Source organism: Stappia stellulata DSM 5886 (genome assembly GCF_000423705.1).
In the GTDB taxonomy this organism is placed as follows: domain Bacteria; phylum Pseudomonadota; class Alphaproteobacteria; order Rhizobiales; family Stappiaceae; genus Stappia; species Stappia stellulata.
This window is the reverse complement of the sequence record NZ_KE384083.1, coordinates 402093-627735: the sequence shown is the minus strand read 5'-3', so window position 1 is coordinate 627735 and position 225643 is coordinate 402093. Positions and strand designations below refer to the sequence as shown.

At 65.0% G+C, this 225643-nt stretch carries 209 protein-coding genes, 3 tRNA genes and 1 pseudogene (2 of these 213 only partly in view); 126 read left to right on the top strand and 87 right to left on the bottom strand.

The window, feature by feature from the left end:
• The 8 genes from G572_RS0120010 to G572_RS25670 all read left to right on the top strand — a co-directional run.
• Positions 1-269 carry the 3' portion of an ABC transporter ATP-binding protein gene (locus G572_RS0120010; protein WP_029059991.1) on the top strand. Its footprint begins 847 nt before the window's first position, so 269 of the gene's 1116 nt are visible here — the last part of the coding sequence; its start codon lies off the left edge, out of view; the stop codon is at positions 267-269.
• Positions 269-1138, top strand: a complete 870-nt coding sequence (locus G572_RS0120005; protein WP_037547503.1) for an ABC transporter permease — start codon at positions 269-271, stop codon at positions 1136-1138. Before G572_RS0120010 ends, G572_RS0120005 begins: the two co-directional genes overlap by 1 nt.
• 13 nt (positions 1139-1151) lie before the next feature.
• On the top strand, positions 1152-2009 hold the full coding sequence (locus tag G572_RS0120000; protein WP_029059989.1) for an ABC transporter permease: 858 nt from the start codon (positions 1152-1154) through the stop codon (positions 2007-2009).
• A gap of 7 nt (positions 2010-2016) precedes the next feature.
• Entirely contained in the window at positions 2017-3639 is a 1623-nt protein-coding gene (locus G572_RS0119995; RefSeq protein ID WP_029059988.1) for a GMC family oxidoreductase, read from the top strand.
• Positions 3640-3650: 11 nt separating this feature from the next.
• Positions 3651-4952: an NAD(P)/FAD-dependent oxidoreductase gene (locus tag G572_RS0119990; protein WP_029059987.1), complete on the top strand. Its 1302-nt coding sequence runs from the start codon at positions 3651-3653 to the stop codon at positions 4950-4952.
• A 169-nt stretch (positions 4953-5121) separates the two neighbouring features.
• A complete protein-coding gene (locus G572_RS24895; RefSeq protein WP_051242808.1) occupies positions 5122-6312 on the top strand; it encodes an AGE family epimerase/isomerase in 1191 nt (396 codons plus the stop codon).
• A 230-nt stretch (positions 6313-6542) separates the two neighbouring features.
• Positions 6543-7403 carry a class I SAM-dependent methyltransferase gene (locus G572_RS0119980; RefSeq protein WP_029059986.1) on the top strand — a complete coding sequence of 287 codons (861 nt, stop codon included), beginning with the start codon at positions 6543-6545 and terminating at the stop codon, positions 7401-7403.
• A gap of 221 nt (positions 7404-7624) precedes the next feature.
• Entirely contained in the window at positions 7625-8752 is a 1128-nt protein-coding gene (locus tag G572_RS25670) for a DUF2793 domain-containing protein (RefSeq protein ID WP_051242807.1), read from the top strand.
• A gap of 176 nt (positions 8753-8928) precedes the next feature.
• On the opposite strand, the gene G572_RS0119970 is transcribed toward G572_RS25670, so the two are convergent.
• From G572_RS0119970 to G572_RS0119955, 4 genes are all read right to left on the bottom strand, one after another.
• On the bottom strand, positions 8929-9591 hold the full coding sequence (locus G572_RS0119970; protein WP_029059985.1) for an ABC transporter ATP-binding protein: 663 nt from the start codon (positions 9589-9591) through the stop codon (positions 8929-8931).
• 9 nt (positions 9592-9600) lie between these two features.
• Complete coding sequence (locus G572_RS0119965) at positions 9601-10383, bottom strand: ABC transporter permease (RefSeq protein ID WP_029059984.1); 783 nt, start codon at positions 10381-10383, stop codon at positions 9601-9603.
• Between the two features lie 89 nt (positions 10384-10472).
• Positions 10473-11738, bottom strand: a complete 1266-nt coding sequence (locus G572_RS0119960; RefSeq protein WP_051242804.1) for a KpsE/RkpR family capsule polysaccharide export protein — start codon at positions 11736-11738, stop codon at positions 10473-10475.
• 335 nt (positions 11739-12073) lie between these two features.
• On the bottom strand, positions 12074-13051 hold the full coding sequence (locus G572_RS0119955) for an NAD(P)/FAD-dependent oxidoreductase (RefSeq protein WP_037547502.1): 978 nt from the start codon (positions 13049-13051) through the stop codon (positions 12074-12076).
• 215 nt (positions 13052-13266) lie between these two features.
• Between G572_RS0119955 and G572_RS0119950 the strand changes: the two genes are divergently transcribed.
• The 4 genes from G572_RS0119950 to G572_RS0119935 all read left to right on the top strand — a co-directional run bounded on the left by G572_RS0119950 (position 13267) and on the right by G572_RS0119935 (position 16106).
• On the top strand, positions 13267-13704 hold the full coding sequence (locus tag G572_RS0119950; RefSeq protein WP_029059981.1) for a DUF2948 family protein: 438 nt from the start codon (positions 13267-13269) through the stop codon (positions 13702-13704).
• A 45-nt stretch (positions 13705-13749) separates the two neighbouring features.
• The gene (hisD, locus tag G572_RS0119945) at positions 13750-15045 is read left to right on the top strand and encodes a histidinol dehydrogenase (protein ID WP_029059980.1); all 1296 of its coding nucleotides are present in this window, start codon (positions 13750-13752) and stop codon (positions 15043-15045) included.
• 105 nt (positions 15046-15150) lie between these two features.
• Complete coding sequence (locus G572_RS0119940; RefSeq protein ID WP_029059979.1) at positions 15151-15648, top strand: UPF0262 family protein; 498 nt, start codon at positions 15151-15153, stop codon at positions 15646-15648.
• A gap of 23 nt (positions 15649-15671) precedes the next feature.
• A complete protein-coding gene (locus G572_RS0119935) occupies positions 15672-16106 on the top strand; it encodes an arsenate-mycothiol transferase ArsC (RefSeq protein WP_425423457.1) in 435 nt (144 codons plus the stop codon).
• 39 nt (positions 16107-16145) lie between these two features.
• On the opposite strand, the gene G572_RS0119930 is transcribed toward G572_RS0119935, so the two are convergent.
• Positions 16146-16757, bottom strand: a complete 612-nt coding sequence (locus tag G572_RS0119930) for a hypothetical protein (protein ID WP_029059977.1) — start codon at positions 16755-16757, stop codon at positions 16146-16148.
• A gap of 238 nt (positions 16758-16995) precedes the next feature.
• On the opposite strand from G572_RS0119930, the gene infA reads away from it, so the two are divergent.
• From infA to G572_RS0119885, 9 genes are all read left to right on the top strand, one after another.
• Positions 16996-17214 (top strand): translation initiation factor IF-1, encoded by a 219-nt coding sequence (gene infA / locus G572_RS0119925; RefSeq protein ID WP_013653834.1) that lies wholly within the window; start codon positions 16996-16998, stop codon positions 17212-17214.
• A 55-nt stretch (positions 17215-17269) separates the two neighbouring features.
• Complete coding sequence (locus G572_RS0119920) at positions 17270-17929, top strand: Maf-like protein (RefSeq protein ID WP_051242800.1); 660 nt, start codon at positions 17270-17272, stop codon at positions 17927-17929.
• A 136-nt stretch (positions 17930-18065) separates the two neighbouring features.
• Complete coding sequence (locus G572_RS24885; RefSeq protein WP_051242797.1) at positions 18066-19601, top strand: AMP-binding protein; 1536 nt, start codon at positions 18066-18068, stop codon at positions 19599-19601.
• Positions 19598-20404 carry an SDR family NAD(P)-dependent oxidoreductase gene (locus tag G572_RS0119910; RefSeq protein WP_029059975.1) on the top strand — a complete coding sequence of 269 codons (807 nt, stop codon included), beginning with the start codon at positions 19598-19600 and terminating at the stop codon, positions 20402-20404. The genes G572_RS24885 and G572_RS0119910 overlap by 4 nt, the downstream gene beginning before the upstream one ends.
• A gap of 45 nt (positions 20405-20449) precedes the next feature.
• The gene (gene yacG, locus G572_RS24880; protein WP_037547500.1) at positions 20450-20680 is read left to right on the top strand and encodes a DNA gyrase inhibitor YacG; all 231 of its coding nucleotides are present in this window, start codon (positions 20450-20452) and stop codon (positions 20678-20680) included.
• 107 nt (positions 20681-20787) lie between these two features.
• Positions 20788-21624 carry a FecR family protein gene (locus G572_RS25665; RefSeq protein WP_051242795.1) on the top strand — a complete coding sequence of 279 codons (837 nt, stop codon included), beginning with the start codon at positions 20788-20790 and terminating at the stop codon, positions 21622-21624.
• 142 nt (positions 21625-21766) lie between these two features.
• On the top strand, positions 21767-23380 hold the full coding sequence (locus G572_RS0119895) for a bifunctional metallophosphatase/5'-nucleotidase (protein ID WP_029059974.1): 1614 nt from the start codon (positions 21767-21769) through the stop codon (positions 23378-23380).
• Between the two features lie 257 nt (positions 23381-23637).
• The gene (locus tag G572_RS25660) at positions 23638-24945 is read left to right on the top strand and encodes a surface lipoprotein assembly modifier (RefSeq protein ID WP_029059973.1); all 1308 of its coding nucleotides are present in this window, start codon (positions 23638-23640) and stop codon (positions 24943-24945) included.
• 163 nt (positions 24946-25108) lie between these two features.
• A tRNA-Phe gene (locus G572_RS0119885) sits at positions 25109-25184 on the top strand.
• Positions 25185-25328: 144 nt separating this feature from the next.
• On the opposite strand, the gene G572_RS0119880 is transcribed toward G572_RS0119885, so the two are convergent.
• Positions 25329-25883, bottom strand: a complete 555-nt coding sequence (locus G572_RS0119880) for a DUF1176 domain-containing protein (RefSeq protein ID WP_029059972.1) — start codon at positions 25881-25883, stop codon at positions 25329-25331.
• 285 nt (positions 25884-26168) lie between these two features.
• On the opposite strand from G572_RS0119880, the gene G572_RS0119875 reads away from it, so the two are divergent.
• Positions 26169-26969, top strand: coding sequence for a phytanoyl-CoA dioxygenase family protein (locus G572_RS0119875; protein ID WP_029059971.1), 801 nt, complete (start codon positions 26169-26171; stop codon positions 26967-26969).
• Positions 26970-27119: 150 nt separating this feature from the next.
• A complete protein-coding gene (locus G572_RS0119870) occupies positions 27120-28946 on the top strand; it encodes a glucosamine inositolphosphorylceramide transferase family protein (protein WP_029059970.1) in 1827 nt (608 codons plus the stop codon).
• On the opposite strand, the gene G572_RS0119865 is transcribed toward G572_RS0119870, so the two are convergent.
• Positions 28873-29865 (bottom strand): hypothetical protein, encoded by a 993-nt coding sequence (locus tag G572_RS0119865; RefSeq protein ID WP_029059969.1) that lies wholly within the window; start codon positions 29863-29865, stop codon positions 28873-28875. The genes G572_RS0119870 and G572_RS0119865 overlap by 74 nt on opposite strands.
• Before the next feature lie 92 nt (positions 29866-29957).
• On the bottom strand, positions 29958-30548 hold the full coding sequence (locus G572_RS24865; protein ID WP_051242793.1) for a DUF2585 domain-containing protein: 591 nt from the start codon (positions 30546-30548) through the stop codon (positions 29958-29960).
• A gap of 201 nt (positions 30549-30749) precedes the next feature.
• Between G572_RS24865 and G572_RS0119855 the strand changes: the two genes are divergently transcribed.
• From G572_RS0119855 to G572_RS0119820, 8 genes are all read left to right on the top strand, one after another.
• Positions 30750-32384 (top strand): peptide chain release factor 3, encoded by a 1635-nt coding sequence (locus tag G572_RS0119855; RefSeq protein WP_029059968.1) that lies wholly within the window; start codon positions 30750-30752, stop codon positions 32382-32384.
• Positions 32385-32564: 180 nt separating this feature from the next.
• On the top strand, positions 32565-33074 hold the full coding sequence (locus G572_RS0119850) for an NUDIX hydrolase (RefSeq protein ID WP_245566263.1): 510 nt from the start codon (positions 32565-32567) through the stop codon (positions 33072-33074).
• Positions 33075-33161: 87 nt separating this feature from the next.
• A complete protein-coding gene (locus G572_RS0119845; protein ID WP_029059966.1) occupies positions 33162-34664 on the top strand; it encodes an inorganic phosphate transporter in 1503 nt (500 codons plus the stop codon).
• 127 nt (positions 34665-34791) lie between these two features.
• Positions 34792-36135 (top strand): DUF2157 domain-containing protein, encoded by a 1344-nt coding sequence (locus G572_RS0119840; RefSeq protein ID WP_029059965.1) that lies wholly within the window; start codon positions 34792-34794, stop codon positions 36133-36135.
• The gene (locus tag G572_RS0119835) at positions 36132-36692 is read left to right on the top strand and encodes a GDYXXLXY domain-containing protein (RefSeq protein WP_029059964.1); all 561 of its coding nucleotides are present in this window, start codon (positions 36132-36134) and stop codon (positions 36690-36692) included. The genes G572_RS0119840 and G572_RS0119835 overlap by 4 nt, the downstream gene beginning before the upstream one ends.
• An 88-nt stretch (positions 36693-36780) precedes the next feature.
• Positions 36781-37221, top strand: coding sequence for an RrF2 family transcriptional regulator (locus G572_RS0119830; protein ID WP_029059963.1), 441 nt, complete (start codon positions 36781-36783; stop codon positions 37219-37221).
• Positions 37218-37670: a group III truncated hemoglobin gene (locus tag G572_RS0119825; RefSeq protein WP_029059962.1), complete on the top strand. Its 453-nt coding sequence runs from the start codon at positions 37218-37220 to the stop codon at positions 37668-37670. The genes G572_RS0119830 and G572_RS0119825 overlap by 4 nt, the downstream gene beginning before the upstream one ends.
• Complete coding sequence (locus tag G572_RS0119820) at positions 37667-37897, top strand: hypothetical protein (protein ID WP_029059961.1); 231 nt, start codon at positions 37667-37669, stop codon at positions 37895-37897. The genes G572_RS0119825 and G572_RS0119820 overlap by 4 nt, the downstream gene beginning before the upstream one ends.
• Before the next feature lie 120 nt (positions 37898-38017).
• Here the strand turns inward: G572_RS0119820 and G572_RS0119810 are convergent, their stop codons facing one another.
• Positions 38018-39829 (bottom strand): ABC-F family ATP-binding cassette domain-containing protein, encoded by a 1812-nt coding sequence (locus tag G572_RS0119810; protein WP_029059960.1) that lies wholly within the window; start codon positions 39827-39829, stop codon positions 38018-38020.
• A gap of 77 nt (positions 39830-39906) precedes the next feature.
• Positions 39907-40632: a FadR/GntR family transcriptional regulator gene (locus tag G572_RS0119805; RefSeq protein WP_037547725.1), complete on the bottom strand. Its 726-nt coding sequence runs from the start codon at positions 40630-40632 to the stop codon at positions 39907-39909.
• 377 nt (positions 40633-41009) lie between these two features.
• Between G572_RS0119805 and G572_RS0119800 the strand changes: the two genes are divergently transcribed.
• The 5 genes from G572_RS0119800 to G572_RS0119780 all read left to right on the top strand — a co-directional run bounded on the left by G572_RS0119800 (position 41010) and on the right by G572_RS0119780 (position 47249).
• Positions 41010-42608 (top strand): peptide ABC transporter substrate-binding protein, encoded by a 1599-nt coding sequence (locus G572_RS0119800; protein WP_245566262.1) that lies wholly within the window; start codon positions 41010-41012, stop codon positions 42606-42608.
• 157 nt (positions 42609-42765) lie between these two features.
• A complete protein-coding gene (locus G572_RS0119795) occupies positions 42766-43689 on the top strand; it encodes an ABC transporter permease (RefSeq protein ID WP_029059957.1) in 924 nt (307 codons plus the stop codon).
• Between the two features lie 3 nt (positions 43690-43692).
• The gene (locus G572_RS0119790; protein ID WP_029059956.1) at positions 43693-44814 is read left to right on the top strand and encodes an ABC transporter permease subunit; all 1122 of its coding nucleotides are present in this window, start codon (positions 43693-43695) and stop codon (positions 44812-44814) included.
• A 16-nt stretch (positions 44815-44830) separates the two neighbouring features.
• On the top strand, positions 44831-46441 hold the full coding sequence (locus tag G572_RS0119785; RefSeq protein WP_029059955.1) for an ABC transporter ATP-binding protein: 1611 nt from the start codon (positions 44831-44833) through the stop codon (positions 46439-46441).
• A gap of 82 nt (positions 46442-46523) precedes the next feature.
• Entirely contained in the window at positions 46524-47249 is a 726-nt protein-coding gene (locus tag G572_RS0119780) for a L,D-transpeptidase (protein ID WP_051242790.1), read from the top strand.
• A gap of 18 nt (positions 47250-47267) precedes the next feature.
• Here G572_RS0119780 and G572_RS24860 read toward each other — a convergent pair whose 3' ends face one another.
• Positions 47268-47969: a GntR family transcriptional regulator gene (locus tag G572_RS24860; RefSeq protein WP_051242788.1), complete on the bottom strand. Its 702-nt coding sequence runs from the start codon at positions 47967-47969 to the stop codon at positions 47268-47270.
• 176 nt (positions 47970-48145) lie between these two features.
• Between G572_RS24860 and dctP the strand changes: the two genes are divergently transcribed.
• From dctP to G572_RS0119745, 6 genes are all read left to right on the top strand, one after another.
• On the top strand, positions 48146-49150 hold the full coding sequence (dctP, locus tag G572_RS0119770) for a TRAP transporter substrate-binding protein DctP (RefSeq protein WP_029059953.1): 1005 nt from the start codon (positions 48146-48148) through the stop codon (positions 49148-49150).
• Between the two features lie 180 nt (positions 49151-49330).
• Positions 49331-49816, top strand: coding sequence for a TRAP transporter small permease subunit (locus G572_RS24855; RefSeq protein ID WP_037547498.1), 486 nt, complete (start codon positions 49331-49333; stop codon positions 49814-49816).
• A complete protein-coding gene (locus tag G572_RS0119760; RefSeq protein ID WP_029059952.1) occupies positions 49813-51129 on the top strand; it encodes a TRAP transporter large permease in 1317 nt (438 codons plus the stop codon). Before G572_RS24855 ends, G572_RS0119760 begins: the two co-directional genes overlap by 4 nt.
• Entirely contained in the window at positions 51126-52490 is a 1365-nt protein-coding gene (locus G572_RS0119755; RefSeq protein WP_029059951.1) for a malonyl-CoA decarboxylase, read from the top strand. The genes G572_RS0119760 and G572_RS0119755 overlap by 4 nt, the downstream gene beginning before the upstream one ends.
• On the top strand, positions 52487-54010 hold the full coding sequence (locus tag G572_RS0119750) for a malonate--CoA ligase (protein ID WP_029059950.1): 1524 nt from the start codon (positions 52487-52489) through the stop codon (positions 54008-54010). Before G572_RS0119755 ends, G572_RS0119750 begins: the two co-directional genes overlap by 4 nt.
• A gap of 264 nt (positions 54011-54274) precedes the next feature.
• On the top strand, positions 54275-54985 hold the full coding sequence (locus tag G572_RS0119745) for a DUF4198 domain-containing protein (RefSeq protein ID WP_051242786.1): 711 nt from the start codon (positions 54275-54277) through the stop codon (positions 54983-54985).
• Positions 54986-55054: 69 nt separating this feature from the next.
• Here G572_RS0119745 and G572_RS0119740 read toward each other — a convergent pair whose 3' ends face one another.
• Both G572_RS0119740 and G572_RS0119735 read right to left on the bottom strand, forming a co-directional pair.
• The gene (locus tag G572_RS0119740) at positions 55055-55621 is read right to left on the bottom strand and encodes a rhodanese-like domain-containing protein (protein WP_037547721.1); all 567 of its coding nucleotides are present in this window, start codon (positions 55619-55621) and stop codon (positions 55055-55057) included.
• Positions 55622-55785: 164 nt separating this feature from the next.
• Entirely contained in the window at positions 55786-57714 is a 1929-nt protein-coding gene (locus G572_RS0119735; protein WP_037547496.1) for a methyl-accepting chemotaxis protein, read from the bottom strand.
• A gap of 370 nt (positions 57715-58084) precedes the next feature.
• Between G572_RS0119735 and G572_RS0119730 the strand changes: the two genes are divergently transcribed.
• Entirely contained in the window at positions 58085-59563 is a 1479-nt protein-coding gene (locus tag G572_RS0119730; protein WP_029059946.1) for a helicase HerA domain-containing protein, read from the top strand.
• A 12-nt stretch (positions 59564-59575) separates the two neighbouring features.
• On the opposite strand, the gene G572_RS0119725 is transcribed toward G572_RS0119730, so the two are convergent.
• Both G572_RS0119725 and G572_RS26360 read right to left on the bottom strand, forming a co-directional pair.
• Positions 59576-59884, bottom strand: coding sequence for a hypothetical protein (locus G572_RS0119725; RefSeq protein ID WP_029059945.1), 309 nt, complete (start codon positions 59882-59884; stop codon positions 59576-59578).
• A gap of 147 nt (positions 59885-60031) precedes the next feature.
• Positions 60032-60466, bottom strand: coding sequence for a hypothetical protein (locus G572_RS26360; protein WP_156884751.1), 435 nt, complete (start codon positions 60464-60466; stop codon positions 60032-60034).
• Between the two features lie 88 nt (positions 60467-60554).
• On the opposite strand from G572_RS26360, the gene G572_RS0119715 reads away from it, so the two are divergent.
• The 3 genes from G572_RS0119715 to G572_RS0119705 all read left to right on the top strand — a co-directional run bounded on the left by G572_RS0119715 (position 60555) and on the right by G572_RS0119705 (position 61995).
• Positions 60555-61019, top strand: coding sequence for a TspO/MBR family protein (locus G572_RS0119715; protein ID WP_029059943.1), 465 nt, complete (start codon positions 60555-60557; stop codon positions 61017-61019).
• A 131-nt stretch (positions 61020-61150) separates the two neighbouring features.
• A complete protein-coding gene (locus tag G572_RS0119710) occupies positions 61151-61438 on the top strand; it encodes a sll1863 family stress response protein (RefSeq protein ID WP_029059942.1) in 288 nt (95 codons plus the stop codon).
• Positions 61439-61491: 53 nt separating this feature from the next.
• Complete coding sequence (locus G572_RS0119705; protein WP_029059941.1) at positions 61492-61995, top strand: sll1863 family stress response protein; 504 nt, start codon at positions 61492-61494, stop codon at positions 61993-61995.
• Positions 61996-62007: 12 nt separating this feature from the next.
• Here G572_RS0119705 and G572_RS24850 read toward each other — a convergent pair whose 3' ends face one another.
• From G572_RS24850 to G572_RS0119675, 6 genes are read right to left on the bottom strand one after another with little or no spacing between them, the layout of a single operon-like run.
• A complete protein-coding gene (locus G572_RS24850) occupies positions 62008-62301 on the bottom strand; it encodes a hypothetical protein (protein WP_037547493.1) in 294 nt (97 codons plus the stop codon).
• A gap of 6 nt (positions 62302-62307) precedes the next feature.
• On the bottom strand, positions 62308-63510 hold the full coding sequence (locus G572_RS0119695) for a geranylgeranyl diphosphate reductase (protein WP_029059940.1): 1203 nt from the start codon (positions 63508-63510) through the stop codon (positions 62308-62310).
• Between the two features lie 4 nt (positions 63511-63514).
• Complete coding sequence (locus G572_RS24845) at positions 63515-64870, bottom strand: BCD family MFS transporter (RefSeq protein WP_037547492.1); 1356 nt, start codon at positions 64868-64870, stop codon at positions 63515-63517.
• Between the two features lie 37 nt (positions 64871-64907).
• Positions 64908-65825 carry a chlorophyll synthase ChlG gene (gene chlG, locus G572_RS0119685; protein WP_051242784.1) on the bottom strand — a complete coding sequence of 306 codons (918 nt, stop codon included), beginning with the start codon at positions 65823-65825 and terminating at the stop codon, positions 64908-64910.
• 51 nt (positions 65826-65876) lie between these two features.
• Positions 65877-67337: a transcriptional regulator PpsR gene (ppsR, locus tag G572_RS24840; protein WP_051242782.1), complete on the bottom strand. Its 1461-nt coding sequence runs from the start codon at positions 67335-67337 to the stop codon at positions 65877-65879.
• A gap of 7 nt (positions 67338-67344) precedes the next feature.
• Complete coding sequence (locus G572_RS0119675) at positions 67345-68307, bottom strand: cobalamin B12-binding domain-containing protein (RefSeq protein WP_169391344.1); 963 nt, start codon at positions 68305-68307, stop codon at positions 67345-67347.
• 200 nt (positions 68308-68507) lie between these two features.
• Here G572_RS0119675 and bchF point away from each other — a divergent pair, with 200 nt between their 5' ends.
• The 15 genes from bchF (at position 68508) to idi (ending at position 84977) form a co-directional block, all read left to right on the top strand.
• On the top strand, positions 68508-69083 hold the full coding sequence (gene bchF, locus G572_RS24835; RefSeq protein WP_051242780.1) for a 2-vinyl bacteriochlorophyllide hydratase: 576 nt from the start codon (positions 68508-68510) through the stop codon (positions 69081-69083).
• Complete coding sequence (locus G572_RS0119665) at positions 69080-70384, top strand: ferredoxin:protochlorophyllide reductase (ATP-dependent) subunit N (protein WP_029059937.1); 1305 nt, start codon at positions 69080-69082, stop codon at positions 70382-70384. The genes bchF and G572_RS0119665 overlap by 4 nt, the downstream gene beginning before the upstream one ends.
• Positions 70385-70387: 3 nt before the next feature.
• A complete protein-coding gene (gene bchB / locus G572_RS0119660; RefSeq protein ID WP_029059936.1) occupies positions 70388-71980 on the top strand; it encodes a ferredoxin:protochlorophyllide reductase (ATP-dependent) subunit B in 1593 nt (530 codons plus the stop codon).
• Positions 71955-75713, top strand: a complete 3759-nt coding sequence (locus G572_RS0119655; RefSeq protein WP_029059935.1) for a magnesium chelatase subunit H — start codon at positions 71955-71957, stop codon at positions 75711-75713. Before bchB ends, G572_RS0119655 begins: the two co-directional genes overlap by 26 nt.
• Positions 75710-76642, top strand: coding sequence for a ferredoxin:protochlorophyllide reductase (ATP-dependent) iron-sulfur ATP-binding protein (gene bchL / locus G572_RS0119650; protein ID WP_029059934.1), 933 nt, complete (start codon positions 75710-75712; stop codon positions 76640-76642). The genes G572_RS0119655 and bchL overlap by 4 nt, the downstream gene beginning before the upstream one ends.
• A 24-nt stretch (positions 76643-76666) precedes the next feature.
• Positions 76667-77368 (top strand): magnesium protoporphyrin IX methyltransferase, encoded by a 702-nt coding sequence (gene bchM / locus G572_RS0119645; protein ID WP_029059933.1) that lies wholly within the window; start codon positions 76667-76669, stop codon positions 77366-77368.
• Complete coding sequence (locus tag G572_RS0119640; protein ID WP_029059932.1) at positions 77365-78807, top strand: BCD family MFS transporter; 1443 nt, start codon at positions 77365-77367, stop codon at positions 78805-78807. The genes bchM and G572_RS0119640 overlap by 4 nt, the downstream gene beginning before the upstream one ends.
• Before the next feature lie 27 nt (positions 78808-78834).
• Positions 78835-79623 carry a photosynthetic reaction center subunit H gene (gene puhA / locus G572_RS0119635; protein ID WP_029059931.1) on the top strand — a complete coding sequence of 263 codons (789 nt, stop codon included), beginning with the start codon at positions 78835-78837 and terminating at the stop codon, positions 79621-79623.
• Complete coding sequence (gene puhB / locus G572_RS24825) at positions 79620-80315, top strand: photosynthetic complex putative assembly protein PuhB (RefSeq protein ID WP_051242778.1); 696 nt, start codon at positions 79620-79622, stop codon at positions 80313-80315. The genes puhA and puhB overlap by 4 nt, the downstream gene beginning before the upstream one ends.
• A 9-nt stretch (positions 80316-80324) precedes the next feature.
• Positions 80325-80843 carry a photosynthetic complex assembly protein PuhC gene (puhC, locus tag G572_RS24820; protein ID WP_245566260.1) on the top strand — a complete coding sequence of 173 codons (519 nt, stop codon included), beginning with the start codon at positions 80325-80327 and terminating at the stop codon, positions 80841-80843.
• Positions 80844-80845: 2 nt separating this feature from the next.
• Positions 80846-81151, top strand: a complete 306-nt coding sequence (locus G572_RS0119620; protein WP_156884747.1) for a hypothetical protein — start codon at positions 80846-80848, stop codon at positions 81149-81151.
• Positions 81148-82236: a magnesium-protoporphyrin IX monomethyl ester (oxidative) cyclase gene (acsF, locus tag G572_RS0119615; protein ID WP_029059929.1), complete on the top strand. Its 1089-nt coding sequence runs from the start codon at positions 81148-81150 to the stop codon at positions 82234-82236. Before G572_RS0119620 ends, acsF begins: the two co-directional genes overlap by 4 nt.
• 11 nt (positions 82237-82247) lie before the next feature.
• Positions 82248-83150 carry a putative photosynthetic complex assembly protein PuhE gene (gene puhE, locus G572_RS24815; protein ID WP_169391343.1) on the top strand — a complete coding sequence of 301 codons (903 nt, stop codon included), beginning with the start codon at positions 82248-82250 and terminating at the stop codon, positions 83148-83150.
• Complete coding sequence (gene hemA / locus G572_RS0119605) at positions 83141-84358, top strand: 5-aminolevulinate synthase (RefSeq protein ID WP_029059928.1); 1218 nt, start codon at positions 83141-83143, stop codon at positions 84356-84358. The genes puhE and hemA overlap by 10 nt, the downstream gene beginning before the upstream one ends.
• Positions 84359-84440: 82 nt before the next feature.
• On the top strand, positions 84441-84977 hold the full coding sequence (gene idi, locus G572_RS0119600; RefSeq protein ID WP_029059927.1) for an isopentenyl-diphosphate delta-isomerase: 537 nt from the start codon (positions 84441-84443) through the stop codon (positions 84975-84977).
• Positions 84978-85002: 25 nt separating this feature from the next.
• Here the strand turns inward: idi and G572_RS0119595 are convergent, their stop codons facing one another.
• Positions 85003-86400 carry an aminotransferase-like domain-containing protein gene (locus G572_RS0119595; RefSeq protein WP_051242956.1) on the bottom strand — a complete coding sequence of 466 codons (1398 nt, stop codon included), beginning with the start codon at positions 86398-86400 and terminating at the stop codon, positions 85003-85005.
• 77 nt (positions 86401-86477) lie between these two features.
• On the opposite strand from G572_RS0119595, the gene G572_RS0119590 reads away from it, so the two are divergent.
• A complete protein-coding gene (locus G572_RS0119590; RefSeq protein ID WP_029059925.1) occupies positions 86478-87413 on the top strand; it encodes a DMT family transporter in 936 nt (311 codons plus the stop codon).
• 85 nt (positions 87414-87498) lie between these two features.
• Here G572_RS0119590 and pufC read toward each other — a convergent pair whose 3' ends face one another.
• The 12 genes from pufC to G572_RS0119530 form a co-directional block, all read right to left on the bottom strand.
• Positions 87499-88668, bottom strand: coding sequence for a photosynthetic reaction center cytochrome PufC (gene pufC / locus G572_RS0119585; RefSeq protein WP_029059924.1), 1170 nt, complete (start codon positions 88666-88668; stop codon positions 87499-87501).
• Entirely contained in the window at positions 88665-89642 is a 978-nt protein-coding gene (gene pufM, locus G572_RS0119580; protein WP_029059923.1) for a photosynthetic reaction center subunit M, read from the bottom strand. Before pufM ends, pufC begins: the two co-directional genes overlap by 4 nt.
• Before the next feature lie 10 nt (positions 89643-89652).
• Entirely contained in the window at positions 89653-90498 is an 846-nt protein-coding gene (gene pufL / locus G572_RS0119575) for a photosynthetic reaction center subunit L (protein ID WP_029059922.1), read from the bottom strand.
• A gap of 120 nt (positions 90499-90618) precedes the next feature.
• On the bottom strand, positions 90619-90819 hold the full coding sequence (gene pufA / locus G572_RS0119570; protein WP_029059921.1) for a light-harvesting antenna LH1, alpha subunit: 201 nt from the start codon (positions 90817-90819) through the stop codon (positions 90619-90621).
• 10 nt (positions 90820-90829) lie between these two features.
• Complete coding sequence (gene pufB, locus G572_RS0119565; protein WP_029059920.1) at positions 90830-91051, bottom strand: light-harvesting antenna LH1, beta subunit; 222 nt, start codon at positions 91049-91051, stop codon at positions 90830-90832.
• 111 nt (positions 91052-91162) lie between these two features.
• Positions 91163-91402 carry a hypothetical protein gene (locus G572_RS0119560; protein WP_029059919.1) on the bottom strand — a complete coding sequence of 80 codons (240 nt, stop codon included), beginning with the start codon at positions 91400-91402 and terminating at the stop codon, positions 91163-91165.
• 56 nt (positions 91403-91458) lie between these two features.
• On the bottom strand, positions 91459-92916 hold the full coding sequence (bchZ, locus tag G572_RS0119555) for a chlorophyllide a reductase subunit Z (protein ID WP_029059918.1): 1458 nt from the start codon (positions 92914-92916) through the stop codon (positions 91459-91461).
• Positions 92910-94460: a chlorophyllide a reductase subunit Y gene (gene bchY, locus G572_RS0119550; protein ID WP_029059917.1), complete on the bottom strand. Its 1551-nt coding sequence runs from the start codon at positions 94458-94460 to the stop codon at positions 92910-92912. Before bchY ends, bchZ begins: the two co-directional genes overlap by 7 nt.
• 7 nt (positions 94461-94467) lie before the next feature.
• Positions 94468-95481 carry a chlorophyllide a reductase iron protein subunit X gene (locus G572_RS0119545; protein WP_156884787.1) on the bottom strand — a complete coding sequence of 338 codons (1014 nt, stop codon included), beginning with the start codon at positions 95479-95481 and terminating at the stop codon, positions 94468-94470.
• Between the two features lie 8 nt (positions 95482-95489).
• Complete coding sequence (bchC, locus tag G572_RS0119540) at positions 95490-96431, bottom strand: chlorophyll synthesis pathway protein BchC (RefSeq protein WP_029059915.1); 942 nt, start codon at positions 96429-96431, stop codon at positions 95490-95492.
• 119 nt (positions 96432-96550) lie between these two features.
• Positions 96551-97699: a methyltransferase gene (locus G572_RS0119535; RefSeq protein WP_029059914.1), complete on the bottom strand. Its 1149-nt coding sequence runs from the start codon at positions 97697-97699 to the stop codon at positions 96551-96553.
• Positions 97700-97716: 17 nt separating this feature from the next.
• On the bottom strand, positions 97717-98589 hold the full coding sequence (locus G572_RS0119530; protein WP_029059913.1) for a polyprenyl synthetase family protein: 873 nt from the start codon (positions 98587-98589) through the stop codon (positions 97717-97719).
• Between the two features lie 95 nt (positions 98590-98684).
• Here G572_RS0119530 and crtD point away from each other — a divergent pair, with 95 nt between their 5' ends.
• Together crtD and G572_RS0119520 are read left to right on the top strand one after the other, a co-directional pair.
• A complete protein-coding gene (crtD, locus tag G572_RS0119525; protein WP_037547484.1) occupies positions 98685-100247 on the top strand; it encodes a 1-hydroxycarotenoid 3,4-desaturase CrtD in 1563 nt (520 codons plus the stop codon).
• Positions 100244-101134 carry a carotenoid 1,2-hydratase gene (locus G572_RS0119520; RefSeq protein ID WP_029059911.1) on the top strand — a complete coding sequence of 297 codons (891 nt, stop codon included), beginning with the start codon at positions 100244-100246 and terminating at the stop codon, positions 101132-101134. Before crtD ends, G572_RS0119520 begins: the two co-directional genes overlap by 4 nt.
• Before the next feature lie 33 nt (positions 101135-101167).
• On the opposite strand, the gene G572_RS26355 is transcribed toward G572_RS0119520, so the two are convergent.
• From G572_RS26355 to bchI, 6 genes are read right to left on the bottom strand one after another with little or no spacing between them, the layout of a single operon-like run.
• The gene (locus G572_RS26355) at positions 101168-101320 is read right to left on the bottom strand and encodes a hypothetical protein (RefSeq protein WP_156884745.1); all 153 of its coding nucleotides are present in this window, start codon (positions 101318-101320) and stop codon (positions 101168-101170) included.
• 4 nt (positions 101321-101324) lie between these two features.
• Positions 101325-102380 carry a phytoene/squalene synthase family protein gene (locus G572_RS24810; RefSeq protein WP_037547706.1) on the bottom strand — a complete coding sequence of 352 codons (1056 nt, stop codon included), beginning with the start codon at positions 102378-102380 and terminating at the stop codon, positions 101325-101327.
• Entirely contained in the window at positions 102361-103890 is a 1530-nt protein-coding gene (locus tag G572_RS0119505) for a phytoene desaturase (RefSeq protein ID WP_029059910.1), read from the bottom strand. Before G572_RS0119505 ends, G572_RS24810 begins: the two co-directional genes overlap by 20 nt.
• Before the next feature lie 48 nt (positions 103891-103938).
• Positions 103939-104859 (bottom strand): alpha/beta fold hydrolase BchO, encoded by a 921-nt coding sequence (gene bchO / locus G572_RS24805; protein WP_037547482.1) that lies wholly within the window; start codon positions 104857-104859, stop codon positions 103939-103941.
• Positions 104860-104863: 4 nt separating this feature from the next.
• On the bottom strand, positions 104864-106708 hold the full coding sequence (locus G572_RS0119495; protein ID WP_051242774.1) for a VWA domain-containing protein: 1845 nt from the start codon (positions 106706-106708) through the stop codon (positions 104864-104866).
• A complete protein-coding gene (gene bchI / locus G572_RS0119490; RefSeq protein WP_029059908.1) occupies positions 106701-107753 on the bottom strand; it encodes a magnesium chelatase ATPase subunit I in 1053 nt (350 codons plus the stop codon). Before bchI ends, G572_RS0119495 begins: the two co-directional genes overlap by 8 nt.
• A 322-nt stretch (positions 107754-108075) precedes the next feature.
• Here bchI and dxs point away from each other — a divergent pair, with 322 nt between their 5' ends.
• Both dxs and G572_RS25655 read left to right on the top strand, forming a co-directional pair.
• Complete coding sequence (gene dxs / locus G572_RS24800; protein ID WP_051242954.1) at positions 108076-110028, top strand: 1-deoxy-D-xylulose-5-phosphate synthase; 1953 nt, start codon at positions 108076-108078, stop codon at positions 110026-110028.
• A 315-nt stretch (positions 110029-110343) separates the two neighbouring features.
• Positions 110344-111132: a cobalamin B12-binding domain-containing protein gene (locus G572_RS25655; RefSeq protein WP_169391342.1), complete on the top strand. Its 789-nt coding sequence runs from the start codon at positions 110344-110346 to the stop codon at positions 111130-111132.
• A gap of 25 nt (positions 111133-111157) precedes the next feature.
• Here G572_RS25655 and G572_RS0119475 read toward each other — a convergent pair whose 3' ends face one another.
• A complete protein-coding gene (locus tag G572_RS0119475) occupies positions 111158-111355 on the bottom strand; it encodes a hypothetical protein (protein WP_029059907.1) in 198 nt (65 codons plus the stop codon).
• A gap of 184 nt (positions 111356-111539) precedes the next feature.
• Here G572_RS0119475 and G572_RS25650 point away from each other — a divergent pair, with 184 nt between their 5' ends.
• On the top strand, positions 111540-112121 hold the full coding sequence (locus tag G572_RS25650) for an Lrp/AsnC family transcriptional regulator (protein ID WP_029059906.1): 582 nt from the start codon (positions 111540-111542) through the stop codon (positions 112119-112121).
• A 148-nt stretch (positions 112122-112269) separates the two neighbouring features.
• Here the strand turns inward: G572_RS25650 and G572_RS0119465 are convergent.
• Together G572_RS0119465 and G572_RS0119460 are read right to left on the bottom strand one after the other, a co-directional pair.
• Positions 112270-112346 (bottom strand) — tRNA-Pro (locus tag G572_RS0119465).
• Between the two features lie 200 nt (positions 112347-112546).
• Positions 112547-113467, bottom strand: coding sequence for a LysR substrate-binding domain-containing protein (locus G572_RS0119460; RefSeq protein WP_029059905.1), 921 nt, complete (start codon positions 113465-113467; stop codon positions 112547-112549).
• Positions 113468-113576: 109 nt separating this feature from the next.
• Here G572_RS0119460 and leuC point away from each other — a divergent pair, with 109 nt between their 5' ends.
• The 5 genes from leuC to G572_RS0119435 all read left to right on the top strand — a co-directional run bounded on the left by leuC (position 113577) and on the right by G572_RS0119435 (position 118469).
• The gene (leuC, locus tag G572_RS0119455) at positions 113577-115007 is read left to right on the top strand and encodes a 3-isopropylmalate dehydratase large subunit (RefSeq protein ID WP_029059904.1); all 1431 of its coding nucleotides are present in this window, start codon (positions 113577-113579) and stop codon (positions 115005-115007) included.
• Positions 115008-115625 (top strand): 3-isopropylmalate dehydratase small subunit, encoded by a 618-nt coding sequence (leuD, locus tag G572_RS0119450; RefSeq protein ID WP_029059903.1) that lies wholly within the window; start codon positions 115008-115010, stop codon positions 115623-115625.
• On the top strand, positions 115622-116515 hold the full coding sequence (locus G572_RS0119445; protein ID WP_029059902.1) for an alpha/beta fold hydrolase: 894 nt from the start codon (positions 115622-115624) through the stop codon (positions 116513-116515). The genes leuD and G572_RS0119445 overlap by 4 nt, the downstream gene beginning before the upstream one ends.
• 151 nt (positions 116516-116666) lie before the next feature.
• Entirely contained in the window at positions 116667-118223 is a 1557-nt protein-coding gene (locus G572_RS0119440) for an SLC13 family permease (RefSeq protein ID WP_029059901.1), read from the top strand.
• Positions 118224-118394: 171 nt separating this feature from the next.
• Positions 118395-118469, top strand: a tRNA-Gln gene (locus tag G572_RS0119435).
• Between the two features lie 190 nt (positions 118470-118659).
• Here the strand turns inward: G572_RS0119435 and G572_RS0119430 are convergent.
• The gene (locus G572_RS0119430) at positions 118660-118914 is read right to left on the bottom strand and encodes a hypothetical protein (RefSeq protein ID WP_029059900.1); all 255 of its coding nucleotides are present in this window, start codon (positions 118912-118914) and stop codon (positions 118660-118662) included.
• 498 nt (positions 118915-119412) lie between these two features.
• On the opposite strand from G572_RS0119430, the gene G572_RS0119425 reads away from it, so the two are divergent.
• Positions 119413-120834 carry a globin-coupled sensor protein gene (locus G572_RS0119425; protein WP_029059899.1) on the top strand — a complete coding sequence of 474 codons (1422 nt, stop codon included), beginning with the start codon at positions 119413-119415 and terminating at the stop codon, positions 120832-120834.
• Between the two features lie 110 nt (positions 120835-120944).
• Here G572_RS0119425 and fdhF read toward each other — a convergent pair whose 3' ends face one another.
• The 4 genes from fdhF to G572_RS0119405 all read right to left on the bottom strand — a co-directional run bounded on the left by fdhF (position 120945) and on the right by G572_RS0119405 (position 126929).
• Complete coding sequence (fdhF, locus tag G572_RS0119420) at positions 120945-123749, bottom strand: formate dehydrogenase subunit alpha (protein WP_029059898.1); 2805 nt, start codon at positions 123747-123749, stop codon at positions 120945-120947.
• Positions 123742-124221, bottom strand: coding sequence for a GNAT family N-acetyltransferase (locus G572_RS24785; protein ID WP_051242770.1), 480 nt, complete (start codon positions 124219-124221; stop codon positions 123742-123744). Before G572_RS24785 ends, fdhF begins: the two co-directional genes overlap by 8 nt.
• The gene (locus G572_RS0119410) at positions 124218-125924 is read right to left on the bottom strand and encodes an NADH-ubiquinone oxidoreductase-F iron-sulfur binding region domain-containing protein (protein ID WP_029059897.1); all 1707 of its coding nucleotides are present in this window, start codon (positions 125922-125924) and stop codon (positions 124218-124220) included. Before G572_RS0119410 ends, G572_RS24785 begins: the two co-directional genes overlap by 4 nt.
• A gap of 84 nt (positions 125925-126008) precedes the next feature.
• Positions 126009-126929, bottom strand: a complete 921-nt coding sequence (locus tag G572_RS0119405) for a LysR family transcriptional regulator (RefSeq protein WP_051242768.1) — start codon at positions 126927-126929, stop codon at positions 126009-126011.
• Positions 126930-128179: 1250 nt separating this feature from the next.
• On the opposite strand from G572_RS0119405, the gene G572_RS0119395 reads away from it, so the two are divergent.
• The gene (locus G572_RS0119395; protein ID WP_029059894.1) at positions 128180-130255 is read left to right on the top strand and encodes a BTAD domain-containing putative transcriptional regulator; all 2076 of its coding nucleotides are present in this window, start codon (positions 128180-128182) and stop codon (positions 130253-130255) included.
• An 86-nt stretch (positions 130256-130341) separates the two neighbouring features.
• Here the strand turns inward: G572_RS0119395 and G572_RS0119390 are convergent, their stop codons facing one another.
• Positions 130342-131898 (bottom strand): peroxidase family protein, encoded by a 1557-nt coding sequence (locus tag G572_RS0119390; RefSeq protein WP_029059893.1) that lies wholly within the window; start codon positions 131896-131898, stop codon positions 130342-130344.
• Positions 131899-132653: 755 nt separating this feature from the next.
• Between G572_RS0119390 and G572_RS0119385 the strand changes: the two genes are divergently transcribed.
• Entirely contained in the window at positions 132654-134159 is a 1506-nt protein-coding gene (locus G572_RS0119385) for a sigma-54-dependent transcriptional regulator (protein WP_208979160.1), read from the top strand.
• Positions 134160-134221: 62 nt separating this feature from the next.
• Here G572_RS0119385 and G572_RS24780 read toward each other — a convergent pair whose 3' ends face one another.
• The 3 genes from G572_RS24780 to G572_RS0119370 form a co-directional block, all read right to left on the bottom strand.
• Positions 134222-136759, bottom strand: a complete 2538-nt coding sequence (locus G572_RS24780; protein ID WP_037547480.1) for a cation:proton antiporter — start codon at positions 136757-136759, stop codon at positions 134222-134224.
• Positions 136760-136836: 77 nt separating this feature from the next.
• Positions 136837-137787 (bottom strand): DMT family transporter, encoded by a 951-nt coding sequence (locus G572_RS0119375; RefSeq protein WP_245566259.1) that lies wholly within the window; start codon positions 137785-137787, stop codon positions 136837-136839.
• A gap of 175 nt (positions 137788-137962) precedes the next feature.
• Entirely contained in the window at positions 137963-138547 is a 585-nt protein-coding gene (locus tag G572_RS0119370) for a YiiX/YebB-like N1pC/P60 family cysteine hydrolase (RefSeq protein WP_029059890.1), read from the bottom strand.
• 251 nt (positions 138548-138798) lie between these two features.
• On the opposite strand from G572_RS0119370, the gene G572_RS0119365 reads away from it, so the two are divergent.
• Positions 138799-140973 (top strand): malate synthase G, encoded by a 2175-nt coding sequence (locus G572_RS0119365; protein WP_037547694.1) that lies wholly within the window; start codon positions 138799-138801, stop codon positions 140971-140973.
• A gap of 62 nt (positions 140974-141035) precedes the next feature.
• Here the strand turns inward: G572_RS0119365 and G572_RS26350 are convergent, their stop codons facing one another.
• The 3 genes from G572_RS26350 to G572_RS0119350 all read right to left on the bottom strand — a co-directional run bounded on the left by G572_RS26350 (position 141036) and on the right by G572_RS0119350 (position 143818).
• On the bottom strand, positions 141036-141431 hold the full coding sequence (locus G572_RS26350) for a PilZ domain-containing protein (RefSeq protein WP_029059888.1): 396 nt from the start codon (positions 141429-141431) through the stop codon (positions 141036-141038).
• A 240-nt stretch (positions 141432-141671) separates the two neighbouring features.
• Positions 141672-143093 carry an ATP-binding protein gene (locus tag G572_RS0119355; protein ID WP_029059887.1) on the bottom strand — a complete coding sequence of 474 codons (1422 nt, stop codon included), beginning with the start codon at positions 143091-143093 and terminating at the stop codon, positions 141672-141674.
• Complete coding sequence (locus G572_RS0119350) at positions 143090-143818, bottom strand: response regulator (protein WP_029059886.1); 729 nt, start codon at positions 143816-143818, stop codon at positions 143090-143092. The genes G572_RS0119355 and G572_RS0119350 overlap by 4 nt, the downstream gene beginning before the upstream one ends.
• 222 nt (positions 143819-144040) lie before the next feature.
• Between G572_RS0119350 and G572_RS0119345 the strand changes: the two genes are divergently transcribed.
• The 5 genes from G572_RS0119345 to G572_RS0119325 all read left to right on the top strand — a co-directional run bounded on the left by G572_RS0119345 (position 144041) and on the right by G572_RS0119325 (position 150869).
• Positions 144041-145030 (top strand): EF-hand domain-containing protein, encoded by a 990-nt coding sequence (locus G572_RS0119345; RefSeq protein WP_029059885.1) that lies wholly within the window; start codon positions 144041-144043, stop codon positions 145028-145030.
• A 613-nt stretch (positions 145031-145643) separates the two neighbouring features.
• Complete coding sequence (locus G572_RS0119340; RefSeq protein ID WP_029059884.1) at positions 145644-146777, top strand: type III PLP-dependent enzyme; 1134 nt, start codon at positions 145644-145646, stop codon at positions 146775-146777.
• Between the two features lie 327 nt (positions 146778-147104).
• Positions 147105-148490 carry a homospermidine synthase gene (locus G572_RS0119335; RefSeq protein WP_037547692.1) on the top strand — a complete coding sequence of 462 codons (1386 nt, stop codon included), beginning with the start codon at positions 147105-147107 and terminating at the stop codon, positions 148488-148490.
• Between the two features lie 161 nt (positions 148491-148651).
• Positions 148652-149848: an aminotransferase gene (locus G572_RS24770; RefSeq protein ID WP_037547690.1), complete on the top strand. Its 1197-nt coding sequence runs from the start codon at positions 148652-148654 to the stop codon at positions 149846-149848.
• Position 149849: 1 nt separating this feature from the next.
• The gene (locus tag G572_RS0119325) at positions 149850-150869 is read left to right on the top strand and encodes an asparaginase (RefSeq protein WP_029059882.1); all 1020 of its coding nucleotides are present in this window, start codon (positions 149850-149852) and stop codon (positions 150867-150869) included.
• Between the two features lie 15 nt (positions 150870-150884).
• Here G572_RS0119325 and G572_RS0119320 read toward each other — a convergent pair whose 3' ends face one another.
• Both G572_RS0119320 and G572_RS0119315 read right to left on the bottom strand, forming a co-directional pair.
• Positions 150885-152294: a TIGR03808 family TAT-translocated repetitive protein gene (locus tag G572_RS0119320; protein ID WP_051242766.1), complete on the bottom strand. Its 1410-nt coding sequence runs from the start codon at positions 152292-152294 to the stop codon at positions 150885-150887.
• 81 nt (positions 152295-152375) lie between these two features.
• The gene (locus tag G572_RS0119315; RefSeq protein ID WP_029059880.1) at positions 152376-152960 is read right to left on the bottom strand and encodes a DUF1131 family protein; all 585 of its coding nucleotides are present in this window, start codon (positions 152958-152960) and stop codon (positions 152376-152378) included.
• A 691-nt stretch (positions 152961-153651) separates the two neighbouring features.
• Here G572_RS0119315 and G572_RS26720 point away from each other — a divergent pair.
• From G572_RS26720 to G572_RS0119295, 3 genes are all read left to right on the top strand, one after another.
• Positions 153652-154374 (top strand): helix-turn-helix transcriptional regulator, encoded by a 723-nt coding sequence (locus G572_RS26720; RefSeq protein WP_245566257.1) that lies wholly within the window; start codon positions 153652-153654, stop codon positions 154372-154374.
• 243 nt (positions 154375-154617) lie between these two features.
• Positions 154618-155073, top strand: coding sequence for a GNAT family N-acetyltransferase (locus G572_RS0119300; protein WP_425423452.1), 456 nt, complete (start codon positions 154618-154620; stop codon positions 155071-155073).
• A gap of 254 nt (positions 155074-155327) precedes the next feature.
• Complete coding sequence (locus G572_RS0119295) at positions 155328-156509, top strand: YbfB/YjiJ family MFS transporter (protein WP_029059877.1); 1182 nt, start codon at positions 155328-155330, stop codon at positions 156507-156509.
• Between the two features lie 26 nt (positions 156510-156535).
• On the opposite strand, the gene G572_RS0119290 is transcribed toward G572_RS0119295, so the two are convergent.
• Positions 156536-157393, bottom strand: a complete 858-nt coding sequence (locus tag G572_RS0119290) for a branched-chain amino acid aminotransferase (protein WP_029059876.1) — start codon at positions 157391-157393, stop codon at positions 156536-156538.
• A 334-nt stretch (positions 157394-157727) separates the two neighbouring features.
• Between G572_RS0119290 and G572_RS0119285 the strand changes: the two genes are divergently transcribed.
• Complete coding sequence (locus tag G572_RS0119285) at positions 157728-158408, top strand: haloacid dehalogenase type II (RefSeq protein WP_029059875.1); 681 nt, start codon at positions 157728-157730, stop codon at positions 158406-158408.
• 35 nt (positions 158409-158443) lie between these two features.
• On the opposite strand, the gene G572_RS0119280 is transcribed toward G572_RS0119285, so the two are convergent.
• The 5 genes from G572_RS0119280 to G572_RS0119260 form a co-directional block, all read right to left on the bottom strand.
• A complete protein-coding gene (locus G572_RS0119280; RefSeq protein WP_029059874.1) occupies positions 158444-159025 on the bottom strand; it encodes an LOG family protein in 582 nt (193 codons plus the stop codon).
• Between the two features lie 67 nt (positions 159026-159092).
• Positions 159093-160484 carry a dipeptidase gene (locus G572_RS0119275; RefSeq protein ID WP_029059873.1) on the bottom strand — a complete coding sequence of 464 codons (1392 nt, stop codon included), beginning with the start codon at positions 160482-160484 and terminating at the stop codon, positions 159093-159095.
• A 206-nt stretch (positions 160485-160690) separates the two neighbouring features.
• Positions 160691-161950 (bottom strand): STAS-like domain-containing protein, encoded by a 1260-nt coding sequence (locus G572_RS0119270; RefSeq protein ID WP_084650370.1) that lies wholly within the window; start codon positions 161948-161950, stop codon positions 160691-160693.
• Positions 161951-162206: 256 nt separating this feature from the next.
• Positions 162207-164357, bottom strand: coding sequence for an inverse autotransporter beta domain-containing protein (locus G572_RS25645; protein WP_169391341.1), 2151 nt, complete (start codon positions 164355-164357; stop codon positions 162207-162209).
• A 346-nt stretch (positions 164358-164703) separates the two neighbouring features.
• Positions 164704-166257: a helicase HerA-like domain-containing protein gene (locus G572_RS0119260; protein WP_029059871.1), complete on the bottom strand. Its 1554-nt coding sequence runs from the start codon at positions 166255-166257 to the stop codon at positions 164704-164706.
• 156 nt (positions 166258-166413) lie between these two features.
• Here G572_RS0119260 and G572_RS0119255 point away from each other — a divergent pair, with 156 nt between their 5' ends.
• From G572_RS0119255 to G572_RS24755, 5 genes are all read left to right on the top strand, one after another.
• Positions 166414-166797: a DUF2267 domain-containing protein gene (locus G572_RS0119255; RefSeq protein WP_029059870.1), complete on the top strand. Its 384-nt coding sequence runs from the start codon at positions 166414-166416 to the stop codon at positions 166795-166797.
• Between the two features lie 53 nt (positions 166798-166850).
• Positions 166851-167258, top strand: a complete 408-nt coding sequence (locus G572_RS0119250; RefSeq protein WP_029059869.1) for a DUF4332 domain-containing protein — start codon at positions 166851-166853, stop codon at positions 167256-167258.
• Between the two features lie 320 nt (positions 167259-167578).
• On the top strand, positions 167579-168178 hold the full coding sequence (locus tag G572_RS0119245) for a superoxide dismutase (RefSeq protein ID WP_029059868.1): 600 nt from the start codon (positions 167579-167581) through the stop codon (positions 168176-168178).
• 257 nt (positions 168179-168435) lie between these two features.
• Positions 168436-168870 carry an antitoxin Xre/MbcA/ParS toxin-binding domain-containing protein gene (locus G572_RS0119240; RefSeq protein ID WP_169391340.1) on the top strand — a complete coding sequence of 145 codons (435 nt, stop codon included), beginning with the start codon at positions 168436-168438 and terminating at the stop codon, positions 168868-168870.
• A gap of 154 nt (positions 168871-169024) precedes the next feature.
• Entirely contained in the window at positions 169025-169483 is a 459-nt protein-coding gene (locus tag G572_RS24755; protein ID WP_051242759.1) for an RES family NAD+ phosphorylase, read from the top strand.
• Positions 169484-169533: 50 nt separating this feature from the next.
• Here the strand turns inward: G572_RS24755 and G572_RS0119230 are convergent, their stop codons facing one another.
• Positions 169534-169911: a hypothetical protein gene (locus tag G572_RS0119230; protein WP_156884740.1), complete on the bottom strand. Its 378-nt coding sequence runs from the start codon at positions 169909-169911 to the stop codon at positions 169534-169536.
• A gap of 314 nt (positions 169912-170225) precedes the next feature.
• On the opposite strand from G572_RS0119230, the gene G572_RS0119225 reads away from it, so the two are divergent.
• Positions 170226-170435: a YgaP family membrane protein gene (locus tag G572_RS0119225; RefSeq protein ID WP_029059865.1), complete on the top strand. Its 210-nt coding sequence runs from the start codon at positions 170226-170228 to the stop codon at positions 170433-170435.
• Positions 170436-170645: 210 nt separating this feature from the next.
• The gene (locus G572_RS0119215) at positions 170646-171440 is read left to right on the top strand and encodes a GNAT family N-acetyltransferase (RefSeq protein WP_037547683.1); all 795 of its coding nucleotides are present in this window, start codon (positions 170646-170648) and stop codon (positions 171438-171440) included.
• A 17-nt stretch (positions 171441-171457) separates the two neighbouring features.
• On the opposite strand, the gene G572_RS0119210 is transcribed toward G572_RS0119215, so the two are convergent.
• The 3 genes from G572_RS0119210 to G572_RS0119195 all read right to left on the bottom strand — a co-directional run bounded on the left by G572_RS0119210 (position 171458) and on the right by G572_RS0119195 (position 177162).
• Positions 171458-171979 carry a DUF3833 family protein gene (locus tag G572_RS0119210; protein WP_029059863.1) on the bottom strand — a complete coding sequence of 174 codons (522 nt, stop codon included), beginning with the start codon at positions 171977-171979 and terminating at the stop codon, positions 171458-171460.
• A 389-nt stretch (positions 171980-172368) separates the two neighbouring features.
• The gene (locus G572_RS24750; RefSeq protein WP_037547474.1) at positions 172369-174963 is read right to left on the bottom strand and encodes an SH3 domain-containing protein; all 2595 of its coding nucleotides are present in this window, start codon (positions 174961-174963) and stop codon (positions 172369-172371) included.
• A gap of 78 nt (positions 174964-175041) precedes the next feature.
• On the bottom strand, positions 175042-177162 hold the full coding sequence (locus G572_RS0119195; RefSeq protein ID WP_029059862.1) for a S9 family peptidase: 2121 nt from the start codon (positions 177160-177162) through the stop codon (positions 175042-175044).
• 141 nt (positions 177163-177303) lie between these two features.
• On the opposite strand from G572_RS0119195, the gene clpS reads away from it, so the two are divergent.
• Entirely contained in the window at positions 177304-177609 is a 306-nt protein-coding gene (clpS, locus tag G572_RS0119190) for an ATP-dependent Clp protease adapter ClpS (RefSeq protein ID WP_029059861.1), read from the top strand.
• Positions 177610-178109: 500 nt separating this feature from the next.
• Here clpS and G572_RS0119185 read toward each other — a convergent pair whose 3' ends face one another.
• Positions 178110-178508, bottom strand: coding sequence for a PAAR domain-containing protein (locus tag G572_RS0119185; protein ID WP_029059860.1), 399 nt, complete (start codon positions 178506-178508; stop codon positions 178110-178112).
• 67 nt (positions 178509-178575) lie between these two features.
• Between G572_RS0119185 and G572_RS0119180 the strand changes: the two genes are divergently transcribed.
• Positions 178576-178866, top strand: a complete 291-nt coding sequence (locus tag G572_RS0119180) for a hypothetical protein (RefSeq protein ID WP_029059859.1) — start codon at positions 178576-178578, stop codon at positions 178864-178866.
• Between the two features lie 278 nt (positions 178867-179144).
• Here the strand turns inward: G572_RS0119180 and G572_RS0119175 are convergent, their stop codons facing one another.
• The 3 genes and pseudogenes from G572_RS0119175 to msrB all read right to left on the bottom strand — a co-directional run bounded on the left by G572_RS0119175 (position 179145) and on the right by msrB (position 183538).
• Positions 179145-179702, bottom strand: a complete 558-nt coding sequence (locus G572_RS0119175; RefSeq protein WP_037547472.1) for a hypothetical protein — start codon at positions 179700-179702, stop codon at positions 179145-179147.
• Between the two features lie 489 nt (positions 179703-180191).
• Positions 180192-182372 (bottom strand): annotated as a pseudogene (gene uvrB, locus G572_RS0119170) (excinuclease ABC subunit UvrB); the annotation flags it as partial.
• 755 nt (positions 182373-183127) lie between these two features.
• Complete coding sequence (gene msrB, locus G572_RS0119165) at positions 183128-183538, bottom strand: peptide-methionine (R)-S-oxide reductase MsrB (protein ID WP_029059856.1); 411 nt, start codon at positions 183536-183538, stop codon at positions 183128-183130.
• Between the two features lie 232 nt (positions 183539-183770).
• Here msrB and G572_RS0119160 point away from each other — a divergent pair, with 232 nt between their 5' ends.
• The 8 genes from G572_RS0119160 to G572_RS0119125 all read left to right on the top strand — a co-directional run bounded on the left by G572_RS0119160 (position 183771) and on the right by G572_RS0119125 (position 190436).
• Positions 183771-186161, top strand: a complete 2391-nt coding sequence (locus G572_RS0119160) for a putative monovalent cation/H+ antiporter subunit A (RefSeq protein WP_029059855.1) — start codon at positions 183771-183773, stop codon at positions 186159-186161.
• Positions 186158-186577 carry a Na+/H+ antiporter subunit B gene (locus tag G572_RS0119155; protein WP_029059854.1) on the top strand — a complete coding sequence of 140 codons (420 nt, stop codon included), beginning with the start codon at positions 186158-186160 and terminating at the stop codon, positions 186575-186577. The genes G572_RS0119160 and G572_RS0119155 overlap by 4 nt, the downstream gene beginning before the upstream one ends.
• The gene (locus tag G572_RS0119150; RefSeq protein ID WP_029059853.1) at positions 186577-186954 is read left to right on the top strand and encodes a Na+/H+ antiporter subunit C; all 378 of its coding nucleotides are present in this window, start codon (positions 186577-186579) and stop codon (positions 186952-186954) included. The genes G572_RS0119155 and G572_RS0119150 overlap by 1 nt, the downstream gene beginning before the upstream one ends.
• Before the next feature lie 2 nt (positions 186955-186956).
• Positions 186957-188540, top strand: a complete 1584-nt coding sequence (locus G572_RS0119145) for a Na+/H+ antiporter subunit D (RefSeq protein WP_029059852.1) — start codon at positions 186957-186959, stop codon at positions 188538-188540.
• Positions 188537-189013: a Na+/H+ antiporter subunit E gene (locus G572_RS0119140; protein ID WP_029059851.1), complete on the top strand. Its 477-nt coding sequence runs from the start codon at positions 188537-188539 to the stop codon at positions 189011-189013. The genes G572_RS0119145 and G572_RS0119140 overlap by 4 nt, the downstream gene beginning before the upstream one ends.
• Positions 189010-189366 (top strand): cation:proton antiporter, encoded by a 357-nt coding sequence (locus G572_RS0119135; protein WP_029059850.1) that lies wholly within the window; start codon positions 189010-189012, stop codon positions 189364-189366. The genes G572_RS0119140 and G572_RS0119135 overlap by 4 nt, the downstream gene beginning before the upstream one ends.
• Complete coding sequence (mnhG, locus tag G572_RS0119130) at positions 189363-189698, top strand: monovalent cation/H(+) antiporter subunit G (protein WP_029059849.1); 336 nt, start codon at positions 189363-189365, stop codon at positions 189696-189698. The genes G572_RS0119135 and mnhG overlap by 4 nt, the downstream gene beginning before the upstream one ends.
• Positions 189699-190019: 321 nt before the next feature.
• Complete coding sequence (locus tag G572_RS0119125; protein ID WP_029059848.1) at positions 190020-190436, top strand: Ros/MucR family transcriptional regulator; 417 nt, start codon at positions 190020-190022, stop codon at positions 190434-190436.
• A 16-nt stretch (positions 190437-190452) separates the two neighbouring features.
• Here G572_RS0119125 and G572_RS26345 read toward each other — a convergent pair whose 3' ends face one another.
• The gene (locus G572_RS26345; protein WP_156884738.1) at positions 190453-190881 is read right to left on the bottom strand and encodes a hypothetical protein; all 429 of its coding nucleotides are present in this window, start codon (positions 190879-190881) and stop codon (positions 190453-190455) included.
• 200 nt (positions 190882-191081) lie between these two features.
• Between G572_RS26345 and G572_RS25640 the strand changes: the two genes are divergently transcribed.
• A complete protein-coding gene (locus G572_RS25640) occupies positions 191082-191579 on the top strand; it encodes a helix-turn-helix domain-containing protein (protein WP_051242756.1) in 498 nt (165 codons plus the stop codon).
• Positions 191579-192400, top strand: coding sequence for a DUF6456 domain-containing protein (locus G572_RS24740; RefSeq protein ID WP_051242754.1), 822 nt, complete (start codon positions 191579-191581; stop codon positions 192398-192400). The genes G572_RS25640 and G572_RS24740 overlap by 1 nt, the downstream gene beginning before the upstream one ends.
• Positions 192401-192416: 16 nt before the next feature.
• Here G572_RS24740 and G572_RS0119105 read toward each other — a convergent pair whose 3' ends face one another.
• Both G572_RS0119105 and G572_RS0119100 read right to left on the bottom strand, forming a co-directional pair.
• A complete protein-coding gene (locus G572_RS0119105) occupies positions 192417-192848 on the bottom strand; it encodes a SufE family protein (protein WP_029059846.1) in 432 nt (143 codons plus the stop codon).
• A gap of 242 nt (positions 192849-193090) precedes the next feature.
• Complete coding sequence (locus G572_RS0119100; protein ID WP_051242752.1) at positions 193091-193546, bottom strand: DUF5330 domain-containing protein; 456 nt, start codon at positions 193544-193546, stop codon at positions 193091-193093.
• Between the two features lie 307 nt (positions 193547-193853).
• Here G572_RS0119100 and G572_RS24735 point away from each other — a divergent pair, with 307 nt between their 5' ends.
• The 4 genes from G572_RS24735 to G572_RS0119080 all read left to right on the top strand — a co-directional run bounded on the left by G572_RS24735 (position 193854) and on the right by G572_RS0119080 (position 198095).
• Positions 193854-195698, top strand: a complete 1845-nt coding sequence (locus G572_RS24735; RefSeq protein WP_051242750.1) for a sensor histidine kinase — start codon at positions 193854-193856, stop codon at positions 195696-195698.
• A 13-nt stretch (positions 195699-195711) separates the two neighbouring features.
• On the top strand, positions 195712-196488 hold the full coding sequence (locus tag G572_RS0119090; protein ID WP_029059844.1) for a peptidoglycan-binding domain-containing protein: 777 nt from the start codon (positions 195712-195714) through the stop codon (positions 196486-196488).
• A 54-nt stretch (positions 196489-196542) separates the two neighbouring features.
• Positions 196543-196884 (top strand): DUF1491 family protein, encoded by a 342-nt coding sequence (locus tag G572_RS0119085; protein WP_029059843.1) that lies wholly within the window; start codon positions 196543-196545, stop codon positions 196882-196884.
• A gap of 149 nt (positions 196885-197033) precedes the next feature.
• Positions 197034-198095: an ABC transporter ATP-binding protein gene (locus tag G572_RS0119080; protein WP_029059842.1), complete on the top strand. Its 1062-nt coding sequence runs from the start codon at positions 197034-197036 to the stop codon at positions 198093-198095.
• A gap of 22 nt (positions 198096-198117) precedes the next feature.
• On the opposite strand, the gene G572_RS0119075 is transcribed toward G572_RS0119080, so the two are convergent.
• From G572_RS0119075 to G572_RS0119055, 5 genes are all read right to left on the bottom strand, one after another.
• Positions 198118-199830, bottom strand: coding sequence for an ABC transporter permease (locus G572_RS0119075; RefSeq protein WP_029059841.1), 1713 nt, complete (start codon positions 199828-199830; stop codon positions 198118-198120).
• 3 nt (positions 199831-199833) lie between these two features.
• Complete coding sequence (locus tag G572_RS0119070; RefSeq protein WP_037547468.1) at positions 199834-200832, bottom strand: ABC transporter substrate-binding protein; 999 nt, start codon at positions 200830-200832, stop codon at positions 199834-199836.
• 109 nt (positions 200833-200941) lie between these two features.
• Positions 200942-202063: an NHL repeat-containing protein gene (locus G572_RS0119065; RefSeq protein WP_029059839.1), complete on the bottom strand. Its 1122-nt coding sequence runs from the start codon at positions 202061-202063 to the stop codon at positions 200942-200944.
• 25 nt (positions 202064-202088) lie between these two features.
• Complete coding sequence (locus tag G572_RS0119060; RefSeq protein ID WP_029059838.1) at positions 202089-203507, bottom strand: hypothetical protein; 1419 nt, start codon at positions 203505-203507, stop codon at positions 202089-202091.
• Positions 203508-203727: 220 nt separating this feature from the next.
• A complete protein-coding gene (locus G572_RS0119055) occupies positions 203728-204849 on the bottom strand; it encodes a DUF2336 domain-containing protein (protein ID WP_169391339.1) in 1122 nt (373 codons plus the stop codon).
• A gap of 310 nt (positions 204850-205159) precedes the next feature.
• Here G572_RS0119055 and G572_RS26055 point away from each other — a divergent pair, with 310 nt between their 5' ends.
• Positions 205160-205372 carry a hypothetical protein gene (locus G572_RS26055; RefSeq protein WP_084650439.1) on the top strand — a complete coding sequence of 71 codons (213 nt, stop codon included), beginning with the start codon at positions 205160-205162 and terminating at the stop codon, positions 205370-205372.
• 82 nt (positions 205373-205454) lie between these two features.
• Complete coding sequence (locus tag G572_RS0119050; RefSeq protein WP_029059836.1) at positions 205455-206294, top strand: hypothetical protein; 840 nt, start codon at positions 205455-205457, stop codon at positions 206292-206294.
• Between the two features lie 11 nt (positions 206295-206305).
• Here the strand turns inward: G572_RS0119050 and G572_RS0119045 are convergent, their stop codons facing one another.
• From G572_RS0119045 to G572_RS24730, 4 genes are read right to left on the bottom strand one after another with little or no spacing between them, the layout of a single operon-like run.
• On the bottom strand, positions 206306-207640 hold the full coding sequence (locus G572_RS0119045; protein WP_037547466.1) for an SAM-dependent methyltransferase: 1335 nt from the start codon (positions 207638-207640) through the stop codon (positions 206306-206308).
• Positions 207641-207695: 55 nt separating this feature from the next.
• Positions 207696-208304: a DUF1254 domain-containing protein gene (locus tag G572_RS0119040; protein WP_208979158.1), complete on the bottom strand. Its 609-nt coding sequence runs from the start codon at positions 208302-208304 to the stop codon at positions 207696-207698.
• On the bottom strand, positions 208301-208960 hold the full coding sequence (locus G572_RS0119035) for a DUF1214 domain-containing protein (RefSeq protein ID WP_029059833.1): 660 nt from the start codon (positions 208958-208960) through the stop codon (positions 208301-208303). Before G572_RS0119035 ends, G572_RS0119040 begins: the two co-directional genes overlap by 4 nt.
• The gene (locus G572_RS24730; protein WP_084650367.1) at positions 208957-211164 is read right to left on the bottom strand and encodes a transglycosylase domain-containing protein; all 2208 of its coding nucleotides are present in this window, start codon (positions 211162-211164) and stop codon (positions 208957-208959) included. Before G572_RS24730 ends, G572_RS0119035 begins: the two co-directional genes overlap by 4 nt.
• Positions 211165-211284: 120 nt before the next feature.
• Here G572_RS24730 and G572_RS24725 point away from each other — a divergent pair, with 120 nt between their 5' ends.
• The gene (locus G572_RS24725) at positions 211285-211887 is read left to right on the top strand and encodes a YcgN family cysteine cluster protein (protein ID WP_084650365.1); all 603 of its coding nucleotides are present in this window, start codon (positions 211285-211287) and stop codon (positions 211885-211887) included.
• Positions 211888-212907: 1020 nt separating this feature from the next.
• Positions 212908-213276, top strand: a complete 369-nt coding sequence (locus tag G572_RS26340; RefSeq protein ID WP_156884736.1) for a hypothetical protein — start codon at positions 212908-212910, stop codon at positions 213274-213276.
• 320 nt (positions 213277-213596) lie between these two features.
• On the opposite strand, the gene pssA is transcribed toward G572_RS26340, so the two are convergent.
• Genes pssA through G572_RS26050 form a run of 4 tightly spaced genes read right to left on the bottom strand, consistent with a single transcriptional unit; the run spans position 213597 to position 217731 of the window.
• Positions 213597-214502 (bottom strand): CDP-diacylglycerol--serine O-phosphatidyltransferase, encoded by a 906-nt coding sequence (gene pssA / locus G572_RS0119020; RefSeq protein ID WP_029059832.1) that lies wholly within the window; start codon positions 214500-214502, stop codon positions 213597-213599.
• Positions 214503-214512: 10 nt separating this feature from the next.
• The gene (locus G572_RS0119015) at positions 214513-215322 is read right to left on the bottom strand and encodes a phosphatidylserine decarboxylase (protein WP_281168775.1); all 810 of its coding nucleotides are present in this window, start codon (positions 215320-215322) and stop codon (positions 214513-214515) included.
• A gap of 19 nt (positions 215323-215341) precedes the next feature.
• Positions 215342-217303, bottom strand: a complete 1962-nt coding sequence (locus G572_RS0119010; RefSeq protein WP_029059830.1) for an ABCB family ABC transporter ATP-binding protein/permease — start codon at positions 217301-217303, stop codon at positions 215342-215344.
• The gene (locus tag G572_RS26050; RefSeq protein ID WP_084650361.1) at positions 217300-217731 is read right to left on the bottom strand and encodes an ArsR/SmtB family transcription factor; all 432 of its coding nucleotides are present in this window, start codon (positions 217729-217731) and stop codon (positions 217300-217302) included. The genes G572_RS0119010 and G572_RS26050 overlap by 4 nt, the downstream gene beginning before the upstream one ends.
• A 110-nt stretch (positions 217732-217841) precedes the next feature.
• Here G572_RS26050 and G572_RS0119000 point away from each other — a divergent pair, with 110 nt between their 5' ends.
• From G572_RS0119000 to G572_RS0118935, 14 genes are all read left to right on the top strand, one after another.
• Complete coding sequence (locus G572_RS0119000; protein WP_029059829.1) at positions 217842-218423, top strand: helix-turn-helix domain-containing protein; 582 nt, start codon at positions 217842-217844, stop codon at positions 218421-218423.
• Positions 218311-219642 carry a DNA-packaging protein gene (locus G572_RS0118995; protein WP_084650358.1) on the top strand — a complete coding sequence of 444 codons (1332 nt, stop codon included), beginning with the start codon at positions 218311-218313 and terminating at the stop codon, positions 219640-219642. The genes G572_RS0119000 and G572_RS0118995 overlap by 113 nt, the downstream gene beginning before the upstream one ends.
• Positions 219643-219738: 96 nt before the next feature.
• A complete protein-coding gene (locus G572_RS24715; protein WP_084650356.1) occupies positions 219739-220950 on the top strand; it encodes a phage portal protein in 1212 nt (403 codons plus the stop codon).
• Positions 220950-221141, top strand: coding sequence for a hypothetical protein (locus G572_RS0118985; RefSeq protein WP_029059827.1), 192 nt, complete (start codon positions 220950-220952; stop codon positions 221139-221141). The genes G572_RS24715 and G572_RS0118985 overlap by 1 nt, the downstream gene beginning before the upstream one ends.
• Before the next feature lie 50 nt (positions 221142-221191).
• Positions 221192-221341: a hypothetical protein gene (locus G572_RS26335; protein WP_156884734.1), complete on the top strand. Its 150-nt coding sequence runs from the start codon at positions 221192-221194 to the stop codon at positions 221339-221341.
• The gene (locus G572_RS24710) at positions 221338-221814 is read left to right on the top strand and encodes an HK97 family phage prohead protease (RefSeq protein ID WP_051242749.1); all 477 of its coding nucleotides are present in this window, start codon (positions 221338-221340) and stop codon (positions 221812-221814) included. Before G572_RS26335 ends, G572_RS24710 begins: the two co-directional genes overlap by 4 nt.
• A gap of 46 nt (positions 221815-221860) precedes the next feature.
• Entirely contained in the window at positions 221861-223141 is a 1281-nt protein-coding gene (locus G572_RS0118970; RefSeq protein ID WP_029059826.1) for a phage major capsid protein, read from the top strand.
• 97 nt (positions 223142-223238) lie between these two features.
• Positions 223239-223808, top strand: coding sequence for a head-tail connector protein (locus tag G572_RS0118965; RefSeq protein ID WP_029059825.1), 570 nt, complete (start codon positions 223239-223241; stop codon positions 223806-223808).
• A complete protein-coding gene (locus G572_RS0118960; protein WP_037547464.1) occupies positions 223805-224128 on the top strand; it encodes a head-tail adaptor protein in 324 nt (107 codons plus the stop codon). Before G572_RS0118965 ends, G572_RS0118960 begins: the two co-directional genes overlap by 4 nt.
• Entirely contained in the window at positions 224125-224532 is a 408-nt protein-coding gene (locus G572_RS0118955) for a DUF3168 domain-containing protein (protein ID WP_029059823.1), read from the top strand. Before G572_RS0118960 ends, G572_RS0118955 begins: the two co-directional genes overlap by 4 nt.
• A 55-nt stretch (positions 224533-224587) precedes the next feature.
• The gene (locus tag G572_RS0118950) at positions 224588-225001 is read left to right on the top strand and encodes a phage major tail protein, TP901-1 family (protein ID WP_029059822.1); all 414 of its coding nucleotides are present in this window, start codon (positions 224588-224590) and stop codon (positions 224999-225001) included.
• Between the two features lie 3 nt (positions 225002-225004).
• The gene (locus G572_RS24705; protein WP_051242746.1) at positions 225005-225364 is read left to right on the top strand and encodes a gene transfer agent family protein; all 360 of its coding nucleotides are present in this window, start codon (positions 225005-225007) and stop codon (positions 225362-225364) included.
• Positions 225361-225579, top strand: coding sequence for a phage tail assembly chaperone (locus tag G572_RS0118940; RefSeq protein WP_029059821.1), 219 nt, complete (start codon positions 225361-225363; stop codon positions 225577-225579). The genes G572_RS24705 and G572_RS0118940 overlap by 4 nt, the downstream gene beginning before the upstream one ends.
• Positions 225576-225643, top strand: the 5' end (the start) of a protein-coding gene (locus G572_RS0118935) for a phage tail tape measure protein (RefSeq protein ID WP_051242744.1). The gene runs 526 nt beyond the window's last position; only the first 68 of its 594 coding nucleotides appear in the window; its start codon is at positions 225576-225578; the stop codon falls past the right edge of the window. Before G572_RS0118940 ends, G572_RS0118935 begins: the two co-directional genes overlap by 4 nt.

Below are 225643 nucleotides of genomic sequence, written 5' to 3'. Positions count from 1 at the left end.
TGGAAATCTTCGTGCGGCCGGAGTTCATCAACACGGTGCGCGCAGCCGATGCCGCCGCCGCGCTGGGCGACAACCACATGGACGGGGTCGTCGACAGCCTGCTGTTCAACGGCGCCAACAGCCGTGTTCTTGTGCGCAGCGGAAGTGGCGAACTGATCGAGGCCGACGTCACGCTGACCGGCGATGGCGATCTGGCCCCGGGCGAGGCGGTGCGCCTGTCGTGGTCGGCGCAGCACGCCATGTGCTTTCCGCGAAGCGGGGCCGTGTGATGGTGCAGAAAGATGTCCGCCGCCTGACGCTGATCCTGTTGTTCGCGCCCTTCGCAATGTGGATCGCGCTGCTGATCGTCGTGCCGCACATCGGCATGGTCGCGCTGTCGCTGCGCGAGAAGGTGGCGCCGCGCGTCTATGAGTACGGCCTCGGCAATTACATCGATTTCATCAACGAGCCGATCTACTGGAACACGCTTTTGCGGACCGGGACGATGTCGCTTCTGGTGACGGCGCTGGCCCTGCTGATCGGCTTTCCGATAGCCTACTACATCGCCAAGATCGCCGGGAACCGCACGCGCGGGGCGCTGTTTTTGCTGTGCCTGATCCCCTTGTGGGTGAGCGACCTGATCCGCGCCTTCGGCTGGATCCTGCTGCTGCGCGAGACCGGTGTGATTTCCACTTTCCTGCAGTGGACGGGGCTGATTTCCGGGCCGATCGAGTTCCTCTACAACGACGTGACGGTGATCATCGGGCTCGTCTACACGGTGATCCTCTTCATGATCGTGCCGCTCGTCTCGACCCTCGACGGCATGGACGACAGTCTGGTGGAGGCGGGCTACAACCTCGGCGGCAGCGGGTTCACCGTTCTGAGGCGCATCATCGTTCCCTATGCGATGCCGGGCATCGTGTCGGGCTGCATTGTGGTCTTCATGCTCACCGCCGGCTCCTATCTGACGCCGATCCTCTTGGGCGGAAAAAACTCCAGCTGGTTCACCGAGCAGATCTACGACCAGTTCATCACCCGCTTCAACTGGGAGTCGGGTGCGGCCTTCGGCTTCCTGTTGCTTGCCTTCACCTCCACGGTGATCTGGCTCGGGCTGAAGCTGAGCGGCCAGACACTCGCCAACACCGTCGCCAAGAGCTGAGGAGGAGGAGCCGATGGCCAGATCCGCACCCGCGCCCTTCGTCTGGGGCTACCGCGCCTACGTCCTGGCGTTTTTCCTTTTCCTCGCTGCCCCGCTGGTGGCAGCCGGCACCTTTGCGTTCAACGACAGCCTGTTTCCCGCACTTCCCTGGCAGGGCTTCACGCTCGACTGGTTCTTCAACGACACCGAACCCAAGCTCGGCATGTTTCATGACCGGCGCTTGCTGCGCGGGCTCTATTATTCCTTCGTGATCGCGATCTTCGTCTCGACGCTGTCGGTTTTCGTGGGAACCACGAATGCCTTCCTCTTCGTGCGCGGCCAGTTTCCCTTCAAGAACACGCTCTACATCGTGATGGTGATCCCGCTCGTCATTCCCGGCGTGATCCTCGGCATCTCCATCCTGGTGATCGCCAGCAACATGGCCAATTACTTCGACCGCGGCCTGGGGATCGATCTGGACTTCCTGCGTCCCGGCATCTTCCTTGTCGTGCTTGGCCAGTTCTCCTTCATCACCACGATCACGTCGCTGGTGATCACCGCGCGGCTGAAGAAGTTCGACGCGACGATGGAAGAGGCGGCGCTCAATCTCGGGGCGACGCGCTTGCGCGTGTTGCGCACCATCACGCTGCCGTTCCTGCGTCCGGCGATGATCGCCGCCGGTATCGTTGCCTTTCTCGTGTCCTTCGAAAACTTCAACACGACGTTGTTTCTCGTTGGCTCCGAGGCGCCGTTGACAATCACCATGTACGACCGCATGGCCAAGGTCGGGTCCACGCCGGTTCTCAATGCCGTTTCCTTCTTCCTGATGGTCGGCTCGGGGCTACTGGCGCTGGTTTCGATCGCGGTTCAGCGCGACAAGACCGTTCGGTAGGATTTCCATGTCGGACTATGATTTTGTGGTCGTTGGCGCGGGGTCGGCCGGCGCAACCCTTGCCGCGCGCCTCAGCGAAAGTGGTCGCTTCTCCGTCTGCCTGCTGGAGGCGGGCGGGTCGGACCGGAATTTCTGGATCTGGATGCCGATCGGCTACGGCAAGGCGTTCTACAACGCCTCGATCAACTGGATGTACGCAACAGAGCCGGACCCCGGCCTTGCCAACCGCTCCGGTTACTGGCCGCGCGGCAAGGTGCTGGGCGGCTCCAGCTCGATCAACGCCATGGTCTATATTCGCGGCCAGCATGCGGATTTCGACGACTGGAAGGCAATGGGCAATCCCGGCTGGGGCTGGGAGGATGTGCTGCCCTGTTTCAAGCGTGCCGAGACCAATGACGCGGGCGGCGACGACTACCGGGGCAATGACGGGCCCTTGCATGTGGCGACCATGCGCCGGGATCTGCATCCCTTGTGCGACGTGTTCCTGGAGGCCGGCGAACAGGCGGGTTTCTCGCGCAACGCGGACTTCAACGGCGCCGATCAGGAAGGGGTGGGCGTCTACCAGAACACCGCCAAGGGCGGTTTTCGCATGTCGACGGCGCGCGCCTATCTGGCGCCGGCCCGCCGGCGGGCAAACCTGAAGATCGTCACCCGCGCCCACACCACCCGCATCCTGATGGAGGGAAAATGCGCGGTCGGCGTCGCTTACCGGCAGGGCGGCACCGAGAAGACCGTGCGTGCTCGCCGCGAGGTGATCCTGAGCGCCGGCGCGGTGAACTCGCCGCAGATCCTGATGCTTTCCGGCATCGGACCGGCGGCGCATCTTCAGGCGAAGGGCATCGAGGTGGTGGAGGCCCGGCCGGGCGTCGGCCAGAACCTGCAAGATCATCTGGGGCTCGACTACCTCTACCGGTCGAAGGTTCCGACACTCAACAACCAGCTCTATCCCTGGTGGGGCAAGCTCCTGCAGGGCATGCGTTATGTCGCGACCCGGCGCGGGCCATTGTCGCTCGGTGTCAACCAGGCTGGCGGTTTTGTGCGCAGCAATCCGGAGGCGCCGCGTGCGAACATTCAGCTCTACTTCTCGCCGGTGAGCTACACGAAAGCGCCCAAGGGCAAGCGTCCGCTGATGAACCCGGACCGGTTTCCCGGCTTCCTGCTCGGCATGCAGCCGACCCGCCCGACGAGCCGGGGCCACATCTGCCTGCGCAGCGCCGATCCGTTTGCCGCGCCGGAAATCCATCCCAATTCGCTCAGCACCAGTCAGGACCTGACCGAGATGGTCGAGGGCTGCAAGCTCTTGCGCAAGATCGCGGCAACGCCCGCTCTGCAATCGGTGATCGACACCGAGATCGTTCCGGGCCCGCTGGTGCAAGGCGACGAGGAGATGCTGGAGGACGTGCGCAACCGCTGCTCCACCATTTTTCACCCGGTGAGCACCTGCCGGATGGGCCCCGACCCTGCCCGGGATGTCGTCGATGCAAGGCTTCGGGTTTACGGGGTGGAGGCCTTGCGCGTCGTGGACGCCTCGATCTTTCCAACCGTGACCTCCGGCAACACCAACGCCCCGGCGATCATGGTCGGCGAAAAGGGTGCGGACCTGATCCTCGCCGATCATTCGAACGTCTGAGAAAGGCCGTCATGCGTGCCAGCGACCTGTTCACCGAGGACTTTTCCGCAACGCCCTATTGGCAAGGCGCCACGCCGCAGCCGGACCTCCCGGCGGTGGACCTTCCGGGCGAGGCCGATGTGGTCATCGTCGGGGCGGGCTACACCGGCCTCAACGCCGCGCTCCAGACGGCGCGCGCGGGCCTGTCGACGCTTGTGCTCGATGCGGATCGGCCGGGCTGGGGATGCAGCACGCGCAACGGCGGGCAGGTCTCCACCTCCATCAAGCCGTCGTTTGCCGCCCTGACGCGCCGCTATGGGGAAGCGCTTGCGCGAGCGCTGCTGGCGGAGGGGCAGGCCTCGCTCGACTACATGCACGCGCTTGTTTTGGAGGAAAAGCTCGACTGCGACTTCAAGCCCGTCGGCCGGTTCCACGGCGCCCACAAGCCGCATCTCTACGATGCGCTGGCGCGCGAGTGCGCGGCCGGTCATCCGGTCTGGGACACGGGCGCCTATGCGGTTCCCAAGGCGGAAATGGCGAGCGAGCTTGGGACCGACGCCTATCATGGCGGGGTGGTCTATCCGCATCATGCGTCGATCGATGTCGGAAAGTATCACCCGGCGCTGCTTCGGCGCGTATGCGAGGCCGGTGCGCTCGTGAAGGGGCATTGCGCGGTGAGCGGGTTGTCGCGCGACGGCGCGGGCTTTTCCGTTGCAACGGCGCAAGGACCGGTGCGGGCCGGCAAGGTGATCCTGGCGACAAACGGCTATTCGGGACCGCTCTCGCCCTGGCACCGTCGTCGCATCATCTCCATCGGCTCCTATGTGATCGCGACGGAAGAGCTTCCGCGCGCGGTGATGGACACAATCATGCCGACCGACCGGATCCTGTCCGATACCCGCAAGCTGGTCTATTACTACCGTCCCTCGCCGGATCGCAAACGCGTGCTCTTCGGCGGCCGGGTGTCTTTGAGCGAAACCGATCCGCGCAAGAGCGCGGTGAAGCTGCACCGCGAGCTGTCCCGTCTCTTCCCGGAACTTGGAACGACCCGCGTTAGCCACTCCTGGATGGGCTTCGTCGGCTATACGTTCGACACGATGGCCCATTGCGGCGAGGATCGCGGCCTGTTTCACGCCATGGGGTTTTGCGGGTCGGGTGTCGGCATGGCGAGCTATCTCGGCATGCGCACCGGCCGGGCCGCTGCCGGGCTTGAACAGGAGCGCTCCGCGTTTTCGCGGATTTCCTTTCCGACACGGCCACTCTATGCCGGAAATCCCTGGTTCCTGGCCCCGTCCGTGCTTGTCTATCGGCTGCGCGACCGCATCGGCATCTGACCGGGTTCGCGACGTGCCGTTCGGTTGGTCCCGCGGCCGGAAAGCGGTTTTTGCCGGTGAGGGGATGCGGTCGTGGGCATGGAGGTTGTAAACAGAAGCGGAAACGGACAGGCCAAGGCGAGTCGCGAAAGCTGCGGTTCGCGCCACATCCGTCCGCAGGGAGCAATCGATGACCGAGGACGAGCAGAGTGCATGGCTTCGCGCGGCGTCCGAACGCTTGACGCGATGGCTTCTGTGTGAGGCGATGCCCCGGTGGACCGGACTCGGGTTCGATGCCGACACGGGCGGCTTCCGCGAAGCGATCGATCCTGACGGCCCGCATGCGGTAGTCGGGCCATGCCGGGGCCGCGTGCAACCCCGTCAGATCTATTCCGTGATTGTGGCCGGCCGGCTTGGATGGACGGGCGACTGGCAGGCAATCGCGAGCCGGGCAATGGACTGGTATCTGGCCCGGTTCCGGCTCCCCGACGGAACCTTCGCGGATATGGTTGCGCCGGATGGCACGCTGATCGACGGTCGTTTCGACCTCTACAATCAGCCGTTTGCCCTGCTTGCACTGGCCCATGCATGGAAGGCACTGCCCGCCCGTCGCGAGGAACTGGAACGCGTTGCAGCCGCGCTGCTAGACCGCCTGGAGGCGGACTACCGGCATCCCGTCGCAGGCTTTGAGGAGGGCACGCCGCCGCGCGAACCGCTGCGGGCCAATCCGCATATGCATTTGCTGGAAGCCGCGTTCGCCTGGGAGGCGGTCGGCGGCGGTCGCCGATGGAGCGATCTTGCCGACGAGCTCATGGGGCTTGCGCTTGACCGGTTCATCGATGCGTCGAGCGGGGCGCTGCGGGAGTTTTTTGCAAGCGACTGGCGTCCGGTGTCGGGCGAAAGCGGCCGGCAGGTCGAGCCGGGGCACCAGTTCGAATGGGCGTGGCTGGCGCTGCACTGGTCTCGAACGCGCGGGCGCGACGATGCGGCGATTGCAGCGCGTCGCCTTTTCGCGGTCGGGGAAACCTGGGGCATTTGCCCCGCGCGCCACGTGGCGATGCTGGAATTGAACGACGATTTTTCGATCCGTGCGCCGGTTGCGCGGCTTTGGGGGCAGACCGAATGGATCAAGGCGGCGCTGGCGCTTGCCCGCCTGTCGGGCGGACCGGAGCGGTTGCATTATCTCGCCTCTGCCCGCAGGGCCGTTGTCGCGCTTGAGCTGTTCCTTGTAAGCGAGCCTGCCGGGTTGTGGCGGGACAAGCTCGACGCGGACGGGCGCTTCGTTGCAGAACCTTCGCCGGCAAGCTCGCTCTATCATATCGTTTGTGCCCTGTCGGAGCTGGCGCAGGTGCGCGGTCCGGACTGGCCTCATGCGGGTTGATTGCAGGTCCGCGCGCGGCCGCTCAGAGGCGCGTTGTGCCGGCTTGGAGAGACGTCGGGGGTTTGTCGACAGATCCGGCCGCCAATGGTGCGGCCGTGTTGGCCGTGACAGCTTTGCCGGCCAGACGGGATGGCAATGGCATGCCGAATGGACTATCCCGGTTTTCAATGACGCAATGCCAGAGTTTGGGCGCTTGACGTCAATCAGTTGCGCGTGAACCGGAGCCATCAATGTCGGGCCTTTATCAACTCAAGCGGAAACTGCAGCGCAAGCTCCCGAAATCGATGCAGAATCGGTTTCAGGAGATGATCTATGTCTTGCTCTATCGCTTCTCGCCCGCACGAAAGCAGAATTTCTTCAACAGCGGTTACGCGCCCGCCAACGCGTTCTGTCGCGAAACACCGCCTTTTTCCAACGAGCCGCTGCAGGCAACGCTTTACGATCACTTGCTGGAATGTCTGTCGGACGCATGTGAAAATGCGCCGGACCGACTTCTCGACATCGGAAGCGGTCTTGGCGGCGGTGTCCGTCTGGGCGCCGTCCGCTTTCCTTGCGCGCAAGTTGTCGGCGTGGAGGTGAATGCCACCGCTGTCCGGGTTGCCCGCAGTCGCTTGCAGGATGTCCCGACAGCGTCATTCGAGCAGGGAGACGCCCGCGCGCTGCCATTCCCGGATGCAGGTTTCGATGCGATTTTCAGTGTGGGGGCAGCAAGTTACATCGGGCTGGACGAGTACTATCGTGAGGCCGCGCGTTTGCTGAAACCTGGCGGCACAATGGTTTTCTCTGCCGGTTACACCGACGCGCGCCTTGAAAACCATCGTCGCAAGAACGAAAGTCTTGCAAAGAAAAACGGCCTTGTGCTCCATACGTTCGAAGACATAACGCCCCATGTCTTTGCCGCGATCGGCGAGGATGTCCCGCGTCGCAAGGCGCTGATCGACCGGGTGCCACGTCCCTTCCGCGGATACGCTTTGAACTGGGCCGATATGCCCGGGACCATGCGCTACCAAGAATATGAGGACGGACGTCGTCTGGACTATTTCGTGGTCTGCACAAAGCCGAAGTCCGCGAAGGGTTCCAACGCGATGTGACGCCTTTCGCCTGTCCGACAAGCATGCCCGGCTTGTCGGGGCAAATGCGCCTCGCCCCCCGTATTGTTTCGCCACAGAAGCCGCCACCGGCGGCAGATTGCCGTGGCCGGATCCTTGGCCGCCTGGGAAACAGGTTTCGCCCATCCATGGCTCGGCGTCGGAAAACTTAATCCTCGCTCCCTTGTCTTGTGAGACGCTTGCACTGAGACAGGAGAACGCACATGGCCGATACCCCGCATCTGGCCCTTCCTCTTATGGAAGGAAGTCAGGGACAGAAACACGTCACGCACAACGAAGCGTTGATTGCCCTCGATGCCCTGGTTCAGCTTGTGGTCGAGAGCCGAGGGCTGGCGCAGGCGCCGCCGTCGCCGATGGCGGAAGACAGATACATTGTCTCTTCGGGCGCCACCGGTGTCTGGGCGGGAAAAGATGGTCAGGTGGCGGTCTACAAAGCGGAAGGCTGGCTCTATCACATGCCGCGACCTGGCTGGTCCGCGGTCCTGAAAGACGAGATGCAAATCGTGCTCTGGTCCGGGACCGACTGGCTTGACCTTCGGGCGCTTCCAATCGAATTCGCGCAGAAATTCGGCGTCAACGCCAGCGTGAGCGACTATGAACGTTTCGCGGTTTCCTCGCCAAGTTCACTGTTCAATCATCAGGGCGACAGCCACAGGCTGAAGATAAACAAGATGGGCCCCGGTGACACGGCAAGCATCGTGTTTCAGACCGGGTACAGCGGTCTTGCGGAAATGGGTCTTGCCGGAAGCAACTCGTTTCAGCTGAAGGTTTCGGCGGACGGCGTCACGTTTCTCAACGCCATGTCGGTTGATGGGGCCGGGGGAGATGTGGACTTCTCCCTGGCGAATGGGGGCGGGGTCCAGATCGGGCGATACACCATCGGTGCGAGTCCCCGCCTGTATCTGAATGCCGATGCCACGGATGGTGCGCGTGCCTTGATCGTCCTCGCGCACAACCATCAGCAGCGGGCGGCCATATACACCGAAACCGACAGTTCTGCGGGGATCGATGACCTGTATGTCTGCTCGTATCAGGATGATGCAAGGATACGGCTTGTGACGTCTCACGACGGGGCGACACAGTGGAACCATCTGGTCCTTGACGGAGAAACGGGGTCCGTCGGTATTGGAAAAAGCGATCCGTCTGCGACACTCGATGTCGACGGGCCGGTTCGCGTGAAGTCATTTACAGTCGCCAACCTTCCCGGAGCGACAGCGGTCGGGGCGGGGGCGCTCGTCCATGTACTCGATGACGCCGGCGGCTCGGTTCTGGCGTTTTCGGATGGCAGTGACTGGCGTCGCGCCACCGACCGGTCTGTTGTCTCGACATAGGGTGTGGCCCGACGAACGAGACTGACACGGCACAGGTCGCGTCCAAGACTGCGAGGAAGGGCGCGGTGTGGGCTGGCTGCCCGCTGAGGGGCGCTGACGACGGCACGGCGAAGCCAATTCCGATGTTTTTCTGCGCGCCGCTGCCAGGCGGTCAGACCTTTCCATCGGACTGCTGCTCACGGAGCATGGGTCTGGTTGTCATCGTGCAACTCGATTGCTTTTTCGATGTCGTCGAAATAACGCATCTTGCCCTGGTGAAGAACGCAGCCACTTTCACACATTTTCCGGATTGCTCCGGTGCTGTGCGAGGTCATCAGGACTTTCGCGTGCTTGAGCTTGGACGAGAAGACCTCTTCGCATTTTTTCTTGAAACGCGTGTCCCCGACGGCCGTCACTTCGTCGATCAGGTAGTAGTCAAAATCGATCGCCATGCTGATGCCAAAGGCAAGCCGGGCTTTCATGCCGCTGGAGTAGGTTCGGATCGGCACACGCATCGACGGGCCGAGTTCGGAAAACTCCTCGACGAACGCAATGATCCGTTCGCTGTCTTCTCCATACATGCGCGCCACGAAACGCGCGTTCTCGATGCCCGTCATGTCGCCGCCGAAGCCGCCGCTGAAGCCCAGCGGCCAGGACACCCGCGCCGAGCGATGAATACGTCCCTCGTCCGGCAACTCCGCTCCGGCGATCAGGCGCATGAGTGTCGACTTTCCCGCTCCATTGTGGCCAAGGATCGCAATATTCCTGCCCGCGGGAAGAGACATTGTCAGGTCTTCGAGAACGACCTTGCGAACGCCGTCGATCCGGTAGGTTTTCCGAACGCCGTCGAATGAGATCATGTCGTTAGACTACTTCTGGTGTTTTCGGTAAAGGCGCTCCGACCCGAATGCGATCAGCAGCAGGATTGCGATGTAGAAGAACAGATAGCTGACATCCAGTGTCTGGGGATTGTACATCGGATAGTAGCCGGCACGAAACAGCTCGATGCAGTGAAGGATGGGGTTCCAGGACAGGATGTAGCGAATATCCGGCGGAAAGTTGGAGGGAATGAAGAACACGCCGGATATGAAGAAGAGCGGTCGCGTCAAAACGGTGTGGAGCTGCTTCCACGTCGGCCAAAGCATCATGACAACCGCATTCGTCAATCCGGCTCCCAGACCGAGCAGGGCGACGGCGAGGATCGCGAGGAGAACTGTGTCCAGATGGGCCGGATAGTCGGCGATCTGGAGGGCAATCAGTCCGCCAAAAAACACGATGATTATGGTTGTGTAGGTCGCGGCAATCAGCAGGAACCGCGCAATGACCACATCGACTTCCTTGACGAGCGGATATGCCATCAGCCCGCGATTGGCCTGAAAAACGGCCATCAATGAGTCTGCGAGCTTGCTGTAGAACTGAAATGTCAGAATGCCCGTGGCGAAAAAAAGCGTAAAGCTTGTTCCAATCGGCGGATGGCGGGTCACGATCGAAAAAATGAGCGTAAGGAACGCCGTGCCGAAAATGGGTTCCATGATCGCCCAGAGATAACCCATCTTCGCCTTGCCGAAGGTGACCCGTGTCTCGCGAAGGACAAGGGCGCCGATCACGCGGATTTGCGTGCGCAACAGACTGTCCTGCTTGGTCATATCCATCGGTGGCATTGCATCCGGTGAGGTCGGTTGTTCCAAGCCTGTCCGGCTTCGGTCGATGCTTCAAGCTTATGCTATGCGCACGCCGTGTGTCAGCGCATGTGATCGCGTACGGAATAGACGATCAATGTGCCGATACCCCAGGCTATGAGCGCAACGATAAACACGAGGAAGCTGTTGAGCATACGCTCGGGGTAGAGCGCTTCCTCGGGCAGGCTTGGTGCGCGGAACACGGCAAGGAAGCGTTGCTGCCGATCCGCCTCCGCGCGCGCGCGCTCCAGCGAGGCGAGCGTCGTCGCATAGGCCTGCTGGGCGAACTCCTGCTCGACTTTCAGCTCCTCGTAATTTGCAATGAGGGCCGAGAGGTTCACTGTCTTGCCGGTCAGAGCCTCTGTCGTGCCACCGATCTCCGACTGTTTGCGCGTCAGCTGCTCTTCCAGGGAGCGGATCTGCTGGCGAAGCCTTTGTACGGGGGGCGAGCTTTCGTCGAGCGAGCTGGTGAGGGAGGTGAGACGTGCCCGCAGGTCGATAAGTTGCTGTTCGATACCGGTGATCAGTTCGATCTGCGCGGCGGCCGTCGCTGTCGGATCGACCGAATTGGAGGCAGAGCGAAACACCTGCATCGATTCCCGGATGATCTTCAGGCGCAGCTCCGCGGACGCCACTTCCTTTTTCGCGAACTGCACGGCGTCCTTGCGAGCCTCTTCGGAAAGCCTGTTGATCAGGTCCTGGCTGTACCGCACGATCAGCGTGGCGATTTTTTCGGCGTCCTGCGGAGAAAAAGCCTCGACCTCGAAGCTCATGATCGAGGATGTGTTGTCAAAGGAGGTGGTGATAAGCCAGTCCCAGTATTTGACAAGCGATTCAATCGAGGCGTCTTCATCCAGTCGGTAGAAGAAGTCGACGTTCTGGCCACCGTAAATGGCATGAAAGTCGATATCCTTCCGAAGCTTTTCGAGAAGTTCCCGGCTCTTGAGATACTGAAGCAGGATATAGGAATCTGTTGTCGTCGTGCCGACGCTTGAAAGGCCGGTGAGCGAACCGAGAAAGTCTGTTCCCACCGCCGAGCTGTCGGTGCTGCGCACGGAAAATCCGGCGCTTGCAGCATAGCGATCCGAGGCAATAAACAGAAAATAGCCTGCGCCCAACAACGTCGGGACCAGAACGCAGAGCACGAATGATGCGGCCAGGATGAGCCTGCGGATCTCGCGCGGACGGCGTTCGGTCTGCCGATGGCGAGACAGTGCGGCCGCAGCCTGCTCAAGCCTGAGAGGGATCACCGATGTCTGGCGGCTCTTAGTATCGCCTGTCTCGGTCGCGTCCTTGTCAGCCGAATTCGTCTTTGCGGTATCGGACATCGGTACTCGTTTCATGCGCCTGCGGCGGGCCGGGGCCCCTGTGCGGTGCTTGTAACCGCCTCTCGCGTTCTCTGCCAGACCCTTGGCGGCGGATGCGGCACTGCCACCCAGTCATTCGAGCGCGTGGGATTCTGGAGTAGACGCTACCAGCACTGTGGCGACAATAGGGTTTATTCACCGTTAACGGTCTTATTGGACACTTGTGACATCAGCGCAACCTTAGGACGAGATTTTAGAGAAGGCGCCTTTGTCATGGCGTGTTGGGGTTACGCCACCCGGGGTGCGCTCATGTATCCCGCCGCAGCCGGCGTGCCGCAGACAAAGGCCGGTGCCGCTTATGGGACCGTTTCGGCAATCCGTTCCGCCAGCGCAAATCCGCTGTCGAAGCCACACTCGACGCGCGCGCCGAGACACCAGTCGCCACCGGCAAACAGCGTGTTGGCTTCTATGCTCAAAAAGGGGGCGCCAAGCGACGTCAGCGTCTTGGCATGGCGCCAGCGATGGGCGCTTGCATGGGCGATACCGGGCAGGGACATGCCGACACTGTCGCGAAGTGCGGCGAGAAGGGCGCGCGTGGCCGCTTCATCGCCGAGCTCCAGATTGGCGGTGCTCCATTTGGCGCTGGCGTGGAGAACCAGGCGCGGCGGTGCGTCGGTGCGTCCGGGTTTGGCGGATTCCGACGCGATCCATGAAAGCGGTCCGGCATCCGGCACCAGAACGTCGGGAAGGGCCGGTGCCGGCCCCGCGGTCTCGAAGGCGACCATGAGCGCCCAGCAGGGCGCAATCTCCACGCCGGAAAGAGCGGTCATTGCGTCGGGAAACCCCTGGACGAGCGCGCCGACCTGCGGTGCGGGCAGGCAGAGCGCGACGATGTCGGCGACTTCCGTTCGCGCGGTTTCGGCAAAAGAAAGCTGCCATTCGCACCCGCTCCTGCGGAGAGACGTCAGCGTGTGTCGACTGCGAATGTCGAGGTTTTCGGCAAGCGGGCGTACGAGCGCGGACATTCCCGGCGATCCGAGATAGCGCGGCTCGCCATCGCTCGTTCCGCTTGTTGTCCAGAGGCGGGCGGCCCCACGCGTCATGGCATCACGCATATAGCCGGCAAACGCCGGCCCGCGGGCGGTCGCGAACTGGGCGCCATGGTCGAAGGTCAGGCCGTCGGACGCCCGTCTGGTTGCGATCCGCCCGCCAAGCCCGCGCGACTTGTCGAAGACGACCGATGGCAGTCCGGCCGCCGCAAGTCTCGACGCGCAGGCAAGGCCGGTGATACCGGCGCCGATAACGGCGATGCGGGGCGGGCAGGCTGAAGGCATGAATCGGGTTCCTTGCAGGGCGAGGCGGGAAGAAGAATGGAGCGCACCGGTTCACACGAGCCTACGCCGTGCGGGGCGGTCCGGATCGTGCCGGCCGGCCGGACGGGCGGCGCGAGGTTGCCTTGCGGCGGGAAACCATTACGTCTATGCCGGACTTCGCGGCAAGCCCGCGCTCGTTCCGAGACCAAAACACTCTGGCTGGAGACGATCCATCGATGGAGCAGTTGAAACTCGCCGCGCTAGACCCGGACGATCTGGCGGTGATTTCCGCGCAGGTGCAGGATGCGGTTTTGAAGGTCGGGGACATTCGCTTTTTTCCGGCCGACCGGCATCTCGTCGTCACCATGAACCGGTTTGCCTGGGACGGGGAAGACGGTGGACGGAAGCGCAAGCACGAACGCCGCCGCGCGGCATTGTCTTTCGCGCGCGTCGGCGCTCCGAAGTCGCTCAACATCCGCCAGGATGCCAAGGATGCGGTCCTGTCCCTGCTGGCGGTGGAGTTTGAGGAAGGCGAGGCCCCGGCGGGCCGGGTCAACCTGCTCTTCGCCGGCGGCGGCACCTTGTCCTTCGATGTCGAATGCATCGAGGCTCAACTCGCCGATCTGGGCGCGGCCTGGGCAACCGATAACAAGCCGCACCACACGCTCGACTGACCTGAACGGCGCGTTCAACCCCTATCGTGATCCCGGGAGACACCCTTGGCTCTTCGCCTCGCCACCTCCGATCCTGACTTTCAGGGCCGTTTCGATACGCTTCTCGCCAGCAAGCGGGAGGCGTCCGCCGATGTCGATGCGGTCGTACGCGACATCATCGAGGATGTGCGCGCCAATGGTGATGCCGCGCTTCTGACCTACACCGAGCGCTTCGACCGGCTGAAGGCCGCCTCTCTCGCGGAGCTGACGGTGACGGCGGAGGAGATTGCCGCGGCACTTGAGAAGATCCCGGCGGAAACGCTCGATGCGCTCACGCTGGCGCGCGACCGGATCGCCTCGCACCACGAACGCCAGATGCCGAAGGATGACCGCTACACCGACGCCATCGGCGTTGAGCTTGGCTCGCGCTGGACGGCGATCCAGGCGGTGGGTCTCTATGTTCCGGGCGGAACCGCGAGCTATCCGTCCTCCGTCCTGATGAACGCCGTGCCGGCGAAGGTCGCGGGCGTGGAGCGGGTCGTCATGTGCGTGCCGAGCCCCGACGGCGTTCTCAATCCGCTGGTTCTCGCGGCGGCGCATCTTGCCGGCGTGACGGAAATCTACCGCATCGGTGGCGCGCAGGCGATTGCCGCACTCGCGCATGGAACCGAAACAATCGCGCCTGTCTCCAAGATCGTCGGTCCGGGCAACGCCTATGTTGCCGCCGCCAAGCGGCGGGTGTTCGGCACCGTCGGCATCGACATGATCGCCGGCCCGTCGGAAATCCTCGTCGTTGCCGATGGCGAGAACGATCCGGACTGGATCGCCGCCGACCTCTTGAGCCAGGCGGAACATGACGTCAGCGCACAGTCGATCCTGATCACGGACGACGCCGACTTCGCGAGTGCCGTCGAGCAGGCGGTGGAGCGTCAGCTTGCCGTGCTGCCGCGCAAGGACGTCGCCGCTCCGAGCTGGCGCGATTTCGGCGCGGTGATCTGCGTGTCGTCGCTCGACGAGGCGCCGCCGATCGTCGACGCCATCGCTGCGGAGCATCTGGAGCTCGCCGTCGCCGATCCCGATGCGCTGTTCGACCGCATCCGCAATGCGGGCGCGGTGTTTCTCGGCCGCTACACGCCGGAGGCCATCGGCGACTATGTCGGTGGGTCCAACCACGTTCTGCCGACGGCCCGTTCGGCGCGCTTTTCCTCGGGCCTTTCGGTGCTCGACTTCGTCAAGCGCACGTCGATCCTGCGCTGCAACGCGGACAATCTGCGGCAGTTGGGTCCGGCGGCGATTGCGCTGGCGGAAGCGGAAGGTCTGTCCGCGCACGGACGTTCGGTCGGCATCCGGCTCAATCTCTAGCAGGGTCGTGCCGCGCTTCGGCACTTGTCGGAACGCCCCGGACCGCGTTAGGTGTTGGAAGGATAACGGGCGCCGCTCGGGTGTCGCTGGCGACAGGAAAACGGGATGACAGCACCGCAGAACGCGGCCGGGCAGGGCACGGCCCGCCTTGTCGACGTCGAGCTCGATGAAGGTTCGATCTCGCGTTCCACCCCGGACATCGAGCACGAGCGCGCCGTCGCCATCTACGACCTCATCGAGGACAATGAGTTCGAGCCGGTCGCGGACGAGCCGGGGCCCTATCGGCTCAAGCTGTCGCTGGTCGAAAAACGCCTGATCTTCGCGGTCTCGCGCGAGGACGGCGCCCCGGTCGTGACGCACATGCTGTCGCTGACACCCTTGCGCAAGGTCGTGAAGGACTACTTCATGATCTGCGAGAGCTACTTCGAGGCGATCAAGACGGCGACGCCGAGCCAGATCGAGGCCATCGACATGGGCCGGCGCGGCGTTCACAACGAGGGCTCCCAGATCCTGATGGACCGGCTCGACGGCAAGATTCGTGTTGACATGCAGACGGCCCGAAGGCTCTTCACCCTCGTCTGCGCCCTGCACTGGAAAGGGTAGCGGCGGTGACGAGCTCCGGGGCAATACCCGGTGCAGTGCTCTTTGCCTGCGGCATGAATTCCGTACGCTCTCCGATGGCCGCGGCCATCACGGAAAAGCTGTTCCCGCGGCGCATCTACGTGCGCTCCTGCGGCGTGCGCGAAGGCGTGCCCGATCCCTTCGTCGAGGCGGTGATGGCGGAGATCGGCTGCGATCTCGCCAAACATCGTCCGAAAACCTTCGAGATGCTGGATGAATCGGGCTTCGATCTCGTCGTGACACTCGCCCCGGAAGCCCATCACAAGGCGCTGGAGATGACACGCACCGAGGCGGTCGACGTGGAATACTGGCCGACCCCGGATCCGACGCTGGCAACGGGATCGCGCGAGCAGATCCTCGACAGCTACCGCAGTGTGCGCGACATGCTGATGCTGCGCATCAAGAAGCGCTTCGGATGGTCGCCGACGCCGGGCGGGTGAACCTGCACGAGCGCGTCTGCGAACCGCGCCGGATTGTGTCTAGACAATACGCGCCCTGGAAAAGCGGAAATCGATCCCGAGCTTGGCCGCCTCGATCGCGTCATGCAGTTGGCCACTCATGAAGAGTGCCGAATACAATTTGGGGTCGACCCAAAGATCGGCGTCGTCCAATGCCGATCCAGATACAGCGACATCGCCGTCACTCGGCTCTATCGGTCTCTCCCAGATTTCAACTCCGGTTTCTTTCTTTCGCGCAAGCAATTTCGCTTTTTTACTTTCACCGGGCAGCCGCGTGGTCTTGTCCATTTCGTAGATCGGGAACTCCACCAGCTCGCCGTCTCCGAAATCGAATTCCTTGAGGAGTTCAGCCAACTTGCCCTTGACGCAAATAAAACCATCAACGGCGAAAAAATCCTTCACCCGGGACCAGCGCTTCGGATCGAACACATAGGCCGCTTCGGCGAAGTCTTCCCGTTCAAGCTTTTCGTCTCGACTATGCTTGAGCACATTCTGATATTGAGTTTCGGCGAGAGCGCTCTTTTCGAATTTTGGCGGCGCCCAGTCCTGACCGTAGTGCTTCTCCCGAATCCCCGGCTTGTCGAAAAGCCGGGAATTGCTGCCAACGGTGCTGACCCAGATCTCGTCCGGCATGTCATTCTCCCCAAGGCGAGCGTCGCGTGGCGTGCGGCGTTTGCACCCTCAGGTTTCATGGATCGCGCGTTCGCGCAACCGTTCGGGCGACGGTGAGAGATGCCCTTTGCGAGGGCGATGCGAACCGCCGCGCGGGGCCGCATGCGACCCCTTTTCGTCGCGTGAAACTGCCTGTTTCCTTTCTGGATGCGATCCGCTAGGTTCGCCGCCACATCTGGCAGAATAATCAGGAACCCATATGGCCAAGGAAGAAGTCCTCGAATTTCCGGGGGTGGTTACGGAACTGCTCCCCAATGCGACGTTTCGCGTCAAGCTCGAGAACGATCACGAGATCATTGCCCACACCGCTGGCCGCATGCGCAAGAACCGCATTCGCGTTCTCGCCGGCGACCGCGTTCTCGTCGAAATGACCCCCTACGACCTCACCAAGGGTCGCATCACCTACCGTTTCAAGTGATCGCATTCGTTGCGGCCGGGCGTGCCGGCCGCCCGGATCGAGAGACCGCGAGCCGATGACCGCCTCCGACACCTCCATCGTCACAGATCGCCAGACGCTGGTGCTGGCGTCCGGATCGCCGCGCCGGCTGGCGCTGCTTCAGCAGATCGGCATCGACCCGGACACGCTGCTTCCCGCCGACATCGACGAGACGCCGCGCCGTGCCGAGACGCCGCGCGCGCTGGCCCAGCGGCTTGCGCGCACCAAGGCCGAGGTGGCGCGCCGGGCGGCTGACCGGGTGGAAGCGAACGTCGACGGGCTCGTGCTGGCGGCGGACACTGTGGTCGCCGTCGGGCGACGCGTCCTGCCCAAGGCGGAGACGCAAGACCAGGCCGAAGCCTGTCTTCAACTGCTGTCGGGGCGCGGGCACCGGGTCTATACGGCAATCTGCGTGAGCGCGCCCAAGGATGTCATCCGTCAGCGTCTGGTGGAAACCCGCGTGCGGTTCAAGCGGCTGTCGCGCGCGGAAATCGCCGCCTATCTCGCGAGCGGCGAATGGCGCGGCAAGGCAGGCGGCTACGCCATCCAGGGGCTTGCCGGCGCCTTTGTGGTCAAGCTCTCCGGCTCCTATTCCAATGTGGTCGGCCTTCCCTTGCATGAGACTGCAAATTTGCTTGGCGGCTTGAAATATCCGGTTCTGGAAACCTGGCGCGACCCGGCCCGAATCCGCCCCTGACGCGGCTGCGCGGCGATGGCCGGTCCGGATTTCGGCTTGGCCTCGCGCAGCAAACCCTGCCATAAATCCTGACGGAACGTGCCGGTCGCATGCGGGCGGACACGCGTGCGCATGCGGGAATGTCAGGGGGACAGGCATGAACATGGCAGCGTGGCTTGCGCGGGCCGGCCGGGCGAGGGCGGATCTGCCGGCGCTGTCGCGCGACGGAACGGTCGTTGCAACCTATTCCCGCTTCGCCGAAAACGCGGCGCGTCTGGCGAGCGCCCTGCGCGGCTCGTTCGGGCTCGCGGCCGGCGACCGCGTGGCCATCGTCGCCAAGAATTCGCCCCGCTATCTGGAAGCGCTTTATGCGATCTGGTGGGCGGGGCTTGCAGCCGTTCCGGTGAACGCCAAGCTGCATGCGGCGGAAATCGGCTGGATCCTGGAAAATTGCGGCGCAAGGCTCGCCTTTGCCGGAAGCGGGCAGGACGCGGAAATCGGCGCCTATGCGCCCGAGAGCCTGCGCGAGATCGTGACAATCGACGGTCCGGTGTACCATCGGATGCTGGGTGCCGACCCGGTCGGGCATGCCGATTGCGCGCCCGATGAGCTTGCCTGGCTGTTCTATACCTCCGGCACCACCGGGCGTCCGAAGGGCGCGATGCTCAGCCACCGCAACCTGATGGCCATGAGCCTCGCCTATCTCAGCGATGTCGATCCGACGGGGCCGGGCGACACGCTGCTGCATGCCGCGCCGATGAGCCACGGCTCCGGCCTTTATGCGATGGCGCATGTCGCCCGCTTCGGCGTCAACGCGGTCACGGCGTCTGGCGGCTTCGAACCGGTCGAGGTCTTCGACGCAATCGCCCGCACGCCGGGGCTTTCCATGTTCGCCGCGCCGACCATGATCAAGCGGCTGACCGATCACCCGGGCGAGGCGGTTTGCGAAAATATCCGCACGATCATCTGGGGCGGGGCGCCGATGCATGTGGCGGACGCGGTCCGCGCCATCGACCGGTTCGGCCCGCGCTTCGCCCAGATCTACGGCCAGGGCGAAACGCCGATGACAACTACGGTGCTTTCGCGGGCGGATATCGCCGACCGCGACCATCCGCGCTGGCGCGAAAGGCTCGGCTCGGCGGGGATCGCCAACAGCGCCGTGGAGGTGCGTATCGATGCGCCGCGGGATACACCGGGCACGAGCGGCGAGATCCTGGTGCGCGGCGACACGGTGATGACCGGCTACTGGGGAAACCCTCAAGCAACCGCCCAGACGATCCGCGAGGGTTGGCTGCATACGGGTGACATCGGGGCGTTCGACGCGGAGGGCTATCTGACGCTGATGGACCGTTCCAAGGACGTGATCATCTCCGGCGGCACCAATGTCTATCCGCGCGAGGTGGAGGAGGTACTCCTCGCCCATCCCCAGGTCCACGAGGTCTCCGTCATCGGTCGGCCGGACCCCGAATGGGGAGAGAACATTGTCGCCTATTACGCGGGCGATGCGGAGCCGTCGGCGCTGGATGCGTTGTGCCTGGAGAGGATTGCCCGCTTCAAGCGGCCCAAGGCCTATGTGCGGGTAGAGGCCTTGCCGAAGAACAACTACGGCAAGATCCTGAAGACGGAATTGCGGGCGATGGACGCGCGGGCACAGTCCGCGCGTGTCGACATTGGGGAGGAGAGACAGGGATGACGAAACGTCTGGAGAACAAGGTCGCGCTGGTGATCGGCGCCGGATCGAGCGGACCCGGCTGGGGCAACGGCAAGGCGGCCGCCGTTCTCTTTGCCCGTGAGGGGGCGAAGGTGGTTTGCGCCGATATCAGCGAGACGGCGGCGGGCGAGACCCGCGACATCATCCTGTCGGAGGGGGGAGAAGCGGTCGCGATCGGTTGCGATGCGACCGCCTCCGAGGATGTCGCGCGCGCCGTTGCCACGGCGCGCGAGGCCTATGGCGGGCTGCATGTGCTCGACAACAACGTCGGCATCGCCGAGGTCGGCGGTGTCGTGGAGCTTGCCGAGGCGGAATGGGACAGGGTCAACGCGGTCAATCTCAAGAGCGTCTTCCTGGCGATGAAATACGCGATCCCGGCCATGGAGGCGAGCGGCGGCGGGGCCATCGTCAATATTTCCTCCATCGCCGCGATCCGCTACACAGGGGTTGCCTATTCCACCTATTATGCGACCAAGGCGGCGGTGAATCATTTGACCAGCACCACGGCCGTGGAGTACGCCGCCCGTGGCATTCGCGTGAACGCGGTCCTGCCGGGCCTGATGAAGACGCCGATGGTCGAACATGCCACGCGACTGGCGGACGTCTATTCCGACGGCGACGTCGAGGCGATGTGGAAGAAGCGCGATTCCCAGGTGCCGATGGGCCACATGGGCGACGCCTGGGACGTGGCGCATGCGGCGCTTTTCCTGGCCAGCGACGAGGCCCGCTACATCACGGGCCATCTGCTCGTGGTCGACGGGGGCATCACCCTGAAATACAGCTGAGGCGCGGACCGCTCGCGCCGGACACCATCCGGAGTTTCAAGACGTATGACCGACAAGCGACCTTCTTCCGACACGCCGCGCCGGGCCCGGCCTTGCCCGGAGTGCAGCAAGTTGTCGGTGGAACCGTTCTATCCGTTCTGTTCCAAGCGCTGCTCGGACGTCGACCTGAACCGCTGGCTTTCGGGAAGCTACAGCGTTCCGGTCGTCGAACTGGAACCGGAAGACCTGGCCGAGCTCGAGGCGCGCCAGAACGCGGACGATCCCGACCGCATGTGATCGGCATCACCCCTGGCGTCGCACGTCCGGCCTAGACTGTCCCTGCGTAATCGGCGAAAGTGCCTTGCGCACAGCAAGCCCATTGCACGCGACAGGAGTGCCCGGTCATGCCCCGTCCCAGCCACTGGTTTTGTGTTCTCGCCGGTATCGGCCTGGCCGTTGGAGCGGTCCCGCACGCCAGGGCGCAGGAGCGCGTCGGCGTGGCCAGCGCCGTGGACCAGAGCGCTGAAAGCCAGCTTGGAGGCGGTCCCCTCAAGACGATCCGCATCGGCAAGACCGTCTTTCACAGCGAGCGCATTCGCACCGGCGGAGAAGGGCGCGTTCAGGTCCTTCTGGCGGACGGGTCCAATTTCATGGTCGGTCCGAATTCCAGCCTGACCATCGACGAGTTCGTTTATCGACCGAACGAAGGGCAGGGCAAGATGATCGCCACCTTCGGACGCGGGGTGGCACGGTTCGTCGGCGGCAAGGTGTCCAAGTCGCGCGGGGGTGTCACCATCAAAACGCGGCAGGGCACCATCGGCATTCGCGGCGGCATGGCGGACCTTTTCGACCGGGGCGGAACCACCGTCTATTCGTTTTTGTTCGGCAAGGGCCTGACCTTCCGGTCGGCAAACGGCAAGACCTTCAGGGTTTACCGGCCGGGCTTCGCGGTCTTTCCGTCCGGATCCGGCGCGCGCACGGGAAAGACACCCCGGTCGATCGTCACGGCCATAAACCGGCTCCTGACCGGCGAGGCGCGGGGCGGCAGCCGGCTGACGCAGGCACAGCTCAACCGGTTGGCGGGGCTGAATTCCGGCGTGTCCCCGGAGCCGGGGCAGCCGATCCCCGGGCCGGTGATCGTTTCCGGCACCGGCGAAGTGCCCGGCCGCCTGCTGGATCCGGGCTTTGCCAATTCGGTGTTGCTGAAGACCAGCAACACCATCTGTTACTACGGCTGCTGACCCGTTTGCCCGGCGCGTCCGGGCCGGACCGCCGCCTCCGGTCTTGTTGCCAAGGTCGGGGGGAGGTGGCAGTCTCGTGGCAGGCAATGCGCATGGAAATCGTGATGGCTGCGCGCGAAGCGGCGACCGGGAGTGGACGGTGATGACAGGACGGGTTTTGGGGTGGGGAGTGCTTGCGCTCGGTCTGGCGATCGTGCCGGCGCAGGCGGAGTATTCGCTGACGATTTTGCACATCAACGATCTGCATTCGCGTCTGGAGCCGATCAACAAATACGATTCCACCTGCTCGCCGGAGGACGATGCCAAGGGCGAGTGCTTCGGCGGGGTGGCGCGCATCAAGGCCAAGATCGACGAGCGCCGCGCGGCGCTCGCCGAGGCGGGGCGTAATGTGATCACGCTCGACGCGGGCGATCAGTTCCAGGGATCTCTGTTCTACACCACCTACAAGGGCGCCGCCGCGGCGGAATTCATGAACGCGATCGGCTTCGACGCCATGGCGGTCGGCAACCACGAGTTCGACGATGGACCGGAAGGGCTTGCGGCGTTTCTCGACAAGGTCGACGTGCCGGTTCTGTCGGGCAATATCGATGTCGAAAACGAACCGGCGCTGAAGGGCAAGGTGTCCGGAACGCTGGTGCTGACCGTCGGCGAGCAGCGTATCGGCCTGGTGTCGACCCTTGCGGAAGACACTGTCGAGACCTCGTCTCCTGGCCCGAACGTTCCGTTCTTTTCGGCGGAAAACTATTTGAAGGGGGCAGTGGAGGGGCTTCAGGCCGCGGGCGTGACCAAGATCGTCGCGGTGACCCATATGGGATTGCCGCGCGACATGCAGATCGCCTCGCGGGTGCCCGGCATCGATGTGATTGTCGGCGGTCATTCCCACACGCTCCTGTCGAACACCGATGACAAGGCCGCCGGCCCCTATCCGGTGCTCGTGCAGAATCCGGTCGGCCAGCAGGTGCCCATCGTCCAGGCCTACGCCTACGGCAAGTTCCTCGGCGAGATCGAGGTTGTTTTCGATGACGACGGCAACGTCGTCTCCGCCAATGGCAACCCGGTTCTGCTCGATGCGTCGGTGGCTGCCGACAAGGCTGTCGCCGCGCGGGTGGCGGAACTCGGCGAGCCACTTGAGGCTTTGAAAGCCAAGGTCATCGGCGACACGAAAACGGTGATCGACGGATCCCGCGACAGCTGCCGGTCCGGTGAATGCCCGATGGGCAACCTGGTGGCGGAGGCCATGCTGGATCGCGTGCGTGCGCAGGGCATCGACATTGCGATCCAGAACGGCGGTGGCTTGCGGGCGTCCATCGAGGCGGGCGAGGTCACGATGGGCGAGGTGCTGGCGGTCCTGCCGTTCCAGAATACGCTCGCCACCTTCCAGCTGAAGGGAAGCGACGTGATCGCCGCGCTCGAAAATGGCGTCTCCCAGGCGGAGGAGGGCGCCGGGCGCTTTCCGCAGGTTGCCGGACTGCGCTTCAGCTGGACCCGCGCACGGCCGGCTGGCGATGGCCGCATCATCAAGGCAGAGGTTTTTCAGGACGGGACCTGGATGGCGCTCGACCCCGACAAGACCTATGGCGTCGTCTCCAACAACTACATGCGTGGCGGCGGGGACGGCTACCGCGTGTTCGCCGATGCGGGCATGAATGCCTATGACTACGGCCCGGGCCTCGAAGAGGTCGTTGCCGACTACATCAGTGATGTCCAGGGCGGATACGATGCCTTCACCGACGGCCGGATCCGCGAGATCGAATAGCTGTCACGGCCTCAAGCAGCCTCGTGCCGCGGCACTTGTGCTCTTGCTGCAACAAACACCGGAAAATGCCGGGCCCGCATGTGTGTGTGCAAGACGTGACGTAGCGTTTCCCTTAGGTTTGCAGGTGGTCCGGTCTGGCCGGTCATGCAAGCAGGCCAGACCCGGAAAGGGAGGGGCGTGTTGTGTTGCGGCGCCATCTGTTGTCTGTCTTGCCGGGTCTGGAGCCGGCCCGGAGGGCTGTGCCGGCGGCGTTGCTCATGGCCGCTGCGCTGACCTTCGCCCAGATGGCCTCGGCCCAGAGAATGGACGCACGGGCGGCTTTGGAGGCCCGTCAGGACGTCTTGCTGTCGGCAATGCTTGACGATCCGCAGGATCTCGATACGGCTCTCGAACACGCGGCCGTGTCGGTGCGCCTTGAAGATTATGAAGCCGCGGTCGGAACGCTGGAGCGCGTTTTGATCCAGGCGCCGGACAGCCCGGCCGTGCTTCTGGAGCTCGGCGTTCTCTACTATCGGCTTGGATCCTTCGAAACCGCGAGATTGTATCTGCAGCGCGCGGAAAGTGCTGCGAATGCCGCGTCCGACGTGGTGGAGGCGGCACGCCAGTTCCAGTCTGCCATTGTTGCCGCCGAAGATCCCCTCAAGGTGTCGGGCATCGTCACCACGGGCCTGCGCTATCAGAGCAACGCAACGGCGGGCCCGGGCGAGCGCATCGTGACCCTGGGTGCCAGCACCGTTTTGCTGTCCGACACGGTGCTCGGCCAACCGGATGCAAACGCCTTTGTCGCCGGCAATGTTCATGTCAGCTACGACCTGGGCAATCAGGGCGATCTCCTCGAGGCGGACCTCCTGTTTTACGGCGACCGTTATTTTGATACGGGGCGGCTGAACAGTGCCATGTCCGAGGTCACCTTCGGTCCCTCCTTCAACATGGCGCGCTTCGACGTCGACGACGCCCGGTTCGGGGTTTACGGCATCGTCAACGGGGTGCGCCTCAATGGCGGAAATTATTCCGGAACGCTTGGCGCAGGCGCCCGCTTCGCCATTCAGCCCTCGCCACGTTCGACGGTCAACGCCAGGATCGAGTACCGCTACAACTGGTTTCGCGACACAGCCACCTACCAGACGGTGAGCGACCGCAACGGCTACGACATTTCCGGTCGTCTGGCCCATATCGTTCATGTCGACGACACATGGTCGCTGCGCGGTGCGTTCCTCGCCGGCTTCGAGCAGGCGAAGGCCGGCTTTGAGACCCGGTGGCACGCCGGCGCAACGGTGGGCGCAACTTACCGCTTCGCGTCGCCCGTGGAGCGTCTCGAGACGCCCTGGATGATCGATCTGGATGCGGGCTATCTGCACCGCGCCTATGACGAACCGGATCCCTCGGTCAGCGCGACGCTGACGCAAAGGGACAATGAGGGCTGGGTGCGCGGGGCGCTTGGTATTCCGCTTCGCGCCGACATATTGCTTTCGCTGTCCGCCGAATACCGCCGCGTCCAGTCGAATTATCAAATCCGGGACCATTCCAACACGATCGGCATGGTAAGCCTTTCCAAGGTTTTTTGACCGCCCGGGACACCGGTGTTGCGTGTGCGTGCCGGGTTTCGGGGGACGTGCCGGGACGTTGCAATGTGCTTGTGCAAAACTTCGCGCTGGCAACTGGACACGCCCGTTTCGAGCCTCTATAAAGCCGGCACTTCAAGGCGTTCGCCCGTCGGCGATCCGCTTGGCCCAGGTAGCTCAGTTGGTAGAGCAGCGGATTGAAAATCCGCGTGTCGCTGGTTCGATTCCGGCCCTGGGCACCACTCACCTATAAAATTCACAAAATCGGCAAGTTGTCTTTCGGCTTTCGCCAGCCTCGCATTGAAAGCGGGCAGGTTCGGGAAAGCCGGATTGGTGACCTTGCGATCTTGCGCGCCGCGAAACCGGTGTCGCGGCGCGCGACTGCATCAGTCGATCACGCCGTCTGGCGAGAAACCGCAATGCTCCGCGAGCTTGATGTAGGCTGCGGTAAAGCCGCAGAGTGAGGCCGTGTAAAAGGTCCCGCCGGGCCCGACGATATCGATGCGGCCATTGGCCCGCATCGCCTGCAGGATCCGTTGCTTGTCCGCCTCGGCAAATTGGGTCCGGGCGTAGGCGTGGCCGTCCCGGTCGAAGCCCGTTGTCACGCGTGCCTGTGCGCTGTCGCCATCGTCGAAAACGAAATTCACCGTGTCCCCGTCGCCAAGAACGGTCGCCCGGCCGCGAAAGGCGCGCTCCGTCAATATAACGCCGGGATAGACATGGGGTGGCAGGGCGTCGCCATCGGACACGTCGATCAGGACGGTCGGATCGCCGTCGCCGCCGGTCCATATCCGGCAGGTGGTGCGAAGGTCCTCGCCCGTGTCCAGTTTTTCGATCAGGACGGTCCAGTCCTTGTAGGCGAAATATTTGCCGGCGGCCTTTGCCGGAAGGGCGAGAACGCCGACCGCAAGGATCGCTGCGACAAACGACAGAGGCTGCATTGAGTTCTATCCCTTTGAAAGTGTGATTGATTCGTCGTCGTTTGTACGGCGGTCAAACCACAGGCTTGCCGGGTCGTCTTCCGGAGGTCGGGTAGTGATGTCGATCGATGGAGAGTGCCGAGACGGCACCGGGGAGGGGCCGGGACGGAAGAGGGCATCCGCGATGAAATGTCCGTTTCGGCAAAGCTCTTGTTGATTGTCGGCGTTCGCGCCGCGATCATTGCTTTCCAATTCCAACGAGAAAGGGCGCCAACGCCCTCCGCACCGGATCAAGAGGAGGACGACATGCGACTGACCGAGGAACAGCTGGAACAGTTCGAGACGCAAGGGTGGATCTTCATCCCGGAGTGTTTTTCGCCGGAAGAGGTCGCCGTGTTGCGTGACGAGGGCGAGCGGATCTACGCGGAGGAGCGCGAGGAGGTCTGGCGGGAGGCATCGGGCGCACCGCGCACGGCATTCGCCGCTCATCTCTACAACGAGGCATTCGCCATCCTGGGGCGTCATCCGCGGCTGATCGAGCCGCTCGAACAGGTGTTCGGCGAGAAGGTCTACATGCACCAATACAAGGTGAATGCGAAAGCCAAGTTCACCGGCGATGTCTGGCAATGGCATCAGGACTACGGCACCTGGCATCGCGACGACGGCATGCCCGAACCGCGCGCGATGAACATCTCCGTGTTTCTCGACGAGGTCTTTTCCTTCAATGGCCCCTTGATGCTGATCCCGAAAAGCCACAAGCACGGGGTTCTCGACGCCGGTCATGACACCTCGACGACAAGCTATCCGCTGTGGACGCTCGACAATGATGCGGTGGAGAAGCTGGTGGAAGAGGGCGGTCTCGTCGCGCCAACCGGCAAACCGGGGGGCGTTTTGATGTTCCACGGCAATCTCGTGCATGGATCGGCCGGCAACATCACGCCGTTTCCGCGCAAGATCGTCTATCTGACGCTCAATGCCGTCTCAAACCATATCCGCAATCCCACGCGCAAGGAGTGGATCGCCCATCGCGACTTCACGCCGATCGAGGCCTGTGACGACGATGCGCTGCTGCGCTATGCCCAGACGCACCGGGTTGCGGCCGAATAGACCGCACGGCTGACAGGGGAGGGCGAACCGCCCTGCGGAAAAGGGCATTCTCCGGTCTTGCCCTTGCGCTGCGGCTGGGGGAGAACAGGGACCGGCCACGCCCGTGGCCGGTCCTGCCATGTTGACGGACGGCGCCTGCGTGATCGCGATATGACCCTGACCATCGTGACCGGCGCGAATGCGCCTTTCGCGCGCACGCTCATGCAGTTTCTGCTGAGCGTCCGCCGCCGCGGCCTGCAGCGAAGCGCGCGCATTGCCGTCTACGATCTCGGATTGACCGGGCCGCAGCGCCTCGACATCGCCAGACGGTTCCCCTTTGCCGATGTCCTGCCGTTTTCCTTCGACGACAAGCCGGCGCATGTGGCTGTCGGAGCAGATACCTTCGCGTGGAAGCCGCTGGCGATCTCGGATGCGGCCGGACGGTTCGGCGGCCGGCTTTTCTGGTTCGACAGCGCGACCTTGTTTCACGGCGACCTTTCAGAACCGCTCGGCGCCCTGGAAGAGACCGGGGTCTATACGCTTGAAGGACAGTCCAGCCTGGCACAGCGCTGTCTGGCCGAAGTGCGCGATCATCTGAAGGCGGACCCCGACGATCTCCACCGCAAGATCCGCATCGGTGGTGTGCTGGGGATCGATCTCGATGCGCCGGCGGCGCGCGACCTTCTGGCCGAATGGGCGAGGCTTGCGCGCGACCCGCTGGCCTTTCGCCCGGCCGCGCCCGATCACAACGCCGACCAGGCCGTTCTGACCATCCTGCTCTTTCGTTTCGAACGGGAGGGGCGGTTGCGGCTGAATGCCGGTGAGATCGACATATCGTCAGCCGCGCCGGTGCGCTGGATGAGTTCGCGCAACAAGGTCGCCGCGCACAGGGCGCTGTGGATGGATCCGCTGGTGCGGCTCGGCTACCGCGTCTACAAGACCGTCGACCGGCTCAATCTGCGCTGGCAGGATTTTTATCGGCGCCGCGTGCTCGGACTGCATCGCTGGCCCAAGGAGCACTTCCAGACCTATGTGATGCGCGCGGGCGACGCCGCGCCGACGCCGATCCCCGCGCCCGTGCTCAGTTATTACGCGGATCCCTTCCTGTGGCGGCACGAAGGGAGGCTCTGGCTCTTCGTCGAGGAGTTCGAGTATCGTCAACAGCTCGGGCGGCTCGTCGCGATGGAACTGGACGACGAGCTGCGGCCCGGCCCGGTGATTCCGGTGCTGCCGCTTCGCGAGCATGCCTCCTATCCCTACCTCTTTCAGCACGACGGCCGGCTCTACATGCTGCCGGAAACCTGCGCGCTGGGCGCGCTCGACCTTTATGTGTGCGAGCGGTTTCCGGATCGCTGGCGGCGCGCCCGCAGGCTTTTGGAGGGCGTCGACGCGGTTGACAGCGTGCTGTTTGAACGGGAGGGCTGGTGGTGGCTGCTGACCAACGCGAAGCCGCTTGGCGCCGACGGAGGGCGGTCGCTGGCTCTCTATCGCATGCGCGACCCGGCAAACGGGCCCCTGGTGCCGCATCCCGTCATTGCGCAAGGCCTGTTTGCCAATCGCGATCACGGTTACGGGCGCGGGGCAGGCAGCCTGTTTCAGGATCAGGACGGACCGCTACGCGTGGTGCAGAAGAACGACGACTATTACGGGCAGGCGGCGGAGGTGCGCCGCATCGTGGCGCTGAATGAGGCCGATTACCGGGACGAGGCCGTCGACCCGGACCATCCTTTGGCCCGGCTTGCCACGCTTGTCTCGCCGCATCACATCAGCCTGCAAGCGGATGCTGTGGCCTTCGACCTGCGCGACCGGCTGGGCTTTGTCTCCGGGATGCCATGGATCGGACGGCGGCTGAACGGGATCGCGCCGGCGGCGAAGCGGATTCTCGCCGGCGATCCGGCCGTGGAAGCGGCGGTTGCCCGTGTCGTCAGCCGTCTTGTGGCGCAGACCCGGCCAGCCGATGGCCGCCCACCGTCCAGCGATCCGCAAGATGGCGAATGACGATCGTGTTGTTGCGGCTTTCCGGCGTGCCGTCGCCTGAATTGACCCGTCCGAGGCTTGAGGTCCGGTAAAGCGACTTGCGGCTCCATTGCTGGAAGCCGGCCCGCCGCGCCGGGATGACGAATTTCGGCACCGTGCAGAACCCGGAAATCCAGACGTCGTCGACAAAGAAGGCGGCCTCCGGCGCATCCCGGTGCGCCAGCATCGCCTCCGTCTCGGGGAAAAACCGGGGGCGGACCAGATAGCCCGAATAGCCTTGCAGGATGTCGATGGGCCGGGGCGCGCGAAGGCGGCGTGCCCGGATCGGCACCGGCGGATCCATGTGGAGATTGGCGCGGACCGTCGTCGCCCGGTCGGTGAAATCGGCCGGCACCACCCAGCCGCTGAGCCCGAAGGCGGCATCACGGTCTTCGCTTGCGTGGCGGTCCAGGTCCGCCAGGAAACTCGCGGGATAGATGCGATCGTCGTCGACGACGACGATCGGCGTGTCGCGATCGACAGCCGTGAGCGTCGGGAAGAGTTTGGTCGCGGGGCCGAAATCGTCGCAGCGTACGATGTGCACTGTCTTGAGGGTCTCCAGCCAGGCCGGAATCTCGTATCCGCAGTTTTCCCGGCGCGAATGGTGCGGAATATTGAGACGGATCTCGGCCGGCGGCGCCGACTGGTCGAGCAGGCTCTTCAGCGTCATGCCCAGATGCGCGATGCGGCTCGGGATGGTCGTCAGCGTCACGACGACAGCGCTGCGCCCGCTGTTTCGCGCAACGCGATCGTCGAGGGCGGCAAGCTCCATGCGCGACAGCCGCCGCACACGCGCAAGATCGGCAAGCAGCGTTTCCCCCTCGAAGAAATCGTGGGCAAAGATCCCTGCGGCGGCCGTGGCACCGATGGCGGAAAGCGAGAGCGGAACGAGGAGGGACATGGGCGAGGGATGTTCCGAAGAAATTGCGTGGGCGGACACTTGCGGGCCACCCGGCTTGTGTCAAGGCCGGCCGACCGGGCGGATGGCTGGGATCACGGTGCAAGCCCCTGTTGCCAGTCGCGCACCGCGTCCAGCGGCCACACCAGCATGAGAACGTTGAGCGTGAGATTGTCGCGAATGACGATGGCGGCGATGATTTCCATGGCCAGCGCCAGAACGACGGTCACCGCGACCGGCAGGCGCAGCGCGAGCCAGAAGCCGACAAGCATCCAGCCGATGTCGGCAACCGAATTGATCACGCTGTCGCCGGTGTATCCGACGGCGATGGTCGCCTCGCGGTAGCGGTCGATGATGATCGGACTGTTTTCCAGGATCTCCCAGGCGGCCTCGATGACGGTGGCGCCGACGGCGCGCCAGCCGACGGAAAGGCCGGGCGTCGCGACATGGAACAGCCAGTAGAAGATGAAACCGTGAATGATGTGCGAAGGCGTATACCAGTCGGACAGGTGCTGGGAGTTGTCCGAGGAGACCACGTCGCCGGTCCAAAGCTTGACCACGCCACAGCTGCAGATCGGCACCCGGCCCATGGCCAGCAGGATGAGGGCGGTGGCGACCACCACGACCAGAATCGCGAGGGTGGGAGGCCAGGGGCGGCCGGAGGAGAGCGGGGCGGGTTGCGGCATCTGGCGAGAGGCTTTCGAATCCGGGAAAAGACTGGACGGCAACCCTATCCGCTCGCGCGCCATGGGCAATGCGCAAAGCGCACGATCCGCGCCGGCGGTCAATGCGATGCTGGTATTTGGCGCTGCAAATGAATAGACCTGCGGTCAAAGCACAGGCGATGACGCGCGCGTTCGCCATGCAACAGGTTCCAAGGAGACGGCATGAGCCTCACCGAAAGTCAGCCCACCGCGACGCAGGCCGGCGGGCAAGCTTCCTTCAAGTCGCGGCGGACGTTCGCGATCATTTCGCATCCCGACGCGGGCAAGACCACGCTGACGGAAAAACTGCTTCTGTCGGGCGGCGCCATTCGCGCGGCCGGTCAGGTCCGGGCCCGCGGCGAGCGCCGCCGCGCGCGCTCCGACTGGATGAAGATCGAGCAGGAACGCGGCATCTCGGTGTCGTCCTCCGTGATGACCTTCGAGCGCGACGGCATCACCTTCAACCTGCTCGACACACCGGGCCACGAGGATTTTTCCGAAGACACCTACCGCACGCTGACCGCCGTCGACGCGGCGGTCATGGTGATCGACGCGGCCAAGGGCATCGAGACCCAGACCCGCAAGCTGTTCGAGGTCTGCCGCCTGCGCGACATTCCGATCATCACCTTTATCAACAAGGTCGACCGCGAAGGCCGGCATCCGCTCGAGGCTCTGGACGAGATCCAGGAGGCGCTGGCGCTCGACGTGACGCCGATGACCTGGCCGGTGGGCATGGGGTCGGATTTCTTCGGCGTCTACGACTGGCAGGCAAAGCGGTTCATGACGTCGAGCGAGGGGCGCGGCCAACGCTGCGACACCGTGGTTGAGGTCGAGGGGCCGATGGACCCCAAACTTGTCGACACCGTCTTCGAGAAGGTTCTGGGCGAGCTTGAGGAAAACGTCGAACTGGGCGCAGAGGCCTATCCCGCGTTCGACCGCGAGGCGTTTCTGGAAGGTCACATGACGCCGGTGTTCTTCGGCTCGGCACTGCGCGATTACGGCGTTGAGGAAATCATCAAGTTCATTGCGGCGTTCGGCCCCGCGCCGCATGCACAACCGGCGACGTCCCGGATCATCCGTCCCGAGGAAGGCAAGGTCACGGGCTTCGTCTTCAAGGTGCAGGCCAACATGGATCCCAAGCACCGCGACCGCATCGCCTTCGTGCGCCTGTGTTCGGGAACCTTCAAGCGTGGCATGAAGCTCAAGCATGTGCGCGCGGGCAAGACCATCGCGGTTTCCGCGCCGATCTTCTTCTTCGCCGAGGAGCGCGAGCTTGCCGAAACGGCGTATCCGGGCGATGTCATCGGCGTGCCGAACCACGGCCAGTTGCGCGTTGGCGACACGCTGAGCGAGGGTGAGGAAATTCACGTTACCGGTCTGCCGGCCTTCGCGCCGGAAGTGCTGCGTCGCGTGCGCCTGTCGGACACCATGCGCGTCAAGCAGATGCGTCAGGGTCTTCAGGACCTTGCGGAGGAGGGGCTGGTCCAGATCTTCAAGCCGCAGATCGGTTCCAACTGGATCGTCGGCGTGGTCGGTGTGCTTCAGCTCGATGTCGTGGTGGAGCGGCTGCGCACCGAATATGCCACCGAGATCGGCTTCGACGCGGTTCAGTACAATACCGCCCGTTGGGTCGAATGCGATGACGATCTGACGCTTCGAAAGTTCATCGAAACAAACCCGTCAAGTATTGCAATGGATCGCGATGACCGGCCGGTTTTTCTGTTCAAGAATGCCTGGGAAGTGTCTTACGTTTCCGATAAAAATCCCGATATCCGCTTCCGTGAAACCCGCGAAATCGTTCATACATCAACAACTTGAGTCTCTTTCCGGCTGCCGGCGACGGGGAGTTTCCGCAGGGCGGCAAGCCAAAAAGCGCACACACTGCGCCTTTCGGCTTGCGCTTTCGGGATCTGCGCGTTATTTGTATGAGTGCTAAGCTACTGCAATCGCAATTTGATTCTCCAATCAACCACCGTCGTCGTTGGAGGCCCCAGTATCGTGGCCCTGCTCGTACCGTCCGTCCCCAAGCTGTCCTTGCGCGTTGCTTATGCGCTCGAGGCCGCACGCCTGTGGCTCGGCGGCAAGCCTCCGGCCGTTCAGGTCGCGGCATTGCCGTGGCGGCGGGCGACGGGCGGACGCATCGAAATCCTCATGGCAACGAGCCGTGACACCGGACGATGGGTGCTGCCGAAGGGGTGGCCGCAGAAGAAACGCAGCCTGAGCGAGACGGCCGCCTGCGAGGCGTGGGAAGAGACGGGCATGCTGGGCCGGATCACGACGAAGGCGGTCGGCAGCTTTTTCTACCGCAAACGTCTGGACAGCGGGCTTCACCGGCGCGTGCGCGTAACGGTTTTTCCGCTGGCCGTCAGCGGACAGGCGGAGACCTGGCCCGAGAACGGGCAACGCGAGTTGCGCTGGTTCTCGCCGGAGGAAGCCGCGCGGCACGTTCACGAACCGGAACTCGCCGAATTGCTGCGCAATGCGGATGTCATGAAACGGCTGGCATGATCGGCCGATGCGTTGCGTGATGAAGCCTGAACCAACCTCGGGATTGCGTGGGGAGCGCGTGCGGTCTTGCGTTCGCGGGCGCCGGGCGTGAGCGATCGCCTTTCCCGGCCATCCGGCAACACCATCGACAAGGATCTCGACAAGCTCGGCTTCGTCGAGGAAGCGACCGGTCATTTGTCGCGCTCCATGATCGCGCTCGGATTTGCCGTGCTCTTTGTCGTCACCACGGCGATCCTCGCGGCGCTCTTTTTGTTCGACAACCCGCATTGGCTGTTGTTGACGGCAGCGCTCGCGCTTGGCGGCTACATGGCGCTTAACATCGGCGCGAACGATGTTGCCAACAACGTCGGGCCGGCGGTGGGCGCGCGGGTCATGACGATGACGAGCGCGCTCGTGCTCGCCGCCCTGTGCGAAAGCGCTGGCGCACTTCTTGCCGGAAGCGAGGTCGTCACGACGATCTCGGCGCGTATCGTTGACGCTGGCGGGTTCTCCCAGCAGGCGGATTTTCCCCTGGCGATGATGGCGGCGCTTGTTGCGGCGGCGCTCTGGATCAATCTGGCGACGGTGCTGGGCGCTCCCGTGTCGACCACCCATGCGGTGGTTGGCGGGGTGGTCGGAGCGGCGATGATGTCGGCTGGCACCGGCGTTGTGTCCTGGGGGACGGTCGGTGCGATCGCCATGAGCTGGGCGGTGTCGCCCCTGATTGGCGGGTTTGTCGCGGCTGTACTGCTGGCGCTGATCAAGACCTGCGTCATCTATCGCGACGACAAGATCGAGGCGGCCAGGCGGTGGCTTCCGGTGCTGTTCGCGTCGATGGCGGGCACGTTTGCGCTGTATCTTCTGGTCGTCGGGCTGTCGCGGTCGCAGCCGTTCGCCCCCGGTGAGGCGCTTGCGATCTCCGCCGGTATTGCCGTTGGTGTCTACCTTCTGTCGGCGCCTTTGGTCGGGCGCGCATCGCAAGGCATGGAGAACCGCAATCAGTCCCTGAGACGCCTGTTCCGGGTCCCGCTGATCGTGGCGGCGGCGATCCTGTCCTTTGCCCATGGGGCCAATGACGTGGCCAATGCGGTGGGCCCCGTGGCTGCAATCTTCTCCGCTTATGGCGATGTTGAAAGCGCTCTTTCGTGGGGTGGCTATCTTCTCCCGGTCCTGTTGGTCGGCGCGCTCGGCATCTCTCTCGGTCTGCTGTTGTTCGGCCCGAGGCTGGTTCGTATGGTGGGCGAGCGCATCACGCGGCTCAACCCGATCCGTGCCTTCTGCGTCGCGCTTGCCACAGGCGCAACCGTTCTGGCGGCCAGCGGGTTCGGTTTGCCGGTTTCCTCGACCCATATTGCCGTCGGCGCGGTTTTCGGCGTCGGATTCTACCGCGAATGGTTCATGAACCGGGCGCGTAGCTTAAGGCTCGGCGAGATCGTGCCGCTCGCCGCCAGCGCTTCCGCCCGCCCGCCACGCGAGCCGGCCGACCTTCGGCGCCGCAAGCTCGTGCGCCGGGCCCATGTGCTGACCATTGTGTCAGCCTGGGGGGTGACCGTGCCGGCCTCGGCGCTGTTGGCGGCGTTCGTCTTCGCAGTCTTCGACTGGGTGCGGTAGGATCCGGTTTCGGGATCCTGTTTGTCCTTTCGTGCTCCCGAAATGAAGAGACTGCGCGTCGGATCGTCCACACGCGCGCGAGGAACGTGTAAACGCACTGGCAGCGTATCAAAGGAAAGTCAGCCTCATGTTGAGATCCCTGTATCGACGCCAGCTCGAAGCCGACCTTCCACGCTGGGTCCGGGCCGGTTGGATCGCGCCCGAAGGGGCGGCGCAAATCCGGCGCGATGTCGGTGCCGACGGCGAGGGGCGTTTTCGCCTGCCCCTGCTGCTGGCCGGCATTGGCGCCATCTGCATTGCCCTGGCTCTTGTCGCTTTCGTCGCGGCCAACTGGGAGGCAATCCCGCGCGCTGTCAAGCTCGGCGGCATTGCGGTGCTGCTTGTTGGCGCGCATGCCGTGGCGGCCGGTTTCGCCGCGCGGGGCTGGCGCGCGGCCGCCGACATTGCGACGCTGTTCGCCGTCCTTGTTTTCGTTGCCGGCCTGTCGCTCGTGGGACAGATGTATCACCTTCCGGTGGACTGGCGGGCGGGAAGCCTGATCGTGGTGGTTGGCGCACTGGCCGCGGCCTGGGTCTGTGCGTCCAGAAGCTCGGCTCTGGTTGCAACAATTGCCGTCATGGTCTGGCTGTTCTGGCGCGACGACACGTTGCGGCTCGCAACGCCGGACGGCCTGCTTGCGCTCGGGCTCCTGGCGGCGACCGCCGGACATGTCTTGCGCCACAGCTCAATGGCCGGGCGGCTCGCGGTTCTCGCACAGGCGCTTGCCACCTACGCCGCCTTCATCATCGGCGAGATGGAGCGCATGGACATGTCGCGCGACGCGGCGGTCACCTCGGCGATGTTGCTCGGACTGGCGGCGCTGGGCGGTGCCTTCGCCATTTGGGGGCTTCTGGCGCACCGGGGCTTGCCCGAGGGCGCGGAAGGGGTGAAGGCGCTCGCGGGAACGGGGCTTCGCATCGCGCCCGCCCTGCTGGCGCTCGTCTGCGTGGTCGGGCTTTTTCTCGGCCTGGAGAGCTTCGACATTCTCGACAGTCGCGTGGACGCCCGGGTTCTTCTGCTGTGGCCGGTCATCGGTGCCGGGCTCCTGAGCGCCGCCGGTGTGCTTATTGCGCTCGCGCGGAGCATCTGGAGCGGCGCATTCAGCGTCGTGCTTTCCGCAGCGCTTCTGGCGGTCGCGCTGCCGCTTATGGTGGTCTGGGCTCCCGGCCAGACAATCCCGGTTTCCGTGAATTCGCTTGCCGGCGCCATTGCAATCAGTGCGGTCGGATCCGCCGCACATCTCACCTCGTGGAGCGTTCTCGGCAATCTCGCGATTGCGGCCGTTTTGCTGATGCTGCTCGAGCACACCGTAGGCTCCCTGATCGGTCAATCGGTTTTCTTCCTGCTGGCGGGGCTTGCGCTGATCGGCGTTGCGCTTGTCAGTGGTCTTGTCCTGCGAAAACGTTCGGGCAAGGCGGAGGTGGCGCCATGAGGCTGGAAAACCTTTCCCCCTGGGTGCGTTGGGGCGCGGTTGCGCTGCTGCAGCTGATCTTGATTGCCCTTCCTCTCGCGGAGCGCTGGTCGGTGCATGCGACGGGACAGGAGGTGACGCTCGCGCTTCGGCCCGTCGATCCGCGCGATCTCCTGCGCGGCGACTATGTGATCCTCAATCCCGAAATCGGACGGATCTCCCGCCAGCAGGTGGCGGGTGAAACCGACCTCTCCGAATTCGCGCTCGGCGATCCGGTCTGGACGGTCGTGGAGCGGGACGGGGAGGGCGTGTTCCGGGCGGTGGATGTGCTGCCCGCGCCTCCGCGGGACGGCCGTGTTGCGTTGAAGGGGCGGGTCGGGTCGAGGCTGAGCGGAGACGAGCTGCGCATCGACTACGGTCTGAGTGCCTTCTTCGTGCCGCAGGGCAAGGGGCTGGAAATCGAGGCGATGCCGCGCGAGACGGTCCGGCTGGTGGTCGCCGTGAGCGAAGACGGCCGCAGCGCGCCGCTGCGGCTCATGGCCGACGGCAAGGTGCTTCTCGAGGACAGTGCGTTGTAGAGCCAGAAACAGGTATATTGGATGCATGTTTATGTTGCGTCGCCGTCAAGAATGAGGTATTTGATATACCTCTTTGATGGAGATCGACATGCGACTGACACTCCAGACCGATTACGCCTTGCGTATGCTGATGCATCTTGCGGTGCAGGATGGTGATCTCGCCACGATCAGCGATGTGGCGGACAGCTACCGGATCTCGAAAAACCACCTGATGAAGGTCGCCCAGGCGCTTGTCCGCGCCGGGGTGGTGGAGGCCGTGCGCGGGCGGGGCGGAGGGGTGCGACTGGCCCGTCATGCCCGTCAAATCAGCGTGGGCGGCGTCGTTCGCGCCCTGGAAGACGGCACTGCGCTGGTCGAGTGCTTTCCGGGTGGCAACGGCACCTGCCGCATCACGCCATCCTGCCAGCTCAAGCATGCCCTGCACGAGGCACGCGAGGCCTTCTTCCGGGTTCTGGACGGCTATTCGATCGACGATCTGGTGACCGGGAACACCGGCCTCAGGGATATCCTCATCGGAGACGCGGCATGACGACGATCAGGGTCAGGAGCGCGGCGGACCGTCGCCGGGAAATCCAGGAGACGGCGGCCGCACTGGGCATCGACGACGCCTATATCTCGATGCTGGTGGAGACCTTCTATGAGCGTGTGCGCGCGCATGCGCTTCTCGGGCCGATCTTCGCGGCGGAAATCGGCGACGACTGGGGGCCGCATCTGGCGAAGATGAAGGACTTCTGGGCCTCGGTCGCCATGAATGCCGGGCGCTACTCCGGCAAGCCCGTGCCGGCGCACACCAAGCTTACCGACCTGCAGCCCTGGCATTTCACGATATGGCTCGGGTTGTTCGAACAAACGCTCAGGGACACCGCGCCTCATCCGGACGCCGTCCCCTACTTCATGGAGCGGGCACGGCGCATCGCCCAGAGTCTGGAGTTCGCCATTTCGGGACTGCCCGCCGTCAACACCGGAGCGAAATCATGAGCCTTGCCGCAATCGTCATCGTCGCGGAGATCGGAACCGCCCTGTTCTTCGCTACCTATCTCGGCGCGCTGACCCTCGGCCTGCGCGAGGACCGTGAACTTGCCCGCGTGCCCGTGCTCGACGCGACCGGCCGGGCGCTGTTTCGCGCGGTCAAATACGGCTTTGCCGCCGGTATCCTGGCGGTTGTTGTCCTGACCGTCCTGAACATCACGGGGAGCGTGGCATGACCATCGATACGAATACGGAAACCGGCCGTTGGGGCAAAACCTGGCCCTGGCTGCTCCTGTGGGGCGCTGCCCCCATGCCGCTCTATATCTGGCTCGTTGTGGGGATGCTGGTGTAGGGGGTCAGCCTGCGTCTTCTTCCGCCAGGATTTCCAGTTCCAGCCAGGTTTCCTCGGCGCTGGCGAGATCCTCCTGCGCTTTCGTCATCTTCGCCATCAGCGTGTCGAAGCGCTTCGGGTTCTTCGCGAAGAGGTCCGCGTCGGCCAGCTCGCTCTGCATCTTAGAAATCTCCCGGCCCAGCTTTTCGATGTCCTTCGGCAGCGTCTTCAACTGATGCTGCTGGGTGAAGCTCAGGCGCGACTTCTTCTTCGGCTTTTCCTCCGCCGGCGCGGTTTTCCCCTTGGGCTTAGGGGCCTCGCCGCCGCGCGCGCCGCGCGCCGAAACGCCCGCACCGCGCTGGGCGATCATGTCGGAATAGCCGCCGGCGTACTCGCGCCACAGGCCGTCGCCTTCCGCAAAGACAACGGAGGTCGCGACCCGGTCGAGGAAGTCGCGGTCGTGGCTGACGAGCAGCACCGTTCCCGGATAGTCGGCGAGCATTTCCTGCAAGAGGTCGAGCGTTTCCAGGTCCAGATCGTTGGTCGGCTCGTCGAGAACCAGCAGGTTCGACGGGCGTGCCAGCGCACGGGCCAGCATCAGCCGTCCGCGCTCGCCGCCGGACAGCGCGCCCACCGGGGTGCGGGCCTGTTCGGGCGCAAAGAGGAAGTCCTTCATGTAGGACACGACGTGCCGCGCGCCCGACGACAGAACCACCTGATCGCCGCCGCCGCCGGTCAGCACTTCCGTCACCGTGTCGTCGTCCCTGAGCGATTCCCGCGCCTGGTCCATCGTCACCATGTCGAGCGTCGAGCCGAGCGTCACGCTGCCGCTGTCGGGCTCCAGCGCACCGGTGAGAAGCTTGAGCAAGGTGGTCTTGCCGGCGCCGTTCGGCCCGACGAGCGCGACCCGGTCGCCGCGCAGGATGCGGATGGAAAAGTCGCTGACGATCGGTCCTTCGCCGTAGTCCTTGGAAATGCCCTTCGCCTCGATCACGCGTTTGCCGGAGACCTCCGCGTCGCCGACCGTGAGCTTGACGTTGCCCTGCGGACCGCGATGTGCCTTTTTCTGGGCCCTCAGGTCACCGAGTTCACGGACCCGCCGCATGTTGCGCTTGCGCCTGGCGGTGACGCCATAGGTCATCCAGTGCTCTTCGCGCTTGATCTTCTGCGCAAGCTTCTGCTGGTCGCGTTCTTCCTGTTCGAACACCTCGTCGCGCCATGCCTCGAAATGCGCAAAGCCCTTGTCGAGCCGTCGCGAGGTGCCCCGGTCGATCCATACGGTCGCGCGGGTGATATCGGCCAGAAAGCGCCTGTCGTGACTGATCAGCACGATTGCCGACTTCATCGAGGCAAGCTCGCCCTCCAGCCATTCGATGGCCGGCAGGTCAAGGTGGTTGGTCGGCTCGTCGAGAAGAAGAATGTCCGGCTCGGGCGCAAGCGTGCGCGCAAGGGCGGCGCGGCGCTTCTCGCCACCGGACAAACGGCCCGGGTGTTCCTCGCCGGTCAGGCCCAGAACCTCGAGCAGATATTGTGCGCGATAGGGGTCGTCGCCCGGCGCAAGCCCGCTCGTCACATAGTCGAGCACGGAGGCGGCCGTGCCGAAGTCGGGCTCCTGCGGCAGGTAGCGCACGGTGCGACCCGGCTGGACAAACCGCTCGCCGGAATCGGCCTCGATCATGCCGGCGGCGATTTTCAGGAGCGTCGACTTGCCTGATCCGTTGCGGCCGACGAGGCCGATGCGGTCACTTTCGCCGACCTGGAGTTCGGCCGAGGTGAGAAGCGGTGTGCCACCGAAGGTCAGGGCGATGTCGCGGAGGTGCAAAAGAGGAGGTGCCATCGTGTCTCAGTAGGCAAAGACGCCTGTCACCGCAACTGCCATGCATCGGCCGCAGGCGCAAATCGCGTCTGCGTGTTTCAGGCGTCCGGCAGGGCCTGGGCGGTTTTCAGGATATCGCGGGTCATCGCCATGAGTTTCACCATTTCCCGTCGGGCGGCCTCCGGGTCGCGGGCGGCGATGGCATCGAGCACGAGTCGGTGCTGGTCGAGCGCGATCGGATCGCTGACGCGCGGATCCGATGTGATCGAAATCGAGGCCCGCAGAGCGTTCTCGATGCAGGCGCCGAGGCCGGACAGCAACGCATTGCGGCTCGCCGCCAGCATCAGCCGGTGAAAGCGGACATCCGCGTTCTGGGTCTCGGGGTTGCGTTCGCCGTGGGCCGCGCCCATGGCGTCGAGCGCCTCGCGCATCGCGGCGATGGCGTCGTCGTCGGCATGCTGCGCCGCCAGGGCCGCAGCTTCCGGTTCCACGAGATCGCGAATGCTCACGAGTTCCGCGAGAATTTGGTTTTGCGGCACGACCTTGGCCCGCCAGGCAAGCATCTGCCCGTCGAGAAAGTTCCAGTCGACTTCCGGGCGAACGCTGGTGCCATGCTTGGGACGCGAGGAAATCAGGCCTTTGCCGACCAGCGTTTGCAGCGCCTCGCGCAGGCAGGTCCGGCTGACGCCCAGATCGGCAAGCAGGTCCGCCTCCGTCGGCAATGTCGTGCCCGGCGGATAGGAGCCGTCCAGAATTCGGAGGGCGATGATCTCCGCGACCGCGGATTTGAGGTTGCCCCGCAAGGGAGAGGTTGCGTCTTGCATCTGGCGTGTCTCGAGCCTGTTCTTTTGCGACGTCGTATTCTGCGGACATGCCATCGGGCATCGCCGAGAGCAAATCAAGAAAAACACGCCGCGCCATCAAAGTCCGGATTGCGACCGGCCCCTTCCACCCTGCGGCATCAAGGAAATTTCCGACAATCGAATCACCATTTGAAAAATAATTTTTCTCAAATTCTCAAGCGGATAGAACGTTCTTGGCTTTTTCCGGTCACTCGCGAACGGGCGACGTTGCGGCATCTTGTCATTGCCGTCGATTGGTGAAAAGCTTCGCCCACAACCACCCCCTGTGCCGAAGCGTCCGGACCGTCAGGTCCCGATCAAGAGACGCGGCGCGCGGGTGACAAGATTGGGAGAGAGCTATGACAACCACTTTTGGGGCGGGCATGCGCGCGGGACTGATCGCGGGTGCGCTCGTTGCAGCAACCGCCTTTGGCGCGATGGCCGAAACGGTTTATCATCGTGGCAACGACGGCAATCCGGAGACGCTGGACCAGCACAAGACCTCAACGGTCGCGGAGGCGCATATCCTGCGCGACCTCTACGAGGGACTGATGGTCTATGACGCCAATGCCAAGATCGTGCCGGGCGTGGCCGAAAGCCACAAGGCGTCGGAAGACGGGACGGTCTATACGTTCACACTGCGCGACGATGCCAAATGGTCGAACGGCGATCCGGTCACGGCCGGCGATTTCGTCTATTCGCTGCGCCGGATCATGACACCGGAGACCGGCGCGAAATACGCCAACATTCTCTACCCGATCAAGAACGCGGAACAGGTGAACAAGGGCGAGCTGGCCCCCGAGGAGCTCGGCGTCAAGGCGGTGGATGACACGACGCTCGAGATTACGCTCGAGCAGGCGACGCCGTTCTTCCTGGAACTCCTGACCCACCAGACGGGACTTCCGGTGCATCCGGCGACCGTCGAGGCGCATGGCAGCGATTTCGTCAAGCCGGAGAACTTCGTGTCCAACGGTGCCTTCACGCTTGAGGAGTTCACGCCCAACGACAAGCTCGTGGCGGTGAAGAACGCGAACTACCATGGCGCCGACAGCGTTTCGATCGACAAGGTGATCTTCTACCCGATCGAGGACCGGGCCTCCTGCGTGCGCCGGTTCGAGGCGGGCGAGATTCATTCCTGCTCCGATCTTCCGACCGACCAGATCGCGGATCTGCGCGCCAAGTTCGGCGATCAGGTGCGCACGCCGCCTTATCTCGGCAACTACTATTACGCCGTGAACATGTCGAAGCCGCCGTTCGACGACGTGCGTGTCCGTCAGGCGCTCTCGATGGCGATCGACCGGGAATATGTGGCCGAGGAAATCTGGGGCGGCACCATGGTTCCGGCCTATTCGCTGGTCCCCCCGGGGATCAACAACTACGGCGAGCCGGCCTATGCCGACTACAAGGGCGAGGCAATGCTCGACCGCGAGGACAAGGCGCTGGCGCTCCTGCAGGAAGCCGGTTTCGGTCCCGACAATCCGCTCAAGCTGGAGATCATGTACAACACCTCCGAGAACCACAAGAACACGGCGATCGCCATCGCCGACATGTGGAAGACCATCGGGGTGGAAACCAGCATGATCAACCGCGACCTGGCCAGCCACTATGCGCATCTGCGCGAAAAGGGTGACTACGACATCGCCCGCGCCGGCTGGATCGGCGATTATTCGGACCCGCAGAACTTCCTGTTTCTCGCGGAATCCGACAATGACGGCTTCAACTATGCCAACTACAAGAACGCGGACTACGATGCGTTGATGGACAAGGCGGCCGTTGAGACCGACCTGGAAAAACGGGCCGACATCCTGCAGGACGTGGAAGCGATGTTCATGCGCGACCTGCCGTTCATCCCGATCCTCTACTACTCCTCGCACTCGCTGGTTTCCCCCGCGCTCAAGGGCTGGGAGGACAACCTCCAGAACGTGCATCCGACGCGTCTGATCTCGATCGAGGGCTGAGCGCTCTTTCCACGCGGGAGGCGGGATCTCTTCCGCCTCCCGCCCATCCGTTCGTCGCGATCACGCAGGGTGCCTTGTGCGGGCAAACGCGCACACGATGGTGCAGCCTGTTTCGGTCGCGCAACGGTCGGCGACAAGGACGCGGAGCCCGCTTTTTATGTTCGGTTATGTCACGCGCCGTCTGTTGACGGCGATCCCGACGCTTTTCCTGATCGTTACCGGCGCCTTCTTCCTGATCCGGGTCGCGCCGGGGGGGCCGTTCAATCTGGAACGGCCGCTGGAAGCCAAGGTGATGGAGAACCTCAACCGGATCTATCATCTCGATAAGCCCTTGTGGGAACAGTACCTCTACTACCTCGGCAATCTGGCGCGCGGGGATTTCGGCCCGAGTTTCGTCTATCGGGACTTCTCGGTGGCGGAGCTTTTCGCCTCCGGCTTGCCGGTGTCGCTCCAGATCGGGGCGGGGGCGCTCGTGCTGGCGCTGATCGCGGGAACGTTGCTCGGCATCGCATCGGCGCTGCGCCAGAACCGCCCGGCCGATTACGGCATCGTCGGGCTCGCAACGCTTGGCATCACCATTCCGACCTTCGTGATCGCGCCGCTTCTGTCGCTGGTCTTCGGCGTCTGGCTCGGCTGGCTTCCCGCCGGCGGCTGGGGGGGCGGGGCGTGGTCCTACAAGGTCCTGCCGATCGTCACGCTGGCGTTGCCGCAGATCGCGGTCGTCACCCGGCTCACGCGCGGTGCCATGATCGAGGCGATGCGCTCACACCACATCCGAACGGCCCGCGCCTACGGGCTGAAACCCTGGACCGTGATCGTCGTGCACGCACTGCGCTCGGCGATCCTGCCGGTCGTGTCCTATGCCGGTCCGGCGGCTGCGGCGCTTCTGACCGGCTCGGTCGTGGTGGAAACGATTTTCGGCATTCCCGGCGTCGGTCGCTACTTCGTCCAGGCCGCGCTCAACCGCGACTACACGCTGGTGATGGGAACGGTGATCGTGATCGCCATCTTCATCATCGTCTTCAATCTGATGGTCGATCTGCTCTATGCGGTGATCGATCCACGCGTGCGTCTGGGATAGGTCATGACAGCAGTTACCCAGTCGAGGCCCGTGGAGGGCCGGTCGCTGTGGCAGGACGGCCTCGCCCGCCTGCGCCGCAATCGCGCGGCGATGGCAAGCCTGGTTTTTCTCGTGCTCATGGCGCTCATGTGTCTCGTCGGCCCGTATCTGACCGGCCATGGCTACGATCAGGTTTATCGCTCCTATGTGAAGGTCGGTCCCAGCCTCTCGCCCTATCCAAAGGCCGATGCGATTGCGCCCGCCGCGCGCGACGCGCTGAAGCGGGCGCGCGTGGATGTCGGCGAGCCTGTCGAGATCATCGGGGACAGCGTGCGCATTCCGGTGTCCTCGTCACGTGAGCTCGATCCCCGCATCGTGCGTTATGTCGACCGTGTGGACATTTTCTCCGGCGCCCGGCTGGAGGGGGTGGCGGATGACGGACGCAACGGCCTTATCGTCGCGGACATCGAGCGCTTCACCTTCCTTTTCGGGACTGACGCCACCGGGCGCGATCTGCTGACGCGCACGTTGATCGCCGGGCGGATCTCGCTGACCATCGGTCTGCTCGCGACCGTGGTCGCCATCGTGATCGGCGTCACCTATGGCGCGGTGTCGGGGTATCTCGGCGGCCGCGTCGACCTTGTGATGATGCGCGTCGTCGATATTCTCTATTCGTTGCCCTTCATCTTCTTCGTGATCCTGCTGGTCGTGTTTTTCGGACGCAATTTCGTGCTGATGTTCATCGCCGTCGGCGCGGTGGAATGGCTCGACATGGCCCGGATCGTGCGCGGACAGACCCTCAGCCTGAAACGTCAGGAGTTCATTCAGGCGGCAGAGGCGCTGGGCGTGGAGAACGTCGGCATCCTGCGCCGTCACATCATTCCCAATCTCACCGGCCCGGTGGTGATCTACATGACGCTGCTGGTGCCCCGCGTGATCCTGCTGGAAAGCTTCCTGTCGTTCCTCGGTCTTGGCGTTCAAGAGCCGATGACCAGTTGGGGCGTGCTGATTTCCGAAGGCGCGCGCGACATCGAGGGCAATCCGACGATGCTGCTGTTTCCCGCGATTTTCCTGACGACGACGCTGTTTGCGCTGAATTTCATCGGCGACGGCCTGCGCGATGCGCTCGACCCGAAGGATCGCTGAAATGAAACAGGCGGCAATGACAACGGACGGCGACAACGTGCTCGACATTCGCGGGCTGGACGTTGCCTTTTCGACCAATGACGGCGATGTCCGCGCGGTGCGTGGCATCGACCTTCACGTGCGCAAGGGCGAAACGGTTGCGGTCGTGGGCGAGAGTGGCTCCGGCAAGAGCCAGACCATGATGGCGGCGATGGGGCTTCTGGCCGACAACGGTCGCGCCACCGGCGAGGTCCTCTACCGGGGGCGCAATCTCCTGACGCTGGGCCCCAAGGCGTTGAACGCGGTGCGCGGCGCCAGGATCACCATGATCTTCCAGGAGCCGATGACCTCGCTCGACCCGCTCTATACGGTCGAGCGGCAATTGAGCGAGCCGCTGGTCGAGCATGGCGGGCTGACGCGGAAACAGGCTTCGGCGCGCGCGCTGGACTTGTTGAAGCTCGTGCGCATTCCCGATCCCGCCGACAAGCTGCGGGCGTATCCGTATGAACTCTCCGGCGGCCAGCGCCAGCGCGTGATGATCGCCATGGCGCTTGCAAACGATCCCGATGTGCTGATCGCGGACGAGCCGACGACCGCGCTCGATGTCACCACACAGGCGCAGATCCTCGATCTCATCGCCGATCTTCAGGAGCGCACCGGCGTGGCGGTTGTGTTCATCACCCACGATCTCGGCATCGTGCGGCGTATCGCCGACCGGGTGGTGGTGATGAAGGACGGCGAGGTGGTGGAAACCGGGTCGACGGAGGCGCTTTTTGCCGCGCCGCGCGAGGCCTACACACGCATGCTGCTGGACGCGGAACCGTCCGGCCACAAGGACCCGGTGTCCGAGAGCCGCCCGATCGTCGTCGGCGCGCAGAAGCTCGGCGTCTCCTTTCGCATTCAGCAGGGGTTTTTGAAAGCACCCACGGTCCTCAGGGCGGTCGACGATGTGTCGCTGACCGTTCGCGAGGGCCAGACGCTCGGCATCGTCGGAGAATCCGGATCGGGCAAATCCACGCTCGGGCGTGCGCTTCTGCAACTGCTTCCCCATAGCGGACGGGTGCAATTCGAGGGGCGGGACATCTCCAACGCCGACAAGGCCGGCATGCGGGCCATTCGCCGACAGATGCAGCTGGTGTTCCAGGATCCGTTCGGATCGCTCAGCCCGCGCATGACCGTGGGGCAGATCGTGACCGAGGGGCTGCTTGTGCATGAGCCGACGCTGTCCAGGCGCGAACGCGATCTGCGTGCCTGCGCAGCCCTTGATGAGGTGTCGCTCGACCCCTCGGTGCGCAACCGCTATCCGCATGAGTTCTCCGGCGGTCAGCGCCAGCGCATTGCGATTGCGCGCACGATGGTGCTGAAGCCGCGGCTTGTGGTGCTCGACGAGCCGACGTCGGCGCTGGACCGGACCATCCAGAAGCAGATTGTCGATCTGCTCAGGGATCTCCAGCGCGAGCATGGCCTGACGTATCTCTTCATCAGCCACGATCTCGCCGTGGTGCGGGCGCTGGCCGACACGATCGTCGTGATGAAGGCGGGCAGGGTGGTCGAGGCGGGACCGGCGGCCTCGGTGTTCGATGCGCCCGCCGATCCCTATACGCGCGAGTTGATGGCGGCCGCGCTGGCGCCTGTCATGTCGGGCTAGGCGCATTTTTCGGCACTCGCATCCCGACTTGCAATCGGGTACAAGACCATCAGTTCAACATTTGGAATGTTTGGAGATAGGCATGGTGTCGACCGGACCGGACAAGGCGCAGCGGGATTCGGGTTTGCTCATCTCGCGCCGTTCGCTCGTGCTGGGTGCGCCGCTTGTGCTGGCTGCCTGTCAGACGAGCGGCGGTGTCGCGACCGTCGGCCTGCACAATCAACCGGATCTGCCGGGCGAGGATTTCGACTACGCCTCCGCCTATGCGGCGACGACGGATTACGACTTCAAGGTTCCGGCGATCGCCTACAAGAAATTCGACAGAAAGTACTGGCGCCAGGTCATCGACTACGACACGCGCGAACGTCCGGGGACCATCGTCGTCGATCCTTACTCCAATTTTCTCTACTGGACCCTGCCAGGCGGGAAGGCCCTGCGCTACGGCATTGGTGTCGGTCGTGCGGGCTTTGCCTGGAGCGGCGATGCCAAGGTGCGCGTGAAGCGCGTGTGGCCGATCTGGCGCCCTCCACGGGACATGATCGCGCGCAACCCGGCGCTGGAGAAATACTGGAAGGACGGTTATCCGCGCGGGCCGCGCAATCCGCTCGGAGCGCGCGCACTGGACCTGTGGCAAGGCAGCGTCGACACGCTCTATCGCATCCACGGCACCAAGAAGCCCGAGAGCATCGGTCGAAACGTGTCCGCGGGCTGCATCCGCATGTGGAACCAGGACATCATGGACCTCTTCAAGCGCGTGCCGACCCACACCAAGGTCGTCGTGCTTTCCAAGGCGCCGAAGACCGGCTGACGTGGCGACCGGCTGCAATCACCCTCGCGCGCGACGGGTCTTTTCCGCCGCGGCCAACGAGGCGACGAAATCGTTGAAGCGCTCGCCCTGGATCAGGATATGCGAGCGCAGCACATGCGCGGCCGCATCGGCATCGCCCGACTGGATCGCATCGACCAGCGCCTGATGCTCGGCCAGTGAGTTCCCCACCCGATTGCGCACGCGAAGCTGAAGCCGGCGGTACGGCTTCAGCCGGTTCTTGAGTTCGCGTGCCTGCTCGGCCAGAAAGCCGTTGCCGCTCCCCTCGTAGATCGCATCGTGGAACGCTTCGTTGGCGATGTAATAGGCATCCGGATCGCCAGCTCTTGCGGCGGCGCTGCAGCGCGCATGCGCATCCAGAAGGGTCGCGCACTCTGTCGCATCCATGCGTCTTGCTGCGAGCCTTGCGCACATCGCCTCCAGTTCCGCCATCACCTCGAACATCTCGATCAGGCGCGGAATGCCGATCTCGCGCACGAAGGCGCCTCGGCGCGGGCGGATTTCGACAAGGCCGGAAGCGGACAGCTCGATCAGGGCCTCCCGGATGGGCGTGCGCGAGACGGAAAACCGTCTTGCCAGGGAGACTTCGTCCAGCCGCGTGCCCGGCGGATAGAGGCCGACGGCGATATCGTCTTCCAGCGCCTCGCGCAGGGCATTTGCGGTTCGTCCGGCCGATCTCGAAGGGGAAGCTACGTCTGTCATGGCACGATGATATTCAAGGGATCGTCAATTGTATACAAAAAGCGTTGACTTGGATGCACCGCGATGCTTGCCTTGCAGGATGGCGTGAGGGACCCGGAGGAGGCCGGCGTTCCTGGCGTTCAAAGAGAACAGACCCGACGGCATCAACGCGTGTCGACGGCGTATGGGAGGAAGACATGTTCAAGACACTTGCAAGGGCCGCGCTTGGCCTGACGACGGCCATGGCGCTCGCCATGCCGGCCGCGCATGCGGCAGATGTGGTTCTCAAGGCCTCGCACCAGTGGCCGGGCGGCAAGGGCGACGTGCGCGACGAGATGGTCCAGATTCTCGCACGCGAGGTCGCCGAAGCCGATGTCGGCGTCGAAATCAAGGTCTATCCCGGCCAGTCGCTGTTCAAGGCCCGCGAGCAATGGGGCGCGATGACCAAGGGGCAGCTCGATATTTCGGCTTTCCCGCTCGATTATGCATCCGGTCGCCATCCGCAGTTTTCCGCGACCCTGATGCCCGGCCTGGTGCGCAACCATGACCGGGCCACGCGCCTCAACGATTCCGCGTTCATGGAGGACATCAAGAAGATCATCAATGACGCCGGCGTCGTGGTGATCGCGGACGCCTGGCTCGCCGGCGGGTTCGCCTCCAAGGAGCGCTGCATCACCTCGCCCGAGACGATGGAAGGACAGGTGACGCGCGCGGCCGGGCCGGCGTTCGAGCAGATGCTGGTCGGCGCCGGCGCCTCGATTGCGTCCATGCCCTCGTCGGAGATCTACACCGCGCTGCAGACCGGCGTGCTCGATGCGGCCAACACCTCGTCGGGGTCCTTCGTGTCCTATCGGATCTACGAGCAGGTGACCTGCCTGACGGCACCGGGCGCGAATGCGCTTTGGTTCATGTACGAGCCTATCCTGATGTCCAAGCGCAGCTGGGACAAGCTCAATCAGGCGCAAAAGGATGCTCTGATGGCCGCCGGCAAGGTTGCGCAGGAGTATTTCGTCGGTGAGGCGAAGGGGCTCGATGCCAGGCTCGTGCAGGCCTACAAGGATGCCGGGGTGGAGATCGTTGAAATGTCGCCGGAAGACTATGACGCCTGGCTCACGATTGCCAAGGACACGTCCTACAAGATGTTCTCCGAAAACGTTCCGGGTGGCGACGAACTGATCGCCAAGGCGCTCGCCGTCGATTGACGGTTTGAGCGAACGGCCGCTGGCGCGTCATGCGCGCCGGCAGTCGTGCCCGCCGTCCGGCCCGGGGACGGCCTGTCCCGCAAATGTGGTTCCAATGGCCGGCTCGCGCAATTCGCGCAGTTTTTGCGCCGGCGAACGCGTGCCGTCCGGCCGGCCGGCAAATTCCGGAAGTATCAGGCAATGTCACTCTATATCTATGCGGTTTCAGCCCTGTCGCGGATGCTCGGCGTTGTCGCGATGGCCCTGACGGGCTCCGCTGCGCTGGTGGTGTGTCACATGGTGTTCGTTCGATATGTCCTGAACGGCTCGACCATCTGGCAGACCGAATATGTGATCTACGCGCTCGTTGCCGCGACGTTCCTCGGATCGCCCTATGTCCTGCTGCACAAGGGCCACGTGAACGTCGACTTGTTGCAGCTGCGCGCCTCGCCGCCGGTGCGCCGCGCCATGCAGACGGTCGCCGGCCTGTTCGGGATCGCTTTTTGCGCGCTGCTCGCCTGGTCCGGCTGGACCTACTTTCACGAGGCCTGGAGCTACGGCTGGACGACGGATTCGGTCTGGCGCATTCCGTTGTGGATCCCGCTGCTGCCCCTTCCGGTCGGCATCGGCCTGCTGGTGCTGCAATACATCGCCGAAATCATGAAGATCTACGGAGACGCGACATGACCCCGATGATCTGGGCGGCAGGCGTGCTCGCCGTTCTCCTGGGACTGCTGGCGCTCGGCATGCCGATTGCCTTCGCCCTCGGCTTCGTCTCCATCGCCGCATTGATCCTGGCAGACGGCTGGGGCTCGCTCGGCATTCTCGGGGAGACCTTTTTCGGTGGACTGGCTTCTTTCGGCCTCGTCTCGATCCCGATGTTCATCCTGATGGGAGCGGCGGTTGCCTCCTCGCCCGCAGGCAAGGACCTCTACGAGGCGCTCGACCGCTGGCTGAACCGGGTGCCCGGCGGACTGGTCCTGTCGAACCTCGGCGCCTGCTCGATTTTCGCGGCCCTGTCCGGCTCCTCGCCGGCCACCTGCGCCGCCATCGGAAAAATGGGCATCCCGGAGATGACCAAGCGGGGCTACCCAAACGAGATCGCGGCCGGATCGATCGCGGCCGGCGGAACGCTCGGCATCCTCATTCCCCCGTCGATCACCATGATCGTCTATGGCATCGCGACGGAGACCTCGATCGGACGGCTGTTCCTCGCCGGCCTTTTGCCCGGCGCAATGCTGACCACGCTGTTCATGGCCTGGACGATCTTCGACTGCCATCGCCGGGGGATCGGCCTGGACATGCTGGGTCGGCGCTTCTCGATGCGCGAGCGCTTCGCCATTCTGCCGCGCGTCCTGCCGTTTCTCGGGATTATCGTCGGAATCCTGTTCGTGCTTTACGGCGGCATCGCAACGCCCTCGGAGGCTGCCGGCGTCGGCGCGGTGATGTGTCTCGTTTTCGTCGCCGTGATTTACCGGCTGTGGAAACTCACGCTCTACAGCCAGCTGTTTCGCGACACGCTGAAGGAAAGCGTGATGATCATGATGATCATCGGCGCGTCCGAACTTTTCTCCTTCGCGCTGTCCTCGCTCTTCATCACCCAGACGATTGCCGAATGGATCGCCGCGCTCGACGTCAACCGGTGGGTGCTGATGGCGATCATCAACATGTTCCTGCTGTTCGCCGGCTTTTTCCTGCCGCCGGTCGCCGTGATCCTTATGACCGCGCCGATCCTGCTGCCGATCATCATCCAGGCCGGCTTCGATCCCTACTGGTTTGCCGTCGTTCTCACCATCAACATGGAAATCGGCTTGATAACGCCGCCCGTCGGTCTCAACTTGTATGTGATCAACGGCATCGCGCCGAACATCACGCTTGGCGAGATCTTGCGCGGGTCGTTGCCCTATGTCGGATGCATGGTCGCGGGCATCGTGCTGCTCTGCCTGATGCCCGGGATCGCGCTCTGGCTTCCCGACACATTGATGGGACCTGGCAGATGAACAGCAGCAGTTTTTTCAATGACCTGCTTGGATCCATTGCCGAGCAGGGGCGGCACTTGCTGGATCGGAAACGCGAGCGCGTATCGAGCGGCCGTGCGCTGGGAGACCTGTGCGAGGCGTTGCTTTCCGGTCGTGGCGAGGCGTCGGGTGTCGCGCTCGCACGCGATTTGCTCAACAGCTATGCGGATCTGTCGCCGGAGGAGCGCCTGGCGTTCTTTCAGGAGCTTCACACCCGCTTCGGTGCGGATCGTGCCCGCGTTGCCGAGGCCGCGAGCGCGGTGCTGCAGGCGCCCGACGATGAAACCCTTCTGCAGGGCCTGCATGCCGCAACCGAGCCTCGTCGCCAGGAACTCGTACGGCGAACGAATCTCGCCCCTGGAGGAACATCGGCCCTTGTGAAGATGCGCAAGGATCTGATCGCCTGCCTCCGAGATCATCCGGAGCTGCGCGAGGTCGACCGTGATTTCGAGCATCTGTTTTCTTCCTGGTTCAACCGCGGCTTCCTGGTCATGCAGCGCATTGACTGGTCGACGCCGGCGGTGATCCTCGAACGGATCATCCGCTACGAGGCGGTTCACGAAATTCGCGACTGGGACGACTTGCGCCGGCGGATCGACCTGCCGGATCGCCGTCTCTATGCCTTTTTTCATCCCGCTCTGGTGGACGATCCGCTGATTTTCGTCGAGGTCGCGCTGACTCGCGAGATCCCGGATGCCATCCCGCCCATCCTCGCGGAGGGCCGCGCGGAACTGACGGCGGACGAGGCCAACACCGCCGTGTTCTATTCCATTTCCAACTGCCAGAAGGGCCTGCGCGGCATTTCCTTCGGCAATTTCCTGATCAAGCAGGTGGTGGAGGAGCTGCGCCGGGACCTTCCCAATCTGAAGACCTTCGTGACGCTTTCGCCGGTTCCGGGCTTGCGCGCCTATGTGGAGCAGGCGGCACAGGAGGCGGGAAGCGTCGTTGCCGATGTGCTGGCCGGCGAAAAGGGCGAAGCCCTGGCGCTCGTTGGCGAGAACGAACCGCCGGAACCTTTGAAAGAGCCGTTAAAGGCCGTGTGTGCGCATTATCTGATGCGTGAGAAGGCGAAGGGGACGCGGCCGCTCGACCCTGTTGCCCGGTTTCATCTTGGAAACGGGGCGCGGCTGGAACGCATCAACTGGAATGCCAATCCGTCCGCCTCCGGCCGTCATCAGTCCTACGGGGTGATGGTCAACTACCTTTACAGCCTCGGCGATATCGAGAAGAACCACGAAGCTTTCGCGGCCACCGGTGCGGTCGCCGCGGCCTCCAGCGTGACCCGGCTCCTGAAAGCCGTTCCCGACCCCAAGAAAAAACAGATACCGGACCCCGTCGCATGAGAGACACGAACCATCTTTTTTCCCAGATCCGTTCTGCAATCCGGGACGAGACCGCGCCGTTCCTGAAGACGCCGGATGGGGGCGTCATCACCTATGGCGACATGCTCGCACGCTCGGCTGCCTACGCGAATATCCTGAGTGCCTCCGGTGTGAAGCCAGGCGACCGGGTCGCGGTCCAGGTGGAAAAATCCGCCGAGGCCTTGATGCTTTATCTGGGAACGCTGCGCGCCGGTGCCGTGTTCCTGCCGCTCAACACGGCCTATACGCCGGCCGAGATCGACTATTTCGTCTGCGATGCCCGACCGGCGCTTCTGGTGTGCGATCCGGCACGGCTGAACGCGCTTGCGCAGATCGCGGACAAGGTGGAAAGCCATGTGTTGACCATGGCGGCCGACGGGTCGGGCAGCGTGAGCACGGCGATTGACGGGGCGTCGCGGGAGTTTGGCGACATCGGGCGCGGACCGGACGATCTTGCGGCGATTCTCTACACGTCGGGCACCACCGGCCGCTCCAAGGGGGCGATGCTCAGCCACGAAAATCTCGCGTCGAACGCCCGCGTTCTGATGGATTACTGGCGCTTCACCTCAGACGATGTGCTTCTTCACGCCTTGCCGATCTTTCACACCCACGGCCTGTTCGTGGCAAGCAACATCACGCTTCTTGCCGGTGGGTCGATGCTGTTCCTGCCGAAATTCGATCTCGATGAAATGCTCCGGCTGATGCCCCAGGCAACGACGATGATGGGCGTTCCGACGTTCTACTCGCGGCTTCTGGGATCCGACGCCTTCACCCGCGAGCTTGCCGCGCACATGCGCCTCTTCGTATCGGGATCCGCGCCGCTGTCGGCGGAGGTGCACAAGGCCTTCAGCGCGCGCACGGGACACGCGATCCTCGAGCGTTACGGCATGACGGAAACCAACATGAACACCTCCAATCCCTATGACGGCGACCGGCGTCCGGGAACCGTCGGCTTTCCGCTGCCGGGGGTGGAGCTTCGCATTGCCGATCCGGAAAGTGGCCGGGTTTTGCCCGAGGGCGAGGTCGGCGTCATTGAGGTACGCGGGCCCAATGTCTTCAAGGGCTATTGGCAGATGCCGGAAAAGACGGCGTCCGAGTTCCGTGCCGACGGCTTTTTCATCACTGGCGACATGGGACGGATCGACGAGCGCGGCTACGTGAGCATTGTCGGCCGCGCCAAGGACCTGATCATCACCGGCGGTTTCAATGTCTATCCGGCCGAGGTCGAGGCCGTGATTGACGAGATCGAGGGCGTGGCGGAAAGCGCGGTCATCGGTGTCCCGCATGCCGATTTCGGCGAAGGGGTCGTCGCTGTCGTTGCTCCGCATCCAGGCGTCACGCTCCAGGCCGAGGGCATCGTCGCGCCGCTGGCCGAGACGCTGGCGAAGTTCAAGCAGCCCAAGAAGGTCTATGTCCTGCCGGAGCTGCCGCGCAATACCATGGGCAAGATCCAGAAGAACGTCTTGCGCGAGCAATACAAGGATACGTTCGGCGCGCGATAGCGCCGATCCGCGAAAGACACGCGCGCTGGAACAAGCCGCCGATCCGCAACGCCCGCCGTATCCGGCGGGCGTTTTGCGTTTCAGGCCCTGCATTTCCAAAACGATTGCCAGGCCGGCCGGTGCCGGTCGGCAGGCGCGGGTCGCCCGCCGCGCGATGGACGGGATTTTGCCATGCAAGGGCGTTGACCGCTCGCAACCAATCGCATACGTAATGTTATGTCATAACATTACGTATGCGAGGTTCGAATGAGAGTTTCCACGGCAATGATCGCCGCGCTTGCGGTCTTGGGGTTGGTTCAGAGCGCGCAAGCACATGGCATCTGGCTCGCCGAGCGGTGGGGGGAGATTGCAATCGTCTATGGACACGGTGCATCCGACGATCCCTATGACCCGGCCAAGATCAGCACGGTTCAGGCTCTGGACGAGGAGGGCAAACGGCTGTCGGTAGAGGTGAGCGCACGGAAAAACCACGCTCTTCTTGCGGCGGAAGACAAGGCTGCCGTCGTTCTTGTCGATTTCGACAATGGATTTTACACCGAGGGCGCGGATGGAAAATGGGTGAACTTGCCAAGGAGCAAGGTGCCAGGCGCCCGCAAGGCTGGACGCTACCTCAAGCACACTCTGGCGATCAGGCATCTGCATGGCGACATGCCGAAGCTGCCGCAACAGGATCTGCAGATCGTGCCACTGAGCAACCCGACGGAATTGAGCGCCGGGAAGACCCTGAGACTTCGCGTTTTATACAAGGGAAAACCGTTGTCCGGGGTCGCGCTCATCCCCGACTACGTCAACATGTCGGGGGAGAAACAGGGGACGACCGACGATGCCGGTGAGATCGATCTGACGGTTCGCAACGACGGGCTGAATGTGATTGCCCTGTCGCACGGAGCGCCGCTCGAAGACGATCCGGATGCAGACACCGTCGAGCATTTCGCGACGCTGTCTTTCGAGGCCGGTAAAGGCCATACGCACTGACCGGTTGGCGGGTCGCGTCCGAAGGGGGCGACCCGCCGTGCTCTTGGAGAGAACGAAACGGTTTTGTGTCTAGAACAGGTTCTCGACCGTGGTCAGGCCGAGGACCGTCCAGTCCTGCATGCCGCCGCGATAGTAGTGGATCTTTTCCGCCGGGAAGCCCTCGCGCACCATGGCCTTGATGGCAAGCGGGCTTTGGGCACAGGCCGGTCCGTTGCAGAAGGCGAAGACGGACAGCGCCTCGTTGCAATCCCAGGCGCCGGATTCGCCCGTGCACCCCAGTTCGTCGAGGCGCATCGCGACTTCGGTGTAGGGAATATGGATGGAGCCTGGAATGGTGGACTTTACGCGCCATTCCATGGTGCGCATGTCGACGACACGGGCCTTGTCGTCCTGAAGGGCTTCCAGAACTTCAAGCTCGCCGGCCGGCTGCACGCCCGGCTCGGGAATGATCGGTTGAAGCACGCCGCCGATCAGCTGGGTGTCGTTCTTGTGGCGGGTGATTTCCACCGGGCCGTCTTCAGTTTCGATCGTGATCGCCGATGTCTCGGGCCCGATCTTCAACGTGTTTTCGGCCTGTGCGGCAAATCCGGTGAAGGCCAACAGGGCGACCCCGGCCAGGGCTGATGCGATTTTCATGGTCATTCCTCCCGCTCGGCCGGCTGTGCCGGCACTCATTCGAGTTCATATTAATGATTTCGAATGTGAGCGCAAAGTGCAAGTCCGCTTTTCTGCGAAGGGCGGCCGCTTGCGGGCGCGCCCGCCGTTCGCAGGGGGGCGAACCCGTGAGGAGCATGGGCGGCTCAGCCGCGGTGGCCGTGCTCCTTGCGCATGATACGGATCCCGCCCCGGTCGCCGTCTGCCCAGACGGTTTCTCCGAGAATTTCGGTTCCGTCGTGGATCAGCCGCACGGCCTTGCCGACATCTTCCTTCGACAGGCCGGTGACGCCGAAACCGCCGGTTGACACGTCGGTGATCACGACGGCCTTGGAACCGGTGGCCATTTCCACCCTTGCGCTCTCCTGACGGGTCTTGTCGCGCACCTCCCGTCGCCGGTCGCTGTCCTTCAGTTCGTTTTGCAGCGCCTGCGACAGGTCATTCAGCGCGTGGATCACCTGTCGGCTCGATGTGTTGAGTTCTGACAAATGCGTCGAAGCCGTTTCGGCATCGCCATCGGCATGCGCCTTCAGGGCGGCATGTGCGGCCGCATGCACACGTGCGTGCGGCGCGGCAAGCGCCTTGTAGGCGGGATGTGCGCGGACTTTCGCACTCTCGATGGCCTCGTACCATTTGCCGAGTCGACATTGGTGGTGGTCCGGGACGTCACCGAGCGCCCAGGTGTCGCGTCCGATGATCGTATCCACGACGCGTTTCTTGAACAGCACGTGATCGATCTTCGCCATTTCGCACAAGGAACGATTGGATTCTGCATTGAACCAGGTGCCGGCATCCTTTGAGAAACGGTCATTGCTGCTCTGAAGAGTGTCGCTCATCGCCTTGAGTTGCGCTTCGTTCTCCACCGCGAGGTCTGCGACGCCGGTGATGCTTCTAGCGATTTCCTGGCTCGCGTCCTTCTGCTGCTGAAGGATGGCGGAAACCTCCTGCATGCGGCCGGAAACCCCGGCAATTCCGTCGCCGACGGACTGCATCCGTTCGTTGGCGCTGGCGATGGTTTCTTGCCCGCGGTCGACGGCCTGTCGCGAAACCGAAAGGGATTCCTGCGTGGTCAGCATCCCCGCCTTCAGTGCGTCGATGCGTTGCGCGATGTCCTCGGTTGCCTTGGCCGCCTGGGTGGCAAGGCTCTTGACCTCGTTCGCCACGACGGCGAACCCCTTGCCTGCCTCTCCGGCGCGTGCGGCCTCGATCGTGGCGTTGAGCGCAAGCAGGTTGGTCTGGTTGGCGATGCTTTCGATAACGGAAAGGAATTCACCGATCTGTTCGGACGCGTCGTGCAGGTCGGCGAGGTTGTCCGCGCTCTGCTGCGAGGCATCGGCGATGTCGCTCATGCGTTTCGACACATCCATCATGGCGTCGAGCCCCGCAGCCACCGCTGCGTTCGTCGAATTCGCTTCATGCGCCGCGCTGTCGCTGGTTTGGGAGATCTGCTCCACGGATGTGACCAGTTCGGACGCCGCGGACGAAATCGCCTGACCGTTCTTTGTCGCCCTTTGCGTGTTGTGCGACAGCGTCGCCATGCCCAGTGCGACTTCGTTGATGTCGGAGACGGTGTTGGCGAGACCGCGCAGGCTTGTCAGTTCGTTCTCCTGTCGATGCTCCTCGCCACGCTTGCGGACCACCCCGTTCTCATAGGCGTCGTAAGACATGATCATGTCCAGGAACACCCGTCCAACCAGGGATTGCATGGCGCGGGGAAGCTTGCCGGGCGAGAACTTGTAGCGCTTTATCAAGGCCGGCATCGCCTCGATCAGCAGACGGCCGTAGGATGCCAGGTACCACTGCGCTTCCAGCTCGATGCGAACATGCGCCTCGCCGATCCGAACCGCTCTGGCCTCGAACTCCAGGTCCGGGTCGTGGGTGAAGATGTAATCCCAGTGTTTCATCTGGGCGGACTTCAGGCGCGGAACGCTCTTGTCGGGATCGCCGAGTTTTTCGGCGATCTCCGGCGTGGCGCGCACGCTTGTGTAGAACCCGTCCATGATGTCCGACATTGCCGGCTTCAGGGCCGTCCACACTGCCTGCGTCTCTGCCGTATCGTTGTTGTTGCCACACATGAAACCGGCAATGGCGTCCGGGAGGCGACGGGGAGCGTCGGCGGATCGGGTACTCTTGCGCTGCACAGTCATGGAAAACCCTTAGATTGTTTCCCCAATACATTTTTCAAAAGCATGAAAATTCGCCTAACTGACGTCTGGTGATCCGCGGAAAACCAACGACATTTGCACGACAAACGGTGTTTGAAGGCTGTTTTGCGGTTTTTTCGTGGGGCGGTGATCCTCCTTTGTACAGCCCTGCGAATCGCCGATACTGACGAAATCACATGACCGTCCGGCCGACGAGGCGACCCCGTCGATGCCATCGCCAAGTGCGCAGCCGCGAAGGCCCCGGCACGGTCTTACCTATGCAATGGGACAAGCGATCTACATGACTGTCAGCATTGACATGGGCCAGGTAGGTGCCGGCGGCGCAACCTCTTGCTGTTTCGATCTGGAGGAACTGCTGGCGACCCGGCTTCTGGTTCAGGGAAACTCGGGCTCGGGCAAGTCACACCTCCTGCGCCGGCTGCTGGAACAGAGTGCGTCCTGGGTGCAGCAGGTGGTCATCGATCCCGAAGGGGACTTCGTTACCCTGTCGGAGCGCTTTGGCCATGTGGTTGTGGACGCCGCCGGCAGCGAACGCGATCTTGCGGTGATCGCGGCCAGGGTGCGCGCGCATCGCGTCTCGGTCATCCTCAATCTCGAGGGGCTTGAACCGGATCGCCAGATGAAGGCGGCTGCCGTCTTCCTCAATGCGTTGTTCGATGCCGAGCGCGATCACTGGTATCCGGTACTTGTCGTCGTCGACGAGGCGCAGTTGTTTGCGCCCTCCGCCTCCGGGGACACCGGCGAGGAAGCGCGCCGTGTGGCGCTTGGCGCGATGACCAATCTGATGTGTCGCGGCCGCAAGCGCGGTCTTGCCGGGGTGATTGCCACGCAGCGTCTTGCAAAGCTTGCCAAGAACGTCGCGGCCGAGGCGTCCAATTTCCTCATGGGGCGAACCTTCCTCGATATCGACATGGCCCGTGCCGCGGATCTGCTGGGCATGGAAAAGCGTCAGGCGGAGGCCTTCCGCAACCTGGAACGGGGACATTTCGTGGCGCTCGGTCCGGCCGTGTCACGCCGGCCGATGACCGTTCGCATCGGGCCGGTGGAAACCGTCGGGCGCGGCGGTGGCCCCAAGCTTACTCCCTTGCCCGAAGGGCGTCCGGAGGAGCTTCAGGATCTTCTGTTTCAACCGGCCAGCGGGTCGGAGCGCCAGGCCGCTGAAAAGCCCACCGTTGCGCAACCCGTGCCGGCTGCCGATGTGCTGGAGCGGTTGACCCGGCAGGCTGTGGCGCGCGAGACCGTGGAAGCCGAGCCGATGGACCGCGAGGTCTGGGAACAGGCCGTCGACGCGGTGATCGCGGAGCTTCTCGACGACAGCGAGGCGGCCTTTCAGCCGGTGGCGGCGCTTTATCAGGATTTTCAGGTGCGGTGCCGGATCGCGCGGCTTCCCGGCCGTCCGCCCGATCTTGCGACCTTTCGCCAGCGGATCGCGCTTGCCCGTGCCGGTGTCAACGGCAGCGAGATCGACCCGCAGGTGTGGTCATCGGCCGAAACCGTGGCGCAAAGCCTGCCGGAGGAAATGCGCGGGGTCTATCTGCTGCTTGCCAAGTCCGCGCTGGAGGGGCGCCCCTGTCCGCCCGATTCCGAGATCGCGACGGCCTATGGCACGCGCTCGAAGGGGCGCGCGCGCTGGCTGCTCACCCATATGGAAGAGCAGGGCTTCATCGTCTGCGTCAACGATCTGCGCGGCAATCGGATTGTCACGCTGACGGACCTCGACTGCCAGACGGCGGCGCAGCCGGCCCGAGCGGCGATCTGACCGGACCGAAGGTCAGTTGCGCGGGCGCACGACCCGCTCGCAAAAATAGGCGACCGGACACTGTGCCGTGTCGCGCGTCGGCGCATAGTTTGGCCGCAGGATCTCGTAGTGACCGCAATAGCGCCGGTCGGCAACGAAGCGCGAGTAGGTGTATTGCCCGGTCGACAGAACGATCGCGCCCGATCGTTTGACCAGCTGCTGCGCCTGCGCGCAGGTCATGGTGCGCGTGTCCGGGCGGGCGAGAGCGGCTGAGGCGCTGGCTGCCAGGATCGCCAGGCCGATGGCAGCGGCGCGCAGGCTGTTTGGAGAGCTTCTGACCATCGTTGTCACCGTGCTGATGCGGCGCGGGGCATGCGCCGGTCTTTCTGTTATGGGGTGCGTGCCGGCAAGGTCCAGCCCGTTGCGCGGTGGCGAGACACTGCCGGCGGAGTTTGTCCTTGCATCCCGTCCTGGCAAACACCGGGTTGCTCACCTTTGGCCGGAGGCCGAAATGCCGCGCTCTCGCACGGGCGTTCCGGCCGCTGCCACTCCGTCCGGATTCGTCGCGCAGGTATCGACGGCCGCCTGCATGGCAGTGAAGGCGCGGTTCAGCCGGATGTGGGAAGAGGTCGGATCGATCATTTTCCGTTGGCGGCGCCAGCGCGCGCCTGCCGAGACGAGAATGGGTTCCCCGACAAGCGGCTCCAGCGTGCCCACCATGAGATCGCCTTTCGGAAAGATCTGTTGCGGGTGCTTCAAAACGATGCCCGAGATTGCGCAGACCCCGGTTCGGCGGGCGTCCCCTTGATCGTCGGTCTTGCAATCATCATGTAACAATGGCGCGTCATTGCGCGAAAAGGAGGCGGCCGGGATTAGAAACGGACTGCGGCGGCCTGAAACCCAGGCTTGCAGTGTGCAAAGCATCCTTTCGCCGCAATTGATGCTAACCTATCGATAGCAGGGTCGTTGCCTTGCCGCGAAGGACTGTCTGCAACGTCTCGGGAAGGATCTCATGACGCTGGCCATCATCGTTCTGCTCGTGTTCGCGACCGCGTCAAGCGGCGCGATCTTCAAGCCGGGAGACTGGTACGCCAGCCTTGAGCGCCCGGACTGGACGCCCCCCAACTGGGCGTTTCCGGTCGTATGGACCGCGCTTTACATCATGATAGCCTTCGCCGGCTGGCTGGTTGTTTCGGCTGAGGGAATTGGCCTCGTGATGGTCATCTGGGGCGCGCAACTGTTGCTCAATGCTGCATGGTCCTGGCTTTTCTTCGGCCTTCACCGCATGGACCTCGCGCTGATGGATATCGGGGCTTTGCTGGCGTCGATATTTGCGTTCATCGTGACAGCTGGCACGGTGTCGCTTCTGGCTGCGGCTCTCTTTGTGCCCTATGCGATCTGGGTGATGACGGCGGGTTACCTGAATTACCGGATGATCCGGCTCAATCCGGGTCAGGTACCGGCGCGCGCCGGCTGAACGGACGCCGGCCCGGCGGTCTTTCCCCAATCACGGTTCGGGCGCTGTGTGATATCGGCGACGGTGGCCTTCCAGGCCGGTCCCGCCTGCGCGGACCTGTCTGAATTGAAACAGCGAAAGGAAGCAATCAGATGGTTGATAGAGATGCCTACATCGAAAAGACCAAGGCCCGGCTCGATCAGTGGAATGCGGAAATCGACAAGCTGAGGGCGAAGGCGGATGAGGCCAACGCCGATGCGCGCATTCAGTATGAACGCGAAATCGAGAAACTGCGGGCGCATCAGCAGGAAGCCGAAACAAAGCTCGACGAGTTGCGGTCGGCGAGCGAAGCGGCCTGGCGCGACATGAAGGCCGGCTACGAGAGCGCCTGGAAAGATCTCGGCGATGCGGTCGATTCCGCCACCTCGCGCTTCAGGTAGGCTGCAGCCCGGAATCGAGCACGCAGCGATCCCGGATCGGGAAAGGAAATGTGATGACGATCTCCAATGCACTTCGCGTCGCCGCCCTGGTCGGGTTCGTTGCGGTACCGCCCGCTGGCGCCATCGCACAAGGCGAGGACAAAAACCAGACCAGCTCCGAGGATGTTCGCCAGGAAATTTCCGAGGCGATGGATGCGATCGCCGACTACAGCGCACAAGAGCGAGACAAGGCGGTTGCCTCCGCACGCGACGCAATGGCCGAGCTGGATGCAGAGATTGAACGCCGGGCCGATGCCTTGCGCGACAACTGGAACGACATGAACGAACAGGCGCGCGAGACGGCGCGTGAGCAGCTCGCCGAATTGCGGGCGGCGCGCAATGCGCTCGGGGAGCGCTACGGGGCGCTTCAGGCGGGAACCGTCGAGGCTTGGCAGGATCTGAAAGCCGGGTTCGCCGATGCCTACGCCCGGCTGAATGCCGCCTGGAGCGAGACGGAAACCAAGAAGCCGACTGAAAAGCCCACTGAAAAGCCGGCCGACAACACCGCCACCGACTGACGCGCAGTCTGGTCAGTCGTTTTGTGCGGCCTTGAGTCTTGCCGTCAGGTCCAGGGCATGGGCCGCGAGGCTCAAGGCCAGGCACACAGCGATCGCCAGGCCGCCACCATGACCCGCAAGCGCGAGATAAAGCGCCAGCATCAGCGCCACGCCCGAAAGTCCGTTGAGCAACAGCGAGCGGCGAAGGGCGGGGGCGCGGATCGCGAGCGCGATCACGATGAGTTCCACTCCCAGAACGGCGAGCGCGATCAGCGCAAGCGCGCCGCCTTGCGTCAGTCTGTCGAGCAGGGCAAGGGCGGCGGCCATTTTGCCTCACACGCGGGCCGTGATGCCGAGCAGCTGCCGGATATCCTTGAGGGCGACCCGCAGATGGGCCATCGGCTCGCGTCGAACCAGCTTCTTGTTCAGATAGCTTTCCCAGGTCAGGCGCTGGACGTCGGGGTCGGCGCACATTTTCACGAACTGTTCGCGCCGCTTGTCGCTTCCGTACCAGATCGACTGCATGATCCCGAGCGTGAAGAACACCATGCCGTGTTCGCGCATGAAGCGCTTGCGTACGCAGGCCAGTGCCTTCGGCGAATTGTTTGCAAACATCTGGCCGACGGCCTCTGACGCGATCTGCCCGCTCAGCATGGCGTAATAAATCCCTTCTCCCGAACAGGGCGCGACGACGCCGGCCGCGTCGCCGACCAGAACGACGTTCCTGCCGTCGTCCCATCGGCGCATCGGTTTGAGCGGCAGCGGGGCGCCTTCCTCGCGCACCGTGCGCGCATCGGACAGGCCCGCATCCTCCCGCAGGGCACGTGTTGCAGCCTTCAGGCTGTGCCCCTTGACCGCCGATCCGCAACCGATGGACGTGTGTGTGCCATGCGGAAAGACCCATCCGTAGAAATCGGGGGAGATCCGTCCGTCGTAGACGACGTCGCAACGGTCGGCGCGGAACTTGTCGGGATCGGGCGCGGCGGGCGATTCCACGATTTCGTGATAGGCGAAGACGTAAGGCGGTTTGCGCTTGGGACCGAAGACGCTGCGGCGCACGGCGGAATTCGCGCCATCCGCGCCGATCACGCAGCGTGCGGTGATGTGACGGATCTCGCCGGCTCTGCCGGCCTCCGCGACGCCGACGCTCACCGTGCCGTCGCGGTTTCGCTCCAGCGTCTTGAAACTTCCGGTGAGCTGCACCGCACCGGCCTCGACCGCGCGGGCCCGCAGGAACGGGTCGAACAGATCGCGGTCGACCATGCCGACATATCCCAGGTCGCCGATATCCATCGCAACACTGTGTCCGCTCGGCGCGACGATGCGGGCAGAATGGACCTTCGCGGTCAATTGCGCCATCGGCAGGTTGAAGTCGCGGATCGCGCGGGTGGGGATGGCGCCCCCACAAGGCTTGATCCGCCCGTCCCGGTCGATCAACAGCACGGAATGTCCCTCAAGGGCGAGGGCCTGCGCGGCCGTGGCACCGGCGGGGCCGCCGCCGACCACCACAACGTCGAAGCAATCGCGGTTTTCCATTGTCTTACTCCGCTGCGGCAAGGGGAAGGGGCAACTCCGAGGCCCGGGGTGCGCGCCGGGGCGCCCGGCCGATCCGAACGGCCAGAACGGCGGCGTTCAGGAACAGGACGGCCTCGCCGGCAAAGACGAGCGTGAAGGATAGAGCGGTGTCGCCGCTCACGGCGCGGGCGACATCCAGCGCGACGGTGCCCAGGATTCCCCCGAGCCCGAAGGCGATGGCCTGTGCGGCACCCCACACGCCCATGCGAATGCCTTCTCGCTTTGCCCCTCCGGCGCCCGCCAGCGCCATCATGGTGCCGATGGCGGCGACAGCGAAGGCGCCGTTGGCAAGACCGAGAAGAAAGATGTTGCTCTTCAGCGGCCAGGCCGGCGCGAGCGCCGAGCCGAGGGCGAGGCCGGCAAGGGCCAAGGCCGACCCCAGGCATCCCGAAACGATGAAAAACTTCAGGATGCGCGGACGGCTGCGGGCAAGAAGCGATCCGGCAACTCCCACCAGCGCCATGCCGGCAAAGACGCCCGCATGCTGGACGCCGGACAGTTTTGTCGTTTCGCCGGGCGTCATTGCAAACAGCAGGCCGCCGAACGGTTCCAGGATCAGGTCCTGGGTGCTGTAGGCGAGCATCGACACGAAAACGAACACGGTGAACACCCGGGCCTGCGCATCGCCCCAGGTCTCGGCGAGGCTGACGCGAAAGCTGCGGGCCGTGATGCCATGCGCATCGGAAGGGAGCGTGGCGGTTGCGGTGTCCAGCCGCACGGCGTTGCGTTCCAGTCGCCAGAGCGCAAGGGCGGCGATCACGAAGACCACGGTACCGGTTGCGGCTGTCACCGCGACGAGGCGTGCGTGAGAATAGGGGTCCAGCACGCTGCCCGTCACGATCGCGGTGATCACGATGCCGGCAATCATCATCATCCAGACGATGGTCGCCGCCGCCGGGCGCCGCTCGGGTGCCGTGCGACTTGCAAGAAGAGCCAGCAACGAGGTGCCGCAGGCGCCGATGCCGACCCCGATCAGCGCATAACAGACGAGTGCGGCTGCAAGCCCGTAGGCGAAGCGGATTTCAAACAGGAAGGTGGTTGCCGCCGCACCCGTGCCGGAGATGGCGAGCAAGGCGAGGCCGCCCAGGATCCATCCGCTCCGCGAGCCGCCGACGTCAGAGCCGTGCCCCCACAACGGTCGGGCGATCTGGACGGCGTAGTGGAGCCCGACGAGAAGACCCGGAATGACGGCGGCAATGGCGAGTTCGACGACCATGACGCGGTTGAGCGTCGAGGTTGTGAGAACGACAACCGCGCCAAGCGCCGCCTGGACGAGGCCGAGGCGTGCAATTGCAATCCATCCAAGCCCGGCCGATGCCATCCGGTCTCTCCCTCAGATCAAGTGTTCTTCGTTCCCGTCAGCCGGAGACGAGCCCGCGCAGCGCAAAGGCCGCGATAGCCATTCCCGTAACGTAGAGACCGACGCCGATGGCGCTGTACCAGACCGCGCGGACAATCGGGTCCTTCAGGAAGCGCGCCATGCAGCCGACCTGGACAAGCGTCAGCCCGGCAATCGCGGCGGCGAAATAGGGGCGGTCCCATGCGGCAAGCGCAATGATCACGGCGATCTGCGCCCCTGCCATCGTGATGCACGCCAGGACCGCGGCGGTGTGCGGACCATAGCGCGCCGGCAGCGAGCGGATGCCCATTTGCCGGTCGCCCTCGATCGCCTTGAAATCGTTGAGTGTCATGATGCCGTGCGCGCCGATCCCGTAAAGCAGCGCGATCAGGGCCGTGCGCGGGTCGGGAAAAGCGTTGGTCGCGGCGGCCACGGCGGTGAGCCAGGGCAGCGTTTCATAGGACAGGCCGACGGCCGCATTGCCCAGCCAGCCGTCCTGTTTCAGCCGGAGCGGCGGCATGCTGTAGATCCAGGCGAACACAAGGCCGACCACGGCCGCCACGAACACCCAGAGCCCGAGAAAAGCCGCGAGCCCCAATGACAGGAGCGATCCGGCGATGGCGACCCAAAGCCCCCAGCGCCCCGGCATGCGACCGGAAGGGATGACGCGATGCGGTTCGTTGATCGCATCGACATGGCGGTCGTACCAGTCGTTCACCGCCTGGCTCGTGCCGCAGATCATCGGGCCGGCAAGCAGGACGCCCCCTGCGACATAGGTCCAGCGGCTGCCGAGATCGGCGCCGCTTGCGATCATGCCGCAGCCATAGGCCCACATTGGCGGAAACCAGGTGATCGGTTTCAGAAGCTCAAGCACCGCCGCAGGTGTGGGCCATGTCGCCGTGCGCTGGCCGGATTTTGGAAGGGATCGTGCAACCATGCAAAAATGCTAGGATGGACACATGGGGTTGTCAATCTAAATTGACACTCGTCAAGGGGAGTTGACAGACCCGCGGCTGCCGCCGCCGAAATCCTCCAGCCCGTGCCGGCGCAGCTTGATGTAGAGGCTTTGTCGGCTCAGGCCCAGCAGGTCGGCTGCCGAGGCACGGTTGTTGTCGGTCTGACGCAATGCCGCCTCGATGCACATCTTTTCGATGACATCGACTGCCTCGCGGATCAGCTCCTTGAGCGGCACCCGCCCGATCAGCTCGGAGAAGTCGGCTCCGTCGGGGGCCAGGCTCGCAGCCGACATGCCAAGAGCGGAATCCCGTTTGGTTGCCGCGCCGATCAGCAGGCAGACGCTCTCGTGGCCGCCATGGGCAAATCGCCCGGCCGATACCGTCACCGGTTTGACCCCGCCCAGTTCGTCCCGCACCACGGTGGCGAACTGGCGCACGGACCCCTCGTCGCGCACCTTTGCAAGCAGCACATTCAGATCGACGGCTGAACCGCCGAGCCAGTTGTTGAGATTGCGGCCGATCAGGCGCTCCTTGTTGAGGAGGCCCACCATGTCGAGGAACGTGTCGTTGAGGTTTTCGATCGTTCCCTTGAGGCTGATGGTGACCAGGCTTTCGGGAAGTGTTTCGAACACATCCGTCGCGTCGCGGTCGCCCGCTGTTTCGTCCTCATGCGCGCCCGGAGCGGCCGACAAGCGCATAAAGAGATTGTTGCGGCCGTTCTCGCGGAACGGCTCGAGGGCGACCGACTGCTCCAGGTCGACCTCCGCCAGGCGGGCAACCGTCGCGCGCGGCGTGCCGCTGTGTTGCGCCTCGCTCATCAGTTCGCCGAGCATGTCGCGTTGACCCGCCTCGAACAGGGCGATGATGTTCTCGCCAATCAGCTTGCCCACCGGGCGCAACAAGGCGCGCGAGGCCGCGAGATTGGCGTCGACGATTTTTCGCTCGGTTCCGTCGACGATCAGGATCGGTTGCCCGAGTTTCTGGAAGATGGTGCGGTAGCGTGTTTCGGCGTCGCGGATCTTGCGGTATTCGCGCTCGAGTTCCAGCTGGGCATTCAGCAACTGGTTCTGGATCGAGGCGATCTTGCGCAGGTCGTCTCCCAGCGCCACCCAGCAATCGAGACCCTCGACCGTCACCAATGTGTATTCGACGGGAAGGTCGGGCATGTTGGTGGCGGGGGCGGGGTGGTTGACCTGCCGCCGTCGCGTCGGCGAGGCACTGCGAACGTCACTCAGCAGGGCGTCGATCTTCTCCATCGATTCGACCGTGACAACATCGCGCCACTTGCGACCGACCCAGGCGTCGACATCGTAGCCGGCCAGGGTTGTGTCGCCATAGGCGATGTCCACCACCGTGCCGTCGTCGGCAATCAGCAGAGAAATGTCCGACCCGAGAGAGGCAAGCTGGGCAGCCGTTTCCACACTGACATTGTCGAAGCGCGGTGCGGAGGCCTTGAACAAGCGGGGGGCGGATCGGATGTTTTTGATTTGCATGACGGGATCACGGTCGTGTGTCTTGTGGAGCGTGCCGCAAACCCGGGACTGTCAGATCGGCCCTTAGTTCACGCAGGTGAATGTCGGCAATCTGCAGCGCGACATGGATACTGTCGCAAACATAGTCCACGCCAAGGCGCACCAGCCATGCGGGGTTTTGTCCCGCTGCATGGCCGCCTGAAATGATCGCGGGTCGTATCGGTCCGGGAATTTGTTCGACAGCCTTCACACAGTCACCGGCAATTGGGGAAAGCACAGCGTTCGTCCAGGAGAAACAAACGATGTCAATTTGTTCCTTTTCTAACTTTTTTTCTAGAAAATCAATTGATTCAACGCGAAACAGTTCGGTTTCCCATCCGAGCGCCCGCATCAACTCCTCCAGAATGCAGATACCGAAGGTGTGATGTTCCGCGGTCGGAACCAGAAGTAGGCACCGGCCAATGGGGGAATCCGGCGGGCCGACGCGTTCCAGCTGACAGATTCGGCGCATCACGCACTGCAAGCGGCCCATGGCAATGGTCACATCCAGAAAGGATGCGCCATCCTCGCTCCAGTCGTCCCCGATCGCGCGCGCGACACTCTCGAGGATGCCAAGGCGTTCGTGTGTCTCGAGAGGGCTTGCCGCGACCAGCTTGAACGCCGTCTCGGCCGCTGCGGAGGACTGGCTGTCACAGACGCAGGCCTTGACCCGCTCCGCCAGGTCGCAGGCGGGATCGGCGGCGGGCTGCGACGTGTGGCGGATCGCAACCGCGCCGAGGACCCGCTGCGCCAGGCCATGGAGGTCACGCGTGGTGGTCGTGACCGGCTGCATGCCGATTCTGACGGTGGCCTCTCTCGTGCGCTCATCGAGCGCCGCGATCCTGTCTATTGCCGCTCCATGCATGGTCCAGACCGGTCCGTTTCTTGGCCCTGCAAGTGCCTGATGCGGTCCGAATTCGCGGCGCGAGGGGGTCGCAAAATGGCGCAGCACTGTTGGGAACCTGGTCCTTTGGCATTCCGCCGTCCGCTGATCCATCGCCCGGACTGGCGGTATTTGGCGTGGATTTTTTCCACTGGCGATACAATGTCACACTTTATTTTTTGTGTAAACGAAACATAACGTCAACAAAAGTTGACACTCGCTCGAAGTCGGGTTTACAGTTTCCGTACAGGTCCTGAGGGAGGCGGGAATTGACACGCGACACCGATACCAAAGCGCCGGATTGTTCCAGGGTTCAGCAGGGATCCAGGGCGCCTGCCGCGCTCTACACCGAAGCTGAGCGCGCGCGTCGCGACGCTTCTCCTTGGACGCTGGTGCAGGGGCTGTTGGCTCCTGTCCAGTTTCTGGTCTGCCTTGTCAGCATCGTGTTGATTGCCCGTTTCCTTCTGACAGGCGAGGGGTTGGTCGCGGCCAATGTCTCGATCGTCGTCAAGACGCTTGCGCTTTATGCAATCATGATCACCGGCGCGATCTGGGAGAAGGACGTCTTCGGCCAGTATCTCTTCGCGCCCGCCTTCTTCTGGGAGGATGTGGTTTCCTTCGCCGTCCTTGCCCTTCATACCGCCTATCTTCTGGCCTATTTCCAGTCGCTTCTCGGGCCTTCCGCCTTGATGACGCTGGCGCTTGCCGCTTATGCGACCTACGCGGTGAATGCGGCCCAGTTCCTCTGGAAGCTGCGCCAGGCGCGGCGCCAGGCGTCCGGCCGGGCCGCGGGCGACATGGCGTCCGGTGCCGCGGCGGGACCGCTGGCGGGAGGTGCCGCATGAGCGTCCTCGAGCGTCTTCCCCAAAGCGCGCAAACGGGCGCGGCATGTGCCACGCAGGCCGCGCCCCTGCGCCAGCGCGGCCAGCATGAGGTGTTCTGCGGCCTGACGTCGATCATCTGGCTCCATCGCAAGGTGCAGGACGCCTTCTTCCTGATCGTCGGATCGCGGACCTGTGCCCATTTGATGCAGTCGGCCGCCGGGGTGATGATTTTCGCGGAGCCGCGGTTCGCCACGGCGATCATCGACGAGCGCGATCTTGCGGGCATGGCCGACCTCAACGAAGAGCTCGACCGGGTCGTGGATCGCCTGCTGACCCGCCGGCCCGACATCAAGATGCTGGTTCTCGTCGGCTCCTGTCCGTCGGAGGTGATCAAACTCGACCTGCCGCGCGCCGCGGGACGGCTGAACCGTCTTCATGCACCCGAAACGCGCGTCATCAGCTATTCGGGAAGCGGCATCGAGACGACCTTCACGCAAGGGGAAGACAATTTTCTCGCCTCGCTTGCCGCCGAGTTGCCGAAGGCGCCCGCCGCGGCCTCTGCGTCGCTGATGGTTGTCGGAACGCTCGCCGACGTGGTGGAGGATCAGTTCCGGCGCCTGTTCGAAGCGCTGGGCATCCGCGATGTCGCGTTTCTGCCCTCTCGCAAGGGATCGGAGCTTCCCGAGGTCGGCCCCAACACGCGGTTGCTGCTGGCACAGCCCTGGCTCGGCGCGGCGACGAAGGCGCTGGAATCGCGCGGTGCGATCCTGATCGAGGCGCCGTTTCCGCTCGGCGAGGGGGGAACCACCGCCTGGCTCAAGGCGGCGGCCGACACGTTCGGCGTCTCCGACGATCTGTTCGAGCAGGTGACGCGGCCCGGTCGCGAGCGGGCGCGGGCCGCGCTTGCCCATCATCGCGACGATCTGTGCGGACGCAGCGTGTTCTTTTTTCCCGATTCTCAGATGGAGCCGGCGCTTGCGCGCTTTCTGCATGTCGAGACCGGCGCGCGGATTGTCGAGGTCGGCACGCCCTATCTCCACCGCACGCACATGAATGCCGATCTCGCCCAGCTTCCCGGCGACCTCGTGCTCAGCGAGGGACAGGACGTCGATCTGCAGATCGCGCGCTGCCGCGCCGCCGATCCGGACCTGATCGTTTGCGGCATGGGTCTCGGCAACCCGTTCGAGGCGGAAGGGCGGACCACCAAGTGGTCGATCGAACTCGTCTTCGCCCCCATCCAGGGCTACGAGCAGGCCGGCGATCTCGCCGAGCTTTTCGCCCGTCCCTTGCGTCGGCGCGCGGCGCTCAAGGTGGAGATCTAGACGATGCAGCTGGCCGTGTGGACATATGAAGGACCGCCGCATGTGGGGGCGATGCGCATCGCCGCCTCGATGAGCGGGCTGCACTACGTTCTGCACGCCCCCCAGGGGGACACATACGCCGATCTTCTGTTCACGATGATCGAGCGGCGCAAGTCGCGTCCGCCGGTGACCTACACGACCTTCCAGGCACGCGATCTGGGAAAGGACACGGCCGAGGTTTTCAGGACAGCCTGCCAGCATGCGGTCGAGCGGTTCCAGCCCCAGGCGATTCTGGTCGGTGCCTCCTGCACGGCGGAACTGATCCAGGACGATCCGGCGGGGCTCGCCAAGGCGCTCGGGCTGTCGATCCCGGTGATCCCGCTGGAACTGCCGTCCTACCAGAAAAAGGAAAACTGGGGTGCGGCGGAGACCTTCTACCGGCTGGTACGCGGATTTTGCGGCGGCGTCGGCCAGCCCGACCGCTCGGAACGGACCCGCAAGACCTGCAACATCCTCGGCTCCACCGCGCTCGGCTTCCGCAATCGCGACGACATTCGCGAGGTGAAGGGCATTCTCGACGCGCTGGGCGTGCCGGTGAATGTGATCGCGCCGCTTGGGGCGACGCCCGCCGACATCGCGCGCCTTCCCGAAGCGGATTTCAACGTCGTGCTCTATCCCGAGATCGCCGACACGGCCGCACGCTGGCTGGAGCGCACTTTCAAGCAGCCGCGCAGCACCACCATCCCGATCGGCGCGACGGCCACACGCGATTTCGTTCGCGAAATCGCAACCCTTGCGGGTGTCGATCCCGAGCCGGCGCTTGAGGAACTGGGTGAACGCCTGTCCTGGTACGCGCGCTCCATCGATTCCAACTATCTCACCGGCAAGCGCGTGTTCATCTTCGGCGACGCCACGCATGCGGTCGCGGCAGCGCGCGTGTGTCGCGACGAGCTCGGCTTCAAGGTCTGCGGACTTGGCACCTATGCCCGCGAGTTTGCCCGCGACGTGCGCGCTGCGGCCGCCGACCACGGCGTCGAGGCGCTGATCACCGACGACCATCTGGAGGTGGAGGACGCCATTGTCGCGGCGCAGCCCGAACTGGTGCTCGGCACGCAGATGGAGCGTCATGTCGCCAAGCGGCTGCGGCTGCCCTGCGCGGTGATATCCTCGCCCGTTCACGTCCAGGACTTCCCGGCGCGCTACTCGCCGCAGATGGGCTTCGAGGGCGCCAACGTCCTCTTCGACAGCTGGGTGCATCCGCTGATGATGGGACTGGAGGAGCATCTTCTCGGGATGTTCCGCGAGGACTTCGAATTCAACGACACGGCCGAGGCGTCGCATCTCGCCGCACTTGGCGGCAAGGCGGACCGGCATGCGTCGGAAGACGGTGACACATCCCCGAACGCCGGCGCGGCGCCGGATGGCGACATTCACGCCCCGGCTGCGGAAGCATTGCCGGCCGGCTGGACACATGACGCGGAAAAGGAGCTTCGCAAGATCCCGTTCTTCGTGCGCGGAAAGGCAAGGCGCAACACCGAGCGTTTTGCCGCCGAGCGCGGTGTGGCGCCCATAACAGTAGAGACGTTGTACGATGCCAAAGCGTATTTCGGCCGATAACCGCATGGCGGGCGCGGTGCTGTCGCAGACACCGGTCCGCATCGCGATCGTGACCCTCGACAGCCACATGGCGAGTGCGGTCGACCGTGCGCGCGATATCCTGAAGCGGGAACTGCCCGGTCTCACGCTGTCTCTGCATGCGGTCGCCGAATGGGGCACGGATGCGGCCGCGCCCGAGCGCTGCCGCGCCGATATCGCGAATGCGGACATCGTCATCGCCAGCATGATGTTCCTTGAAGAGCACATCAAGGTTGTCGAGCCCTGGCTGCAGGAGCGCCGCATGGCGTGCGACGCGGTGGTCGGGTGTCTGTCCGCTGCCGAAATCGTCAAGATGACGCGCATCGGCGAGTTCCGCATGGACAAGCCGACCGGCGGAGCGCTGGGCTTTCTGAAACGTCTGCGCGGCAAGTCCGGCAAGAGCGGATCGGCAAGCCAGGGCCAGATGAAGATGCTGCGCCAGCTGCCGAAGATCCTGAAGTTCATCCCCGGCAAGGCGCAGGATCTGCGCGCCTATTTCCTGACCCTGCAGTATCTGCTTGCCGGCTCCGATGAGAACATCGTCAACCTGGTGCGCTATCTGATCTCGCGCTATGCGGCGGGCGAGCGTGCCCATTTGCGCAAGCTGGTGATGCCGGAAGCGCCGGTGCATTACCCCGACGTCGGGCTTTATCACCCGGACCTGGTTGGACGGATCACGGATCGGGTCGAGCGTTTCCGCAAGGCGGCGCCGTTCGATCCGAAGAGCGGCACCGTCGGCGTGCTCGTGATGCGCTCCTATCTGCTGGCCGACAATGCCGAGCACTATGACGCGGTGATCGCGGCGCTCGGCGCCAAGGGGTTGAACGTCATCACCGCTTTCGCCAGCGGGCTGGACGCGAGGCCCGCCATCGACAGCTATTTTTTCAAGGACGGCGCGGCCTGTGTCGATTGCGTCGTCTCGCTGACCGGGTTTTCGCTGGTGGGCGGCCCGGCCTACAATGATTCCCGCGCGGCGGAAGACGCGCTTGCCGCGCTGAACGTGCCCTATCTTTCGGCCTTCGCGACGGAGTTCCAGAGCCTCCAGCAGTGGGGTCGGGGCGAGCAGGGGCTGACGCCGGTCGAGACCACCATCATGGTGGCCCTGCCCGAAATCGACGGCGCCACCGGGCCGATCCTCTTCGGCGGCCGAACCGATGGGTCCGGTCCCTGCACCGGCTGCGGCCGCGGCTGCGATTTCGGGGGCGCCGCGACCGGCCGTGACATGCATGCCTGCCCGGAGCGCTCGGAAATGCTGGCCGCGCGCATCGACCGGATCGTCGCGATGCGACGCAGCCCCAAGGAAGAGCGCAAGCTCGCCATCGTCCTCTACAACTTCCCGCCGAATGGCGGAGCGACCGGAACCGCCGCCTATCTCGGCGTGTTCCGCTCGCTGTTTAACACGCTCACGGCGCTCAAGGCCGATGGCTACGCTGTCGACCTGCCGGTGGATGCCGATGCGCTTCGCGACGCCTTGCTGCAAGGCAATGCCGAGCGCCATGGCACCGACGCGAATGTGCATGACCGCATCTCCGCCGACACGCATGTGCGGCGCGAACCATGGCTTGCCGAAATCGAGGCGCAATGGGGCCCCGCACCGGGTCGCCAGCAAAGTGACGGTGCCAACATCCTGGTCCTTGGCCAGTCCTTCGGCAACGTGCTGGTCGGCATCCAGCCCGCCTTTGGCTACGAGGGCGATCCGATGCGGCTGCTGTTTGAAAGCGGTTTCGCGCCGACGCATGCGTTTGCCGCCTTCTATCGCTATCTGCGTGAGGATTTCGGCGCGAACGCGGTGCTGCATTTCGGCACCCATGGCGCGCTTGAGTTCATGCCGGGCAAGCAGTCCGGGCTTTCCGCCGACTGCTGGCCCGACCGTCTGATCGGCGACTTGCCGAACATCTATCTCTATGCCGCGAACAACCCCTCGGAGGGCGCAATCGCCCGGCGCCGGTCGGCGGCGACGCTGGTCAGCTACATGACACCGCCGATCGCGGCGGCCGGTCTCTACAAGGGCCTTGCCGACCTGAAGAGCGCGATCGACCGCTGGCGCGGGCTGCCGCCCGAAGCGACCAAGGAACTCGCCGGGCTTGCCGAAACGATCCGCCAGCAGGCGGAGGCTCTCGACCTGATCACCGCAGACACCGACTGGGGGGGGACGGGCGAGGGCGCGGTTCCGGTGCTTGCGGACCGCCTGCGCGAGTTCGAATTGTCGCTCATCCCGCACGGTCTGCATGTTGTTGGCGAGATCCCCGAAGAGGCGGAGCGCGCGGATCTCTTGCGTGCGGTAAACTCCGCCGCCGGCGACGCGGCGCTCTCCGAGCTCGAGCTTCTGGAGGTCCTGGAGAGGCCGCTGCCCGCGAAACCGGGCAAGGCGCCCTCGGAGGCGGCTGACAGGTTGCGTCGTCTCGATGCCGACCTGATGCGCGAGACCGAATTGCCCGCACTGATGGCCGCGCTCGACGCGCGCTATACGCGTCCGGTCAGCGGCGGCGACATCCTGCGCTCCCCCGATATCGTCCCGACCGGGCGCAATCTTCACGGCTTCGATCCGTTCCGCCTGCCGAGCGCCTTTGCGCTGCGCGACGGTGCGGAGCAGGCCGACAAGCTGCTGGCACGCTATGTCGCCGACAACGGACGCCTGCCGCGTCGCGTCGCCATGGTCCTGTGGGGCACCGACAATCTGAAATCGGAAGGCGCGCCGATTGCCCAGGCACTCGCGCTTATCGGGGCGAAGCCGCGCTTCGACGGTTTCGGCCGCCTCGCCGGCGCCGATCTGATGCCGCTTGAGGAGCTGGGCCGGGCCCGTGTCGATGTGGTGATGACGCTTTCCGGCATCTTTCGCGATCTGCTGCCGTTGCAGACCCGGCTTCTGGCCGACGCGAGCCTCAAGGCGGCGATGGCCGACGAGCCGGACGAGGCCAATCCGATCCGCGCGCAGGCCATGTCTCATGCCGAGACTCATGGCGTGCCGCTCGAGGAGGCGGCCCTCAGGGTGTTCTCCAACGCGGCCGGGGCCTATGGCTCCAACGTCAATCTGCTGATCGACAGCGGGGCGTGGGAGGACGCGGAGGAGATCGGCGCGACCTACACCAGCCGCAAGAGCTTCGCCTATGGCGCGGACGGCAAGCCGGTACAGCGCAGCGAACTGCTTGGCGAGATCCTGAAAGGGGTCGAGGCGGCCTATCAGAACATTGAATCGGTCGAGCTCGGCATCACGGCCATCGATCACTATTTCGACACGCTCGGCGGCATCAGCTCGGCGGTGCGCACCTCTGGCGGCGGATCGATCCCGGTCTATGTCGGCGATCAGACAACCGGCACCGGCAAGGTGCGCACGCTGGAAGAGCAGGTCGCGCTGGAGACCCGCACCCGGATGCTCAATCCGAAGTGGTACGAGGGCCTGCTCAAGCATGGCTATGAAGGCGTTCGCCAGATCGAAAGCCATGTGACCAACACGCTGGGCTGGTCTGCGACGACGGGCCAGGTGTCGCCTTGGGTCTACAAGCACCTCAGCGAAACCTTCGTTCTGGATGCGGACATGCGCCGCCGGCTGGCGGAGCTCAATCCCAAGGCCAGCGTCAAGCTTGCCAACCGGCTGATCGAGGCCGGGGAGCGGGAATTCTGGGAGCCCGACGACGAGACCTGGGCGGCGCTGCGCGCGGCCGGGGAAGAACTGGAAGACCGGCTCGAGGGCCTGACAGTGGAGTTCGCGGCATGAACCTATACACCCATCCCAAGACAGCCGAACGCGAGGCGCGGGCGCTCAAGAAGGCGGCCGGGCAGGGCGAGGACGGCGAGGGAAGCGTCCAGGTTCATCTGGACCCTTCGCTGGAAATCGAGGGCGCCAAGGTCTTTGCAATCTACGGCAAGGGGGGCATCGGCAAATCGACAACCTCGTCGAACCTTTCCGCCGCCTTTTCCATGCTCGGCAAGCGGGTCCTGCAGATTGGCTGCGATCCCAAGCATGATTCCACCTTCACGCTGACCAAGTCGCTGATCCCGACGGTGATCGATATTCTGGAAGGCGTCGATTTCCACACCGAGGAACTGCGCGCGGAAGACTTCGTGTTCGAAGGTTTCAACGGCGTGCAATGCGTCGAGGCGGGCGGACCGCCGGCCGGCACCGGCTGCGGTGGCTATGTCGTCGGGCAAACGGTCAAGCTGTTGAAGGAGCATCATCTGCTTGAAGACACCGATGTCGTGCTTTTCGACGTTTTGGGGGATGTCGTCTGCGGCGGCTTTGCCTCGCCGCTCCAGCATGCGGAACGCGCGCTGGTGGTTGCGGCCAACGACTTCGACAGCATCTTCGCGATGAACCGCATCGTGGCGGCGATCAAGGCGAAGTCCAAGAATTACGACGTCCGCCTTGGCGGGGTGATCGCCAACCGGTCGCGCGAAACCGACCAGATCGATCGCTTCAACGATGCCATCGGCCTCAAGCGCTTGGCGCATATCGCCGATTCCGACGCGGTGCGGATCAGCCGGCTGAAGAAATGCACCCTCTTCGAGATGGAAGAAACGCCGGAAGTGAAGGCGATCCAGCAGGAATACATGAAGCTTGCCGAATACCTGTGGAGTGGGTCCGACGTGTTGGACGCCAACCCGATGAAGGATCGCGAGATCTTCGATTTTCTCGGCTTCGAGTGAGGATAGAGCGGGATGACACAGGCGATGCCCGATGCAAGCTACGTCCGCCGCAGAGGCGAGTTGCAGGTCTATTTCGACCGCACGGCGGTGGACGCCTGGAAGAAGTTCGCCAGCGACGAGCCGCTGGGACGGATCCGGGCCACCGTTCGGGCCGGCCGCGACCGGATGCGGGCGACGCTGCTGGCCGGGCTGCCCGACGATCTCGCCGGCTGGCGCATTCTCGATGCCGGGTGCGGGGCCGGGCACCTGTCTCTGGAGCTCGCGCGGCGCGGGGCCGATGTCGTTGGCATCGACCTGTCGCCCGAGATGGTGCGCTTTGCCGAAGGCCAGGCGGAGGCTGCCGGTCTCGCGGCGCATATCCACTTCGCGGCAGGTGACATGCTCAGCGATGCGCATGGGCGTTTCGATGCGGTGGTGGCGATGGATTCGCTCATCCACTACCGCGCCGAGGATGTCGTGACAGCGGTGGCGCGCCTCGCCGGGCATACCGAAAACAGGATCCTCTTCACGTTGGCGCCGCGCACGCCCTTGCTTGCCGCGATGCACACCATCGGGCGGCTGTTTCCGCGCGGCGATCGCGCGCCGTCGATCGAGCCGGCGTCGCTCGAGCGCATGGCGCACCGGCTCGAGCGCGATCAAAGGCTTGACGGCTGGAAAACCGGACACAGCACCCGCGTCTCCAGCGGTTTCTACATTTCCCAGTCGATGGAGGTGACGCGGTCATGACCGTCGGCAGCCGGGCAATGCAGCGCATGATCGGGCTTTGGCAACGGCTCGGCACACGGTATCTGCCGTTCGCCGATGCCGCGTCTCCCGACCTGCCGCTTGCGCGGCTGTTGCGCCTGTCGCTGTTTCAGGTCTCCGTCGGCATGGCCGCGGTCCTGCTGACCGGCACGCTGAACCGGGTGATGATCCTGGAACTTGGGGTTCCCACCAGTCTTGTCGCGGTGATGGTCGCCATTCCGGTGCTCGCAGCTCCCTTCCGCGTGCTCATGGGCCACCGGTCCGACACCTATGTCTCCGCGCTTGGCTGGCGGCGTGTGCCCTTCATCTGGCTGGGGACGCTGATGCAGTTCGGCGGCCTCGCCTTCATGCCCTTCGCGCTTCTCCTGCTGCAGTCGCAAACGCTCGGACCTGAATGGGCCGGGCCGGTGGCCGCCGCCTTCGCCTTCCTTTTGACCGGCATCGGCATGCATATGGCGCAAACGGCGGGCCTGGCGCTTGCGACCGATCTTGCCGCAGAAAAGACCCGCCCGCGCGTCGTCGCCCTCGTTTACGTTATGCTGCTCGTCGGCATGATCCTGGCGTCGATCGCCTTCGGGCTGCTGCTCTCGGATTTCTCCGCGATGCGCCTGATCCAGGTGGTGCAAGGTGCCGCCGTCGTGACCGTGCTGATCAATGTGGTTGCCCTATGGAAGCAGGAACCGCGCCGTCCGCAGGCCACGCAGGCGGGGCGGGAGGTGCAGGGCTTCAAGGAGGCGCTCGCGGCCTATCGGCAAAACCCGCATATGGCGCGTTTCCTGATCGGGGTCGGTCTCGGATCGGCGGCCTTCAGCATGCAGGATGTTCTGCTGGAACCCTATGGCGGTGAAATTCTGGGTCTCAGCGTCAGCCAGACCACGCTTCTCACCGCCGTCTGGGCGGGCGGAACGCTCGCCGGGTTCGCCCTTGCTGCGCGGCTTTTGCACCGGGGCATGAACATGCACCGCATGGCGGCCTACGGCGCGCTGATCGGCATTTTCGCCTTCGCGGCGGTCATCTTCTCCGGTCCCGTGGGGTCGGCCGTCCTGTTTCGCCTGGGAACGCTGGCCATCGGCTTTGGCGGCGGACTGTTCGCCGTTGGCACCATGCTGGCGGCGATGGACCTGGCGGACCAGACCGACGCCGGATTTGCCATCGGCGCGTTCAGCGCGGTTCAGGCAACCGCCATCGGCATTGGTCTCGCGGTCGGCGGCATCACCCGCGACGTGGTCAACATGCTGGCGCTGGACGGCAGCCTCGGGGCGGCGCTGACCACAGCGTCCACTGGTTACAACGTTGTCTACAATCTCGAAATCATACTTCTTTTCATGAGTTTGGCCGTTCTCGGGCCGCTTGCGGGCAAGCGGTTCGCGGGCGGGCGCGATGGGCTCAGGCAGTTCGGGTTGGCCGATCTTCCGGGATGAGCCGGGAATGACAAAGGGAGGTCCGTCATGGAAACCGGATCAATTGTTGGTAGCATCGATGTCGCACAAGTCACGCTCTATGCGTTCTGGGTCTTTTTCGCGAGCCTGATCTGGTACATCCGCAAGGAAGACCGGCGCGAGGGCTATCCGCTGGAAAACGATGTCACGGGCGCCTACAGCAAGGATCCCTGGCTTTTCCTGGCCGAACCCAAGACCTTCGTGCTTCCGCACGGCAACGGCACCGTTTCCTTCCCCGACAAGAGCCGCGACACGCGTCCGATCGCCGCGGAGCGCACGGCCCGGTCTCCGGGCTCGCCGCTTCAGCCGACGGGCGATCCGATGCTTGGCGGCGTCGGGCCGGGATCCTGGGCGGAGCGCGCGGACCGGCCCGACCAGACGCATGAGGGGACGGCGAAAATCGTTCCGATGCGGGTCGCCACCGACTATTCCGTCGCCACACAGGACAAGGATCCGCGCGGCATGCGGGTGTTCGGCTGCGACAAGGCGATGGCCGGCACGGTCACAGACATCTGGGTCGACCGCTCGGAACAGATGATCCGCTATCTCGAGGTCGAGATCGGTGCAGAGGATGCCAAGAAGACCGTGCTCCTTCCCATGACCTTCTGCGTCTACAAGGATGCACGCGGCGGTGTGAAGGTGGTCTATGTCCATGCGATCACTTCGGAGCAGTTCGCGAATGTTCCCGGCCTTGCGAGTGCGGATCAGGTGACGCTGCTGGAAGAGGAGAAGGTGGTCGCCTACTACGGCGCCGGCCAGCTCTATGCCACGCCGCAGCGCGCGGAGCCGTTGGTATGAGCGGGCAGTTCAAGTCTCCGGAGCACGATTTCGAACCCGTCCCGGGTCTTCCGGAGGACCTTCCGGAGGGTGAGTTCATCCTCTGGCAGGGCCGCCCCGAGATGCGCCATGTGGCACGGCGCATTCTCAAGACGCGCTGGATCGCGGCCTATTTCCTCGTGATCATCGGCTGGGCGCTGGTGGCGGGATATTATGACGGTCGCCCGATCGGCTACGTGCTGTTTTCCGCCGGTGCCCTGACCACGATGGCCGCCATTGTCCTCGTTCTTGCCGAGGGGTTCGCCTGGGCGATCAACCGCACGACGCTCTATACGATCACCAACGCCCGCGTGGTGTTTCGCATCGGCGTCGCCCTGTCGGTCACGTTCAATCTGCCATTCGCCGAAATCGTCTCGGCGAGCGTCGACAAGCGCGGCGACGGCAGCGGCACGATCGCCTTGAAGCTCAAGCCCGACGTTCGCCTGTCGTGGCTGATCCTGTGGCCGCATGCCCGCGGGTGGCGCTTCACTCATCCCGAGCCGGCGATGATCTGCCTTCCCGATGTCGTCGCCGTCGCCAGCCTGCTGGCAAAGGAGCTGCAGACACAGCTTGGCGACACCGAACAGGTCGCGGCGGAGAGGCCCGCCGCCGCAGCGCACCGTCCGGCCCGGGTCGTGCGCGGCCTGCGCCAGCCCGCGTCCCTGACAGGATAGGAGACAGTCGTGACCGTATTCGCCAACCCCGAGCAGATGCATCCGCAAGGACGGCGTCCGGAAGCGCGGCCCTCCTGGTCGGCGTTTCCCCGGCTTCCGCTGTTTGGCGCGGTCGGCCTCATAGCCTTTGTCTTTGCGGCGGTCATCTTCGGGCAGACGACGGAAATCGGCACGGTTCGCAATGTGATCGGAAACCCGGTCGACATGCGCGACATCGTGTTCTCGGAGCGCGCCGACGGCATCATCCTGGTGGCGGATGCAGCGTCGGGAACAACCATCGCGCGGCTCGAGCCGGGCAAGGGCGGCTTTGCCGGCGGGGCGCTGCCCGCACTGAAGCGGATCCGCTTGGTCGAGGAAGCCCCCCAGCACCTTCCCTATCGCGTGATCCGGTGGGACAGCGGTGCGGTCTCGGTTTCCGACACCGCGACGGGGGAGCGGATTTATCTCAATGCCTTCGGGTCCGACATCGTCGCCCAGTTTGTCGGATTCCTGGACCGGGGTGTCCAGGGCAATAAAGGGGAGGAATGACGATGGCGAAACTGTCCCTCTTGTCGCGAAAGCGCGTCGAGGTGCCCTGCACCGTGGAGATCAACAACACCTTCGACCAGCTCGGCGCCCACGTGCGCTTCGACAATGGCGCGGTCGTCTATCCGGGCGACGAGGTGATGGTGCATGGCGCGCCCGTCGCGGTGCCCTATGGCGAATGCCAGAGCTTTCGCCGCACGGCCACGATCACCCGGGCAAGCCGGCTTGAGCGCGCCTGGACGCGTGCCACCGGCGACTTCGAATTCATGGAACTGTGCGAATTTTCATTCTCCGAAAGGGCAACGCTATGAACACCCACGTCGCTCCGAAGACCGGAAACCCCGAAGCGGTGCCCGTCAATGAAACGACCAAGGCGGCCCTTGAATCGACCATGCTCAATCCGCGGTTCTACACCACGGATTTCGACGAGCTCGACCGCATCGACGTCAGCAGCGTGCGCGGCGAGTGGGATGCGTTGATCGCGGAACTGAAGTCAGATCCCAACAAGGGACACTTCAAGCGCAACGCCGACTGGGACGATCTCGACATCGAGGGTCTGCCCGACGATCTGCGCAAGGAACTGGTGGACTTTCTCGTCAGTTCGCTGACGGCGGAGTTTTCCGGCTGCGTGCTCTACAAGGAGATGAAACGGCGCGGGTCGAACCCCGACATCTGCGAGCTATTCGGCTACATGAGCCGCGACGAGTCCCGCCACGCCGGCTTCATCAACGATGCGCTGAAGGAATTCGGCATTGGCGTGAACATGGGCTTTCTCGCCAAGGCGAAGAAATACACCTTCTTCAAGCCGAAGTTCATCTACTACGCGACCTATCTGTCGGAGAAGATCGGCTACGCCCGCTATATCACGATCTATCGCCATCTGGAGCAGCATCCCGAGCGCCGGTTCCACCCGATCTTCAAGTGGTTCCGCGAATGGTGCAACGACGAGTTCCGCCACGGCGAGGCCTTCTCGCTGCTGATGCGCAGCGACCCGAAGCTTCTTGCGGGGCGCAACAAATACTGGATCAAGTTCTTCCTGCTCGCCGTTTTCGCGACGATGTATGTGCGCGATCACGCAAGACCCGCCTTCCACAAGGGCCTCGGCGTCGACATCGAGGACTACGACATGAAGGTGTTCCGCATCACCTCGGAAATCACCCGCCAGGTGTTTCCGCTGGTTCTCGACCTCGACAATCCGGCGCTGCTCAGGGGCTTCCGCCGGCTGAACCGGATCAACACGCGCATGAACGCGGCGATCCAACGCGGCGGCGTGAGCGGGGCGATCGGCAAGGCGTTCTGGGGAACCGCCGCTGCGGTGGCATTCGCCGGGATCTATGTCATTCCGACCAAGTCCAACGCCATTCCGGATGTAAGCCGGCTCGAGCCCGTCTGGTAAGGAAGAGCACCGTGGTTGATCTCGCGATAGCCGGCCTTGTGGCACTGTTTGTCTGGTGGCTTGCGACCGGTGTGGTGATGTTCGCCGCCTGGCAGAGCGATCGCTGGCAAAGGCGCCTGATGGTGGCCTTCACCCTCGGTGCGCTGGCGGGATGCGCGGGTCTTCATGCCAGTTCGGGCATGCAAAGTGTGACCGGCACCTATCTCGGGTTCGGCAGCGCCCTGGCGGTCTGGGCCTGGCTGGAGGCGACCTTCCTGTTCGGGATGATCACCGGTCCGCGCCACAGCCGTTGTCCGGGCGGCGCGCGTGGTTTGCAGCGGTTTCGCCTCGCCTTTCTCGCCGTGCGAGATCACGAACTTGCTCTTCTGGCGGGCGGGGCGCTCGTGACCCTGCTTGTCGCCGGCGGTGACAATCACGCCGGCCTTTGGACCTATCTCCTGCTTTGGGGGATGCGCCTCAGCGCCAAGCTCAACATCTTCATGGGTGCGCCGCGCGCGGCAAGCGTCCTGATCCCGAAACGCTTGCGCTATCTCACGAGCTACTTTCGCACCGATCGGATCAGCTGGTTGTTGCCGGTCACGATCATTGTGTCGATCTATCCGCTCTGGGTCTTGATGTCGCTCGCCCTCGGGGAAGCCGATGCCCACCGCGCGGTGGCCTTCATGCTGCTCACCACCTTCATGGCGTTGGCCGTTCTGGAGCATATCTTTCTGGTGCTGCCTGTTTCCGACGAGCAGCTCTGGCTCTGGGCCGCGCGCGACCGCGCCGCGTCGGACCCCTCTTTTGACACCGTCGACCGCAGCGGCGACGACGACGGGCGCAGCCCGACCCACATGACACCTGCCCGAACCGCCCCCGGCGAGACGCGCGCAAAGAACACAACACACAAGCGGGGGACCTCCTCATGGACATGAAAACCTATTTCGCTCAGGCGCTCGACGGACTGCGCGATGCGGGCAACTATCGTGTCTTCGCCGATCTGGAGCGGATGTCGGGCGAGTTCCCGCGGGCGGTGCGCTACCGCGACGACGGCAGTCAGCACGATGTGACCGTCTGGTGTTCCAACGACTATCTCGGCATGGGCCAACACCCGATCGTGACGGCCGCCATGAAGGACGCCATCGACCGCTGTGGCGCTGGTGCGGGGGGAACCCGCAACATATCCGGCACGAACCACTATCATGTGGCGTTGGAAGCGGAGCTGGCGGAGCTGCATGGCAAGGAAGCGGCGCTCATCTTCACCTCCGGCTATGTTTCGAACTGGGCCGCGCTCGGCACGCTGGCGTCACGCATTCCCGGCTGCATCGTCTATTCCGACGCGCTCAATCACGCCTCGATGATCGAGGGAATTCGCCATTCGCGGGCGGAAAAACGCATCTGGAAGCACAATTCGCCGGAGGATCTCGACCGTCTGCTGTCGCTGGACGATCCGTCCCGGCCGAAGCTCGTCGCCTTCGAAAGCGTCTACTCGATGGACGGCGATATCGCGCCCATCGCCGAGATCTGCGCGGTCGCGGAGAAGCACGGCGCGATGACCTATCTGGACGAGGTGCACGGCGTCGGCCTCTACGGTCCGCGCGGCGGCGGGGTGGCCGAGCGCGAAGGCCTCATGGACCGCATCACGGTGATCGAGGGCACACTCGGCAAGGCCTTCGGTGTGATGGGGGGATACATCGCGGCCGACCGCGACCTTTGCGATTTCGTGCGCTCGTTCGCCTCCGGCTTCATCTTCACCACGGCACTGCCGCCGGCCCTGGCCGCGGGCGCCACCGCCTCGATCCGGCACTTGAAGGAAAGCCGCGCGGAGCGCAAGCTGCAGGCGGACCGGGTCGCGCGGCTTCGCGCGCTGCTCGACCGGCACGGTATCCCGCATATGCCGAACCCGAGCCACATCGTGCCGGTGATGGTCGGCAATGCGGCGAAGTGCAAATGGCTTTCGGACTTGCTGCTGGACGGCTATGGGATCTACGTTCAGCCGATCAACCACCCGACGGTGCCGGAAGGCACGGAGCGACTGCGCTTCACGCCGTCGCCGTTGCACAGCGACGACGACATCGATCATCTGGTCCGGGCGCTGAACGACCTCTGGTCGCAATGCGCCCTGTCCCGCGCGGTTGCCTGACCGCCGCCCATCACCGCAAGGATGGCGTGACCGCCTGCACAGGGGGAGCGCGGTTCGTGCGACCTGCCGCCTGGAGAGCGCGATGACCGCATCGACCGACATCATCATTCCCGGCATCGCCGGCGACGGGTCGCTGTTCCCGATCGAGAAGCTCCAGGCGCATCGCGATGCCGTATTCCATCTGGCAATTTCCGTCTTCGTCTTCGACGGGCCGCACCTGCTCATCCAGCAGCGTGCCTCCTCGAAATACCATTGCGGCGGGCTGTGGGCGAACACCTGCTGCTCGCATCCGAACTGGGACGAGCCGGTCGAGGCCTGCGCCACGCGCAGGCTCGGCGAGGAGCTCGGGATCTCGATTCCGCTGGAGCGGCGACGCACCCTTGAATACTCCGCCGATGTCGGCGGCGGGCTTCACGAGCACGAACGCGTGACGATGTTCGTCGCCAACGTGGATCGCACGACGCTCGCGCTCGACCCGGACCCGGACGAGGTCATGGCGACGCGATGGGTCACGCCGGACGAGTTGGCGTGTGAGGTTTCAGCCCAGCCGCAGCGCTTCACGCCCTGGTTCAGGCTCTATCTGCAACGCTATCCGGACCTGTCCTTCTCCAGCCTGTAAACCTGCCCCGCATTGCCGCGCGATCTCACAAGAAGAGCACATCGGACTGGGGCGGGCGCGACAGCAGGTCGGCGAGGCGGGCGAGGCCGGTCTTGAGCCGGTGGTCTGCCGGCTCGTGCCCGAGGCTCAGACGCGCGGCTGCCGGCGCATCGACCCCGGTGGCGGCAAAATCGCGCGCGTCAGACACCAGCACGCCCCGTTCCTCGGCAGCCGTTCGAAAGCTGCCCGCGGTCCAGCCGTCGGGCAGGCGCAGCCAGGCATGCAGGCCTTGCGGGTCGGCGTGCAGGTCGAAGCGTCCGAGAATCCGGCGCGCGAGGACTTGCCGTCGATGCGCCGTTGCGCGCTGTTCCTGGAGAAGGCGCAACGCTGCGCCGCTCCGGATCAGGCGCACCGCGATTTCGTCCATCAGCGGCGGGGTCATCCACACGCTGAGCACGACGGCCCGGCGTACCGCCGTCGCAAGCGCCGATGGCGCGTGGACGAAACCGATCCGCAAGCCCGGCGCCACGCTTTTCGACAGGCTGGTGACATAGATCGTCCGTTCCGGCGCGAACTGCGCGATGGGGGGCGGGCGGTCTTCTTTCAACGGACCGAAAACGTCGTCCTCCAGGATCAGCATGTCATGACGCCGGGCGATCTCGGCCAGACGCCGCCGCCGCCCCTCGGACAGGGTCGCTGTCGTCGGTGACTGCAGCGTCGGCGTGAGATAGAGCAGGCGAACCGGGCGCTCCCGACAGATCCGTTCGAGGCTTTCCGGACAGACCCCTTCCGTGTCGATTTCCACCGGGAGGATGCGCAGCGCCAGGCGTTCGGCGACGACGCGCACCGGGGCGTAGCCAAGCGCCTCGGTGAGCATGACGTCTCCCGGCGACAGCAGCGCGGTCAGGGCACAGAACAGGCCGTGCTGCGCACCGCAGGTGCCGATCACTTCGCCCCCGGCGGCGGTCAGGCCGCATTCTTGCAGCCAGCTGCGGGCTGCCGCGTCGTGATCCCGTCGCGTGCCGTTGCCGCTTTGATAGTCGAGGAACATCCGCAGGTCGCTGGCTGCGCCGATCTCGCGCAGCGCCTCGCGGAGAGGCCCGTCCGCCCGGCTTGGCGAGGGCAGGTTGCGCGACAGGTCGACCGGTCCCGATGTGTCGCGCGTCAGGGACGGCGGCGGCGTGCTTGCGGCCCCTTCGGACGGATCGGCGACAAAGGTGCCGCGACCGGTTTCGCCGCGCAGCAGCCCGCGTCGCGTCGCCTGCGTATAGGCGCGGCTGACGGTTTGTGCCGATACGGCCAGCCGATAGGCAAGTTCGCGATAGGGAGGGAGGCGTGTTCCCGGCGGCAGGCGTCCCGAGGCGATGTCTTCGGCAAGAGCCTCGACGATGCGCTGGTACTTCGCGCCGCGTCGACCGTCGAGTTTGGGCAACCAGATTGACATGAGATCAATATAAACCTTGAAGCGCATCAATAACAATATCAATTTTCGGTATCAATCATATCAAAACCGAGGTGATCATGAGGCGTCCCGATACAAAAATTGGCATCCTGCTGGCGCTCGTCTGTCTGGCATTGCTTGCCGTCATGCCGGTTCTGTCGAATGCGCGGGACCTGCGTATGGAGGCGCTGGTCTTCGCGTTTGCGTTGTCTGTGTGGCAGGTCGTTTTCGCGGTCCCGCTCTTCGCCGGCGAGATGATCGGCACGCGAAAGGGGGTGTTTGCGGCAAGCTGGGCGCCTCGCCGCCGGCGCCGGGCACTCGTCATTGCGCTGGCCACCGGTGCGATGTTCGGCCTGTCGACTTATCTTTACGTCCTCGGGGCCGAGAAGGCGGGGAGCGTAAATCTGGCAATTGCGATTCAGGTCTATCCGCTGTTCGCAATCGCGTGGGAGACGATTTTTCTCGGTCGCCGCAAGACAGCGCTGGAACTGTTGATCACCTCGGTGCTCCTCGCGACACTGGTCTTCCTCGCCACCGGCGGAACGTTCCGCCCCTCCGGCCTCTCGCTCTGGTTTCTCGTCGCCCTCGGCGTGCCGTTCCTGTGGAGTGTGGCCCATGTGATCATTCGCGAGGAACTGACGCAGACACCGGTGACGCCGGCCCAGGTGACGTTCTTCCGGGTCGCGATCTCGACTGTCTTTCTCGCCCTGATGCTTGTCGCCGGCGGCGGCTTCGACGGCGGGGTCGCGCGCGCTCTTTTCGCGTCCCACGCCATCGTGCTCGGGCTGGTCTATTATCTCGAACTCATCGTCTGGTTCCATGCAGTCCGTCACATCGACGTGTCTCTGGCCAGTTCCATCACGGCACCCTGGCCGGCCGTTACGATGGTGCTTGCCGCTGTCTTCCTGGGCGAGGCTGTCGCGCCCTACCAGGTCGTTTCCTTCGTGCTCATCGTGGCGTGTATCTACGGGCTGACGCTTGCAAGCCTGAAGCGCGGACGGCAATCGGCTGCATGACGGCGCGTCGCTGAGGACAAAATGAAACCGCCGGGCGGTGAGGCCCGGCGGTCTTTGTGTTCGCGGTGCGACGACGCTTGACCGGCTACTGTCCGGCGACCGCTGCCACGTTCCGTTCCCCGGCGGCCTGCCCCTGCGCGGGCACGAGGCTCGAGGTGGTTCCGGCGTCGGGCGCCGGCTCCAGCGTCAGCGTTTCGCCGGGCACATAGGTGCTGTAGTCCGGCACGCCGGTTTGCGTCTTTCTCGACAGTGCGTCGACGTAGTCCTCGAGCATCGACACACCGTAGAGGGGCTTCTGCACGCCATTGTGGCAGGTCGCGCAGCTGACCTTGTAGACATCGCCGGCCGGGCCCTTGCGGCTGTCGGGAAAGAGCGGCGCCAGACCGACCAGATAGTCGTTGTTGAGCGCCCGCGACATGCGGATGCCGTGCCAGGCGCTCACCCGTTGCGGCGGACTCTGGTCCCAGTCGTTGAAGGCGCGCGAGTTGTGGCACGTCGTGCAATTGGCACCCAGGCTCTCCGACATATGCATCATCAGCGACCAGGTGTTTTCCGTTTCCTTGGTGCCGGCCGGGTTGGTTCCGGTCGGCAGCGCGGTGTTGGAATGGACGCGGATGGCCTTGTCTTCGAGGAGATAGTCCTCCAGAGCGTTTTGCGGCAGCGCGGAGTTGCCGCCGTATTTCGCCACGACGTTCTGGCCGGCGCGGTATCCGGCCATGCCGGGTGCCGGGGTCGGGGAGGTATCGCGCGACCAGACATTGGCCGGGATCGCCTGTCCGCGGTGACAGGTGTAGCAGGTCACGCCCACCTGCTGCACATGCGGCGTCCAGTCCTCGTTGATCGCCTGCGTCATCTGGATCATCCGCCGGGAAACGACCTTTTGATAAACGTCGTCGGTGGCGAAATTTTCCGCGTTGTGACAGTAGACGCAGCCTTCTTCAGGGGCGATCCACTCGGTGATCGCCGCCATGAACTGGTTGAACTGGTCGTCGGAGAGGTGGCCGAGAACCTGGACGTTCTCGTAGATGTCACCTGCCCGATCGCCTTCGGGATCGGCTTCCCAGGGTGCCTCGGGGACGACATTCGCCGCCTTGAGCGCAGCCTCTTTTTCCCTGTCCCGGGTCTTGTACATGCCGGTCCCGCGGTAACCGACCTGCTCGGTATCGACAGGGGGAAGATCCCAGTCCGTGCCGACGAAGCTCGCGACGGCAAGCAAGGCGCCTGCCCCAGCGGCCATGGGTAGCCAGAGGTTCATTGTCCGCCTCCTGTCGTTGCCGGGTCGACAACGCCCGGATAGATGTCGGGGAGCGGCGCGACGATGCCGTGCTTGATGCCCCATAGGTACCAGTTGTCGACGACCGTGCCGGTCAGCAGGATGCCGATGCCGCCGGTCAGCGGGGTCAGAACGGCGAACCACCAGGCCCAGCGGTGAACGGATTCCATCGTGGCGTTGAAGCCCATCGTCCAGCGCCAGAACAGCGCGGCGCGTTCCGAGGCCGTTCCGCGGTCGCTGATCTGCTCAAGCTCGCGTTCGCCGCCGTAACGGGTGACCGCCAGGATCGTCGCGCCATGCATGGCAAACAGCAGAACCGAGCCATAGAGGAAAACGATCGAAAGGGCGTGGAACGGGTTGTAGTAGAGGTTGCCGTAGCGGATCGAGAAGGACGCGGTCCAGTCGAGGTGCGGGAAGATCCCGAAGGGGACGGCTTCCGCCCAGCTTCCCATCAGCACCGGCCGGATGAAGCCGAGCACCAGGAAAAGCCAGATCGCGGCGGCGAAGGCCCAGCACACATGCGTGCCCATCTCGAGTTGGCGCGCCCTGCGGTACATGCGCACCCACCACAAGAGCACCGACGTCGTGAGGAAGAAGCCGGCGATGATCCACCAGCCGCCCTCGCTGAGCGGCGGTATGATCTTCAGACCGTATTTGGCGGGGGGCGGCTCGAGCGCCAGCCAGAACAGCTGGCGGACGAATTGCACCGGATCCCAGCCGACGGACGCCCACATGTTGAGGCCGATGATGAGAAAGGCGATCGTGCCGCATGCAATCGAGACGGATCCGAGAAATCCCAGGTAGATCGGTCCGATCTGGGCATTGCCGAACAGGCCGGCGAGCCAAAGGTGAAACGGCTTGCCGCTGCGTGGAGTGTCCCCGGCCGGAAGCGGAATCCCTTCCTCGAAGGGCCCGCGCACCTGCGTCAGCGTAAAGATGTTTTGATACTGAGACATGGCGTGTTCCTCAGCTCCAGAAGGGAAGATTGAGCCACCAGCTCCACCACTGCGGCCAGCCCTGGTTCCAGAACGGTCCGCTGATGACGATGCACACGGCGCTCCAGAACCCGGCGTTCAGCGCAAGCACCAGACCGAGCCGGTGAATGCCGAGCGTGCCGATCGAATAGCCGATGGTGTCGCGGAAGAAGGTGTCCTCGTATTCCGGCGTCTTCATCTCGGCTTGCTTGGACGGGTCGGTCCGGTCGCGGCCGGGATTGGCTGCCGAAAGGATCAGGCCGCCATGCAGGGACAGGGCAAGTGTCGTGGTGAAGAAGAATGTCACCGCGATCATATGCGCCGGATTGTAGTGGAAGTGCAGATACTGGTAGCCGACGTTCGACACCCAGTCGAGGTGGGAGAAGATCCCGTAGGGAAAGCCATGTCCCCAGGCGCCGAGCAGCAAGGGACGGATCACCACCAGCGTCACATAGGCAAAGATGGCGAAAGCGAAGGCGAAGGGCACGTGATAGCCTATGCCGAGCTTTCGGCAAATCTCGACCTCACGCAGCGCCCAGGAAACGAAGGACCCGATGGCGCAGACCGTGATGATCTGCCACAGACCGCCCTCCTTGAGCGGTGCCAGCGCCAGACCGTAACTGAGATCCGGCGGCGCGATCGAAATGCGCCAGATGTTCCAGGTCGGGCCGATCGCGGCGCCGTAGACGACGAGCGCGGTGCCCGTAATGATGAAGAAGAGCCCCACAACTCCGAAGAATCCGACGTAAAACGGTCCGACCCAAAAGTCGAACAGATCGCCGCCGATGAGGGTGCCGCCGCGCACGCGGTATTTTCGTTCGAAACTGAGCAACGCCATCGTCGTTCCTCCTGCTTGGTTTGATCCGTGCCAGCGGATAGCCCAGTGGATGTCAGGGAGTTTCGGTAGCGGGCAACGCGGGCGTCGCCGGTGTCGCCCACCACCTTGTCGCAAGCGCCGTTATCCGAGCATTCGCACTGGCTCCACGCCATCCGTGACGGACTGTTCGATCGAGCTGGTCGTCGTGGACGCGCCTTCCAGCCAGTTGAACCGATCCGTGCTGAGCAGGATGAAGTGGATGAGAATGGCCAGCGAGAACAGGAAGACGGCCAGTCCGACCATCACGCGGCGAGGGTCGAACAAATACCAAATTCTCCACATAGCTTTTCTCCTATGCGAGGACGGGAAGGAGCGCGGTGACGGTTTCTGTCACGCCGTCGAGCGCGGCATAGCCGTTGGGTCCGGGGATCCACGGGCGCCAAAGCCAGACCAAGAGATGCGCGACGATCGCAATCGCCGTGAATCCCAAGAAGCCTTGGATAAAGTACTTGTGGATCTCCTGAGCTTCGCTCTCGGTAAGACCCGAAAGTGAGACGTTGTCAGGGCTAGCCATGAACGTCACCTCCTAGTCGTGTAAGCCACGAATCCCCCGCGGCTGGGGTGCCGGGGCGGGCGCAGACCCGCTTTAGGCGATTGCCGGTTTTGGACGCCGGCAGGTGAGTGCTTACGCGATGAACGCGTAGCCAACCGCGGCATGCGCTGCGGATTTCGCCTCTGCGAAAATGCTCTCGCGGAGGTAAGGGGGCTTGGCCGGACGCGGGGCCGCCAGACGGAGGATCCGCTTGGCGAGGCCGGCGCCGAGGCAAAGAATGAAGGCAAGGGCGACGAGCGCCTTGTATTCGAGGCGGTCCCAGGGGTCGGTCAGGCCCGAGCCGTCGCAGCGGCGCTGCTTTCTCGTGATCATGCTCTTGCTCCTCCACTGGCGCGTCGGCGCGATGCCGGCGCGCGACGGGTTGCCGGCTAGACGGCCGGTTCGACTTCGCGTGGCGCTCTGGCGCCGGGCAAATGGGGTCTTTCGACAATGTCCGCGCCGGCTTTGCGCGCGGCAGCCTCGGCCGCGTCGCGCAGCCGTTTGGCGGCTGAAATCCGGATGAGAACGGGTTCGGCTTCCACCATTTCGTCGAGCGCGGCACGCGCATCGTCGCTCCACGCCATCTCGCCCTCCCGGCGGACCGGCGTTGCGTCGACGGCATCGAGTTCGCTGGACAGGGGCAGGATGTTGAACAGCGCATCGAACAGCGCGTTGCAGACCTCCTGGATGACCCAGGTCGCGCCCGAATAGCCCATCACCGGCGTGCCGGTGTGCCGGCGGATGATTGCGCCGGGGAAGGACACCGGGATGTAGATCGCCTTTGCGCCGGCTTCCGCCAGATACATGCGCTCGTTGTAGGAGCCGAACATGATCAGCGGCGGCGTCGTACGGATTTTCTCGCGAATTGCGGCATTGTCGGTCTTGGCCCCGGCGCATCGTTGCACGGAGAAAACGCAGGGCAGTCCCATCTCGTCTTCCAGGAAATTGCGGATGCCGCGCTCGTAGGTTTCGCCGGCGACGACGGCGAAACTCGCGGTTCCGAAGAAGTCCTGGGTGACCGAGCGCCACAGGTCCCACATCGGCTTCAGCGTCGTGTGCTTCTCGCGCGCGATGAAGGGATAGGGGTCGAGACCGAGCATCTCGCCCAGCGTTTCCAGGAAGGCGGTGGTCGAGTGAATGCCGATCGGCGCCTGCAGGTAGGGGCGATCCAGCGCCTCGCACAACAGACGCCCGAACTCGCGATACAGGCAGATGTTGACCTCCGCCTCGGCCAGCCGGTTGACGTCTGCCAGATGGCTGCCGAGCGGGAAGGTCATGTGGACTTCCGCCCCGATGCCTTCCACCAGGCGCACGATTTCCGCGAGATCCGAGGGCAGATTGAAGGTGCCGTAGATCGGCCCGATGATATTGACCTTGGGCCGCTCGCCCTCTTTCCGGGCTTTCGGTGGGCGCACGCGGCCCTTCTTCGGGCCGTATTCCGTCCAAAGCCACTTCAGCGCACGGTCGGCGCTTTGCCACTGATCCTCGTCGATGGTGCGCGGCAGGAAGCGCTGGATGTTGCTTCCTTCCGGCGTCACCCCGCCGCCGATCATCTCGGCGATCGAGCCGGTGACGACCACGGCCGGAAGGTCGGGATCGAGGGCTGCGCGCGCGCGTTTCATCGCCCCTTCGGTGCCGTGCTGGCCCAGTTCGTCCTCGCCGAGGCCGGTGACGACGATGGGCAGTTCGTGCGGGGGCAGGGCGTCGGTGTAATGCAGCACCGAGGTCACCGGCAGGTTCTCGCAGCCGACCGGCCCGTCGATGATCACCTGCAGGCCCTTGATCGCCGTGAAGGCATAGACCGAACCCCAGTAGCCGCCGGCCCTGTCGTGGTCGAGGATCAGCATCCAACGGCCTCCCCGGCATCGACGGCGTTCTTGGAAACGCGTGTCTTGGCCGCGAACTTCTTGCGGAACGCCGGGCGTTCCACCGGCGTGTCGCGCCAGACGCCGCCGGCATCTCCGGTGCCGACGCCCTCGAAGAAGGCGGACATCCGGTCGAACCGCGGCTTGTTGGCAATCGCGGCGTTGATCACCTGCGCGAGCGCGCCCGCGCCAGCCGGTCCCATCAGCGGGCGGGCCGAGATCAGATTGGTGAAATAGAGCGAGGGGACGGAGGCTTCCTTGGCCGCCTGGACCACCGGCGTCGTGCCGATGACGAGGTCGGGCCGGAATTCGCGGAAAGCGGCAAGGTCCTGTTCAAGTGACGCCCGGTACTGCACCTCCACGCCCTGGGCCTCGAGCCATTGCGCGTCGGCCGCCGACCAGGGGGTCTTTGGGCAGGCCGTGCCGACATAGCGCAGGTCGGCACCGGATTCGACCAGCAGACGGGCGACAATCAGCTCCGAGCCCTCGTAGCCCGACAGTGTGATGCGCCCGTTGATCCGGTTTTCCTCAAGCGCGCCGGAAATGGCGCCGCGCATGGCATTGCGCACGCCGTCGCGCGCATCCGGCGCGACATTGAGCGTGTCGGCAATCGCCGAGAGCCAGGCGTCGGTGCCATCCAGCCCGACGGGGGCCGACCCCACGATCGGGCGGCCCGCTTCCTGGAACTCGCGGACCGAGGCTGTGTAGAAGGGATGGACCGCGGCAACGACATCGCCGTCGAGCGCGGCATAGAGCTCGCGCCACTCGCGCACCGGCACGACCGGGCCGGCGGCAAGCCCCATGGGGGCGAGCATGCGGCCGATGATGACCGGATCGGCGGGGAAGACCTCGCCGAGCAGCGTCACCGTCGGGCGGTCCTCGACGCCCGCGCGCGGCGCCTGGACGGGGCCGGAAACAACCTCCTGGCGGGCATACTTCAGCATGGCGGCGGACAACACGTCCTTGGCTTCCGCATGCGTGGGGATGCCGAAGCCGGGCACGTCGATACCGACGATGCGCACGCCGTCGATTTCCTTCGGCAGCATTTGCAGGGGAACACCGGAAGCTGTGGGAACGCACAGGCTGGTGACGATGACGGCGTCATAGTCTTCCGGCTTTGCAACTTCGCGCACCGCGTCGCGGATGTCCTCGTAAAGCTTGCCCGTCACCAGCGTTTCCGAGGAGAAGGGGACATAGCCGACCGAGCGCTTGGCGCCGTAGAAATGCGAGGTGAAGGTCAGGCCGTAGACGCAACAGGCCGATCCCGACAGGAGCGTCGCCACGCGGCGCATGCGCAAGCCCACGCGCAGGGAGCCGAAGGCCGGGCACATCGATTGTGGCTGGTCGTGCGGCCCCTTGGGATAGTCGCGCTCGTAGCGGTCGAGCGTTTCGGATTTGCCGGCCGCGCGCGCGGCCGCCTTCATGGTGTCCGCGCCGGCGTGACAGCCCAGTCCGTCGACGCCGCTTGCCTGCGGCGCGCCGGGCGTGTCGCCGGATGCGGAGAGGGGGGGGATGTCGTCGCTCATGACCGCCTCAAACCGTGTCGTAGATGACTTCGAGGGACCGCTTGTCGAGTGTCGAGGCGGCGCACATGTCTTCCACCGTCGCCGGCTGCAGCTTGAAGTCGCCGCCGGTCTGCTCGGTGTCGAAGAGGGCGATCAGATCGTCCTGCGTCAGCGGCGCCGGCTGCACCGGCGGGGCATCGCACAGGTTGTCGGCGAGCTCCTGGAAGAGCGGTCCCCATTCGCCGTCGGGATGGCCGATGATCTGGTAGTTGGCGCTCTTGCGGCGGATGTCCTCGTGCTGCGGGACGGCCGCGAGCACCGGAATGCCGACCCGTTCGGCGAAGGCGTGGGCCTCGCCGGTGCCGTCGTCCTTGTTGACCACCATTCCGGCCACGCCGACGTTGCCACCGAGCTTGCGGAAGTATTCCACCGCCGAGCAGACGTTGTTGGCGACATAAAGCGACTGCAGGTCGTTGGATCCGACGACGACGACCTTCTGGCACATGTCGCGGGCGATGGGCAGGCCGAAGCCGCCGCAGACAACGTCGCCCAGAAAGTCGAGCAGGACGTAGTCGAAATCCCATTCGTGGAAGCCGAGCTTTTCAAGGATCTCGAAGCCGTGGATGATGCCGCGTCCGCCGCAGCCGCGGCCGACCTCGGGTCCGCCGAGTTCCATGGCGAAGACGCCGTCGCGCTTGAAGCAGACGTCGCCGATGGCGACTTCCTCGCCGGCTTCCTTCTTCTGGGACGCGGTTGCGATGATCGTCGGGCAGGCGCGTCCGCCGAAAAGCAGCGACGTGGTGTCGCTCTTGGGATCGCAGCCGATCAGCAGCACCTTCTTGCCGAGTTGGGCCAGCATGTAGGAGAGATTGGCGAGCGTGAAGCTCTTGCCGATGCCGCCCTTGCCGTAGATCGCGATGACCTGGGTGTCCTTGGTCGCCTCGCTGACCGGCAGCGGCGCCGGCTCCTGGGCGGCTTCCGCCCGAAGACGCGCGTCATAGCTCTCGTTGCTCTCCGGATCGGCGTCGATCCTCGGCTCCATGCCTTCGGTCATCCGTTCCTCCTCCAGTCCAAAACCATTTTCGTGCAGTGCGGGTCGCCGAAGGCGGTCGAATAGGCCTTGGGAGCATCGCCTGCGTCGGCGCGGTGGCTGATCAGTCCGCCAAGCGACAGCCGTCCGCTGTCGACAAGGCGCATCACCGCCGCGAGATCCGCGGAGGTGAACTCCGCCGCGATGTGGAGCCGGGCCTCGCGCATGAAGGCCGGCGGAAACGAGAAGCTGAGCGGGGTGGCGTAAAAACCGGCAAGCGTGACCGTGCCGCCCTTTGCAAGGCGTGCGACCAGCGTGTCGAGGATCGTCGGGTCGCCGCTGACATCCACGATGGCGCCATAGTCCTTGCGCGCGTCGTCCGCGCCATCGATCACCTCGACGGCCTCGCTGGTGTCGCGCCGTGCGGGGTCGCGTTCCCATACGCGCGGCGCGGGATGCCCGAGGGCGATGGCGGTGCGGGCGATGAGGCGCCCGAGGACCCCGAAGCCCACGACCAGTTCCGGCGCGATCGCGTCCTGAAGTGTCAAGGCATGATGGGCGGTGGCTGCAAGCGACAGCAGCACCGCATCCTCGCCGAGTGCGTCTGAAATCCGGATGGCGCGAGACCCGGGAAGGACCACCCGCGCCGCCGTCGCGCCGAACAGGCCGCGCGCGTCGCTGTAGCAATTGGCCCCGGGGACGAAGACCGTTTCGCCTTGTGAAAAGCCGCTGTCCGCGCCGGCCTCGATTACCTGGCCGACCGATTCATACCCGGGAACCAGCGGATAGCCCATGCCCGGGAAGGGGGGCATGGTGCCGTCGAAGAACAGCTTCTCGGTGCCCGTGCTGATGCCGCTCCAGGCAACGTCAACCGTCACGTCGGCGGCTCCGGCTGGCGTCAGTTCGACGTCCCGAAGGCCTATGTCGTGCGGTTTGTCGAGCACAATTGCCGAGGTGAACATGTGTCGCATTGGCCTGATCGAGATTGGGTCGTCAGGCTCTGCCTCCCTGAGTGTCATATTAAAACTACAAATAAGAGTGTCAATTAGTTTTTACACACACGCAGGCGCTGTCACGCCACCTAGACACGCGCGACCAGGAGGCCCGCGAACAGCGGCATGCTGGTGCGTCGTTCGAAGATTCGGGAAAAGCCGGCCTGTTTCAGCAGGTCCCGCAAATGGGCGGGCGTCCTGCAGTGACCGGAGCGCATCGCGAGAAAATAGAATTCGAAATAGGCTGCCGCGAATCGCCGGTCGTCGTCGGTTCCGGCCATGGGCTCGGCGATCAGCAACGTGTCCTGCTCGCTCATCGCGGCGCGAATGGTGCGCAGCAGCGCAAGCACGGCGGCATCCTCATGGTCGCAGAGCACCCGCACCAGGCTCAGGCAGTCGGCGCCGGAGGGAAGCGGATCGTCGAAGAAACTGCCGCCGAAGCAGCGCGTGCGTGCCCCGAGGCCGCGTGCCTGCATTGCCGCTTCCGCCCGTTCGGCGACCGCGGGCAGATCGAACAGCAGGAGGTCGAGCGCCGGGTGGCGCGCGGCAACCGCGCTGAGAAACGTGCCGTCGCCACCGCCGATGTCGAGCAGTCCGGCATGGGGCGAGAAGTCGTAGGCTCTCAGCACCTCGGTGGCGATCAGGTCCTGACTGAGGTGCATGAGGTCCGAGTAGGCGGCGGCCGTCGCCGGATCGATGCGTGCCGCATCTTGCGCGCCCGCATAGGCCCAGAAGCGGGAGGTTTCCGTTTCTTCCGTGGATGTCAGAAGCGCGAGGGGGTCGCTCAGGTCGCGGTAGACCATCGCATGATGGCGGATCATGGCCGCGATCCCGGGGTTGCCCGCGACCACGGCGCCGAGATCGTCCAGCCACCAGGTCCCGTCCCCGAGCCGGGTGACGAGCTTCAGGCCCTGCGCCGCGATCAGCAGGCGCTCCATCGGGGCCGGGGCAAGTCCGCATGCGGCGGCGAGCGCATCCGCGCTGCGGCCGCCGTCCCTGAGCCGTGTCAGCAGTCCGCTTTCGACGGCTGCGAAAAGGATCTGGGAATAGAGAAAACCCGCGTTGATGCGAAACAGGTCGCGGGCATTGCGCCTTGCGATCCATCGCAGGCCCGGCAGGCTCGCCACCCGGTTCTGGAAGCTGGCGCTGGCGATCAGCCGGTTGCGCCATCCGCGCAGGCGCGCGGCAAGCGACCGGGCGGCGGGGCGTGTCCGTGAGTGGGAGGCTGCGACATCCATCTTCTCGTGCCGCTACGTCAAGCGGCAACGACATGAGCGAGGTTTTTCGGCACAAGCCGTTTTGCCTCCCCCAGGATCAGCAGCTTCAGGTCGTCCGATCCGGGACAGACGGGCACCGCCTCGACGGCGCACTGAACGAGACCCTGCAGTTTCATCACCGTGCCGGACACGCCGTCTGCGAGTGCCGCGTTGGGACGCCCGTTGGCCATGTCCTGACCGCAGGGCTTGCCGATTTCCGCTTCCTCGGCCGCGATGTCGCGCAGATCGTCGGCCGTTTGATAGGCGGCGCCGAGCGCCTCGCCGACCTGCATCCAGGGCTGGGGATCGGCATTCGCGGCGATGGCGCCGGCCGCGGTCGCGCCGGTGAAGAGCGCCGTCGTCTTGGCGCGGTGGTAGTCGCCAAGCGGAATGTCGTCCTCGCTCTCCCAGGCCTGGCCGGCAACGATGCCATGTGGCGAACCGACCGCGCGGGCGATGGTCGCGGTGAGCGGCGCGAGCAGCATCGGGTTCAGCGCGCATTCGCGCGCGAGCGTCTCGAAGGCCAGCACGATCAGCGCGTCCCCGGTCAACAACGACAGCGGCTCGCCATGAACGACATGGGTGGCCGGCTTGCCGCGGCGGAGCGCCGCATTGTCGAAACAGGGCAGGTCGTCATGCACCAGCGAGGCGCAATGCAGCAGCTCGATGGCCGCCGCCGCCGCGTCCGTCGCGGCCGGGTTCGGGTCGCCGCAGGCACCGGCGACTGCAAGGCACAGACGCGGGCGCACCCGCGCACCGCCGGGAAACACCGAATAGCGCAGCGCCGCCATCAGCTTTGGCGGCTGTCCGGTCGCGGTGGCAAAGGCGATGGCCTTTTCCAGCCCCCGTTCGATGCGCTTGTGAATGTCCATTAACCCGCCTCCCGAAAGTCAATTTACAACGACAAACATAAGTGTCAAATTAGATTGACACAAAACGGGGTGATGTCAATGCACGGGAATGGCCAATGACTGCCGGCGTTCGACGCGAGCGTGTGGTTGTCGTGGGGGCAGGCGTCGCGGGGCTATCCGCGGCTGTCTCGCTGGCTTCCGCCGGTCATGACGTGCATGTGGTGGAACGCGCAGGGGCTCCCGGCGGCAAGATGCGGCAGGTGGAGGTGGGCGGTACGCCGGTCGATGCCGGCCCGACGGTGTTCACGATGAAATGGGCCTTCGACCGCCTGATGGCACAGGCCGGAACGACGCTTGAGGCCGAGGTCGGGTTGACCCGCGCCGGCACGCTTGCCCGCCATGGCTGGGGCGATGGCAGCCGGCTCGATCTCTTCGCCGATGCGAACGCAAGTGCGGCGGCGATCGAACAATTCGCCGGACCGCGGGAGGCGGAGGGGTATCGTCGTTTTTGCAAGGAAAGCGCCGCCGTCTTTGCGACGTTGAAGGACACCTACATCGCGGCCGAACGCCCCGACCCTGTCACGCTTGCCCGCCGCGTGGGCATGGGCAATCTGTCGCAAATGCTCGCGCTCAAGCCGTTTTCCACCTTGTGGTCCGCGCTTGGTGCGTATTTCCGCGATCCGCGTCTGCGCCAGCTGTTTGCGCGATACGCCACCTATTGCGGCTCCTCGCCGTTTCAGGCGCCGGCGACCCTCATGCTGGTCGCGCATGTCGAGCAGGACGGTGTCTGGCTGATCGAGGGCGGCATGCATGCGCTGGCCTGCGCACTTGCCGAGGTGGCAGGGCGACAGGGCGCGCGCATCGACTGCGGACGGGCGGTCACCCGTATCGAGACCGGCGCGAACGGTGTGTGCGCGGTGCATCTTGCCGATGGTGAGCGGCTGGCTGCCGATGCCGTGATCTTCAACGGCGATTTTTCCGCACTTGCCTCCGGCCGCGTCGAAGGCGTGGATCTGGGGGAGGCGCCGGTCAAGCCTTCCGAACGCTCGCTGTCCGCCATGACCTGGGCCGTGAAGGCCGAAGTGCGCGGGTTTCCGCTCGCCCGCCACACGGTGCTTTTTTCCGACGCCTATCGGCGGGAGTTCGACGAGATCTTTCGAAAGGGGCGGGTTCCGGCCGATCCGACGGTCTATCTGTGCGCGCAAGGGCGCGATGATGCCGGTGCGAGGACGCGCGATGCGGTCGACGATCCGCGCGATGCATTCCTGTGTCTGATCAATGCGCCGGCGCTTGGCGACCGGGCGCCCCACACGAGCAGCGAGAGTGCAACATGTCTGGAGGCGGCAGTAAGGCGGATGGCGCGGTGCGGCCTTGCGCTGGAGAGCGCGACGATGGAAAGCGTGGCGACGACGCCGGCGGACTTCGAGCGGATGTTTCCCGGAAGCGGGGGGGCGCTTTACGGGAGAGCGTCGCACGGCTGGATGGCGTCCTTTCGTCGTCCGGGCGCGCGGACGCGCATTCCGGGACTGTATCTGGCCGGCGGCAGCGTTCATCCGGGACCGGGGGTGCCGATGGCATCGCTTTCCGGGCAACTGGCGGCGGCAAGCCTGGTTGCGGACCGCGCTTCGACGCGCCGGTTCCACCGGGTGGCTATCTCTGGTGGTACCTCGACGGCGTGAGCACCTGCGGCCGCCACGCGGTCACGGTGATTGCCTTCGTCGGCTCCGTGTTCTCGCCCTATTACGCCTGGTCGGGACGGCAGGATCCGGACGATCATGTCGCCATCAATGTCGCGCTTTATTCCGCGGACCAGCCACGCTGGGCAATGACGGAACGGGGCCGCGCCTCGCTTGTGCGTTCACGTCATGCCTTCCAGGTCGGGCCGAGCAGCTTGCGCTGGGACGACACCGGCGGGCTGACACTCGATTTCGATGAAGTTGCCTTGCCCTTCCCGGGCGCCGGCTGGCTGCCGGGCCGCATTCGCGGCACGATCCGTCTCGTGCCGAGGGGGGTGACGGACACGGTCTTTGACGTTGACGACAAGGGCGCGCATCGCTGGTGGCCGATTGCGCCGGCTGCCAAAATCGATGTCGCCCTTGCGCAGGGCGGGCCGTCCTGGCGCGGGCACGGGTATCTCGACAGCAATTGGGGTGTCGAGCCGCTGGAGACCGGGTTCCGGCGCTGGGACTGGGCGCGCGGGCGGCTGGCCGACGGGCGGACCGCGATCCTCTACGATGCGTCCTGTCGCTCCGGCACGCGCCGTGAGCTGGCGCTTTGCATCGCGCGCGACGGAACGGTCGAGCATCGCGCCTTGCCCGTGGCTCGGACGCTGGGGCGCGGGACTTGGGGGGTGGAGCGCTTCATGCACGCCGACGCCGAGGGCGATGCCCGTCTGATCCGGGCGCTCGAGGACGGACCGTTCTACACGCGTGCCATCGTTGAAAGCCGGATCTGGGACGAGCCGGTGACCGCCATGCACGAGACCTTTTCCGGCGACCGTTTTGCAAGGTCGCTCGTCAAGGCCATGCTGCCGTTTCGCATGCCACGCCGGTCGGGGCGCCGATAGGACTTTTAAGGTGCCGGACCTGCCTGCGCGCGGTCAGTCGTCGGATTTTGTCTCGCGCGTTTCTGCGTCCTCTCGTGCCTTTCGGGCCTGCATGTCGCGCTTGAGACTGCGCAACTGCCAGATGCCGAAGGCGCCCACGACAAGGGCGGTGAACACAAGCTCGACGAGACCGAGATAGCTGCCCATTCCTCTAGCCTCGCCCGCGCGTTGCCGCCATCAGGGCGCGTTCGCGGCGTTCGGTGGTGGCGAGAAGGTCCAGCACCCGCCCGAATTTCTCGTCGAAGCCGCGCGGGGCGGCGACGGTTTCCGGTGCGCTGCACGCCTCCACGAGATGTGCAACGCTTTCATGCGGTGGCGCGCTGCGTCCCGTCGCGGCGGGAAACGGTGTGGCGGCGGCGAAAAGCAGCAGGCGCACCTTGGCCGCCCGGCTTGTCACCGCGCGCCGGGTCACGCTGTCGTGCCCGTTTTCGGCGATTGCACGGCCGATGTCGCGATAGATCAGGCCGGCACTGCGGATGGCGGGCCGGCAGTCGAGGGGCAGGCCGCCGATGCCGGCACCGGCGCGCGCGTAATGCGCGTCCGCGGCCGCCAGGAGACGGGCCACAACCCGCGAAAGGGCGGGCGAGGGGCGCGGATCGCGGACAAGCATCGCGGCCGACAGGCCTTCCTCCGCCAGCCAGTCGCGCGGCAGATAGACCCGGCCGTTGCGGGCGTCCTCGCCGACATCGCGGGCGATGTTGGTGTATTGCATGGCGATGCCGAGGTCGGCGGCGCGCGCCAGCACGCTGCGGTCGCGCACGCCCATGATCAGCGTCATCATCAGCCCGACGGTGGAGGCGACGCGGGCGGCATAGGCGGCAAGCGCGTCGAGCGAGCGATAGACCCGGCCCTCCTCGTCCCAGGCAAACCCCTCGATCAGCGCGTCCGGCAGGTTGCGCGGGATGCGATGCGCCGTGACGACGCGGGCGAAGGCGCGGTCGCACAGATGGTCTTGCGGCGCGCCGCGATAGATCGCATCGAGACGCTGCATCAGCAGGTCGGTGGCGCGCCCGGAGCAGGCGCCGGCGTCGACCAGATCGTCCGTCGAGCGGCAAAACGCATAAAGCGCGCGCGCCGGCTCCCGCACCCTTTGCGGCAGGAGGAGGGAGGCCGCATGGAAGGATTTCGAGCCGGTCCGGATCGCCTTCTGGCAGGCAATCCGGTCGGCAGCGGCGAGCCGGACCGGTTCAGGCGATTTCACGGGCATGCGGGACCACCTTGTCGAGGATCTTTGCGGAGGCGATGACGCCGGGGAGGCCTGCTCCGGGGTGCGTGCCGGCGCCCACCAGATAGAGGCCGTCGACGGCTTCGCTCGCATTGTGCGGACGGAACCACGCCAATTGCGTGAGCCGCGGTTCCATGCCGAAGGCCGCGCCCTTGTGCGACAGCAGACGGGTCTGGAAATCGAGTGGCGTCATCACGCGCGACGTCAGAAGCGCGTCGCCGAGACCGGGCAGCATCGTGCGCTCCAGATGCGCTTCGATCCGCGCGCGATAGGGTTCGCTTGCCGTATGCCAGTCGGTTGCGCCATCGAGGTTGGGAACGGGAGACAGAACGTAGAAGGCATCGCATCCCTCCGGCGCCACGCTCGGGTCGGTCGCGCTCGGGCGATGCAGGTAGAGGCTGAAATCGTCGGCGAGCACCTTGCGCTCGAAGATATCGGCGAGAAGACCGTCGTAGCGCGGCCCCATCATCACCGTGTGATGGCCCACCTCCGGATACTGCCGGTCGGTGCCGAAGTACCAGACGAAGAGGCTCATCGAATAGGCCATCCGCCCGAGCTTGCGTTCGCTCCAGCGTCCGCGCGCCGAAGCGGGCAAAAGCTTGGCATAGGTCCAGGCGGCGTCGGCGTTGGAGACGACGATATCCGCCGCGATGCGCTCGCCGCCGGCAAGCCGCACGCCGGCAGCCCGTCCCTCGTCCACCAGGATCTCGGCAACATCGGCATTCATGCGCAAGGCGACGCCCTGATCCTCCGCCAGATCCGCCATGGCCCTGACCAACGCGCCGGTGCCTCCCATTGCGTAGTGAACGCCATAGGCTTGCTCCAGATAGGAAATCAGGCTCATAATCGAACTGGTCCGCATCGGATTGCCGCCGATGAAGAGCGGATGGAAGCTCAGCGCCATGCGCAGCTTTTCATTGCGTATGTGTTTCGAGACCAGCGCGTGGACAGACCGCTCCGCCCGCCGCAGGACGAGGTTCGGCAAGGCCTTCGCCATGCTCGCAAGCGAGGGGAAGGGCCGGTCGACCATCCTCTCGAACCCGGTGTGAAAGCAGGCCTTGCTTTCCCTCAGGAAGGCCTCGTAGCCGGGGGCGTCGCCGGGGCTGAAGCGTTCGACCTCCGCGCGCATCGACGCCGCATCGCCGTAGCAGCAAAACGTGTCGCCGTCGTCGAAGCGGATCGTGTAGCAGGGGGTCAGCTCGCGCAGCGTCACATGATCGCTCATGCGCTTGCCGCAGAGCGTCCAGAGCTCCTCGAAAAGAAACGGCGCGGTCAGGATCGTCGGTCCGGCATCGAAGGTGAAGCCGTCCTGGCGAAACACGCTCGCCCGCCCGCCCGGAGCGTCGAGCCGGTCGACAATCGTCACGCGATAGCCGCGCACGCTGAGGCGGATCGCAGCTGCAAGGCCGCCGACACCGGCGCCGATGATTACGGCGTGTGGTCTTGTGTCGTCGGTTGTGAAATTTAGAACCGGGGTTGGGTGAATTGTCATCTTGTCCTGCCGGTTTGATCCCTTGCGGGGGCGGGGAGGGCGACTGTCCTAGGCACGGCGGCGATCCCGAGAATCGACCGCTGTTGCGCCGAGGCAGTGCTCTTCGATGAGGGAGGCGATCTTGTCCGGCTCTGCCTCGTGCAGCAGGTGACCGCCGGTCTTGAAGCGGACGCAGGTCGCATTCGGCGCCCGGGCCGCAGCGCGCGTCGAGACTGAGGCCGGGACCATCGGGTCGTCTTCGGCGGCGATCAGGATCAGGTCGCGGTCAAGGGCGGGGAGGGCCGCCTGAAGCGGTGCGAGATCCCAATGCGCCATCATGCCGAGCGCGCCGCGCACATGCCTTCGGCTTGCAAAGAGCCGCGTATAGCAACGGATGCCCTCGGCGCCGATCTGCGACCCGGTCGCCCGTTGCAGCATGGTGTCGGTGCCGCCAAGCGTCGCGCGCCATGCGAGCAGCCGTGGCGTCAGCGGATTGAGAAACAACAGGCGTGCCAGCGGCTGGAACAGCGCGTTTCCCTGGATCGGCTCGAGGGCGGCGTTCAGACCGAACAAATGCGCTGGCGTAATCCGGCCGAGCTGTGCCATGCGCACGAGCACCGCCGCGCCGGCGGAATGTCCGGCGGCGGCAAGTGGCGCGATATCGAGCTGGTCCAGCAGGTCGGAGACCGCATCGGCCATGCCGCCCGGTGTCAGGGCCAGCGTGTTCTGCGTTTCGGTGAAGCCGTGGCCGGGCAGATCGATGGCGATCACGCGAAAGCGGTCGGCCAGCCGGGGCATCAGATCGCGGAAGGAGTGGGTCGAGGCCGCCGTTCCGTGCAGCAGCACGATGGCCGGCGCGTCGCGACCGCCCATCTCCTGCATGTGCCAGAGAATGCGGCGGGTGCGCACGAAGCGGCTGGCTGCGCTGTTCGGCCAGTCGCGGCCGTCGCGGCTCCAGTCGAGGTCGTGGCTGCGTGCGAACCCGGTCATGTCGTCAGTCTCTTCGCATGTAGGTCGATACGAGGCTTGAAACAGATGCGGCGTCCGCGCGCGGCAGGGCCCGGTAGTCGGCCTTCATCGTGTCGGCAAGGCTACGCGCGCCATCGCGCGGCCGTCGGGCGATATCGATCACCAGGGTCTTCACGCCAAGCGATGCACCTTGCCTTGCAAGCCGCGCGGCTTCGTCCCGCGCCACGGCGCGGTCCGCGCTGCCGTCAAGCGCGATGTTGCCGCGTCCGTCTGTGAAAAGCACGATCAGCGGCGTTTGTCCCTTGCGCCGGATCTGTACGGCCAGTTCGAGGCTGCGCCGCATCCCGTCGGCAAGCGGTGTCGGACCGCCGCCGGGCAGGCCGGTGAGGCTGCGTTTGGCGCGCACCAGCGAGCGCGTCGGCTCCAGAAGCAGCTCCGCCTCGCGCCCGCGAAAGGCGATCAGCGCGATCTGGTCGCGCCGCACGTAGCAGTCGGCGAGCAACAGTTCGATTGCCCCCTTCGCCTCTCCGAGGCGGTCGAAGGCGGTCGACCCTGAGGCGTCCACCGCGAAGATCGCCGTGGTTTCGGTGCGGTGGCGTCGCCGCAGGTAGCGAAAGTCGGAAGGCGTGACATGGATCGGACGTGCCGGTCCGGCGCCGGTTGCCTCATGCGCCCTGCGCCTGAGATGTTGCCAGGGAGCGGCCGCGCGCAGGGTCGCGGCAACATTCGGCCGCAGCCCGGCGGTCGACGGGCGGCTGGTGACGCCGATGGTGCGTCCGCGCAGACTGCCGCCTTGTTCCGCACCGGATTTTCCCGCCCCTCCGCCGGCCTTCATTGTCTCCGCTTTGATGGACAGCAGCGACGGATCGAGCTTTTGCGCGGCAAGGACACTGATCAGCATGTCCTGAAGGTCATCCGGCGAGATCTCCCGGTCCGGCTGCGCGCCGGTCGCGTCATCGCCGGTCTTGTCCCGGGCGCTGTCTTCGCCATTCGCGTGGGGCGGCGCCTGTGACGGTTCCTGCCTGTCATCGGTCGCGTCATCGCCCGGCTGATCCTGGTCCGGGGATGTTTCGGCTTCTTGCGCTTGAGGGCCAAGGCCGAATACCAGCCGCAGCGCCGTTGCGGCATGGCCGGGCTCGGCGCGTGCGCAGCCCTCGAGAGCGGCAACGATCCGTGTCACGCGGGACAGGGCGAGCGCGCGGCGCATCGACCGCGTCGCGGTGGCGTCCGCGGCGGCCACAAGCGCGTCAAGAAGAGGGTCTGGAAGCTCGACGTCGCGCCAGAAACTTGCGGAGGCGGGGCACGCTTGCGCGGGGGCGGTCTCTGCCGTGTCGCGAAGCGAGAGATCCTCCAGCGGGAGACGCAGGCAGAGCCGGTCGGCGATTGCCGCCGGCACGCCCTCTTCCGCATCCGCCCCCTCGTCAAGCGCAACCAGCGCAAGCCGGGCCGGTGCTCCGCGTCCGCTTCTGCCCGTGTCGAGAGCGCCCGCGAGGATCCCGGCGAGCGTTGCCTCCGTTCGCTCCGCCATGGCCAGCACCAGGAACCCGCCATTGGCGCGTGTCAGCACGCCGGCCGTGTGCACCGGGCGTCCCAGCGCCAGGGTTTGTGCCAGGTCGAGGCTGCCGTCGAGCGCATCCGCGCTCACCGTGGCCGCAATGCGTTGCACCGGCGCGTCGGTTGACTGCATGCGTTTGAGCGCCGCGAGCCAACGATCCAGGACCGGCCCGCAGCGGGCCCGCACATGGATGCCGCCAAGCGCTGCGCCGCCCACTGTCAGCACCATGGCCGCAAGCAATGCGTCGGCCCAGCGTCCGGTTTGCGGAGCGGGCAGGGCGGTCTTGCCGGGCAAGGCGCGTGCGGCGTCAGGCATGGCCCGCCACTCCGAAGGACACTTCGTCGACGGCACGTTCCACACGCGCGGCCGATCCGGCCTCGTCGAGCGGGTCACGGCGCAGGCGGTGTCGAAGCGCCATCGGGGCGACCGCGACGACGTCGGCGGTTCCCGGTTCGCGCTTGCCTGAAAGCGCGGCGCGCGCGCGTGCCGCGCGGATCAGCGTGAGTTCCCCCCGCAAACCGTCCACGCCGAGCCGCAGGCACAAGGTGGCGGCAAGCTCGAACACGGACGTCGGCGTTTCCATTTTTGCCAGCTTCGCGGCCGACTTGCGAATGCGCGCCGTGATCTTTGCATCTCGCGCTGCCCAGTCCGCCACAAAGGCTTCGGGGTTGCGGTCGTAGGCCTCGCGCCGGCGGATGACCTCGACGCGCTGCTGAATGTCGCGCGGGGCCGATACGTCGAGAGACAGGCCGAAACGGTCGAGCAGTTGCGGACGCAGCTCGCCTTCCTCCGGATTGCCGCTTCCCACGAGAACGAACCGGGCCGGATGGCGAATGCTCAGACCCTCGCGCTCGACGACATTGGTTCCCGAGGCGGCCACGTCGAGCAACAGGTCGACCAGATGGTCTTCCAGGAGATTGACCTCGTCGATGTAGAGAAACCCGCGATTGGCGCGTGCCAGCAGCCCCGGTTCAAAGGCCTTCTCGCCCGACGTCAGGGCCTTTTCGAGGTCAAGCGTTCCGCAGACGCGATCCTCGGTCGCCCCCAGCGGAAGGTCGACCACGGGCGTGCGGCGTTTCTCGATTGCCGGGCGCTTTGCCCCGGCGGCGCGGGGCAAAACGCCGGTGCAGACCGGACAGATCCCGGCAGGCTGCGCCGGATCGCAGTTGAAGGCGCATCCCTTGCGCGCCCGAATGTCGGGGAGGAGCGCTGCAAGCGCGCGCACGGCCGTCGATTTCCCCGTTCCGCGGTCGCCGAACACCAGGACCCCGCCAAGGGAGGGATCGACGGCGGCCAGAAGCAGCGCGTCCTTCAGTTCGTCCTGTCCAACAATGGCGGAGAAGGGGAATGGCGGAGACATGCGGTTTCTCCCGGGAAGTGTAAATTTAAAGTTACGACATACTGTCAATCAGATTAGACACTTTTTCGGCAATTGCAATCGGACTTGGCAAACTTGTGAGTGCGGGGGCGACGCTCACGCACGGGCCTTTGCCGGCATGGCGAAACCGGGAGTGTAATTTATATTGGACACAAAATGTGTAAAAATAAGTTTACAAACTTGGGTGTGCGGTTGAAGATGCAATGCGGAGGCAGGCGCCAGAGGCCCGATCGGGATCCGCTGTCGCCCGGCGAGATCGATGCCCGGTCAACGCGCGATCCGGGATGCACAAGAGGGATCCATCATGGTCACCGGAACCGACGTCAACGCACCGACACCGTTGCTGGACCGGGTATCCTCACCGGATGATCTCAAGTCGCTGAGTGACGGTGAACTGGCGGTTCTGGCGCGCGAATTGCGCTGCGAGACGATCAATTCGGTTGCGCGCACCGGCGGGCATCTCGGGTCAAGCCTTGGCGTCGTCGAACTGACGGTGGCGATCCATGCCGTGTTCGATACGCCGCGCGACAAGCTGATCTGGGACGTCGGGCATCAATGTTATCCGCACAAGATCCTGACCGGCCGGCGCGACCGGATGCCGACGCTGCGCCAGGAAGGGGGGCTGAGCGGCTTCACCAAGCGCAGCGAGAGCGCCTATGACCCGTTCGGCGCGGCGCATTCCTCCACGTCGATCTCCGCCGGTCTCGGCTTTGCGACGGCGCGCGATCTCGGCGCGGATGTCGGCGACGTGATCTGCGTCGTCGGCGATGGCGCCATGTCGGCCGGCATGGCCTATGAGGCGATGAACAACGCCGGCGCGGCCGGAAAGCGCATGATCGTCATCCTGAACGACAACGACATGTCGATCGCCCCGCCGGTCGGGGCATTGTCGACCTATCTGACCGGGCTTTGCGCCGGTCGGCCGGTGAAGGACTTCAAGGCCCTGGTAAAGCAGGCGGCCGCCCAGCTGCCGGCCCCGTTCCGCGAGGGGGCGGAGCGGGCGCGTCATCTGGCCAAGGGGCTGATGTCCGGCTACACCATGTTCGATCACCTTGGCTTTTGCTACGTGGGGCCGGTCGACGGGCACGACGTGAAGGACCTTCTGCGCATCCTTCGGACCCTGCGGGACAATGCCGACGGTCCGGTTCTTCTGCATGCGGTCACCAAGAAGGGCGCCGGCTATCGCCCGGCCGAAACCGCCCGGGACAAGTATCACGGCGTCTCGAAGTTCGACCCCGCAACCGGACAGCAGGCGGCGTCGAAACCCGCGCCGCCGAGCTACACGAAGGTCTTCGGGGCAAGTCTGGTGGCGGAAGCCGAACGCGATGAGCGTATCGTGGGGATCACCGCAGCCATGCCGGGCGGAACCGGCATCGATCTTTTCGCCAGGGCCTTTCCCGAGCGCGCCTTCGACGTCGGTATCGCCGAACAGCACGCGGTGACTTTTGCGGCCGGCCTGGCCGCAAGCGGCCTGCGTCCGTTCTGCGCGATCTACTCCACCTTCCTGCAACGCGGCTACGACCAGATCGTTCACGATGTGGCCCTTCAGGGGCTGCCGGTCCGCTTCGCCATCGACCGAGCCGGCCTCGTCGGGGCCGACGGGCCCACCCACGCGGGCGCGTTCGATGTCGGATATCTTGCCAACCTGCCGGGGTTCACGGTCATGGCTGCGGCCGACGAGGCGGAACTGATGGACATGGTTGCGACCGCCGCGCGCCACGACGACGGGCCTGTCGCCTTTCGCTATCCGCGCGGATCGGGGACCGGTGTCGCGCTGCCGAAGGCAGGCGTACCGCTTGCCATCGGCAAGGGGCGCATTGTGCGGGAGGGGCGCACGATTGCGCTCCTGTCCTTTGGCGCAAGGCTGGAGCAATGCCTCATCGCTGCCAGGCGACTGGACCAGCGCGGGCTTTCGACGACTGTCGCCGATGCGCGCTTCGCCAAGCCGCTGGATCTCGATCTCATCAAGGATCTCGTAGCCGAGCACGACGTGCTTGTGACGATCGAGGAGGGGGCCAGCGGTGGTTTCGGGGCAATGGTGTTGCAGGCGTTGGCGGAAGAAGGCGCGCTCGACGGACGCATTGCCGTGCGCTGCATGACCCTGCCGGACAGCTTTATCGCCCAGGCTTCCCCGGAGGCGATGTATGAGGCGGCCGGGTTGAATGCCCGCCACATCGTGTGCAAGGCCCTGGATGCAGTGGCCCGCGCGAGTGGATCGGAATCCACACGCGACCAAAGAGTGTTTTCTGTACTTTGAATGTATTTGTTGCCCGTTTTTGCGTTTCCCTTTGGGAAACAAACTGCGCGTATATGTTCCGATTCCAAACTTGTGCGGTCTGGCTTTTGAGCACAGGATTTGGGCTGGAGGATGTTTTTTAAGCATTTGTCCTCCTTGGGAGGAGCAATGGCCGAGTACCCGATCTCTTCGGACGGCCGTGATGCAATTGCCTGTAAAACCATTGAGACGGGCGGAAAGTCTGCGGGTGGGGCGGCGGATCGTCGGAAGCAAGACAATCGCAACAACGACCATGGCAACAACTCGAGGTTGCTGAGGCGGGCCATCGAGGGAACCGTGACCGCGGAGATGATCCGGCGTAATTCCGGCCCGGGGGATCCCGCGTCGGTGGTCGCCGCATTGTCCGATCCGGCGAGCGGCATCGACGGGGCGTGGGCGCCCGTGGTTTCCGCGCTGATCCGCGCGATCTTCTCCGAGCAGGAGATACGGCTAGAGGCCATCATCGCGGAAATCCTGGACCGGAACCGGCCGTTTCTGGAAGTCTACAGCCAGGTCCTGATGCCTGTATGTGTCTGCGTGCGGGGGCGCTGGTCGCGCGAGGAGGCGAGCTTTGTCGAGATCACCCTTGCATCGGGGCGCATCGCGTTGGCCTTCAACAGCATTTCCCAGGCCTATGTCGAGCGCCATCTCATGCGGGAAGAGAGCGACGCCCTGCATCCCGGTGACGCGGAGGCGCGTTTGCTGCTTGCACGCATGCCCGGTGACAATCATGCGCTTGGGCTGCAGATCGTGGAGACCGTTTTCCGTCAGTCCGGATGGCGCGTGCAGCGCGGCGGCGATGGCGGGCATCTCGACAGCTGCTTTCAGGAGCTGAAGCGCGACCATTTCGACGTGTTCGGCCTGTCCGTTGGCATCACCTCCATCGTCGGCGACGTGGCGATTGCCATTGATCGGGCCCGTGCGGCCTCTCTCAACTCTGCCCTCCATGTCTGTATTGGCGGTGCCGGAGTGCTTGCCGCGCCCGAAGCCTTCACAGGGATCGGCGCGGATTTCTTTGCGACCGATGCGCTGGAAGGGGTGGCGCTCGCCAATCGGGCCGTCGGGTTCAACGTGCTCAGCGGTTAACGCGGCTTCGTCGGCACCGGCATCCTTACTGGGGGGACGACGCAGGAGGGGTGTTTGTCCGGTCGTCCAGGGGGATGGTTACCACCGTTTCGATCGAGGCGGTCAGGTCGTTCGCCAGCATGTAATCTCCGATCAGGCGCAAGGCGCCGTCAAGATTGCCTTCAAATATATGTCGATTGACCTTTACCGAAAAGGTAAGAAACTCTCGGTTCGAGAAAGTCATTATCCTGTTCCCGTAAGTAATTGAGGTAAAATTTGTATTTTCATAATTCTATTTATGTTCTTCGCCGTTCCGTCCTTTGAAATGAATAGCCGGACAAAACGCCAATGAGAACAGATCGAATTGACAGGAAGGTTGCATATTGCGAGGCTGCACACATGAATTGCAGTGTCGTCGTGAGGTTTGCATGAAGGACGCGGAGGTTTCCGACCGGCCCCTTTCAGAACTGGATCGGAAGCTTGTTCAGCTGCTGACTCAGGACGCCCGGCGTTCCAACACCGAACTTGCAGGGCTGCTCGACGTGTCGCGGATGACGGTCAAGAACCGGATCGACGGTTTGGTCCGGCGTGGCGTTATCGAAAGGTTCACGATCAAGCTGGCGGACGAGAGGGGTGGCCGGGAGCCTGCCGAGGCCGCCTTCTTTCACATGAAGTTGAAGCGCCCGTTTTGCAAACATATCCATGACGCGGTGCAGGGCTGGCCTGAACTGATCGGTGCCTGGTCGATCGCCGGCAGTACGGATATGACGCTTCTTGTGCAGGCCGCCGGATTTGACCGGTTGGACGACCTCCGGGATCTCCTTGCAAGGCACCCGGATGTCGAGACTGTCTGGACCGCGATGATCCTGCGGCAGTGGGCCCACAAGTCGTCCCTCAATCCCGATTACGACCCGCGCCGTCCGCCGGACCGGCTGGACAGGCGCCTCGGCGAGATTGCCGCGGAGCAGGGCGCTGACAGGATGACCGATGAAGGTGCTGCCCCCCGCTGACGGCATGTGGCGGCTGTTGCGCCGATCCGCCGATGCCGGTCGGGTCTTCCGGCAATCGTGCGTTCCAGACAGGGGACTGTGACCGCGCCGCACGCAGCCGGAGCCGCGCAGCAAGTCACCATCAATGGTCGGCATCATTGGAAAAGAATGGTCGGAGTGGCAGGATTTGAACCTGCGACCCCCTCGTCCCGAACGAGGTGCGCTACCAGGCTGCGCTACACTCCGATATCGCTGTCAGAGGCGATTTTCCGTCCCGGGAAGGCGGCGTCTCTCTGAAGCGTCGCGGGTTAATATCACCACGCCCGCGCCTCCGCAACCCTGTCGTCCAACGGAAAACGATCCCGGCTGTGGATGAGTGCGGGATCCCTGTGCCTGCCGGTTTTTTCAGGTGAACGCGCGCGTGTGAGAAAGCGCGCTCGCAGGCCTCACGTCTCCTGTTGCTCTCCGGCGGCGGCAACCGCGCGGCTCCAGAACGTCTCGACGGCGTGGCCCTGTCGGCCTCGCGGGCGCAACAGAAGGATTTCCATCGGCACGTCCCAGTTTTCGCCCCCGGCACGGACAAGTCGTCCGCGCGCGAGATCGGGAGCGCACAGGCTGTGCGGCGCCCAGGCGATCCCCTTGCCGTCGCGTGCCATCCGCAACAGCGCCGTTGCAAGATGCGAGCGAAAAACGGGCCGAAGGGCCGCGCGTCGTTCGGAGATGACCTGGGCCGCGGCGAGAATCCGGCCCATTCCCGAGCGGTCGTCATACGCAAGGTAGGGCAGCGGTTCCTGCGCGTCGCCGGGAAGGGCGAAACGGGGTTTTCCATCCGTCTCCGGCACGCAAACGGGGATCAGCCGGTCTGCGCCGAGGCGGATCGAGCAGAAGACGCCCGGGTCCAGCCGGTGGTGCGACGTGGGATGGTGGTGGCAGAGAAGAAAATCGGCCTTGCCCGCCAGCATGATTTTCTCGCAGCCGAGCATGTTGTCGGCCAGCAAGCTGACGGTCGCCAGTTCCGGGGTGTCGCCATATTCGCGCAACCAGTCGGGAAAAAAGGTCAGGGACAGCGCATGGGTCGCGGCGAAGCGCAAGGTCCCGGCTTCCGCGCCGCCGACTTCGCGGGTCTGGTCGCGGCCTTGTGCGAGCCGGCGCAGCACGTCCTCGGCCACGGCGTGAAAGGTCTCTCCGGCCTCCGTCAGGGCAATGCGGTGGGTGTCACGGTCGATGAGCCGTGTGCCGACCCAGTCCTCCAGACCGCGAATCCGGCGGCTGAACGCCGGCTGGCTGGAATTTCGTGCCTCGGCCGCGCGCGAGAAGTTGCCCTCCTCGGCGAGCTTCAGGAAGTCTTCCAGCCAGTTGGTCTCCATCGTCGGTGTCTTCCCGCCGTCCGTTGCATCAATTGATCGCCAACCGGCATTGGCTGACGCGCGTCCCGGCAGATTAGGGTGCGGCAGCGAAACAAGGAGCGTTTTCGAAATGCGATCCCGGACCCTCTACGACAAAATCATCGACCGGCACAAGATACAGGCGCTGGACGACCGGGCCGGCCCCGGATCGCAACTGCTTCTCTATGTCGATCGCACCGTCTTGAACGAATACACCAGTCCGCAGGCTTTCACCGGCCTGCGCGATGCGGGGCGCGGGGTCTGGCGCGCGGAGGCGGCGCTTGGCGTGGTCGACCACGTCAATTCCACCGCACCGGATCGCGGTGCCTCGGTCGGCGATGCCGATGCGCAACGGCAAATCGCGTATTTCGCCGAGAACGGGCGCGATTTCGGGATCGAGATGTTCGATGTCCTGGACCCGCGTCAGGGGATCGAGCATGTCGTCCTTCCGGAACTTGGCTGGGTTCTCCCCGGCCTGGTCATTGCGGCGGGCGACAGCCATACGGCGACCTATGGCGCCTTCGGAACGGTTGGTTTCGGTATCGGCACCTCTGATATCGAGCACCTTCTGGCGACCCAGACGGTTACCTATACGCGTTTGAAGACGATGCGCGTCAGGGTGGTCGGCGATCTGCCGCTGGGCGTTACCGCAAAGGATCTCGTGATGGCGCTGATCCGCAAGATCGGCGCCGACGGGGCGGCCGGCCATGCGCTGGAATTCGTCGGCGAGGCAATCGGCGCGCTGGACGTGGAAGGGCGGATGACGATCTGCAACATGTCGGTGGAATGCGGCGCGCGGGTCGCGCTGATGGCGCCCGACGACAAGGTGTTCGACTATATCGCCGGGCGTTCGCGTGCACCGTCGACGGAGATGCTTGAGCGCGCGAAACCCGTCTGGCGGGCGCTTGCCAGCGATCCCGACGCCGTCTTCGACCGTGAGGTCGATCTTTGCGCCGGCGAGATCGCGCCGATGGTCACCTGGGGCACAAGTCCGGACCAGTCGGGCGCGATCGATGACGCCGTGCCCGACCCTGCTTGCCTGCCGGCGGACCGGCGGGGCGATGCGGCCCGGGCGCTCGATTACATGGGTCTTGAGCCGGGCACCCGTTACGAGGATATCGCGATTGACCGGGCGTTCATCGGCTCCTGCACGAATGCTCGGCTCGACGACCTGCGCGCTGCAGCCAGGATCCTGCGCGGGCGCAGCGTGGCGCCGGGGGTGCGCGCCATGGTATCGCCCGGCTCCTCAAGCGTGCGACGGGCGGCGGAGGCGGAAGGGCTTGACCGCGCCTTCATCGAGGCGGGGTTCGAATGGCGCCAGTCGGGCTGCTCGATGTGCCTTGCCATGAACGACGATGTCCTGGCGCCCGGCGAACGCTGCGCCTCGAGCACCAATCGCAATTTCGAGGGACGGCAGGGCAGCGGCGGGCGAACCCACCTGATGAGCCCCGCCATGGTGGCGGCTGCGGCTGTGACCGGCCGCCTTGCCGATGTCCGCGCGCTTGCGACACGGGAGATGTAAGTGGAAAAGTTCCTGAGCGTTACGGGGCTGGCCGCCCCCATGCCCGCGGCCAATGTGGATACCGACGTGATCATGCCCAAGGTCTTTCTCAAGGGCATAGACCGGAGCGGATTGGCGCGCGGCCTGTTTCACGATCTGCGCTTTGACGCGCAAGGTGGGACACGGACCGATTTCATTCTGAACCGGGCGCCGATGCAGAACGTCCGGTTCCTGCTGACGGGGCCGAATTTCGGCTGCGGCTCGTCACGCGAGCATGCTGTCTGGGGGCTGCTGCAATACGGGATCCGTGCGCTGATCGGCAGCACCTTTGCCGGGATCTTCGCCGACAATGCGGCCAACAACGGCCTGCTGCTGGTGACGCTAGGCGACGACGAGCGCGCGCGGCTGGCCCGGGCGGTCGGGCCGGATGGCACTGAGATCACCGTGGATCTTGCCACGCAGACCGTGACCTGCGGCGGCCTTTGCCTGGACTTCGGGATCGAGCCGTCGCGGCGGCAGGCCCTGATGGAGGGGCGCGACAAGATCGCCACGACATTGCAGATGAAAGAGCGTATCCGGGATTTCGAGGCGGCCTATTTCGCCGAGGCCCCCTGGCTCGCACGCGGGGGCGAGGCATGAGCAAGCTTGCAGGGTTTTCCGACATTCTTCCAGGCTTCTCCTGGCGGGATATCGATGCGCACGGGATCCGGATCCGCACCGCGACCGGGGGCGAGGGGCCGCCGCTGCTGTTGATGCACGGCCACCCGCAGACCCATCTGAGCTGGCACAAGGTCGCGCCGATCCTTGCGCGCCGCTTCACCGTGGTGCTGACCGACCTGCGCGGCTACGGCGACAGCGAGAAGCCCGGGGGTGGCGAGGGGCACGTCAACTATTCCAAGCGCGCCATGGCGGCCGATCAGGTTGCCGTCATGCGGGCGCTCGGCCATGACCGGTTCTCGGTCGTCGGCCACGACCGGGGCGGGCGCGTCGCGCATCGCATGGCGCTGGATCATGTGGATGCGGTGGAAAAGCTGGTGCTTCTCGATATCGCGCCGACCGCGACGATGTATGCCCGGACCGACATGGAATTCGCGCGGCGCTATTTCTGGTGGTTCTTCCTGATCCAGCCCTATCCCTTGCCGGAGCGGTTGATCGAGGCGGATCCGGACTTCTTTCTCGACCGCCATATCGCGGGTCAGATCAAGATCGACGGCGCCTCCGATCCGCGTGTTATGGCTGAGTACCGTCGCTGCTATCGCGACCCCGCCACCCGCCATGCGGTCTGCGAGGATTACCGCGCTGCCGCGACGATCGACCTGGTTCACGATGCCGAAGACTCGGACGCCCGCGTGCGCGCGCCGCTCCTTGCGCTGTGGGGCGGCCGGGGAACCGTCGGGGCTCTCTATGACGTGGTGGCCACCTGGCGCGAGAAGGCCGACGACGTGCAGGGCCATGCCATCGACTGCGGTCACAGCCCCCAGGAGGAGGCGCCGGAGGCGCTGCTGGCCGCGCTCGACGCATTTCTTTGAAAAAACCGCCTGCGCCTTGGTGGAAGGCTGTTTTGGCGCAGAACTTCAACCGCAATGCGCATGGCCTGCGCACCGGACCGGGGATCATGCGCCCCGCGTCCGGTGAATGCCACGCGCCTGATGATTTGGAATTCGGGGAGGAACGATTGCAATGACCACATCCGGGAAAGACCCGCACCAGGACCAGAGCCTGTCCTGGCAAGAGGGGAAGGAGGCGTTGGGCGCTTCGCTGCGGCCCTTGCCGATGCTTGTGGGGCTTGCGGTCTTCGTGTTGCTCTTGTTGCTACCGCCGCCGGAGGGGTTGTCGGTCGCCGGCTGGCGGGTCGTCGCCGTGGCCGCTTTGATGGTGATCTGGTGGATCACCGAGGCGATCCCCATTGCTGCCACCGCCTTGCTTCCGCTGGTTCTGTTTCCGTTGACTGGCGCCGGAACGGTCAAGGCGACTGCCGCGCCCTACGCGAGCGCAACCATCTTCCTGTTCATGGGCGGGTTCATGCTGGCCGCGGCGATGGAGCGCTGGAACCTCCATCAGCGCATCGCATTGTCCATCGTGTCGCGCACAGGATCTCGGAGACACCATATCGTCGGCGGGTTCATGCTGGCGACGGCCTTTCTGTCGATGTGGGTGTCCAATACGGCAACGACGGTGATGATGTTGCCGATTGCCGTTTCCGTGATCGGATTGATACAGGAGGAAACCGGCGGCAAGGAAGCCAAGACCTTTGCTCTCGCCCTGATGCTGGGCGTGGCTTACGCCGCATCGATTGGCGGTGTCGCAACCCTGATCGGCACCCCGCCGAACGCCTTGCTGGCGGGAGCGATGCGGCAAACTTACGGCTATGATCTCGGTTTCGGCCGCTGGATGCTGATCGGCGTTCCGGTGGCGGCGACGATGCTGGCGATCTCGTGGTTGCTGCTGACCCGCCTGGCGATCCGGCTTCCGCGGAGCGAGGTCGATGGCGCGCGCGAGCTGATCAGCGGGAAGTTGCGGGGCCTGGGCACCATGTCGCGGGCCGAGGCGATGGTCGGTGTCGTCTTCGCATCGGCGGCGGTGCTCTGGGTGCTGCGGTCGTGGTTGCAGGTCTATATTCCCGGACTGAACGATGCGAGCATCGCGATCGGCGCCGCCCTGCTGTTGTTCATCCTTCCTGCGGGAAGCGGCCGGGACCGCAACGGATCGCGTGTCGCATTGCTGGACTGGACAACCGCATCGAAGCTGCCCTGGGGCGTCCTGATGCTCTTCGGCGGCGGGCTGAGCCTTGCCGGCGCGGTGGCGGGCACCGGTCTCGATACATGGATCGGCGGCCTGATCGGAGGGATCGCGTACGGTGTTCCGATCCTGCTCCTGATCGTGATCGTGGCTGCGGTCATCCTGCTTCTGACCGAGGTGACCTCGAACACAGCAACGGCTGCGACCTTCCTGCCGTTGCTCGCGGCACTGTCGCAGAACATCGGCGAGAACCCGCTGATGCTGGCCGTCCCGGCCGCACTGTCGGCGTCGATGGCCTTCATGCTGCCGGTCGCAACACCGCCGAACGCGCTGGTCTTTTCGTCCGGGCACGTCACGATTTCGCAGATGGCCCGTTACGGGAGCTTTCACAACATCGCCGCGATGATCGTGCTTTCGACCCTCGGTTACTTGATCCTCACGAGCGTCTTTGGTGTCGTCGCGGGGACGCTTCCGGAATGGGCGATGGGCGCGCGATAGAGCAGCGCGCATTGAACCGGCGCACGAGGGCTCCTGTCCGCCGGACAGGGGCCTTCATGCCCTGCATCGCGGCGGTGCGTTTCATGTGAACGCCCTGGGGAATGTAGCGGCTGAAGCCCGAAGCGACGCTTGCGTGAGCGCAGGGGTCTGGTTATACACGTCGTCGCGCGTTGGGGCGTCGCCAAGTGGTAAGGCAGCGGCTTTTGGTGCCGCCATTCGCAGGTTCGAATCCTGCCGCCCCAGCCATCCCGCATCTGTCAGACTTGCAGACACCGTGACGTGAACGCAGTGGCGATGGGCGGCGCGCTTCTCCCTGACACGGCGACGGAACCCATCGCGGAAATCGCGTTGCAATACGGCGGCATCCGCTTTGCAGCCCATGCGCCAATGACGGCTTTTCGAAACGCGGCGCAGGCGCGGAAAGCCGGTCGAAGTCCTAAGTCCTTTCGTCGTCGGTCTCCTTTGTGCTTCCCGGTTCGTTGTAGTTGCTGGGATCGTAGTCTTCCGGATCGTACCCGTCCTCGTCTTCGTCGATGCCGGTCACATGGGTTGTCCCGGTCTCTTCATCGTAGACAAGCCCGTATTTTGCCCGGCCCTGGGACTTGTAACGTTTGTATTCATGGAGGCCGGCATAGACGAACACCACTGTGAACGGCACCAGGATCAGGAGGGCTAGCAATTTGGGTTCCATAAGGGGCTCCCTTGCGGGCTCGGTGTTTCAGGGGCATGTGGCCGCAGAGGGCGCGCACGGATCGCTGTCGGGTCCGTCGATCCCGCCGCCGGCGGTGGTCCTCGCGCCTTGTTGTCACAGAAACCGGTTCTCTCAAACCCGCCACCCCGGCCATCGCCTCCAAATTCGTGCTTGCTGTGGATTTCGACTCATTTCATTCTTCCATAATACAATTTGAGTCTCTGGCAGGGCGACCTTCGCCCAAGTTGGAATTTGCTGCTGAAAGCGCAATTGTCGGATGATGTACGGATTTTCTATGTAAAACCACATAGTTTTAGATTTTTGTTCTATGGAAATTATTTTCATACCGGACTTTGGATTCTTTTCGGATTATATCCCTGCGTAATTTTTACAGGGTTTATGAATTAAAAATATACATACATAAAAAATGCTTTGTCGTTATATAATTTGTAACCGGCTTTACCCAAACTGATGGCAATAGTCAGATGAGGTAATCCGATGTCGGTAGCAGGTGATGGTGGTTCTGAATTACGGGTTGCATTCGCGCGTATCGACGACAAGGCCAGACGCAGCCTTCAGAGCCTTTGGCCGGTGGTGGAACCCCGGCTCGACGAAATTCTGAGAAGTTTTTATTCTCACGTTGTGAAGCAACCCAATCTGGCCGCCCTGATCGGGGATCGCCAGGCGTCTCTGGAATCGGCGCAGAAAAAACACTGGAAGCGCCTGTTTACCGGCGCTTTCGACGATGACTACGTGCAAAGCATCGACCGCATCGGGCGCGCGCACAGCCGCATTGGCCTGGAGCCGCGCTGGTACATCGCCGGCTACCAGTATGTGCTCAACGAGCTTATCGCCATCGTGATGCAAAAGTACCGCTTCGCGCCGAAGAAGGCGACACAGTCGGTCCAGGTGCTCAACAAGGCGGTATTGCTCGATCTCGATTTCGCGATCTCGACCTATCAGCAGATCATCATGGAAGCCCAGGAAGCGCAGACCCGCCACCTGAGCGATGCGGTCGACCGGTTCAAGGAAAAGGTCGAGGCATCGCTGCGGACCGTGGACCAGACCGCCGACCGGATGCAGCAGCAGGCCGGCACACTTTCCGATGTCGCCAGTTCCGCCTCGCAAGAGGCCGTTTCAGCATCCGCGGCCTCCGAGGAAACCTCGGTGAGCGTCCAGACCGTGGCCTCGGCGGCGGAGGAACTGTCGTCCTCGATCGAGGAGATCGGCCGCCAGATCACCGGCGCCTCGGATGTCGCGCGCCGGGCAAGCTCGGTGACCGAAAACGCCTCGCAGGAAATCGGCCGGCTCTCCACTTCCGCCCAGAAGATCGGCGATGTCATCGGTCTCATTCAGGCGATTGCCGCACAGACAAACCTGCTGGCGCTCAATGCCACCATCGAGGCGGCGCGCGCCGGCGAGGCGGGACGCGGCTTCGCCATTGTCGCCCAGGAGGTGAAGCAGCTTGCAAGCCAGACCTCCAAGGCGACGGAGGATATTGCCAATCAGGTGTCGGAAGTGCAGGCGGCGACCACCCGGGCCGTCGACACGATCGGGTCGATTTCCTCCACGGTTGGCGAAATCGACTCGCTGACGGCCGCCATCGCCGCGGCGGTAGAGGAGCAGGGGGCGGCGACGCGGGAAATCTCGATGAATGTGCAGCATGCCGCCCAGGGCACGATGACGCTCACGCGCAACGTGACCGGCGTGAACGACGCGATCGACAAGACCGAACATGCGGCCGATGACTTTCTTGTTGTTTCGGGGAGCCTGCGGTCGCAATCGACGGAGATCGCCGAACAGATCCGCGGTTTCTTCGTCGAAATCCGGGAAGGCCCGCTCGACCGGCGCAAGAAGCGCGACCCGAATTTCAAGGGGCGGGACCGTCGCGGGGAGGCGAGGAAGCAGACCGCCGCCTGACCGGCTCCGCGAGACTGCGAAATGTTGCATCGATAGGCGAAAGGGAGCGCTGCGGACCTGCGGCGCTCCCTCTTGTGTGTTCGGCTCCGGTCCGCCGCCCGGTGACCGGTCTACTCTGCGGCCGCTTCTTGTCGAAGTCCGGCGACCGAGATCACCTGTGCCGCGCAGTATTTGAACTCCGGGATCTTGCCGAACGGATCGAGCTGCGCGTTGGTGAGCCGGTTGGCGGGAGCCTCGAAGAAACAGAACGGCACGAAAACCATGCCATCCGCGACGTCGCGATCGGCCCGCAGGGTCGCCGTGATCGCGCCCCGGCGGGTGGTGACCGTCACCGCGTCCCCCGCGACCAGGCCGCGGGCCTCGATCTCGCGCGGGTTCATCGCAGCCACGGGGCCGGGTTCCAGCGCATCGAGCGTGGACGAGCGTCGTGTCATCGCACCGGTGTGCCAGTGTTCGAGCATGCGCCCGGTGGTCAGGACGAGCGGATAGGTCTCGTCCGGCATCTCGTCCGGCGGAATGAGGTCGGCCGGGACCAGGCGTCCCTTGCCGGAGGCTGTGGGAAAGCCGTCGGTGAAGATGATCTCCGAGCCCGGTTGATCTTCATGTTTCGCCGGATAGGTCACGCAGCCTTCCTGGACGATGCGCTCGAAGGAAATGTTGGCGAGCGATGGCATGAACGCGCGCATTTCCTCATAGACCTCGCCGATATGGGCATAAGACCAGTCGAGCCCGATGCGGCGGGCGATCTCGGCGATCAGCTCCCAGTCCTGCCGCGCCGCGCCGGGCAGGGGAACGGCCGGACGACCGAGCTGCACCTGGCGGTTGGTGTTGGTGTAGGTGCCGAGTTTTTCCGCATGGGCGGAGGCCGGCAGCACCACATCCGCGTGCCAGGCGGTTTCGGTCAGGAAAATGTCCTGGACCACCAGATGGTCGAGTTTCGCAAGGGCAGCGCGGGCATGGATCTGGTCGGGATCCGACATCGCCGGGTTCTCGCCCATGATGTACATGCCGCGAATGTCGCCGGCATGGATCGCGTCCATGATCTCGACCACGGTCAGCCCGCGAACGGGATCGAGCGGCCGGCCCCAGGCGTCTTCATAGGCGCCCCGGATATCCGGATTCTCCACTGACTTGTAGTCGGGCAGGAACATCGGGATCAGGCCGGCGTCGGATGCGCCCTGCACGTTGTTTTGTCCGCGCAAGGGATGCAAGCCGGTGCCCGGACGCCCGATCTGGCCGGTGACCAGTGCCAGCGCGATCAGGCAGCGGGCGTTGTCCGTGCCGTGAACATGCTGCGACACGCCCATGCCCCAGAAGATGATGGAGCGGTCGCTCGTCGCATAGACGCGCGCCACGTCCCGGAGTGTTTCGGCGTCGATGCCGCAGACGCTCGCCATCGCTTCCGGCGAGAAGTCGCGGACCTTGTCCTTCAGTGCCTCGAAACCGTCGACGTGGCTGGCGACATAGTCGGCGTCGTGGAGGTTTTCGGCGATGATCACATGTAGAAGCGCATTGAGCATCGCCACATCGCTGCCCGGCGTAAACCGCAAGGAATGACTTGCGTGGCGCATCAGGTCCTGGCCGCGCGGGTCCATGACGATGAGCTTCGCACCGCGTTTGGCGGCCTGCTTGAGGTAGGTCGCGGCAACCGGATGGTTCTGGGTCGGCCTTGCGCCGATCACGATGATGCAGTCGGCGTCTTCCGCCGCGCGGAAGGGCGCGGAGACGGCGCCCGAGCCGATCCCCTCCATCAGCGCGGCGACCGAGGAGGCGTGGCACAGCCGCGTGCAATGGTCGACGTTGTTGGTGCCAAAGCCCTGTCGCACAAGCTTCTGGAACAGGTAGGCTTCCTCATTCGACCCCTTTGCGGAGCCAAAGCCGGCAAGTGCGGCACCGCCCGAAGTGTCGCGGATTTGGGCCAGTCCACCGGCCGCGCGCTCCAGGGCCTCTTCCCAGGTCGCCTCGCGGAACACGTCGAAGGGATTGGCCGGGTCGAGCATCGCGTCGCCCGCCTTGGGCGCGTCGTCGCGGCGCACCAGCGGTTTGGTCAGCCGGTGCGGGTGGCGGATGTAGTCGTGGCCGAAGCGGCCCTTGACGCAGAGCCGGTTCTCGTTCGCCGTGCCATTGCGCCCGTCGATCTTGATGATTGTCTCGTCCTTGACATGCACCGTGGTTTGGCAGCCGACGCCGCAAAACGGGCAGAGCGAGTCGACGGTGCGGTCGGCGGTCAGGACCGTGTGGCGCGCGGGCGCGTCCATCACGCTCTTTTCCTGCAGCGCGCCGGTCGGGCAGGCCTGCACGCATTCGCCGCAGGCAACGCAGGTGGAGGCGCCCATCGGGTCGGAGAGGTCGAAGATCGGTCGTGCTTCGCCTCCGCGATAGCCCATGCCGATCACGTCGTTGACCTGGACCTCGCGGCAGGCGCGTTCGCACAGGCCGCAGGCGATACAGGCGTCGAGGTTGACGGCGATCGCGGCATGGGACGTGTCCCAGCGGGCCGCGCGTGTGTGACCGGGAGCCTCGCTGTAGCGGCTGTCGTAGCGCGAGCGCTCGACGCCGACGGCCTCCGACCAGATCCAGAAATCGGCATCGCGGTCGGGCGAGTCGTCGCGGGCCGGCATGTCGCTGGCGAGCAACTCGAACACCATCTCGCGCGCCTTTTCGGCCCGTTTGGAGGCGGTCGTGACCACCATGCCCTCGGCGGGGGCGCGGATGCAGGAGGCTGCAAGCGTGCGCTCGCCCTCGATTTCCACCACGCAGGCGCGGCAGTTTCCGTCCGGGCGATAGCCGGGCGTATCCTTGTGGCAAAGATGGGGAATGGCCGTGCCGACGCGCTTGGCGACCTGCCAGATGGTCTCGTCTGCCGCCGCCTCGACCGCCTGGCCGTCGAGGGTGAAGGTGATGGGGTCAGTCATCGTCCGTACCTTCCGCAAGCTTGTCCAGGCTTTCGCCATCCCATCGCAGGTAGCGTTTGTCGGGCTCCACCGCACCAAGCCGCCGGTAGAGCCGGATTGCGCCCTCGTTGTCGGCATCGACGGTCAGGTCCATCCGGGGCGCGCCGCGTGCACGCGCTTCGGCGGCGCAAGCGCGAAGAAGCGCTTCTCCCACGCCGCGCCCGCGGGCATGGCTGGAAACGAAGACGTCCTTGACGAAATAGGCGGGATTGGCCCGTCCGGCGGGAAACAGCGGCGACATGGTCGCATGGCCGAGAAGCGTGTCACCGTCCTCCGCCACAAGAAACACCAGTTCGCCATAGCGCGTGAAGCCGTCCGACAGGCGCTGTGTCACCAGATCGGGATCGATGTCCGATCCGTAGTGTTGCTCCAACTCGCTCACGAGAGCCGCGAAACGTTGAAGATCCCCGGGGGTGGCCTTGCGTATGATCACGGCCGCTTCTCCTGCTGGAAAAACTTCAGGACGGAGCGGACGGGATTGCTCGCGGCCTGCCCCAGGCCGCAGATGGAGGCGTCGCGCATGACCTGTTCCAGATCGCCGAGACGCGCTTCGTCCCAGTCGCCGTGCTCCAGCATGGCGACCATCTTTTCCGTGCCCGCGCGGCAGGGCGTGCACTGCCCGCAGCTTTCATGCTTGAAGAAGCGCAACAGGTTGAGTGCGACCGCACGCATGTCGTCCTTGTCGGAAAGAATCACCACCGCATGCGATCCGATGAAGCCGCCATGCGGCTCGAAGGTTCCGAAATCCATCGGCAGGTCGGCCATGGATGCGGGGAAGATCCCGCCGGAGGCGCCGCCCGGCAGGAAGCCTGCGAGCGTGTGTCCGTCCGCCATGCCGCCGCAGGCCTCGATGATCTCGTGGATGGTGCTGCCGGTTGGCAGGATCGCGACGCCGGGATTGCGAACCCGGCCCGAGACCGAGAACGAGCGCAGGCCCGAGTGATCGTCCTTGCCGTGGCCCGCGAAGCGTTCCGCGCCGTGCTCGACGATGTCGCGCACCCAGTGGAGCGTCTCGATGTTGTGGTTGAGGGTGGGGCGGCCGAAGAGGCCCTTTTCCGCGATATAGGGCGGACGGTGCCGGGGAAGGCCGCGCTTGCCCTCGATCGATTCCAGCATGGCGCTTTCCTCGCCGCAGATATAGGCGCCGGCGCCGCGCCGCAGCTCGATGGGGGCGTGATCGGTGAGGCCGGCGGCGGCAAGCGCGGCGATTTCCTGCCGCAGGACCTCCAGTACGCCGGGGTATTCATCGCGCATGTAGAGATAGATGCGCTCCGCGCCAACCGCCCAGGCGGCGATCAGGGCGCCTTCCAGCATCCGGTGCGGATCCTGTTCCAGGAAGATCCGGTCCTTGAAGGTGCCGGGTTCGCCCTCGTCGCCATTGATCGTCATCAGGCGCGGTCCCTCGAAGGAGCGCACGATCTTCCACTTGCGACCGGCCGGGAAGCCGGCGCCGCCGAGACCGCGCAAGCCTGCGTCGGATAGCGTCTCGATCAGGTCTTCCGGCTGGCGATTGCCGGCAAGGCAGTCCTCCAGCAGCGCATAGCCACCCTTGGCGCGATAGGCGTCGAGCCGCAGCCCCTCGACCGGACGCGGCGCCGTTTTTCCGGCCTGCGCGGCCTCCAGAAGTGCGTCGGCGGTCGCATGTCCGACCTCGTTGCGACCGACCTGCGCGGCCGGCGCTTCCGCGCAGCGCCCCTGGCAGGCGGCGCGCACAATGCGGATCTCGCGCGGATCGGCGCGCGTTTCCAGCGCCGTGATCATCTGTTCCGCGCCGGCCATCATGCACGACAGGCTGTCGCAGACGCGGATCGTCAGGGGCGGAAGATCCGCGCCCTCCTTCACGATGTCGAAGTGGTGGTAGAAGCTTGCAACCTCGAAGACTTCCGCCTCCGCCAGCCGCATTTCATGCGACAGCGCCTTGAGATGGGCGGCGGTCAGTCCGCCGAATTCATCCTGCAGCAGGTGGAGATGCTCGATCAGCAGGTCGCGCCGTCGAGGGGCTTCTCCAAGCAGCCGGCGGACATCCTCGAGCGCCGTATCGTCGAGGGGGCGGCCCTTGAGCCGTCCGCCCTTTCCGCGACCCTTCCGACCGGTGCCGTCCCTGACGGGCTGCGGTTCGCGACTTCCTCCGAGCATTGTCGCCCGCTCCCTCTCATCTTCGAAAAGAGGAGTGGCAAGGAATTCGGATGCGAATTCAAATCGCGATTGGAAATCGTGTGATTATGACAGGTTATCAATGGGCTGAGTTGCCTGCAGGCAAGCGCGCCAGAGGGCCGAGGTCAGCGGCAATTGCAGGTTTCTGCGCGGGGCGACCAGCCCGATGACCGGTGGCACGCGCATGGCCTCCAGTTCCCGGACACCAAGGGCATCCGTCTTGAGTTCGTCGACGATCATGCGCGGTAGGATGGCCACGACCGGCGATGTCTCACGGCCCGCGCGCCCGAAGATGGACAGGAAGCTGTTGGCCTCGAACACCACCTGCGGGGTCGCGCCGGCATCGGAGAAGGCCTTGTCGAGAATGCGCCGGTTCTGCATGTCGGGTGTCAGGAGGGCAAGAGGCCAGTCCGCCGCCCGTTTCCAGCTTGCCGGTTCAGCGGATTGCTCCAGCAGCTCCGGCGCGCCAACCAGGCAGTAGCTTTCCGGTTGAAGCGCCAGCGTGTCGACGTTGTGCAGCGGCTCGTTGTTCAGATACGTGATGCCGGCGTCGAGTGAATAATCCAGCAGCCCGGCCTCGATCATGCGCGACGACAGGCTGGTGCAGGCGATGTCCACGCCCGGATGCGCCCGGGCAAGCGCGGCTGCGAGCCGTCCGGCAAGCGGCGTGGCGCTCGGGATCACGCCGATCCTGAGCCGGCCGGCAAGCGCGGTGCCGCCCGTTACGTCCTGGCGGAGGCCATCGAGGTCCGCGAGAACGCGGCGCGCGCGTGTGAGCACCCGCTCGCCTGCCTCGGTGAAACCCAGGAAGCGTTGTCCGCGCTGCACCAGCGGCGTGCCGAGCGATTCTTCCATGCGCCGTATGCGCGTCGAAAGGGCCGGCTGCGACATGTTGCAGGCCTGCGCGGCGCGCGCGAAGTGGCGCTCGGTCGCGAGCGAGACGAGCACGCGCAAATCGGCGACGTCAATCGGTGGCAGACTGCTCACACGGGGCCTTTCGGGTTTCTGTCCCGATTGAATAAAGTCTTGTTGCGGCGAGGGAAAGGAAAACAAGACCGTCGGCAGACGTTCAGGTCACATGTGGGCGGCTGTTGGCGGCAACAAAAATCGCCCGCCCGCAACCTGCGGACGGGCGATGATCATCTGAAAATCTGAAGGTATGACTATGTCTATTTCCTGTGCCGCCAGGCCAATGAATGTGACGCCTCCGCGCCCTGAAAAACCTGTATCCGCGAGTGGCGGATGGATCCGTTGTCCCTCGTTGGCATTGCCCGGGCACTGGCACCCCTCACTGTGTCAAGGATGTCGCCCGTTGCCAGCTCCGTTCGTCTCGACCGCCCCAGGCCTCCGGTTCGCTCGGTGTCTGCGCGGTTGACCGGCGACGAAGCTGTCAGCCGCTTCGTCGATCCGCCCCAAAAGCGGGCCGGGTTGTCGTGAACCCGGCCCAGTTGGGTCACGTTCGGACCTGCAGGAAAGGCTCGCTGCGGTCCGCATGTGATTTGCGGCGCTTCGCATCAAGGCACGGGGCGAACCGCTGTCCTGAAATGCGACTGTGCAAACGCCCCAAGGTCACCCCCTTTGAAGCTTCCGGACGCCTGGTGCCATCCCGTCGTCGGACGGTGTCGGTCCGGATGGTCATGTGTGACGCGTCGCACCGGATGTGTCCCGAATGAGGGCCGATGCGCCGGTCGGTCGACTGATTGGGTGGGATGCACCGACAGAGTGGCAAAACCACTTACACGCCAACACAACCCTTCGTTACATTCATCAAAAAACACTCGGCGTTATATGTCCGTGATTTTGGTGAGACGCGAAAGTTCACAAGCGGTCGGGAGCACACGGAAGGCGAAGGAACGCAATGCATTTCATGCCTTTGCCGCCGACCAGGCCATGTTTGTCCGGGGGCGTTCCCGCGTCTGGATCGGTCTGCAAAGGCGGGAAGACGAAAGCCGGGTCAGGCATGACACTGATTTCGCCTAAAACGTGCTGCTGTTACACAGGGGCAACCCGTTTCGGGCCTGATGGCGAACGGGCAGGCGCATCGACGGTCGTCTTGTTGAGGCGACGCGGCGACCGTTGACTGCTGTGAATGGTTGTATTGGTTACAGAATTGCGCAACCATTGAAAAAACAAGGAAAAAAGCGTGCAATAGGCAGGTCACGCAAAGATCGGCAACGTGCGACGGGGCAGAGGCGATTGTGGATAATATTGGCGGGAACGATAAGGCGGAGGCCGGTATGCGCGCGTCCGGCCGGCCGCCGGTGTTGCGCGCATTCCTGCTCGGGCCTCCGCGTTTCGACATAAACGGGGAACCGGTTGTCTTTCGCTCGCGCAAGGCGGAGGGGCTGCTCGCCCGCCTTTGTCTCACACCCGGCGGGCGCCTGTCGCGTGAAACGGCTGCCAACCTGTTCTGGGAGGACAGCTCCGACCATCATGCCCGCTCTTCCCTGCGTCAGACCCTGCTGATCCTGAGACGCATTCTCGAAGCCGCCGGATTCGACGGCCTTGGCAGCGACAAACTCAATATCACGCTCGAGCTTGCCCGGGTGAAAACCGATATCCAGGACCTTGTCGGCGTCGACGGGAGGGTGCCGCGCCGCCTGATCGACGAAAAGCGGCTGTCTGAACGTCTGATCGAAGGGGGAGAGACCCTTTCCGAGCCGTTCACCGCCTGGTTGCGCGTGTGTCGCCAGCAGTTTCATGATCATTTGCGCAGCATCCTGGAGCCGAGGATCGAGCTTGGCGGTGATGACTGGCAAGGCATCGAGGAGGCGTCGGTTGCGCTTTTGAATATCGATCCGACGCATGAACCGGCGTGCCGTGCGTTCATTGCAGCGCGCGCCGTGCGCGGTGACTACACATCCGCCTTGCGGGCCTATGAAGAACTCTGGAACCTGCTGGAGGAGGAGTTCGACACGCAGCCCTCCCGGGAAACCCAGAACCTGATTGTCGACATCAAGCTGGGGCATTTCGCCGACTGGCTGAACCATGAACGCGCGCGCATCGCGAAGACCCCGGCCAGCGCCACCTTGAGCGCGGACGCAGCGCGGCCCGGCGTGGCGCCGGCTTCTACCGTGCGGTCGCCGCCCGTCCCCGACCCTTCCGTCGCACAGGCTCCGCCCGTTGTCGTGGTGGATCCGATCCTGCATGTGACCCTGTCCGATGAGGACACCCGGCTCGCCCGGGTCTTCCGCCATGATCTCGTGGCGCGCCTCGTTCGTTTCAAGGAATGGTCCGTCGCGGACGGGGTGACGGAAAACCTGTCGCAATCCCTCTCACCGCTGTATCGGGTGACGATAAGCGCGATGCGGTCCGGACGCACGCTTTCCTACTCGGTTACGGTCAAGAATGCGCGCACGAACACCTATGTGTGGGGGCGAAACGCGGAACTGGACATCGAGGAATTGTTCGCCCGCCAGCCGGGGCTGGTCGCCGAAATCGCCCTTGCCATGAATGTGAGCATTTCCGCCGAACGGCTGGTCAGCGTGTCGCGAATGCCGGAGGTCTCGGTGGAGCACTACGACCGGCTTTTGGTCGCCCAGCAACTGTACGCTACCTGGCGGATGGACAACTCCGAGCGTGCCGAGCAGATCGTGTCCGCCATTATCGAGGAAAATCCGGATTTCGGGCCGGCCTATTCCGGTCTCGCGCAGATCATCAACACCCGGCACATCGTCTTTCCCGGGCACGGGCTGCACGATGCGGACCTCGAACGCGCCGCCGATCTGGCCCGCGTCGCGCTGTCGATTGATCCGTTCGATGCGCGGGCGCACCTGTGTTCCGCCTGGACGGCCGCGCTCCAGCACCGCTTTGCCCAGGCGGAGGCGCATCACCGACGAGCGCTGGCGCTGAACGACAATGATCCCTGGACCTCCCTCTCCGGGGCGCACGGCCTTGCCTATTTCGGCCATGTGCAGGAGGCGTCGCGGATCGCGTTCCAGCTGCGCGACGCCGGACTTCTGACGTCGCCGCTGCACTGGAGCTATTTCATCGGGATCATGTTCACCAGCGGAAATTTCGCAGCGGCGATCAATGCGTTCCGCTATCTCAAGGGCGGCTATCTCGGCGTCGAGGCCTGGTACGTCGCGGCCCTCGCGCTGACCGGACAGCACGACGAGGCCTGCGCACAATGCCGGCGTTTCGAGGAGCGTGTGCGCGAACGCTGGGTGCGTCCGCAGCCCCCGACCCGCGCGGAGGTGGCGCGCTGGATCGGAACCTGTTTCCCAATCAGCGACCGTGCGGTCTGGGACATGTTGCGCGATGGCCTGTCTCGTGCCGGACTGGAGATGCCTGCGGATCTCGCGCCGGAATGAGCGCCTCGGCCGGCACGTCAGGCGACAGGTCCCTTGGCCGGGCCGGCTGATTTTCCGCGCATCATGACCTGGACGATTGCTCCCCGTCAGCTCCAGCGCAGTGCGGTGCCACCAAGCCTCTTGTGCTGCGCCGGCAGGTGTCGTTCGATCCAGCGCACGAGGTCGGGCATTGAGGCCGGCACCCTGGAGCCGAAGACAACCTTCGCGGTTTCCGCCGCGACAATGTTCGACGCGGGCCGGGATTCATGGGCCTCGAGAAGGTTGTAGATCCTGTCGGCAACGATGATGGAGGCAAGCGGGCCAAGGCAGTAGCCATCGTTCGCCGCCGCAGCCTCCGCCAGATGGTAAAGCGTCGGTGGCGGGTTCGTCACCACGCTGCGGCGAAGCCCGGACAGGGCGACGCTTTTGTCGGCATCCAGCCACCTCCGCATGGCTTCCTCGCGCAGGCCCGGTTCGCTCAACCACGGCGACAGGCGGCGGACGTCGGGACGCCGCTCTGCGATAATTCGGCACAGCGCGTCGATCTTGCGGACGCCGGACAAGGTGCATCGCAGCAGGTCGCGGTACGCCAGTCCGGCAGGCTGCCCGGGGACCGGTGGCGCAAACAGCGTCTCGTCCCACAAGGGGGTGTCGCTGCAGGGGGCAATTCTGCCGGACAGCTGCGGCGTAACGATGCCCAGGTCGAAAAATTCGGACCAGCACACAATCCAGTCTCTGTTGAACGGGGTGTGATGCGGACTGCGCACGGATGTGCGTTCCATCACCGCACGCAAGCTATGGGCATGGTCCGGCGCATCCGAAAACCGGTGGGTGTCGCGCACCATCGCATGGCCGATGGACAAGACGGCCTGGGTCAGGTCGGCGATGCCGGCTGCCGGATCTCCATCGTCGCAAAGAGCGCCGCCGGCGCCCGGGACCGCTTCGTAGTGTCGGCGAACCGCCGGGTCCAAAAGCCGTGCAAGCAGGTCCTTTCGCAGGATGCGGTGATAGACATGGGTCAGCCCCGAGCGGGCCACCGCGAAGTGCAGCGCACTGGCTTCGGGCGTCGCCGGTTCACGACCGGTTTCCAACCGGTCCATGGCCAGGTTGTGTGCGATCTGAAACAGGGCGGTGAGCTGCGAAAGAACTGCGTTGTCGTCGTTTCGCACGTCTGCGACAAGCGCGGTCCCCCGGGCGATGCCGTTGCGTATTTCCACGGCCCGGCCGATATCCCGACAAGGGCAGCGCGCGGTGTCCGGCGGTGGGGCTCCGTCGTCGCCGGCCACGCCATCCAGCCGAAAGCGGGTCCGGGGCCAGCCGGAGCGGTCCGCCCCTTGCGCAATGGCTTCGTAGCACCCGGATTCGACCGCTGGTCCGTATCCGTAGAGCGTGTCGAGCATCAATGGACGTGCACGGAGCGACGTGCCGCCCGCACCGTTCGGCAGTCCTTCGCCGAGGGGCTGGTTGACCACAAGGTCGTGCATCACGAATTGCGCGAGATAGGTGTAGCCGGCCGGAATGGCCGGGTTGAGGCGGGCCTTTGCATGTCCGCCGTCTTGTCCGCTCCAGGGGCAGGGCGTGTTTTCGATCTTCCGGGCGAGAAGGCCGAACAGGCGCTCGGTGCCGGCGACATCGGTTTCGCCTTCTGTCCCTGGACATTCCACTCCGACGTATTCGTCGAGGGGTGTCAGAGGCGCGGGGCCGCCGTTTGTACGGTCCGACCTGTAACGCCGCTTGCGTGCGTCCACCCGTTCGCGCAGGCTTGGCCCCCGGCTTCCCCCATGCATGATGCCTGTCTGCCTTTCTGGTGCTGTGGCCTCACAGGAGGTCGCGTGTTCCTTTCGCGCCACGGTCGCCTGTTTTCCTGACCCTTCGGCGTGTCACCGCGATCCGGCTTCGGCTGCGGTCGTGTGCCGCGCCAATGCAATCGTGTAACGCATCGGCGCTCTCCCGAGCTCCTTTCCCGTTCACAGGGTCAAGCCGGCCCCCGATGCAGGCTTGCGGGAGCGGGCGATAGGAGGCCAACGACGGATCTCCTGCAATCTTCGCTCAAAATACAATCAAAGGTGGTTAATTGCACCTTTTGCGTGAAATATTCGTTATTCCGGATTGTGTGTTTGCGCCGGTCACGGCTGCAAAACGGCCATTGGGGCTGCGGAATGCTTGCTCCGTCCCGTGTTTCAGATGCTGTAACGTCGCCGCCCGACCGCTTTCGCGAACCGCGAGGGAAGGGGGCGGTTTCATGAGGCAGGAGCCCTGACATAAAGTGCAGGTTTCCCGACGCGCGCCTATCGCCTAGGGTGACTCGACCGGTGTTTCGGTGACCGCAATGCTGCGGCAACACTCTGCTGACCACGGAACGCAACGCCGGAGTGACGACTAGGGGTGGTTGATTGCACGGATGACAGGGAATTCACCCATGGTCCTCCTGGTGGAGGACACACGTGCGCTGGCTGAAACCTATCAGGCGTATCTCGCGCCACAGGGGTGGGCCTTGCGCGCCGTTGAGACCGCGGCCGAGGCGAAAGCCGCCGTCGAACAGACTGCGCCGTCCGTCGTGGTGCTGGATGTCAATCTTCCGGACGGCAACGGCCTGGACCTGTTGCGCTGGATCAAGGCGCGTCAGGTGCCTTGCGAAGTGGTCGTGATCACCGGCACCGCATCGATCAACATGGCGGTCGAGGCGATGCGCGAGGGCGCGTTCGATTTCGTGATGAAGCCGTTTTCCGCTGACAGGTTGCGGGTGACGCTTCGCAACGCCATCGACCGTCAGATTCTTGCCAACCGTCTCGAGGCGCTGGGCGAGGAAATGGACGGCGACCGCTTCGAGGGAATGATCGGCCGTTCCTTCGCCATGCAGACGGTCTATCGCATTCTGCGCAACGCGGCGCCGACCAATGCCACCGTATTCATCACCGGCGAAAGCGGCACCGGCAAGGAGCTTTGTGCCCATGCGCTTCACTCCCTCAGCCGCCGGGCGCTGGGCCCGCTGATCTCCATCAACTGCGCGGCGATCCCCTCCGGGATGCTTGAAAGCGAGATTTTCGGTCATTCGAGGGGCGCCTTTACCGGCGCGCTGTCGGATCGGCGCGGCGCGGTGCTGTCGGCCGACGGCGGCACGCTTTTTCTCGATGAGGTCTGCGAGATGGACCTCGATCTTCAGTCGAAGATGCTGCGCGTCCTGCAGGAAAAGACCGTGCAGCGCGTCGGCGAGGACACGCCCCAGCCGGTGGATGTGCGTATTGTCTGCGCCACCAACCGCGACCCGGAGGAGGAAGTCGCCGCGGGCCGGTTCCGCGAGGATCTTTTTTACCGCCTGCACGTCGTGCCCGTCGATCTTCCGAGTCTTCGCGAGCGCGACGACGATGTGCTCCTGATCGCGCGCGAGTTTCTCAAGATCTATTCCAGCGAGGACGGCAAGCGGTTTCGCGGCTTTACGCCGGCCTGCGAGGATGCCTTGCTTGGCTATTCCTGGCCGGGCAACATCCGTCAGCTTCAAAACACCATTCGACGGGCGGTGGTGCTCAATGATGCCGAGCTCATGGAGGCGGCAATGTTGCCATTTCAGCAACCGCCGCAACAAAGCGGCACCGGTTCTGCTCCACCGTCCGAAGCTGCTGCGCCCGGCGGTATCGACAGCCCCGCGAGGGGCGGCTCCGGTGCGGCGGACGAGGCATTCGAGGCTGTCGACGGCCCCGGCCTGCCGGCTGCGCCTGCGTTTGACCGGTCCGACAGGGGCGCCGGTTCCGCAGAGCCTATCGATCCGCTCGAAACCGTGATCCGGACCGCCATCGAGAAGGCCATCGCGGCCTGCGACGGCAACATTCCGCGTGCCGCCAATGCGCTGAAGGTCAGCCCGTCGACGCTGTACCGGCGCATCCAGACCTGGAATCAAGACGACGGCCGCGACACGGACGACACCTGACGCTGCTTCACGGATGGCGAAGGATCACCTTGGGTGGCCCGCCGATCGACGGGCTGCGTTCGCTAGCGAACGCTGTCGTGCGGTTCTGTGTGTTCGGTGTCCGTGTCGGGACCGGCCGCCTTGGCATTCATCGCCTGACGTTGCTCCGCAGTCGCGGCGATGTGGTTCTGCAGATCCGGATCCTTGTCCATCAGTTGCTTGAAGTCTGTGCGCGACAAGACGAGGAGGTTGCAGTAGCCGAGCGCGCGCACATCGGCCGTGCGCGGCTCGCCGGTCAGCAATGCGATTTCGCCGAAGACGTCGCCCCGACCGAGACGGATGCGTCGGCTTTCCGTGATCACCTCGACCGCGCCCGAGGAAATGAAATAGGCGGCGTCGCCCCGTTCGCCCTTGGCGATCAGGTGGTCGCCAGGCACGGCAAAGCGGGGCCGCATGAGATGCGCGATCTTCTGGATCCGCTCCTGCGGCAGGTTCTGGAACAGCGGCAATTGGGCCGTGAGCTCGGTGGTGCGCATTCCCATGTCGAGCTTCGGACGCGCATCGGCGCGGGCCCTGGCTTCCTGAACGGCTTTTGCGAGGCTGGAATAGAGTTCCTCGCCAATGAGGTTTTGCGACAAGAGGGCACGATAGGCGTCTTCCTCCATCCGCAGCGCCGCCTTTTGCAGAAAACGCTGGTCCAGGCTGTCGGCGTAGTCGGGGTACTGCAGGCGCAACGCCTCCAGCGCGGTGGTTGTCGCCTCGTGACGGAGATCGAGAATCTCGTTCAGGATTTCCGCGACGCGCTCTCCCAGAAGGGCGGAGATCCTCGAGCGGTTGAAGACGGTGAGTTCATCCAGCGCGATGCGGCTGAGCAGCAGCATTTCGTAGCGGTCGGCGAGAAGACGGGCCAGCCAGCCCTCGTATTTGAGCCGACGCTGGCACCATTGCGCGACGCGCATCGTGCGCGGAAAGGCCAGCGCCTCGCGCGCGGCGCGATTGTATTCGAGACGACCGCCCGCGCGGGCGCGATCCGCGATGTTCCCGATTTTCGCCAGCAGCATCTCGGCCGTGTGAATGGATGCGGTGCGCTGGCGCAAGTGCCGCAGGACGATTTCGCGTTCGCGGTTGGAGATCGACACCAGACCGACGGTGATGCGGTCGCGATCGAGGATGTCTTCCTCGGCGCGCGTCGCGCCGGGCGCATCCGCAAGTCGTTTGCGGTAGTCCGCCTGCACGCGCTCGGCGACCGGCTGGGCGATCCGGTACTCCGACGCTGCCTGCTCCACGCCCTCGCGGACGTTGGAGCCTGCGAGGTCCAGCACCTGGCTGCGCATGGCGCTATCAAGCGGCGACAGCCGGTCGAGGCGGAAGAGTTTGATCAGCGGTTTCAAGGTGGTGCCATAGACGAGCAGCGTGAACAGCACGAAGCCGGTGGCGAGCACCGCGACGAATTGCTGAACCTGCGGATCGATCGCGTCGTTTTCCGTGACGCCGAGGGCGAGTGTCAGTGTGATTGCGCCGCGCATGCCGCCCCATAGCATCACCGTCATGTAGGGCAGGCTGACCGGCTGCGAGAGCCGAAGCCGGCTGAGCAGGGGCAGCAGTCCGAAAAGCACCACCGCTCGCGCGGCAAGGGCGGCCACGATCACGATGGCCAGGAGAAAAAGATCGTCCAGGCCGACGTTGACGAGAAGCTTGGGGATCAGGATCGAGGCAAGCATGAAGATCAGCGAGGAGGCCCAGAAGGCGATCTGTTCCCAGACGTCGTTGAGATAGGTCCAGCCGTCCGGCGTTACTCGCGACGGTCCGGTGAGGTTGATGACGATGCCGGCCATGACCACGCCGACCACGCCCGACACGTCGGCCATATACTCTGCGCTGACGTAGACCAGATACGGCAGGGCGAAGCTCAGGGTCACTTGCGCGAGGCGGAAATCGCGCACGAAGGGCAGGAGGTGCACCAGGATTTGTCCGGCAATGTATCCAAGGACGATCCCGCCGGCGAACTTCCAGAAAAACAGGCTGAGACCGGCTGCAAGGTCGGTTGTCTGTGCGCCGGTGAGGGCGCCGAGCAGAATGACGAAGAGAGCGATGGCGGCTGCGTCGTTCAGCAGGCTTTCGCCTTCCACCAGACGCCCGAGCCGGGCCGGCGCGCCGATGTCGCGAAAGATCGAAACGACGGCGACCGGATCGGTCGTGGCGACAATGGCACCGAGCAACAGGCAGGCAACCAGCGAGAGACCGGAAAAGGGGGCAAGCGCCAGTCCGATGAAGGCTGTCGCCACCAGCACGGCGACAACGGCCATGACGAAAATGACGCCGGCGTCTTCCATCATGCGTCTGACGTCGAGCGTCAGGGTTGTCTGGAACAAAAGCACCGGCAGGAAGATGTTCAGGATGCCTTGCGAATCGAGCGGCAGGTTGACGAAGACGCCGGCGATTTCGTTGAAGGCGTTGGTGCGCGGCGTATAAAGCAGCCAGGCGGCCAGCAGGCCGATTGCCACGCCGACGAGTGCCAGGAGCACGGACGATGTCACCTTCAGCCTTTGTGCCATCGGCTGGATCAGGGAAATCAGCACGAGCAGGCCGGCAATGGCGGCAATGAACAGCGGCGCTTGCATGACGTGGCTACCTCACGGGACGGCCGGCCAGTCCGGCGATCATCTGCATGTAGTCAAATCGCGTTAAGGCCGGGTTGTCACCCCCGCTCGGAGGCAGACGCCGGCGTCGTCGCACGCTGTTTTGCCTTTCTTTCCGACAGGGCAATCCCCATCAGCACCAGCACCAGCGCTGCAGCGTGATAGAAATGAAAGGGCTCTCCCAGAAGAACGACGGCGAGAAACGACGAAAAGATCGGAACGAGGTTGATGAAGACGCCCGCCCGGCCCGGGCCGATCAGCTCCACGCCGCGCATGAAGAAGATCTGCGACAGGAACGAGGGAAAGATCGAGATATAGGCGACGACGAGCCAGCCCTTGGGCGTCGGCCATTGCTGCGTGCCCTGCACGAGCTCGACCGCGAACACCGGCACCGAGACGATGGCCGCAATCACCGAGAGCACGGTGAAAAACACCATTCCCGACACCGCCGGACGTTTGCGCAGCAGGACCGCATAGAGCGAATAGAGCAGGCAGGCGAGGATCATCAGCGCGTCGCCGGGATTGATTTCAAGTCCCGCGAGCCGTGAAAGATCGCCCTGACTGGCGATGAAGGCGACACCGGACATGGTCAGAAGCACGCCGCAGGCCTGCACGGCGCGGATCGGCGTGCGCAGGATGACCAGCGCGCCGAGCAGTACGAACATCGGCATCGACCCCTGGATGATTCCGAGGTTCAGCGCTGTCGTCTTGTGCGCGGCTATGTAGAAAAGTGCATTGAAAGCGGTGTAGCCGAACACCCCCATCAGCACCATCACCGGCAGATGGCGTTTCAGGATCGGCCATTCGGCGCGCACCTGACGCCCGTAGAGCGCGACCATGATGCCCGACACGGCGACCCAGCGCAGGAACACGACGGCCAGCGGCGAGACCTGGTCGATCGCCAACCGTCCGGCGATCGTGTTGCCGGCCCAAAACAGCGCGGTCAGGCAAAGGAGCAGGATCGGTTGCGCGAAAAACCATGCGCGAAGGGTCTTGTGGGATGACAGCATGGACCAGCCAGAAACGGGAAGACGACCCCTGCACCGGCAGGGCACCGTTGGAAGATGGGGCCGCGTATCCGGTCTGGCAGCAACAGCGTGACCGTACGGGCGTGTACGGTATCGTATGACGAATTGTGTCGCGGGATGCAAGCCGCGGTGAAGAAAGCGAAAGCGGCGACCGGTTTCAGGAAAGGCCGGGGATCGGACCGGTCGCCAGATAGATCTCCAGACGCGGATCCTTGCTGATGTCGCCCGGATTGGAGCCTGGCTCTCCGCTTGGAACCGTCATGCCGAAGTAGGCGTAATACGCCACCCAGTCGGTGTGGATCTCACCGGTTGTGCTGTCGCGGAAGCTCATCGGGCGTTCCGGGAAGAACGGTGTGCCCTCATTGGCATGCCGGAACATGTCGACGACGAGCTCGCTGCAATAGAGGGCGCCTTCGCCGGTCAGGTAGAGCTGGTCGTAGGGAATGTTGCGCTGTTCTATGCCATAGCGCAGCGCATCGTCGATCAGGTGCCGGTGCGGTGCTTTCAAGCGGCCGAAGAGGAGGCGCGGCTCGCCATTTTCCGTCTGCGAGCGGCGGGAAAAAACCTCGAATTTCGTCAGGCGCACTTCCGGGGGGAACGCCTCCAGGACGAACGTGCCGTGATGGGTCGCGACCACCACGCCCATATGATTGACACGTGCGCCCCGGTAGCCGCTGGTGACCGCCGAGATCGCGTTGTCGGCACTTCCGATTACGCTGAACGCCAGGTCTCCGTCCTGCATCGAACATCTCCTTGCGCCCATGCGTGGCGCCTGTGGTCGAATGAGAGAGGGCAATTAAAGCGTGTATTTTGAGTTGCTGCACCTGAATTCGACGTAGGGTCGGCCGCGTTCCATTTTTTCCTTTTTGGATCAAGTCTTTTAGATTTGTGTCAGATTGACCGGTTAGCCTGTGTTTGGGAAAGTCCGGCAACGTCATTCGCGGCGCGGCTGCGGTCGTGCTGTCGCATCAAACACAGGGAGTGTCCGAGGCCATGGATCGCATTGAAATTGCCGGACTGAAGATCGACGCCAAGCTTCACCGTTTTGTCGAGGATGAAGCGCTGGCGGGAACCGGCGTGACGTCACAGGATTTCTGGAACGGATTGTCTCAGATCATCCACGATCTTGCTCCCGGAAACCGCGGTCTCCTGGCCAGACGCGATGCGCTCCAGGCGCGCATCGACGACTGGCACCGGGCAAATCCCGGTCCGGTCGATCTTGGCGCCTACAAGACCTTCCTGAAGGAGATCGGCTATCTGGTTCCCGAGGGCGAGGCGTTTTCCGTCACGACGGAGAATGTCGATCCGGAAATCGCGACGCTCGCCGGTCCGCAGCTCGTCGTGCCGATCACCAACGCGCGCTATGCGCTGAATGCGGCCAATGCCCGCTGGGGCTCGCTCTACGATGCGCTCTACGGCACCGACGCCATGGGCAGCACGCCGTCCGGCGGCGGCTACGATCCGGCGCGCGGCGCCGAGGTGATCGCCTTCGCCCGCGCCATCCTAAATGAACGTTTCGAGCTCGACGGGGACTGGAGCGATGCGACCGGCCTGTCCGTTGTCGAAGGCGCCTTGCAAGTGGCCGGGGCCGGCGGAGCGGCGATGACGCTCGCCGACCCGTCGCAATTCGCCGGCTATCGCGGCGCCGCCGACGCCCCGCAGTCGGTGCTTCTGGTCAAGAACGGCCTGCATGCCGAGATCGTCATCGATCGCTCCAGCCCGATCGGTGGCTCCGACGGCGCGGGTATTTCCGATATCGTTCTGGAATCGGCGGTCTCGACCATCATGGATTGCGAGGATTCCGTCGCGGCCGTCGATGCCGAGGACAAGGTTGTCGCCTATCGCAACTGGCTCGGCCTGTTGAAGGGCGATCTGGTCGCGAGTTTCGAAAAGGGTGGCAAGACGCTTGAGCGCCGCATGGCCGGCGACCGCACCTACTCCACGCCGATGGGGGGCGAGCTTCGCCTGCACGGACGGTCGCTGATGCTGGTGCGCAACGTCGGCCACCTGATGACGACGCCCGCGATTCTCGACCGCGATGGCGCGGAGGTGCCGGAAGGCATGCTGGACGGCATGATGACCGCGCTGATTGCCATGCAGGATATCGGCACCGGCGGCTCCGATGGCGGCGGGCGGCGGATGAACTCCCGTGCCGGCTCGCTTTACATCGTCAAGCCGAAGATGCACGGGCCGGAGGAGGTCGCCTTTTCCGAGATGCTGTTCACCCGCATCGAACAGGCGCTGGGCCTTCAGCCCAACACCTTGAAGATGGGCATCATGGACGAGGAGCGCCGCACCACGGTCAACCTCAAGGAGTGCATTCGCGCGGCCTCGGCACGCGTGTGCTTTATCAACACCGGCTTCCTCGACCGCACCGGCGACGAGATGCACACCTCGATGGAAGCCGGCCCGATGATCCGCAAGGGCGACATGAAGGCGGCCGCCTGGATCCAGGCCTATGAAAACTGGAACGTCGACGTGGGGCTGGAGTGCGGGCTTCCCGGTCACGCCCAGATCGGCAAGGGCATGTGGGCGATGCCCGACCTGATGCAGGCGATGCTGGAGCAGAAGATCGGCCATCCCCGCGCCGGCGCCTCGACCGCATGGGTTCCCTCGCCGACGGCGGCGACGCTCCATGCGCTGCATTATCACGTTGTCGACGTTGCAGCGCGCCAGGCCGAACTCAAGGCGCGCGGCCGGGCCAGCCTCGACGACATCCTGTCGATCCCGGTGGCGGAGCGCCCGAACTGGTCGGCGGAGGAAATCCAGTCCGAACTCGACAACAACGCCCAAGGGATCCTCGGCTATGTCGTGCGCTGGGTCGACCAGGGTGTCGGCTGTTCCAAGGTGCCGGACATCAACGACGTCGGCCTGATGGAAGACCGCGCCACCCTGCGCATTTCTTCCCAGCATATCGCCAACTGGCTGCGCCACGGCGTTTGCAGCGAGGAGCAGGTGACGGAAACGATGAAGCGTATGGCGGCCGTGGTCGACAAGCAGAACGCCGGCGATCCGCTCTATCGCCCGATGGCAGCCGATTTCGACGGGTCCGTCGCCTTCCAGGCGGCCTGCGATCTGGTGTTCAAGGGCCGCGAGCAGCCGTCGGGCTACACCGAGCCGGTGCTGCATGCCCGTCGCCTGGAGGCGAAGGCCGCGCAGCGCGGCTGACCGGGCTTTCGGCCATCGAGGACAAGACGCCGGGGCGGTTCGACAGAGCCGCCCCTTTCGCGTCAGTGCGGAGACGTTCGAAAGGACCGGCCGATGCGTTCGTTCAAGAGCAGGCCGGAGCCGTCCCGACGAAGCAGCGCTTTCAACCGGTCCTGTTCCGCGGCGCTGTAGACAAACCGCCAGCCGGAGTGTGTGCCGTTGCGCCAGCGTTGTTCTGCGAGGATTTCAAGCCCGTAGGCAAGAATGGCGATGCGCGCGCTGATGGCAAACCTCGGCAGATCCGGGCAGCGGATCCGGCATCCGGTCAGGCTCACGTCGAGCATCCGTGCCGGGATCGGCCCCCGCATGGTGATGACCATCACCTGGGTCGAGCCATTGGCCCGAGGCGTCGAGCGTCGCTCGTCGACAACCGTTCGGGGCCGTTGGCTGCCCGATGACTGCGAAGCAAGGTTGGCCATGCCGTTTCCTCTTGCCCGGGCCGCCCTGCCGCTGCTGCGGAACGGCACCCCTTCCGGCGCAATCATTGTGAAACAGGGCCGTGAAAATCAAGCGGCTTGCGAAACTACGACGGCGTTTTCACGCTAACGATCTGCGATTGTTCCGGAAATCCGCCGAATGTACGGCCGTGAAACTGTGCGTTGCAACAAAACGGTTCCCGAACCCGGCGCCCCGGGCGGCAAGTTCGAATCGAGATGCGCTCATGCGGGAAGTGTCACGCGCGCCTCAAGTCCGCCGCCGGAGCGGTTTTCCAGCGTCAGGGAACCGCCGTGAGCCTGAACGATGGAGCGGGCGATCGACAGTCCGAGACCGATGCCGCCGGTGTCTTCGGACCGCGATTCTTCCAGCCGCACGAAGGGGTCGAAAACATCGCCGAGGCGGGCCTCGGGAATGCCCGGGCCCCGGTCGCGCACCCGGATCTCCGCTCCGTCGCGCGTGGCCGCGACAACGAGGTCGGCGGCCTCGCCGTAGCGCACGGCATTGTCGATCAGGTTGCGCAGGGCCCGCTTGAGGCTCAATGGCCGGAAGCGGGCGACCACGCGCTCGGGGGGCGGCGTGAAGGAGACTTCCTGCCCCATGTCCCGGTAATCTTCCGCGATGGCGTCGATGAATTCGCCGAGGTCTACTTTCGTTGCCGCTTCCCGTGCTGCCTCGTCGCGGGCAAAGGCCAGCGCGGCTTCCACCATGCGCTGCATCTCGTCGAGCGTCTCGATCATCTTTTCGCGGTTTTCGTCATCCTCGATGAACTCCGCGCGGATGCGCAGGGAGGTGATCGGCGTCCGCAGGTCATGACTGATCGCGGCGAGCATCCTTGTGCGGTCGCGCACGAAACGGGTGAGGCGGTCCTGCATGACATTGAACGCCTGCACCGTGCCACGGATTTCCGTGGGCCCGGTTTCGGCAAGCGGCGCGACATCCTCGCCCCGCCCGAGCCGTTCGGCGGCCGCCGACAGCCCACGCAAGGGGCGTGTCAGACGCTGGATGGTGATGGCGACGACGCCCACGATTGCGAGCGCCATCAGCCCGATGGAGACAAGCAGCGGATAGAAGGAATGCGTCGGCAAGCGAAACCGCGTTGCCGCATTGAGCCAGCGGCCGTCGGCAAGCGCGACGCTCATGGTCAGCGAGATCGGACCTCTGTGCCAGCGCCGGCGCCGCGTGTCGCGGTCGGGCCGGTCTGTCGCGTCGGGCGGGCGCGGCCTTTCGCGGAACTGGCGGGGCTCCGTCTTGCGAAGGGCGCGCGGCCCGGGCACGACGTCGACGCGAACGTCGCGATCCTCGCCCAGTTCTTCCTTCAGGAAGCGCACGAACCGTCGTTCCCCGGCTCGGTCGCCGCTTTCCAGCAGCACGGCTGTGTCGTCCACATGAAACCAGAGCAGCGGGCTGGAGACAGCCTGGAGGATGTCGGCATGCTGGGCCTGTGGCGTCGCTTCCAGCAGGCGCACCAGCGAGACCGTACGCGACAGGAAGGTCGTACGGGCCATTTCCACCAGCGCGACCCTGCGCTCTCCTGCGAAGAGCCACAGCGTCAGGCATTGCGCGACGATCAACGCAATCAGCAGGAGCGCGATCAGTTGTCCACCGAGCGAGCCGGGCCAGAGCCGAAACGGTCTGTCGCTCATGATGCCGTGTCCTGAACGTCGGCGGTGAAGGTGTAGCCGCCGCCCCAGACGGTCTTGATCAGTTCGGGCGTTTTCGGGTCCGGTTCGATCTTGCGCCGCAACCGGCTGACCTGATTGTCGATGGAGCGGTCGAACACGCCGGGCGTCCGCCCGGACGTCAGGTCGAGCAACTGGTCGCGCGACAGCACCATGCGCGGACGCTTGAGGAAGGCGACCAGCAACTGGAACTCGCCGCTCGACAGCGGCACCGCGACGCCGTCCGCGCCGCTGAGCAGGCGCTTGGGAACGTCGAGCGTCCATCCCGCGAATGCGAGCGTCTCCGCGTCGACCGGATCGCGATCGCGCGGAACATGCGCCGCACGCCGCAGCACGGCCCGGATGCGCGCGAGCAATTCGCGCGGATTGAAGGGTTTTGTCACATAGTCGTCGGCGCCGATTTCCAACCCGACGATCCGGTCGGTGTCTTCCGCCATGGCGGTCAGCAGGATCACCGGCACCGTTCCCGTCTCGACCAGCGAGCGGCACAGCGACAGGCCATCCTCGCCGGGCATCATGATGTCGAGCACGATCAGGTCGACGGCAGCCGACTTCAGGAACTTGCGCGCCTGCTGGGCGCTGTCGGCGACGGACGCGCGCAGCCCGCTCTTGCGCAGGTAGCGCGCCAGCTGTTCGCGAATGTCGCGGTGGTCGTCGACGACCAGGATATGGGGTTCGTGCTCACTCATGTCCTGCACCCTTGAGAGCGGGGCGTCCGACGTCCGTCGGTCCCGCTTCCTCCCTTTTCTAGGTCATGGAGCCTTGTCGGGAGAAATCTCTTTGTAACCAATTGTAACAGCCTGACAAACAAGCACACCTTGCGACACAAAGGGCGGGTCGCGGGCACAATTTTGCGACATGCGGTCCCTAGGTCTTGTGCATCGCATTCACAGCCGAAAGGATTATTCGCGATGACCAATTTCAAGAAGATCGCCGTTGCCGCCCTCGCCGTGACCCTCACCGGCGCGGTCGCGTTGCCCGCGGTCGCCGATCGCGGCGGGCATGGCTGGGGCAAGGGCTCCGGCAACGGATGGGGCATGTCGGGCGGCCAACGCCGTGGCGGACACGGGCGCGGGATGATGGCGATGCGTTTCATGGAGCGCTTCGATACCGATGCCGACGGCAAGGTCACGCAGACCGAAATCGACACGGTCGTGACCGAGATGTTCACCGGGGCCGACGCCGATTCCAGCGGTGGCGTGAACCTGGAGGAATTCAAGGCCGCGTATGTGCAGGAAATGTCCGACCGGAAGGTACGCGCGTTCCAGCGCCTCGACACCGACGGCGACGGCTCCGTGACCAAGGCGGAATTCGAGGCCCGCGGCGGCGGGATGATGGGTCGTGGCGGACGCGGCATGATGGGCCAGGGCATGATGGGCCAAGGCCGACAAGGCATGATGGGCCAGGGCATGATGGGCCAGGGCCAGGGCATGAAGGGCCAAGGGCAAGGCATGATGGGCCAGGGCCGACAAGGCATGATGGGCCAGGGGCAAGGCATGATGGGCCAGGGCATGGACAATGACAACGGACCGCGCGGCATGCGTGGCGACGGCAAGCGCGGCCAGGGTCAGGCCGGCCGTGAAGCACGGCAGGAAGCCCGGGAGGCCCGGCAGGCTGCGCGCGCGGCGTTGTTTTCCGAAGCCGACGCCAATTCCGACGAGGCTCTGTCGCTTGAGGAATTCGAGGCGGTCTGGGTCCAGCGTCAGGACCGGCGCATGGTGCGCATGTTCCAGCGTCTTGACCGCGACGGCGATCTGACCATCACCGAGGAAGAAGTCGACGGCCGGACCTCGCGGATCGTGTCCATGATGGACAGCAATGGCGATGGCGCGCTGTCGATGGAAGACCACCGGCGTCACCACGGCGGAAAGCGGGGGCAGGGCAAGCGCGGCGGCAATTGAGGCCGTTCGCGTGGAGAGACACCTCCGCTTCGACTGAGAGACCGCCGCCGCGACACCTGTTGCGGCGGCAGGGACAGACAGGGCGATGGCCCTGTCTGTCTGCATTTGCGCGCCGCCACGGCCCAGGGAAAGTCCCGCTTGCCGGAAATCCGGGGCGAGGCGCAACAAATGCGCCTTTGGTCCAAGTTTTTCCTTGAAACCGGGGCCGTGTTGATTCATACAACCCCTGCCCAAATTCGCACGTGCCCGTGGTCGTCCAATCGAATTTCGATGGCAGCTGCTCAACAGGGCCCGGACCCAATTCCGGAGAGAGCGGCAAAACGGACGGCTTAAAGCAACGACGTAAGAGGGCTTTTTTGGTCTCTGCCGGGTTTCCAAGTCCCGGGGTCACTGAAGAGGCACTTATTACATCATTGCCGGCCGTGCGGTTCGGGATACCGATCCAATCCAAGGCATTCATCGCGGGACGGCCACAGGCGTTCATCCATCGCGGATGACGACCCGATGCCCGACCGTCTGCACATGTTGCCAGCCGTTGCCCGTCTCCATAGCGGGCAGCCCTGTCGGCCACATGCGCGACCCTGCGAACGGAATTGGTAAACGGGTGACTGCCATGACGGAGCGTATCAAGAACTTTCTGCGCCAGCGACGAGACGACGGACCCTGCGTGGTCGTCGACCTCGATATCGTCCACGACAATTATCTCGCCTTCGAGCGGGCGCTCCCCGACACGCGGGTGTTCTATGCCGTGAAGGCCAATCCGGCTCCGGAAATCCTCGCGCTGCTGGAGCACCTCGGCTCCTCCTTCGACTGTGCATCGGTTGCCGAGATCGAAATGGTGCTCGCCACCGGCGCGACCCCGGACCGCATCTCCTTCGGCAACACCATCAAGAAGGAACGCGACGTTGCGCGGGCCTTTGAGCTTGGCGTGCGCCTTTATGCGGTCGACTGCGAGGCAGAGGTGGAGAAGATCGCCCGTGTGGCGGCCGGCTCCCAGGTGTTCTGCCGCATTCTCTGCGACGGCGCCGGCGCCGACTGGCCGTTGTCGCGCAAGTTCGGCTGCGCGCCGGACATGGCGCCCGACGTCCTGGAGCATGCCCATCGTCTCGGCCTTGTTGCGCATGGCGTGTCGTTCCACGTCGGCTCGCAGCAGGCGGATGTCGAAGCCTGGGACGGTGCGCTGTCCTCCGCAGCCGCGATCTTCCGCGAGATGGCCGAGCGCGGGATCACGCTCTCGATGGTCAACCTGGGTGGCGGCTTCCCCGCACGCTACCTCAAGGACATCCCGGGCGTTCCCCATTACGGTGAGGCGATCCTGCGCGGTCTCAACGCCCATTTCGGCAACCGCATCCCGCAGACGATCATCGAGCCGGGTCGCGGCATGGTCGGCGATGCCGGCATGATCGAGGCGGAGGTCGTCCTGATTTCGCGGAAATCGGCGGCGGAAGACGAGATCCGCTGGGTCTATCTCGACATCGGCAAGTTCAATGGCCTTGCCGAAACGATGGACGAGGCGATCCGCTACCCGATCCGCACGGACAAGGACAGCGACCGCAAGACCCCTTGCGTGCTGGCCGGCCCGACCTGCGACAGCGTCGATGTGCTCTACGAAAAGACGCCCTACGAGTTGCCGGTCAGCCTGTCCATCGGCGACAAGGTGCTGATCGAGGCCTGCGGCGCCTATACGACGACCTATTCGTCGATTGCATTCAACGGCTTCGACCCGTTGCGCTCCTACGTCATCTGACCTTCCGGTCACGTTCCGATCCGAAACGGCAGTCGGTCGCGCAAGCGGCCGATTGCTGTCATCTTGCTGCCGTACCGCGTGTCGACAGTGACCGCGCTTCGCGCCAAAGGATTCACAAGGACCGCCGCCATGCCCAATGACGACACCCCGGTGGACGCAAAGTCCGCCAGCAAGCCCGCCGGAAAACCCGCGCGCCGACGCGCGCCTGCCGTCAAGGCAGCGGCCGCGCCGTCGACCGCGAAGCCCGCGGCTGAAAAGGCGATTGATGCGCCTGCGCCGGCATCTCCTGCCTATCCCGTCCATGGCACGATTTCCGGTCCCATCGTGATGATCGGCTTCGGTTCCATCGGCAAGGGCACGCTGCCCCTGATCGAGCGGCACTTCGGTTTCGATGCCTCGCGGGTGACGGTGATCGATCCGCTCGACACCGACCGGGCGATGGTGGAGGAGCGCGGCTACCGCTTTTCCCAGGTGGCGATCACGCCTGACAACTATCGCGATGTGCTCGCCCCGCTTCTGACCGAGGGCAAGGGGCAGGGGTTCTGCGTGAACCTCTCCGTCGACACCTCCTCGCTCGATCTGATGAAGCTGTGCCGCGAACTTGGCGTGCTCTACATCGACACGGTGGTCGAGCCCTGGCTCGGCTTTTACTTCGATGAGTCCGCCGACAATGCCTCGCGCACCAACTATGCGCTGCGCGAGACCGTGCGCCGCGAGAAGAAGAAGAACCCCGGCGGAACCACCGCCGTTTCCTGCTGCGGCGCCAATCCCGGCATGGTGTCCTGGTTCGTCAAGCAGGCGCTGGTCGACATTGCCCGCGACACCGGCCGCACCTTCGAGGAGCCGACCACCCGCAAGGGCTGGGCGAAGCTGATGAAGAAGGTCGGCGTCAAGGGCGTCCATATCGCCGAACGCGACACACAGCGCGCCCGCCTGCCGAAACCGATGAACGTGTTCTGGAACACCTGGTCGGCGGAAGGCTTTCTGTCGGAAGGCTTCCAGCCGGCCGAGCTTGGCTGGGGCACGCATGAAAACTGGAAGCCCAGGAACGCGAAGAAACAGAAGAAGGGCTGCAAGGCGGCGATCTACCTGGAGCAGCCCGGCGCCAACACGCGGGTGCGCACCTGGTGCCCGACGCCGGGGCCGCAATACGGCTTCCTCGTCACCCACAATGAATCGATTTCCATTGCGGACTTCTTCACCGTGCGCGACGGCAAGAAGGTCGTCTATCGCCCGACCTGCCACTATGCCTACCACCCGGCGAACGATGCGATCCTGTCGCTGCACGAACTCTTCGGCGCGGCCGGCAAGGTGCAGCCCAAGCTGCATGTGCTGGACGAAAGCGAGATCGCCGACGGCATCGACGAGCTCGGCGTGCTGCTCTACGGCCATGCCAGGAACGCCTATTGGTACGGCTCGCAGCTCTCCATCGAGGAGGCCCGCAAGCTCGCCCCCTATCAGAACGCGACCGGCCTGCAGGTGACCTCGGCCGTGCTCGCCGGCATGGTCTGGGCGCTGGAAAACCCGAAAGCGGGCATCGTCGAGGCGGACGAGATGGACTATCGCCGCTGCCTGGAGGTGCAAAAACCCTACCTCGGTCCGGTGAAGGGCTATTACACCGACTGGACGCCGCTTGCCGACCGCCCGGGTTTCTTCCCCGAGGACATCGACGAGAGCGATCCCTGGCAGTTCCGCAACGTGCTGGTGCACTGAGCGACGCCGGGTGCCCGGTCGACCTTGCGTAAACCCCGGCCGCCGGACCCGGCGGGCCGGGGCATGCGTGTCTGGACGCGGCCCCGGGGAATGACTACAACCCAGCCCGAACATGCGGTCGATCCGGGGGGAGCGCCGCGATGCCAAGGATGCGTGACAGCATGAAGCCGACCAATCCGGTGTTCACCGGCCTTCCCACCACAATCTTCGAGACCATGTCGCGTCTTGCCATGGCGCATGGCGCGATCAATCTCGGGCAGGGTTTCCCGGATGTCGACGGGCCGGAAGACGTGCGACGCTTGGCCGCCGATGCGCTGATGCAGGGGCCGAACCAGTATCCGCCGATGCTGGGGCTGCCGGAGCTGCGCCAGGCCGTTGCCGCTTCCAACAAGCGTTTCTACGATCTCGATGTCGACTGGCAAACGGAAGTCATGGTGACCTCCGGTGCCACCGAGGCGCTGGCCGACACGCTGCTGGCCTTGCTGGAGCCGGGCGACGAGGTGATCCTGATCGAGCCGCTCTACGACTGTTACCTGCCCCTGGTGCGGCGGGCGGGCGGCATCCCCGTCAGGCTGCGCGTCACGCCGCCCGACTGGCGGCTGAACCTGCGCGCGCTGGAAGACGCCTTCTCAGAGAACACCAAGGCGATCCTGATCAACAACCCGATGAACCCGGCCGGCAAGGTCTTTGCCGTGGAGGAACTCGAGGCCATCGCACAGCTTTGCCTGGAGCACGGCGTCTATGCGATTTGCGACGAGGTCTACGAGCATCTGCTGTTCGACGACCGAAAGCATCTGCCGCTGATGGCAATCGAGGGCATGCGCGAGCGCACCGTGCGCATCGGCTCCGCCGGCAAGACGTTTTCGCTCACCGGCTGGAAGGTCGGCTACATCACGGCAGCGCCGAAGCTTCTGGACCCGATTGCCAAGGCGCATCAGTTCGTCACCTTCACGACGCCGCCGAACCTGCAGCGGGCCGTCGCCTACGGTCTTGCCAAGGACGACGGCTATTTCGCCGGCCTGCGCGACGAGATGCAGGCCAAGCGCGACCGCATCGTCAGCGGGCTTTCAGCAATTGGCTTCGACGTTCTGCCCTGCGAGGGCACCTATTTCGCCACTTGCGATGTTTCCCCGCTCGGCATTGCCGGCGACGACGCGGACATCTGCCGGCTGATGGTGGAGGAAGCCGGCGTTGCCGCCGTGCCGGTTTCCGCCTTCTATGGCGCGGATGCGCCGAAGAACTACATCCGCTTCTGCTTCTGCAAGCAGGATGCGGTGATCGATGCCGCGCTGGAGCGTCTTGGCACGTGGATCGCCAATCGCGCGGCAGCGCCGCTGGCCGTGGCAGGGGAGGCCTGAGATGGAAAATCCGGTTCTGGTCGAGGTCACGCGCGGCACCGCCGTGGAAAGCCGTCATCGCGGCGCCATCGTCATCGTGGATGGCGACGGCAAGCGCGTCGCCTCCGTCGGCGATGCCGGCTGGCAGGTGTTTCCGCGCTCCGCCGTCAAGGCGCTTCAGGCGCTGCCGCTGGTGGAATCGGGCGCGGCCGATGCGCTCGATCTGAGCGACGCGGAACTCGCCCTTGCCTGTGCCTCGCACAATGGCGAGGCGATGCATGTCAACGCCGCGCGGGTGATGCTGATGAAGGCCGGCACGGACGAGGACGTGCTGGAGTGCGGCAGCCATTGGCCCAAGCGCATGGAAGACGTCGCCGTCCTCCACCGTGCCGATGCCTCGCCCTGTCCGCTGCACAACAATTGCTCGGGTAAGCATGCCGGTTTCGTCGGTCTTGCCCGCACCCTCGGCGTCGATCCGCGCGGCTATGTGGAGCCGGAGCATCCGGTGCAGCGCGAGGCCCGCGCCGCCATGGAGGAGATGAGCGGCATGTCCTTCGCCGACATGGCGCGCGGCACCGACGGTTGCTCGATCCCGACCTATGCCATGCCGCTCGACAGGCTCGCCTATGCCTTCGCCCGGCTCGGCACGGGGGCGGGGCTTGAGCGTGAGCGTGCGAAAGCGGCGGAGCGGCTCTATGACGCCTGCACGGGCGTGCCGGAAATGGTCGCCGGAACGGAGCGCTTCTGCAGCGACGTGATGCGCGCCTTTGACGGTCGTGTCTTCGTCAAGACCGGCGCGGAAGGCGTTTTCACCGCGGCGATCCCGGAACTCGGCGTCGGCGTCGCGCTGAAATGCGAGGACGGGGCGACACGGGCGGCGGAAACCATGATGGCGGGCGTGCTGACGCAACTGCTGGACATGTCCGACGACGAACAGGCGGCGCTCGCGCCCTGGGTCGCGCCGCGCCTCGTCAACTGGAACGGCATTCACGTCGGCGACGTGCGCGCCGTGGCCGGAGCGCTGGACACATTGCAGGCCTGAGCCCTGCGGGCCTGATCAGCGAACGAAATTGCCGCGGACGGAGAGATGCGGGAAGCGCGCGGCGGCATCGCCGTGCGTCAGGTCGTCCGTGGTTGCTTCCTTCCAGCGATGGCCGAGCACCGCGCCCTGGCTGGCGCCCGAGATCATGTTGTTCGCGATCAGGGCCGGACCGGCGCCTTCCACGACGGTGACGGCGACGCCGATGGGGCAGTCGCGCAGCACGTTGGCGGTTGCCGTGACGTCGCGCAGGTAAGGCCCCCAGCCCATGTGAAGGCCGATGCGCGCCGCGTTCTCCACCACATTGCCGGTGAGGGCGGTATCCGCTTCCACCGCGATGCCGATGCCGAAGCCCTGCACCTCCGCCGGATAGGGGCCGGTGTCGACGATGTTGCGCACGACGTTGCCCGAGCAGGTCGCAAGCCGTCCCCCGTCGAGGAAGTTGGCGATGGAAATGCCGATGGCGCCGCCATCCACAAGATTGCCGGCGATCACCGCGCCCTGAAAGGCGAACTCGGAGTAGATCGCGGTCTCGCCCGAGCGCAGGCAGGAATTGCCCTCGATGATGATCCCCGATCCGCCGTTGGAGCGAATGGCGGAAAAGGCGCAGTCGGTGACGCGATTGCCGCGAACGATGACATTGTGCGCACGGAAGATGTTGATGCCGTTGCCGTTCTGACCCGTTCCCCCGTCACGGGCGAAGATCCGTTCCACGCGGTTGTTTGAGACGAGCGTGCCGTCGTCGCCCTCGCGCCAGCGATGCACCAGGATGCCGCCGTTGGCGCAGTCGTGCACGTGGTTGCCGGTGATCGCCAATCCCGTGGCCTCGACGCTGCGAAGACCCGCGAGCCGCGCGCCGGAGATCGTCGACTGTGCCACGCGACCCGAACAGCGGTCGAGTGCAAGCCCCGTCTTGGTGCTGCCGGTCACGGTGCAGCCTTCGATGGCGACATCCTGACAGTCGGCGAAATGCAGCAGGGCCGGGGCGTATTCGCCGATGGAACGGTTGCCGCCGTCGAAATGGATGCCCTCGATGCCGACGGACTTGGCCTTCTCGCAATAAATCAGGTGCCCGCCGCCCTGGTAGTCGAAGCGGGTCTGTCCGGGCAGGCCGACAAGCTTTGTTCCCGACGGCAGGCGCAGGTTCGCCACCGTGTAGCGGCCGCCGGGGAGAAATAGCGCCCGCCCGCGCCTTGCGGCGGCGTCGATCGCCTGTTGCATCAGGCTGCTTTGATCGTCGGCGGCACCCGGGCGGATGCCGAATTCGGCCGCATCGATGGTGCCGCGCAAGTCCGCGACCCGGACGGCCGCGCGTGCCGGCAGTGTCATGCCGGCAACCGCTGCCGCCCCGCCAAGGAGCATGCCGCGCCTGGAAAGTCCGGTCCCGGGACGGCGTGTGTGCCGTTTTCTGCCGCTGGTCTCGCTCATGCGCCATGCGACGCAAGCCTCATGCCGGCAAGGCGTGTCCCGCAATGAGACGGCTGGTGTCCAGGGCGGGGCCGCTTTGCGTCAGGGAGCGGTCCAGATGATCCGCTGAATGGCGGCCTCTCTCAGTTGCTCGCTGGGCGGCAGGCGGTCGAACGGACCGTCATACTGCGAGATTGCATAGACAAGGGTGACATTGTCGCTGCCGTCGGCCTTGCAGATCGCCATGCCGCGCCAAAGGTTGCGCCCGACCCGGCAAGCGCTGCGCGAGGTGCCAACTTCGGCGAAGGTCATGCCGATGCGTTCACCGTTGGGCCCTTGCAGGTGATGGGTGACGCCATGCACGGCGCGGACCCGTCCACCCGATCCCTTGTAGACCTGAAGCACCTGGAAGCCGTCGGAGTTGAAGGCGCCGATGGCCCATTCGGTCTTGTCCTCGATGGCGGACTGGAAGCCGTCGGCCGTGAAGCCGGGCAGCGCCTGCGCGACCGCTTTTTCCGAATAGGCTGTCTCGGAGGTGATTCCACCTGCGCCGGCATCGGTGATCTTTACGAGGGTGATGTTCGAGGTTCGCGCAACGGAAACCGGACCGGTGTCCAAAGTCGGCGAACATGCCCCTGTCAGGAGCGACACCACGAAAACTGGGAAAAACCGTTGAAAAAGCCGCATGTCGCCTCTTGGTGTGGATGCTTTCTCTTGGCCGGCGAACGACCGGGCCATGATCGCTGCACGGACTTAGCATCCGGGAAACAGGCGCGAAAGCCCTTCGGGCAGACCCGCTGCCGGGGCCGGCATGGATGAGCGCGCGGGGGCGGGCAGGCGCAGGGCGAAGCTTGTTTGAGACGCTTCGCAACCGCCTGTCAGTTTTAGGAAGGCTGGCAGAATTGACCCTGCGACTTGAAGCGTTTCTGGAATCATTCGAGGCGTTTTCGGAAGGATCGATTAACGCTAAGGTTGCAAAAATGAATAATGGGTCCATTTAATCAACACAATCGTTGGGCTATGCTCTTGTTTCGCGATCGGCAAAAGTGAAGCCTTGCCAACGAGATCACTTGGGTTGCAGGATCGCGTGAGCAAGCTGGGGCGGGGTTTCGGGCGGAATCGGTCGAGAGCTGGCCCCATGGGGGCGATCCAGACCAAAACAACGATACTGGCAAAGATTCTGGATCGAGATGGGGCTGAGGTGTAGTCTGGTGAAGCGTTTTTCCGGGACATATCCGCGGGGGGATATCGGACGGCGCGTGCGGGTCGGTGTTGCCGGGACAGCGATATCGCGCGGGCCCTGCTCCGGTATGGGCGCAACATTTGTGATTCGAATCGACCGCCAAGAATGTCCCGGCTCATCCGGAGCCCTGGCGACATGACGGAAAGGCAGGAACGCATGGTCGACCCTACGGAAATGCAGTCGAAGGCGCAGGCGATTGCCGATGCACAGACCGGCAAGCATGTTTTTGATATCATCGAGACCCAACTCCGCAGGCTGGGGGCGACACATATTCTCGCAGCGGGCCTGCCGATGCCGAACCGCCCGATTTCCGGACTGGTGCACCGGTTCCGCTGGGCGGACAACCGGGCCGGCGGCATCGAGAGGTCAGAGCTTGATGCCAACGACAGCGCTTTGATGCTGGGGCTGATGCGCTCCCGCCCGTTCATCTGGGATGTGAACGACGGCGACATGTCCCATTCCGAGCTTCTTGCCTCGCTTGGGCGCGAGACGCGTGTCGTGGTGGTTCCGGTGACCGAGGCACATCCGTTTCAGGCTCTGGTGCTGGGCGGCGGTTCGCATCTGGAGGCTGGCAAGATCGAGCTGTCGAATCTCGAGCTGATCTGCAACGCGGCCTTCCGGCGCCTGATCGATCTGGGCGTGATATCGGCACAGCGCCCGGGGGATCTGTCCGCGCGTGAGCGTCGGGTTCTCGAACTCACGGCACTCGGCAAGACAGCAAGCGACATTGCGGGCCTGCTCGACATCTCGCAGCGCACCGTCCATGCCCATCTTCAAAATGCCAGCGCCAAGCTCAATGCCTCCAACAAGACCCACACGGTCGTCGAGGCTTTGCGTTACGGCCAGATCAAGCTTTAGATGCGTGTCGCGGGGCGCTCCTGAACCGCGCAGCGGGAACGCGCCGCAAGCGGGCGCGCGCCTGCCCGACGCCCCCTCCGGCAGGCGCCCTTCGGCGCTTGTCGTCCCGCCCGCGTCTCCGCACCGGCGTGCCGTTCGGCTCGCCGCTTTGGTGCAAGTGAGCGGTGTCGCCAACACCCCGCTGCCGTGGTTCCTGATGCGCCTTGGCGTCGGCCAACCGATTGCGCATTTGGATCTGGAACCATGACGATGACCCTGGAAACGGAGATACGCGCCTTCGATCCCGCGACGGATCTGGAAAGGCTGTCGGGCATCTGGCTCGATGGATCGCTCCTGGCGCATGCCTTTGTCGGCAAAGAGCGCCTGCTCGCGCAGCGGCGCTTGATCGAGACCGAATACCTGCCCGGTGCCGAGACCTGGGTGGCGTGTCGGGGGGCGGAACCGGTCGGTTTCATCAGTCTGCTGGATGCGTTCATCGGCGGGTTATTCGTCGCCCCGCGGCACCACGGGAACGGGATTGGCCGGGCGCTCATCGCCCATGCACTGACCCTGAAAGGCGAATTGTCGCTGGAGGTCTATACCGCGAACACGCAGGCCGTCGCCTTTTACGAGGCGCTTGGCTTTCGCGAGATCTCGAGGCGGGCACGGGATGACGAGGACATGCCCTTCGAAAATGCCTGCATGATATTGAAACGGTGATCCAGGCCAGAGCCTCGATGGGGCTTCGTCCCCGTCCGCAAGTCTCGGCTCGAGGCCGCCGGGCAACGCGTTTGGCGTGACCCCGGTGCCATATGCGCGAACGGCTCCCTCTCCGCTATCGCGGCTCCGGCAACCGCATTAGGATGTGATCGCCCGCCACCGTCATTTTCGTGAAAATCCATGAAGGCACCCTTCGTTTTCCATCGCCCCGTCTGTATTGGACAGGACGGGTCTGCCGGTTTCGGGGCGCGCGCATGACGGTTCCCGGACACGGCGACGCTTTGCGACTGGCGTTTGGCGGTTTGTGTGCGCTGGCCGTCGCCATGGGGATCGGCCGCTTTGCTTTGACCCCGATCCTGCCGGCAATGAGTGGCGGGATCCCCTTGAGTGCATCGCAGGCGGGCATGATCGCCTCTGCCAATTTCCTCGGGTATCTGCTTGGTGCGCTCGCCGCCATGTCGGTTTCAAGATCGGCCGTGCATGCGGGCTTTCGCGCAAGTCTTCTGGCCAGCGTCGGCACGACCGCAGCGATGGCCATGAACGACGGACCGGTGTTTCTCGCCTTCATGCGGTTTCTGGGCGGGGTCGTCAGCGCCGGTGTGCTGGTGTTTTCCTCCACGCTGGTGCTCGAACGCCTGGCACGCATGAACCGGGCCGGGCTCGCCGCCCTGCATTTCGCCGGCGTCGGTGTGGGCATCGCGCTGTCGGCCGTTCTGGTGGGCGGGCTCGCACGTGGCGGCATCGCCTGGCAGGGACAGTGGATCGGGTCGGGTGCGCTGGCCGCGCTGCTGTGCGCAGGCGCGTGGATCTGTCTGGTCCTGCCTGACGAGCCGCTCGCTCGACAGGCCGCGGAGGCGGGGGCGGCGCAGCAATCGAGCCGGCGGGCCGCGCGCCCGTCTCCGGCGCTGGTGCGGCTTGCGGCTGCCTATGCATTGTTCGGCATCGGCTATGTCGTCACCGCGACGTTCCTGACCAGCATTTTGCGCGCCGCGCCAACCCTTGCGGTCTACGAGACGCCGGCCTGGGCGGCGGTCGGTCTGTCGGCGGCCGCGTCGGTGTGGATCTGGGGGCGCGTCGCCGCGCGGCTTGGCGGCATGCGCGCCTTTTCGCTGGCCTGCGCGATGGAAGCGGTCGGCGTTGCCGCAAGCGTTCTGGTGCCCGGCGTCTCGGGCGCCGCCCTCGCGGCCGTGCTTCTGGGCGGCACCTTCATGGGCATCACCTCGCTCGGGCTCGTCGAGGCGCGGCGCCTGTCGGGCGGCGATCCGAAGACGGTGCTCGGGCTGATGACCGCCTGTTTCGGACTGGGGCAGATGCTGGGACCGACGCTTGCCGGCTATGCGGCCGATCTCACCGGAAGCTTCTTTTGGCCGTCACTCTGCGCGGCGAGCTTGCTCGTCGTCGCGGCTCTGCTGACGTTGCGCCCGGCGCGCGCGTGATCGCGCCGGGCGTTTGACGGAGCGTGTCAGCCCTTGGCGAAGGCCCAGTAAAGCTCGCGGGCGCGGGCGGCCATCGGGCCGGGCTCCATGTCGCGATCCTCGATGCGCTTGACCGGCACGACCTTGAAATAGTTTCCGGTTGAGAAGATCTCGTCGGCATCGAGGAAGTCGCCGTAGCCGAGCGTGCGCTCGTGCACCACCGTTCCCGCATCGCGCAACAGCTGGATGACGCGCTGCCGGGTGATTCCGTTCAGGAAGGTGCCGTTCCAGGCGGGTGTATGCACTTCGCCGTCCTTCACCATGAAGACATTCGCCGTGGTCAGTTCCGCGACATTGCCCAGCATGTCGAGCACGATGGCATTGTCGAAGCCGCGCGACCGGGCTTCGACGATTGCGCGCGCGTTGTTGGGATAGAGGCATCCCGCCTTGGCGTTGACCGGCATGGTCTCGAGCGTCGGCCTGCGGAACGGCGACAGGGTCAGCGTGATGGCGGTATCGACGGGCGCCATGGCGGCTTCGAACAGGCACATGCAGAAGCGGGTGCTGTCCGGGTTCGGTGCGATAACGCCGGGACCTTCCCCTTCCGCCCAGTACATCGGCTTGATGTAGACCGCTGTTCCCGGTGCGAATTTCGCCATGCCCTCGTTGGCGAGCTCGATCATCTCGCCGACTTTCATCGTCGGCTTCATGCCGAGCGCGACACAGGAATCGTTCAGCCGCTGGCAATGCAGGTCCAGGTCCGGGGTCAGCCCGTCGAACCCGCGCGCTCCGTCGAAGACGCTAGATCCGAGCCAGGATGCATGGCTGCGCGGCCCCATGATCGGCGGATTGCCGTCCAGCCACTGCCCGTCGATCCAGTTCCAGGTCTGCGACCACTCGGCCATACCGCTCTCCTCGGTTGAATTCAAAATTGTGAATGATCGGGATCGAACGCCGATCCCTTTGCAAGGTCAAGACCCTGCCGCTCATATCGTCAAAAAGAGACGGATTGTTCTGAATTCTCCCATTTCAGAAAAAGGATCGACCGCTTGTCGGCAATTTCCGGAATTAATGCGCGGTCCCTCGGGGTCTCCAGCTGTCTTGGCGATCTGTGCGCCAGGCAAGAGGCCTTCCGGCCCGCTTCGTTTTTGTGCGCCGCACAAAATCATTGACCTGAGGCTGCGATGGCTGTTTGCTCGGCAGGTGAACAAAAAATCGGCAACAAACCGAGGCTCTCGAATGTCGCAACCGTCGTCCAAGCCCATTTCCGCTTTCGTCTTCGATGCCTATGGCACGCTTTTCGACGTGCATGCAGCGGTGCGCCGTTATGCAGGAGACCTTGGGCCGGACGCGCAGCGGCTGTCGTCGGTATGGCGCGACAAGCAGCTGGAATACTCCTGGACGCGCGCCCTCATGGACCGCTACCTCGATTTCTGGACGCTGACCGAACAGGCACTCGACACCGCCATGGCCATCGTCGGAAAGAGCGATGCGGACCTGCGCAAGCGCCTTCTCGACGCCTACTGGAAGCTTGACTGCTACCCGGAGGTTCCCACCGTCCTGAAGCGTCTGAAGGACGACGGCCACCGCCTGGCAATCCTGTCGAACGGGTCGCCGGCCATGCTGGAATCGGCGGCGCGTGCCGCCGGCATCGACGATCTTCTCGACGAGGTGTTTTCCACCGACCTGCTGAAGACCTACAAGACGCGGCAGGACGTCTACGAGATCGTCACCAACCATTTTCGCGTCTATCCGGAGGCCGTCTCCTTCCAGTCGTCGAACCGCTGGGACATCGCGGGCGCAACCGCCTTCGGCTTCCGCACCGTGTGGGTGAACCGGGTCGGCACGGCGGATGAATACGCCGACCTGCCGCCGGCGGCCGTTCTCAGCGATCTCAACGGTCTGCTGGCGCTCAGCTGACCCAACGGCGGCGGCGGTGAACGCCGCGCGCCGTGTCAGGTCTCGCTGCGCTTGATCCACTTCGGCGTCCTCGGCGCCTCGTAGCGTTCGAAGGCCGCGATCAATGCGTCGGGCGTGTTTTCCACCGCGACCATTGCCCGCATTTCCGGGCGAACGAACTCCTCGTCGCGCTGCAGGTCGAGAAACGACAGCAGCCCGTCGTAGAAGCCCGAGACATTGAGCAGGCCGCAGGGTTTGCGGTGGTAGCCGAGCTGGCCCCAGGTCCAGATCTCGAACAATTCCTCCAGGGTTCCGGCACCGCCGGGAAGCGCGATGAAGCCGTCGGAGAGGTCCGCCATCATCGCCTTGCGCTCATGCATGGAGGAAACGACATGCAGCGCCGTCAGCCCCTCATGCGCGAGTTCCTTCTTTTCCAGCGCGATCGGAAGCACGCCGATCACCTCGCCGCCGGCGGCAAGGGCGGCATCGGCGACGACACCCATCAGCCCGACCTTGGCGCCGCCATAGACAAGCCGTCGGCCGCTTGATGCGATGGCGCGTCCGGTCGCCGCTGCGGCCTCTTCGTAGTCCGGCCGCCGGCCCATGCTGGAGCCGCAAAAGACGCAAATCGAATTCATCTGGTGTCCCGTTGTGTCGTGCGATGCGATGGCGCCGCAGCCCGGTAGAGCTGCGGCGCGCATTGCCTCAGTCCTGCGAAAGCGCGTCGAGCACGCGGGCCCAGGAGCGGATGCCCTTGTGGTAGCTCGACATCTCGTATTTCTCGTTGGGCGAGTGCACCTTGTCGTCGTCGAGACCGAAGCCGATCAGCAGCGAATCCATGCCGAGCATCGACTTGAAATCGCCGACGATGGGGATCGAGCCGCCGCAGCCGATCAGCGCGGCTTCCTTGCCCCATTCCTCGGTCAGCGCCTTGCGGCCCTTGGCAAGCGCCGGGCTGTCGAAGTCGAGCCGCAGCGCCGGGCTGCCGCCGTGCTTTGAGAAGGTGACCTCGCAATCCTCGGGCAGATGTTCGCGCACATGGGTGCGGAAGGCGAGGCGGATCTGGTCCGGATCCTGGTCGCCGACAAGCCGGAACGACAGTTTGGCATGCGCCTGCGAGGGGATCACGGTCTTGAAGCCGGCACCGGTGTAGCCGCCCCAGATGCCGTTGATCTCGCAGGTCGGCCGCGTCCAGATGTGTTCCAGTGCGTTGCGGTCGGCCTCGCCGGCCGGATGCTTCAGCCCGACGCCGCCCAGAAACGCCTCGTGATCGAAGCCGAGCTTGTCCCACAGCGCGGTGACGTCTTCCGGCATGTCGATCACGCCGTCGTAGAAATGCGGCAGCGTCACCTTGCCGTTTTCATCGTGGAGCCCCGCGATGATGTCGCTGAGCACATGGATCGGATTGCGGGCAGCGCCGCCGTACATGCCCGAATGCAGGTCGCGGTCGGCGGCGGTGATGGTGATCTGTTCGCCAACGAGCCCGCGCAGCATGGTGCTGATCGCGGGGGTCTCGCGGTCCCACATGCCGGTGTCGCAGACGAGCGCCAGATCGCAGGACAATTCATCCTGGTTGGCCACCAGGAAGGGGTGCAGCGACGGCGAGCCGCTCTCTTCCTCGCCCTCCAGAAGCACCGAGACGCTGAGCGGCAGGCCGCCGGTCTCCGCGATCCAGGCGCGCGCCGCCTCGACGAAGGTCATGAGCTGGCCCTTGTCGTCGGCAGCACCCCGCGCGACGATCATCTTCGTGCCGTCCTCGCGGGTGACGACGCGCGGCTCGAACGGATCGCATTCCCAAAGGTCGAGCGGATCGACCGGCTGCACGTCGTAATGGCCGTAGAAGAGCACATGCGGGCCGGGCTTGTCCGTGTCGGTCTTGTGGCCGACGACCATCGGATGGCCGTCGGTGTCGCGCACGGTCGCGGCAATGCCGATCCCGGTCAGTTCGCGCGCCAGCCAGTCGGCGGCGGCGCGGCAGTCGCCCTTGAACGCCGGGTCGGTGGAAATGCTCTTGATCTTCAACAGGTCGAACAGGCGGGACAGCGAGGCGTCGAAATCGGCGTCGATACGCGACAGGACCCGGTCGAGATGGGACATGAAACTGCTCCGGTATGAAAGGATTGCGCCGCGCCGGGAAACCGGTGCGAGACGCCAAATCGGGGACCGCAACACTGCGCCAGAACGCCGGACCTGGCAAGGGGAGGGGGCGGGGAGGTGGTGTTGAAACGACTCTCGCGGGAACACCAGTCTGACGTATCAGCGGCGCCCAACGGATACTCCTCCTCCCACCGTTGTATTCTCAATTAGGAACGCTCAGATATTGCATGCGACATACGCTGGGAGATGGCTCGATCCAGCACCGCGCGTACCGAGCTATCAACGTGCCGAAAATTAATTCGTGACATGAAAGCCATTGGCCCGAGCGCGACAAATAACCGTCCGAAAACTTCGTCAGCAAAGCTACTGGAAACAATCCCGATATCTTCGAAGTCCACTACCAACGGATAAAGCGGCTCCGCCCTAAGCAAATTCTCAATGAGTATCCTAGCGCCTATGCCGGCTTCGCGGGAACTGAACGACTGGCATTCCTGAACCATGCGAAAGACAAATTCATCGGCCTTCTCAGCCTCATAGCGTTTTTCAATGTAATCAAACCCCGGCTGATGCACTTTCCCTTTGAACATCAATGCATTCTCGATCAGCTTTTCGTCATCGCAAGCTATACGACATACGATGACGGTCCCGGGAAAAAGCGCCCAAGGCCGACGACTGGGGCGAACGTCGTGCGCCCCTCTAGCGATTAAGCTGGCATGTCCGGAGTGTAACTCGAATAGGCCATTTGACAGCGTTGCAACACGAAATGTTCCATATAGACCGTTTCCCTGGTTCGTCGTTGGGTCACGGGTTACACCCTCTTGGATTGCCCTTTCCAAGGCGCGGATGTCTTTGGACTCACCCAGAGACTGCTGAATGCCGATTCCGGTATCTGCGACAACAAACTCCACCATCTGTCGATCATCGACGGTGATGGTACTTGCTTGAATTACACCGCCCATCGGTGACTGAGAGTGATTGAGCACGTTGTCTGAAATTTCGCTGACGGACCATTCGAGAGCTAGTAGCTGTTTCCTATTCAGCGGCACAGCCTTGAGTATCATCGACATCACTCGATCAACTGCTGACGTCTGCTCTTCAGGTGTAGTATAAGCCGATGCTGGGAGATGACTTTCTCCCTCGAAAGTCGAGGAAGCATGTTCGAGGTCGTCAATGAGATGAGCCCAATTTGCATTGTGGAAGATGTTCTTACCTGATGCTGCATTGGGCAACAAAAGCTCAAAAGTCACACCTTTTCGCCGGTAATCCCGCACTAGAGAGATAGCCGGAACCATAAATGATTCGCGAACAGGATAAGACCGCGAGAAATCCAAGATCACATCGCGGTAGCCTCGTTTTTCAACGATTACATCCAGTCCCTTTGAAAACTCGAAAATGTCAATCGATGTTAGGGCTCCATTCAGTTTGAGCTCGTTGTTATCCCAGCGCACCGTTCGTGGTGATGGCATTGTCCTGCGCCTTCAAAGAGTGAATATAAATCCTTAGATGAACCGCGTTTGCTATTCCATCGAGCGTATTGTTCCTACGCCTTCTCCTCAAGCCCTTCGTTTCAGCGATTTCACAATGCCGCGCACCATTGCCGAGCCGAGTAAGTAGACTGCGGACTGCTGCATTGCCGGTTTGGATCTAATCCACCTTTTAAAAGCACCGACAGCCGGCGGGAGGGTTTGCTCCGCCGGCCGTTTTCGGGATGTGCGTTCTCGTCTAGAAGTTCGCGACGGGGGCGCAGGTGGTTGCGACGTCTGCGGGGGCGAGGGTTGCGCCGTTGATGGCGAACGTGCCGCCGCCCGGTTGCGTCAGCGTTGTCGGCATGTAGGGCGAGCGGCCGCAGGGCGCAGGCGTTCCCGTGACGGCGATGGTGCCCGTGAGGTTTGCAAAATCGCCCATCACCCAGAAGCCGGCACGCCCCGCGCCGTCGATTGAAACGGTGTCGAAGGCGATGTTGTCCGACGGGTTGAGCGTCTGCATGAGCTGGATGCCGATGATGTCCACATCGGAAATTGTGATGTCGCGGAAACTGGAATCGCGCACGCCCATGATCATCATGCCGCTGTTGCTGGCGCCGGAAATCGTCAGCTTGTCGAAGTCGTAGCCGGTGTTCGAGTCCGCCCCGACGATGATCGAGCCGTCGCCGCTGTAGGCGGAGATGTTGATGCCGCTGCGCTTGCCGATGTTGGGCAGCGCGCCCAGGCCGGAGAGCGTCGAGTTGCGGTAGGCGATGTCGCCCGACGCGACGAAGGCGGCGCCGTCGGCCGTCGTCTGCGCAACGTTCACCCGGTCGAGCGTCGCGCCATGCACATAATGGAAGACGAAGCCTTCCTTGGCGGTGTTGGAGATGTCGATATCGCTCAGCGTCAGGTCCTGCGAGACATTGGCGAAGAGGCCCATGCCCACCCGGTCGGCGGAGACCGCCTTCATCGTCACGTCGCTTGCCCGGTTGAGGCGCACGCCGACGCCGCGCAGGGTCGCCGTCGGATCGAAGTTGCTGAAGCCGTCGGCCCCGTCGAAATTGATGTCGGAAAGCGCGACGCGCGCAATCGAAAGCCCGGTGCCGTTCTCGAAGTTGATGCCCGCGCCGGCGACGCCGGAAATCGAAAGATCCGCCAGCGCCACCCGGTCGGCGCCGTCGGAGGTGACCGCGTGCCGTCCGCCGGTGAGGCTCAGGCCGGTGAGCCTTGTGTCGTCGGCCATCGCGAAAAGGTCGCGCGACGCATCGGTTCCGCGCAGCCTTGTGTCGCCGACGCGCATCACCCGGCCGGTGAGCGGATTGCGGACATTGAACGCACCGGCGACGCGCTGGTTGGCGGTGAGGCGGATGGTGTCGTCGATGGCGATTTCGCTGCCCGATCCGTTGATGAACACCTGCCGGCTGCTGCCGGCCGCGTCGATCTGCCGCGCGAGGTCGCCGTCGGCCGGATCGATGATCTCCAGGTTGTCGAGCGCGGTGCCGGTCGCCGCGTCGATGCCGGTCACGGCCTGGCCGAAGGCGCCGGCCTGGGCGACGATGTCGACATCGCGGGTGACGGTTTCGGTCATGCGTTTCTGCAGCGGGGTGAGGCGGGAACGGCCGTCGGTGTCGTCGACGCGCTGCAGCGGCAGCCGCAGCCGCGCGCCGAGGAACCCTTGCGACCCGCGCGGCTCGTCATACTGGTATTCGGCGATCAGGCTGACCCGGCTTCCCGCGAACAGGACATCGTCGACCCGGTATTCTGCGCGCATGCGCGGGCCCCAGACCGTGTCGGCCTTGTCCTCCCAGAAAGCGTAGCCGCCGCCATGGAGCCAGAGCGCGTCGCTGCCGTCGCCCAAGAGGCTGAGGCCGGTCAGGACGCTGGCTTCCGCGTCGACGCCGTGCATCGCGCGTTCCTCGCCGCCGCGCACGGTGATCGAGGCGTCGCCGACGCTCGCACTGTCATGGGAGGCGGCCTGATGCACGGTCTTGCCGAACGGCAGATAGACATTCGCGCGCAGGCCGAGGCGTTCGGTCATGGCTTCCGCGCCGAGGGTCACTTGCGTGAAATGGTTGTTGAGCCGCGAGCGGCGGTAGTCGAGGAACCCGTAGGCGCCGACGATCCAGCGGTTGTCGATGATCTGGCGGATGCCGAGACCGGCGTTGACCTCCTGCGATCCGGGCGAGCCGAAACTGCCGCGAATGTCGGTGTAGATCAGCCGGTCGAAGGTCTGGAACAGGGGCACGAAGAGCGTCGTCTCGCCGACATCCGTCTTCGTGCCGACCTTGCCGCCAATCTCCAGATGCGGCCCCCAAAGGGGCGCGTCCCCGGCGAGCGCGGGGAGCGAGGGGGCAAGCGTGGCGCAGAGTGCGGTGGCGCAGAGCAATAGGGTGCGATTGTGGGTCATGGCGTGCCGGTCGGCGCCGGACATGCGCGTGCCGCAGCGGGCACAGCTCCGCCGTGGCGCGGTGCCCGCGCGCGGTCTCTCCTTGATGTCGAGGAAGCGGACCGGGCCTTGCGGGAGAGCTGGGTCGGGTGCCGCGGATGGTTTGCCGCCGGCCGTCGGGCCGGGGACGATGGCCTTGGCATAAGGAGCAATTAAACCGGAGTCAAATACTCAAGATTAGATGCGCAGATTTTCCCGGCGCGGGCGAAGGCGCCGCTGCGTCGCCGCTACGGCAGCTTTCGAAGCAGGCGTCTTCGTTCCGACGATCCGGTGAACTCGGTCAGGCGCTCACAGGGGAATCGCGGCTTCAAAATCCCCGTTTCAGCGACCCCATGATGCCGCGCACCAGCGCGCGGCCAAGCGCGGAGCCGAGCGAGCGGGCGACGGATTTCGCCGCCGTTTCCACGACGCTGTCGCTGCGCGAGCGGCGCGTGCGTGTCTTGCGCCGCGTCTTCGGCCGGTCGTCGCGACCGAAATCGGGAAGCTCGAAGCCCGAGCGCGAGCGGCGCGGTTCGCCGCGCCGGCGCTCCTCGTCGGCTTCGCGTTCCAGCTGGCGCGCCTCCATCCGGGCGGCCTCTTCGGCCCGGCGCTTCAGCACCTCGAAGGCGGAATCGCGGTCCTCGATGCGCTCGTAGATCCCGGCAAGCGGGCTTGCCGCGACGATCTCGCGGCGCTCGTCGTCGTCGAGCGGTCCGAGGCGCGAGGAGGGCGGGCGGACCAGCGTGCGCTGGACGACCGACGGCACGCCCTTCTTCTCCAGCGTGGAGACCAGCGCCTCGCCGACGCCGAGCTCCATGATCACCTGTTCGGTGTCGAGATCGGGGTTCGGGCGGAAGGTCTCGGCCGCCGCGCGCACGGCCTTTTGCTCGCGCGGGGTGAAGGCCCTGAGCGCGTGCTGCACCCGGTTGCCGAGCTGGGCGAGCACCTCATCCGGCACGTCGAGCGGGTTCTGGGTGACGAAATAGACGCCGACCCCCTTGGAGCGGATCAGCCGCACCACCTGTTCCACCTTCTCGATCAGCGCCTTGGGCGCCTCGTCGAACAGGAGGTGTGCCTCGTCGAAGAAGAACACGAGCTTCGGCCTGTCCGGATCGCCCACCTCCGGCAGTTCCTCGAAGAGCTCCGACAAGAGCCAGAGCAGGAAGGTGGCATAGAGACGGGGCGAGCTCATCAGCTTGTCGGCGGCGAGCACGGAAACGATGCCGCGCCCGTCGCGGGTGGTGCGCATCATGTCGCGGATGTCGAGCGCCGGTTCGCCGAAGAAGGCCTCGCCGCCCTGGCGGTCGAGCACGAGGAGCTGGCGCTGGATCGCACCGACGGAGGCCTTGGAGACATTGCCGTAGACCCGCGACAGTTCGGAGGAGCGCTCCGCCACATGGGCGAGCAGCGACTGCAGGTCCTTCAGGTCGAGCAGCAGCAGGCCCTCGTCGTCGGCCAGTTCGAAGGCGACGTTGAGGACGCCCTCCTGCGTGGCGTTGAGATCGAGCAGGCGCGCCAAGAGCAGCGGCCCCATCTCCGACACGGTGGTGCGGATCGGATGGCCCTTCTTTCCAAAGAGATCCCAGAAGAGGGTGGGGAAGGCTTCGTAGATGTAGTCTTGCGCGAAGCCGATCTGGTCGGCGCGCCTTTCCAGAAAGTCCTTCTCGACGCCTGCGGCGGCGATGCCGGACAGGTCGCCTTTCACGTCGGCGCAAAAGACCGGGACCCCGGCATTGGAAAAGCCTTCGGCGAGGATCTGAAGCGAGACCGTCTTGCCGGTCCCGGTCGCGCCCGTGATCAGCCCATGCCGGTTGGCAAGCTTGAGGTGAAGATATTCCGCCTTCGTGGAACCGCCGATGAAGATCCTGTCGTCTGCAAGCACCCGCCCGTCTCCCGCTTTGCCTGTCCCGCACCCGACGGCATCCTGTTGCTCTCCGGCGTCATGTAACCTGCACGATGCGCGCTGTATAGCGGTTGTCGTCGGGGGAACAGTGGTGTCAGATACGAACAGGTTCGATTTTTGATTCTGGAGGGGTACATGGAAGAGCTTGTTGGCCGGATCGCTCAGGCTGCCGGCATTGGCGAGGACGTTGCCCGCCAGGCGGTCAAGATCATCCTCAATTTTCTCAATCGCGAAGGGCCGTCCGATCAGGTCCAGAAAATTCTCGGCGCCTTGCCGGGCGCGCAGGACGTCATCGAGACCGAGGGCGGCGGCAGCGGCTTTCTCGGCGGCCTTGGCGGCATGCTCGGCGGCGGCATGGGCGCGATGGCGGCGCTCAACGAACTTACAAGCGCTGGGCTCGACATGAGCCAGGTGCAGAGCGTCACGCGGGAGCTGATGGCGACTGCGCGCGAGCATGTCGGCGCCGAGACCGTCGACGAAGTGGTCAATTCCATTCCCGGGCTCAATCAGGTTCTGTAGCGCGGGTGTCATGCAGTTCGGCCGATGAGGGCCGCCCAAAGGGGGAGATGCAGATGTCGTATTCCATTGACGAGATTGAAGGGATCGGTCCGGTCTATGCCGAAAAGCTGCAGGCGGCCGGCATCCGCACGACCGAGGCCTATCTGGACCGCGCCAAGGACCCCAAGGGTCGCAAGGCCCTTGCCGACGAGACGGGCATCGAGGCTGCGCGTATCCTGAAGTGGGCCAACATGGCCGACCTGATGCGCATCAGCGGTGTCGGCGAGGAATACTCGGAGCTTCTCGAAGCCGCCGGTGTCGACACCGTCAAGGAGCTGAAGCACCGAAACGCCGCCAACCTCGCCGCCAAGATGAAAGAGGTGAACGAGGACAAGAAGCTCGTGCGCCAGGTGCCAGGCGAGGCCTCGGTCGAAAAATGGGTCGAGCAGGCGAAGGCGCTGGCGCCGATGATGACCTATTGATCCACGGCTTTCGTGCCGGGACGATTGACGGAGCGTGATCTGCGGATTGCGGCCGGTTGTCGGTATGGCTCCACGGGTTTTTACCGATGAGACGTTGCCGATTGCCGGTCGCGTCCCTATTTTGCCTTGTGTGACAAGCGCTAACCGCGTCCTGCGCCGGATGGCACGGGGCGGCGGGGCCGCGCTGTGTCACGGAGCGGCGCATGTTGGCGCAGCTTCTTTCTTAGAACATCCGGCCGGACCGTTTCGGGCGGACCGCTCTCGCGGTCGCCGCGGTTTGGCCAAACGCCGTTTGGCGCCCCCATTTGGAGGATGAATTCATGGCTTTCGAACTTCCCGATCTTCCCTACGCTTATGACGCGCTCGGGCCCTACATGTCTGCGGAAACGCTTGAGTATCACCACGACAAGCACCACCAGGCCTATGTCACCAACGGCAACAATCTGCTGAAGGATTCCGGTCTCGAGGGCAAATCGCTGGAAGAGGTCGTCAAGGAAAGCTTCGGCAAGAACGCCGGCCTGTTCAACAATGCCGGCCAGCATTTCAACCACTTGCATTTCTGGAACTGGATGAAGCCGAACGGCGGCGGCACGTCGCTTCCCGGCGGTCTGGCGGCCAAGATCGATGCCGATCTCGGCGGCTACGACAAGTTCCGCTCCGATTTCATCGCCGCCGGCACGACGCAGTTCGGCTCCGGCTGGGCGTGGCTTGCGATGAAGGACGGCAAGCTCGTCATCATGAAGACCCCGAACGGCGAGAACCCGCTCGTTCATGGCGCCACGCCGCTGCTCGGCGTCGACGTGTGGGAGCACTCCTATTACATCGACTACCGCAACGCGCGTCCGAAGTATCTGGAAGCCTTCGTCGACAACCTGGTCAACTGGGACTACGTCGACGAGCTGTTCCAGGCCGCGTCCTGATACCGGTTCGACCCCATCCGGCTCCGGCCGGACAGGAGAAGGGCGGGCGATTTCATCGCCCGCCTTTTTTGTTGAGCTCTTGTTTTGCCCCGGATTGCGATGAGAGGCGAGGGTGGAGGCTGCGCGGTTTGCCTTGCTGTCGTCGTTAACCTTTTGTTAACTTTTTGGGCGCTGAGTCTGATTTGGTGGGACTTTGAGGGGCGATCGCCGTCCGAGCCAAGGCTTGGCGGTCATGAAGGACGATGGACAGCAACATCATGACGTCTGCCCAGCTCAACGCGCAACCCGATAAGCTGATCGCCGAACTCGAGCAGCTTCATCGCAAGGCCGAGACCCTCGCGATTTCCTCGCCGGTGGACTTCCACGTCGAGCGGCGTCTGCTGGACGTTCTGGCGGAGATGGGGGTCGAGGACGCGGAAATCGACCGCGTGGTGTTTCCGAGCGGACGCCCCGCCGAAGTTCGCACGGCGGCGCAACTGTCGGCCGAGCACTCCGACCGAGCCGTCCGGTTCGCGCGGATCGTGAAATTCGCCGAGCAGGTTTTCGACAATCACCGCAAGGCGTTTCTCTGGCTGCGGACTCCGAGCCAGGCCCTGATGGGGCAGGCCCCGATTGCCTGTATCGGCACGGAAACCGGCGCAAAGGCGGTGGAAGAACTGCTGTCGCGCATCGATTTCGGCATGGCGGCCTGACGCTGCATCCCTGAACGCTCGCATTCCGGGCTGTTCGGCCGGCGCCGCGGTCTGGCGCCCCTGACGTCAAATCATCTGGCCATCGACACCCGGGCGTGTATGATTCTCGCAGGTCCGTGGCATGCGTGTCGCGTTCGCGTGGGGGTGATCGGACATGCTGCTGTGGCGGCTTTCCAATTACGAGGATCTGAGCGGCCGTGGCGGTCTGATCGCATCCGGGCGCTGGCACAACCGCGGGCGTGCCGTCGTCTACTGCGCCGAAAGTCTGGATCTTGCCCGCATCGAGGTGGAGCAGGGGCTCGGACTGCCCGCGTTCCTGTGGCCCGACAGCTACCGCCTGCTCCGCGTCTCCGTTCCCGGGCCGACCAAGGTCGAGCAACTGGAGCCGGAGGATCTGCCGGGAGACTGGCGTGACGACATCCTCGCCACGCGCCGGATCGGCGATGCCTGGCTGCGGTTAAACCGGGCAGCCCTTCTGCGGGTTCCCTCCGCCCGGGCCGACGGGTTTAACTACCTCGTCAATCCGACGCACCGTCAGGCCGACTTTCTGGAAATCGAGCGGGTCTTCACCCTGGAGGAAATGCTTGCCGGAGAGGTCGGGGAGACGAATTAGACACGCCGCCCCGTCGGGGACGCCCGGTCTCGCCGGGCTCCCGTGCCGCCTTACGCGCCGAGACGGCACTCGCGGGTGAAGGTCTGCAGCAGGAAGCCGGAGATATAGTTCAGGAACGCCTGGCATTCCGCCTGGGTCTGGAAGCAGCCCTCGCGCGAATACGGACGGGTCTTGAAGTCGACCTGCTTGCGCCCGCCGACAAGGCCGCGCCAGACGTTGGCGGCACCGTATTGCGCCGTCATCGTGCGGCAGTCATAGCGGCTGCCGTAGGTCTGGGGCACATAGTCGTCGTTGTAGGTCGGGGTGAAAAGCGCGGTCTCGATAATGCCGCCGCCGCCGGCGACATTGCCCGATGGGCTGCAGGCGGCGAGCGCGAGGCTTGCGGCGAGCACGGCAGCGGTCGCGCTTTTGGAAATGCAAATGGTCATCGTGGCCTCTTTGGTCAACGGGGCGACCATATCCCGACCGGTCGCGTCCTGTCGCGGAAAAATGCAGCGCTGCAACAGGGTTTTTCGGTGGTTGGTTTCCGGTTTGCTTCCGTTTTCGGCGGTGCCGGTCTCGATCTCCGCCTTTGCCGGTCTCCCGGTGGAGGCCCTGCTGCTGCGGCGTCCTGTCGCCGGCCTACGTAAAGCAACGCGGTTGCCGGGGACGTCTGTTGTTATTATGTTCATATTATTGAAACAAGAGGACCCGCGACCTGCGGCCCTCTCCCGCGCATGGCGGGCAACGTGGAGACTGCATCATGGCCATTGTCACCACCAACGTCGGCAGCGCCGACCGCATTGCGCGCATCGTCATCGGCCTTGCGCTGCTTGCCTTTGCCCTCTTTGGGCCCGCCGACATCTCCTGGAAATGGGTCGGCTGGATCGGCGTCATGCCGCTCGTGACGGCGTTCTTGAAATGGTGTCCGGCCTATACGCTTTTCGGAATTCGCACCTGCAAGGCCGACTGAGACGGGGTCTTGCGCGCGGCGGGCATGAGGCGGGCCTGTACGGTCGGACAGAGCCACGGTCGAAGCAATGCCGACTTTCGCGAAGGCCGGGGGTGGACGGGATCTCCGGCCTGTTTGCGTTTGCGCTTTGGCCTGCGACCGGCGCCATGATCGCCACGCGGTCCGGTTTCATCTAGGCTGTTGGGATCGCAACGGCAGGTGGGGGCGGCATTGGCCGGATATTTCGGATCGGACAGTCAGAAGCGCCTGCAGGCCCTTGCCGAGGCCGGCGCCGACGAGATCGCGGCCACTGCGGGCCTGTGTCAGGCCGGCCGCACCATGGGCTGCGACGATCCCGATGCGCTCGGGCCAGAGCGGATCGGGGCCTGTCTCGAGCGCGACGGAATTTGCGGTTTTCGCCTGATTACGCCCGACCAGGCCGCGCGCCTGCGCGCGTGGCTGGAAACGCGCGGCTTTCGTCTCGACACCTGGAACGTCTATCTGGCGGACCGTGAGACGACGCTTGCCGCCTGTCTTCCGATCCTCGACGGCGGCCTGCCGGACGGGCTTTGCGAACTCGACGCCCCCCTGTCGCCGGAGGGCGATGCGACGCGGCGCATTCAGGCCATGATGTCGGCGGCCGGCGTGGTGCCGTTTTCCGGCTCCATGCTGAGCGGCGATGTCGGTCCGGCGATCACCGTTGCGCTTGCGGACGGGGCAGGCACCATCGCCGCAAGCGCCCACGCCTATCTCCCCCACAATGCCGCGAGCCGGCACCGGAGCCATGCCTGGGGCGGTCTTGTCGCGGTGGATCCGGCCCATCGCGGCAAGGGTCTGGGACGTCTCGTCAATGCGTTGATGGCGGTCAGGGCGTTTCGCGAACTCGGTGCGAGCCACATCTACGAGCTGGTCTCCGCGTCCAACGAGGTGTCGCGACGCATGGTCGAGGCCTGCGGCCTGCGCCACGCGCCGGAACTCGTCTGCGGCCTGGCGACGCGCGAGGCGGCGGCCCGCTTCACGCGCTGACGCGATCGCCGGTTCGACTACTTCTTGAACGTCAGGTCGACGGTGCCGATCACCAGCCCGTATTTCATCACGTCGGCGGTGTTGCGCAGCGTGCGACGGTCGACCAGCGTTAGCGTGTCGAAGAAGCGCACGGCGACAGGCCCGTCCTCCGTCTCCACATTGGCGGCATAGTTGAACTTGATCTGCGGACCGCCGGTGGTGATCGTCACCGGGTTGAGCACGTCGGAGCGCGTGCCGATGTAGCGGTTTTCCGCCACCTTCTGGAAGAACCAGACCTTTGTGTCGCGCTCACCGTCGTCATACTGGAAGTCCTCGCGCAGGCGCAGCGTGAAGGTCCTGGGGTTCCAGGTGCCATGTGTCACGACCCGGAACTCGCGCCGCACCCCGGCGATACCGCTTTCGAACACGCCGGTGCCGACGGCACGGCCGCGAAAATAATCCTCAAGCACCAGCGGCTTGGAGGCGGCGAGCGCTGTCGGTGCTGCAAGCGTCGCGATGCTGAGCACGATGGCGGCGAAAACGCGGGGAATGGAAAGCATGGCAATCCTCTGATTGTTGTTCAGGGTCTGCCATGCCTTACGCGTTTGCGGGCGGCCCGGATCGGGGCCGCGCGTCACTCGGCGACGCTCACCCGGCGCAACCGGAAGAAAGTGTCCGGCCTCTGCACCTGCGAAACCTTGCTGTTCGATCCCCACAGCAGCGGCGGGACATGGCGCGGAACATGGGCTGTTTCGCCCTGAACGGTCAGGGCGAAATCCTCCGGCATCGCCTGACGCGCGCGGCCGGGTCGATTTCGCGTGGCACCTGCCGCAGCGGCGTGTCGACACGAACGCTTGAATAGCCGCCGAAACCCCAGCGCCCGGGGTGCTTTTCGCGCGAGTTCGACGGGAGAGGTCGGATGTGTCTCGTTGGTCGAACCGGGCGTGTTTTATCTGCGTCGGCGCCCGCCACCGCCGCCGGGGCGCCCGCCACCGCCACGCTGGACCTGACGGTTGCCGGCGGGACGCCCGGCGCCCCGGTTGGGCTGGCTGTAGGCGCGACGCTGCATGGTCCGCTGATTGCCTGTCTGCCGGTTGCCATGATCGCGCCGGACCTGCGCCGGGACTTGTCGGGTCGTCGGCCGGGTCGTCGGTCGCGTGTTCGGCCGCGTCGCGGGCCTTTGCGCTGCGCCCGGTCTTTGCGTTCCGGCGGGTCTCTGCGTGACGGCGGGGCGCTGTGTGCCTGCGGGCCGGTTGACCTTCCGGTCGCGCGTGGCCGGGCGGTTTGCCCGGTCGCCAATGGGGCGGTTGGTGCCGGCGGCGGGGCGCGTCGCGGGGGTGCGTCCCTTGAGACTGTTTCCCAGGGTGTCGCGCGCGGGCGCGGACACCGGCGACCAGCCGCCATCCCATTTCTGCCAGCCGCCACCGGTGTTGCGATAGACGTTGCCGTCCCGCCCGGCATAGACGTTGCCGCGCCGGCTTGCCGCGAACCCTTGTCCGTTGGAGCTGTTCCAGCGCACGCCCTTGCCGCCTGCCGCACCTGCCGCGCCCTTGACCCGGAGATAGTCGGAGCCGCGCGCGACGGAGGCCGAGCCCCAGGATCCGTAGACGCCGGTTCCCCCGCGCGCCGCGGCGCGGGTGCCGGTCACCGGATTATAGGCCGTGACGAAGCCTCTCGTTCCGGCCGGTCCGTAGGCGCGGGCGCCACGGACGTAGGCGCCGGTCGCCGGGTTCCAGACGGTGCGTGCCGAAATGCCGCGATAGGGACCATAGGCGTATCCGTAGCGGCCATAGGTGCCATAGGCGGGATTGTAGTAGGCGCCGATGCCGAATGTGACCGGGCGCGGGTAGTAGATCGGCAACGCGCCATAGCGCCAGTAAGGCCGATAGGACCAGCCCGTTCCGTAGACGATGGCGCCCCAGGCCAGATAGCCCCACAGATAGCCGGAAGTGTAGCCATACCAGACCGCGTCCGGTTCGCTCTCGTAGACGCGGACATAGGTGACATTATGCACCGGCGAGGAGGCCGGGATCGTGTAGATTTCGTCCGGCACTGCGCGCGCCAGCTCCCAGGGGCCGTCCGGCGACGGGCTCATGAACCAGACGCCGTCCTGCACGGCGTAGTAGGTGTCGCCGACCCGGATCACCTGCGCGTCGGTGTTCGCCGCGTAGCTGAGTGTCGTGCCCTCGATCGCCTGGAAGTCGGGCGCGCCGTCGTAGGCGATCTCCGGCTTGATCTTGCCCGCCTCGACGCGGGCGGTCTCGGGGATCGAGGCCCGCAGCCGCGCTTCATTGGCTTCCGAGGTTCCCGGCACGGATGCGCGGACCGTGTAATAGGGCTTGTCGTCCGGGATGTTGCGGAAATCGTCCGGCAGGTCCGGCGTCGCGAAGACCCACGGCCCGTCCAGGGTCGGAGCGCTGAACCAGCGCCCCGAAACCAGATAGTACCAGCTGCCGGTCGATGTCAGCTTGAAGAGGTCGGCTTCTGTGTTTTCCACCCACTCCAGTCCCGTTCCGGGCACGGTCTGCAGCTTTGCCGGGCCATTGAACAGGATCAGTTCGGCAGGCACGTCGCTTGTGAGGATCCGCGGCACGGCGCCCTTGAACGGCTTGGCCGGGATCGCCTTTCGGGCGTTCTCCCAGTTGCCGTCGTCGGGGAGGGCGGCAAGCGCATCGGGCAAGGTGTCGACAGCGCTCCAGTCGCCATCGAGGGCGGCGGCCGTCAGCCAGGCGTCCTCGCTGCGCAGATAAAGCGTGTCGTCGGTGCGAAACAGATCCCAATTCGTGTTGATCACGAACTCCACGCCGGCGGCGCCCTTGACCGGGGCAAACACGGCCTCTCCGTCCGTTTGCAGCAGCCGAGCCGGTGTTTCGGAGACGAAGACTTTTGGCGGATCCGCCTTCAGGCCCTCGACATCCGCGAGTTGCTGATAGGCGGCGAGGCTGGCGGTGACGCGCTCCTCGCGCAGGACGATGGGGTCGCTCGGCAACAAGCCGCCGATCTCGACGGCGAGCCTGGTCAGGTCTTGGCGCCCCAACGCAGCGAAATCGAGCGAGGTGACCTCGATATTGCTGAGCGTGACGGTTCCGGCCGCCTTGTCGCTTGTCGTCTGCGCGGCCACGCCCAGAACGCCGAAAATCGGCGGCGCGACCTCTGTCTTGCGATACTCCGCCGCAATCACCGCCTCGATCCGGGCAAACTCCGTCCAGCTGCTGAATTGCGGTTCATAGAGCACGACGAACGCCTCGTCGCTGCCGAGCTTGAAGGCGCGGGGCCAGCCCGGCACGTCTTTCGGCTCGGCCTCTGTCAGGTATTTTCCGCTGACGAAGCCCTCGCGCCCGTCATGGGCTATGCCGCACCAGGTGCCGGATTCGTTGCAGTCCAGCAGCTCGACCTGCGTTCCGGAGGGCAGCGTGCCCAGCGACCCGAAGCTTGTGCCCGGGCCCTCGCGAAAATTCACGTTCGCCGTGGTGAGAGCCGGCGCGCCGAACCCCGGCGTCGCCAGCAGGATGAGGATCAGGAATGAACTGACGAGTTTGCGCATGAGACCTCCGGCGGCCGGGACGACGGCACATCCGGATCGTGCCTTGCTCCCGCGCCCGCCATGTCACGATACGCCAGATCAGGCCTTGCCCGCCACCTTCAAGGCGAAGGCATAGACGAGCGCAACCTCCTTCAGCCGGTCGAAGCGGCCCGAGGCGCCGCCGTGGCCGGCGTCCATGTTGGTCTTGAGATAAAGCGGCGCGTCGTTGGTGCGCAGCTCCCTCAGCCGCGCCACCCATTTCGCCGGCTCCCAATAGGTCACGCGCGGGTCCGTCAGCCCGCCGACGGCGAGGATCGGCGGATAGGCCTGCGCCGTCACATTGTCATAGGGAGAATAGGAGGCGATGTGGCGGTAGTCGGCTTCCGATGCGACCGGGTTGCCCCACTCCGGCCATTCCGGCGGGGTCAGCGGGAGCGTGTCGTCGAGCATGGTGTTGAGCACGTCGACAAAGGGCACCTCGGCGATCAGGCCGCCGAAGGCGTCCGGCGCCATGTTGGCGACAGCGCCCATCAGCATGCCGCCGGCCGAACCGCCCTGGGCGACGATCCGCTCGGCCGAGGTGAAGCGCTCGCTCGCCAGATGGCGCGCGGCGGTGATGAAGTCCGTGAAGGTGTTGGTCTTGTTCTCGCGCCGGCCGTCGGCATACCAGCGGAAGCCCTTTTCCTTGCCGCCGCGCACATGGGCGATGGCATAGACGAAGCCGCGATCCGCCAGCGACAGGCAGTTGGTGTTGAAGCCCGCCGGCATCGAGATCCCGTAGGAGCCGTAGCCGTAGAGCAGGCAGGGCGCGCTGCCGTCGAGCGGGGTGTCGGCGCGGTAGAGCAGGGTAACCGGCACGGTCTCGCCATCGGCGGCGGGGGCGTGGATGCGCCGCGTCACATAGTCCTTCGGATCGTGACCGGAGGGCACCTCCTGCGTCTTGCGCAGGGTACGCGCCCGCGTCTCCATGTCGTAGTCATACACCTGGCTCGGCGTCGTCATCGAGGAATAGGTGAAGCGGATGCGGTTGGTGTTGAACTCGTAGCCGTCCGACATGCCGAGGGCATAGGCTTCCTCGTCGAAGGCGATGGCGTGTTCCAGCCCGTCGGCCAGACGGCGCACGACGATGCGCGGCAGGCCGTCCTCGCGCTCCAGCCGCACCATGTGCTTGGCGTAGAGCGTGTGCGACAGGATCAGCCGGCCGGGCTTGTGCGGCACCAGGTCGGTCCACACGGCCCGGCCCTTGCCGGCGAGCGTGTCGGCCACCGGCGCGGTGACGACGCGGAAGTCTTCCGAGCGATTGGCGTTGGTCAGGATCGCCAGCTGCGCGCCGCCGTCGTCCTCGACCGAGTATTCCGTCGCCGTCTCGCGCGGCGCGACGCACACGGGCGCGGCCGTCGGATCGTCGGCGGGGATGAGATGGACTTCCGAGGTTTCGTGATCGTGGATGTCGATGGTGATGAAGCGGCCCGACTGGGTCTTGCCCACGCCCATGAAGAAGCCTGCGTCCGCTTCCTCATAGACCAGCGCATCGCTCGCCGGATCGGTGCCGATCTCGTGGCGGAACAGTTTCGACGGGCGGTGGTTCTCGTCGAGCCGCACATAGAAGACATGGCGCCCGCAGGCCGACCAGACGCCGCCGCCGCCGGTGTCGGGAATGCGGTCCGCCAGATCCTCGCCGCTGGCGAGATCGCGAATGAGCAGCGTGTAGAACTCCGAGCCGGTGTCGTCGAACGCCCAGGCGAGCTTGCCGTGGTCGGGCGAATGCATCGCGCCGGCAAGCTGGAAATAGGCCTTGCCCTCGGCCTCCTTGTCGCCGTCGATCAGCACCTCTTCCGCCGGGCTCTTGGCATCGATGTCGTCGCGGGCGATGCGCACCAGCTTCGGATGCTGGCCGCCGGTGACATAGCGCACGCCATAGGCGAAAGGCCCGTCTGCGGTCGGCACCGAGCTGTCGTCTTCCTTGATCCGCCCCTTCATTTCGCCGAACAGCGTGTCCTGCAGCGCGGCGGTGTCGGCGATCCCCTCTTCCAGATAGGCGTTTTCCGCCTCCAGATAGGCGCGGATCGCGGGATCCAGCGTGTCGGGCGCGCGCATCACTTCCTGCCAGTTGTCGGCGCGAAGCCAGGCATAGGGGTCGGTGCGGGCAATCCCGTGGACGGTGGCGGTGACGGGACGCTTTTCAGCGCGCGGAGCGGGGGAGGGGTGTGTCTTCAACATGACGCGGGAGGTAGGGGGTTTGCTCCGCGATGGCAAGAGGTCAGACGGAGCGCACGGCGCGGGACAGGTGCGGCAATCCGGCCGGGGCGGCCTGTCGTGGCCGGGATGCGGGCGTGCGTCGATTGTGCTAAAATGCTCGGCATGAGTGACAATGACACCAATCTGAAACAGGCCACGACGACGAAGGTCGAGCGCCCGCGCCTCTACAAGGTGCTGCTGGTCAACGACGATTTCACGCCGCGCGAGTTCGTCGTCGCGGTGCTGTGCGCCGAATTCCGCATGACCGAGGACGAGGCCGTCAAGGTGATGATGGCGGCCCATCAGCAGGGCGTTTGCGTCGTCGCCGTCTTCCCGCGCGATGTCGCCGAGACCAAGGCCACCCGCGCCACCGACGCCGCCAAGGCCAACGGCTTCCCCCTGATGTTCGCCACCGAACCGGAAGTGTGAGGGGCGGCGGCTGAGATAGAGAGCAGCCGTCCTGCGGCTGCGCTCCCCGTTGCTGATTGAGGATGTCCCGCGACCTCTGCTCCACCCACCGCCGTCACCCCGGCCTCCGAGCCGGGGTCCATTGGTTCCCTCAGCCTGAGAGTGGGGCTCCGCAGCGGCTGCCCGTGTGGTAATGCATTGCAGGAACGGGGCTGAAGGCCGCCGCCGTATCGGCGCATCGGTCTCACTGTATCGCGCTCCATCTCGGCCGAGGTTGCCAATGGTCCCCGGATCGCCGCTTGCGCGCCGTCCGGGGTGACAGCTGAGGCCAGTGGCAGCCGGTTGGCACTGTTTTCCCGTTGCGGGTCCGGTCAGGTCAGTCAGTGGGATCCAGCGACATCTGCCCAACCCTCCGCCGTCACCCCGCCCCCCGAGCCGGGGTCCATTGGTTCACTCAGCCTGAGCGGGGCGCGCCCGGGGCTGCCCGCGCGCCGGCGCTCTTGGACGCTTGCGAAATCGTCTCAGCGCGGCGGACAGGCCGCGTCGCCGGCGCGTCCTGCCGGAACTCCGCCGAGCAACACGTCCGCTGAACCGCCACCGCTGCAGTTGGGCGCGGGCGTGGCGAGCCGCACTGCCGGTTGGCCTTCCACGAAGATCCCCGGCACCGGCTCGAACATCCCCGCCGGACATCCCGCAACGTCGGACAGGCGCAGCATCGGCCGGCCATTGATGAAAACGGACGCCGCGCCCGTTTGCGCGCAACCGGGAAGCGCTTGGGCGATTGCGGGACCGTCCGGCAGGCCGGCGAGCGCACAGGCCATCGCGCCGCCGATCAGAAGACGCCGGGCATGAGACGAGCGCGGGAGCGCGGAAACGACAGTCCGGGCGCCGGGGAACGCGGTTTGGCGGTGGGTGATCATCGCGCTACTCTAGGGGCTGTGCGTTGGCTGGCAAGGTCGAACGCCCGAGGCAACGCGGGAGGGCACGATGAGCGGACCCTATCTGATCTTCACGACGGTCATGACGCTGGCCCTGCTGCTGATGGTCGCCGCCTGGATCCGCACGCTTGTCTTCATCCGCCGCCAGGAACTGCTGGCCGAGGCAAGCCTCAACCCGCTTGAGGGCGTGCGCCTGTGGAGGCGCATTTTCACGCCCAACGGCTATGGCGAGGCCGCCGAAACCTCCCGCCGCGGCGTGGCGCGGCTTTACCGGCTCGCCCTTGCCGCCTTCGTGATCGCGGTGGTGCTGTTCTTCGTCCTGCCGGCGGTGCCGGGGTGAGGGGCATGGTTCGTGTGGGGCGGGGACAGAGCGGTCGTGTCGCCCCAACTGTCATGCCTGCGAAGGCAGGAATCCAGTATCTGCAGGCGCTTGACGGCACGCACCGCGTCTTGCCGTTCATGCCGGTCGGTCCCGACACCTGCAGCATGATCTCACCGTCCGGAGGATACTGGGTCCCGGTCTTCGACGGTGTCGAAACCGGGATGACATCTGAGGGGTGGGTATACGTTGGCATGCCTGCTTCGCACGTCGTGCCATCAAGGCCCGGGATCAAACGCCTAATCGACGAATGCATGCACAAAGAGTTTTTGATCCGGAAAAACATACATTTCGCTATATCCTCTTCCTCCCGAAACGTATCCGCTCCCGCCTGTCAATCCATCGACTATCTGCTCAAAGGGAATACCGGAGCGGCCGGCGCAGGAAGAGGCCCACATGATCATGGATTCACCTATCGACAACCGCGATCGCGGGGGCATTTTTTGCCAGTCCTCATAAAAGACGGGGCTACGATGCCTGGCCTTGTCCGACCTGCTTATTTTGGCGTTTTCAAAAAACGGCAGGCCTTGTTCCTTGATTTTTTGGGCGGTCGCGTCAGTGATCCGTATAGCCGTTATGCCGCAAGCGTCAGATATGAGAGAGTTCAGCAGCCCTACCCGGGCATTCCGCATGACGTAGCCTTCCACCTCAATGGAGAGTGGCAGCCCCGTGATAAACCTCTTTGTACCTTCAACCTTGTTTCGCCATGCGTTGACCTGAAAGGCTGCGAAAGCCAGTACAATAAATAAAAGAAAAAATTTTTTCATTTTCCAATTCATCTTTAGGGTTTTGCTCATGAAGGTCTATCTGATATTATAAATGACAAGCGGACTCATGCGCTATTTCAGGTAGAGTATGACATCTAGACTAATCTACATCCCCGGTCGCCCGCTTTTCTTCGGCCGGCCCCTTCGGCGTTTTTCCTCTGCCGGGTCCTCGTAGGACCCGGAGCCGATCTTGCCGCGCACAACCGGGCGGGCGTCTTCCTCGGCCTGTTGTGCCGGATTGACCGGCTTTTTCGGCAGCGGACGGTTCGACAACGGCACTTCCGTGCGGCCCACGGTCATTTCGTCAAGCGTATTCTTGCGCACCTTGCTTGCGCTCGCGGGCGGTCGCGCTGACGCGCTGCCCTCCACGGGGGCGCCCTGACCGGGCGACGGCCGGTCGGCCTTGCGGGCTTCGCCCGGAGCCACTTCTTCTGTAGACGGCCTGGCCGCTCGCGCCTTTGCCGCCCGGTCCTTCGCTGTTTCGCGCTTGGCACCGCTGGCGCCGGCCTTGGTGCCGCCCTTGCCGAATTTCTTGTCGCCCCGGTAGCCGCCGGTCTTGTCGTCGACGTCGGACTGGCGCGACAGCGGATCGTCGGAGAGCGCCAGTTCCGTCTGCTGCAGCCGCTTGACCTCGTCGCGCAGCCGGGCGGCGGTCTCGAAGTCGAGATCGGCGGCGGCCTCGCGCATCTTCCGTTCCAGATCGTCGATATGCGCCTTCAGATTGTGGCCGACGAGATTGCCGTCCTCGGCGAAGCCCGCCTCGACGGTGACATGGTCCTGCTCGTAGACCGACTGCAGGATGTCGCCGATGTTGCGGCGCACGCTTTCCGGCGTGATGCCGTGTTCCGCGTTGTAGGCTTCCTGCTTCTCGCGCCGGCGGTCGGTCTCCGCGATGGCGCGTTCCATCGAGCCGGTCTTGCGGTCGGCATAGAGAATGACGCGGCCGTCGACGTTACGCGCCGCGCGGCCGATGGTCTGCACCAGCGAGGTTTCGGAGCGCAAGAACCCCTCCTTGTCGGCGTCGAGGATCGCCACCAGCGAGCACTCGGGAATGTCCAGCCCCTCGCGCAAGAGGTTGATGCCGACGAGCACGTCGAAGGCGCCCAGCCTGAGGTCGCGGATGATCTCGATCCGCTCCAGCGTGTCGATGTCGGAGTGCATGTAGCGCACGCGTACGCCGTTCTCGTGCAGATATTCCGTGAGATCCTCGGCCATGCGCTTGGTCAGCACGGTGACCAGTGTGCGCATGCCCTTCGCCGCGATCTCGCGCACCTCGCCGAGCAGGTCGTCGACCTGGGACGAGGCGGGGCGGATGTCGATCTGCGGGTCGACGAGGCCGGTCGGACGAATGACCTGTTCGGCGAAGACGCCGCCGGACTGCTCCATCTCCCAGGAGCCGGGCGTGGCCGAGACGCAGACCGTCTGCGGCCGCATCGCGTTCCACTCCTCGAAGCGCAGCGGGCGGTTGTCCATGCAGGACGGCAGGCGGAAGCCGTATTCCGCCAGCGTCGCCTTGCGGCGGAAGTCGCCCCGGTACATGCCGCCGATCTGCGGCACGGTGACATGGCTTTCGTCGGCGAAGACGAGGGCGTTGTCGGGCAGATACTCGAACAGCGTCGGTGGCGGCTCGCCCGGCGCGCGCCCCGTGAGATAGCGCGAATAGTTCTCGATGCCGGCGCAGGAGCCGGTCGCCTCCATCATTTCCAGGTCGAACAGCGTGCGCTGCTCCAGTCGCTGCGCCTCCAGCAGCCGGCCGTGGGCGTTGAGCTCCTCCAGCCGCTGCTTCAACTCCGCCTTGATGGATTTCGTCGCCTGGTTCAGCGTCGGCTTCGGCGTCACATAGTGCGAGTTGGCGTAGATCTTGACCGACTTCATGTCGGCGGACTTCTGGCCCGTCAGAGGGTCGAACTCGGTGATCTGCTCGATCTCGTCGCCGAACAGTGAGATCCGCCAGGCGCGGTCCTCATAGTGGGCCGGGAAGATTTCGACGGTATCGCCGCGAACGCGAAACGTGCCGCGCTGGAAGGCGGCGTCGTTGCGCTTGTATTGCAGCGCCACGAGATCGGCGAGCAGCTGGCGCTGGTCGATGCGCTCGCCCACCTCGATGGCGAAGGTCATCGCCGTATAGGTTTCCACCGAGCCGATACCGTAGATGCAGGACACCGACGCGACGATGATCACGTCGTCACGCTCCAGCAGCGCGCGGGTGGCCGAGTGGCGCATCCGGTCGATCTGCTCGTTCACCGAGCTTTCCTTCTCGATGTAGGTGTCGGTGCGCGGGACGTAGGCTTCCGGCTGGTAGTAGTCGTAATAGGAGACGAAATACTCCACCGCGTTGTCGGGGAAGAACGACTTGAACTCGCCGTAGAGCTGCGCCGCCAGCGTCTTGTTCGGCGCCAGGATCAGCGCCGGGCGCTGGGTGCGCGAGATCACCTGCGCCATCGTGTAGGTCTTGCCCGAGCCGGTGACGCCGAGCAGCACCTGCGTGTCATCGTTGTTTTCCAGCCCCTCCACCAGATCGGCGATGGCGGTCGGCTGGTCGCCCTTCGGCTCGTATTCGGACACGAGCTTGATAGGCACGCCGCCTTCGGATTTCTCCGGCCGGGTGGGACGGTGCGGCGCCCAGGCCTCGCCGTTCTTGTGCAGCGGGTTGCCGCTTTCGATCAGTGCCGACAGCGCCTCCACGGTGGCGGTGTGGCCGGTGGTGCCGTCGGACATCACCGGCTTGGCGGCCTTCCCCTTGCCCTTGTTGCCCTTGTTGCGCTTCTTGGTCTCGGCCACCTGCTTGGCGAGCAGCGCCTCGGCGTCCTCCAGGCTCATGTCGAGGCCTGCGACCGGGTTCAGTCCGCCGGCGGCGCGCTCGCGCGGATCGTTGGTCGCGCCCATCGAGGTGCCGCGCGCCGAACGGGCGGGCTTTTCGGCCTTTGCGCCGGCCTTGCCGCTTTTCGCCTTTCCAGCCGGCGTTGCCTTTGCCTTCGTATCCGTCGAAGGGGAGGGCGCGCCGTCGTCCTCGGAAAGCTGCCGCGCCCAGTCGGCAACGCCGCCGGTCAGCGGCGCGCCCTCGAAGGGCGCCTGCGCGGCCTCGCCGAAGCCGTCGGGCGCACCGCCGCTGTCTTGCGCGTCGGGGCGGGGCGCGTCGTCCGTCTTGGTCGACGCCTTGCGGGAGGGGGAGGGTCGCTTGGCCATGGCCGCAATATGGTCCCAAAGCCGGTCGACGGAAACCCCTCGGCCGGGCTGTTTTGCCGCTTTGACCGGCGCTGCTGACAGGACGGTGTCAGTGGGGGGAGGGGGCTTTACGAAACGGAGCTTGGCAGGCAGATGACCATTCCGAGAAAGCGACACGCAAGCGCGTTCCACCCACCGCCGTCATCCCCGATCAAGTCGGGGATCCATTGGCAACCTCGGCGAGAGCGGCGGTCCGTGGCAGGGGCCTTGTGCGCGCAGGTTCCGATCTCTCACTCTTCCTCAAACGTCATCGCCGTGCCGTTCATGCAGTAGCGCAGGCCGGTGGGGGGCGGGCCGTCGGGGAAGACGTGGCCGAGGTGGCCGTCGCAGGTGCCGCAGCGGATTTCCGTGCGCAGCATGCCGTGCGAGCGGTCCTCGATCTCGGTGACGGCGTCGGGCGAGACCGTCTCGAAGAAGCTCGGCCAGCCGCAGCCGGCGTCGAACTTGGTGTCGGAGCGAAACAAAGGCGTGCCGCAGCCGGCGCAGGAATAGAGTCCGCCCCGGAAGATGTCCCAATAAGGCCCGGTGAAGGGGCGTTCCGTGCCGGCGCGCCTGAGCACGTGGAATTGCTCCGGCGTCAGCTCCGTCTGCCACTCGGCATCGGACTTTTGAACCTTGGGTCGAGCGGATGTATCTGTCATTGTGAGAAGCCTGCTCCCGTTTTTCGGCGACTCCCTGAAATAGGATCGCGCCGGCAAAACGACAATGCCTTCGCGGTCGAATGACGAAAGCTTCCCGCCGGAGGCGTAAAACGCTTGCTCCCGGTTTGGACGTGCATATAAGAGGGGCAAATCTTAACGAACACTCGCTAGAAAACGTCGAATCGTTTCCAATGCCGGCTATTGTGGCCGGAACATCTTCCTGGGGAGGCTCATGCCGCTGTTCGGACCCGAGGCGACCTTCTTCGCCGTACTGGCGCCGTTTGCCGCCGCGATCATCGCCCCGGCGCTGACGCGGGCGATGGGCCACAACGCCGCCTGGCCGCTGGCCCTCGTGCCCGCCGCCGTCTTCGTGTTTTTCGCCGGGCTTGTTCCGGAGGTCGCGTCGGGCGCGCGCTACACACCGGGCATGGCATGGGCGCCCGCCTACGGCGTGAGCTTCTCCTTCTTCATCGACGGCCTGTCGACAATGTTCGCGCTGCTGATCTCCGGCATCGGCACCTTCATCATCCTCTATGCCGGCGGATACCTGAAGGGCCACGCCCATCAGGGGCGGTTCTTCTCGTTCCTGTTCCTGTTCATGGGTGCGATGCTGGGTCTCGTGCTCGGCAATGACCTGCTGACGCTCTTCGTGTTCTGGGAACTGACCTCGATCACCTCCTTCCTGCTGATCGGCTTCGACCATCTGCGCGCGGCCTCGCGCCGCGCCGCGATCCAGGCGCTGGTGATCACCGGCGGCGGCGGCCTGTCGCTGCTGGCGGGTTTCCTGGTCATCATGAGCGTGACGGGCGAAGCCTCGATGTCGCAGGTGCTTGCCGGCGGCGATGTGTTGCGCGAGCATGCGCTCTATCCGCTGATCCTGCTTCTGGTGCTCGGCGGCGCCTTCACCAAGTCGGCGCAGTTTCCGTTCCATTTCTGGCTGCCCAACGCCATGGAGGCGCCGACGCCGGTCTCCGCCTTCCTGCATTCCGCCACCATGGTGAAGGCGGGTGTCTATCTGTTGATGCGCATGCATCCGGTGCTCGGCGACACGATGCTGTGGACGACCATCCTGCCGCTGTTCGGCGGTGCGACGCTGATCGTCGGCACGCTGCTTGCCGTGCGCCAGACCGACCTCAAGCTGATGCTGGCCTATACGACGGTTGCCTCGCTCGGCCTCCTGGTGATGCTGACCGGCACCAGCTGGGAAAAGGCCATCGAGGGCGCGGCGCTCTATCTGCTGGCGCATTCGCTGTTCAAGGGCGCGCTCTTCATGGTCGCCGGCACCATCGACCACGAGGCCGGCACCCGTGACGTGACGAAGCTTGGCGGCCTGCGCGGCGCCATGCCGGTGACCTTCGTTGCCGCCTGTCTTGCGGCGCTGTCGATGTCGGGCCTGCCGCCCTTCGTCGGCTTCATCGCCAAGGAGTATCTCTACGCGGGGATCTGGGGCGATGGCGGCATCTACTACGTGCTGACCGCGACCGCCGTCATCGGCAACGCGCTGATGCTGGTGATCGCCGCGGCCGTCGCGCTGAAGCCCTTCCTCGGGGCGAAGGTCGAGACGCCGAAACACGCGCATGAAGGCCCGCTGCTGCTCTTTGCCGGCCCGGTCGTTCTGTCGCTGACGGGTCTTGCCGCGGCACTTCTGGCCCATTCGACCGGCGTGCTGCTGATCCAGCCGGTGATCACCTCGATCACCGGGGTGCAGAGCACCGTCGACGTGCATCTGGTGCCGGGATATGTCGGCGCGCCGCTGATCCTCTCGGGCCTGACCGTGCTGCTCGGCATCGTGCTTTACCTGAAGCTCGACCGCTTGCGCGCGGCGATGGCCGGCACGCTCGCGGCCATCGGCTGGGGACCCGACAAGGGCTTCGACCAGGCGATCTCCGGGATCGTGCGGTTTGCGGATGCGGTCACGCGGCGTGTGCAGGGCGGGCGCATGGACATTTACATGACGCTGACCTTCCTGGTCGCGGCACTTGCGCTGCTGATCCCGCCGGTGCTGACGGGCGGCTGGCCGGCCGCGCTGGAGATGCCGGACTTCCGCTTCTACGAGTGGGGCGTTCTGATCATCGCGGCGGTGGGTCTCATCGCGGTGCTCACCGCCCGCACCCGCCTGACGGCCATCGTCTCGCTCGGCATCCAGGGCTTCGCGGTGGCGCTGATCTTCATGCTGTTCGGCGCGCCGGATCTGTCCTTCACCCAGTTCATGGTCGAAACCCTGTCGGTGGTGATCCTTGCGCTTGTGATGACCCGGCTCAACCTGCAGCCGCGCGACCACCGGCCGATGGGCTACCGGGTGGCCCACGGACTGATCGCGACGGCGCTCGGCGTCGGCTTCGCCATGCTGCTGATCCGGGTGACCCAGCTCACCTTCGACCGCTCGCTGTCGGACTTCTTCGAGGCCTACAGCCGCACCATCGCCCATGGCCGCAACATCGTGAACGTCATTCTGGTCGACTTCCGCGGCTTCGACACCTTTGGCGAGATCGCTGTGGTGATGATCACCGGCCTGTGCGTGCTGGCGCTGATCCGGGTCCGTCCGAAACGCGCGGAGGACGCGGCGATCGACAGGGCCGCCGGCGACGAGGCGCTGTCCAAGCGCGAGGAGGCGCGGATATGAGAACCATCATCTTCCGCACCATCGCGCCCTATCTGGCCGCGCTGATGGTGCTGTTTTCCATCTTCGTACTGCTGCGCGGGCACAATGAGCCCGGCGGCGGCTTTATCGGCGGCCTGATCGCGGCGTCCGCCTTTGCGATCTACGGCATCGCCTGCGGCGTTGCCGCGGTGCGGCGCGCGATCACCCTGCATCCGATGACGATCTCGGCCTGGGGCCTGTTCATTGCGGGTCTGTCCGGCCTGCCGTCACTGTTCATGGCGCAGCCCTTCATGACCAGCCAGTGGTGGTATGTGCATGCCTTCGGCGTCGAGATCCCGCTGTCGACGCCGTTGTTCTTCGATATCGGGGTCTATCTGGTGGTGGTGGGTTCGATCAGCTCCATCGCGCTTGCGCTGGAAGAAAGGGAGAGTGACTGATGGAAGCGGCCCTTGCGATCCTCATCGGCCTGTTCTTCGCGGTCGCCACCTATCTGCTGATGTCGCGCCAACTGGTGCGCATCCTGCTGGGCATCGCGATTCTCGGGAATTCGGTGAATCTCCTGATCTTCACCTCCGGGCGGCTCATGCGGGAGGTCCCGCCGGTGATTCCGGAGGCGTTTCAGGTCCCTCCGGGCACGATCGCCAATCCGCTGCCGCAAGCGCTGATCCTGACCGCGATCGTGATTTCCTTCTCGTTCTTCGCCTTCCTGCTGGTTCTGGCGTTCCGCGCCTATCAGGAGCTTGGCACCGACGACACCAATGAGATGCGGGTGGCCGAGCCGACGGGCGAGACGCCTCCGCCGCAAGGGTACTGAAGATGGCCGCTACCGATTCCGCTGTGGACCTGTCGCAGGCAATGCGCCTGGAGCCGGTTTTGCCGGCCGACTGGCTGCTGGTCGCGCCGCTGATCATCACCATTCTGGGCGGCGCGCTCTGCCTGATGACGCGCAAGAACACCGCCGCTCAGCCGAAGATCGCGATCATCTTCCTGACGCTGCTGGTCTTTGCCTGCGCGGGTCTTCTGGCACATGTGCTGGACAAGGGCGTGGTGACGATGGTGGCCGGTGGCTGGTTGCCGCCCTTCGGCATTGCCTTCACGGTCGACGCGCTGGGCGCGACCCTGGCCCTGACCTCGTCCATCGTGGCGCTTTGCGCCGCGGTCTACGGCATCAGCGACGTCGACAATTCCGGCCGCCGCTACGGGTTCTATCCCTTTTTGCTGCTGCTGATGACCGGTGTGTGCGGCGCCTTCCTGACCGGGGACATCTTCAACCTTTACGTCTGGTTCGAGGTGCTGCTGATCTCGTCCTTCGGCCTCTTGGTGCTTGGCAACGAACGCGCGCAGCTCGACGGGGCGGTCAAATACGCGCTTCTCAACATCATCGCGACGACATTGTTCCTGATCGCCACCGGCCTGCTCTACGGCATTCTGGGCACGCTCAACATGGCGGATATCGCGATCAAGGCGAGGGGCGCCGGCACGGACGGTCCGCTGATGACGGTCGCGGTGCTGTATTTTCTCGCCTTTGCCATGAAGGCGGCTGCCTTCCCGGTCAATTTCTGGCTGCCGGCCTCCTATCACACGCCGCGCATCGTCATCGCGGCCGTCTTCGCCGGCCTTTTGACCAAGGTCGGGGTCTATGCGCTGCTTCGCATCTTCGCACTGCTTCTGCCCGACGCCCGGGTGGCGCTGGCCGACCTGATTGCACTGGTGGCGATCGTCACCATGCTCACCGGTGTGCTGGGCGCGCTGGCGCAGACAGACGTGCGCCGCCTGCTCGGCTACCTGGTGATCTCCGGCATCGGTTCGATGCTTGCGGGCCTTGCCATCGGCACGACGCCCGCGCTCGCCGGCACGATCTTCTACGCCGTGCATTCGATCCTGGTGATGACCGCGCTCTACATGGCGGCCGGCATGATGCGCGCGCTTGGCGGCTCCTATTCGCTGCGCGAGCTCGGCGGACTCTATCGCGCCAGCCCGGCCTTCGCGGCGGTCTTCCTGATGCTCGCCTTCGCGGTTGCCGGGCTGCCGCCGTTCTCGGGCTTCTGGCCCAAGGTCATCCTGGTCGATGCGGCCCTTGTCGGCGGACACGGATGGATCGCGGGCGCCATTCTGGTCACCGGCCTGCTGACGACCATCGCGGTCGGACGCGTGTGGATCTATGCCTTCTGGCGCGGCGGGGCGGAGGGCACGCCCGACGGCCAGTTGATGGCCTTTGCCGTTCCGGCGCCCGGAGCGGTCGGCGCCAACGTCTGGCTGCCGATCGGCGTGCTTCTCGGGCTGGTCGTGCTTCTCGGTGTCCAGCCGGAGTTCATGATGCAGGTGTCGGGGCGCGGCGCGGCGACACTGAGCGAACCGATGGGCTATCTTCGCTCTGTCTTTGGGGAGGGTGCGCTGTGACCAGCTTGTTCCTGATCAACATCCTTCTGGCGCTCGCATGGGGCGCGGTGACGGGAAGTTTCGCCGAGGTCAACCTTCTCTTCGGCTTCGTTCTGGGGGCGGGCGCGCTCTATATCATCCGCGAGCAGGTCGGCACCCGGGGCTATCTGACGCGGACCTGGCAGGTGGTCAGCCTTGCGCTGCTGTTTCTCTATGAACTCGTCCTCTCGGCGCTTCGGGTGGCCGGCATCGTGCTGCGCCCGAAGATCGTGCTTCAACCCGGCATCATCGCCTATCCGCTGACCGTCGACCGGGATTTCGAGATCACGATGCTGGCGAACCTGATCACGCTGACGCCGGGCACCTTGTCGGTGGACGTCTCCGACGACCGCAAGACGCTGTATGTGCATTGCATTGACGTTCCGGAGCCGCAGGCGACCATCGACGACATCAAGAACGGGTTCGAACGCAAGATCCTGGAGGCGTTCCGATGAGCGGACTGGAACAATTCGCGGGCGAGTTTCTGGATGTCTGCGTCAATATTTCGCTGGCCATCCTGACGGTTGCCTTCTTTCTCACCGTCATTCGCATCATCAAGGGCCCGACGTTGCCGGACCGGGTGGTGGCGCTCGACATGCTGGTGGCGCTCGGCATCGGTTTCATCGCGGCGATCGGTATCCAGACCGATTATTATCTCTATGTCGACATCGCCATTGCTCTCGGTCTTGTCGGTTTTCTCGCCACCGTGGCCTTCGCCCGTTTCGTGCTCAATCGCGGGCTGGCGAAAGATGCGACCATCGTCGAGGAAGTGAAACAGAGCATTGCGGATCGTGAGGCCGGCCGATGAATCCCGTTTATGAAATCATTGTCGGCATCGTGCTTGTGACCGGCTCCATTTTCGCCCTGATCGCCTCGATTGGCCTGTTGCGGCTGAAGGACGTCTACATGCGCATGCACGCCGGTTCGAAGGCGGGGACGCTCGGGTCCGGGCTGATGCTTGTTGCGCTGGCCGTGCACGCGCATCAGATTGATGTCATCACCCGTGCTTTCGCCGGCGTGGTATTCTTCCTGTTAACCGCTCCGGTTGCCGCCCATCTTCTGGCAAAGGCCGCCTATGAAGCGGGTTACCGGCCGTGTGCGGACACCAAGATCGACGAGATGGGCAAGGGAAGCGAGTGAACTCCGTGCCGTGACGTCATGCGTGTATGTGGCGGAGCGGTTTTCAGCCTAATTATTCGGGCTCTGCTTCTTTTTCGAGACGCGAAAACTAAGGTTCAGTCACGAATTCCTGCGATGAAGCAGGATCGGGTCATAGATTCTTTCAAGTTTTTTCTTGTGATCTCAATTTCTCCGATATATACGGTCTTCATGCTTTCACGACGGCAGAATCGAAGTCGGTTGGGGTTGCGTCGCAATATCGCGACAGTACGTTGATCACTTTGTAGAAGCTATTCTGCCGATCTATTTCCGATGTGTTCCGTCATAACTAGTGGGTGGAAAATGACTGAAATGGTCGCCGACGACAATCTCATCGACCTGACCGCCGATATCGTCTCGGCTTATGTTGCAAACAACACGGTCGCCTCGACTGACCTCGCAGGCTTGATCAACGAAGTGTACAACGCGCTGCATCGTACCAGTACGGCTGCTGTGGAGCCGGAGCCGGAGCCGCTGAAGCCGGCTGTCCCGTTGAAGAAGTCCGTGACGCCGGACTACATCATCTGCCTGGAAGACGGCAAGAAGTTCAAGTCGCTCAAGCGCCACCTGCGCACGCATTACGACATGTCGCCCGAGGAATACCGCGAGAAGTGGGGCCTTGCCAGCGACTACCCGATGGTCGCGCCGAACTATGCGGCCGCGCGTTCGGAGCTTGCCAAGAAGATGGGCCTCGGCCAGCAGCGCAAGCGCACCAAGTAAGCATCTTTGTTCGCAACTATCCGGCTCTGGCCGGGTTGCCACGACCGCCGCGAGACATCGCGGCGGTCGTTTGCGTTTCCGCTCCCGGTTCCGGCTGACGAAGACGGGCGAGACAAAGCGCCATCGAATGCAGTTGCCTGAGCGCGGAGAGCCGGTGCCGGTCATGGAGCCAGGAACCGGCGCGGCCGCGCTCTCGCTCCATCGCCGCCGCCTGGTCCAGCCAGCCGGTCTGGCACGCCAGGACGGTAGCGTCGATGCAGGCCATGTCCGCTGGCTCCTGGCCCGAAGGAGCGGACGGAACCGCCAGTCGCCGTGCCAGACGCTGATAGAGCGCCACGCAAGCTGACGGGCACGTCACGTGTTCGACCGGGCGTGCGCCTGGCGTCGGCGGGCAGGCGTGAGCCGCCAGCGGGCATGCCTTGTGCGCCTCTTTTCGGTCCATCATCCGGGCGTTCTCCGCATGCAGTCTTCGCGCGTCGTTCCTGGCAGGCAGTATGGCGCGCGGACCGGCTGCGGGGAGAAATCCGGCATGTTCTGGACCGTGAAGCCGGGGCCGGCAGCGACTTATCCCCGCGCGTGTATTTCTCGCGTAAACATATAGGAATATAAACCTATAAACTTGTGATTGTTGTCGGGAGTTGGGACATGCAGGCGAACCAGAGCGAAGTGGTGGGGCAGGTGGCGGTTGCGGGCGCTGCGATTTGGCCGGACGGAGAGGACCGTCATCCGGGCGTGTCGGAGGCGAATAACGGCCGCGCACCGCGCAAGCCGCGCGGCGGATCGGCAAGCGGCGACGACGCGCAGGCGGACATGAACATGCGTGGTGCCGAACTGATCGTCACGGCCTGCGTGGTCTGCGTGTTCGGAGTATCGCAGCAGGAGCTTGCCGGGCGCAGCCGGGGGCTGGCGCATGTGGCGCTCGCCCGTCAGGTCGCGATGTATCTGCATCATGTCGTTTTGCGCCAGACGCTGACGGCGGTGGCAAACCGCTTTGCACGTGACCGGACGACCGTGGCGCACGCCTGCCGGGTGGTGGAGGATCGGCGCGACGATCCGGCATTCGAAGAGCTTCTGAATGCCATTGAACGCGCCGTGGAAGGCGCGCTTGGTCCCTTGTCCCGGTCGCGGCGGGGGCGTGGTTGATGCCGGCCGTGCCCCGGGTCGGCCCGGCGCCGTCGGGCCGCGAGATTGACCGGTTCCTCAAACGGCTCGAGGGGGCCGGCTTCTGGCGGATCTCAACGTCCGGGACCTGCAGTGGCGAGACGGCGAGCGACGAAAGCCGGTTTCGTCTCGTCGCGACCCCCGGGGCAAGTGAGCGGCGGATCCAGTCGCAAGAGGTTCTTGTCGCCGCTCCCGTCTTGCGCAGTGCCATGAAGCAGGGCCTGATCGAGCGGTGCGGCGCGGGGACGCTGCGAGTGTCGCAAACAGGCCGTGCCCGTCTCAGGCGCGCGTCAGGTGGTGACGACGGATTTCGCGCGCAGCATCAGGCGCGCGGAACGCGAACGCTGGCGCAGCCCGACGGATCACGTGAGGTTCTGGCCGTCGACCACGGGGAAAGCCCGCTTTCCTGGTTGCGCAACCGCAAGGGCGCGGACGGTCAGCCCCTGATCGATGCGTCGAGGTTCGAGGCCGGCGAACGGTTGCGGAGCGACGTCACTTTCGGGCGCATCGTCCCGGGTCTGGCGACGCAGAGCTGGGACGGGGCCGGCGGCACCGGCGGAAAACGCTCCGGCGCTTCCGGGATTGCGGAGCTCTCCGATGCAACGATTGCGGCGCGGAGCCGGGTGGACCGCGCGCTGAAAGCGGTCGGCCCGGAACTGGCGCCGGTGCTGATCGATGTGTGCTGTGAGTTGAAGGGGCTTGGGGAGGTCGAAAAGGCGCGGCGCTGGCCGCCGCGCTCCGGAAAGATCGTGCTGATGATGGGGCTGGCCCGTCTTGCGCGTCACTACGGCCTGATGCCGTGACGGCCGCTTTGCGTCTTCAGGCGTCCGCCAGGGCTGCGCGCGCATCCGCGCGGATCTGTTCCACCATGGATTTCAGACCGTTGGCGCGCTGCGGGGTCAGGTGTTCCTTCAGGCCGATCTGGCCGAAAACGCCGTCGATGTCGGTCTCGACGATTTCCGCGGCGCTCTTGCCGTTGTAGGCGGAAAGCACGATGGCGACGAGGCCCTTGACGATATGGGCGTCGCTGTCGCCGTCATAGGTGAGGCGAGTGGCGCCGTCGGCGTCGCGGGTGGCGGTTTTCGACAGCCAGACCTGGGAAACGCAGCCGCGCACCTTGTTGGCCTCGGTGCGTTCCGCTTCCGGGAACGCCGGAAGGGTGCGGCCCAGCTCGATGACATAGCGATAGCGGTCGTCCCACTCGTCGAGGAATTCGAAGTTGTCGAGGATTTCTGAAAGGGGAGGGATCATGGCGCCTGTCGGGTCGGGGGATAACTGGTCCCGTATATAGTCCGCTTGCCGCCCCAAGAAAACCGTCGCTCACAGGATTGAACGCGGAACCGGTGCCCGTGCATGGACGAAAAAAGAAAAGGCCGCAGGCGAAATGGGCAGCAAGTCGCCTGCGGCTGGCGGAAAACCCGCCAAGTGTTGGCGCAAACGTTTGTTTGTGGAGCGCGCCGGGAGTGTCTGTCGAAGTCTTGCGGCTTTGGCTGTCAGGCTCCGGGGCGCGGTCTGGGCGTCGGGAGCGGCGATGCGCCGTCCTGCGGCAGATTGGCCGTCTCGGCCGGAGGCGCGGTCGCCTCTGCCGGGGCCTGCGATGATCCTGCGGAGGGCAGGTCGAGCGCCCATTCCGGTTCCAGATCGGCGGCCGAAAGCGTTCCGGTCGCGCCGGTGACCAGCGTGCCGTCCTCGTCCATGTAGTTGATCAGGATCTTGGCGCTGACCTTCGCCTTTTCGCCGATGCGGGCGATGGCCTGTCCGCCGGTGGCGCAGGTCTCCGGATTGCGTTCGCAGAAGCCGGAAAGGTCGCTGATGGTCGATTGCGCCGCAAAGAAAGCCTTCACCGGGGATATCCCGGCGGTCGCACTTTCGTCCGGACCCGTGTCGATCGGCAGGAGCAGGAGCACCAGACCGATCCAGAATGCGCATCTCAGCAAGAAGAACATCATTGCCGCCCTTCGTTCAGTCGTCCTGTTAAAGGTCGGTTCCGATCGCCGCAGACGGGTCGTCGAAAACCGTTATTCCCGCACACTAGCAGGTGCGTTCGAAAAAGCTGTTGCGGGTCGCGCGTGCATTTTCATCAATTTCGAGACGAGTTTTCGCAAAATTTGCATCAAATTTTAGCGAAATTGGCGCGCGCGCCGCCGATCACGGGCTCAGCCCGAAAAACGATGGTTTCACGGTTCCTTAAGCCGTTCCTGTGACCATTGCAGACAAGATTGGCGAACAAACGGCACGGGTGCCGGGACCAGGAATATGATGCCAGAATTTCGGGATCGGCTGCGGCGCGGGTTCGGCCTCGTCGACCAGTTGGTCCACCCGTCGGCGGCGCAGGACGCCTCCGGCCTTTTCAGACACCGGGCCTTCATCGGCGCGCATCTTGCGTGCGGAGCGCTCGCGCTCGTGGCGCTGCCGATGCTGCTTGCGCTGCACGGACCATTGTCGCCCGCGGCCATCCTCGTTTTCGCCTGGGCGCTGACGCAATTGCCGCTGGCGATGTATGTCTCGCGCAGCGGTGCGCTGGCGCGCGGGCAGCTTGGCTCCGCCATCACCTCCGCCGGCTTCGTCGCCGGGCTGGCTGCGCTGAGCGGCGGCCTTGCCTCGCCGGCGCTTGCCTTTCTCGTGCTGGCGCCTCTTGAAGCCGCGCTCACCCGCCGGCCCGGTGCGGTTGCCCTGACGCTTGCCGTCTGTATCGGTCTGGTCGCCCTTCTTGCCGGCGTCGACGCGAATGCCCTGACGCCAGCCGCGCCGGATCCACTCTTCGGCATGCTGCCGGTCGGCGCGGTCGCGACCGCGATGGCCCTGATGCTGGCAAGTCTGCTGGCGCTCGCCTTCGTCGCGGACCTCCGGGCCGCCGAGGCGCAGGCGCGGGGCGAAGCGGGCCGTCACCGGCTTCTCGCGCTCCACGCCCGCGACGCGGTCGCCGTGCATGAAAACGGCGGACGGATCGCAAGCATTTCGCCCACGGTACGCGGCCTGTTCGGCCTCGCGCCCGCCGAATTCGCCGGGGACGGGTTCTTCCAGCGTCTCCATGTCGGCGACCGGCCGGCCTATCTGAAGGCGATCTCCGACACCGGCGCCGACGGCACCCCGCGCCGTCTTGAGTTGCGCCTGCGCCGGGGCGGCAATCGTCCGGGCGAAACCGGGCTCTCCGACTTCGGCTGGATCGACTTCGAGGTGATGACCGATCCCGAGGGTGGGCGCGTCGTCTCGGTGATCCGCGACATCGACACCCGTCGCGAGATGGAATCCGACCGCGATGCCGCCCGCGAAGCGGCGGATGCGGCCCAGGAGGCCCGCTCGCGCTTTCTGGCAACCGTCAGCCACGAGCTGCGCACGCCGCTCAATGCGATTCTCGGCTTCTCCGACCTGATGCGGAAGCTGCCGCAGGCGGCCGCCGAGCCGCAAAAGGTGCAAGACTACGCCGGCCTGATCCATCAGTCGGGCAGCCATTTGCTGCAACTGGTCAACGACATGCTGAACATGGCGCGGATCGAGGCGGGTCAGTTCCGCATCGCCGTCGAAGCCGTCGACATGCGAAACTGTCTCGACGGCTGCCGGCGGATGATGGCGGCGGAGGCCGACCAGGCCGGCCTGCGCCTGTCGTCCGACATTCCGCTCGATCTCGGCGAGTTCACCGCCGATCCGCGCGCTTGCCGACAGATTGCATTGAACCTTCTCGCCAATTCCGTGAAGTTCACGCCCTCAGGCGGGCGGATCGTGCTCTTTGCCCGCAAGGAAGCTTCGGGGCTGGTATTCGGTGTACGCGACACGGGCGTCGGCATCGAGGCGGCGGATCTGGAGCGCGTGACGAAGCCCTTCGTGCAGGCAAGCGACGGAACCACGCGCGCCCATGAGGGCGCCGGGCTCGGACTGTCGGTCGTCAAGGGGCTGGCCGAACTGCACGGCGGGCGGGTCACGCTCGAAAGCCGCGTCGGCGCGGGAACCTGCGTGACGGTCTATCTGCCGCTCGCTCAGGCTCCTTCCACGGCGATTGCAGAACCGGCAGATATCGACCGCATGTCCGCATCCGAACCCGCATCCGACGCCAGTGTTGCAGCGGGTCCCGCCCAGGCCGCGGCGGTAAGGCGGATCGCATGACCCGGGGGCTTCGATGAGTCAGGGACAGCGCAAGTCCAGGCGTCCGCGAGCCAAGGCCCGGGCGGCCGAGCACGACACCTCCGGCTCCGGCGGAGGGTTCGGCGCGGCTGCGCTCGACAATCCGGTCGCCGCAGGCGGCTGGCTGGTCATGGTGCTCACCGGCTTTTTGATCATTGCAAATGCAACGGCATTTCAGTCCGGCCGCCATCCGGCACCGCTGGTCGCGACCAGAGACCGCCCGTCGCCGCCCGCCGAGGTGGCGCCCGCGCCGGACCGTGCAACGCTGCAGGCGCAAAAGCTGGTGCGCGACATCCAGGTCGAACTGCGGCGGCTCGGCATGTACGAAGGACCGCTCGACGGCCTCAAGGGACCCGCGACCGAGCGCGGCGTGCGCGCCTACCAGCGCGCTCGCGGCCTTGCGGAAACGGGCCGTGTCGACGAGGCGCTGATGGCGCGGCTGTCACTCGACACGGGCGACGGGGTCAATGGACCTGACGCGCCGCCGCTGCCGCCACTGCCGCCGGCCACCGTGCCGGGATCGTCCTCCGCGTCACCGTCGGCCACGCCCTCTACGGCCCTTTCGCCCGAGCGTGTCCGCATTGCCGGCATTCAGTCGGCTCTTGCGGAACTCGGATACGGTCCGATCGAGGTCGACGGCTATGCCGGCGAACAGACCTCAAACGCCATCCGGCGTTTCGAGCTGGACCGGGGCTTGCCGATCGACGGTGCGATCAGCGAACGCATTGCGACGGAACTCGAAAACGTGCTGGGCCGCCCGCTCGGGGGGTGACTATGCTGGGCTTGCGATTCGCGCCCCTGACGGGCCTGGCGGCGGAGCTCCTGAATGCGTCTGACATCCGACTTCTTCGTATCCGCGCTTGTGCGGCGCTGCTTTTCGGAAAACGCCTATGCCAGCGTCGTTTCCAAGGGCGCGCTAGAGGCCGGGGCAATCTATATCGTCGTCGACCGGCGCGACGGCTGTTTCGACCTTTACGGACCCGCGCCGCAATCGGCATTTGACGGCATGACGCCCGGCGGCCGGCTGTTCGAGGTCTTGCTGAAGGCGGCTCCCAAGGACGAGCTTGACCGGCGCCTTGCCTCCGAGCGGCGCATGGACCCGGATGTGTGGATCGTCGAAATCGAGGACCGCGAGGGGCGCGTTTTCTGGGACCTTGCGGACAGCTGACGGCCGATGTGCGGCGCTGTATGCGGGGGCTGCGTCACCCCGGTTTCACAAACCCCTTTCATAGTGCCGCGTCGTACCGGCATAGTCGCGCCGTGTTTCCTTGCAGCCGGCCCCGCTGGACCGGCCCGCGACAAGTCTGAAAAGGCCCGATGTCCGTTTCCGTCCGTTCCCTGTCCAAACGCTTCGGTTCCCATGCCGCGCTCAGCGATGTGTCGCTCGAGATCGAGACCGGCAGCTTTTTCGTCATTCTCGGGCCGTCGGGTTGCGGCAAATCGACATTGCTGCGGTTGATCGCCGGCCTGGAAACGCAGGACGGCGGCGAGATCGATATCGATGGGCGTCGCGTGGCGGGGGCCGGCTTGCATGTGCCACCCGAAGACCGCGACGTCGGTGTCGTGTTCCAGTCCTATGCGCTTTGGCCGCATATGAGTGTCGAGGCCAATGTTTCCTTCCCGGTTGAAAGCGCTGGCCTGTCGACGCGCGAACGCAAGAGCCGGGTCGAGCGCAGTCTGGAGACCGTGGGGCTCGACGGATTTGCCAAGCGCAAGCCCGCGTCCCTGTCCGGCGGTCAGCGCCAGCGCGTGGCTCTGGCCCGCTGTCTCGCGCAGGCGGCGGGAACGGTGCTGATGGACGAGCCGCTGGCCAATCTCGACCCGCATCTGCGCCAGACGATGGAAGAGGAACTGGCGGAGTTTCATCGCAACACCGGCGCGACCACCCTCTACATCACCCACGACCAGCGCGAGGCGATGGCGCTTGCCGACAGGATCGCGATCCTGTGGGAGGGGCGTGTGCTTCAGTCCGACCGGCCCGAGTTCCTCTATCGCCGGCCGGCGAGCGAGCGTGTCGCCCGTTTCATCGGGCGCGCCGCGATCTGGGACGGCATGCTGGACGGCGTGTCCGGCGCGAACGGCACGCGCTGCGCCGAGGTTCGCTGCGGGCCGTTCCGCTTTGCCGCCGATTGCGCGGGTTCCGTCGACCAGGGGCCGGCGCGCATCGTGCTGCGGCCGGAGGACGTCGAGATCAGGACCGAGCCGCATGCGGTCAACGCGCGGGTCGAGACGGCGGTCTATCGCGGCGGTTTCTGGGATGCGGCCCTTTCGGTGGAGGGCATCGCCACGCCGCTGGTCGCCCATGTGCGCCAAAGGTTGACGCCGGGCGAGACCGTTCCGGTCTGCCTTTCGTCCGGCTGGGTCCTGCCGACCGGGTGAGGCAACTGCCGGCCGGTTCTTGTCAGTCGCGCCAGGGGATAGTGCCCGGCGGCACATGCCGGGCGAGGCCATTGACGGCGAGCATCACCAGCACGGTCGCAAACACCGTGACGCTCGCCATCGCGGCGGCGAGCGTGGTGTAGCCGCCATCCTCATAGTTGAAGATGGTGGTGCCGATGGTCTCGTTTCCGGCCGACCACAGGAGTGCCGAGACAGTGACCTCGTTGTAGGCGGTAAGGAACACGAGAATCGCGCCAGACGCCGCAGCCGGTGCGACCAGCGGCGCATAGATGCGCAGCAACCGGCGCGCAAAACGGGCGCCTGCCACCCTTGCGGCGTCGTCCAGGCTGTCGTCGATCTGGACGTAAGCCGCCGTGACCGATTTCAGCCCGATTGCGAGAAACACCCCGACATAGGCGATCAGGATGATTGCCAGCGTGCCGTAGAGACTGACGCCGAAGAGCGGCAGCGGGCGCAGAAACAAGAGAATGAAGGCAATCGACATCACAAGGCCGGGCACCGCATAGGCGATGTCGGCCTGGGCCGCCGCCAGCCCGGCCAGCCGGCGCGCCGTGCCGCGACGCACGATCAGGAAATAGCCGAGCGGGATGGAGATCGCGGCAATCAAGAGCGCCGCCACGGCGGCCGCGAAGGTGGAATTGGCGAAGGCGCGCAGCGTCACCGACTGGCGAAACAGGATTTCCGCGAAATTTGCCAGCGTGAAGGTGTCGGCGGCGAGCGGCAGGCCGTAGGTTTTCACCAGCGCGGTGGCGAAAAGCGCGGTCGCGGGCAACACGAGCGCCAGCGCGACGAAGGCCCAAAGCGCTGCCTCGACCGCGCCGCGCATCCGTCCGAGGTCGACGGCGAGCGGCTGCTGCGGCAGTCCGACCAGCGCATTGCGCATGCCCCGCTGGAGCAGGGTCTGGGTCGCGACCAGCACGAGGGTAACGAGCGCGAGCAGCACCGAGATCAAGGCGACATTGGCGATCACATCCGGTCCGAAGCCGGCAAGCCGGCGCCAGATCAGAACCGGCAGGGTGGTGTAGCGCGCCGGAATGCCGATCAGCGCGTTGATGCCGAAATTTCCAAGCGCGCTGATGAAGGCGAGCATGAAGCCGGCGAGAAGGGCGGGTGCAAGCAGCGGCAAGGTGATGCGCGTCAGGCGTCGCACCCCTTGCGCGCCGCTGACCCTTGCCGCATCGCTCAACTCGCGCGGAAAGGCGCGGAGTGCCGCGCGCACCACCAGGAAGACGATGGGCATGTGCTGCAGCGCCAGAAGCGCCACGAGCCCGGCGGGCGTATAGACCGGGTGCGGGCTACCCGGTGCCGGCGCAAGGCCGAGCCACTGCAAGACGGGACTCGCCGGGCCGAGCGCCTGGCTCCAGGCAATTGCCGTCACATGCGGCGGGATCATCATCGGGATCAGCACCAGGAAGACGAGAGCGCCCTTGACGCGCACGTTGGTCAGGCCGATCACCAGCGCAAGCCCCGTGCCGGCGACACACGCAAGAACGGCGGAGAGGAAGCTGCTCTCCAGCGAGTTCCACAGCGCGCGCTGGACCGAGCGCGAGGCGGCGGTTTCCATCAGCGGCGCAAGCGTCACCGTGCCTTCCGGCGCAAGTCCGACGGCGAAGAGAAGCGCCAGCGGCAGGCCGCAGACGAGGGTCGTCAACGAGACGACGGCGGCGAGGGAAAACCCTTCGCCGCCGCCCATGCGTCTTGTCAGCTTCGGCAAGCGTTACCCGCCGAAGATTTCTTCGAACTTCATCTTGTCGGCGACGTCGTTTTCGAGCGCCTTCGCCGGATTGAAGTCGAGCAGCTTGATCGTATCGCGGGCCGGGAAGCCGGCGGGCGGCGCGATGTCCGGATGCGCGGGCAGATAGCCCTGGTCGGCGGCAAGCTGCTGTCCCTCGGCCGACAGCAGGAAGTCGACGAAAGCCTTTGCGGCGTCCGGGTTCCTGGCGGTGGAAAGGATGGCGACCGGCTCGGTCACGGCCGAAACGCCTTCCTCGGGAAACACGAAGGCAACCGGTGCCCCGTCTGCGGCGCCCCGGATCGGCAGGAAATCGACGACGAAGCCGTAGAGCTTCTCGCCGCCGGCAACCGCCCGGTAGGTGCCGCCATTGCCGCCTTGCGGGTTGGCGCCCTGATCGGCGAGCCCTTCGTAATAGGCCCAACCGAGATCGGGATGCGCGGTGATTGCCGCCATGTGGATGGTGGCAGCCCCCGAGGTCAGTGGCGAGGGCATGGCGATGCGGCCCCTGGCCTCCGGCTTCAGGAGGTCGGCGTAGGAGGTCGGCACCATTTCGGCGCTGGTGTTGTAGACGATACCGGTGGTGATCAGCTTGGTGGAGAAATAGGTTTTCTCCGCGTCCATCAGCGCCGGATCGTAGGCGGAAACGTCCGCCGTTTCGTGGGCCATGAGCCGGCCCTCCTGCCTGAGGCCCTCCATCGTCACCATGTCGGCGATCAGGAGAACGTCGGGCTGGGGATTGCCGGCGGTAAGTTCGGCCCTGAGCTTGGCCATGATCTTGGTGGTGCCGTCGCGCACCCATTCCACCTCGACGCCCGGATGTTTTGCGGTGAAGGCATCGACGGTCTGCTGCGCGTCGGCATTGGGCTGCGAGGTGTAGAGCACGAGCTTGCCGGACACCTCGGCGGCGGCGGGCGAAACGGCGAACAACACGGCGGCAGAAACGGCGGCAGCGCGGATGGCGGCCTTGAAGCTGGTCGTCATTGAGGTCTCCCGGACAATGCGGCCCGGCACTGCGGGCGGTCCCGAGGCCGTATCAGACCCGTGTAACATTTGAACGACCGCCTGTCACAGGCCGCGCCGCGCCAGGGGACTACTCCGCGATGGCCGCCGAGCGGTTCCATTTTTGCGGAAGCAGGTCCCCGCCAAGCGGCGAAATGAAGAGCGCTGCGCCGTTGGCGGTTGCCTCGGCCGCGTGAAGGGCCTCGCCGCTGGTGCCCTTCGGCAGGGCGATGTCCCAGCTTGCCGCCGCATCGCAGCCCGAGGGAACCGGAAGAGCCGCCGTGCAGAGCGGATCGACCTCGAAGACCGAGGCGATCCCCACGCCGGTGAAGGTGGTGGTGCTGGCGGTGACGAACATCTGCAGGGTCGAGGCGCCTGGCGCTTGCGCCAGCGACAGGCCGTAAACCCCGAGATCGCCGAAACAGGCCAGTTCCTGCAGGAAGGTGCCGTCGGTGCGGATGATCTGAATGCGGTGGTTCAAGGCATCGGCGACATAGACCCGGTCGCAAGTATCGACGTCGATGGCATGGGGCAGGTTGAATTCCCGCTCGCCCGATCCGGGCTGGTTGTCCGGTGCCGACCAGTCGCTCAAGACGGTCGCCGTCGCCGGGTCGATGGAAAGAACCCGGTTGTTCAGGCCGTCGAGATCCCCGTCGGTCACCCACATCAGCCCGCCGCTGTCGAAGGCGACGTCGGTCACCTTGTCGAATTGCACCGGATCGAGGCCCGTGCCCTGGCTGGTCTCGCCGCAGGTGCCGATGCTGCCGCGATAGGTGCCGTCGAGGGTGAATTTCTTGACGCAGTGGCCATAGCTTTCGCTCGCCGTCACCGGGGGCGCCATGTCGGTGATCCAGGCGTAGTCCGTGCCGTCGTCCGCCGTCTGGAAGGTGAGCGAATGCGGCTCGCCGAGATCCGTGGTCGACCAGGTGGAGAGCAGGTCCCCGTCGAGGCTCCAGACGGAGACCGCCGGATTGCCCCGCTGCACCATGAAAAGCCGTTCGCCGTCCGGCGACAGGGTCGTCCAGCTCACGTTCCGGAAATCGAAGCTGCCCGCCTGCGGAAAATCCGGATCGAGCATATAGGCCTCGACGACTTGCGCGTGAGAGCCGGGGGCGGCGATGCCGGCCAGGAGCAGCAGGGCGCCGGCACGCGCGCCATTGGAAAGATGCCGCCGCCGGCGGCCCGGCTTGGGCGTATTGACGCGATGGTTCATCGTCCCGGTCTCCGTGGCTACGGCGTCACGCCTTGGGGTTTGGCGCGGTGTGATGCAGGGCGGCGCCGGTCGGTTTGTCTGTCTTCGCCTCGCCACCCGTCGCCACGGTGCAGAGTTCGGGCAGCGCGTAATACTCCGAAGGGAACCAGGAAGGGGATTCGACGTAGTCATAGTAATCGGCAAGCGCCAGGCTGGTGCCGCCCTCGGCGATGGTTGAGGCCGATTCCATGAAGGTGACGGGCCGCGCGTTCGTTCCGTCGGAGCCGGGCAGGAGCGAATACCAGGTCCACAGATAGCGGCCCTGCGGATACTCCTTCGTGGGCGGAAACAGCACCGAGATGATGTTGGTCGCCTGACCGGGCGAAAGGGCGGCATTGTCGGTGACCGTTGCGTGGATCGTTCCTTCCACGGCCGGAATCCGGGCCCAGTCCGGCGGCTGCTGGCCGAGGCCGATGTTGTCGCAGGACAGCACGACGGGCGTTGGGTAGCCGCGTGTCAGGAAATAGATCTCATTGTAGATGAAGCCGTTTCCCGCCCAGGGCGGCGGGGTGGTGCCCGTCGGCGCGACGCCATAGAGCAAGGCCACCTGGTCCTGAAATCCTGCGCTCGGGTTGTATTCATAGGACATGATGGTCGCCTGCGCCCGGTCGGTCACGACCCGGTAATCGGCGTCGGGCTTCCACTGGTAGAGCACGACGGTCGGCAGCGGCAGGCTGGCGGAATCGACCGGCGTCATGAAGGTCGTCATGTAGAAACAGTCGTTCCACACCACGAGCTTGAGATTTTTCGGGTTTCCCGGCTGGAACCCCTCGATGACGGGCGTGACCCATGTGCTGACATTGGGCGAGGAGGTTGCCTCGAAGGTCGGGAAATAGGTGAAGGAGAAATTCTGGAAGAACGCGAGCTGCGCCGGATCGCCCATGGTCGGCGACGGCGGCGGCGCGCCGAACATCATGCGGAAGGGAAGCGACGTCGCGCTGTCGAACCAGGTCCAGGTCGCGGCGTTGGACCCCTCCACCGGCTGTTTCCACCAGTCGACCTCCTGCGCCTCCATCCAGTTGAGATAGCCGGTCTGGAAATAACTCGCTGTGTCCGGAAGCCAGTTCTGCGTCGGCAGGGTCCAGCCCATGTCGACATCCGTGAATGTCAGACCCTTGTCGGTCGAGACCTTGGTGCCGGAGGGGGTGATCACGTACCACCAGGTGCCGTAGTCGAGGCCGACGACCCGGATCGACAGGGTCTCTCCGGCGACATAGCCGATGAAGGCGAGGCACATCTGGTAAAACGGCGTGGTCTTGGGATCGTCGGACGGCGGCGGACTGTAGGCATGCAGCAGGGCCGTGCATTCCCAGCTCGACGGCAGCACCGGCGCGGTGGCCTCTGCGCGCGTTTCAAGCTGTGGCGGCTTTGCAATCGGAAACGTGCCGTGGGTGATGCGGGTCATGTCGCTCCCCTTGCGTTCCGGCAAAGCGCGCACGCAAGGGGTGCGCTCTCGGCCGCGTTGGCGCATCGGGAAACCGGCTCGCACCATGGGTCACCCGAAGAACCTTCGGCCTTCAGCGGTCGTCGGTTCCGGGAAGATGCTAGCGCAATTCTCGTATAAATGGCAAAAAAATGATTTAAACAACTTTAATGCGAATTGACCGTTCGGTTTGGCGTTTCGCTCAACCGGCGTCGCGGCGCACCGTGCGCCTGGGGACCGGAACAGGCCCGGCCTGTGCCGGCGCGCCGACCGCGCGCCGCTCCGCATGGGCGATGCCCTCCTGCAGGGGGGCATGGACGGCGGCTCTGTCCGTCGTCTCGACCGGGTCGGCGCTGGTCTTGCGCCAGCCCTGGGCGAGGATCATCGCGGCGCGCGGCGTGATGGTGTCATGCAGTCTGATCAATGCGCGCAGCTCTTCAAGCGGCAGGCGGGTGCCCAGGAGGCGCACCAGGATCCGGCCGCTTTCCGTGTCGCTGGTGCCGAGCGCGCGCAGGCAGACGACCAGCGCCTCGCCACTGGGGTCGTCGACGATGCGGGCGGCCATATCGCCCGGGAGATCGAGCGTATAGGAGAGATGAGCGGCGAAGACCGCGACGCCGCCCGACAGCGCGGCATCGACCAGCGACCGCAGCACGGCCGGCTTGAACTGCGCCGACAGAATGCGCGGATCGCCTTTCTGGGCCAGCTCCGACAGCGTGCGGGCTTCGGCGGCCGCGATGGCTTCCATCCGGCCGGTCGTGTCCAGATCGAGAAACAGCCGAAACAGCATGGCGGACGGCAGGGCCTTGCGCCGGGCAAGGCTCGAGGCCAGCGGTTCGAGCACATCGGGACGTGTCGCAAGGATCCCCAGCAGGTCGTCGTCGATCTCGATGTCATCCTGCTCGAGCAGGACGCGAACGGTCTGTGCGTCGCCATGGCGCAGGAGCGCGGAGACGATGCGCGGTGACGCCGGTCGGCGCACGGCAATGGCGCGGCGCACGCATTCCGGGCCGCGCGCGGCGCGGTTGATCAGGCCGGCTTCGGGCAGGGCGCGCGGCGTCGCAAGCGCTGCGGTTGCCACTTCGGCGTCGGGATCGAAGGTCAGCAGCGACAGGCAGTCCAGCGGTGCATCGCCATAGGGGGCAAGCAGTCGCGCGATGGTGAGGCGATGGGGAGCGGGGGTTTCCGGCAGAAGCTGGCGAAAGAGTTCCTCGAACACCCTTTGCTCCTGCAATGGATGCGAGTCGGCCGCGACATAGAGCTCGGTCGCGGCAAGCAGCAAGTGTTCCTTGCGCTTGTTCTTTGTATCCAGGGAAAGATCCACGACGCCATCCAACGGCTTGTAGGCCGCGGGCCGGGAGCCCTGCGGCGCGGGGGAACTGGGCGGATGCTTGTCAGTCTTGGACACGGGGCGGACTTGTCACTCTACGCGGGACCACAACGCGTCCCGGACTCAAACCACACGCCGGACCGCCGCGCACGAACGGCCCGCTTGCATAGAAATGGCAGAAAACCGTTAGCGACTTGTTAACCGTGACTCGCGCCTACTGACTTTACGGCAGATGGTTTCGCGTGACCTGCCAGGGTTCAAGGGTTCGGCCTCCCGCCGCGCCGCAGGGCTCATGGAGGATGCAATGGGCACCGTGCTGAGTTTCAATTCATCCCGACGTTTCGAGCGTTCGCTTCATCGATGCGCACCGCAGCGACCCGGCCATCAAGCCGAGGTGGTGATCTTCCCGGGCGTGCGAATGGAACGTGATACGCTTGATCTTGCGGCCCGAATCGGGCGCAAACAAGAGAACGGTCCGCATCGTGGCGCGGATCGCGACCCGGTCCGTCCGCTCTGAAGGCAAAGGACCGGGGATTGTCGCCGCCGGCCCTGCGCCGCGCGTCGACGCTCTCAGGTTCGGCGACGGGAAAGGCCCCGGGGTGAAGACTGGCGGTTATGGCAAGTCGGCGTGGCGACGCCGTGCGCTCCTGCGTTTCGCGGGGCTTGCCGCCGTCTGTCTTGCGCTTGCGGCGTGTCAGCGTCCGACCGGCGATTTCGGCCGCGCGGCCCCTTCCGTCATCCATGACAAGATCATGCCGATGGCCGGAGACGAGCTTGCCTCGCGACGCGGCGAGCCGGTGTCGAAATTCAATCTGACCGATGACGAACGCGAACTCAGGGACCGTGCCTGGACGCTGATCCGTCCGCCGTCTTCCGAAGACTGGATCGAGGGCACCCGCACGGAGCTGATCCGCACGCGCGTCATTCCCGAAATCGGCGGCCAGGCCGATCCGGCCCGCTATTATGCCTATCTGCGTTCGGACCGTTATGCTTCCAGCGAGGTGCGTTACGACCGCGTCGCCGCCGACGCCAGAGGCGACGCCGCACTCGTGGAGCCGTTTTGCAAGGTGGTCGCGCGGGTGGATGCCGCCGACCAGGAGCGGCTTCGGGCGCTGGGCCGGCGCGATGTCTCCACCCAGGAGGAACTGGCCGGCGCACAGGCCCGCGTCTGGGAAAACCGCCGCTACATCAACTGGGCGGTACAGGCGCTGCGCCATCGGCTCACCGCCTACCGTCAGGCGATCGATGCGCTGGAAATCGAAACCCCGTCGAGCGACAAGGTCTGGGATGCCAATGTCGCCTGGAAGCTTCTCGCGGCGGAGATCGTGCGCTTGCAAAAGGGCTGCGACACCTCCAACCGCTATGGCCAGCCGGAAGAGGAACGGCGCTCGCGCATCTACGACAACTGGGGTGCCGAACGGCCGGCGCTGCAGAAATAGATCGAACCGCGTCAGCGGTAGAGGTCGGCCCGCGTCAGCGGAATGGCGGGCGTGCCCTTGGCCGACTTGCCGCAGAGTGTCTGGTAGATGCGCGCCGATCCGCGATGAAAGGTCAGCGCGCAGCCGCCGAGATAGGCGACCCAGAGCCGGTAGAGCTCCGGACCGGCCAGCGCCTCGGCCTCCGCGCGGCGCGCTGTCAGCCGCTCGCACCACACCTGCGTCGTGCGCTCGTAGTGCTGGCGCCAGTTTTCCACGTCCTGCACCTCGAAGCCGGCGCGTTCCATCTCCGCGACCGTATGGCCGATGTCGTCCAGCTCGCCGCCGGGGAAGATGTATTTCTGCAGCGCGCGCTGTTCGGGCCGCTTGATCAGCCGGTGACGGCGCTTCTTGGCACGCCGCGAGATCGCGTGGTTGAGGAACAGGCCGCCCGGCGCAAGCAGCCGCTGGACGGTAGAGAAATAGGCCGGGATGTTGTCGAGGCCGATGTGTTCGTACATGCCGACCGACACGATCTTGTCGAAACTGCCGGTCAGGTCGCGGTAGTCCTTGAGCTCGAAGGTGACCCGGTCGGCGATGCCGAGGGCTTCCGCCTTGGCGCGCGCATAGGCCAGCTGCTCTTCCGACAGCGTCACGCCATGGCCGATGACGCCGTGGTGGCGCACCGCATGGCACAACAACCCGCCCCAGCCGAAGCCGATGTCGAGCAGCCGCTCGCCCGGCTTCAGCCGCAGCTTGCGGCAGGTGACCTCGAGCTTGGTTTGTTGCGCCTCTTCCAGCGTCGCATCCTCGCCTGGAAAACACGCGCAGGAATACTGCATCTCGGGATCGAGGAAGAGCTTGTAGAAATCGTTGCCGACGTCGTAGTGGAAACCGATGAAGCGCTTGTTGTCGCCGGCGCCCTTGCGCGCGCGTCCGTCCGCGTCGCCGGAAAAGCCGCGGGTCGCGTCGGGCGAGATCGCCGGCGCGGTCGCGAGCGGCCAGGCGGCCTTCGCCAGCGCCATCTTGCCGACCTTGCGCATGCGCCGGCGCGCGGCGCGGTCCACGGCGAACGGCCGGCCGATGTCGATGATCGTGCCGCCGGAAATGTCGATATGGCCGTGGGCATAATGGCGGATCAGCCGGTCGAGCGACGGGCGGCGGATGAGCGAGGGCAAGACGCCCGGCTCGTTGATCTCCAGCATCAGGCCCGGCACGACGTTTTCGCCCAGCGGCTCGACGGATCCGTCCCACAGGCGCACGGAGAAATGCGCCGCCATATGCGGGCGCAAAACCGCGATCGCCTTGCGGGTCGCGGCCAGTGTGCGGGCATCGCGCGGGGTCGTTTCGGGGGCGCCGCTTTCGGTCATGCGGTTTTCTTTCGGTCGGAGGAAATGTCTGGAAACGGGGCGGGGGTGGCGGCGGTCATTCCTGGTCGAGGGTGCGGCAACTGGCCTCGGCGAGCGCGGCTTCCTTGATATCGCGCCGCATCGGATCGCCATCGAAGGAGCGCAGCAGGGCATACCCCAACGTTTCGGCGGTTTCGATCACGATCAGATCCTCCAGTCCGGGCGGCGGGTCCTCGCGCAACACGCTCAATTGTTCCGTGGTGATCACCAAAACGTCGAGCATGCCGTCGTTGCCCGATGTGCGGTCGTTCAGCGAGTAGATCGCCTCGCCGCGGGCGTTGAACAGCGCGAACGACCAGAACGGCGGCGGCAAGGCGGCGGCAATCTTCAGCGGGCCGTCGTCGAGATCGAAGCGGCAGGCGGCATGCAGCATCATCGGATCGAGCATGGGAAGCGGCTCCGCACCCGGCCGGCTGTCCGGCAACCGGTTGAAGACGCCGTCCGGCCCGAAGGCGGCGGCCCTGGCATAGGCGGTCACCGGCACGAAATGCGGCACGCTCATGACCACCGCGACATGGATGATGCCGCCGAGAAACAGGCCCGCCAGCACGAGCGCGAAACCGCGCGCCACGTCAAGCCGCTCGATCCCGCGAAGCCTTTTCATCATCGACCCGGGCGCGCTCACCGGCAGTCTCCCCGTGTGATTTCGGGCATTGGCACGTTGGCGACACCCGTGCCGGTCGTCAGCGGCGTGTCGTAGAGGCGCAGCGCCAGCACGAGGCCATCGGCATCGCGCGCGCTCGGCAGCCAGTTTCCCGCGCGCGCCCGCGCCGCGACATGCACGGCAAAGGAGCCGTCGGGGCGCCTCAGGACCTGGCGGCTGTGCAGGCCGGAGCGCTCCGCGCCGGTGTCGCTCAGCCTGAGGCCGGCATCGAGGGCGGTGAGGGTCCAAAGCCGCGCCGGCGCGGCCTGGCCTTCCAGCAGGTAATCGCAGGCGGGCGACAGCGTGGCACCGGCCGAGTCGCTGCGGGCGAGGAAGATCAGTCCCTCGCCGGACGCGAGCGGCACGCGCCCGGTGCGGGCATGGGTGGCGGCGGAATAGGGATCCGCCTCGGTGGTTCCTTGCAAGGGGCGGGCCTGCCACACGCCAAGCTCCAGCGTGTCGAAGGCCGGGGCGTTGTCGACTGCGAGATAGGCGCTGCCGAGCCCGGTGACGAGGCCGATGGCGAGGATGACCGCCAGCGAGAGCCACATGTGTCCACGCCGATGCCGGAGGATCGCGGGCACGCGATCGGGAGCCAGCCCGTCGGTCTCGGGATTTCTGTCGAAGGCAACGGTCACCGGGTGATGGACTCCACGCCGTCGCGCCCCGCGACCGGTCCCCCGGCGGGAAGGTCCGCGCGCTTGCCGATGGCGTCGAGACGCGCGCCGATCTCTTCAAGCACCGCGATTGACTGTTCGCGCAGCAGGCGGGGACGTGCGCCGCCCGCCTCGCCGCCGGCGATCTGCGCCTCGGCCGGCTGCGGCGGACGGTCGACGCCGGGCATCGGCTTCAACTCGATGCCCTTGTGGGCGTATTCCATGATCGCCTTCCAGGTCATGGCCGGCAGGCTGCCGCCGGTCATGCGCGCGGTGGTGCTGAAATCGTCGTTGCCGAACCAGACGGCTGCCGCGTAATTGCCGGTGTAGCCGACGAACCACGCATCGCGATAGGCCTGGGTTGTGCCGGTCTTGCCGGCGGCGGTGACGCCGGGGACCTGTGCGCGCCGGCCGGTGCCGGCTTCCACCACATTGACCAGCACGTCGTTCATCTCCGCGGCCTTTTCCGGCGGAAACACGCGCTCGGGCGCGCGCCGGTGGCGGCTGAGTTCATAGACCGTCTCGCCGGTGGAATTCTTCACCTCCAGGATCGGCGTCGGCACCACCTTGAGCCCGCCGCTGGCAAACGACCCATAGGCCGCGCTCATGTCCAGCACGGTAACCTCGGCGACGCCGAGCGGCAGCGCGCGGGTGATCTTCAATTCGGTGCTGATGCCCATCGCATGGGCGTTTTCCACGATCTTGTCGCGCCCGAGCGCCTGCGACAGGCGCACCGGGATCGTGTTGATCGATTTCGTCAGCGCCAGTTTCAGCGTGACCGGACCCCGGTAGCTGCGCCCGTAGTTGCGCGGGCTCCAGCCGCCGATGTTGATCGGCGCGTCCGGCACCACGGAACGCGGCGAATAGCCGTTCATGAAGGCGGTGATATAGACGAAGGGCTTGAACGAGGACCCTGGCTGGCGCAGCGCGTCGACCGCGCGGTTGAACTGGCTGGCGCCATAATCCTTGCCGCCGACCATGGCGCGCACGGCACCGGTCTCCGGCACGACGACGGTGACGGCGCCTTCCTCGACCCGGTAGCGCTGCCCGTGCTGGCGCAATGTATCGAGGATCGCGCGCTCCGCCTGGCGCTGCAGGCCCGGATCGAGCGAGGTGCGCACCGTCAGGATGCGGTCGTTGGCGAGTGCGGGATATTCGCGCGCCAGCTCCTTGAGTCGGTCGAAGGCATAATCGAGGAAATGGTCGGGCGAGCGGTCGCGGCTGCGGTCGACGGCAACCGCCGGATTGCGTCTCGCGCCGATCACCTGGCCTTCGGTCATGAAGCCGGCCTGCACCATGTTGGTCAGCACCTCGTTGGCGCGCGCGCGCGCCGCCGGCAGGTTGATGTGCGGGGCGTATTTGCTCGGCGCCTTGAACAGGCCGGCAAGCATCGCGGCTTCCGCAAGGCTCAGCTCGCGCACGTTCTTGGCAAAATAGAACTCCGACGCCGCCGCAACGCCGAAGGTGCCGCCGCCCATGTAGGCACGGTCGAGGTAGAGTTTGAGGATCTCGCGCTTGGAGAGGTTCATCTCCAGCCACAGCGCCAGGAAGGCCTCGTTGATCTTGCGCTCCAGCGTGCGCTCGTTGGTCAGGAACAGGTTTTTGGCAAGCTGCTGGGTCAGCGAGGAGCCACCCTGGACGACGGTGCGCGCGCGCACGTTTTCCATCATGGCGCGGAAGGTGCCGACGACATCGATGCCGAAATGGTGAAAGAAGCGCCGGTCCTCGGTCGCGAGCGCCGCCTTGATCATGTGGTCGGGGATTTCCTCCAGCGGCACGGTGTCGTTGAGCAGGATGCCGCGATGGCCGATTTCGTTGCCGAAGCGGTCGAGGAAGGTGACGGAAAAATCCTCCGTCGTGCGCCAGTCGGCGCGTGCGGTCTTGTCGATGGCGTCCTGCGCCAGCGCCAGCATGACGATGAGCCCGAGAAGCCCGAAGGTGACGCCGTCGGAGGCAAGCTCGGCCGCCACCCGCGCCGGCCCGCGCGCGCGAAACCGCCGCAGCCAGGCGGAATAGCCCTCGAGACCGTGACGCAGGCTGGAGGTAAGCCGCCACAGCGCGGTGTCGACCCAGGCGTCGGCGGACAGAAGCCCGGCCTTCAGGCGTCCGCCTTTCGGCGGAGTCCCGACCGGGGTTTTCGGTGGTTCCGGCGTCGTGCCGTCGGGGGGAGCTGATCCCTTGTTCACCTTGTCCGTCCGTTCTGCTATGGCGGTCGAGTTTGACGCCGCCGCATGCGCGTGCCCCGCGCGACCTGTTGTACTCCCGATCCGGCCGGCGTTTCAAGAAAGGTGAGGGAAGGACAGCCAATGACCGCGCGCGATACCGGCGCAAAGACCCCCGATGCCGGGGCAACGGATGCACGGCATCCTGCCGCAACGGCAGGTGGCGCCGATCCTGCGCGGGCCGAGGATGCGGCGTCCCGCGTCGCCGGTCCGGGCAAATCCGAGCCGTTCTGGCGCGCCAAGTCGCTCGCCGAGATGAGCGATACGGAATGGGAATCCCTGTGCGACGGCTGCGGCCGCTGCTGCCTCAACAAGCTGGAGGACTGGGACACCGGCGAGGTGGTGTGGACCTCGCTCTCCTGCACCCTGCTGGATCAGCAGAGCTGCCGCTGCGGCGACTATCACAATCGCCTGGAAAAAGTGCCGGACTGTCTGCCGCTCACACCGGAGACCGTGCCGCAGCTCACCTGGCTGCCGCCCACCTGCGGCTACCGGCTGGTCGCGGAGGGGCACGACCTCTACTGGTGGCACCCGCTCGTCTCCGGCGACCCGGAAACGGTCCACGCCGCCGGCATCTCCGTACGCGGCCGCACCTTCCCCGAAGACGGTATCGAGCTGGAAGACTACGAGAACTTCGTCGTCGACTGGCCGGGGGAGGGACCGGAGGATGGGCCGGAGGAGAGATGATGCCGCTCGGGCGTCGCCGTTTGCCTCCGCCGTCATCCCCGACTTGATCGGGGATCCATTGGCACCCTCAGCGCGATTGGCGGTCGAGATGGTGGCGAAGTCTGGCAACCCTTCAGGCGTTTCAGCCCTGCGGTGACGTGGAATGGATCCCCGATCAAGTCGGGGATGACGTCCGTGTGTGGGGCGAAGGTCCTGGCCGGCGCGAAGCATGCTGAACACTGCCTTCGCATGGTCCGTGGCAAACGCCTTGCCTATCGGCGGACTGCCGAAAGTACGTACGTCTGAGCAGAAGGCGCGCAAGTTTAAAAGCATAGGAAGCGTATTGAATGATTGACTCACTACGCTTTTTGCGTGTGCAATTCCTCGGCATTAGTTGGGAGGAATGTTATGGACGCAGATCTTAGAAGACGGCTCGCTGATAATCAGCAAAGATTGCATGAACGAGCGCGTGCACTATCACACCCAAACCAAGATGCCGATATGGCTACGATAATGACATCTCAAGCGTTATGCCTAGAGGGACTTCGGTCACTTGCTGATGATGTCGCCGCTTTAAGAGATCGCTTAGACCGCGAATAGTTTCTTGAAGCTGGTCGACCGCTTTCAAACGATGCTCAGGCGGCCAAGCTTCAATCGCTTCAAGCTACTTATCCAGGGCGCCTATATCGCTTATTATGAATAAAAATCCGGTGCCTTTTTGGGCCTTGCTCGCGTTTGGGCTTAACTATCTGATCAGGCGGCGTCTTGAGCATTTGCTTTAGAATCTCGTCGCCTTTTTCTTGATCTTGATTTTTATCGGTGTCTGCCATGTGTGAAACTAACGAAAATGATAGGCGTTTTGGGCGGTCTGACGAAGTTTACGCGGTTGGTGCTGTGATAATCGCATGGAATCTATGTGAAGGCGTGCTCGCCCAAATTTTGCAGCGAATAATAAAAGTCGAACACCAAACTGCACAACGTATTTTCAGCTTACTAGGCAATCGCTCCCGGACAGATCTTCTCCGACTAGAAGGTAGGCGGATGTTGTCGACAGAAGAATTTGATTGTCTCGATGCGTACCTAGCTGCTTTCAACGTCTGTCTAGAAAACCGGAATCTTATAGCGCACAGCCAGATTAACATGAACGATGTTGATGGAGGAATCTCTTTGACCAAATCCTCCAAGAAAGACCATCTGTCTTTGAATCGATATCATGTTCCAACCGACGATATGATGGAGGTGGCGCGCACAATGGATGACCTCAAAAACAATGGTTTTGCTCTGTCTCTGGCAATTTGGGCAGGACCTAAGAGGTTACTCTCTCTTGGCGGGCAGAAACTCTTACCCGTGCCATTGCCAAGTAGATTTCCCTTGCCGCGTAAGCTGAACCCGCTTCCTCGCAAAGATTAGTTGATCGTTGATCGCTCATCCCTCGCCTCGATCATCTCAGGTGCGATCTTATATTCCCTAGCCCTTCCAGAATTTGCCTGTCGCGAAGCGGCTCCGCATTCGCACCTTGGCACGTCACGAATAGAACTAGGAAAAAATTCCTTGACAGCGCAACGCTGATCGGGTAGGGTTCAGGCATGGTCGAACTGGTGCGGCCGGCGGGGAGCCGGCGCAGCGTTCGGCCTTTTTGATTCAAGCTGTTGGATGCAGCCTGCTTCCGGAGCCGCCCGACTGTTCGGGTGGGGCGCGACGGTCGAGGGCGAGGGACGGCAGTTGGCCGGTCAGCCGGTGTCGCCCTTGTCGCGGTCGCCGAGGTGGTCGAGGTCGGTGTCGGCCTCGTCTCCGTCGTCATTGGCGCTTGTGTCGTCGGCCGCCGCACCCGGGATCTGGCCGGAGGTGTATTTTTGATGCCAGCGCCAGGCGACCGGGATCGACACCAGATAGGCGGCGGCCCCCAGGGCGAGCATCTCGAACGGATAGCTGACCAGAAGTGCTACGAACAAAACGGCGGCGACGAAGAGCGGCAGCACGAGGTCGCGGCGAATGCGTGAGCCGAGCTTCTTGCCGGAAAATGTCGGCAGTCGCGAGACCATCAAGAGCGCGATGATCACGACATAGACGGCGACCACCGGCGCAAGCTCCGGCCAGTGCGGCAGGATGCCGACGAATTCCAGATAGACCGGAAACAGCACGGCGAGCGCGCCGGCGGGCGCGGGCACGCCGGTGAAGAAGTTCACGGCCCAGGCGGGCTTGTCGGGATCGTCGATGGAGACGTTGAAGCGCGCCAGCCGGAGTGCGGCGGAAATCGAGAAGACAAGGGCCGCGATCCAGCCGATGGAGCGCACCTCGTCGAGCAGCCAGGAATAGAGGATGAGCGCGGGCGCGACGCCGAAATTGACGAAATCGGCCAGTGAATCCAGCTCCGCGCCGAACTTCGACGTGCCCTTCACAAGTCGTGCGACGCGCCCGTCGAGCGCATCGAGCACGGCGGCCAGCACGATGGCGCCGATGGCGAAGTCCCAGCGGGTTTCCAGCGCCATGCGAATGGCGGTGAGGCCGGAACACAGCGCCAGCAGGGTGACGAGATTGGGCAGGATCAGGCGCAGCGGCACCCGGCGAAACCGGGGCGCGCGGCCCCGCCGGCGGCGGGTGGGACCCGGATCATAGGGTGCAAAGGGTGCGGACATGAAACCTCGCTCAGCTCACGCGCGCCAGAACGGCGTCGCGCGTCTCGGCGGAAAGATCGGCGATCACCGTCTCGCCGCCGATCATGGTCTGGCCGACGGCCACGGTGACGCGTGTGTCGAGCGGCAGATAGACATCGAGGCGCGAGCCGAAGCGGATCAGGCCGAAGCGCTCGCCGGCGCCGATGTTCTCGTTCTCGCGCACGAAGCAGACGATGCGCCGCGCAACGAGGCCGGCGATCTGGATGACGCCGATGCGCGTCTCGCCGCTTTCGATGACGAGGCCGTTGCGCTCGTTGTCCGCGCTGGCCTTGTCGGATTCCGCGTTGAGGAAGGAGCCGGCGCGATAGGCGATGCGGGTGACGCGGCCGCCCATCGGTGCGCGGTTCACATGGCAGTTGAACACATTCATGAAGATGCAGACCCGCATCATCGGCTCGCCGGAGAGCTCCAGCTCCGGGGGCGGCACGGCCTGCCCGATCTGGCACACGGTGCCGTCGGCGGGCGAGACGACGAGATCGTCGTCGATCGGCGTGACGCGCGCCGGATCGCGGAAGAAATAGGCGACCCAGGCGGTCAGGATAAGGCCGATCCAGAACAGCGGGTCGACGAACCAGCCGACGAGCACCGTCGCGGCACCGGCAATGGCGATAAACGGCCAGCCTTCGCGATGGATGGGCACGAGCGTCTTGGTGATCGTATCGGTAAGCGACATCGGTGGTTCCGTGCGTTGGGGCCTTGCCGGATGCCCGAAAAGGCGGGGCGTCCGGGCACTGCCGTGCGGTCGTGCGCCCCTTTTGCACCGGAGCGGGCGCGAGATCAATCCGTGAGCATGATTGCGCCTATTGCGCCGGCTCTTCCTCGCCGGCGCGCGGGCCGCGCACGATGAAGCCCGGATCGTCCCGTGTCGCGGCGCGCAGCCGTTCCTCCGCCTCAGACGCCTCCTGCTGGCGCGCCCACATGGAGGCGTAAAGACCGTTTGCCGCGAGAAGGTCGGGATGGCGGCCGCGTTCCACGATGCGGCCCTTTTCCAGCACGAGGATCTCCTCGGCGTTGACCACGGTCGACAGCCGGTGGGCAATGACCACGGTCGTGCGGTTCTTCGATACCTGATCGAGGGCCGCCTGGATCTCGCGCTCGGTGTGGGTGTCGAGCGCGGAGGTCGCCTCGTCGAGGATCAGGATCGGCGGCGCCTTGAGGATGGTGCGCGCGATCGCCACGCGCTGCTTTTCGCCGCCGGAGAGTTTCAGTCCGCGCTCGCCCACTTCTGTGGCGAAGCCCTGTGGCAGGCTTTCGATGAAGTCGGCGATCTGCGCCATGCGCGCGGCCTCGCGCACCTCGTCGTCGGTGGCGTCGTTGCGACCGTAGCGGATGTTGTAGGCGACCGTGTCGTTGAAGAGCACCGTGTCCTGCGGGACCATGCCGGTCGCGCCGCGCAGGGAGGCCTGCGTCACGTCGCGCAGATCCTGCCCGTCGATGGTGATGCGTCCGCCGGTGATGTCGTAGAAACGGAACAGAAGCCGGGAGACGGTGGACTTGCCGGCACCCGACGGACCGACGATGGCAACGGTCTTGCCGGCCGGCACCTCGAAGGAGATGCCCTGCAGGATCGGGCGGTCGGCATCGTAGTGAAAGCGAACGTCTTCGAAGCGGACGGTGCCGCCGTCGACCTGAAGCGGCTTTGCGTCCGGCTTGTCGGTGATTTCCGCCGGCTCGCCGAGGAGCGCGAACATCGCTTCCAGGTCGGTCAGCCCCTGGCGGATCTCGCGGTAGAGAAAGCCGATGAAGTTGAGCGGGATCGACAGTTGCAGCAGGAGCGCGTTGATCATGACGAAATCGCCGATGGTCTGCGTTCCGGCCATCACGGCGCGCGCCGACATCACCATGCAGATCGCCGTGCCGACGCCGAGCACGACGGCCTGACCGAAGTTGAGCCATGCAAGCGAGGTCCAGGTGCGGGTCGCGGCGCGCTCGTAGCCTTCCATCGAGCGGTCGAAGCGGTCGGCCTCCCAAGCCTCGTTGCCGAAGTATTTGACGGTCTCGAAGTTGAGCAGGCTGTCGACGGCCTTGGAGTTGGCGTCGGTGTCGCTGGCGTTCATGTCGCGGCGGATGGCGATGCGCCAGTTGGAGGTCTGCACCGTAAACCAGGTGTAGGCGACGATCATGCCCGCGACCACGACCACATAGGCGAAGCCGAACTGGTACCAGATCACTCCCGCCATGATGGCGAATTCCATGATGGTGGGAATGCCGTTGAGAATGGTGAAGCGCACGATGTTCTCGATGCCCTTCACCCCGCGCTCGATCACGCGGGACAGGCCGCCGGTCTTGCGCTGCAGGTGAAAGCGCAGCGACAGCATGTGGAGGTGGCGGAAGGTGCGATAGGCGAGCTGGCGCACGGCATGCTGGCCGACGCGGGCAAACAGAGCGTCGCGCAGCTGGTTGAAGCCGACGAAGAGAATGCGCGCGCCGTTGTAGGCGATCACGAGCATCACCGGCGCGACGATCCACGCGGGAAGGCTGCCGACGGCAAGAGCGGTGTCGGCGGCGGCATCCGCCGCCTTGCCGGCCGTGCCTTCGCCGGTCAGCGCATCCGTCGCCCATTTGAAGAAATAAGGCGAAAACACCGTCACGATCTTGGCGATGACCAGCGCGATCACGGCGAGCCCGACGCGCGACTTCAGGTCCGGCCGGTCGGACGGCCAAATGTAGGGCCAGAGCTGGCCAAGCGTCTTGAGCGTCGAGGTCTCGTCCGCCGAAATGCGCGGAGTGGCGGCGGGAACGCCGGAGCGGCGGCTGGTCATTCAGGGTCCTTTCGCCGGCGCTCGGGCGCCATGCGGTCTTGTGTGTCTTGCGCTCGCGCCGGCGCCGGCGGTTGCCGGAAGGCGGCGAACAGGCCCTCGACGTCGGCGGCGAGGCGGGCAAGGGCCTGTGGTTCCAGATGATAGTGGCAGCAGCGCCCGTCGCCGCGCATGCCAACGAGGCCGGCGGCGCGCAACACGCCGAGGTGCTGCGAGACGGTCGATTGCGCCAGCGGCAGGCGTTTCACCAGATCCCCGCAACAGGCGGTCTCGCACGTCGCCAAGACTTGCAGGATCTCAAGCCTCGCGGAATGCGCAAGCGCCTTGAACGCATCGGGAAGGGCGACGTCGCCTTGCCCCGACGGAGCGGCCGGGACCGTGTTGCAGCAGGCGGTGTTTCGCGCGTCGGGACGGGGGGACGAACAGGTCAAGGAAGACTTTCATCGCAATTTGCCGATGAAGCGGTTCTAGGGCCTGTGCGTGCGCGAGGCAAGGGCGGCGGATAATGCGGCCCCGCGGGCCCGGACCAGAAGGAGACGGCATGGACGAGAAAACACCGCGCGCCGGCAAGGACACCCGCCGGCGGCGCGCGCGCAAGCGCCCCGTGCATCTGAGCGCGGACGGATGGCGCATCGCCCGCAGCCTTTATGAAAACGACGGCCTTGACTTCGATGCGATCGCCCGCCGCCTCGACGTCACGGCGGCGACGGTGACGCGCCATGCCCGCGAGGAGGGATGGCTGAGGGCGGCCTCGGTTCGCGACCTGATCGAGGCGGGCGACACGCCGGGCCTCGCCCGCATGGTCGCACGGCTTTCCAAGGCCTTCGAACACCAGATCTCGGCAATCGAGACCCAGTTTCGCGTTGCGGCCGGCGAGGGCGGCGCAACAGCCGACGGCGGCACGCTCGAGCGCAACGCCCGGACGCTTGGCAGCCTGGCAAAGACGCTGGATGTCCTGATCGAGCTGCGCTCCGGCGTTGCCTCGCTCGATCCCACCGGGGGAGATGAAGATGCACTCAGGCGAGAGCTTGCGGAGCGCCTTGATCGGCTGTGCCGAAGGGGGGCTGCTGCCGGCATTTCTGGCAAGGCTGGACCACCGGGAGCTGACGTTTCTGCGCCATGACTGGCGGCTGTGGGCGCATTCCCACCAGTGCCCGCCCGACGACGACTGGCGCTGCTGGTTGCTGATGGGCGGACGCGGCGCGGGCAAGACCCGCGCCGGCGCGGAATGGCTGCGCGCCTGTGTGCGGGACGCGGCAAACCGCCCGGATGCGGACGGGCTGCGGATCGCGCTCGTCGGCGAGACCCAGCTCGACGCCCGCGAGGTGATGGTGGAAGGGATTTCCGGTCTGCTCGGCGTGCACCCCGCCGCCGAGCGACCGCGCTGGCAATCCTCGCGCCGGCGACTGGAATGGCCCAATGGAGCGGTGGCCCAGGTGTTTTCCTCCGAAGACCCGGATGCGCTGCGCGGACCGCAGTTTCATCTTGCCTGGTGCGACGAACTCGCCAAATGGCGTCACGTCCAGGAAACCTGGGACATGCTGCAATTCGCGCTCAGGCTGGGAGACCGGCCGCGCCAGCTGGTGACGACGACACCGCGCCCGATCCCGCTGCTGAAGCGGCTGCTCGCCGATCCGGGCACGCGCGCGGTGACGGCGCCGACGGAGAGCAATGCCGCGCATCTGGCCGCCGGTTTCGTCGCCGCGATCCGGGCCCGCTATGGCGGCACCCGGCTCGCCCGTCAGGAACTCGACGGCGAGATGGTGGAAAGCCGCGATGGCGCGATGTGGAACCGCGACGCGCTGGAGGCGCTGCGGACCGATCGCATGCCGGCACTTGAGCGCATCGTTGTCGCGGTCGATCCGCCGGCAAGCTCGGGTGTCGCATCGGATGCCTGCGGCATCGTCGCCGCCGGGATCGACGGCGAGGGGATCGTTCATGTTCTGGCCGACCGGAGCATGGGGGCTGCCGCCCCTGCGCGCTGGGCAGGGGCGGCGGTGGCGCTGTGGCGCGACCTCGACGCCGACTGTCTGGTCGCCGAGGTCAACCAGGGCGGCGAGATGGTCACGGCCGTTATCGCCGGCGTGGATCCGGCCGTGCCGGTGCGGCCCGTGCGGGCCAGGCGGGGCAAGTGGCTGCGCGCCGAACCCGTCGCCATGCTCTACGAGCAGGGGCGCGTGCGTCATGTCGGCGCCTTCCCCGACCTGGAAGACGAGATGACGGATTTCACCCGCGACGGCCTGTCGAACGGACGCTCGCCGGACCGGCTCGACGCGCTTGTCTACGCGCTGCACGAACTGGCGCTGAAGGCCGGCGGGACGCCGCGCCTGCGCAGCATCTGAATCTCTTTCTCAAGGCGCTGGCCGCGCACTTCAAGTCGCGGAATCGGTTTCTCAAGACATTGCAAAAAAGGAAGGGCGATCATGGGGTTACGATCCATGTTTGAATCGGTTCTGCGCGTGCCGCAGGAACGAAAAGCCTCGCGCGCCGGACCGCTGCTGGCGTTTCACGGGGCCGGTCGTCCGGTGTGGACGCCGCGCGATTATGCAGCGCTTGCCCGCGAGGGCTATGCCCGAAACCCGGTGGTTCACCGGGCCGTCCGCATGATCGCGGAGGCGGCCGCGAGCGTGCCCTTCGTGCTCTATGACGGCGACCGCGAACTCGATCGCCACCCGGTGCTCGACCTGCTCGCCGCGCCGAACCAGATGGCGTCCGGCACCACCTTTCTGGAGGAGGTCTACGGTCACCTTCTGGTCGCCGGCAACGCCTATCTGGAAGGCGTTGCGGTGGAGGGCGCCCTGCGCGAGTTGCACGCGCTGCGTCCCGACCGGGTGAAGGTGGTGCTTGGACGCGATGGCTGGCCGGAGGCCTATGACTACACGGTCGCGGGGCGGACCGTGCGGCTGGCGGCGGACGGGCGCGACGGCGGGCCGTCGGTGCTGCATCTGAAGGTGTTTCACCCGCTCAACGACCACTACGGTTTCGCCCCCATCGAGGCGGCGCAGGTCAGCCTCGACCTGCACAATGCGGCCGGGGCCTGGAACAAGGCGCTGCTCGACAATGCGGCACGGCCCTCCGGTGCGCTTGTCTATGGCGGGCCGGACGCCTCCAACATGTCCGACGAACAGTTCGACCGGCTGAAGAAGGAGCTGGAGGAGGGCTATCAGGGGCCGACGAACGCCGGACGGCCGCTGTTGCTGGAAGGCGGTCTCGACTGGAAGCCGATGGGGCTGACCCCGCGCGACATGGATTTCATCGCCGCCAAGAACCAGGCGGCGCGTGAGATCGCACTCGCCTTCGGGGTGCCGCCGATGTTGCTCGCCATTCCCGGCGACAACACCTACTCGAATTTCCAGGAGGCCAACCGTGCCTTCTGGCGCCAGACGGTTCTGCCGCTGTCCTCGCGGGTCGGCGAGGCACTGGCGCGCTGGCTGTCGCCCGACCGGGCGCAACCGCTGCGGCTTTCGCCCGATCTCGACAAGGTGGAAGCGCTTTCCAGCGAACGCGCCGGCCTGTGGGCGCGGCTGGAGCAGGCGAGCTTCCTGACCGAAGCCGAAAAACGCGTCGCCGTCGGCTATGGGGCGGAAGCGCAGCCTGCGGCCCCGCCGCCGGTTGGCCCCGCGCCGGCGACTTCGCCGGATCCGACGTGATGGAGCCCGTCGTCGAGACCATTGCCGGCAAGGGCGATCTCGCCCATCTGGTGCTGCTCTTGTGGGCAAGCTCCGCCTCCAGCCTGCTGGTGTGGAGCTTGCGCGAGACGGTTCGCTCGCACCGGCGCTTCGACGACTTCGTCGAGGCGATTGCCCGCCTCAATCGCCTGTTCAGCGACTTCGACACCTGACGCCGCTGGCCAGGGCCAACAGGCGCATCCGCGCCGCAATGGAGAGATCCATGACAGTCCAGACTCTTGAGAGTGTGCGCATGCTGATGCGCGCGAACGACGCCCCGCATCCGGCTCACCGGGCGGTCTTCTCGCATTTCGCCGCGCGCCTGGCGGCGCTTTTGGCCCGGCGCGCCGGATCCGGCGCGCGGGCCGCGTGAGCGCCCGTACGCCCCTTGCGGGGGAAAGCGTGCCGGTCGCCGGCTATGCCAGCCTGTTCGCCACGCCCGACGATGCCCGCGATCTCGTCGTGCGCGGCGCCTTTCGCCGCTGCCTGACGGAGCGCGGGCCGCGGGGCATCCGTTTTCTCTGGCAGCACGATCCGGCGAAACCCATCGGCGTCTGGGACCGGGCCTTCGAGGACGCACGCGGCCTGCGCGTCGAGGGCCGGTTGCTGACCAGCACCACGGCAGGGGGGGAGGCAGCGCTTCTTCTTGCCGGTGGCGCGCTGGACGGTCTGTCCATCGGCTTTCGCACCCGCAGCGCCCGTCGCGATCCGCAGACCGGCGTCCGGCGCGTCTTCGACATCGATCTCTGGGAGGTGTCGCTCGTGACCTTCCCGCTGCATCCCGGCGCGCGTCTCGACGCGCCCGGCACCGCCGCCGTGTCGCCCTTGCGCGCGGTTCGCTCCTGACCGCCCAAGCGCCGGTCGCACTCACCAAACTGGAGGTCTTTCGACCATGCCTACCGAATTTTCCCAAGCCGGAACGCGTGCCCCGGAGACCAAGGCCGTCACCCATGCCGCTGCTGCGGGAGGGCATCGCGCCGAGCTCGACGACATCCGCGCCACCTTCGATGCCTACCGCGAGACCAATGAGGAACGGCTTGCCGAGATCGAGACGCGCGGCGCCCCCGATCCGCTGACGCAGGACAAAATCACCCGCATCGACGCGCAGCTCGACCGCCAGCAGCGCCGGCTCGATGCAATGGCGCTGAAGTCCGCCCGTCCGCCGCGCGAAACCGCTCAGAACGAGCCGACAGACGGGCTCGCCATGGAGCACAAGGGCGCCTTTGTGTCCTACATACGCAAGGGCCGGGAAGACGGGTTGCGCGCGCTGGAGCAAAAGGCGCTCTCGGTCGGCTCCGACCCCGACGGCGGCTATCTGGTGCCGGACGAGACCGAGACCGCGATCCTGCGCGGCATGACGAGCGTTTCGCCGATCCGCGCCATCGCCGGTGCGCGCCAGGTGTCCTCCAGCGTCTTCAAGAAACCGTTCTCGATTTCCGGTCCGCAGTCGGGTTGGGTCGCGGAAACCGCCGCCCGCCCGCAGACCGGCGCGCCGACGCTCTCCGAACTCGCCTTCCCGACGATGGAGCTCTACGCCATGCCGGCCGCGACGCCGTCGTTGCTGGAAGACGCGGCGGTGGATGTCGATGCCTGGATCGCGGAGGAGGTGGAGCTGGCCTTCGCCGAACAGGAGGGGACGGCCTTCGTGACCGGCGACGGCGTCAACAAGCCGCGCGGCTTTCTCGACTACACGCGTGTGGCGGAGACGTCCTGGAGCTGGGGCAATCTCGGTCAGCTCACCACCGGCGTGGCGGGGGCCTTTCCCGCCTCCGATCCCGGCGACACGCTGATCGACCTGGTCTATGCGCTGAAGAGCGGCTACCGGCAGAACGCCGGCTTCGTGATGAACCGCCGCACCCAGGCCGTGGTGCGCAAGATGAAGGACGCCGACGGCAACTATCTGTGGCAGCCGCCGGCAACCGTCGGCGCGCCGGCCACCTTGATGACCTTTCCGCTCACCGAGGCGGAGGACATGCCCGACATTGCGACCGATGCGCCGGCCATCGCCTTTGGCGACTTCCGCCGGGGCTATCTGGTGGTCGACCGAACGGGCGTGCGCATCCTGCGCGATCCCTATTCGGCCAAGCCCTACGTGCTGTTCTACACGACCAAGCGCGTCGGCGGCGGTGTGCAGGACTTCGACGCGATCAAGCTCCTGACTTTCTCCGCCTGACCTTTTCGGTCTGACCGGTTGCGGGGGCCGCCGCACGGGCGGCCCCCCGTTTTCCCGATTGCTCCCTTCAACTGCCATCCCGTTGGAAAGGACCGCCATGACGGCGATTGTGACGACCCCGCCGGCGCTCGAACCGGTGACGCTGGAAGAGGCGCGTGCCCATCTCAGGGTGAGCGGGACCGAAGAAGATACGCTGATCGCGCGCCTGATCGAGGCGGCGCGCCAGCACCTCGAGCGCGTCGCGCGCCGCGCGCTCGTCACGCAGGGCTGGCGTCTGTATCTCGATGCCTGGCCGCCTGGCCGCATCATTCGCCTGCCGGTCGGACCGGTCCAGTCCGTCGACAGCATCACGGTTTATGACGGCGACGGCCTGCCGGTGACGCTGGCCGAGGCCGATCACAAGCTGGACGGACAGGCGGAACCGCCGCGGCTCCGGGTGGCCGCCGCCGCACCCGCGTCGATTTCCGGCTTCAATGGTATCGAGGTGGAATTCACCGCCGGCTATGGCGTCGACGGCGATGCCGTGCCGCAGGTCCTGCGACAGGCGATCCTGGTGCTTGTTTCCCACTGGTTCGACAATCGGGCTGCGGGGTTCGACGCGGCGACGGCGGGCGTGCCGGCGGGCTGGTCGGCCCTTCTTGCGCCCTATCGGATGCTCAGGCTGTGAGCGCGGCGGACAGGCTCGACCGGGCAATGCGGCTTGCACGGCCGGACCGGATCGAGGCGGCGGACGGGGAGGCGGAGACCGTCTTTACCGACGTCGGGGCGGTGTTCGTGGCGCTCGCGCCGGCGGGACTTGCGGAGCGGCAGGCGAGCGGACGGCTCGACGGTATCGCGACCCATGTGGCGCGACTGCGCAGCGGCTCCGGCATTGCCGGCGGCTGGCGTCTTGCCGAGGGCGTGCGCGTCTTTCGCGTCCTTGCTGTCGACGATGCCCGTCGCCGTTCCGGTCTGGTGACATGCGTGCTTGAGGAGGAGATGCGATGAGCGCCCAGGCAGATGTACGTGGCGCGATCATTGCCGCCCTGCGCGCCGATGCGGCCCTGACCGCGTTGATCGGAGCGGACCGGGTCCACGACGGCGCCCCGCGCGGCGCTGCCATCCCCTTCGTCGATCTCGGCGCGGTGGAAACGCGTCTTTTGACGGCGGAGCCGGCCGAGGGCGAACGCCACACCGTCGAGGTTCTGGCCTATTCGCGAAAGCCCGCACGCGGCGAAGTCAGCGACATCCTGTCCGCGATCCGCGACGTGCTGGTGCTCCTCGGTTCGACCGTTGGCGCCCAACGCCTCGTGCATGCGTCCGATCCGGTGATGCGCAGCGAGCGTCAGCGCGACGGGCGCGGATGGCGGGGACGGCTGACCGTCAGGATCGTCACCGAACCGGCCGCCTGAGGGCCGCGCCCCCGGGCGGGCCGAACCGAAAGTCATGTGAAAAGGGGAGAATGCGATGGCCGCTCAGGCAGGCAAGGACCTTTTGTTGAAATGCGACACCGACGGTGTCGGCACATTCGCCACGGTGGCGGGTCTGCGCGCACGGCGCATCGCGCTCAATGCCGCAAGCGTCGACATCACCGATGCCGACAGCGCGGGCCGTTGGCGCGAGCTTCTGGCGGGCGCCGGCACCCGTTCCGCGAGCCTGTCCGGCTCCGGCATCTTTCGTGATGCGAGCGCCGATGAAACGGTGCGCGGCCTGTTCTTCGACGGGATCATCCGCGACTGGCAGGTGGTGGTGCCGGATTTCGGAACGATCGCCGGGCGCTTCCAGATCGTGGGGCTGGAATACTCCGGCACCCACGACGGCGAGGTGACCTATGAGATCGCGCTGGAATCCGCCGGCGAACTGACGTTTGCGGGGAGCTAGGCGATGACAAACCTGCATCGCGGCGAGGTCTCCGCCGTTCTCGGCGGCCGGCGCCGCACGCTCGTTCTCACGCTTGGCGCGCTCGCAGAGCTGGAAAGCGCCTTCGCAGCCACGGATCTCTCCGCCCTGGCGGAGCGTTTCGGGCAGGGGCGATTTTCCGCAAGCGATCTCGCCCGCATCATCGGCGCCGGCTTGCGGGGCGCGGGGGAGGAGGTCGACGACGCGGCGGTCCTCGCCATGGAGATCGACGGCGGCTTGCCCGCGCTTACCCGTGTGGCGGCCCGGCTGCTTCATGTCACCTTTTGTGGCGATCAGGGGCAAGCGACGGGCGCACCGGAGGCGCATGATCCCGCAAACCCTTGAGTGCCGCGGGCGATGCCCCGCCCGCGGCGTTTCCCTGGGCCGATGTCATCCGGGCCTGTCTGGTGACACTGGGCTGGTCGCCAAGGACCATGTGGGCCGCGACCCCGCGCGAGATTGCGGCCGCGCTGGGCCGGCCCTCCGGCGGCCGCCCGATGTTGTCGCGCAAACGCCTTGAGGCACTGATGCACCGCTTTCCCGACGGAGACACGCCATGACCGAGACCACGCAAGCCACCCTGGATCTGCCCGCAAGGGAGGCGGAAGACCTGAAGCGGACCAT

Excerpts from the sequence above, each read along its gene's own strand:
- G572_RS0119855 (WP_029059968.1), top strand. The coding sequence starts at position 30,750 with ATGAGCCTCACCGAAAGTCAGCCCACCGCGACGCAGGCCGGCGGGCAA.
- bchZ (WP_029059918.1), bottom strand. The coding sequence starts at position 92,916 with ATGCTGATCCTCGACCACGACAGGGCCGGCGGCTACTGGGGTTCGGTC.
- G572_RS0119080 (WP_029059842.1), top strand. The coding sequence starts at position 197,034 with ATGTCCGTTTCCGTCCGTTCCCTGTCCAAACGCTTCGGTTCCCATGCC.
- G572_RS0119810 (WP_029059960.1), bottom strand. The coding sequence starts at position 39,829 with ATGGCACCTCCTCTTTTGCACCTCCGCGACATCGCCCTGACCTTCGGT.
- G572_RS24855 (WP_037547498.1), top strand. The coding sequence starts at position 49,331 with ATGTCACTCTATATCTATGCGGTTTCAGCCCTGTCGCGGATGCTCGGC.
- G572_RS26360 (WP_156884751.1), bottom strand. The coding sequence starts at position 60,466 with ATGCTTTGCACACTGCAAGCCTGGGTTTCAGGCCGCCGCAGTCCGTTT.
- G572_RS0119325 (WP_029059882.1), top strand. The coding sequence starts at position 149,850 with ATGGAAAATCCGGTTCTGGTCGAGGTCACGCGCGGCACCGCCGTGGAA.
- G572_RS25665 (WP_051242795.1), top strand. The coding sequence starts at position 20,788 with ATGCCCCGTCCCAGCCACTGGTTTTGTGTTCTCGCCGGTATCGGCCTG.
- G572_RS26345 (WP_156884738.1), bottom strand. The coding sequence starts at position 190,881 with ATGATGGACCGAAAAGAGGCGCACAAGGCATGCCCGCTGGCGGCTCAC.
- G572_RS24770 (WP_037547690.1), top strand. The coding sequence starts at position 148,652 with ATGAAGCCGACCAATCCGGTGTTCACCGGCCTTCCCACCACAATCTTC.
- acsF (WP_029059929.1), top strand. The coding sequence starts at position 81,148 with ATGAACACCCACGTCGCTCCGAAGACCGGAAACCCCGAAGCGGTGCCC.
- G572_RS0119105 (WP_029059846.1), bottom strand. The coding sequence starts at position 192,848 with ATGATCCCTCCCCTTTCAGAAATCCTCGACAACTTCGAATTCCTCGAC.
- G572_RS24705 (WP_051242746.1), top strand. The coding sequence starts at position 225,005 with ATGACAAACCTGCATCGCGGCGAGGTCTCCGCCGTTCTCGGCGGCCGG.
- G572_RS0119090 (WP_029059844.1), top strand. The coding sequence starts at position 195,712 with ATGAGTCAGGGACAGCGCAAGTCCAGGCGTCCGCGAGCCAAGGCCCGG.
- G572_RS0119790 (WP_029059956.1), top strand. The coding sequence starts at position 43,693 with ATGACAGCAGTTACCCAGTCGAGGCCCGTGGAGGGCCGGTCGCTGTGG.
- G572_RS0119785 (WP_029059955.1), top strand. The coding sequence starts at position 44,831 with ATGACAACGGACGGCGACAACGTGCTCGACATTCGCGGGCTGGACGTT.
- pufL (WP_029059922.1), bottom strand. The coding sequence starts at position 90,498 with ATGGCGTTGCTCAGTTTCGAACGAAAATACCGCGTGCGCGGCGGCACC.
- G572_RS0119715 (WP_029059943.1), top strand. The coding sequence starts at position 60,555 with ATGACGCTGGCCATCATCGTTCTGCTCGTGTTCGCGACCGCGTCAAGC.
- G572_RS24860 (WP_051242788.1), bottom strand. The coding sequence starts at position 47,969 with ATGACAGACGTAGCTTCCCCTTCGAGATCGGCCGGACGAACCGCAAAT.
- G572_RS0119930 (WP_029059977.1), bottom strand. The coding sequence starts at position 16,757 with ATGCCGGACGAGATCTGGGTCAGCACCGTTGGCAGCAATTCCCGGCTT.
- G572_RS0119940 (WP_029059979.1), top strand. The coding sequence starts at position 15,151 with ATGACAGCACCGCAGAACGCGGCCGGGCAGGGCACGGCCCGCCTTGTC.
- bchI (WP_029059908.1), bottom strand. The coding sequence starts at position 107,753 with ATGTCTCCGCCATTCCCCTTCTCCGCCATTGTTGGACAGGACGAACTG.
- G572_RS0119695 (WP_029059940.1), bottom strand. The coding sequence starts at position 63,510 with ATGGAAAACCGCGATTGCTTCGACGTTGTGGTGGTCGGCGGCGGCCCC.
- G572_RS0119250 (WP_029059869.1), top strand. The coding sequence starts at position 166,851 with ATGTCGTATTCCATTGACGAGATTGAAGGGATCGGTCCGGTCTATGCC.
- G572_RS25660 (WP_029059973.1), top strand. The coding sequence starts at position 23,638 with ATGGCCGCTGCGCTGACCTTCGCCCAGATGGCCTCGGCCCAGAGAATG.
- G572_RS0119960 (WP_051242804.1), bottom strand. The coding sequence starts at position 11,738 with ATGTCCGATACCGCAAAGACGAATTCGGCTGACAAGGACGCGACCGAG.
- G572_RS0119955 (WP_037547502.1), bottom strand. The coding sequence starts at position 13,051 with ATGCCTTCAGCCTGCCCGCCCCGCATCGCCGTTATCGGCGCCGGTATC.
- G572_RS0119245 (WP_029059868.1), top strand. The coding sequence starts at position 167,579 with ATGGCTTTCGAACTTCCCGATCTTCCCTACGCTTATGACGCGCTCGGG.
- G572_RS24845 (WP_037547492.1), bottom strand. The coding sequence starts at position 64,870 with ATGGCATCGGCCGGGCTTGGATGGATTGCAATTGCACGCCTCGGCCTC.
- puhB (WP_051242778.1), top strand. The coding sequence starts at position 79,620 with ATGAGCGGGCAGTTCAAGTCTCCGGAGCACGATTTCGAACCCGTCCCG.
- G572_RS0119365 (WP_037547694.1), top strand. The coding sequence starts at position 138,799 with ATGGATCGCATTGAAATTGCCGGACTGAAGATCGACGCCAAGCTTCAC.
- G572_RS0119865 (WP_029059969.1), bottom strand. The coding sequence starts at position 29,865 with ATGTCCCTCCTCGTTCCGCTCTCGCTTTCCGCCATCGGTGCCACGGCC.
- dctP (WP_029059953.1), top strand. The coding sequence starts at position 48,146 with ATGTTCAAGACACTTGCAAGGGCCGCGCTTGGCCTGACGACGGCCATG.
- G572_RS0119300 (WP_425423452.1), top strand. The coding sequence starts at position 154,618 with ATGACGATGACCCTGGAAACGGAGATACGCGCCTTCGATCCCGCGACG.
- G572_RS0119335 (WP_037547692.1), top strand. The coding sequence starts at position 147,105 with ATGATCGGCTTCGGTTCCATCGGCAAGGGCACGCTGCCCCTGATCGAG.
- G572_RS0119410 (WP_029059897.1), bottom strand. The coding sequence starts at position 125,924 with ATGCTCGGAGGAAGTCGCGAACCGCAGCCCGTCAGGGACGGCACCGGT.
- G572_RS0120000 (WP_029059989.1), top strand. The coding sequence starts at position 1,152 with ATGGCCAGATCCGCACCCGCGCCCTTCGTCTGGGGCTACCGCGCCTAC.
- G572_RS24715 (WP_084650356.1), top strand. The coding sequence starts at position 219,739 with ATGTTTGAATCGGTTCTGCGCGTGCCGCAGGAACGAAAAGCCTCGCGC.
- mnhG (WP_029059849.1), top strand. The coding sequence starts at position 189,363 with ATGAATCCCGTTTATGAAATCATTGTCGGCATCGTGCTTGTGACCGGC.
- G572_RS0119980 (WP_029059986.1), top strand. The coding sequence starts at position 6,543 with ATGTCGGGCCTTTATCAACTCAAGCGGAAACTGCAGCGCAAGCTCCCG.
- G572_RS26335 (WP_156884734.1), top strand. The coding sequence starts at position 221,192 with ATGACAGTCCAGACTCTTGAGAGTGTGCGCATGCTGATGCGCGCGAAC.
- G572_RS0119710 (WP_029059942.1), top strand. The coding sequence starts at position 61,151 with ATGGTTGATAGAGATGCCTACATCGAAAAGACCAAGGCCCGGCTCGAT.
- G572_RS0119705 (WP_029059941.1), top strand. The coding sequence starts at position 61,492 with ATGACGATCTCCAATGCACTTCGCGTCGCCGCCCTGGTCGGGTTCGTT.
- ppsR (WP_051242782.1), bottom strand. The coding sequence starts at position 67,337 with ATGCAAATCAAAAACATCCGATCCGCCCCCCGCTTGTTCAAGGCCTCC.
- G572_RS0119175 (WP_037547472.1), bottom strand. The coding sequence starts at position 179,702 with ATGAGCAAAACCCTAAAGATGAATTGGAAAATGAAAAAATTTTTTCTT.
- pufC (WP_029059924.1), bottom strand. The coding sequence starts at position 88,668 with ATGAACCTCTGGCTACCCATGGCCGCTGGGGCAGGCGCCTTGCTTGCC.
- G572_RS0119820 (WP_029059961.1), top strand. The coding sequence starts at position 37,667 with ATGAGCCTTGCCGCAATCGTCATCGTCGCGGAGATCGGAACCGCCCTG.
- G572_RS0119145 (WP_029059852.1), top strand. The coding sequence starts at position 186,957 with ATGGCCGCTACCGATTCCGCTGTGGACCTGTCGCAGGCAATGCGCCTG.
- G572_RS0119880 (WP_029059972.1), bottom strand. The coding sequence starts at position 25,883 with ATGCAGCCTCTGTCGTTTGTCGCAGCGATCCTTGCGGTCGGCGTTCTC.
- G572_RS0119755 (WP_029059951.1), top strand. The coding sequence starts at position 51,126 with ATGAACAGCAGCAGTTTTTTCAATGACCTGCTTGGATCCATTGCCGAG.
- G572_RS0119445 (WP_029059902.1), top strand. The coding sequence starts at position 115,622 with ATGAGCAAGCTTGCAGGGTTTTCCGACATTCTTCCAGGCTTCTCCTGG.
- G572_RS0119965 (WP_029059984.1), bottom strand. The coding sequence starts at position 10,383 with ATGGATATGACCAAGCAGGACAGTCTGTTGCGCACGCAAATCCGCGTG.
- G572_RS0118970 (WP_029059826.1), top strand. The coding sequence starts at position 221,861 with ATGCCTACCGAATTTTCCCAAGCCGGAACGCGTGCCCCGGAGACCAAG.
- G572_RS0119545 (WP_156884787.1), bottom strand. The coding sequence starts at position 95,481 with ATGGAGCCGAGGATCGACGCCGATCCGGAGAGCAACGAGAGCTATGAC.
- G572_RS0119180 (WP_029059859.1), top strand. The coding sequence starts at position 178,576 with ATGAGCGGACCCTATCTGATCTTCACGACGGTCATGACGCTGGCCCTG.
- G572_RS0118965 (WP_029059825.1), top strand. The coding sequence starts at position 223,239 with ATGACGGCGATTGTGACGACCCCGCCGGCGCTCGAACCGGTGACGCTG.
- G572_RS0120005 (WP_037547503.1), top strand. The coding sequence starts at position 269 with ATGGTGCAGAAAGATGTCCGCCGCCTGACGCTGATCCTGTTGTTCGCG.
- fdhF (WP_029059898.1), bottom strand. The coding sequence starts at position 123,749 with ATGACTGACCCCATCACCTTCACCCTCGACGGCCAGGCGGTCGAGGCG.
- G572_RS0119530 (WP_029059913.1), bottom strand. The coding sequence starts at position 98,589 with ATGGACATTCACAAGCGCATCGAACGGGGGCTGGAAAAGGCCATCGCC.
- bchC (WP_029059915.1), bottom strand. The coding sequence starts at position 96,431 with ATGTTCACCTCGGCAATTGTGCTCGACAAACCGCACGACATAGGCCTT.
- bchM (WP_029059933.1), top strand. The coding sequence starts at position 76,667 with ATGCCCGATGCAAGCTACGTCCGCCGCAGAGGCGAGTTGCAGGTCTAT.
- G572_RS0119505 (WP_029059910.1), bottom strand. The coding sequence starts at position 103,890 with ATGACAATTCACCCAACCCCGGTTCTAAATTTCACAACCGACGACACA.
- G572_RS0119255 (WP_029059870.1), top strand. The coding sequence starts at position 166,414 with ATGGAAGAGCTTGTTGGCCGGATCGCTCAGGCTGCCGGCATTGGCGAG.
- G572_RS0119805 (WP_037547725.1), bottom strand. The coding sequence starts at position 40,632 with ATGCAAGACGCAACCTCTCCCTTGCGGGGCAACCTCAAATCCGCGGTC.
- G572_RS0119320 (WP_051242766.1), bottom strand. The coding sequence starts at position 152,294 with ATGAGCGAGACCAGCGGCAGAAAACGGCACACACGCCGTCCCGGGACC.
- G572_RS0119355 (WP_029059887.1), bottom strand. The coding sequence starts at position 143,093 with ATGAGCGACAGACCGTTTCGGCTCTGGCCCGGCTCGCTCGGTGGACAA.
- G572_RS0119990 (WP_029059987.1), top strand. The coding sequence starts at position 3,651 with ATGCGTGCCAGCGACCTGTTCACCGAGGACTTTTCCGCAACGCCCTAT.
- G572_RS0119230 (WP_156884740.1), bottom strand. The coding sequence starts at position 169,911 with ATGACCATTTGCATTTCCAAAAGCGCGACCGCTGCCGTGCTCGCCGCA.
- G572_RS0119010 (WP_029059830.1), bottom strand. The coding sequence starts at position 217,303 with ATGACCAGCCGCCGCTCCGGCGTTCCCGCCGCCACTCCGCGCATTTCG.
- G572_RS24810 (WP_037547706.1), bottom strand. The coding sequence starts at position 102,380 with ATGCCCGTGAAATCGCCTGAACCGGTCCGGCTCGCCGCTGCCGACCGG.
- G572_RS0119950 (WP_029059981.1), top strand. The coding sequence starts at position 13,267 with ATGGAGCAGTTGAAACTCGCCGCGCTAGACCCGGACGATCTGGCGGTG.
- G572_RS0119760 (WP_029059952.1), top strand. The coding sequence starts at position 49,813 with ATGACCCCGATGATCTGGGCGGCAGGCGTGCTCGCCGTTCTCCTGGGA.
- G572_RS0119060 (WP_029059838.1), bottom strand. The coding sequence starts at position 203,507 with ATGACCCGCATCACCCACGGCACGTTTCCGATTGCAAAGCCGCCACAG.
- G572_RS0119345 (WP_029059885.1), top strand. The coding sequence starts at position 144,041 with ATGACCAATTTCAAGAAGATCGCCGTTGCCGCCCTCGCCGTGACCCTC.
- yacG (WP_037547500.1), top strand. The coding sequence starts at position 20,450 with ATGACCGACAAGCGACCTTCTTCCGACACGCCGCGCCGGGCCCGGCCT.
- pufA (WP_029059921.1), bottom strand. The coding sequence starts at position 90,819 with ATGTGGAGAATTTGGTATTTGTTCGACCCTCGCCGCGTGATGGTCGGA.
- G572_RS0119385 (WP_208979160.1), top strand. The coding sequence starts at position 132,654 with ATGGTCCTCCTGGTGGAGGACACACGTGCGCTGGCTGAAACCTATCAG.
- crtD (WP_037547484.1), top strand. The coding sequence starts at position 98,685 with ATGACTGCCGGCGTTCGACGCGAGCGTGTGGTTGTCGTGGGGGCAGGC.
- G572_RS0119640 (WP_029059932.1), top strand. The coding sequence starts at position 77,365 with ATGACCGTCGGCAGCCGGGCAATGCAGCGCATGATCGGGCTTTGGCAA.
- G572_RS0119740 (WP_037547721.1), bottom strand. The coding sequence starts at position 55,621 with ATGAAAATCGCATCAGCCCTGGCCGGGGTCGCCCTGTTGGCCTTCACC.
- G572_RS26055 (WP_084650439.1), top strand. The coding sequence starts at position 205,160 with ATGGGCACCGTGCTGAGTTTCAATTCATCCCGACGTTTCGAGCGTTCG.
- G572_RS24850 (WP_037547493.1), bottom strand. The coding sequence starts at position 62,301 with ATGGCCGCCGCCCTTGCCCTGCTCGACAGACTGACGCAAGGCGGCGCG.
- G572_RS0119150 (WP_029059853.1), top strand. The coding sequence starts at position 186,577 with ATGGAAGCGGCCCTTGCGATCCTCATCGGCCTGTTCTTCGCGGTCGCC.
- bchL (WP_029059934.1), top strand. The coding sequence starts at position 75,710 with ATGAACCTATACACCCATCCCAAGACAGCCGAACGCGAGGCGCGGGCG.
- msrB (WP_029059856.1), bottom strand. The coding sequence starts at position 183,538 with ATGACAGATACATCCGCTCGACCCAAGGTTCAAAAGTCCGATGCCGAG.
- G572_RS0119875 (WP_029059971.1), top strand. The coding sequence starts at position 26,169 with ATGCGACTGACCGAGGAACAGCTGGAACAGTTCGAGACGCAAGGGTGG.
- G572_RS26720 (WP_245566257.1), top strand. The coding sequence starts at position 153,652 with ATGACGGAAAGGCAGGAACGCATGGTCGACCCTACGGAAATGCAGTCG.
- G572_RS0119155 (WP_029059854.1), top strand. The coding sequence starts at position 186,158 with ATGAGAACCATCATCTTCCGCACCATCGCGCCCTATCTGGCCGCGCTG.
- G572_RS0119375 (WP_245566259.1), bottom strand. The coding sequence starts at position 137,787 with ATGCTGTCATCCCACAAGACCCTTCGCGCATGGTTTTTCGCGCAACCG.
- G572_RS0119795 (WP_029059957.1), top strand. The coding sequence starts at position 42,766 with ATGTTCGGTTATGTCACGCGCCGTCTGTTGACGGCGATCCCGACGCTT.
- G572_RS0119000 (WP_029059829.1), top strand. The coding sequence starts at position 217,842 with ATGGACGAGAAAACACCGCGCGCCGGCAAGGACACCCGCCGGCGGCGC.
- G572_RS0119895 (WP_029059974.1), top strand. The coding sequence starts at position 21,767 with ATGACAGGACGGGTTTTGGGGTGGGGAGTGCTTGCGCTCGGTCTGGCG.
- G572_RS0119495 (WP_051242774.1), bottom strand. The coding sequence starts at position 106,708 with ATGCCTGACGCCGCACGCGCCTTGCCCGGCAAGACCGCCCTGCCCGCT.
- G572_RS0118995 (WP_084650358.1), top strand. The coding sequence starts at position 218,311 with ATGCACTCAGGCGAGAGCTTGCGGAGCGCCTTGATCGGCTGTGCCGAA.
- G572_RS0119725 (WP_029059945.1), bottom strand. The coding sequence starts at position 59,884 with ATGGTCAGAAGCTCTCCAAACAGCCTGCGCGCCGCTGCCATCGGCCTG.
- G572_RS0118955 (WP_029059823.1), top strand. The coding sequence starts at position 224,125 with ATGAGCGCCCAGGCAGATGTACGTGGCGCGATCATTGCCGCCCTGCGC.
- idi (WP_029059927.1), top strand. The coding sequence starts at position 84,441 with ATGACCGCATCGACCGACATCATCATTCCCGGCATCGCCGGCGACGGG.
- G572_RS25670 (WP_051242807.1), top strand. The coding sequence starts at position 7,625 with ATGGCCGATACCCCGCATCTGGCCCTTCCTCTTATGGAAGGAAGTCAG.
- bchB (WP_029059936.1), top strand. The coding sequence starts at position 70,388 with ATGCAGCTGGCCGTGTGGACATATGAAGGACCGCCGCATGTGGGGGCG.
- G572_RS0119440 (WP_029059901.1), top strand. The coding sequence starts at position 116,667 with ATGACCACATCCGGGAAAGACCCGCACCAGGACCAGAGCCTGTCCTGG.
- chlG (WP_051242784.1), bottom strand. The coding sequence starts at position 65,825 with ATGGTTGCACGATCCCTTCCAAAATCCGGCCAGCGCACGGCGACATGG.
- leuC (WP_029059904.1), top strand. The coding sequence starts at position 113,577 with ATGCGATCCCGGACCCTCTACGACAAAATCATCGACCGGCACAAGATA.
- G572_RS0119655 (WP_029059935.1), top strand. The coding sequence starts at position 71,955 with ATGCCAAAGCGTATTTCGGCCGATAACCGCATGGCGGGCGCGGTGCTG.
- G572_RS0119195 (WP_029059862.1), bottom strand. The coding sequence starts at position 177,162 with ATGTTGAAGACACACCCCTCCCCCGCTCCGCGCGCTGAAAAGCGTCCC.
- G572_RS0119745 (WP_051242786.1), top strand. The coding sequence starts at position 54,275 with ATGATCGCCGCGCTTGCGGTCTTGGGGTTGGTTCAGAGCGCGCAAGCA.
- G572_RS0119840 (WP_029059965.1), top strand. The coding sequence starts at position 34,792 with ATGTTGAGATCCCTGTATCGACGCCAGCTCGAAGCCGACCTTCCACGC.
- G572_RS0119750 (WP_029059950.1), top strand. The coding sequence starts at position 52,487 with ATGAGAGACACGAACCATCTTTTTTCCCAGATCCGTTCTGCAATCCGG.
- hemA (WP_029059928.1), top strand. The coding sequence starts at position 83,141 with ATGGACATGAAAACCTATTTCGCTCAGGCGCTCGACGGACTGCGCGAT.
- G572_RS25650 (WP_029059906.1), top strand. The coding sequence starts at position 111,540 with ATGAAGGACGCGGAGGTTTCCGACCGGCCCCTTTCAGAACTGGATCGG.
- G572_RS24780 (WP_037547480.1), bottom strand. The coding sequence starts at position 136,759 with ATGCAAGCGCCGCTGTTCATTGCCGCCATTGCCGGCCTGCTCGTGCTG.
- G572_RS26350 (WP_029059888.1), bottom strand. The coding sequence starts at position 141,431 with ATGGCCAACCTTGCTTCGCAGTCATCGGGCAGCCAACGGCCCCGAACG.
- G572_RS0119275 (WP_029059873.1), bottom strand. The coding sequence starts at position 160,484 with ATGTCCCATCTCGACCGGGTCCTGTCGCGTATCGACGCCGATTTCGAC.
- G572_RS25640 (WP_051242756.1), top strand. The coding sequence starts at position 191,082 with ATGCAGGCGAACCAGAGCGAAGTGGTGGGGCAGGTGGCGGTTGCGGGC.
- G572_RS0119270 (WP_084650370.1), bottom strand. The coding sequence starts at position 161,950 with ATGCCATCACCACGAACGGTGCGCTGGGATAACAACGAGCTCAAACTG.
- G572_RS24725 (WP_084650365.1), top strand. The coding sequence starts at position 211,285 with ATGACCGCGCGCGATACCGGCGCAAAGACCCCCGATGCCGGGGCAACG.
- G572_RS0119280 (WP_029059874.1), bottom strand. The coding sequence starts at position 159,025 with ATGAATTCGATTTGCGTCTTTTGCGGCTCCAGCATGGGCCGGCGGCCG.
- G572_RS0119290 (WP_029059876.1), bottom strand. The coding sequence starts at position 157,393 with ATGGCCGAGTGGTCGCAGACCTGGAACTGGATCGACGGGCAGTGGCTG.
- G572_RS0119135 (WP_029059850.1), top strand. The coding sequence starts at position 189,010 with ATGAGCGGACTGGAACAATTCGCGGGCGAGTTTCTGGATGTCTGCGTC.
- G572_RS0119665 (WP_029059937.1), top strand. The coding sequence starts at position 69,080 with ATGAGCGTCCTCGAGCGTCTTCCCCAAAGCGCGCAAACGGGCGCGGCA.
- G572_RS24885 (WP_051242797.1), top strand. The coding sequence starts at position 18,066 with ATGAACATGGCAGCGTGGCTTGCGCGGGCCGGCCGGGCGAGGGCGGAT.
- G572_RS0118950 (WP_029059822.1), top strand. The coding sequence starts at position 224,588 with ATGGCCGCTCAGGCAGGCAAGGACCTTTTGTTGAAATGCGACACCGAC.
- G572_RS0119800 (WP_245566262.1), top strand. The coding sequence starts at position 41,010 with ATGACAACCACTTTTGGGGCGGGCATGCGCGCGGGACTGATCGCGGGT.
- puhA (WP_029059931.1), top strand. The coding sequence starts at position 78,835 with ATGGAAACCGGATCAATTGTTGGTAGCATCGATGTCGCACAAGTCACG.
- G572_RS0119085 (WP_029059843.1), top strand. The coding sequence starts at position 196,543 with ATGCGTCTGACATCCGACTTCTTCGTATCCGCGCTTGTGCGGCGCTGC.
- dxs (WP_051242954.1), top strand. The coding sequence starts at position 108,076 with ATGGTCACCGGAACCGACGTCAACGCACCGACACCGTTGCTGGACCGG.
- G572_RS0119370 (WP_029059890.1), bottom strand. The coding sequence starts at position 138,547 with ATGCAGGACGGAGACCTGGCGTTCAGCGTAATCGGAAGTGCCGACAAC.
- G572_RS0119560 (WP_029059919.1), bottom strand. The coding sequence starts at position 91,402 with ATGATCACGAGAAAGCAGCGCCGCTGCGACGGCTCGGGCCTGACCGAC.
- G572_RS0119065 (WP_029059839.1), bottom strand. The coding sequence starts at position 202,063 with ATGAACCATCGCGTCAATACGCCCAAGCCGGGCCGCCGGCGGCGGCAT.
- G572_RS0119870 (WP_029059970.1), top strand. The coding sequence starts at position 27,120 with ATGACCCTGACCATCGTGACCGGCGCGAATGCGCCTTTCGCGCGCACG.
- G572_RS24735 (WP_051242750.1), top strand. The coding sequence starts at position 193,854 with ATGATGCCAGAATTTCGGGATCGGCTGCGGCGCGGGTTCGGCCTCGTC.
- G572_RS0119125 (WP_029059848.1), top strand. The coding sequence starts at position 190,020 with ATGACTGAAATGGTCGCCGACGACAATCTCATCGACCTGACCGCCGAT.
- G572_RS0119620 (WP_156884747.1), top strand. The coding sequence starts at position 80,846 with ATGGCGAAACTGTCCCTCTTGTCGCGAAAGCGCGTCGAGGTGCCCTGC.
- G572_RS0119735 (WP_037547496.1), bottom strand. The coding sequence starts at position 57,714 with ATGTGTGGCAACAACAACGATACGGCAGAGACGCAGGCAGTGTGGACG.
- G572_RS0119730 (WP_029059946.1), top strand. The coding sequence starts at position 58,085 with ATGACTGTCAGCATTGACATGGGCCAGGTAGGTGCCGGCGGCGCAACC.
- bchY (WP_029059917.1), bottom strand. The coding sequence starts at position 94,460 with ATGAGCGACGACATCCCCCCCCTCTCCGCATCCGGCGACACGCCCGGC.
- G572_RS0119340 (WP_029059884.1), top strand. The coding sequence starts at position 145,644 with ATGACGGAGCGTATCAAGAACTTTCTGCGCCAGCGACGAGACGACGGA.
- G572_RS0119970 (WP_029059985.1), bottom strand. The coding sequence starts at position 9,591 with ATGATCTCATTCGACGGCGTTCGGAAAACCTACCGGATCGACGGCGTT.
- G572_RS0119595 (WP_051242956.1), bottom strand. The coding sequence starts at position 86,400 with ATGTCAATCTGGTTGCCCAAACTCGACGGTCGACGCGGCGCGAAGTAC.
- G572_RS0119780 (WP_051242790.1), top strand. The coding sequence starts at position 46,524 with ATGGTGTCGACCGGACCGGACAAGGCGCAGCGGGATTCGGGTTTGCTC.
- G572_RS0119070 (WP_037547468.1), bottom strand. The coding sequence starts at position 200,832 with ATGACGACCAGCTTCAAGGCCGCCATCCGCGCTGCCGCCGTTTCTGCC.
- G572_RS0119910 (WP_029059975.1), top strand. The coding sequence starts at position 19,598 with ATGACGAAACGTCTGGAGAACAAGGTCGCGCTGGTGATCGGCGCCGGA.
- G572_RS0119045 (WP_037547466.1), bottom strand. The coding sequence starts at position 207,640 with ATGACCGAAAGCGGCGCCCCCGAAACGACCCCGCGCGATGCCCGCACA.
- G572_RS26340 (WP_156884736.1), top strand. The coding sequence starts at position 212,908 with ATGTTGTCGACAGAAGAATTTGATTGTCTCGATGCGTACCTAGCTGCT.
- G572_RS24755 (WP_051242759.1), top strand. The coding sequence starts at position 169,025 with ATGCTGCTGTGGCGGCTTTCCAATTACGAGGATCTGAGCGGCCGTGGC.
- G572_RS0119160 (WP_029059855.1), top strand. The coding sequence starts at position 183,771 with ATGCCGCTGTTCGGACCCGAGGCGACCTTCTTCGCCGTACTGGCGCCG.
- bchO (WP_037547482.1), bottom strand. The coding sequence starts at position 104,859 with ATGACCGGGTTCGCACGCAGCCACGACCTCGACTGGAGCCGCGACGGC.
- G572_RS0119100 (WP_051242752.1), bottom strand. The coding sequence starts at position 193,546 with ATGATGTTCTTCTTGCTGAGATGCGCATTCTGGATCGGTCTGGTGCTC.
- G572_RS0119240 (WP_169391340.1), top strand. The coding sequence starts at position 168,436 with ATGACGTCTGCCCAGCTCAACGCGCAACCCGATAAGCTGATCGCCGAA.
- G572_RS0119475 (WP_029059907.1), bottom strand. The coding sequence starts at position 111,355 with ATGACTTTCTCGAACCGAGAGTTTCTTACCTTTTCGGTAAAGGTCAAT.
- pufM (WP_029059923.1), bottom strand. The coding sequence starts at position 89,642 with ATGTCTCAGTATCAAAACATCTTTACGCTGACGCAGGTGCGCGGGCCC.
- clpS (WP_029059861.1), top strand. The coding sequence starts at position 177,304 with ATGAGTGACAATGACACCAATCTGAAACAGGCCACGACGACGAAGGTC.
- G572_RS0118985 (WP_029059827.1), top strand. The coding sequence starts at position 220,950 with ATGGAGCCCGTCGTCGAGACCATTGCCGGCAAGGGCGATCTCGCCCAT.
- G572_RS24750 (WP_037547474.1), bottom strand. The coding sequence starts at position 174,963 with ATGCGCAAACTCGTCAGTTCATTCCTGATCCTCATCCTGCTGGCGACG.
- pssA (WP_029059832.1), bottom strand. The coding sequence starts at position 214,502 with ATGTCCGCACCCTTTGCACCCTATGATCCGGGTCCCACCCGCCGCCGG.
- G572_RS0119210 (WP_029059863.1), bottom strand. The coding sequence starts at position 171,979 with ATGCTTTCCATTCCCCGCGTTTTCGCCGCCATCGTGCTCAGCATCGCG.
- G572_RS0119315 (WP_029059880.1), bottom strand. The coding sequence starts at position 152,960 with ATGCGGCTTTTTCAACGGTTTTTCCCAGTTTTCGTGGTGTCGCTCCTG.
- G572_RS0119835 (WP_029059964.1), top strand. The coding sequence starts at position 36,132 with ATGAGGCTGGAAAACCTTTCCCCCTGGGTGCGTTGGGGCGCGGTTGCG.
- G572_RS0119350 (WP_029059886.1), bottom strand. The coding sequence starts at position 143,818 with ATGAGTGAGCACGAACCCCATATCCTGGTCGTCGACGACCACCGCGAC.
- G572_RS24740 (WP_051242754.1), top strand. The coding sequence starts at position 191,579 with ATGCCGGCCGTGCCCCGGGTCGGCCCGGCGCCGTCGGGCCGCGAGATT.
- G572_RS0119285 (WP_029059875.1), top strand. The coding sequence starts at position 157,728 with ATGTCGCAACCGTCGTCCAAGCCCATTTCCGCTTTCGTCTTCGATGCC.
- infA (WP_013653834.1), top strand. The coding sequence starts at position 16,996 with ATGGCCAAGGAAGAAGTCCTCGAATTTCCGGGGGTGGTTACGGAACTG.
- pufB (WP_029059920.1), bottom strand. The coding sequence starts at position 91,051 with ATGGCTAGCCCTGACAACGTCTCACTTTCGGGTCTTACCGAGAGCGAA.
- G572_RS0119185 (WP_029059860.1), bottom strand. The coding sequence starts at position 178,508 with ATGATCACCCACCGCCAAACCGCGTTCCCCGGCGCCCGGACTGTCGTT.
- G572_RS0119825 (WP_029059962.1), top strand. The coding sequence starts at position 37,218 with ATGACGACGATCAGGGTCAGGAGCGCGGCGGACCGTCGCCGGGAAATC.
- G572_RS26355 (WP_156884745.1), bottom strand. The coding sequence starts at position 101,320 with ATGGGCAGCTATCTCGGTCTCGTCGAGCTTGTGTTCACCGCCCTTGTC.
- G572_RS0119590 (WP_029059925.1), top strand. The coding sequence starts at position 86,478 with ATGAGGCGTCCCGATACAAAAATTGGCATCCTGCTGGCGCTCGTCTGT.
- G572_RS0119830 (WP_029059963.1), top strand. The coding sequence starts at position 36,781 with ATGCGACTGACACTCCAGACCGATTACGCCTTGCGTATGCTGATGCAT.
- G572_RS0119430 (WP_029059900.1), bottom strand. The coding sequence starts at position 118,914 with ATGGAACCCAAATTGCTAGCCCTCCTGATCCTGGTGCCGTTCACAGTG.
- G572_RS0119460 (WP_029059905.1), bottom strand. The coding sequence starts at position 113,467 with ATGGAGACCAACTGGCTGGAAGACTTCCTGAAGCTCGCCGAGGAGGGC.
- G572_RS0119225 (WP_029059865.1), top strand. The coding sequence starts at position 170,226 with ATGGCCATTGTCACCACCAACGTCGGCAGCGCCGACCGCATTGCGCGC.
- G572_RS0119995 (WP_029059988.1), top strand. The coding sequence starts at position 2,017 with ATGTCGGACTATGATTTTGTGGTCGTTGGCGCGGGGTCGGCCGGCGCA.
- G572_RS0119395 (WP_029059894.1), top strand. The coding sequence starts at position 128,180 with ATGCGCGCGTCCGGCCGGCCGCCGGTGTTGCGCGCATTCCTGCTCGGG.
- G572_RS0119295 (WP_029059877.1), top strand. The coding sequence starts at position 155,328 with ATGACGGTTCCCGGACACGGCGACGCTTTGCGACTGGCGTTTGGCGGT.
- G572_RS25645 (WP_169391341.1), bottom strand. The coding sequence starts at position 164,357 with ATGACCCACAATCGCACCCTATTGCTCTGCGCCACCGCACTCTGCGCC.
- G572_RS24865 (WP_051242793.1), bottom strand. The coding sequence starts at position 30,548 with ATGCCGCAACCCGCCCCGCTCTCCTCCGGCCGCCCCTGGCCTCCCACC.
- G572_RS24895 (WP_051242808.1), top strand. The coding sequence starts at position 5,122 with ATGACCGAGGACGAGCAGAGTGCATGGCTTCGCGCGGCGTCCGAACGC.
- G572_RS0119920 (WP_051242800.1), top strand. The coding sequence starts at position 17,270 with ATGACCGCCTCCGACACCTCCATCGTCACAGATCGCCAGACGCTGGTG.
- G572_RS0119535 (WP_029059914.1), bottom strand. The coding sequence starts at position 97,699 with ATGGATGTCGCAGCCTCCCACTCACGGACACGCCCCGCCGCCCGGTCG.
- G572_RS0119425 (WP_029059899.1), top strand. The coding sequence starts at position 119,413 with ATGTCGGTAGCAGGTGATGGTGGTTCTGAATTACGGGTTGCATTCGCG.